Below are 226161 nucleotides of genomic sequence, written 5' to 3'. Positions count from 1 at the left end.
AACCAGCTGCACCAGACGACCGCCATCTTTGATTTGCCCCGCGAGGCGTCCAGCCTCATCGCCAGTCCCAAAGAAGATGTCAGCCCGTTGCGCACCCTTGATGGCCGATCCCGTGTCCTGGGCAATCATCAAACGGCGGATAGGTGTGCGACCATCCTTTTCTAACCATACTGGGCCGCCAAGCGTGACGAACGCAGGATCAACAGCAACCGAGCGGTCTGTCGTAATAGATCGGTTCATCGCACCAAGCGGGCCCTTGTCAGCAGGAACTTCGTTCACTTCGCGAAAGAAGACATAGCTGTCGTTTGTGCGCAGCAGGTCTGCGCCGTCTTCGGGGTTACGTTTGACCCAGTTTTGAATGACCTGTGCGGATACTTGGTGCGGCTCGTAAATCCCACGCGCGATTAGCTCGGCTCCAACCGAAGAATACGAATGCCCATTGGCGCCACCATACCCAACACGAATTCCGCCACCTGTGTTCAGGTTGACGCGCCCTGACCCCTGAACCTGTAGAAAGAACACATCCACGGGATCATCAATCCAAACGATTTCGAGACCGCGGCCTGCCAAAGCATCTGTTTCTTCCATTTCACGGCGGGTCAGCCAAGGTGTTCCACGCTTAATTTCAGGCGGCAGCCGATAGAGCGGAAACCTAAAGGTTTCGTCTCTTGTCAGAGACCCGCGGAGCTCGGGTTCGAAATAGCCAGTGAACAAAGCGTCTTTGTCATCTTCGATCAAGACTGGGCGAAAAAAGAGCTCAAAAAATGCCTTGGCATCTGGCTGGCGACCCGCGACCTGACAGAGGGATGTCCAATCCGGATCATCCAAATCACGGCATGTATTTAGAAAGACATCTAATGCCTGATCATGATCGTCGTCGTTCCAGCCATCCAGCTGGTCAAACTCGAGAAGCGTAATGTTGCTTTGCGCCATAACCGGCCCCGCAAGACAAAGAGAAAGCAGCGCCGCTCGGATCATTCGCCCGTGGCGACGAGATCCCAGTTTGGATCGTCAGCATCCATATCACGGGCAAAGGTCCATGTGTCTTTTTGCCGTTTGACTGTTGTTTCGCTACCTTCAATCACATCGCCACCTTTGTCGCGAACGATGCTGGTCATTTCGCCAACAAACCGGACAGCGATTTCAGCTTCGCCTGTTGTCTCGTTAAAATCAGCAGCGTTCAGTGCCATGTCGCTGATCCCAACAAAGTTTGCCTCGATTGTAACGCCTTTGGCTTTGCGGTCATCAACAACCGTCGCAAATGCTTCGTATACGTCAGATGACAAGAATGGTTTGATTTCCTCAATCTCGCCACGCTCAAACGCCATCAAGATCATTTCATATGCGCCACGCGCACCACCCAGAAATTCGCCAACGTTGAACGACGGATCGACCTTCTTCATTCCCAATAGCGCGTTGTAGGCGTCGCCACCTTCTGGAACATGATCCGTGATATCGTGATCTGGACCTCCCTCGATGACCTCAAAATCGCTGAGTGCGCGATCAGGTGCCGAGGATTGCTGCGCCGGCGGCTTTTCAAAGCCCTCGCGGGTTCCCAGAACATTGCGCAAGCGTAGGATCAAAAAGATGGCTATTCCAGCCAAAACCAAGAGCTGAATAATAGGTGAATTCATTTGGGTCTCGTTTCTGGGAAAGAGTGGTAAGAAAACAATCTTGATCATATGTAGGTCACGGATAGGCCCAAGTCCACAAGTGGCAGGGTCACAAATACGAGGTAAGAGATGTATCTCTTCTTATTATTCATTGCTGTTCCCATCATTGAGATCGCCCTGTTTCTCAAAGTTGGGGGATTGATCCACTTTTGGCCAACGATTGGTATCGTTATCATAACCGCCATTTTGGGCACTTGGCTGGTACGCGCGCAGGGGGCAATGGCATTGCGAAACGTACAAACGTCGTTTTCTGAACTGCAAGATCCAACAGAGCCATTAGCGCATGGCGCAATGATCCTTGTGTCTGGTGTTTTGCTTTTGACACCGGGGTTTTTGACAGATGCGGTCGGTTTTGCATTGCTCGTCGCACCAATCCGACGTGCGGCGTATCGGTGGCTGCGATCTAAGATCAAAGTTCAATCATTTTCAATGGGCGAGCCTCCTCGACAGAGCCAACAGCCGAACGACCAAGTGATTGATGGCGAATTTCACGAGATTGATCCGAAAACATCGCCAAATGACAAGCCGTCCAAGTGGACGGACCACTAAAGCCCTGTTAGGAACGTCCGAAGCATTTTTTACGGAGACCTTCCAATGGCCGAAAATGGCGCAGAACCAGCCGCAGCTCAGCAGGCACCACAAGTGAACCAGCGCATCGTAGCGCAGTTTATCCGGGACATGTCCTTTGAAAACATCATGGCTCAGCGCGGTGTTGGCGGTGACGTCCAGCCCGAGATCGCGGTTCAGGTAAACCTTGATGCACGCAAGCGTGGCGAGAACCAGTACGAAGTAGTGATCAAGCTGAAAATCACGTCGAAGAACAAAGAGGGCGGCGACAACCTGTTCCTTTTGGAAATCGAATACGCTGGAATCTTTGAAATCACAGGTCTGCCCGATGAGCAGATGCATCCGTATCTTTTGATCGAATGCCCACGCATGTTGTTCCCGTTCCTGCGTCGGATTGTAAGCGACGTTACTCGTGATGGTGGCTTCCCGCCGCTGAACCTAGAGAACATCGACTTTATCTCGCTCTACCGGAACGAGATTGCGCGCCGCCAAGCCGAACAGGCCGCAGCCAAAACTGACGCTTAAGTCAGTTTTTTCCAAAGAACGTCATCGCCCAACTTGTCGACAAAGGCAGAGTGGGCGGTGGCTTCTTCCTCGGACAACAATGACACCAACGGCGTTGAGCGCGACTTGGGTCGATTGTCTGTCGTCGAAGTGACAAACTTTTTCTCTTCTTTCGGTGCGGTGTTCAGCCCAAAGTCTGGCTGACGTCCTCCGATGAGTTCGAGATAAACTTCTGCCAGAATTTCACTATCCAAAAGCGCCCCGTGGAGCGTGCGCGACGAGTTATCGATACCAAACCGACGACACAGCGCATCAAGAGACGCGGGCGATCCAGGAAAACGGCGCCGTGCAATCGCAAGCGTGTCGAGCGCTTGGTCCATTGGAAGCAAGGGGCGGTTGACCCAGCCCAACTCGGCGTTCAAGAATTTCATGTCGAACGCTGCATTATGAATGATCATCTTGTCTGTTCCGACGAAATCAACAAACGCTTGTGCGATATCCGCAAAGAACGGTTTGTCCCTTAGAAAATCATCGCCAAGACCGTGCACTTCGAAGGCCTCTTTGGGCATTGAACGTTTGGGATTGATGTACTGATGATAGGTTCGACCGGTCGGCACGTGATTCAGCAGCTCAACCGCACCGATTTCGACAATGCGGTCGCCTTCGTTTGGTTCAAACCCAGTCGTTTCCGTATCGAGTACGATTTCGCGCATGATTTATGTGCCTCTTAGCGTTTCTACGACATAATGCACAGCCGCACGGGCCTCATCTAGCGAATTTGTGGGTATGACAAAGTCCGCACGAGCACATTTTTCATCGTTGGGCATCTGTTTGTTCAAAATCACCGTGAGTTGTTTTTCGGTCATCGTGCGCCGACCCAAGATCCGTGACTTTTGCGTCTCTGCATCCACATCAACGCATACCACATAGTCCAGCCACTGATCAGCGCCGGTCTCGTATAACAGTGGGATATCGAACAAGAGAATATCCGTCTGAGACCCTTCGATGAAATCTGCGCGGTCTTGGGCAACAAGCGGGTGAACGATTTTCTCGATCTGGCCCAAAAGCGTCGGGTCCTGGGTAATCAGCGTTTTGAGTTCTGGCCGTGAAACTGCGCCATGGATAACCGCCGAGGGTGCAATTTCTGCGATTAGGGCAACAGCGACGCCATCTTTGGCGTACATCTGGTGAACTGCTGCATCGGCATCCCATACGTCGACGCCAAAATCAGCAAACATCGCGGCCGTTGTTGATTTCCCCATCCCGATCGACCCGGTGAGGCCCAGCAGCAGAGTCATCCCAAAACAGCGGAACGTGTGTTAACGTCGACCTCTGGCCGAACACCAAACCAGCGTTCAAATGCTGGAACTGCCTGATGCAACAGCATGCCCAAACCATCGACAGTGATACAGCCGGCTTGTTCCGCTTCTTGCAAGAGGCGGGTCTTGAGCGGGGTATAGACGATATCAGTAACGACTGTTCCCGGTCTCAATCCATCAAGTGGCACTCGGAACTCTGGCGCACCTGTCATTCCAAGTGACGTTGTGTTGATAACTGTCGTTGCCTCTTCCAAGACATTTCCAGCTTGGACCCAATCAACAACTTCGACCTTTGAGCCGAATTCAGACTTCAAACCCTCTGCCTTTAAGCGCGTCCGGTTTGTCAGGATGATCCGAGTCGTCCCGGCCTCAATCAAAGACGCAATAACCGCACGTGCTGCACCGCCTGCACCCAAAACAACAGCTGCGCCACTAGCAGGTTGCCACCCGGGCGCGCCCTGTTTCAGGTTAGCAATGAAGCCGTATCCATCAGTGTTGTCAGCGTGGATTTTACCATCGCGTCGAAAAATCAAAGTGTTTGCGGCACCGATCAGTGTGGCGCGATCGGTCATCTGATCCGCAATCCACAATGCTGCGACTTTGTGTGGGATCGTTATGTTGACCCCAACGAACCCCATCTTGGGCAGCATCCGAATAACCTCTTCCAGATTGCTGTCCGTGACATCCATAGGAATGTACGCGCCTTTTAACCCATAGGTTTTAAGCCAGTGGCCATGAAGGGCAGGAGATTTGGAGTGCGCAATCGGAGACCCAATGACGCCGGCGAGTGGGATTTTATGATCGGTCATGTGGCAATGATCCCCCGAAGTGAGAAGTAAGACAAGATATCTAAGAGTGGCAGACCCAGAACGGTAAAATAGTCACCCTCTAAGCGTGCAATCAGTCTGGCGCCTTCTTCTTCTAGTTTATAGGCACCCACCGAATGCTGAATGCTATCCCAATTTCGAGCAACATAGTCCGCTAGGTACGTGTCTGATGGCTGTCCAAAATGGATGCGTACCTGACCAACAGAACGCCATACTGGTTTGTTGTCCTCGTAGATGACGGCGGCGGAGAGAAGTTTGTGAGTCTTGCCTTTCATCTTGGACAATTGGTCAATTGCTTCATCCTGAGATCGCGGTTTAGACAACAGCGCGCCTTCAAAATCGAGGACCTGATCGCAGCCAATGACCAACGCCTGCGGATTCTTAGAGGCGATCTTTCTCGCTTTCATCTCGGCGAGTGTGTCGGCGATGTCGCGCGGCTTTGCGCCCTCTGCTAGTAAAGAGGCCTTGATCGATTGCTCATCAATGCGAGCCACGTCTGTTTGAACAGGAACACCTGCGTTTTCAAAAAGGGTCCTCCTGATCGAAGAAGCCGAGGCGAGGATGATAGTTGGCGTCATTTATAACCCTGTGGACAACTTATGTTCTGGGTTGGCTGTAACTTGTGCGGCGCAAATCACAAAGCCTGTTCTGAGGAAATACTGACCATGCCAGTCTGTTGTTCAGAAAATTATCCCTCGTGGATAAGGATATCTCTGGCGTCGACCTGATGGTGGTTGTTCGTGCAAGATACAATTTTATCCCCAGATTCCTACAGAAGCTGTGTCGTCAAGAGACAAAGAAATCAGGTGTTTGATGTATCTGCTACATCCAAAAATCCTTTGCGCACCACTGTGAAGAACTCTGTGGACAGAACGATAATCCACAGAATTCCTGCTTCCTACAAAAACATCATCTTTCATTCTTATCTTTATTATTTATCAAGAGGAGAGACATTGCTAAGAGGCCAACTATGCTGATCGAATTTTATCCATGGATCAAAGCGTTTCATATCATTTCAGTCATCGCTTGGATGGCAGGCATGTTCTACTTGCCTCGTCTGTATGTTTATCACACTGAACAGGTAGAGCAGGGATCTGCGACAGATCAGATGTTTCAGACGATGGAAGTACGATTGATCAAGGTGATCATGAACCCTGCGATGATTTCGACGTGGGTCTTCGGAATACTGTTGGTTTCTATTCCAGGTGTCATTGACTGGTCGATGATATGGCCATGGTTCAAGTTGTTGTCAGTGATAGGATTGACAGCGATGCATGGATGGCTTGGTGCACGTCGCAAAGATTTTGTCAGCGGTGAAAATACGAGAACGGGTCGTACTTACCGAATGATGAACGAGGTCCCAACCGTTTTGATGTTCATCATTGTCATCTCGGTGATTGTTCGTCCCTTCTAGAAAAATTTGACTTTGAATGGCTGGTTGCTTAGGTAGATCGCGTTGCCTGTTCTGGCACATGTTTCCAAATTCAAAGTAAGCAATCTCAATCGATTTGATTGGGATTCATAGGATTGTCATGACCCAAGACCGTTTGAACCTGTCCGATCTAAAAGCTCAAAGCCCCAAAGACCTGTTGTCGATGGCGGAAGAGCTTGAGATCGAAAACGCATCGACCATGCGGAAAGGGGACATGATGTTCTCGATCCTCAAGGAGCGGGCTGAAGATGATTGGATCATTGGTGGCGATGGTGTTCTAGAGGTTCTGCAGGACGGATTTGGTTTTCTGCGGTCGCCAGAAGCTAACTATTTGCCGGGTCCCGATGACATCTATGTTTCGCCTGACATGATCCGCCAGCTTTCGTTGCGGACCGGCGACACGGTTATGGGTGTGATCCAAGAACCAAATGATACCGAACGCTATTTCTGTCTGACAAAAGTAGAGAGCATCAATTTCGAAGAACCAGAGCGTGCCAAGCACAAGGTCGCCTTTGATAACCTGACGCCTCTCTATCCTGACGAGCGTCTTAACATGGAAGTCGCAGATCCTACGATCAAGGACCGCTCGGCTCGGATTATCGATCTGGTATCGCCGATTGGTAAGGGCCAGCGTTCATTGATCGTGGCGCCACCACGGACAGGTAAGACAGTCTTGTTGCAGAACATCGCGTCTAGCATCGAAAAGAACCACCCTGAGTGTTATCTGATCGTTCTCTTGATCGATGAGCGCCCAGAAGAGGTGACCGACATGCAGCGGTCCGTAAAAGGCGAGGTCGTTAGTTCGACGTTTGATGAACCAGCATCGCGTCACGTTGCTGTATCAGAGATGGTGATCGAAAAGGCTAAACGTCTGGTTGAGCACAAACGCGATGTGGTGATTTTGCTCGATTCGATCACACGCTTGGGGCGTGCGTTCAACACGACTGTTCCGTCGTCTGGTAAGGTTCTTACAGGTGGTGTTGATGCCAATGCTTTACAGCGGCCAAAACGTTTCTTTGGTGCAGCACGTAACATCGAAGAAGGCGGGTCTTTGACGATCATCGCGACGGCCCTGATTGATACAGGCAGCCGGATGGACGAAGTCATCTTTGAAGAATTCAAAGGTACGGGTAACTCGGAAATTGTTCTGGATCGTAAAGTTGCAGACAAACGCGTTTTCCCAGCGATGGATATTCTCAAGTCCGGTACTCGGAAAGAAGAACTGCTGGTGGACAAGATCGACTTGCAAAAGACGTATGTCTTGCGCCGTATCCTGAACCCAATGGGCACCACGGATGCGATCGAGTTCCTGATTTCGAAGCTCAAACAGACCAAGTCGAATTCGGACTTCTTTGATTCAATGAATACCTAACTTATTGTTCAATAACAATGGGTTAACCGGAATGAACACAATTTTTGCCCTTGCGACAGCGCATGGTAAAGCAGGCGTTGCGATTATCCGTATCTCAGGCGCAGACGCGTTCTCTGGGGTCTCGAAACTTGTCGGCTCTCTCCAGTACGAGAAATCAATGGCGTTGCGTGCTGTGCGAACGCCTGAGGGCGACTTGTTGGATCAGGCGTTGGTTTTAACCTTCGTAGCTGGTGCAAGCTTTACGGGTGAGGATGTCGTAGAGCTTCAGCTTCATGGCTCGCCAGCGATCACTCAGGCGGTGTTGCGGCAGCTCTCTCTACTAGAGGGATTTGTGGCGGCGGAAGCCGGAGAGTTTACACGCCGCGCCCTAGAAAATGGCTGCTTGGATTTGACCCAAGTTGAGGGCCTCTCAGATCTCATTGAAGCCGAAACAGAAGCTCAGCGCATTCAGGCTATCCGTGTGTTTGATGGTGCTCTTGGTGCAAAGGCTGATGTATGGCGCCAGCGTTTGATCCGTGCTGTGTCCTTGGTCGAGGCGACGATCGATTTTGCTGATGAAGATGTTCCGACGGATGTAATGCCCGAAGTTAAAGAGCTACTTGAGGCAGTTCGCAAAGAGTTGAGCTTAGAAGCGGCCGGTGTGGAGATAGCTGAGCGGGTTCGGGATGGGTTTGAGGTCGCCATTGTTGGTGCGCCAAATGTCGGAAAATCAACCTTGCTAAATGCAATCGCTGGGCGGGATGCAGCGATAACATCTGAATATGCTGGCACAACGCGTGATATCATTGAGGTCAAAATCGATCTTGGGGGTTTGCCCGTTACGTTTCTGGACACGGCAGGTCTGCACGACGCTGACAGTGCTGTTGAACAGATTGGTATTCGCCGGGCATTAGATCGCGCAGCCCAAGCAGACCTGAGAGTTGTTTTGTCGATTGATGGCAAGTTGCCAGAAATTGAACTGCTTGAGGGTGATGAAGCGCTCGTGGCACATTCAGATCAGGGTGCGGATCCAAACAAGGAAATTTCTGGGCTTTCTGGCTTTGGAGTGTCCGAATTGCTGGCTCGAGTGGCCAATAAACTGGGCCACAGAGCATCAGGTGCCGGTCTGGCTATCAAGGAACGTCACCGTGTAGCGCTGATAGACGGATTAAATTCGCTAACCGCTGTTACGGATATGATAGAAGTTGGTGACTATTTGGAAGAAATCTTGTCTGAGAATATTAGGGATGGGATCAAGTCTCTTGATGCATTGGTTGGCAGAATGGACGTAGAAGACGTTCTCGCCGAGATTTTTCTGTCATTTTGTATCGGCAAATGAGGAGTGTTTCACGTGAAACAATTTGATGTTGTTGTTGTTGGAGGCGGCCACGCAGGTTGTGATGCGGCTTCTGCCTCCGCTCGGGCGGGCGCAAGGACACTTTTGGTGACGCTCAAACTTGCTGATATTGGCGTTATGTCCTGTAATCCCGCGATTGGTGGTTTGGGAAAAGGGCACCTTGTTCGAGAAATTGACGCGCTAGGCGGCGTCATGGGGCGTGTCGCTGACAAGGCAGGTATCCAATTTCGACTGCTGAACCGCCGGAAGGGGCCAGCAGTGCAGGGGCCGCGGGCCCAAGCAGATCGGAAGATCTACCGCGAAACCATGCTGTGTGAAATGAAGGCTCAACAGAACTTAGAGCTTTGTGAGGCTGAAGTTGCTGCGTTGGAAATTGACGCCGGAGAAGTCACTGGGGTCAAGCTGGCGGATGGGACTGTCATTTCAGCATATTCTGTTGTTCTCACAGCAGGTACGTTTTTGCGTGGAAAGATTCACATCGGCCCGGAATCAAGATCGGGTGGCCGTATGGGCGATGCCCCAGCTATCAAACTCGCCGAACAAATCGATAGTCTTGGCTTTGAATTGGGTCGGCTCAAGACTGGGACGCCGCCACGGCTAGACGGCAAGACAATCAATTGGGATGGCCTGGACCGACAAGATGGAGATAATGAACCTTCGTTCTTTTCATTTTCAACACGCTCAACTGACACGCCTCAAATCTCTTGTGGTGTGACGCATACAAATGAACAAACGCACGATATTATTCAGAAAAATCTCGATAAATCAGCTATGTACGGCGGTCAGATCGATGGAGTTGGTCCGCGGTATTGCCCTTCGATTGAAGACAAAGTTGTGCGTTTCGCTGAGAAATCTTCGCATCAAATTTTTCTTGAGCCGGAAAGCCTGAGTGACAATGTCATTTATCCAAACGGCATTTCGACATCGCTGCCACTGGATGTGCAGTATGACTATGTTCATTCGATTTTTGGGCTTGAGAAGGCGGTTATTCTTCAGGCGGGTTATGCGATTGAATATGACTACCTCGACCCACGCGGATTGAGATCGACGCTGGAAACACGGGAAATGCCAGGGTTGTACTTGGCTGGGCAAATCAACGGCACTACCGGATATGAAGAAGCTGCCGCTCAGGGACTCGTCGCTGGCCTAAATTCTGCTCTTCGTGCTCAGAACAAAGAACAGCAGACGTTCGATCGGGTGAATTCATATATTGGTGTGATGATTGATGATCTCACGACGCGGGGAGTGACAGAACCATACCGCATGTTTACGTCGCGCGCCGAGTTCCGGCTGACGCTTCGTGCTGATAATGCGGATCAAAGGCTGTCCCCAAGGGCAATTCATCTTGGCTTGCTGGGCGAACGTCAGGCGGCGAGCTTTCTAGAAAAGCAGGATGCACTCGCGCGTGCGAAGAGTATTTTGGACGAAGCGACTGTGACAGCGCGCCAGCTGCATTCCGTCGGTGTGGACATTAATCCGGATGGGCGGCGGAGAACCGCCTTCTCAGCACTATCCATCCCGAACGTTAGTTTAGATCACGTTCGTTTGGTCGTCCCTGCGCTGTCGCGTGTCAAAGAAGAGATTCAGGTGCAAATTTCCAAAGATGCGCTTTATTTTCAATACGTTGAGAGGCAGATGCGTGATGCGCTTGCGCTTGAAAAAGAGAAGAAGACTAAGATTCCTGACACGATGATCTTTGCAGGGATGAATGGTTTGTCGAACGAGCTTGCTGTTAAGCTTGACCGAGCAAAGCCTGAGAACCTTGGGCAAGCTGGCCGAATTGAAGGAATGACGCCTGCGGCCCTCACTTTGATATTGTCCAAACTCCGTCAGCTGGAAAAGAGAAAGTCAGCATGAGTTGGTTAGAAGAGAATGTTTCACGTGAAACAATCGACCGGCTTAAGGCATATGAATCGCTGATCCTTAAGTGGAATCCGGTCATCAATGTTGTCGCCAAGTCGACACTGACGGACATTTGGGTTCGACACATCGAAGATTCTGCGCAGATCGTGGATTTTGCTCCAGATGGTATCATTCATTGGGTTGATCTCGGTAGTGGCGGGGGGCTTCCGGGGGTTGTTGCGGCGCTAATTTTGGCCGAACGATCGCCTGACGCAGTTATTACCCTCATCGAGAGCGACAAGCGCAAGGCCGCATTTCTAAGAACAGCCGCGCTCGAGCTTGGATGCAGTTCAATTTCGGTTGTTTCGGATCGGATCGAATCTGTTAAGCCGCAGCGTGCATCTATTTTATCCGCGCGCGCGCTTGCTAAGTTGGATGTGTTGCTTAGCTTTGCGGAAAAACACCTTGCAGCTAATGGCATTGCGCTATTCCAAAAGGGCATGAGTTTTCAAAGTGAAATAGATGAAGCACGTAAGAGATGGGTGTTTGATCTTGAGGTATTTCCAAGTAAAACGGACCCTCACGCCAAAACACTAAAAATAAGCGAGCTTCGTCGTGTCTGATACAACAAGATCAAAGCCTTGCCGTATTATTGCGGTCGCAAATCAAAAAGGCGGTGTTGGCAAAACGACAACGACCATCAATCTTGGGGCGTCTCTGGCGAAACTGGGTTACCGAACGTTGTTGGTTGATCTTGATCCACAGGGCAACGCATCAACAGGATTGGGAATTTCGCCAGCATCTCGAGAAGTTACTACCTATGAGTTTCTGCTTGGAGATGCGCGCCCAATGGACGCGATCCAGCCAACAGATGTTGATAACCTAGAGATCGTACCGGCAACAACAGACCTTAGCTCTGCCGATATCGAGCTTATGAACAACGAAAAGCGCAGTTTCCTATTGTTTGATGCGCTTCGGCAGCCGCTTCTCGACGATTTTGGCTTTGACTACATTTTGATTGATTGCCCGCCGTCGCTGAACTTGCTGACAGTAAACGCAATGGTTGCGTCAGATTCGGTTCTGGTGCCGTTGCAAAGCGAGTTCTTTGCGCTTGAAGGTCTGTCTCAACTGATGTTGACGATAAGAGACGTGCGTCAAGTTGCGAACCCAAAGCTGCGGATCGAGGGGGTTGTTCTGACAATGTACGACGCCCGAAACAATCTATCTCAACAAGTCGAACAAGATGCACGCGATAATCTACAAGATCTTGTTTTCAAAACAGTTATTCCCCGCAATGTCCGCGTCAGTGAGGCGCCATCTTTTGCAATGCCGGTGATTGAATATGAGCCGACATCAAAAGGAAGTATCGCGTATCGCGCGCTCGCCAAAGAGCTTGTATCGCGCCAGGGCGCAGAAACGTCAGTAGGAGCAGTGTAATGGCCAAATCATCAAACAATAACCGGGGCTTGGGGCGCGGTTTATCTGCGCTCATGGCTGATGTCGCGCCGAATGTAGATACAGACCAAAATGACAGCCCTGCCAAATCTGACTTAACGGTACCTATCGAGGCTGTCTTTCCTAACCCGGACCAGCCGAGACGTTCTTTTGATGATGCAGCTCTTCAAGAGCTAGCTGAATCAATAAGGGAAAAGGGCATCATCCAGCCGATTGTCGTTCGTTTGGCCAAGAAGGATGGACAATACGAGATTGTTGCGGGCGAACGCCGTTGGCGTGCTGCGCAACGGGCGAAACTTCATCAGGTCCCGGTGGTTGTTCGGTCGTTTTCGGATCAGGAAATGCTCGAAGTCGCAATTATCGAGAATATTCAGCGAGCAGACCTAAACGCCATCGATGAGGCCGCTGGTTTTGCACAGCTCGTTGAGAAATATGGACACACCCAAGAGCAACTGTCTCAGGTTCTAGGCAAGAGCCGGAGTCATATTGCGAACCAGATGCGGCTCTTGTCGCTGCCGCAAGACGTTCAGGCGTTGGTAGAAGAGGGTAAGTTGTCAGCTGGACATGCGAGAACGCTGATTGGATCAGATCAGGCACTAACGTTGGCGAAAACGATTATATCCAAAGGCTTGTCTGTGCGAGGTGCAGAACGTTTAACCAAGGCACCCAAGGTTTCCACCAAGGGAAGGGCAAGCAAAACGTTGACCAAGGATGCAGATACTGTTGCGTTAGAGGGCGAGTTGTCTGCCAATTTAGGTGTGGCTGTAACGATCGAACAGTCAAACCTAGAATCTGGTGCTGGAAATCTGGTTTTGAGCTACAAGAACCTCGATCAGCTCGACGATCTACTGTCCAAATTGTCTACCTAATCTAACAGGCGCAAGAGCTCTACGATCACAGCGTTTAGTACTGGACGGCCTTTTGCCGTTACGATCAGAGATTCTTGAGCGACCTCAATGATCTGGTCTTCCGCTAACCAGCTGTTTTCAAAAGATTTTTGGTGGTTTTCAAGTCCCAGACGACCTAAATCAACTCCTGTCGCAAGGCGTAGTCCCATCGTGAAGCGCTCAGTCAGTTCGTCCTGGCGCGTCATCGCGTCTTGGATAGTCTGCCCTGACCCATTCTTGGCGACCTTGGATAACCATGCCACGGGGCTTAATTCGGTTTCTGTAGCGTATCTGATCCCGTTGTTTGTTAATCTTCCGTGCGCACCCGGACCGATCCCAATGTAGTCTCCGCCATTCCAATAGATCAGGTTGTGTCGCGATTCAGAGCCAACTTTGGCATGATTAGAGACTTCATAGCTCTTCATGCCGTGTTTTGACGTTAGCTCTTGAGTCGCAAAATACATGTCGGCGGCATTGTCGTCATTTGGTAGGTCGCGGAGCTTGCCAGCGGCGAAACGGTCGCCGAATGCTGTGCCGTCTTCAATTGTCAGCTGGTAGAGCGACAGGTGGTCTACGGCCATTTCTAGCGCTTGACCAAGTTCCGCGTTCCAATCCTGTAGGGTTTGGCCTTGCCGCGCGTAAATCAGATCAAAACTGACACGTTCAAATTCATTGCGCGCTGTTTCAAACGCCGCAATCCCCTCTGACACACTGTGTGTTCGTCCAAGTTTGCGAAGATCCTGATCATTTAGTGATTGGATGCCCATTGAGACGCGATTGATACCGGCCGCACGGAAGTCAGCAAATCGGCCGGCTTCGACAGAGGTTGGGTTTGCCTCAAGCGTGATTTCAATGTCATTGGCGATCGTCCAGTTCTTTTGCACCTCTTGCAAAATGTCATCAACGATTTGGGGGTCCATCAGGCTGGGCGTTCCACCACCAAAGAAAACCGAGTTTAGAACACGATTTGGCGTAAGCGCAGCGGTGCGACGAAGCTCGACAATATACGCATCGCGCCACTTTGTCTGATCGATCTCTTTTGAGACGAACGAATTAAAGTCGCAATAGGGACACTTGGCCTGACAGAACGGCCAGTGGATATAGAGACCGAAGCCGCCGTAGACCCAGTCTTCAATCAAAACAGGCCGCAACGAGTTTTTTCAGGGCATCAGCGCGGTGAGAGATCTTGTTCTTTTCCCAGCGATCCATTTCACCCATCGTAATGTCGTAGCCATCAGCCATAAAAATGGGGTCATAGCCGTGCCCTTGTTTGCCACGCATAGGCCAGACAACTTGGCCTTCGATCTTGCCGTCGAACACCTCGTCATGACCATCAGGCCAAGCTAAAACCAAGGTCGATTTGAATCGTGCAGTTCGCGGAGATGGCGCATTGATCGCATCGAGCTCGTTCCAAGTCCGTGTCATCGCCATTGGAAAATCACGGCCATTCTCTGTCTCAGCCCAATCAGCGGTATAAACACCAGGGGCACCGCCAAGAGCATCAACTTCGATGCCGCTGTCATCAGACAATGCTGGCAAACCAGTGGCTTGCGAGGCAGCGTGTGCCTTAATCCTCGCGTTACCAACGAAGGTCGTTTCTGTTTCTTCTGGTTCCGGCAGGTCAAAGTCGATGTTCGATTTAATCGACACGCCAAATGGTTCGAGCAACGCTGCGATCTCTTCGATTTTGCCAGCGTTGTGACTTGCAACCAGTAGTGTCTTATCGCCGAATTTGCGGGTCATGAGGTCGCGTCGATTTGAAGGCGCGACAACTCGGCAACGCCCTTTTCAGCTAGATCAACCAGCTCGTTCATTTGATCCCGTGAGAATGTTGCACCCTCAGCGGACATCTGAACTTCGATCATCTGAGAACCGGTCATGACAAAGTTTCCATCGACGCCTGCTTCGCTGTCTTCAGGATAGTCCAAATCTAAAACAGCCTGACCGGCATAGATCCCACAGCTGATCGCAGCCACGGGTGTCTCAAGCGGATCAGAAATGATGTCGCCAGCCTTGATCAGTTTATTGACGGCCAGCTTCAGCGCGACCCAACCACCGGTGATCGAGGCACAGCGTGTTCCACCGTCCGCTTGGATTACGTCGCAATCAACAGTGATTTGACGCTCGCCCAATGCGACACGATCAACGCCAGCACGCAGCGAACGCCCAATCAGGCGTTGGATTTCTTGGGTCCGACCGGATTGACCGTTTTTGGCTTCGCGGCGCATCCGCGTGTTAGTGGCTCGCGGCAACATCCCATATTCAGCGGTGACCCAACCGAGACCAGAATTCCGCATGAACGGAGGAACGCGGTCCTCGACTGTCGCGGCGCACAAAACATGAGTGTCCCCACATTGGATCAAACACGAACCTTCGGCGTGTTTGGTCACATCGGTTTCAATTGTAATCGCGCGCATTTCGTCAATTGATCTGCCAGAGGGCCGCATGTCTTAATCCTTTGCTTGAACTGTGCTGGAGATACGCCGCCTTCACGAACTTGCCAAGTCTCATTGACCATTTGGGTCTGGTCCTCTTATCTAAACGCCAACCAAGGGGCCCTATGACAGATCAATCTAAACTCATGTCAGAGATGAACGATCGTTCACGCGAAGTGTTTCGTCGTGTGGTCGAAGGATATCTAGAGAATGGTGATCCGGTAGGATCACGTACGCTCACCCGTGCGATGTCAGAAAAGGTTAGCGCGGCAACGATCCGAAACGTCATGCAGGACCTCGAATTTATGGGCTTACTCGACAGCGCCCATATCAGCGCTGGACGCATTCCGACCCAACAAGGCCTGCGAATGTTTGTCGACAGCCTCTTAGAGGTGGGTTCGCTGAATGGCGATGATCGCGAAAAGATCGATCAAACGGTTTCGTCCAATCAGACCGATGTGACGACGTTGCTAGATCGTGTCGGCTCGGCCCTGTCAGGTGTCACTCATGGTGCCAGTCTCGTGCTTACGCCAAAGCATGAAGCACCGATCAAACACATTGAATTTGTCTCGCTGTCCACTGACAGAGCGCTAGTGGTTCTAGTTTTTGCTGATGGTCACGTTGAAAACCGGGTGTTCGAGCCACCTGCTGGCCAAACGCCATCGTCACTTCGCGAGGCTGCGAATTTTTTAAATTCTTTTGCCGAAGGACGCACATTGTCCGAGCTGTCCCGCGTCATGACGCAACACATTCAAGACAGTAGGCGCGAACTTGATGTTCTTGCTCAGGACATGATCGAGAGCGGGTTGGCTGTATGGGAAAATGAGGGTGATCGAACCGAACGCCTAATTGTTCGTGGAAGATCGAATCTCCTTGATGCGCCCTCGGAAGAAGCCGACCTCGAACGGATCAGAACGCTGTTTGACGACCTAGAACGCAAGCGCGATATCGCAGATTTTCTGGAATTGGCGGAAGATGGTGAAGGTGTGCGCATTTTTATCGGCTCTGAGAACAAACTTTTCTCTCTTTCGGGTTCCTCTTTGGTGGTTTCCCCTTATATGAACGCTGATCGAAAGATCATCGGTGCAGTTGGCGTCATTGGCCCAACACGTCTGAACTATGGGCGGATTGTACCGATTGTGGATTATACGGCGCAGTTGGTTGGAAAATTGATCTCTGACCGCGGTTGAAGGACGAATATGATGAGCGACCCACGCACGAACGACGAGTTTTTGGATGATCTCGAAGCGGCAGAAGCCGAGGCTCTCGCTAGCGAGCTAGAAGAGATCGATGATGAAGCGCTAGAGCTAGAAGAGCTGCGCGCTGAACGCGATGACTACAAAGACAGATTTATGCGCGCCCTCGCGGACGCTGAAAACTCTCGCAAGCGTTCCGATCGTGATCGTCGCGAAGCAGAGAACTATGGTGGCTCAAAACTCGCTCGTGACATGCTGCCAGTATACGACAATATGAAGCGTGCTCTTGACGCCGCCACTGCAGAAGGTTCTGAAGCGTCCAAAGCCCTGATTGAAGGTGTAGAGCTCACGATGCGCGAACTAATCAGCGTCTTCAAAAAGCACGGGATTGATCCGATCGTTCCAGAGGTCGGCGATCGCTTTGATCCACAAAACCACCAAGCGATGTTCGAAGCGCCACTGCCTGATACAAAAGCTGGCGATATCATTCAGGTTATGACCGAAGGCTTCATGTTGCACGATCGCCTGTTGCGACCTGCGCAGGTTGGCGTGTCTTCAAACCCTGGCTGATTAGCTGTCTTTGCTCAGTTCTTTCATTTCATAAATCAGAGCGAGCGCCTCTTTCGGAGTTAGGTCGTCAGGCATGATTTGATCTAGCTTTAGTTCAACTTCGCTCGGCCCCTTCGGTTTTGCTGCGGGGCTGGGCGTTGAGGAAAAGAGCGGTAGATCGTCAATGACCGCCTTTTTTCCGTTGTTCCCGTCTCGGTCACCTTTTTCGAGCGCCTCGAGAACAACTTTTGCACGCTCCACCACCGTTGCTGGCAAACCAGCTAGCCGCGCGACCTGAACGCCATAGCTTCGGTCGGCGGCACCACGCATCACCTCATGCAAGAATATGACGTCGCCTTCCCACTCCTTTACCCGAACGGTCGTGTTCTCAACGCGATCCAGTTTGTCTGAGATGGCTGTCATCTCATGATAGTGCGTCGCAAATAGCGCACGAGATCTATTGGTTTCATGCAGGTGCTCTAGTGTTGCCCATGCGATCGACAGGCCGTCATATGTTGCTGTCCCTCTGCCGATCTCATCCAAGATGACGAGCGCCTTTTCGTCTGCTTGGTTCAGGATAGTCGCGGTCTCGACCATTTCCACCATGAATGTTGAGCGACCACGCGCCAGATCGTCCGACGCGCCAACACGAGAAAACAGCTGTGAAACAATGCCGATCGTCGCCTTAGAAGCAGGGACGTATGATCCAATCTGGGCAAGCAACACAATCAATGCGTTCTGACGCAGAAATGTCGATTTACCCGCCATGTTGGGGCCGGTCAAAAGCCAAATCTTGCCGTCGCTTAGATCGCAATCGTTCGCAACAAACGAACCCGAGGTTTCACGTAGAGCGGCCTCGACAACTGGATGTCGACCTCCAACAATGTCAAATTCACGACCCTCAGTGAGAGATGGTCGGCTCCAGTCTTGCCCTGTTGCCAGATCGGCAAATGCAGTGGTCAAATCTATCTGTGCCAGAGCGCCCGCAGTCTCAAAGAGACGGTCGGAAGCATCCAAAATGGCCGCAGTTAAGGTAAAATAGTGACGCTTTTCGATCTCAATCGCTCTTGCGCCAGCATTTAAGATCTTTGTTTCTAGCTGGCTGAGTTCAAGGGTTGTGAAGCGGACGGCATTCGCCGTTGTTTGACGGTGAATAAAGGTTTCGTTCAGCGGTTCGGTGAGCATTTTGTTAGCATGTGTCCCGGGTGTTTCGATGAAATAGCCCAAAACGTTGTTGTGTTTGATCTTGAGCGAAGAAATCCCTGTCGTGGAGATGAAGTCCTGCTGCATTCCAGCGATAACTGACTTGCCTTCATCTCGCAGAGCGCGGGTCTCATCCAATTCATCATCGAAATCAGTCGCGATGAACCCGCCATCACGGGCGAGCAAGGGTGGTTCAGCAACCAGCGCATCATCCAAGAGATCAAGAAGCGCGTCATGACCCAACAGTTTGGCCGAAAGATCGACCAAAGCAGCATCGCCATCGATTTCACCCAAGACAGTGTTGATGCTAATTGATTGGGTCAGTGCATTCCGCACGCTTACAAGATCACGGGGTCCAGCGCGATCGAGTGCAACACGAGATAACGCGCGCTCGAGATCTGGCACCTGACGCAACAGTTCCTTGAGTGACTGAGTAGAACGAGTGGCGGTGATCATCTGATCAATCAGTGACAAACGTTGCGTAATTGTGCCCAGATCGCGCGATGGGCTAGCTATGCGTTGTTCCAGCAGTCGCCCGCCGCCTGCCGTGAGAGTTCGATCAATAGTGGCAAGCAGCGACCCCTTTCGAGAGCCCGACAAACTATGTGTCAGCTCTAGGTTCCGACGGGTTGCTGCATCAATTTGCATCGTGCGGTTTTCAGTTTCACGGATGGGCGTCCGCAGCAGGGGCATGTTGCCTTTTTGGGTAATGTCCAAATACCCGACCAAGGCCCCAAGTGCTGAAACATCCACCCTGTTGAATTCACCAAAAGCATCCAGAGATGCGACACCAAATGTATCAAGCAGGCCCTTCTCACCGCTGGCGCTGTCAAAAAGTGAGCTAGGAAACGGCGTGATCGAAATACCAAGTTCGCGAATGACCTCGCCCAAGTCTTCGCTCAAATGATCCTGAATGATAATTTCACTAGGCATCAAGCGAGCAAGCTCTGGACCCAATCGTGTCTGGTTGCATGTTATCAATCGCAGCTCACCAGTTGAAATATCAGCCCATGAGAGCGCGCCTTCGGCGCGGATTTCAGAATAACAGGCCAAGAAGTTGTGCCGGCGCGCATTCAGCAGGCTGTCTTCGGTCAAAGTACCAGGGGTCACCAAGCGAACGACATCGCGTTTGACAACAGACTTGCCGCTGCGCTTTTTCGCCTCGGCGGGGCTTTCTAGTTGTTCACATACGGCGACGCGAAAACCCTTGCGTATGAGGGCAAGCAGATAGCTCTCGGCAGAATGGAACGGGACACCACACATAGGGATGTCTTCGCCATTATGTTTGCCCCGTTTCGTTAGAGCGATTTCGAGAGCATCGGCCGCAGCAACGGCGTCATCGAAAAACATCTCGTAGAAATCACCCATGCGATAGAAAAGAATCGCGTTTTCATGGCGTGCTTTGATTTCTAGATATTGCGCCATCATTGGCGTGACTACAGCGTTCACGTGATTGCCCCCAAGCAAGCATTTAGGCAAGAGTATGCGAGGGCGCGATTGGCGAAAAGCCCTAGTGATTGGTTGTTGACGTCAAATCTGAACTGTATAAGAAAATACCAAACAGACGTTTATTTGCGAAACTTTATTTCGCAACCACCATAGGGACAGCACATATGACAAATAAGCAGCGCGTGACGCCAGAAGACGCACTTGCCTATCACCTCGATCCGACGCCCGGTAAGTTTGAGGTCGTAGCATCTGTTCCAATGACGACGCAGCGCGATCTGTCATTGGCGTATTCCCCAGGAGTTGCCTTTCCGTGCGAGGCGATCGCTGAATCACCCGAAACAGCGTATGATTACACGAACAAGGGCAACATGGTCGCGGTCATTTCAAACGGTACAGCCGTTCTTGGGCTTGGGAATTTGGGGGCTTTGGCGTCCAAGCCAGTGATGGAGGGCAAGGCAGTCCTGTTCAAACGATTTGCTGACATTAATTCAATCGACTTAGAGCTGGATACGGAAGATCCAGAAGCCTTTATTGATGCGGTCAAATTGATGGGCCCATCTTTTGGCGGCATCAATCTCGAAGACATCAAAGCTCCTGAATGCTTTATCATCGAGCAACGCCTGAAAGAAATCATGGATATTCCGGTCTTTCATGATGACCAACACGGGACGGCCGTTATCTGTGCTGCGGGCTTGATCAACTCATTGTTCCTGACCGGTAAGAAAATCGAAGACTGTCGCATTGTATTGAACGGCGCTGGTGCCGCGGGCATCGCATGTATTGAGCTGCTCAAATCATTGGGAGCGAAACATAACAACTGTATCGTCTGTGACACCAAAGGCGTCATTTATCAGGGCCGAACAGAGGGCATGAACCAGTGGAAGTCAGCCCATGCTGCATCGACTGATACCCGCACACTCGCGGAGGCAATGAAAAACGCGGACGTATTCCTAGGCGTTTCAGCCAAAGGGGCTGTGACCCAAGAGATGTTAGAGAGCATGGCCCCTGACCCTGTGATTTTTGCAATGGCGAATCCAGACCCAGAGATCACGCCGGAAGAAGCGCATCAAGTTCGCAAGGATGCGATCGTTGCCACTGGTCGGTCCGACTACCCGAACCAAGTGAACAACGTTTTGGGTTTTCCTTACCTGTTCCGTGGAGCCCTCGACATTCATGCCCGCGCGATCAATGACGAGATGAAGATCGCATGTGCACGTGCACTGGCAGATTTGGCCCGCGAAGATGTGCCAGACGAAGTTGCGATGGCCTATGGTCGCAAGTTGAGCTTTGGGCGGGACTATATCATTCCAACACCGTTTGATCCCCGTCTCATTCATCGCATTCCTACAGCGGTTGCTCAGGCTGGCATGAATACTGGCGTCGCGCGTCGCCCGATCATTGACATGGTGTCTTGCGAGGAAACGCTCAAGGCTCGTATGGACCCGACAGCTTCGATGTTGCGATCTCTCAACGTACGGGCACGTGCAGCCCAAGCACGCATGATTTTTGCTGAAGGGGATGATCCACGCGTACTTCGTGCGGCGGTCCAATATCAACGGCAGGGTTTGGGGCAGGCGATTATCATCGGACGTGCCGATGATGTGCAAGCGCGACTGCGGCAAGAAAATCTGGGCGATGCGTTCCAAGAAGTCGAGATCGTGAATGCCGCCACAACCGCATATTTAGAAACATACAAATCATTCCTGTCTGATAGGATTCAGCGCAAAGGTTTTGATGGCGCCGATATTCACCGGCTCGCGGCGCGCGACCGACATGTCTTTGGGGCGTTGATGCTCGCTCATGGACACGGCGACGGCATGGTTACAGGGGCAACTCGAAAATCTGCCCAAGTGATGGAATTGATCAATCATGTCTTTGATGCCTCGATCGAAGATGCGGCTGTTGGTGTCAGCGCAGTCTTGCACAAAGGCCGGATCGTTCTGGTTAGTGATACGCTCATCCATGAATGGCCGAATGACGTGGATCTTGCCAATATTGCCGAACGCGGTGCTGCAGTCGCCCGTGATTTGGGTCTAGAGCCTCGCGTTGCGTTTGTCAGCTTTTCAACCTTTGGCTATCCAGTATCGGAACGGGCCGAGAAAATGCACCTTGCGCCTGCGATCTTGGACGAGCGTGGTGTTGATTTCGAATATGAAGGCGAGATGACAGTTGATGTTGCGCTCAACATGACGGCTATGAACAAATATCCGTTCTCTAGACTGAGTGGCCCAGCGAACGTTCTTGTCGTCCCAGCGCGTCACTCTGCATCCATCAGCGTCAAATTGATGCAAGAGATGGCTGGCGCAACAGTGATCGGGCCCATCCTGACGGGGATCGACCAGCCGGTACAAATCTGTTCGACCGTTTCGACAGTGAATGATATTCTGAACATGGCGATCATCGCGGCATGTAAGGTAGGTCAATGACGATCTGGAATCTCGGCTCGATCAACGCGGACCATTTTTATTATCTGAGCCACCTTCCAAAACCAGGTGAGACATTGCTCGCTATATCACACACAACTGGGTTGGGTGGTAAGGGCGCTAACATGTCTGTCGCGGCGGCACGGGCTGGTGCTCATGTTCGCCATATCGGTGCGGTGGGGCCAGATGGCGGATGGGCGGTCGAACGGCTGACTGAATACGGGGTCGACACACGAACAATCGGCCAAGTTAATGTTGCCACCGCGACCGCGATCATTTCTGTTGACCAAGCGGGTGAGAACTCGATCATTATTGATCCGGGCGCGAACCATCTAATTAGTGAACAACAAGTTTCACACGCTTTGTCAGGGGCTAACGCTAACGACATCTTTGTAACTCAAAACGAGACCAATGCCCAAGTCGACGCGGCACGGATCGCCGCAGATGCGAATTTGACCGTCGCCTATGCAGCTGCACCGTTCTCTGCGCAGGCGGTAGAGGAAATTCTACCACTTCTATCGTTTCTAATTTTGAACGAAGTCGAGGCCGGACAACTCACCGAAGCGACAGGAAAGTCGCCACAGGACCTTGGGATCGAGACGGTGATCGTAACGAAAGGGGGGGCTGGTGCCGACCTCTATCGCGATGGGCAAAACACCAAGAGCTTTGCCGCGATCAAAGTTGAGCCGGTCGATACGACCGGCGCAGGTGATACGTTTACAGGTTATGTTTTGGCTGGAATGGATCGTGGTTTGACGATTGATCAATCGATTTCATTGGCGATGCGAGCTGGTGCTTTGATGGTGATGCGTCAAGGCACGGCAGATGTCATTCCCGACCTCAAAGAGGTCGAGAATTTCAGTTTGGATCAGTGAAGAAACGGGGCGTCTGCACCCCATAGCGCCTCGACGCGTGCATCACGACCGCATCCTTCACGGTAGAATGCATAGGCTTCAGATTGCTTTTTTGGGCCACCGCGGGTCAGAACGATGCTGCGCCCTTTGTAATAGTTCTGATGGTAACTTTCAGCTTCGTAAAACTCACCAACAGCAAGGATCGGGGTCACGATACGCTGACCCAACGCAGATTGTGCTGCGGCCTTGGCCTGTTCAGCAGCACGTTGTTCCGCAGCGTTAGAGACAAAAATGGCGGTACGATAGCTTTCGCCACGATCACAGAACTGACCGCCCGCGTCTGTCGGATCGACGGACCGGAAAAAGAGATTTAGCAATTGGCCGTATGAAACGCGGTCCGCGTCATACGTGATTTCAACCGCTTCATAGTGACCCGTTCCGCCACGCGTTACCTGTTTGTATGTTGGGTTTGTCGTTGATCCACCAGTGTATCCAGATACGACTTCGGAAACGCCGCGGACTTGTTCAAAATCTGATTCAACGCACCAAAAACAACCACCTGCAACAACCATGGTTTGGATGTCTCGAGCGTGTGCTTGGCCTGCATGCATCAACGCACCAAAGAGAATGGAAACGGCGAGCAAGGCTGATTTCTGACGATCTGTAAAAAGTGACATACGTGCCTCCCAATTATTTAAACAAGTCTTTGTCGGAAATGGTCACTCTCTCAACTCACTGACGCGTGACGTCACGGACAAGTTACCGCTAGGTGAAGAGTGTTTCACTCGCTAGTGTTCTAAAATCAAATGGGAGGTCTCGATGAAAATTGCGATGTGGTCTGGCCCGAGAAACTTGTCGACGGCATTGATGTACTCGTTCGCGTCGCGAGCAGATACGAGCGTGGTCGATGAGCCTCTTTATGCGGCATACCTCGCAAATACAGGGTTAGAGCACCCAATGCGTGACGAAATCCTTGCATCGCAGTCTCAGGATTTTGACAGCGTCATCGCACGTTTGGTTGGACCCCAAGAAACCCAGATTACCTATCAAAAGCAAATGACTCATCATCTTCCAGATGAACTTTCGCTTGATTGGCTATTGTCTATGCACAACGTGCTATTGTTACGACATCCAGCCAGAGTTGTTGCAAGCTACGCCGCCAAGCGCGCGGAAATTGGTCTTGATGATCTTGGATTCGGCCAGCAAAAACGCATTTTTGATTTCCTGCGTGACAGAAACGCGCCGGTCGTTGTTATCGATAGCACCGATATTCGAGCGCATCCCGAGGCAAACCTCCGCGCGCTTTGCTCTGCGCTGGGCCTAAGCTGGGACGCCTCAATGCTGTCTTGGACGCTTGGTCCAAACCCGAATGACGGAGTTTGGGCCAGCCATTGGTATGGGGCGATCCACAACAGCACTGGGTTCCAAGATGCAGAAGGATCGCTTCCACGGCTGAATCCAGGTTTGCAATTAATCGCAGATCGAGCGATGCCGATCTACGACGCATTGTCAGAGCATCGACTGCTTATTTAAGGCGACGATCCCGAGCTGCGAGCAACTTCAAACGAAGAGCATTGAGCTGAATGAAACCAGCAGCATCTTTTTGATCATACGCACCTGCGTCGTCTTCGAATGTCACGTGAGCCTCGGAATAGAGGCTGTGATCCGACCAACGACCCACTGTTCGAGCAAGACCCTTGTACAGCTTCAAACGTACCGTGCCTGTCACATGCTTTTGGCTTTCGTCGATCATAGCCTGCAACATTTCGCGCTCTGGCGAGAACCAAAACCCGTTGTAGATCAGCTCTGCATATTTCGGCATCAGCTCGTCTTTGAGGTGCGCGGCACCCCGGTCCAAAGTGATGCTTTCGATCCCGCGGTGCGCCTCGAGCAAAACAGTTCCACCAGGCGTCTCATAGATGCCGCGTGACTTCATGCCGACAAATCGACCTTCGACTAAATCAAGACGACCGACCCCGTGCTTGCCACCAAGCTCGTTCAGTTTCGTCAGAACAGTCGCAGGAGACATGCGTTCGCCGTTGATCCCAACTGCGTCGCCACGTTCGAATTCGATCTCGATATACTCGGGCTCGTTTGGTGCGTCTTCTGGATTTACCGTACGCTGATAAACATAATCTGGTGCTTCGTCTTTTGGATCTTCGAGAACCTTACCTTCGGACGACGTATGCAACAGGTTAGCATCAACCGAGAATGGTGCTTCGCCGCGCTTGTCTTTGGCGATTGGGATTTGATGCTGCTCAGCAAAATCAATCAGTTTGGTCCGGCTCGACAGCTCCCATTCGCGCCAAGGAGCGATGACCTTGATGTCGGGGTTCAACGCATAGGCAGCCAATTCAAAGCGAACCTGATCGTTGCCTTTGCCAGTCGCGCCATGCGCCACAGCATCTGCACCAGTTTCTTCGGCGATTTCGACCAACCTTTTTGAGATCAAAGGCCGGGCAATCGATGTGCCGAGCAAATACAAACCTTCGTACACTGCGTTGGCGCGGAACATTGGGAACACAAAGTCACGAACAAACTCTTCGCGGACGTCTTCGATATAGATGTCCGAGGCACCCATAAGCTCTGCCTTGGCGCGCGCTGGTTCCAGCTCTTCGCCTTGTCCCAGATCAGCGGTAAAGGTCACAACCTCGCATCCATACTCGGTTTGCAGCCACTTCAGAATGATCGAAGTATCGAGGCCGCCAGAATAGGCGAGAACAACTTTTTTAGGTGCGGACATCTTATCTGTCTCCGTCTGCGTCATTTCGGCTGCGACCTAACGGGTTTTGGGCATCAAGACAAGCAAGGCCATTGACCAACACATGAGGTCGATGCGACGAACGGACTTGAATCATTTGTTTCCGAGGGCCTCTCATGGGATTTGCTATTTTTCGTCACGCGCTGACAATGGTGTTTCGCAATTTGTTGGATGCGTTCAAAGTGTCGCTCATTCCTTTTGGCATTGCTGTCGTTGTGACGGTTTTTGTCACAGGAACACTGATAGGCTCTGACTTGCTGACTGGACATATCGATGTGCAAGATGCCCCACTGCAACTAGCCGTGCTGTCGCTGTTGATGGTCGTCGTTTATATGTTCTCGTTCTCGTGGGTGGCTGTAAATTGGCACCGGTTTATCCTACTCGAAGAATACCCAAGATGGTTCCCAGAGTTCCGCAGCCGTCCGATTGGCCCATACATCTGGCACACAATCAAAGCCGCGCTTTTGCTGATGGTCTGCCTGATCCCAATTATGCTGATTGGCAGTTTCCTTGCATCTGCTCTGGGCTCTCTTGGCGCGCAACTACTCGTCGCTATTGTAACATTCGCGATCTCTTATGGCTGGTTGCGTATCGCGATGGGGTTGGCTGGAACGTCTATCGGGCAACCCATCGGTTTGCGCGCGTCTTGGGCTGAAACTGCTCCTTTGTCGGGTGCGATTTGGGGAACTGCGTTTTGCGTTATGGTAATGGGAATGGTCGCGACATTGTTTGAAACGATTGGTGGCCCCGTCATTGGCCCATTCATAGGGATCGTGGTAAATTGGATCACCTTTATCGTCGGCGTTAGCATTCTGACTACGCTCTATGGTCATACCGTTCAGGGCCGTGACCTGGTTTGAGCGATCGCTCGACATATATTGCGAATTCAAGAAGCGCTGTTGCATCAATGCGAGAGCTCTTTGACGAAACACCGCTTCAACGTAATGACCATTTGTCAGCAATGTATGATGCTGACGTTTGGCTCAAGCGTGAAGACCTGACGTCAGTACGGTCCTACAAAATCCGAGGCGCGACCAATGCAATGCGCCGCGCGCTCGAACGGGATCCTGTTCAAAAGATGTTTGTTTGCGCCAGTGCGGGCAACCATGCACAGGGCGTCGCGTTTGCTTGTCGTCAATTGAATGTCCGTGGTGTGATTTTCATGCCTGTGACAACACCCCAACAAAAGATCAACAAGACCAAGATTTTTGGCGGCTCACAAATCGAGGTGGTTCTAACGGGTGACTACTTTGATGACACACTTGCCGCGGCTCAGTCATACTGCATCGATCATAAAGGGCATTTCCTGTCCCCATTCGACGACCCGGATGTGATCGAAGGGCAGTCGACGGTGGGGATCGAAATCCTTGATCAAATGGGTGAAATGCCTGACTTGATCATCCTTCCTGTCGGTGGTGGCGGTTTATCATCAGGCGTCACATCTGTTTTGGGAACTGAAAGGCTTTTATGTGTCGAGCCTGTGGGCGCGGCCAGCCTAACTGCAGCGTTGGCCAACGGGGCAGAGGTCACGCTAGAAAAGGTGGACAACTTTGTTGACGGCGCAGCTGTTGCGCGGATGGGGGCAAACACGTTTGAGCTTCTTAAGCATCTCAACCCGGATCAGGTGCGGACAGTTCAAGAAGATCGAATCTGTTCGACGTTGATCGAGATGTTGAATGTAGAGGGCGTTGTTCTCGAGCCTGCAGGCGCTCTGGCGATCGATGTATTGAAGGATATCCAAGATGAGATTAAAGGCAAAACGGTTGTCTGTGTCACGTCTGGTGGAAACTTTGATTTCGAGCGCTTGCCGGACGTCAAAGAGCGAGCGCAACGATTTCTGGGTCTCAAAAAGTATTTCTTGCTTCGCTTGCCACAGCGCCCCGGAGCTCTGAAAGATTTTCTGTCGATGTTGGGTCCGGATGACGATATCGCTCGGTTCGAATACCTCAAGAAATCAGCGAGAAACTTTGGGACTGTCCTTATCGGAATCGAAACAACGGACGCTCTAAATTTTGATCGGCTGATCGTGGATCTTGAGGGCGCTGGATTCAAAATGCAGGACATCACAAACGACGCGACGATAGCTGAGTTTGTGATCTAGTCACGCACTGCGTGGGTCTGCAAAGAATGTGGTTTTAGATGTTAGATAGCATGCTTCGACATCGGCTGGTTTAACCGCCTGACCGTCTTGATTGTTCGGCTCACATAGTGAAGCCAATTCGGTGAACCCCAGATTGAGAGCGCTTCCTTTGATAAAGTGAAGGCGTTCAAGTGTCGTTTGGTGATCCGTCGCGAGTGGCAAGTCTTTGATCGCCAGATCGACTTCAGACAGGAACAATTCGATGATTTAGCGAAAGCCATCCTGACCAAAGTCTTCCTTCAATTCTACATTGCGGTCCCATGCAATCATATACCAACTCCAACACGATCAATGCGTTGATATCAGCAGGGGATTAAGAATGTCTTAGATTGCGTCTTTACCCCTTTTTAACAGCGACTGAGGTATTTCGGCGTGGAACCCTGAAAGGTGTAAGAGCGATCTCGGACCAGATTCAAACGGCCGATCCTGTATCGTCGCATAGTGCTGTGCGTAAGATACTGATCGCTGACGACAGCCGGCTTCAGCGGATGCTGCTGTCTACTATATTGGGTCGGTGGGGCTACTAAGTTATTGAAGCGCAGACGGGCCAAGAGGCGCTTGCTCTCGCTATCCAAGAACGACCAGATCTGATTTTAAGTGATTGGGTCATGCCTGAAATATCTGGCCCAGAGCTGTGTAAACAGATCAGGCAAGAGCTGTCCGGCCAGTATGTCTATTTCATTTTTTTGACTTCCAAGAGCGAGAAAACTGAAGTCGCAGAAGGCTTGGTTTTTGGGGCCGATGACTTCCTAACCAAACCGGTCAATACCCAAGAACTGCGCGCAAGGATTTCAGCAGGAGAACGCATCTTGCAGATGGAGCGGGCTTTGATCGAAAAGACCCAAGAGCTAGGTTCTGCGCTGGCCGAGATTCAAAAGCTCTACAATGATTTGATTGAGGCCAAAGGCCTTCAACAATCTTTGCTTCCTGAAACACAAAAGGACTTTGGAGCGGCTAAGGTCTCGATCGTTTTGCAGTCGAGCGGACACTTGGGAGGCGATCTCGTTAGCTATTTTCCAGTCAATGATCGCCGTATTGGATTTTTCGGTCTCGATGTTTCTGGACACGGCATTTCATCTGCCATGATGACTGCGCGTCTGGCGGGTCTGTTGTCTCGTGCTGCGCCTGATCAGAATATGGCGATCATTTGAACCGGTAATGGTAGCCTGATCGCACGATCGCCTTGTGATGTTGCGGCACAACTAAACGATGTCGTGCTGACAGAAATGAATACGGATCAATACCTGACGTTGTTGCTTGGACACCTCGACTTGCAAACAGGGCGAATGGTGATGACCCAAGCAGGGCATCCCTTTCCTGTTCTACAGCGTGCCAACGGAGATATTAAATTTCTTGGGAACGGTGGTTTTCCGATTGGATTGATTGAAGATGCCGCGTTCGATCAGTTCGATTTGATGCTCGAACTAGGTGACCGCGTGTTGATTCTATCGGACGGAATCATGGAATGTGTCGACCCAGCGGGAAACATGCTTCGTGATGAAGGACTGCTGGATCTTGTCCGTGAAAACAAATCACTACGAGGCAACGACTTTCTCGAAGCATTGATCTGGAACCTGAACGGCTTTGCATGTGATCAAGAATTCCCAGACGATGTTTCAGCAATCTTGATCGAGTATGAAGATCCTAACCGAGAAACAGCCTAAGGAAAGCAGCATCGCCTTCGTTTCCTAACAAATCCAACGCGACCATCTGATCCACAAAAATGGCGGTGTGATTTGGTTCGGTTGGGGGCCCAAGACGGTAAATGGGTCGTGCCACGTAGATATGGCACAGCTTTTCAGCCCATTTTTCATATTCTGGCATGTACACAAAACGTCGAAACGCACCTAATTTCTGGGGTGGCCCAATGCGCCAGCCTGTCTCTTCAAAAACTTCGCGATGAACTGCGGCGATCGGGTGCTCGCCGGGATCTATCCCGCCACCTGGTAGCTGAAATTCGGGCGTGGGTTTAGCCTGATGGGTCAAAAGGATCGTGCCATCGCGCGGCAGAATCACATATGCGCCTGGCCGATGTTGATAAATCTGGTTTGGGTCGACCCGCTCGCCATATCGTCTGATCATTTTTGCCCCCTTGGACCCGAGGTTGTAGCGCCTATATACACGCGATATGCCAATCCGTGGCAGCTAAGGAAACCCCGATGACCAATTCAAAGCCTGACTGGGATGACACCGTTCTCCCGTTTCAACTGGATATGTCCGATATTCGTGGCCGTATTGCACGGCTCGACGGCGTGCTGGACGATGTTTTGCGCCAACATGACTATCCCCCTGCGATCGAGGTATTGGTCGCAGAGATGGCATTGCTTACAGCGATGATCGGTCAAATGGTGAAACTGCGATGGAAGCTGTCATTGCAAGTGCGCGGTGACGGGCCTGCGCGCATCATTGCGACGGATTACTACGGACCAACTGACGACGGGCAACCTGCTAGAATGCGAGCCTACGCCAGCTTTGATGAAACACGAATTGATAATACGACCAAACCATTCGAGCTTATCGGGAAAGGGTACTTTGCGCTGTTGTTGGATCAAGGCAACGATATGAAGCCTTATCAGGGCCTCACACCAATCGCAGGTGGGTCATTGTCTGTCTGTGCTGAAACCTACTTTGCTCAGTCTGAACAGATACCGACACGGTTTGCGCTGACCTATGGAAAATCGCAGATACCCGGCAAGGACGAAGGTTGGCGTGCGGGTGGTGTCATGTTGCAGCATATGCCCAAAGCATCCCCTCTGATGTCATCCGATGGTGCGACTGGAGAAGACGGCTTGATGGCAGCGACGGATGCGCTTGATAGTGATGGGGCAGAGAACTGGAACCGCGCGAACACATTGCTGGATACCGTCGAAGAGATGGAATTGGTCGGCCCAACTGTGTCGCCGTCCCAATTGTTGCTGCGCCTCTTCCACGAAGAAAAACCGCGCATCTATGAAGCGCAAGATATCCGGTTCGGCTGTTCTTGTTCCCCTGAACGTGTGCGCGACAGTCTCTCGATATATTCGGCCAAGGATATTGCACACATGACGACTGATGACGGCAAAGTAACGGCTGACTGTCAGTTTTGTGGGTCGCACTACGAATTTGACCCTGCGACCTTGGGGTTCGAGGCGAATGATGCAGACCCAGCCAGCTGAGACAAAATCCCATCTGGGTGCTGCAATATCTCGGGTTCAAGGCGGGTCGTCTGATTTTGACCTTAACCCAGAGATGGCACCCAAGGGTGTGACGCTTCGCGATGCGTCGGTCTTAGTTTTGGTGGATCTTTCTTCGGCGCAACCTGAATTCATTTTGACCAAGAGAGCGTCACAAATGCGAAATCATGGCGGCCAAATCGCCTTTGCAGGTGGCAAGCGCGATGAGGATGATGCCTCTGGTATTGAAACCGCTCTGCGAGAAGCTCAAGAAGAAATCGCTCTTGATCCAGCAGCCGTCGAGGTGATTGGGTCACTGCCCAGTCACCAGACGGTCACGGGGTTCAATGTGACCCCAGTTGTTGGCGTTCTCTCTAAACCGTTTGATCCAGTCATCGACCCCGGCGAGGTTGCCGAAGTCTTTCGTGTTCCCTACGATTTTTTGATGAATTCTGAGAGCTACCAAATTCAATCACGTAGATGGCGCGGCACGCGTCGCATGTTTTATACGGTACCGTTTGGTCCCTATTATATTTGGGGTGCGACAGCTCGGATATTGCGGGCATTGGCGGATGGTTTTTCGAAATGACCCAGATCGACGGTCAATGGATGAAGTCGCCTGCAGTGCAAAGAGTCTTTGAGATCTACGCTGATGCGGGGTTCGAGCTTTTCTTTGTCGGGGGATGTGTACGCAACGCAGTGCTGGATTTACCAATACACGACGTTGATCTGTCGTCGAATGCGACCCCTGAACAGGGAACAAAAATCGCATCGGCCGCTGGGTTGAAAGTGATCTCAACAGGCTACGATCATGGAACGATAACTGTAGTTTCGGATGGTACTCCGCTAGAAATCACTTCGTTTCGTCGGGATGTGGAGACGTACGGACGGCGGGCCGTTGTGGCCTATTCTCAATCTATCGATGACGATGCGCGCAGGCGTGATTTCACTATGAACGCCCTCTATGCGCGCGCAACCGGTGAGGTTGTTGATCCTCTTGGGGGATTGTTAGACCTCTATGCGCGCCGGCTTCGGTTTATTGAAAACGCAGATCAACGTATCCAAGAAGACTTTCTGCGCAGTCTTAGGTTTTTTAGATTTCACGCGCTCTATGCAGATCAAACTTTGGGTTTTGAGCCAGAGGCAATTGCCGCAATTTCCGGCAATCTAGACGGGCTAGAGACCCTCCCAAAAGAGCGTATTGGTGCCGAAATGGTCAAGCTTTTGGCGGCAACTGATCCGGCACCTGCGATCGCAACAATGGGCCAATGTGGCGTATTGATGCGCGTTCTGCCGGGTGCTGCAGCTGCTGCGCTTGCTGTTTTGGTTCATGTTGAAGAGGCTTATAGCGTCGCCCCGAATGCGATCCGTCGGCTCTGTGTTGTTGGCGGAGAGGACCCCGTACGGGATCTCAGGTTGAGCAAGGCGCAGGCCAAAGAGCTGAACGTTCTGAAAGAGGGACTAGGGTCGCTCATGTCCGCCGCAGAGTTGGGTTACCGTTTGGGTAGCACCGCAGCCATTGATGTGTTGTTGCTGCGAGCAGCGACTGCGGGAATGATGTTGGACCCTCGTGAAATTGATGCAGCAATCCGTGGTGATGCCCAAGTCTGCCCAATTGCCGCTTCGGATTTGTCCGATAGCTTCCAGGGCTGGGCTCTGGGAGAAGAGCTCAAGAGGCTCGAAGCTGTTTGGATCGCATCAGATCTCTCGGCCACTAAGTCTGAACTCTTGGGATGATACCGTGGGCCCTCTATAGCTTTGTCTTTCTGGGCCTGTTTTCTCCGGGGCCTAACGTCATCTTGCTGACCACTTCTGGCGCACGTTTTGGTCTAAAAGCCACTTTGCCGCATGTGTTCGGCGTCGTGGTTGGGGTTGGCATCACTTCTTCACTTGCTGGTTTTGGAATTGGAACGGCTTTGGGGCAGTTGCCTTGGTTGGCGCTCGTGTTGAAATGTGTCGCCGCGGGCTGGATTTTGTTCATGGCATACAAGCTGTGGCATTCCGCCCCGCCGCGTAGAGAAACCTCAACTGAGCGCCCCTTTACCTTTGTCGAAGCGGTCCTCTTTCAATGGGTAAACCCCAAGGTTTGGGCGGTCGCCCTTAGTGCGACGGCGTACACGAACAATCTGCCCGCAATTGAACAAGCATTTTTGTTGGGAACTGCATTCTCGGGTTTGAATTTGGTCGTCTGCCTCTTTTGGTCGACAACTGGTTCGCTACTCTCAACTCTCTTAAATGATCAGTCAAAATGGCGGATCTTTGCGCGCGGTATGGCGATCGCGCTGGTCGTATTTTCGGTGCTTGTTTTCCTCTAGCCTAAGATGCGCTATGAGATGGCTCACAGATCGAGAGGCCCGATATGTTTCAATTTTTTGAACGCCTCGTTGACCCCTACACGCCGTATATTGAGACGAACAAACCGTCCCGTCGGCTGTGGCCTTTTTTGCGAGACTACATGCAGCCCTTTAAAAAGGTGCTTTGGATGGCGGCTGTCACATCCCTCGTTGTGGCTGCTGTTGAACTGTGGCTGATTTTTTACATGGGGCTTCTCGTCGATGTGTTGTCGACAAAGGGCGAGGATGAAGTTTGGCAGAGCCATGGAACCGAGCTGATTTGGATAGCGGTGTTCCTGTTGCTGTTTCGACCGGCGATCCAAGTCGTCGATGTGCTGTTGTTGAACAATACGATCCTGCCAAACTTTGGAACACTGATCCGGTGGCGTGCGCATCGACATGTGCTGCGTCAATCTGTTGGTTGGTTTGAAAACGACTTTGCCGGACGTATTGCCAATCGGATTATGCAAACACCACCAGCAGCGGGCGAAGCGATCTACGAAGTGTTCGATGCAATGGCCTATGCGACTGCATTATTTGTAGGGTCGTTTATTCTGCTCTACGATATTGATCTGCGATTGATGGCGCCGCTTTTGATCTGGTTTGTGTTCTACGGTGCTTTGGTGCGTTGGACGATACGAACTGTTGGACCTGCATCGAAACGGTCATCCGACGCGCTCAGTGTGATCACGGGTCGAGTTGTCGACAGTTATACCAACATTCATTCGGTGAAACTGTTCTCTCACAATGAAACCGAAGTTGAATATGCCCATGACGCGATCGAAAACGCGCGGGTCACATTTCAGGGCGAGATGCGGATCCTGACCAAGATGGAGTTGGGATTGGTTCTGCTAAACGGTGCCTTGATCGTGGCTGTTGTTGGCTGGGCGCTGGGCCTGTCGATGTCGGGTCTTGCGTCTGTTGGCGCGGTTGCCGCAGCTGCTGCTTTAACGCTTCGTCTCAATGCGATGACCGGATGGATCATGTGGGCTGTTTCGTCTTTCTTCCGCAATCTCGGTGTTGTGTCCGGAGGGATGGAAACGATTGCCCAACCGATTACGTTGATCGATGCGCCCGACGCCAAGGAGTTGGAACTGGCGAATGGCAAGATCGAGGTCAAAGACCTGACACACCATTATGGGCGTGGTCACGGTGGTCTCGAGGCATTGAATTTGACGATCCAGCCAGGTGAAAAATTGGGGGTTGTCGGTCGTTCTGGCGTGGGTAAGTCAACCTTAGGCAAATTGCTGCTTCGGTTCTACGATATCGAAGCTGGGTCAATCGTGATTGATGGCCAAGACATCTCGACCGTCACACAGGACAGTTTGCGTAACGCCATCGGGATGGTGCAGCAAGACAGCTCTTTGTTGCATCGGTCGGTTCGCGACAACATTCTATATGGCTGTCCGGACGCTACGAATGAGCAAGTGATTAAAGCCGCCCAGCAAGCCGAAGCCCATGACTTTATCCTTGAACTCCAAGACGCGGAGGGGCGGAGAGCATATGACGCCCAAGTTGGCGAGCGAGGGGTCAAGTTGTCGGGAGGTCAACGCCAACGGATCTCGTTGGCGCGCGTCATACTGAAAGACGCGCCCATCTTGTTGTTGGACGAGGCGACCAGCGCTTTGGACTGCGAAGTTGAAGAGCAAATTCAGCAAACGCTTTACGGCATGATGGAAGGCAAAACAGTGATTGCGATCGCACACCGGCTGTCGGCGATTGCCAAGATGGACCGGATTATTGTGATTGATGGTGGAAAAGTTGTGGAAGAAGGCACGCACAGCGCTCTGTTAAAGCAGAACGGACTATACGCGAAATTCTGGTCGCGGCAGTCGGGTGGCTTCATCAACAAAGAGAAACAGTCATGAAATTACAAAACTTAATCGCGCCGTTTCAACCCGCCGAAGGCCCACCACCGCAAAACCTTGGCGGATTCCTTCGGTGGGCTTTGACTGGGTGCTTTCCGGTACTTGTTGTGGCTGCGATTTTTTCTGCGGCCGCCGGCACCTTAGAAGTCGTCACCGCGATCATCTTGGGGCGCGTTATCGACACGGCAGTCGATACTGGGCCCGCCGCATACTTTGCTCAGAATGCGTGGCTGTTGATTGGGTTCGTCATCTTCTTTGTGTTTTTGCGGCCAATCGTATTTGGCATATCGTCGCTTGCGAATGCGGTCGTGATCCAGCCGAATACTAACCCATTGGTTCTGTCTCGCTTGCATCGTTGGTCGATGGGGCAGTCGGTAACATTCTTTGACAATGATTTTGCGGGTCGGATTGCGCAAAAGCAGATGCAGACCGCTCGTGCGATCACGGACGTCACGATGGAGACGATCAGCACAGTCATGTTTGCACTTGCGACCCTGATAGGGTCGGCCATCCTGTTGACGATGATCAATGGCTGGATCGCGTTTGCTCTGTCACTTTGGCTGATCCTCTATTTTGCATTGATCCGTTGGTTCATGCCGCGCATTCGTGTCCGGTCGGCTGATCGCGCAGGTGCACGCGCAATGGTTTCTGGTCAGGTTGTCGATACGATCACGAACATCAAAACGGTCAAGCTGTTTGCTCATGCGGATCACGAAGACCGGGCCGCGCTGGGCGCAATGGATGTGTTTCGCGACAGTGCCGTTGCCTTTGGGCAAATGTCTGCAGCGTTCCGAATTTCACTTATGACGCTGGCTGGGGTTTTGCCGGTTTTCCTGATCGGCGGGACGTTGCTGTTGTGGCAAAACGGGCAGGCGACCGCTGGTGATATTGCAGCGGCTGGATCGGTCTCTATTCGGATTGCCCAAATGACAGGCTGGGTCAGCTACACACTGATGGGGATCTATTCCAACATTGGTGAAGTTGAAGACGGAATGAAAACCCTGACCCCGCCACATGAGCTGGTGAACGCAGATGGCGCCCCCGATCTGCTGGTGACCCAAGGTGTCATCGAATTGCGCAACCTCGACTTTCAGTATGGGCGTGACAAGGGTGGATTGTCGGATGTTTCCCTGACGATTGCCAGCGGAGAGAAGCTCGGGATCGTGGGCGCCTCAGGTGCAGGCAAATCCACCTTGGTCGCTGTTCTGTTGCGCTTGTATGATGCTGAACAGGGCGCTGTCTTGATCGACGGACAGGACCTTCGCGACGTGACCCAAGAAAGCGTTCGCATCAATATCGGAATGGTGACCCAAGAGACGGCCATGTTTAACCGATCTGCGGATGACAACATTCGCTATGGTCGCCCCGATGCGACGTTTGATCAGGTTCAAGATGCGGCAAAGCGTGCCGAAGCCCACGATTTTATCCTTGATCTCGAAGATCATAGAGGCCGCAAGGGATATGACGCACACCTTGGCGAACGTGGTGTAAAGCTTTCTGGTGGTCAGCGCCAACGTATAGCGTTGGCGCGTGCAATTTTGAAGGACGCGCCAATTCTCGTACTAGACGAAGCCACAAGCGCGCTCGACAGCGAGGTTGAATATTCTATCCAAGAGGCGCTGGATCAGGTCATGCAAGGCAAGACAGTTGTGGCAATCGCGCACAGGCTGTCGACGATTTCGCAGATGGATCGCATCATCGTGCTTGAACAAGGCCGCATTGTGGAACAAGGCACCCACGACGATCTATTGGCGCGCGGTGGCTTGTATGCAGGCTATTGGGACAAACAGTCCGGTGGATTTTTACAAACACAGGATGCTGCTGATTAATGCCAACTACTGATATTGTGAAATTGACCCAAAAGGGACTGGGCGCAGATGCCGACGGACGGCTCTTTTTGCGTGCGCTGCCTGGTGAGACTGTTGAGTTTGATCAGGATGATGGGCCGCTGGTGGCCCCTCGGGTGGTTACCCCTTCGACAGATCGAGTGGCGGCGGTGTGCCGACATTTCAAAACCTGCGGCGGTTGCTTGATGCAACACGCGAGCGAACAGAGCGTTGCAGATTGGAAAACAGAGATCGTCAGGCTTGGTCTTGCCAGCCAAGGGATCGAGACAAACATCCTTCCTATTTTGACGTCTCCTCCACAGACACGTCGCCGTGCCAAGTTTGCCGCACGGCGTACCAAGAAAGGCGCGATGATTGGGTTTCACATGCGGGGATCTGACGGGCTGGTTGCCGTGCCCGATTGTCAGCTAGTTACTCCATCGTTGCGATCGATGATCCAGATGCTCGAAGAGTTCACGGTCGAGTTTGGCTCGCGCAAAGGCGAGTTAGCCCTGACAGTGACGGACAGCCTTGGCGGTCTGGATGTCATGGTCGAGAATGGCAAGGAGCTGGTTGATGCTATGCGGGTGACGCTCGCCGCAGCGGCAGGTCGCTACGATTTTGCCCGCCTGACATGGAATGACGAGACGATTGTGACGCGCCGCGCACCAGCGCATCAGTTTGGCAAAGCCCAAGTTGCGCCACCTCCGGGCGCGTTCCTGCAAGCCACGAAAGAAGGCGAGCTTGCACTGACATCAGCGGTGCAAAATGCATTGGGTGATGCGTCTATTGTTGTTGATCTCTTTGCTGGCGCAGGGACATTCACGATACCAATGGCAGAAACTGCACAGGTCCATGCAGTCGAAGGTGTGGCTGACATGCTTGAGACTTTGGATGCAGGTTGGCGGATGGCCACAGGGCTCAAGCGCGTGACGACTGAAGCGCGCGACTTGTTTCGCCGTCCTCTGTTGCCAGATGAATTTCATAAAAAGGATGGCGTTGTCATCGACCCGCCTCGTGCAGGTGCAGAGGCGCAGACCCATGAAATTGCCAATAGCGCGGTTCCATTGGTGGCATCGGTGTCATGCAACCCTGTCACATTCGCGCGTGACGCGCGGATTTTGGTGGATGCGGGTTTTGCGCTGGATTGGGTGCAACCGGTTGACCAGTTTCGGTGGTCAAATCACACAGAAATCGCCGCTCGGTTCTCACGCTAGTGTGACATTCAATCAGGCTGTAAAAATCCGGTAATCCTGTTATGCAGACAAAAAAAACTGAGGCGGTGGTTCTGATGCGGTTGTTTCGTGTCCTTTCGGTATTCTTATTGTTTTTCGTGCTCGTGGGCTGCGGATCCAAATTCAAGACTTACAACGGTCCAGAAGTCACGCGTATCGCCGTCTATAAAGAGGCGCGTACGATGTATTTGATGCACAATAACGAAGTGCTGGAAAAATATGACTTTGCGCTGGGATTTGAACCAGTCGGCCGCAAACAGGTCGAAGGCGACGGCAAGACGCCCGAGGGCAACTACTTTATCGACCGTCGCAACCCAAATAGCCGTTTCCATCTGTCGCTGGGCATTTCCTACCCGAATGCCAATGACGTAGAAGTCGCGCGTGCGCTGGGCATGCCACCCGGCGGCGACATCTTTATCCACGGCACACCCAAAAGGTTTCGCAATAGCGATGACGATTGGACGTGGGGCTGCATCGCGGTCAAAGACCGCGAGATGGAGCAAATCTACGCGATGGTTAAAAACGGAACGGTAATCTCAATCTACCCGTAAAGGGTTAGGATCCCATCACCAGTGTCCACCAAACCTTCCCGTTTGGCTCTTGGAACCATGCAAAGCCCATGTTGGCCGCGTTGGTGTCCAAAATAACGTTCCGAGTTTGCGGCAATTCCATCCATGCAGCCAAGGTTTCAAGCTCGGTCTCGTAGGTCTCAGAGATGTTTTCGCCCAATAGCGTTCCGGTGTAGCCGACACGACGAACACGATCGATGGGTGACGATCCGTCAGATCCAAAGTGCCAAGGGCGGTTTTGCACGGCCATGTCACGAGAATGCGTTGCTGCCGCTGCATTGAGAGGCGCGTCGAGCTTAACTTGCGAAGCACCGGCAGCGAGGCGCAGGGCGTTTACGCTATCCAGCATGCGGAATTGGATGTCGGCCGTATCGCGTGCTTTGATCCGGTACACAGTAGGAAGCGGGTTCCCATCTGGGCCAATACGCGACGAATCGGGTTGTGGCGCACATGCAACCAAGGCCATCATGGCAACAAACAGAAGTGACGTGATACGGTTCATGGTGCGATCGCCTTAATATTTACTCCCCTTCGCTTTAGCGAATTGATCGTTGCGTTTCAAACCCACTTGGCGACGAACCGCCAATCTGACGTTTGTTTGATTTGCGACTGCGTCTTTCCGGCCATATTGAGGCATCAATCGATTTTTAAACAGCGTCAACGGAGATCCTGTTATGAGTAAATTGCCATCCAATTTGACCCGTCGCGGCTTTATCGCGGGTACAGCTGCGGCTGTCGGGACCGGTGCTGCGACGCAATCAACCGAGGTTGAGGGCGAAATTTCACAGTCTTTGCGCCGCAATATTTCGAGCTTTCGTACGCTGAACTGGCAGCCCTATTTCGACAATCTGCGTGGAGGCGCCATTCTGGTAGACCTTCAATCGCGTGCCTTGCACTATTGGTCGGAAGACCAAAGTATCTACAAACTGTATCCAACAAGTGTTCCGCTGTCTGAGGATCTGACACGTCGTGGACGCACGACAATCACGCGTAAAGTTGAAGGGCCAAGCTGGCGCCCGACGCCTGCGATGCGTAAGCGCAACCCTGAATGGCCTGAGTTCGTCGGCCCGGGCCCCGATAATCCCCTTGGATCACACGCGCTGTATCTCAGCTGGACCTACTATCGAATCCACGGCACTCATGACACGCGCAAGATCGGTCGTCGGTCGTCGAATGGCTGTATTGGCCTGTATAATGAGCATATTGCCGAGCTTTACGGCCTGACTAAGAATGGCGCACAGGTGTTGCTAATTTGACGACATTCGAGCCGAGTTTGCACTGCGTTTGTTTCAGACTTGGCATTTTGGCCCCTTTTTGGATTAGAGATAGTCCAGAGGTAAGTCTTGGGGCTTGTCGCCGTCCTCAACATACCAGGCGGCAGGCATTTACTGGAGAGTTTAACATGAAAAATATCGTTCTCGCAGCTGCATTTGCAGGTCTTTCATCCACAGCATTCGCCGGCGGCATGTCCGAGCCATTGATGGAGATGGAACCAGTTGTAATCGTTGAAGAGGCAGGTTCGGCCTCCTCGGGCACAGGCGCAATCGTTGCCCTGATCCTGGTTGCACTGCTGGCAGCAGCTTCCTAATTCGATCTCCGGATCTGAATTACAAAAGGGCGGTTGGTTCATTCCAACCGCCCTTTTTCTATGCTCAACAGACTGTTTCTTGCTTGTTTTGGCGCTTTGCAGCCCGTCAGAAACATTTCTACTTGGCAAATACCCCCCAAATTGACTTATAAACGGCTCGAGGTGTTCACTTGGGGCCTACCAGCCGCCTCGAATTACAGTGCTGGGTGGGTATTTATGGAGTTTAACATGAAAAAGATCGTTCTCGCAGCTGCATTCGCAGGCATCGCATCCACAGCATTCGCCGGTGGCATGTCCGAGCCAATGATGGAAATGGACCCAGTTGTAATCGTTGAAGAGTCAGGTTCATCCTCCTCGGGCACAGGCGCAATTGTTGCCCTGATCCTGGTTGCATTGCTGGCAGCAGCTTCCTAATTAGATCTTCTGATCAGAATTGCGAAAGGGCGGCGCGGTTTACCGATGCCGCCCTTTTTACGTCTACGCGGATGTTTTTAGTCCAACCATCCAGCGAGGTTGTCTTCGATAATCCCGCCCAACGCACTTAGGTGGGCATCATCATCGTTGAGACACGGGATATAGAGAAAATCCCGTCCTCCAGCCTCTTCAAAGCTTTCCTTAATCTCTTCGTTGATCTCTTCGAGCGTCTCGATGCAATCAGCCGAGAAGGCAGGGGCGCAAACGGCAATATTCTTTTTACCTTTTTCGGCAAGGCGCGCGACTTCTTCCACGGTATAGGGCTGCAGCCACTCTTCGGGGCCGAAACGAGATTGAAACGTCGTTGTGATTTCGGTGTCGCTCCAACCTAAACGCTCTTTGAGCAAGCGCGTCGTTTTCTGGCATTGGCAGTGGTATGGGTCGCCTTCCATCAGATACCGCTTGGGCACGCCATGATAGGAACAGACGAGGATATCGGGACGTTTTTCAGCATCCGCATAAGCGCGCTCAATCGACTGGGCTAGCGCATCAATATAGGCCGGTTCTTCAAAATACGCCGGCACGGTACGGACAGACGGCTGCCATTTCTCTTCCATCAATGCCCGAAAGAGTTGATCGTTCGCCGTCGCAGACGTCGCGCCTGCATAGTGCGGATAGAGCGGGAAAAAGATGATCTTTTGGCACCCGGCTTCGACCATCTCGCGGACCTTGGATTTGGTCGACGGATTGCCGTAGCGCATGCAATAATCAACCATGACACGGTCGCCATAGCGCGACTGCATCCGGTCCTTGATCCCTGCGGTCTGTTGTTTGGTGATGGTCAAAAGGGGGCTTTCGTTCGCTTCTTCGTTCCAGATTGATTTGTACGCAGCACCCGAACTGAACGGGCGCTTGGTCAGAATCACGAGCTGGAGCAACGGCTGCCAAAGCCACGCGGAATAATCGACCACGCGTTTGTCAGACAAAAACTCACCCAAATAGCGACGCATTGACCAATAGTCTGTGGCATCTGGTGTCCCAAGATTGGCGAGAAGGATTCCAACCTTGGCAGGTTTAACGTGGGGGTGATCCGACGGAGCATGGACAGGGCAGACCGCCTCTTGGTTGGTTGAGTCGAACATGGTGTCGTGTCCTTTGTCTTGGGTTGGCGGTGTCATGTGTCTGACCCCCGTCGTGTCGGACCGCCCACTGGCGTTTCAATTGTGCCCAGCGCATCCGCCAAACGATTTGTTGCAGACCCCGGGCGAAGCGGTTGAGGTTGATCTTTTGACGGCGCCCAGCCGGTCAGTGTGATTATTTCAAACGTCGCAGGGATGCGATCGCCATCCAGCGCAAAGGCTGCTTTGTAGATACGGTCGGTTTCGTCAAACAGATCACGTTTCACAAATGTTTTGTTCCGTGCGGTCATTGAGTTGGTCTCGCCCATCATACGCAGATCGCGCATCAAGGCAAAAGCGTCCGTGTACGTGGCCGTTGTCTGAACGCCGTCTGCGACTGGCAATGCTAGCCCAGCGCGTTGCAGCAATGCCCCAAGGTCGCGAATTTCCCCCATTGGGGAAACCCGAGGGGACAGCCCGCCACTCACCTTTGTTTCAGCTTCAGCAAGAGAAGCGCGGAGTTCATGCAAAGTTTCACCACCAAAGAGATTGGCCAGAAACATACCGTCAGGGCGCAGCGCGTTTCGCGATTGAATGAGCTGGCCGACTGGATCATTCGCGCGATGCAAGCAAAGCGTATGGATTACCAGATCAAAGGACCGTTGCGGCAGGGCGAGCACGTCGTCAAAGTCCACGACCTTCGCTTTGGGCAAGCGATCCTGCCAGACTTTGGGAAAGCGCGTGATAATCGCGACATCTGTAAAGGTTCTGTTAACCTCTTGTAGTCTTTCATACAGATCATCCGCGGCGATGTCTTGGAAGAGCATCTCGGTGACGCGTGTCGTGCACTGGCAGTCCAGGGGCGGATCAAAGAGGGGCGTTTGCGTTTGCATCCTGCTCATTTAGGAGAGATCGCCCCAGATGCAAAGCGCCCTTCGCATACTCTATCCAACGCAATGCGTGTCGTGTGATGCGTTGGTCGAAGGTGATACGGGGCTTTGTGGCAAGTGTTGGTCAGACACACCGTTCATAACGGGGGCAGTTTGCGGCGCATGTGGCGCACCGCTGATCGGTGACGTTGATCCTGAGGAAACCGCCTATTGCGAAGCATGTCACGCGTCACCGCGCCCTTGGCTACACGGACGGGCAGCAACGCTATACTCGGGGAATGCAAGGCGGCTTGTCTTGGCTTTAAAGCATGGCGACCGGACTGATTTGGTCCCAGCACTGTCCCAATGGATGGCACGTGCTGCCGCACCGCTGCTGCAGCCAGATACGATTATTGCACCGATACCATTGCATTGGTCACGCATGTTAAAGCGGCGATACAATCAATCAGCGTTGTTTGCTCTGGAACTAAAACCCTATGTGAATGCGATTGTTCTGCCAGACCTTTTGCGTCGAACCAAACCGACCACGTCGCTAGAAGGTCTATCTCGTGACGAACGCTTTGATCTCTTGCGCGGCGCAATCACGATCAAACCGAAATATGCCGATGAGATCCAAGGCAAACGCGTCTTGATTGCCGACGATGTTATGACGACTGGCGCAACTCTTACTGCCGCTACAGAGGCGTTGCAGACCTCACGCGCCCGCGAGGTTTGTGTCCTAACACTGGCCCGCGTGACAAAGGATGCCTAGATGACTATCAAAACGTCATCAAAGGACATCCGAAATGAACACCATCGAAATCTATACATCACCGCTTTGTGGTTTCTGCCACGCGGCCAAACGGCTCTTGAATGAAAAGGGCGCCAGCTTTTCCGAGATCGACGTATTGGCTGATCCATCGCGCAAACCGGAAATGATCCAGCGGGCCAACGGCGGTCGTACCGTTCCACAGATCTTTATCGGTGAAGCCCACATCGGAGGTTGTGATGATCTCTACGCGCTTGAACGCTCGGGCAAGCTAGACGGGTTGCTCGCCGCTTGAAGGTCGCGCTGATCCAAATGACGTCGGGATCTGATCCCGACGTAAATTTGGCGGCGCTCTCGTCCTATATCCGTGAGGCTGCAGAACAGGGTGCAGATTTCGTACTCACACCCGAAGTTTCAAATTGCATCACGACTGATGTTGCACAGCGTGAAATCACCTTGGTGACACAGTCTGATGATCAGATGTTGGCGGCTCTTCAGGATACGGCTCACGACGTCGGAATATGGCTGTCGCTAGGATCGCTGTCGTTAAAGTCGGACACCGCGGATCCTCGGCTCTTGAACCGATCTTTTCTCATTTCGCCAGATGGGATGATCGAAGCGCATTACGACAAAATCCACATGTTTGATGCCAAGGTTTCCGAAACCGAGGCATACCGTGAATCGCGCGCCTATCAACCGGGCGCGCGTGCTGTGGTTTCAGAAACACCTATCGGCACGATGGGATTGACGATTTGCTATGATTTGAGGTTCCCGCATCTCTATAGGAAATTGGCGCGTGCCGGAGCAGAAATATTGCTCGTCCCTTCTGCTTTCTCGCCTGTGACAGGTGTGGCGCATTGGGAATCTTTGTTGCGCGCGCGGGCTATTGAAACGGGGTGTTTTGTTTTGGCGGCTGCTCAAACGGGGCAAAACACGCCAAACCGCGCAACTTATGGGCACAGTATGGCGATTTCGCCGTGGGGTGAGGTTTTATGTGACGCTGGAATCGGTACGGGCATCACATATGTTGATTTGGACCTGTCAAAAGTGGCAAAAGCCAGACAGCGTATCCCGTCACTCTTGTCGGACGCTGATTTTGAGGGTCCATGATGTCGGATGAGAACGATACTCTTTCTAGATCGCTGTTCAGCGAAATCCTGATGACGGATCAGTTGGCCCGCAGCGCTTTGACCAAAGCTCTGCCCAAAGGTATGGAGCTTTCACATTTTATCGTTCTGAACCATCTTGCGGGTCTAGCCCAAGAACGAACGCCAGCGCAATTGGCAAAGTCGTTTCATCTAACGCGTGGCGCGATGACCAATACGTTGTCGAAACTGGAATGGCAGGGTCATGTTCACATTCGACCGGACTGGGACGATGCACGCCGTAAATTGGTGACGATCAGCCCGTCTGGTGTTCAAGCACGAAACACTGCTCTTGCCGCGATCACTCCAGTCATTTCGGATGTCGTCGATGCGGTCGGAGCGGAAAAGGTCCGCGCGGCTTTGCCAGTCATGCGAGAGTTGCGTCGTCGCCTTAGCGAGCTAGAGTAGGTTTCAGGCTCGCTGTGACGTAGTTCACGCTCAAATCACGGTCTGACAACTTCCACGACCATCCCAATGGATTAAAAACGAAACCCTTGCGGTCGACGGGTTCTAATCCGGCCTGAGACAAAAGATCAAACAGCTCGTCGGGTGTGATGAACTTGTTCCACTCGTGGGTTCCTTTGGGCAGCCAACGCATGACGTGCTCGGCCCCGATGATGGCAAAGATGTAACTCTTGGGATTTCGATTGAGCGTCGAGCAAATGTGCAATCCACCTGGTTTGAGCAACTGCTGACAGGCGGTGATATATAAAAGTGGATCGGCGACGTGTTCGACCACTTCCATGTTCAAAACCACATCAAACTGTTCGCCGGCTTCTGCCATCGCCTCGGCAGTTGTGTGACGGTAGTCAATGTCGAGGCCGGATTGCTCGGCATGAACCCGGGCCACTGGAATATTCCGTTCCGCTGCGTCGGCCCCTACAATTTCTGCGCCGAGCCGCGCCATAGGTTCGCACAGCAATCCACCCCCACAGCCGATGTCCAGTATTCGCAAACCCGCGAACGGTGCTGCTGTATCTAGGTCGCGATCAAATTCTGCGGCAATCTGTCGTGTGATGTAGTCCAGACGACATGGGTTTAACATGTGTAGAGGCTTGAACTTGCCGTCTAGATCCCACCATTCAGCCGCCATCGCTTCGAATTTGGCGACCTCTGCGGGGTCAATTGTTGTTTGTGCATTTGTCATAGCATGCTCCGACGTTCGGCCGAGGAATTGAAAATTTATTGGCGCAGAACGTGGCGCGCCGGTCTTTCGCATTATATAGGACGGTCATGGACAAAAGCGCAGGACAAAAGAACGCAACTCAGTATCTTTATCCGCCCAGCGACCCCTTTGACCAACGCATGTTGGATGTGGGCGATGGTCATAAAGTATATGTCGAGCAATGCGGACGCAGGGACGGTATCCCTGTTGTGGTGCTGCATGGCGGTCCGGGCGGTGGATGCAGCCCTGCAATGCGCCGGTATTTTGATCCCGAAGTCTATCGTGTCATTTTGTTCGATCAGCGTGGATGTGGTCGATCACGACCCCATGCGAGTGTCGAAAACAATACGACATGGCATTTGGTTTCAGACATCGAGCTGATCCGCGAGACTCTGGGCATCGACAAGTGGATGGTTTTTGGGGGCAGCTGGGGTGCGACGCTGTCGTTGATCTACGGCATTACACATCCAGATCGAACAGCTGCGCTGATTTTGCGAGGCGTGTTTCTGATGACTCAGGCTGAACTCGCTTGGTTCTATGGTGGAGGCGCGTCTCAATTCTGGCCCGATCTTTGGGAGAGATTTGCCGACATCATCCCTAAGGACGAACAAGACAACTTTATCACGGCCTACCACCGCAGACTGTTTTGCGGAGACATGATGATCGAGACGCGCTTTGCTCGCGCGTGGGCAAGTTGGGAAAATGCACTGGCGTCAATTGAGAGCAACGGCGCTGGTGGCGAGGGTCCTGCTGAATATGCTCGCGCCTTCGCTCGGCTTGAGAATCACTATTTCCACAACGCTGGCTTTTTGGACAGCGACGGTTGGATTCTCGACAATGTGAACCGTATCGCCAATATCCCTGGGATCATTGTCCAAGGGCGATTTGATATGATTTGCCCCCCGACCTCAGCTTATGGCTTGTCTCAAAAATGGGACCGTGGGCGGCTTCGGCTCGTTGGCAAGGCGGGTCATGCCCTGTCAGAAGCAGGGATTAGCGCGGAACTTGTGCGTGCGATGGACGGATTCGCAGAAATAGCGGACGAATTGGGCCTTTAGGGTTTACAGGTTGTTAAACCGCCGCATACGTTGACCCTCAACAAGAAGAAGACGGGGAGCGTCTGGTTGGGAGCCATCGCAAAAATTATTCTGCAACGCCTAGGACTTGGCCTGCTGACATTGCTGATCGTTTCGATCGTAATCTTTACCGCTGTTAATATGCTGCCGGGTGATTTCGCTCAGTTGATTCTGGGACAGGGCGCTACTCCTGAAGCGATTGCATCGATCCGCGAAGACCTTGGATTGGACCGCTCACCTATCGTTCGTTATTTTGAATGGCTCGGGGGCGCGGTTCGTGGCGATCTAGGATCCAGCTTTGCCCAAGCCAACTTTGCAAGCTTTGCGGGTGCCGATACGGGATCAGGTCTTTCGTCTGTTGCTGGTCAAATCGCACCACGTTTTGCCAATACAATGTTTCTCGCTGGCGTCACCGCATGCATCGCGGTGCCATTGGCAGTTGGCCTCGGCATTCTAGCGGCCCTGTACCGCAATTCGATTTTTGATCGCATCGCGAACATCTTTACGCTGTCGTCGATTTCGAGCCCTGAGTTCTTTCTCGCTTATATCCTGATCCTGTTCCTCGCAGTGCTGAACCCGATCCTGCCGTCTCTTTCGAACATCTACGACGGCATGGCGTTTTCAGAGCGTTTGGAAAAAACGCTGCTGCCGGCACTGACGCTAACTTTGGTTGTAACGGCTCACATGATGCGAATGACCCGTGCTGCGATCATCAATTTGTTGGCGTCACCCTACATCGAAATGGCACGGCTCAAGGGGCTGTCGCCGATGCGAGTCATTGTAAAGCACGCGCTTCCCAATGCGCTTGCTCCGATCATTAACGTTATCGCGCTGAACCTTGCGTTTCTGGTTACGGGTGTCGTCGTCGTCGAAGTGGTCTTTGTCTATCCAGGAATTGGCCAGCTATTTGTCGACTCGGTCAAAATCCGTGACATTCCCGTTGTCCAAGCCTGCTGCCTGATCTTTGCAGCTGTTTATATTTTGCTGAACCTGACAGCGGATATCTTGTCGATCATATCAAATCCAAGATTGAGGCATCCGAAATGAGCTGGTGGATGTGGATCATTGCGGCTTTGGTCGTCATTGCTGTCGTTGCCTATGCAGTGCGCTGGGTGGGACAAAAGGCAACAGGAAATACGCCTTTCTTCCGCGATATGCCGTTTGGCGTAGCCTATGGTTACGTTGCCGGTGTCTTGCTGCTGTATTGGATCGTTACGACTTATATTGGGGCCAAACTCTCAGATGATCCCATTGTCCTGAACAAATACTTCTTCTTTGTGGTTGTGATCGAAGGCTTGATTGTCTTTGCCGCAGCCGCGTGGGTGTTTCGGTTTTTGGGCCGACTGGTTGGCACGGTTGGAACGCGCAAGCTGTTCCGCTCGATGCCGCTCACAGCGTCATTTGGTATTCTAACTATCTTGATCTACGCCTTTGCTGCGATCTTTGCAGGGTGGCTCGCGCCGTACGGCCAAGAGGCAATCCTTCAAGGAGTTGCCGCCAACATCGTTCCGGGCGGCAATCCTGCGATGGGCGGCAATCCAGACTACCCACTGGGCACTGACCAATTGGGTCGTGATATGCTCTCGCGTCTCATATACGGCGCGCAAAACACTGTTGGCATTGCGTTTGCGACGACATGTTTGGCGTTCTTTATTGGTGGCACCTTGGGCTTCTTGGCGGCTACGCTGGGTGGCTGGCTTGATCAGTTGTTGTCGCGTGCAGTCGATGTCTTGATGGCTATTCCGTCGCTTATCTTTGCGCTGCTCTTGATGACCATCGCGTCTGTTTGGGCGCCACAGCTGGGTATTCCACTGACAGTCTTTATGGTGATTATCATTGCTGTGATCGACAGTACGCGGGTGTATCGCCTTGCTCGTGCTGTTGGCCTGAACATCGTTGTGATGGATTATATCGAGGCGGCCAAGTTGCGCGGTGAAGGTCTGTCCTATCTTATTTTCAAAGAGATCTTGCCGAACGCCTATGCGCCTCTGTTGGCTGAATTTGGCCTGCGGTTCTGCTTTGTATTTCTCACGATTGCATCGCTGTCCTTCCTAGGTGTCGGTATTCAGCCGCCGCTTGCTGATTGGGGCACGATGGTCAGAGACCTCTCGCAGTTCATTAACTTTGCTGCTTTTGCACCATCTGTTGCGTCGGCTCCGCTGTTGGCTGCGGGTGCAATCGCACTGCTGACTGTGGCTGTGAACTTTGTTGTCGACTGGATGCTTCAGAAATCGTCGGGGTTAAAGGAATGACAGATAAATTGGTCACCATTCGCGACATCAAGATTGAAGGTCGCAGCGACGAGACGTGGAACCCAATTATCAACGGGATCGATCTAGAGCTTGAGCGTGGCGAAGTCTTGGGTCTGATCGGTGAATCCGGCGCTGGTAAATCTACGCTAGGATTGGCTGCCATGGGGTTCTGCCGCGATGGCGTTCGGATTTCAGGTGGTTCGGTTGAGTTTGACGGGATTGATCTGCTGACTGCCTCGGCCTCGCAAAAGCGGGAACTGTTAGGCAAACAGATCGCATATGTCGCGCAGTCTGCTGCCGCGAGCTTTAACCCTGCGCACAAGTTGATGGATCAGCATACCGAGGCGCCAACCCAGCACGGTGTAAGCGGTCGCGCCGATAGCATCGCGGACGGCATCGAACTCTATGAAAAGCTCCGCCTGCCCAATCCGGATCAGATCGGCTTTCGTTATCCGCACCAAGTATCTGGCGGCCAGTTGCAGCGGGCTATGACTGCGATGGCGATGTCATGTCGCCCTGACCTGATTATTTTCGATGAACCGACCACGGCGCTGGATGTGACAACTCAGATTGAGGTGCTCGCTAGTATCCGCGAGATTGTCGAAGAGTATAATACGGCGGCAATCTACATTACGCACGACTTAGCAGTCGTTGCGCAAATGGCTGACCGGATCAAAGTTCTGCTCAAGGGCGACGAAGTTGAGACGGCGGATACGCGCACGATGCTATCTGCCCCGACGCAGGATTATACTAAATCACTCTGGGCAGTCCGAAGCTTTGCCCGCCCTGTAAAGGCTGCCGTATCGGCCGATGCCACCCCGATTGTTTCGGTCAAAGGCGTTGATGCGGCCTACGGTACGACCAAGGTTCTTCATGACATCAGCTTTGATATTCACGAAGGCCGAACAGTTGCGGTCGTTGGCGAGTCTGGGTCTGGAAAATCGACCGCGGCGCGCTGCATCACTGGTTTGCTTCCGCCGACAAAGGGCGTGATTGAATTTGACGGCCAAGCGTTGCCGCTGGACTACCGCAAGCGTGACAAGGATCAGCTGCGTCAAGCGCAGATGATTTACCAAATGGCGGACACCGCGCTGAACCCGCGCAAGACAATTGGCGAGATCATTGGGCGGCCTGTTCAGTTTTACGGTGGTTTGACGGGGTCGAAGAAACGGGCTCGTGTCGAAGAGTTGTTGAACGAGATCGAACTCGAGCCAAAGCAGTATATCGACCGTTTGCCGAGCGAACTGTCGGGTGGTCAGAAACAGCGTATCGGCATTGCTCGGGCGTTGGCGGCCGAGCCCAAGTTTATCATTTGTGACGAGGTAACCAGTGCGCTGGACCAGCTCGTGGCCGAGGGTATTTTGCGCCTGTTGGCCAGGCTGCAAGACGAGCTGGGCCTTAGTTACATGTTCATCACTCATGACCTAGCGACGGTCAAAGCGATCGCAGACGAAGTGGTTGTGATGAAAGATGGCGTGGTCGTAGAGCAGGGCGAAAAGAACGAAATGTTTCAACCGCCACACCACCCATACACAGATCTTTTGCTAAGTTCGGTTCCTGAAATGGACCCCGATTGGCTCACGAATCTTCTGAAAGAACGCGGAGTTGATAACATCGGCGACGCTGCTGTTGGTAAGATGTAATTCGAATCAGTCCCTTATGGGGCTTATAAAAGGCGAACAAATCGCCATCTAAGTATGACAAAAGGGAGAATATGATGTCTCAGATTAGTAGACGCGGACTATTGAAAACGGGTGTTGCGGCAGGTGTTCTTGCTGCAACAGGTATGCCACTGCGCGCCCAAGGAACACGTGGCGGCAACTTGCGCCTCGGGCTCGCTGGTGCGAACACATCCGATAGCTGGGATGGCCGGACACACTCGGACAGCTTTATGATCATGATGGCGCACGGTTGTGTGTTTGATTGCCTGACCGAAGTTGGTGCAGATGGACAGCTCAAGGGTGAGCTCGCCGAGAGCTGGGAAGCCAGTGCAGATGCCAAGACTTGGACATTCAAATTGCGCACCGGTGTGACGTTCCACAACGGCAAACCATTCGGCGCAGACGATGTTATCGCATCGTTGAACATGCACACTGCTGAAGGTGCGAAATCGGCTGCGAAACCGATCGTATCGTCGATCACTGAAATGACAAAAGTCAGCGATAGCGAAATCACATTCGTGCTGGCCGCTGGCAACGCGGACTTCCCGTTCTTGCTGTCTGACTACCACATCCTGATGTACCCAGACGGCCAGATCGAAGAAGCGATCGCAAATGGTATCGGTACAGGCATGTACAAGGTTGAATCCTTCGACCCAGGCGTGCGCGCAACAGTGAGCCGTGTAGATAGCCACTACAAAGACGGAACAGCCGGTTGGTTCGACAGCATCGAAGTCGTTGCGATCAACGATTCGTCCGCTCGGATGAACGCGCTGATGACGGGTCAGGTTGATGCAGTAAACCGCGTCGACTTTAAGACAGAGCCACTCATGCGTGCGAACCCGAACGTCAACATCTTTGAAGTGACGGGCAACCAGCACTTTACGTTCCCGATGCTGACCAACCTGTCACCTTACGACAACCTCAAGGTTCGCCAGGCGCTCAAGTTTGCGGTGAATCGTCAGGAAATGGTCGACAAAGTTCTGTTGGGCCACGGTGCGGTAGCGAACGACCACCCAATCGGTCCAGCGAACCAGTACTATGCGGCTGATATCGAGCAGAACTCGTATGATCCAGATCGCGCTAAGGCGCTGTTGGCTGAGGCTGGCATGGACGGTCTGAATATTGATCTGTCAGCATCGGATGCGGCGTTCCCAGGTGCGGTTGACGCGGCTCAGCTTTACCAAGCTTCTGCCAAGTCGGCAGGCATTAACCTGAACGTCGTACAAGAGCCGGCTGATGGTTACTGGTCCAATGTTTGGCTGAAGAAGCCATGGTGTGCGTGCTACTGGTCCGGTCGTGCGACCGAAGACTGGATGTTCTCGACAGCTTATGAGTCTGGCGTTCCATGGAACGACACCGCATGGGAGAATGCACGCTTCCAAGAGCTGCTGATCTCGGCACGTGCCGAACTGGACAGCGACAAGCGTCGCGATCAGTACACTGAGATGCAGATGCTGATGTCTTCTGAAGGCGGTACAGTGGTTCCAATGTATGCCAACTATGTTGACGCGCATTCGACCAAGCTGACGAACTCGGGCACCATCGGTAACACATTCCAGATGGACAACTCGCGCTTCATGGAACGTTGGTGGTTCTCGTAAATTGCGACACGTAGATAAAAGGAAGGCCCCGCTTTATTGGCGGGGCCTTTTTCGTTTAAGCGGCTGTACGTTTAGCTTCGCGCTTTTTCCATGTGCGGTTCATCACGATATACATGACGGCTACACCACACAGAAATGCACCACTGCCGATCGACAGCAAAATAGTGAGATTGTCCATTTCTGTTCCTTTCTCTGCTGACTAAAAATTGGTTAAGGGGTCATTACGGCGGTAGTTGGACTGGCTTGTGGCAAACACCTTGCGCACTTGGTGTCCTTAGCCTATATGTCCGCCAACAGCGGCGCGCTGGGGTCCAAACCCAGCAAACCACCGGGAAACATCAACGGGCCGCGAGCCCGTTTTTTTGTTTATAAGGACGCCATGAACGACCTAGTTGCCAAAGCGGCGATTGACCGCCGGATCGCCGAGATCATCCAACCCATGATGGAATCCATGGGTTATGAATTGGTGCGCATTCGTTTGATGTCTGGCAAGGCCACGACGTTGCAGATCATGGCGCAGAAACCTGATGGTACCATCGAGGTTGATGACTGCGCCGAGATTTCCACGGCCGTGTCCGCGCTCTTGGATGTCGAAGATCCTATCTTGGACGCTTATGAGCTAGAAGTTTCATCCCCCGGCATCGACCGCCCGCTGACACGGGTCAAAGATTTTGCCCAGTGGGAAGGTTACGAAGCCAAGATCGAAACAGACGAACTTATCGATGGCCGTCGCCGTTTCAAAGGACAGCTGGCTGGCACCGAGGGTGACGAGATCTTAATCGAGATCGAAGAGGGCACAATTGGCCTAAAATTTGAGTGGTTGTCAGACGCAAAGTTAGTGTTGACCGACGACCTGATCCGCGACGTTCTGCGTGGCCGCAAAGACGCGGGCCAAGTGGATGAAGCGCAATTTGACGAAGTACAGACAATCGTAGACGGAGACGACGACTGATGGCTATTACATCCGCAAACCAGCTCGAGCTGCTGCAAACAGCCGAGGCTGTAGCCCGCGAGAAGATGATCGACCCAAGTTTGGTTATTGAAGCGATGGAAGAGAGCCTCGCGCGCGCGGCCAAGTCACGCTATGGCGCCGAAATGGACATCCGTGTCAGCATTGACCGTAAGACTGGCAAGGCGACATTCACTCGTGTCCGTACCGTTGTCGAAGAGGAAGAGCTTGAGAACTACCAAGCTGAGTTCACTGTTGAGCAAGCAAAACAGTACATGGAAGACCCAGAGGTTGGTCAGGCTTTTGTCGAGGAAGTCCCACCAGTTGAGATGGGCCGTATCGCGGCTCAGTCGGCCAAGCAGGTTATCTTGCAAAAAGTCCGCGAAGCTGAACGTGATCGCCAGTACGAAGAGTTCAAAGACAAGGCAGGCACGATCATCAACGCACTGGTCAAACGCGAAGAGTACGGCAACGTCATCGTTGATGTAGGCTCGGGTGAGGCGATCTTGCGTCGTAACGAAAAAATTGGTCGCGAAAGCTATCGTCCGAACGATCGTATCCGTTGCTACATCAAAGATGTACGTCGCGAGCAGCGCGGTCCTCAGATCTTCCTGAGCCGGACAGCGCCAGAGTTCATGGCCAAGCTGTTCGAAATGGAAGTGCCAGAGATTTACGACAACATCATCGAGATCAAAGCTGTTGCGCGTGATCCAGGTTCGCGAGCAAAGATTGCAGTCATTTCGTATGACGGTTCGATTGATCCAGTGGGTGCCTGTGTTGGTATGCGCGGTAGCCGTGTTCAGGCTGTTGTGAACGAACTGCAGGGCGAAAAGATCGACATCATTCCTTGGAATGAGGACATGCCGACCTTCCTCGTGAATGCATTGCAGCCTGCTGAGGTTTCCAAAGTTGTTCTGGACGAAGAAGCAGAGCGCATCGAAGTTGTTGTTCCGGAAGAGCAGCTGAGCCTTGCGATTGGCCGCCGTGGTCAAAACGTGCGCCTCGCATCCCAGCTGACCGGCCTCGACATCGATATCATGACCGAAGAAGAAGACAGCAAACGCCGTCAGGCTGAGTTTGAAACACGGACCAAGCTGTTTATGGACACGCTTGATCTTGATGAATTCTTTGCTCAGTTGCTGGTTTCCGAAGGGTTCACGAACCTTGAAGAAGTCGCCTACGTTGAAGTCGAAGAGCTGTTGGTTATCGACGGTGTTGACGAAGGTACGGCTGGCGAACTGCAAGCACGTGCTCGCGACTTCCTTGAGGCACAAAACAAAAAGGCGCTCGAGAATGCGCGTGCTTTGGGTGTCGAAAATAGCCTTGTTGAATTCGAAGGCCTCACACCCCAGATGGTAGAGGCGTTGGCCGAAGATGGCGTGAAGACGCTCGAAGACTTTGCGACATGTGCAGACTGGGAGCTGGCCGGTGGCTGGACTACTCAAGACGGCGAACGCATCAAAGATGACGGCGTATTGGAGAAGTTTGAGATCTCTCTAGAAGAAGCACAGGACATGGTCATGACAGCCCGCATTATGCTGGGTTGGGTAGATCCTGCTGATTTGGAAACAGCATCCGAAGACGAAGAAGCCGTTTCCGAAGAGGAGGCCGAGGCCTGATCGCAGGCCTCGGAGGTATCTGATGTCACGCGGTGGTCGGGACAAAGATCGGGATGTGTCGGAACGCAAATGCGTTGTGACCGGAGAGGTGCAGCCAAAGGCTGGCCTCATTCGGTTTGTCGTGGGCCCAGATGACATGATCGTGCCGGATGTTTTGGAAAAGCTTCCTGGCCGTGGTATATGGGTGACGTCCACACGTGATGCGATTGAGACGGCCACGACGAAAAAGTTGTTCGCTCGTGGCGCCAAACAACAGGTGTCGGTCCCCGACGGTCTCGTTGCTATGATTGATGGTATGCTCGCACGCCGTGTCGTCGATATGATTTCAATGTCTCGCAAGACGGGACGTGCCGTAACTGGCTTTGAAAAGGTTAAGAGTTGGCTCGCAAATGATGAGGTTCGTGTCCTCTTGCAAGCCAGCGATGGATCGGAACGAGGTAAGGCAAAGTTGTGGACACCTGAGGGTGCTCGCTACTTTGGTTGCCTAACAGCACAGGAATTGGGTTTGGCCTTTGGGCGGCAAAGTGTGATACACGCCGCTCTTGCGGGTGGCGGACTCAGTGATCGTGTAGTAGAGGAAGCCGCAAAGCTGAGAGGCTTGCGTGAAAATGAGAGTGGCAAAGCGGCCGCTTGAAAGGAAGACGAGCTAGATGAGCGATAGTGACGGCAAAAAAACACTTGGTCTGCGCGGTCCCAATGCGGGCAGCGTAAAGCAGAGCTTTAGCCATGGGCGTACCAAGAGCGTCGTGGTGGAAACCAAGCGCAAGAAAGTTGTTGTGCCCAAGGCGGGTGCGTCCAAACCTGCGGGTGGCGGCGGACGTCCAATTGGGGATCCTTCCAAGCGCCCTGCCGGTATTTCTGATGCCGAAATGGATCGTCGCCTCAAGGCGTTGCAAGCTGCGAAGGCGCGCGAAGTCGAAGATGCGGCTGCGCGTGAAAAAGAAGAGCAAGCACGCGCTGCTGACCGCGAGCGCCGTCGGGAAGAAGCCGAGGCCAAAGAACGTGCTGAGCGTGAACGCGTGGACGCTCTGAAGGCGAAAGCCGAAGAAGATGATCGTAAGAAGCGCGAAGCCGAAGCTGCGGCTATGGCTGCAGCTGCTCCTGCGGCAGAACCTGCTGAGACACGCACAGGTGGCGCCAAGGCTGCGCCGCCGGCCCGCAAGCAGCCTGCACGCGAAGAACCACGTCGTGACAACAAGGGCAAAGGCGCCCGTGATGACAGCCGTCGTGGTGGCAAACTGACCGTCAACCAAGCGTTGCGCGGTGGCGAAAGCCGTCATAAGTCGATGGCCGCAATGAAGCGTAAGCAAGAGCGTGCCCGCCAAAAAGCGATGGGCATGAACGTCGAGCGTGAAAAGGTTATTCGCGACGTGCAGTTGCCAGAAGCAATTGTGGTCAGCGAGCTCGCCAACCGTATGTCCGAACGTGTGGCTGATGTGGTCAAATCACTGATGACCAACGGCATCATGGCGACACAGACGCAGACAATTGATGCTGATACAGCTGAGCTGATTATTGAAGAATTCGGCCACAAAGTGGTTCGCGTTTCCGACGCTGATGTTGAGCAAGTGATCGAGCAAGAGGCCGACAAGCCAGAAGATCTGGCCGGGCGTCCCCCTGTCATCACGATCATGGGTCACGTTGACCACGGTAAAACGTCTCTGTTGGACGCGATCCGGAACGCACGTGTTGTTGCTGGCGAAGCTGGCGGTATCACGCAGCACATCGGCGCGTATCAGGTCGATCAAGACGGCAAGAAATTGACGTTCCTCGACACACCCGGCCACGCTGCGTTTACGTCTATGCGTGCACGCGGTGCTCAGGTGACTGACATCGTGGTTCTGGTGGTTGCTGCTGATGATGCGGTCATGCCGCAGACAATCGAAGCGATCAACCACGCCAAAGCTGCCAAAGTGCCAATGATTGTGGCGATCAACAAGATCGACCGCCCAGCGGCGAACCCAGACAAAGTTCGTACCGATCTTCTTCAGCACGAAGTGATTGTCGAGAAAATGTCTGGTGATGTGCAAGACGTCGAAGTGTCTGCCATCAACGGCACTGGCTTGGACGAGCTGCTTGAAGCGATTGCGCTTCAGTCGGAAATTCTCGAGCTCAAAGCAAACGCTGATCGCGCTGCGAATGGTGCGGTGATTGAGGCTCAACTTGATGTGGGTCGCGGTCCAGTAGCAACAGTTCTGGTTCAGAACGGTACATTGCGTCAGGGCGACATCTTTGTTGTGGGTGAGCAGTACGGTCGTGTCCGTGCTTTGATCAACGACCAAGGTGAACGTGTAAAAGAAGCTGGTCCATCGGTCCCAGTTGAGGTTCTTGGCCTTAACGGGACACCTGAGGCGGGCGATGTTCTGAACGTTGTTGATACCGAAGGACAAGCACGCGAGATCGCGGAATATCGTGAAAAGGCGGCCAAGGACAAACGTGCGGCAGCTGGTGCAGCGGTAACGCTTGACCAGTTGATGGCCAATGCAAAAGCTGACGAGAACATGAGCGAGATGCCCATCCTCGTTAAGGCTGACGTTCAAGGTTCAGCAGAAGCGATCGTGCAAGCGATGGAGAAGATCGGCAACGAAGAAGTTCGCGTGCGTGTTCTGCATTCCGGCGTCGGTGCGATTACAGAATCGGACATTGGTCTTGCTGAAGCATCCGGTGCACCGGTTATTGGCTTTAACGTACGTGCTAATGCGACTGCCCGTTCCGTCGCCAACCAAAAGGGCGTTGAGATCCGTTACTACTCGGTGATCTACGATCTGGTTGATGACGTCAAAGCAGCGGCCTCTGGCTTGCTTAGCGCCGAGATCAAAGAGAACTTTATCGGCTATGCCAACATCAAAGATGTGTTCAAAGTATCGAACGTCGGCAAGGTCGCTGGTTGTCTCGTGACCGAAGGTGTTGCGCGTCGTTCTGCGGGTGTTCGCTTGCTGCGTGACAACGTCGTTATTCACGAAGGCACTCTGAAGACGCTCAAACGCTTCAAGGATGAAGTGCCTGAGGTTCAGTCTGGTCAAGAGTGCGGCATGGCGTTTGAAAACTATGATGACATCCGTGCAAACGATGTGATCGAAATCTTCGAGCGCGAAGAAGTTGAGCGTTCGCTCGACTAACGACAAGCAGTCGATAGAAGTAGAAAAAGGGGGCTGTCAGACGACGGCCCCCTTTTTGTCTAAGAACGAAAAGGTAGTTTAAACAGGCGCACCAGTGAAAATGCGCTCGCCTACGCGGACAACCAGTTTGCCGTTGTCGAGCGTGCGAACCAAAATTCCTTGAACTGAAACGCAGCTGCCCAGTGTGATTGTACGGACCATCGTATACTCCTCCCCAAAAGAGTTCGTGGTTACTGTCCGTTAGGGTGTATTAACTCAATGCAAAATTCTAGTAAAAACTGCCACAATTCTGCCATATTCATGGAAAAATTGGATTTGCGTCGGTTTTATTGGTCGAAACTACAGCAAATCCCGCAGGATCGGTATCAGCGGAACGTCTGCCGCCGGCATCGGGTAATCTCTAAGTTGACTCGCATGAACCCATTTCAACGCCTGATCTTCGCGGGATTGAGGTGTGCCATCCCATTTCCGACAGGCAAAGAGTGGCATCAACAGATGAAAATCATCGTAGCTATGGCTCGCAAAAGTCAAAGGCGCCAAGCAGGATTCCCAAGTGTTGATCCCAAGCTCTTCTTGAAGCTCTCGGATCAGCGCGATCTCTGGCGTCTCTCCTGCCTCGATCTTGCCGCCAGGGAATTCCCAAAGCCCGGCCATGGACTTCCCTTCTGGTCGTTGGGCCAAAAGCACACGACCATCGGGGTCAATAAGGGCAACCGCAGAAACTAGAACCATTTTCATGCCGTCACCTTAGGACCGGTAGTCGGCATTGATTTTGATATAGCCATGCGTCAGATCACAGGTCCAAACGGTCGAGTTGCCACCGCCAATCCCAAGATCAACGCTGATCACCAAATCCGACTGCTTCATGTAGGCCGCCGCTTTTTCTTCTGAGTATTTTGGCGAAACCCATCCTTTTTCTGCAACGAGGATGTCACCAAACCGGATGGTTAGCAGGTCACGATCTGCTTGTGCGCCGGACTTTCCAACTGCCATAACGATGCGGCCCCAGTTGGGATCTTCGCCCGCAACTGCCGTTTTGACTAAGGGCGAGTTGGCAATCGAAAGACCGATCGTTTTGGCCTCGCTATCGGATGCTGCGCCCGAAACCCGCACTTCAACAAACTTGGTTGCGCCCTCGCCGTCGCGCACGACCTGTTGTGCGAGATCTAGCATCACATCGTGAAGCGCGGTTTGAAACCCTAGACTGTTTTCGACATCGACACCGGATGCTCCAGTCGCGGCTATGATCAAGCTGTCCGAGGTCGAAGTGTCGCTATCCACAGTGATACAGTTGAACGTCGTGTTGTTCAGCGCTGACACTTGCGCCTGAAGCGCCTTTTGAGAAATTTTGGCATCGGTAAAAATATAAACCAACATCGTCGCCATGTCCGGCGCGATCATGCCAGATCCTTTGGCGATGCCTGCGATCTGAACGGATTGCCCACCGACCAAAACTGTCTTTCCCGCGCCTTTGGCAAATGTATCCGTTGTCCGGATCGCCTCTGCAGCGTCATTAATCGCCGTATCGGATAGAGCTTTGTTGAGCTCACCCAATTTCTGCGTGATCCGGTCGAACGGCAAAGGCTCACCGATCACACCAGTCGACGCGGTAAACACACGTTGTTCTTCTACACCTGTCGTTGCGGCGACTGCGGTTGTGATCGCTGCAACAGCGTTTGCGCCGTTCTTACCTGTAAAGGCATTAGCATTTCCCGCATTCACCAAGATCGCCGCAGAACCCGCGGATGACTTGCCCAGCTTTGACTGACAATCCAACACGGGTGCCGCGCGGGTGGACGAGCGTGTGAAAACGCCCGCCACAGAGGTTCCGGCATCTAGCACGGCCAACATAACATCGCGCCGCCCCGCATATCGCACACCGGCCTCGACCGCGGCAAAGCGAGCACCACGAATTACAGGAAGATCAGGAAACGCGTTTGGCGCAAGCGGCGAGATGGTCATGTCTTAGGGCTCCAACAGCTCGAGGTTCGTTAGCAATGTGGGATCGATTGATCCTTCGTCTACTTGAGTGATTTCTGCCGCCTCGCGCAACTCTGTAATCTTGTCCTCGATGGCCGATTGCTGCAGCTCAGCTTCCAATTCAGGGCGCAGTGTTTCGATCGCTGGTGCTTCTTTGACGCGGGTTTCGTTCAGCGTGATGATGTGGAAACCGAACTGGGTTTCGACCGGACCGGACAATGTTCCGACCTCCATCTCAACTACTGCCGCTTCAAATGGGGCAACCATCATGCCAGGACCGAACCATCCCAATTGACCCCCGTTTGGACCGGATGGGCCGGTTGATTTCTCAGCCGCCACTTCTGCAAAATCGGCGCCAGCTTCGATTTCGGCCTGCACAGCCACTGCCTCTTCGAGTGTTTCAACCAGAATATGTGATGCGTTGTATTCTGTTTCCGGCTCGGCCCCTGAAAAGCGCGCGTCATAGGCCGCCTGGATCGCCTCTTCTGTGACAGCGTTGCCTGTGAGGTTGGTGATAACTTCGCCGGCACGCAGTGAACGACGCTCATTCTCGAGGCTCAGCATCATCCGGTCCGTCTCGTTCTTGAGGCTCTGACTGAGCAACGTCTGTTGGATCAGCTGATCCAAAATGCCTGAAAACAGGACATCTGGTGGAAATTGTTGGTACTGTTGCGGCAGTTGAGCACGGGTGATGATCATGTGACCGACTGTGATGTCGGTGCCGTTGATTGTGGCTACAACTGTGTCTGCGGTCGTGTCCTGTGCTAAAACAGGCGCCGCGAGCGTAACGACCGAGGCCGCTGAGGCTAAAAACATGGTGAATTTCGACATCTAAGTCATCCTTGAATAGGTCACGCGGGGGCGCAACGTTGACACTGTGTATACGGCCCCTTACATCGCCTAAAGGTCCTTGAAGGGCCGGTCTTGGCCTTTGTTCTAGGCGCGTGTGCCAAGACGGGCAAGCAACCTTCATTTAACAATGACGTCAGACGCTTGAGAGGCAGATTTATATGCTGGGTTTCGGAACACTCACAAAGAAGGTTTTTGGCACGCCCAATGACCGCAAGATCAAATCTGTACGTCCCGTTATTGACAAAATCAACGCGCTCGAACCTGAATTCGAAGCGTTGTCTGATGAGGGCCTCAAAGATAAGACCTTGCAATTGGCCGAACGCGCGATGCGTGGTGAGAACCTTGATGATATCCTACCCGAAGCGTTTGCAAACTGCCGCGAAGCGGCAAAACGTGCGCTGGGCCTGCGTGCGTTCGACACCCAGTTGATGGGTGGCATCTTTTTGCATCAAGGTAATATCTCTGAGCAAAAAACTGGTGAAGGCAAAACACTGACGGCGACCTTTGCAGCATATCTAAATGCGTTGGGCGGCAAGGGCGTACATATCGTTACGGTCAACGACTACCTTGCCAAGCGCGATGCTGAATGGATGAGCAAGGTCTATAGTGCGCTGGGCCTGACCACGGGCGTGGTATATCCACAGCAGCCAGAGGACGAAAAGAAAGAGGCGTATAACGCCGACATTACCTATGCGACGAACAACGAGCTGGGTTTTGACTATCTGCGCGACAACATGAAATCTGAGCTGTCTCAGATGAACCAGCGGGATCATAACTTTGCCATCGTGGACGAGGTCGACTCGATCTTGATTGACGAAGCCCGGACACCGCTGATTATTTCTGGACCAGCGCAGGACCGTTCCGAACTCTATTTGACAATCGACAAAATCATTCCTGAAATTCAGGACGATCATTACGAGCTGGACGAAAAAACGCGCAACGTGAGCTACACGGATGAGGGCAACGAGTGGCTCGAGGAAAACCTCGCCGCACGTGGAATTTTGCCTGAAGGTCAGTCGCTCTATGATCCAGAGAGCACGACAATTGTTCATCACGTGAACCAAGGTCTGCGCGCTCACAAACTATTCACGAAAGACAAAGACTATATCGTACGAGACGGCGACGCCGTTCTCATCGATGAATTCACTGGCCGTATGATGGCAGGACGTCGTTTGTCTGATGGCTTGCATCAGGCGATCGAAGCCAAAGAAGGTCTCAAAATCCAGCCTGAGAACGTGACGCTGGCTTCGGTGACATTCCAGAACTATTTCCGTCTCTACGAAAAACTGGCTGGCATGACCGGTACAGCACTGACCGAAGAAGAAGAATTCCTCGAGATTTATAAACTGGGCGTTGTCGAAGTACCGACTAACCGCCCCGTTGCCCGGGAAGACGAACATGACGCTGTCTACCGGACCGCTGAGGAAAAATTCGCAGGTGTCGTCAAGTCGATCCAAGAAGCAAATGCGAAACAGCAGCCGATTCTCGTAGGTACGACCTCGATCGAAAAATCTGAATTCCTTAGCCACCTTCTTGAGGCGCAAGGGATCACGCACAACGTTCTGAACGCGCGACAGCACGAGCAAGAGGCGCAGATTATTGCGGACGCGGGAAAACTTGGCGCCGTGACAATCGCGACCAATATGGCTGGTCGGGGTACTGACATTCAGTTGGGCGGCAATGTTGAAATGCGCGTCCAAGATGCGTTGGCTGCTGATCCTGAAGCTGATCCAGAGGCGTTGCGTGCACGGATCGAATCTGAGGTCGCTGACGAAAAGGAAAAGGTCAAAGAGGCTGGTGGTCTCTATGTTCTCGCGACTGAGCGTCACGAGAGCCGCCGTATCGATAACCAGTTGCGTGGCCGCTCTGGACGTCAGGGTGACCCAGGCCGTTCGTCATTCTTCCTCTCGCTTGAAGATGACCTCATGCGGATCTTTGGATCCGAGCGTCTAGACGCCGTCCTCTCGAAGCTGGGCATGCAAGAAGGTGAAGCGATCGTCCACCCGTGGGTGAACAAGTCGTTGGAAAAGGCGCAAGCAAAGGTCGAAGGTCGTAACTTTGACATTCGCAAGCAGCTCTTGAAGTTCGATGACGTGATGAACGACCAACGTAAGGTGATCTTTGGTCAGCGTCGCGAGATCATGGAAGCTCAGGACATTGGCGAGATTGCCCAAGACATGCGGTATCAAGTGATCGACGATATGGTCACGCATCACATGCCCGCCAAGAGCTATGCCGACCAATGGAATACCGAAGGCCTATATGCCGAAGTGATTGAGAAACTGGGCGTCGACGTGCCGGTCATGGAATGGGCTGACGAAGAGGGTGTTGACGATGCCGACATTCGCGAACGTCTCGAAGACTCTAGCGACAAGTTCATGGAAGAAAAGTTTGAGACGTTTGGCGCAGAGAACATGCGCAACATCGAAAAGCAGGTACTGCTGCAAACAATTGATCGCAAATGGCGCGAGCATCTGTTGACGCTTGAACACCTGCGGTCCGTTGTTGGTTTCCGTGGGTACGCGCAGCGTGACCCTTTAAACGAATACAAGACTGAGAGCTTCCAGCTCTTTGAAGGTTTGGTCGATGGGCTGCGTGAAGACGTAACTAAGACATTGTCGTCGATCCGCATGCGGACCCCTGAAGAAGAGGCCGCTTTGCTGGAGCAGCTGGCTCAACAGCAGCAGGCAATGCAAGTTGCAGCGGCGCAAGCGAACGCTACACCGCCGACTGGTCAGGCGATTGACGGGTTTGATGAATCTGATCCGACAACATGGGGCAACCCTGGCCGGAACGACAATTGTCCGTGTGGTTCAGGCAAAAAATTCAAGCACTGCCACGGCAAACTGTCCTAAGCGACGCCTTAATTCCGACGTAAAAGTACCTTGGCCAAGTCACCCTTAGGCCAAGGTTCTTGTTAATTGTACCTCTGAAACTAACCAACTGGTGAGGAGGCGACGATGTCCCGATCAAGACAGGTTCTTATGGCTGGCGGAACGTTCTCCGCTGCAATGGCAATTGGCCTTGTGATGCTAAACGGCGATGCGCTGGCTGCAAAGTTCACCTCTGACGAGGTTGCCGAACAGACCGCAAATATTCAGATCGAACAAATCCCTGAATTGGCCCAAGTACAAACAGCAAGTGTACTGAGCGCTCCAACTGGGCAGCAAGATGACGCAGTGGCGTTGGACGGTCCCGTATTAGAGCAACCTCAAATTGAAGAGCAAGCACCAGCCATTCTCGCTGACTTTGCGCCTGTTGAGGTCTCAGAGCCTGTCACAGCCCCTGTACAGCTTGCAGCACTGGACACAGAGGCCCCCATGGCTGACGTTTCAGCAGATGCGGTTGCATCCGTTCCGACAGAAGTTGCACCAACGCTGGCCTGCAATCTCTTGCTAGAGGCAAAAGCGATGCCCGCAGCAATGGTTGATCTGACGCTCGACGCGCCATGTCAGGCAAATGCACGTGCTACAATCCACCACCAAGGCATGATCTTTACCACCGTCACAGACGACGATGGTGGTTTTGAAATTATGGTTCCTGCATTGGCACAAGGCGCAGTTTTCATTGTCGCCTTTGATGATGGTGAGGGCGCTATGGCAAACACCGAAGTGCCAGATTTGGCTCGCTATGACCGCGCTGTTTTGCAGTGGCAGGGTGACATCGATGTAGCATTGCATGCGTTCGAGCGTGGTGCGCATTTTGGTGGTCCGGGCCATGTTTGGATGAATGCCGCCGGATCGATGGAAGGTGTCGTGCGTGGAGAGGGCGGGTACATCATGCGTCTTGGCTTTGAAAACACAACGAACCCTTTCATGGCCGAGGTTTATACTTTTCCGACTGCGACCGTTTCAAACGAAGTTACAGTCGAACTGAGCGTTGAAGCAGAAATTACGGCCTCGAACTGTGGTCGTGATGTAGCGGCTCAATCGCTGCAAGTGCCGTCGGAAGAAGGCATTGAAACGCTCGATCTAGAGATGACAATGCCGGATTGCGATGCAGTTGGTGACTACATTGTTTTAAATAACATGTTGCAGGACCTGACGCTCGCTGCAAAATAGGGACAGTCGCTTAACGAGGTCAGTCCTATGCTACGCAAATGTGCGGCGGTCATCGCCGCACTTTTCATGTCGAATGTTCCAATATGGGCTGATCCTGTCACGCTAGTGGCAAACGGAGGCGGCCTAACGGTCATGGGCGATGTCCTGGGATACGACGGTAAATTTATCCGCGTGGACACGGAATTTGGCGAACTCACTCTCGATTTTGAAGAGGTGACTTGCACCGGAGATGATTGCCCTGATCCTGATCAATTTGTTCCAGCGCTATCTTTTGCAGGTGCGCATCGAATTGGTGATCTGCTGCTTCCATCCCTCGTCGAGGCCTACGCCCGACAATCTGGATTGTCGTTTCTTCGAACTGAAAGCGGCGCCTCACAGTTTTCCTATGTTCTAGCTGATGCCGTTACAGAGCAGGAAAAACTACGGCTCACGTTTCGGCTGTCCAATACTGATGAAGGTTTTGCAGATCTTCTCGCGAATGAAGCTGATGTGGTTATGGCGGTACGCGAAGTGCGTCCCACGGAACGCAATCTAGCGCGCGATATTGGATTGGGCGATTTGACCGATACGGGGCGCAGCAGAATTGTTGCGCTGGACGGCTTGGTGCCGATCGTATCTCCAGGTCAAACGGTGAAATCCATAGCGCTGGCAGATTTAGACCGCGCGTTTTCTGGCGAAATTTCAAACTGGTCTGAGCTGGGTGGGCGCGATGCGCCGATCAATCTATATCTACGTGATGTGAATTCGGGACTGGCCCAAGGATTCGAGGATCGCGTCCTAGGACCCAGCGATGCATCCCTCTCATCAGGGGCAATAAGGCTCGACAACGACCAAGCGTTGTCCGACGCAGTCTTTTCTGATTCAAACGCGCTGGGCGTCACTGCATTCGAAAGCATTGGTGACGCTGAACCGTTGGGGCTGACTGGACCTTGTGGGTTAACGGTAACAGCAGATCGCACGCGGCTTCGGACCGAAGACTATCCGTTGACGATACCTTTGTTCCTTTATTTGCCGCAGCGGCGGCTGCCTGACGCGGCAATGGCGTTTCTGAATTATGTCAGGTCTCCTGAGGCGCAGCGCGTTGTCCGAAGAGCTGGGTTTGTCGATCAAGCTGGTGTTCCAACTGCGATCAAAGGGCAGGGCGACCGACTGGCCACCGCAATTTTGAACGCGGGTGAAGAGGTCCCATTGACCGAGCTGCAACGTATGATGCGGGTTCTTGGCAAACTAGAGCGTCTTTCAATGACTTTTCGGTTCGAAGTGGGGTCAACGCGTTTGGATGCCCAGTCGCGGTCCAATGCGGCCCGCATGGCGCGTGATTTACGCGCAGGCGTGCACCGCGACCAGCGTCTAATTTTTGTAGGTTTTTCGGATGCTCGCGGCCCTGCGTCGGAAAATCGCAAACTTTCGAGCGCTCGGGCCGAGGCTGTTCAGCGTCGTGTGAATGTGGCGTTGGGTGAGACAGAGCTATCAGACTTCACACTTGAGACCGAGGCGTTTGGCGAGGCGCTACCTATGGCGTGTGATGACACAGAATGGGGGCGTCAGGTTAATCGTCGTGTCGAAGTCTGGGTTGGACCAAGGTTAGAGTAGTCCCTCTGATTTGAAGCTCAGTTCGCGGGACTTACTAATGATCAGGTGATCATGCAGTGTTACGTCTAATGCGCGTGCAGCTTGATCAATTTGCACGGTCATTGAGATGTCTGATTCAGACGGTGTCGGATCGCCAGATGGATGGTTGTGAACAAGAATCAATGCAGAAGCGTTCAACTCGAGCGCCCGCTTGACCACTTCACGTGGATAGACGGGTACATGAACTACCGTGCCTTTGGCCAGTTGTTCGTCGGCGATGAGAGTGTTCTTTCGGTCAAGATATAGTATCCGAAATTGCTCGGTTTGTCGGTGAGACATGACGGTATGACAATAGTCCAGAACGGCATCCCAGCTGCTGATGACATGGCGTTGGATGACTTTGGCGCGGGCCAATCGGTGTGATGCTGCCTCAACAATCTTTAGTTCAGCAATGACCGCGTCGCCAACGCCGTTGATGTCGCGCAGGCGGGCTGTTTCGGCAGACAGCACTCGATTGAAATCACCAAAGGCGTCGATCAATTGACGTGCGAGAGGTTTGACATCCCGTCGAGGGATTGCGCTCATAGTATGAGCTTGAGCATTTCGTAATCGGGAATTGCATCTGCACCACCCTGCAGAAACCGGACTCGCAGTCGAGCCCGATGATCACGTAGGTAAGAGGGCGCACCTGCATCTGCAGGCGTGATCTGCACCTCGTCCGTATCGAACAACGGCATGTGAGTTTTTGAGAAAGCGTTCTGCATTTTCATACAAACACCCTCGCTTCAAATCGGTTATTTTTTAGTTAACGAATCCGAACCGGACCAATCAGCCCTTCATTTTGTCCCAAAAGCTTTTGACCGAATTAAAGAAAGTGGACCCCTCAGGGTTGTTCTCTTCGCTCAGCTTTTCAAACTCGCGCAGCAGTTCTTTCTGCTTGGATGTCAGGTTCACTGGTGTCTCAACGGCCATCTCGATGAACATGTCGCCTGTACCGGCACCACGCAGCGCAGGCATGCCTTTGGCCCTTAGACGCATCTGACGACCAGACTGGCTACCGGCTGGGATTTTGACGCGGCTACGACCACCATCAATCGTCGGCACTTCGATGTCGCCCCCCATTGCGGCGTTGGTCATTGAGACAGGCACACGGCAGAACAGGTGGTTGCCTTCTCGCTGGAACAACTCGTGTTCGTCTACTTCGACAAAGATGTAGAGATCGCCAGTTGGACCTCCGCGCATGCCAGCCTCGCCTTCACCAGCAAGCCGGATCCGTGTACCGGTTTCAACACCGGCGGGAATGTTAACATTCAGTGCGCGTTCTTTTTCAACACGGCCCTGACCATGACAGACGTTGCAAGGGTTTTGGATCGTTTGACCCATTCCATTGCAGGTTGGGCAGGTGCGTTCGACAGTAAAGAAACCTTGCTGCGCGCGAACTTTGCCCATGCCAGAGCAAGTCGGGCAGGTCGCAGGTTCCGAGTTACCCTCGGCGCCATTGCCATCACATGATGAACACGTCACGGCAGTCGGAATATTGACGGTCTTTTGCAGACCCGAGAAGGCGTCTTCTAGAGTGATCCGCAGGTTATAGCGCAGGTCGGATCCGCGTGCGGCACGGCCACGTCCACCGCCGCCGCGTTGGCCGCCCATAAAGTCGCCAAATAGATCATCAAAGACATCGGAAAACGCAGACGCAAAATCGCCTTGGCCAGAAAATCCACCGCCACCAGGTCGCCCGCCACCCATGCCACCCTCGAAAGCGGCGTGGCCATAGCGATCATATGCGGCCTTTTTGTCGGCGTCTTTGAGCACTTCGTAGGCTTCGCCAGCTTCTTTGAACTGAGCTTCTGAATTGGGGTTGTCGGTGTTGCGATCGGGGTGCAGCTCCTTCGCTTTGGTGCGATAGGCTTTTTTGATCTCGTCCGCAGACGCACCTTTGGCGATGCCAAGCGTTTCGTAGTAGTCGCGTTTTGCCATAGTCTCTTTCCTCTCCTGGAAAGCGAAAACCGGCCCGGTATCTCGGGCCGGCTTTCAAAGGATCAGCAACAGGTCGGGTTTAACCGCGCTTGTCGTCGTCAAGGTCTTCGAAATCGGCGTCGACAATGTCTTCGTCTACACCATCAGTACCCGCGTCAGGCGCTTCACCAGCGGCTTCTTCTTGGGACGACTTGTAGATCGCTTCACCCAGCTTCATCGCGCTTTCGGTCACGTTCTGAATACCGGCTTTGATCTTGCCAGCGTCTTCGGTCTCGAGCTCGTCCTTGAGTGCTGCAATCGCAAGCTCAATCGCCTCAACAGTTGTTGGGTCGACTTTGTCGCTGTGCTCTTCAACCGATTTCTCAGTCGAGTGGATCAGGCTCTCGGCTTGGTTTTTGGCATCGACCAGCTCGCGGCGTTCCTTGTCCGCCTCGGCGTTGTCCTCGGCATCCTTTACCATTTGTTCGATGTCATCATCGGACAGGCCACCAGACGCTTGGATCGTGATCTTCTGCTCTTTACCAGTGCCCTTGTCCGCCGCACCGACCGACACGATACCGTTGGCGTCGATGTCAAATGTGACTTCGATCTGTGGCAGGCCACGTGGCGCAGGTGGGATGTTTTCAAGGTTGAACTGACCAAGGATTTTGTTGTCTGCGGCCATCTCACGCTCACCCTGGAACACACGAATGGTTACGGCGTTCTGGTTATCCTCGGCAGTCGAGAAGATTTGCGACTTCTTGGTTGGAATCGTTGTGTTGCGATCGATCAAACGAGTGAACACGCCACCCAATGTTTCGATACCCAGCGACAACGGTGTCACATCCAAAAGAACCACGTCTTTGACATCGCCCTGAAGAACACCGGCCTGAATGGCGGCGCCCATAGCAACGACTTCGTCAGGGTTCACACCTTTGTTTGGCTCTTTGCCAAAGAATTTGGTCACTTCTTCGATGACGCGTGGCATGCGGGTCATACCACCAACGAGAACAACCTCATCAATATCGCCGACCGAAAGGCCCGCGTCTTTCAACGCAGCTTGGCATGGCTTGATAGACGCCTTGATCAGATCACCAACGAGGCTCTCGAGCTTAGCACGGGTCAGTTTGACCACGAGGTGCAGCGGAGTGCCGGATGTTGGGTCCATCGAGATGAACGGCTGGTTGATTTCTGTCTGGCTGGCCGATGACAATTCGATCTTGGCCTTTTCAGCAGCTTCCTTGAGACGCTGCAGTGCCATCTTGTCTTTGGTCAGGTCGGTGCCGTTCTCTTTTTTGAACTCTTCAGCGAGGTAGTTGACGATGCGCATGTCAAAGTCTTCACCACCGAGGAAGGTGTCACCGTTTGTCGATTTTACCTCGAACAGGCCATCGTCAATTTCGAGAATGGTCACGTCGAATGTACCACCGCCAAGGTCATAGACCGCGATGGTTTGTGTTTCTTTCTTGTCGAGACCGTAAGCCAACGCAGCTGCTGTTGGCTCGTTGATGATGCGCAGTACTTCGAGACCGGCAATTTTGCCAGCGTCTTTGGTGGCCTGACGCTGGGCGTCGTTGAAATACGCAGGAACGGTGATAACCGCCTGTGTGACGTCCTCACCGAGATAGCTCTCGGCGGTCTCTTTCATCTTTTGCAGAATGAATGCAGAAATCTGGCTGGGCGAATATTTCTCGCCTTTGGCCTCGACCCATGCGTCACCGTTGCTGCCGTTCACAACGTCGAACGGCAGGTTCTTTTTGTCTTTGGCCAGATGCTCGTCATCAAAACGACGACCGATCAGGCGCTTTACGCCGAAAATCGTGTTGTCTGGGTTTGTGACGGCCTGACGTTTGGCAGGCTGGCCGACGAGGCGCTCGTCATCTGTAAATGCAACGATCGAAGGTGTCGTACGCGCGCCTTCAGCGTTTTCAATAACGCGAGGCTGCGAGCCGTCCATGATCGCAATACAAGAGTTTGTCGTTCCGAGGTCGATACCAATAACTTTGGCCATGTTTCATATCCCTTTATCTTCAGGCGATGTGAGCGGTGCGGACCCTAGATTCCGGCATCCACACCAACCGGAGTGGTGCAAGCTCACGCTGCATCTGGGCGTATATAAGGAGCCATATATGGCGCTGCAACCGCTCGGAGGGTAGTTTTTTGCTGATTATCCGGCCAAGCTGCGCTGTATCCCTGCGAATAAGGAAATAACTGTGTCCGAGGCACTAAATCTGCGAGGCGTTCAGGTGTTTCCTGGTTTTCTGGACCGCGCGGCGCAGCAAGAAATTGTTAACGATATCCGAGAGGTGACTCATGTTGCCCCATTGGTACGGCCCGTCACGTCAGGAGGCAAAGCGATGAGCGTCCGGATGACAGCGGCAGGTCAATTCGGTTGGAGTTCGAGCGTGAGCGGCTATCAATACGCGCCGCGCCATCCAAACGGTACGAATTGGCCTGACATCCCCGAATCCGTCCTGCGAATTTGGGCTCAAATGGCGCCAAATGCGCGTATGCCTGAATGTTGTTTGGTGAATTGGTATGATCCAGACGCGCGGATGGGAATGCATCAAGATCGGGACGAAACAGATTTCGCGCAGCCCGTTGTTTCAATCTCGCTGGGGGATGATGGGTTGTTTCGTGTCGGTAGCGTTGAACGTGGTGGTCAAACAGCAAGCCTTTGGCTCAGGTCAGGTGATGTTGCGGTGATGGGCGGTGATGCGAGGCTGGTTCATCATGGCGTTGACCGGATCAAAGCAGGGACCTCGACGATCTTAGCCAATCCTGGTCGGATCAACCTGACGCTACGAGTGGTGACCTAGCGGCCGTCCATCGTGCAGCACCCCGAATACACAGCGCCGCCATTGACCGTTTCGCGAAACATCATATTGCGGAAGCCATAAGCACGATCAGACATGCCGTCGCTGCATAGCCCTCTTTTAATGATCAAGCTGTACGAGGTCAGATTGGTCCCGAGAGACGCAAAGTAGTCACCCGGTCTCGCCGCACTCTCAAAGTCGACCTCGATTCCCAGCTTAGTCAGTTCAGGAGTGCGGTATTCATTGCCGCGCTGGCCCAAGGTTAAGCTCCAAAAAGGCTCGGTACCAAAGCAGGTCATCGGACAAGGAATTTGCTCGGGGTCCTGATCCAAAGCTGGTGCAAGGTAGCGCATTGAGACCCAGCCGTTGCGTTCGCCAGCCCCAATCTTGCCCCAACGCCGATTGTCAGAGAGTTGAAGCACTTCGATATTGATTTCAAACGGGGCCAGTTCGTCGATAACGTTGGACGTTGCATCGGGCATTTGACGCACGTTCAACGTGTCATCGGAACGAACGTCGGTGACATTATAGAGCGCAGGAAAGCTCTGAGCATTCGCGAGCCCAGCGCAGAAGCAGAAAATAATGGAGAATAGAATTTTCATCTCGCGGATTCCCAACTGACAGATGCATTCTGTCGTGTATAAAATTCACCCATCAAACCTAGGATCACCAGCGTCAGGCTGACAATCACAGGATATGATACGCTGCTCACGTCTGTGTTGTAGTTAATGAACGTGAAATCACGTGCTTGGTCGATGCAGTGGAACAGAGGGTTCCAATCAAAGAAAGCAAGCAGGTAAGCGGGCATGGTATTGGCGACAAACATCTTGCCAGACGCGATCATGTTGGCGCGAGCATAGATGGACGATGCAATTTGTACAAATTCCGGAAACCAAGGCTTGAGTGCGAGGAAGATCATTCCAACCGATACGCCCGTAAACCAAGCAAGCAGCAACATACCCATAGCACCGGCTGGATCTTCGATTGTGATGGGCTGCATTATGATGTGGTAGAGAAACAGGATCGTCACGATGGACAGGATTTGGATGTAGAGCGATCCAAGAGCTGCCGCGCAAAGTGAGATGATCGAATTCATAGGCGCGTGTTTCATCATCGCTGATGCGGGACCTTCAGCTTTGACAACAGCTCCCATCGCCTTGGTGTGTGTCAGGAACAGAAAGATGCCTGACATGATGTACAGCAGGAAATCACCCCGAATGGCGGACCCCCGCAACCCAAGCACCGAAAACATGAAGTAAAAGGCGATCACAAACACAACGGTCTGCATGATATTCATGATGAGACCAATCAAGGCGTTGCTGTGGTCTTTGCGCACATCCCGAACGATCGAATGATAAATCAAATCGAGCATCGAAAATGCGGAGCGCGTCCGCGTGCGTTTCACGTCATTGATAAACACGTTCTACCTGCTTTCTGGATCTGGCTGGCTCTTGATGGCACGAAATTCTTGCTGATCCTTTAGCGTCAGATGATAAGGGGGCAGTGTAATTTTATCAATATGTGTGACAGGTCGCGTTGGTCGGGTCACACACAGGAGCAGTACAGTGGACTTTCAAGCGTTAACACAAGTCATGCGAACCCTTTCTCTAGAGGCTGGGGACAAGATCATGGAAATCTATGAGGCCGATGATTTTGACGTCAAAGTCAAATCAGACGACAGCCCAGTGACTGCTGCTGACGAAGCTGCTGATGCCATCATTTCTGCGGGTCTTCGCGCTGCATTTCCTGATGTGCTCCTCGTGACCGAAGAGCAGGCTGATAGCCACTTAGAGCAGGCCGGCACTTTTCTGATTGTCGATCCGCTCGATGGAACCAAAGAGTTTATTCATCGCCGCGGCGATTTTACCGTCAATATCGCCTATGTCGTCGACGGTGTTCCAATCCGTGGCGTTGTGTATGCTCCGGCCAAGAACCGATTGTTCTATACTGATGCGGATGGCCATTCGATGGAAGAGAGCGGTCCTTTTGACAAGACAGCGATCGGTTCGGTTCGCGCGATCCAAGTCTCAAAGCCTGACAATGACGCACTCATGGTTGTTGCCTCAAAATCTCACCGCGACCAAGCCACGGACGACTATATCAATAAATACAATGTCCAAGACATGAAGAGCGCCGGTTCCAGCCTCAAGTTCTGTCTGATCGCAACTGGCGAAGCGGATATCTACCCGCGCGTTGGGCGCACAATGGAATGGGACACAGCTGCCGGACATGCCGTTCTCAATGGTGCAGGTGGCGCCGTGATCCGTTACGAAGACCATGCACCATTTCTCTATGGCAAAGACGGATACGCGAATTCGTTCTTTATTGCCTACGCACCTGGTGTTGATCTGAAACTGCCCTGATGTCAGTTCTCATTGTCATACCCGCGCGATTTGCCTCGACCCGTTACCCCGGCAAACCTCTTGTTGAATTGAGAGGTGCCAGCGGCGAAGCCAAAAGCTTGATCCGGAGATCTTGGGATGCTGCGCAGCAAGTCAGCGGCATCGACCGTGTAGTTGTTGCTACGGATGACGTTCGCATCCAATCGGCGTGCGAGGCATTTGGCGCCGAGGTTGTTATGACCTCCGAGGCTTGCGTCAACGGAACCGAACGTTGCGCAGAAGCACATGAGGCGCTGGGCGGTAGCTATGAGATCGTCGTAAATTTGCAAGGCGACGCCCCTTTGACCCCAGCGTGGTTCATCGAGGATCTTGTCGCGGGTTTGCGGGCGAGCGAAAAATCCGAAGTTGCTACGCCAGTTCTACGGACGGATGGTCGTGCTCTGAACGGTTTCTTAGATGACCGTCGCGCGGGGCGTGTTGGGGGCACAACGGCAGTCTTTGGAGCCACCAAGAACGCGCTCTTCTTCTCAAAGGAAGTTATTCCGTTCACAGGCGCAGACTTTGCCGATGATGATGAAACGCCCGTGTTTCACCATGTCGGTGTCTATGCTTATCGGCCAGAGGCTCTTGCGGCTTACCCGTCTTGGGATATTGGACCTCTCGAAACTCTTGAAGGCCTTGAACAGCTACGATTTCTCGAGCGGGATCGCAGCGTTCTATGTGTCGAGGTTGACGCCAAAGGCCGCCAGTTTTGGGAGTTAAACAACCCCCAAGATGTCCCCAAACTTGAGGTGATGATGGCGGAAATGGGCCTCGAATAACCGCTCACATTTTTTTAAGGTGTAGGTGCTTAGTGTGCCATAATTCAGCTATCTTTCTCGGTTAATCACGGGAAACGGCGCTTGTGATGATGTAAACTCATGATACCATTTTTGCTAAACGGCTAGAAAGACCGTGTGTTGTGTATTGAGATCGGGACTACAAATGAAAAAGAGAGTAACAAAAGCAATCTTTCCTGTTGCTGGACTGGGAACTCGTTTTCTGCCAGCAACTAAGTCTGTCCCAAAGGAAATCATGACGCTGGTCGACCGACCGTTGATCCAATACGCGATTGACGAGGCACGCGCCGCCGGCATCAAGGAATTCATTTTTGTTACGTCGCGGGGCAAGGGTGCTCTCGAAGACTACTTTGATCACGCCCCCCAGTTAGAACAAGAGCTGCGGAAAAAGGGCAAAGATCAACTGCTACAAACGCTCAAAGATACCAACATGGACAGTGGGGCGATTGCTTATATTCGCCAGCACAAGGCTATGGGGTTGGGTCACGCCGTTTGGTGTGCTCGTCGTTTGGTCGGGAACGAGCCTTTTGCAGTTATCTTGCCGGATGACGTCATTGCAGCCGAAAAACCGTGTCTGCAGCAGATGGTCGAAGCGCACGAAGAAACGGGTGGCTGTATGGTTGCTGCGATGGAAGTGCCTCACGACAAAGCTTCGGCCTATGGTGTACTCGACATCAAAGAAGACATGGGCAACATGGTCTCAGTCAAAGGGATGGTTGAAAAACCGCCTGCAGACCAAGCACCGTCGAACCTGGCTGTGATTGGCCGCTATATTTTGACACCGAAAATTATGCAGAACCTCAACCAGATCAAAGCAGGTTCTGGTGGCGAGGTGCAGCTGACCGATGCGATTGCTCAAGAGATCGAGCATGAACGCGAAGTGTTCGGATATCGGTTCCGTGGCCAGCGGTTTGACTGCGGCTCTAAGGCTGGCTTCTTGCAAGCAACCGTTTCGTTTGGTCTTGCTCGCGAAGAGCTGCGCGATGAGTTTGGCCAATACCTTGACGAAATGGTGTCGATGCGCGCCGCTGTGGAATAGAGTAAACCCAATGACAAACATCCTTGTAACCGGTGGTGCAGGCTATATCGGTTCTCATGCATGCAAGGCGCTTGCTGCAGCTGGCTATACCCCCATCACATTTGATAATTTGGTAACTGGCTGGCAGGACGCGGTAAAGTTTGGCCCGTTCGAGCAAGGTGATCTTTTGGATCGCGCTGCGCTGGATCAGGTGTTCGCCGCCTATCAACCCGAGGCCGTTATGCACTTTGCTGCCCTTTCCCAAGTGGGCGAAAGCATGGTGCATCCAGGCAAATACTGGCGTAACAATGTCGTCGGTTCTTTGACCTTGATCGAAGCTGCCGTTGCTGCGGGCTGTAATCGGTTTGTCTTTAGCTCAACATGCGCGACCTATGGGGATCAGGACAACGTACTGCTTGACGAAAATTGCCCTCAAGATCCGATAAACGCGTATGGCGCGTCCAAACGCGCGATCGAGGACATCCTAGCCAACTATGCTGAGAGCGACGGTCTAGAGAGCGTTATTTTCCGTTATTTCAATGTCGCTGGTGCCGATCCTGACGGTGACGTCGGCGAGTTTCACCAACCGGAAACTCACCTCATCCCTCTTATGCTGGATGCGATTGATGGCAAGCGAGATGCCTTGACGATTTTTGGTACAGATTATGACACGCCAGATGGGACGTGCATCCGCGACTACGTCCATATCTGTGACTTGGTCGATGCGCATGTGCTGGGGATCAAGTGGCTCGAAGAGGGCAAAGGCAATCAGATTTTCAACCTCGGTACGGGAACAGGATTCTCGGTTCGAGAAGTTATCGATGCCTCGGCAAATGTGACCAACCGTGTCGTCCCCGTCGCAGAGGGTGGCCGGCGTCCGGGTGATTGCACCAAGCTGGTATCCGGCAGTGAACGCGCGAGCCGCGATCTCGGGTGGCAACCGTCGCGATCTGATATGAAGACGATGATAGCTGATGCATGGCGCTGGCATCAGTCGGGGCATTACGATCGCTAGTAGACAGCTGTCCCGCGCGGTCCTGGCATACCGCATGCGCTGGAAACGGCGGCGTCTGCTCTATCGGTCATGGCGCAAACGCCGACAGTTGAGCCTTGTCATTGATCGAACAGATCGGATTCACCCAAACGCGATCCTGAGTTTTACGACGTTGCGAAATGAAATCGCCCGTCTTCCCTATTTCTTGGAGCATTACCGCGCGCTGGGCGTCGAGCATTTTATCGTTGTCGATAACGACAGTGATGATGGGTCGGCTGAGTTTCTTGCCCATCAACCTGATGTCTCGGTTTGGCATACGTCGCACAGTTACCGCCTGTCTCGATTCGGTGTCGACTGGTTGACGTCGCTTCAGATGACCTATGCGCATGATCACTGGACCTTGACGGTCGATGTTGATGAACTGTTGATCTATCCAGACTGGGACACGCGAAAGTTGCCGGACTTGACCGCGTGGCTAGATGCGCGACATCAGCCTATGTTGGGTACGATGATGTTGGATATGTATCCTAAGGGTGCTGTTGGTTCTGCCAAATACACCCCCGGAACTGATCCAACCCGTGTCTTGAACTGGTTTGATGCCTACGGGTACTGGGTTCAGCGCCAACCCCGCATGGACAGTCTTTGGCTCCAAGGCGGCGTGCGTTTGCGTTGCTTTTTTCAGTCCGAGCCTGAGCGCGCTCCGACCCTAAACAAGGTGCCGCTCGTCAAATGGAACAAGCGCTATGCCTACGTGAGTTCGGCCCACTCCATGCTGCCGCCGCGGCTCAATCACATTTATGATGAGAACGGTCAGGAAAAGGTCACGGGCGTCTTGCTGCATACCAAGTTTCTGGACCAAATCGTTGCCAAGTCATCTGTGGAAAAGCAGCGGCAAGAACATTTTTCCAATAGTAGTCTCTACGATGCCTATTATGACGCTTTGGCGGACAATCCGATCCTTTGGGATGAGAGCTCGGTCGCCTATCAGAATTGGGAACAACTGGTCGATCTGGGGCTCATGTCGAAGGGCGAATGGGCCTAAACTCCACAGCTAGCGATTATTCAGGATTTGGAAACAGTTTACATCGTAATTTGCAACATTTAGTCCTACAACTACAGGCAGTTAAGACGCTTTGCGAACGGGCAAAGCAAATGAGGTAGTACGTTTGGGTGTGGTTGAATCATACCGGTTGAGGCTGGCGCGCAAGCGCTGGCGACTTCGCGCGATGCGTAAATCGCGCGAGCTCAAAGTGCTGGCCAATCGTACTGATCAAATCAAACGCGGCGATTTGCTGGTCTTTTCGACCCTCCGAAACGAAGATATCCGGCTCCCTTATTTTCTCGAATACTACCGCGATCTTGGTATCAACCACTTCCTGATGGTAGATAACGACAGTGACGATGGTGGTGGCGACTTCTTAGCAAACCAGCCGGACGTTTCTGTCTGGCGGACCAAGGGCAGCTATAAGTCTTCCCGGTTTGGCGTTGATTGGTTGAACTACCTACAAATCAAATATGCGCATGACCATTGGGCGTTGACCGTCGATCCGGATGAGTTTTTTGTTTACCCGTTCTGTGACACACGACCGATGAATGCGTTGACTGATTGGTTAGATGCCTGTTCGATTCGGTCCTTTGGCGCGATGCTTTTGGATATGTACCCCAAGGGCCGACTGGATCAGACGCCCTATTCACGTGGTCAGGATCCGATCGAAATTGCGTCGTGGTTCGACGCTGGAAATTATTCGTACTACCGGAATCACAAGTATCATAACTTGTGGATCCAAGGTGGACCTCGCATGCGCAAGTTCTTTCCACAAGAACCATGGCGCGCGCCCGCATTGAACAAGATCCCTCTGGTCAAATGGCACAAAGATTATGCCTATGTCAGCTCGACACATATGATCCTGCCGCGCGGTTTGAACCTCGTTTATGACGAATGGGGTGGGGAAAAGGCGTCGGGGGTCTTGCTGCATACCAAATTCCTAGACACGCTTTCAGTGAAGGCTGCGGAAGAGCTGGCCCGCAAACAGCACTATGCCGGTAGTCGCGAGTATATCGCCTATGCTGAGACAATTTCGCGCGACCCTGACCTGTGGTGCAAATGGTCTGAGAAATACATCAACTGGCGCCAACTCGAAATCTTGGGCCTTATGTCTAGAGGAAACTGGGCATGAGCGTCGGCATCGTCATGTTGGTTCACAACGCCTTTGATCGGGCCGAAGAGGTTGTGCGTCATTGGCATGGCGCTGGCTGTCCTGTGGTCATCCACGTGGATCGGTCCGTCAAAAAGGCGACGTATTCCAATTTTGTGACGGCCCTCAAAGATCTCAAAAATGTTCGGTTCTGCAAACGTCATCGGTGCGAATGGGGAACGTGGGGTATTACAGCGGCGACCCAATCTGCCTCTGAAATGCTGCTTGCTGATTTTAAGGATGTGCGCCACGCCTACCTTGCATCTGGTTCGTGTCTGCCGTTGCGACCCGTTCAGGAACTGATCGACTATCTTGTCAAACGCCCGCGTACCGACTTTATCGAGAGCGCGACAATCGCGGACGTCCCATGGACGGTTGGCGGTCTCGATCACGAGCGTTTTACTCTGCGGTTCCCATTCTCATGGAAACGTCAGCGGATGCTGTTCGACCGCTACGTCAATTTGCAACGACGGTTCGGCTATCGCCGAAAGATACCGGATGGGATCGTGCCACACATGGGATCACAGTGGTGGTGCCTGACGCGCCAGACGTTGTCGGCGATCCTGTCTGATCCAGATCGGGCGATCTATGATCGCTATTTCCGCAAAGTTTGGATTCCAGATGAGAGCTATTTTCAGACTCTGGTCCGGTTATATTCTCAAAACATCGAAAGCCGGTCACTCACTCTGTCCAAGTTCGACTTTCAGGGTAAGCCGCACATCTTTTATGACGATCACCTGCAATTGCTGCGTCGATCCGACTGCTTTGTTGCCCGCAAGGTTTGGCCACGTGCCGACCGTTTGTATCAGGCGTTCCTCACTGATGCCGAAACTGCGATGCGTAGGACCGAGCCAAACCCTGGTAAAATTGACCGCATTTTTGCCAAAGCTGTTGATCGCCGGACACGTGGTCGACCCGGTTTGATTATGCAGAGCCGGTTCCCACATGATGGCCACGAGAACGGCGTGACTGCTGCACCTTATTCGGTCTTTGAAGGGTTCAGCGACCTATTCGTCGACTTCGAAGAATGGCTGACCAAATCGACAGGTTGCCGCGTCCATGGGCATCTTTTTGGTTCGGAAGGTGTCGAATTTGAAGGTCGTCAATCAAGCTATGCAGGCGCGATCTCTAGCAATATTGCGATGCGTGATCACAACGCCACGCAGTTCTTGATCAACCTGATGTGGAACACCCGTGGCGAACGTCAATGCTTTCAGTTTGGACCGCGCGACAGTCAGTACATCAGTTGGGACATCGCAAAAGATCCCAATGCGCAAATCTCGGTGATTTCTGGCGCATGGGCGGTGCCTCTGTTTCTGTCTAATCGCAATTTTTCTGATCTACGTGCCGACGCGGCATTGCAGCAAAAGATCGAAAGCGAGCATTTGAACGCGCTCCGGTCATCTTATGCTAAGGCGCGGATTCGTATTTGGAGCATGGCTGACTTTATCGAAAACCCGATGGAGCCCTTGCAAACCATTGTGGATGAAATCAGCATCAAAGGCCTTCGCCGTTTGAGCGAAGCGCCAAAGATGATTGATCTCACTGGCTTTGGTCAATTCCTACAGAACCTCAAGAACCAAGGAATGCATCCCTACCTGATGGGAGATTTCCAAGTTGAGGGTGCGCCTACAAATGCCAAGCCCAACCCACGCAAACCCTATTTGGTAAAGTGATCTGATGTCCCGTTTTGACTATTTTGTTGTCTTTGCTGAAATGCGCACCGGCTCGAATTTTCTAGAGGCGAACCTCAACTCTTTTGATGGTCTTCACAGTTATGGCGAGGCTTTCAACCCTCACTTTATTGGCTATCCCAATACCGAAGAGATTGAGGGGGTCACCCAATCCCAGCGCGAAGCAGATCCCGCATCTTTGGTCGATGCGATCAAGTCAGCGGATGGGTTGAACGGATTTCGGTTTTTCAATGACCATGAACAACGTGTCTTGGATATCGTGCTGCCAGACCCGCGGTGCGCCAAAATCATTCTGACCCGCAATCCTGTCGAAAGCTACGTGTCGTGGAAAATTGCCTCGGTGACTGGCCAATGGAAATTGACCGATATGAAGCATGCGCGGTCTCGCGCGGTTCGGTTTGATGGGCCGGAATTTGACGTGCATGTCGAGGCATTGCGCCAGTTTCAGATCACCCTTTTGAAGAGCCTACAAAAATCTGGCCAAACGGCTTTCTATGTGGCCTACGAGGATCTCCAAGATCTTGATGTGATGAACGGCTTGGCTGCCTTCTTGGGAACTGATGCGCGTCTGGATGGGCTGGATCAGAAGCTGAAAAAGCAAAACCCTAGCCCGATGTCAGAGAAGGTCGTGAACTTTGACGAGATGCAAACTGCGCTGTCTCGGTTGGACCGGTTTGATCTCGACCGAACACCAAACTTTGAACCTCGTCGGGGTCCGTCCGTGCCGACCTATGTCGCCGCCAAGGGCGCACCACTGCTTCATATGCCGATCAAGTCAGGGCCGGAAACAGCGGTTACTGACTGGCTCGGCGGTGTTGGAGCAGAGCCTGGATTGATATCGGAGTTTACTCAAAAAACGCTTCGTCAGTGGAAGCGTAAAAACGAAAACCATCGCAGTTTTACAGTCTTGCGACATCCGGTGGCGCGGGCGCACGTTGCGTTTTGTGATCGCATCCTGTCGACAGGCGAAGGCAGCTATACGGAAATTCGTAAGACCCTCCGCCAAAAGTACAACTTAGAGATTCCCAAACATGAGGATGACGACGGCTATGATCGCCGGGCTCATCGCATGGCTTTTGCTCAGTTTCTTCAGTGGCTCAAAGGCAACCTAGCCGGACAATCCAGCATCCGCGTCGACGCGGCATGGGCCACTCAGGCTCAAATCCTGCAAGGCATGTCGCAGTTCGCATTGCCAGACATGGTCGCCCGTGAGGATCGTTTGGTTGATGATTTGGCGGTTCTTGCAACCCAAGTGGGTCTCGAGGAAATGCCAACTCCAGCAGCGGCAGATCCACATCATTCACGGCTGGCGGGAATCTACGATGAAGAAGTCGAAGAATTGGTCGCAGATGTATACCAGCGCGACTACATGACGTTCGGATTCGGAGCTTGGTCTTAGGCGGCTTTCGAGGCGGCCTGGGCGTCGGTCAGCAACGCGTGAAGCGCGGCTATATCTTTGTTCGCCCGAAGTTTACCGCAGATCGCTGCATCCCGCATGGTACGTGAGACCAACGCTAGCGCCTTTAGGTGCTCGACGCCTGCATCCTCGGGAGCAAACAAAGCAAAAATCAGATCAACGGGCTGACGGTCGACCGAGTCGAATTCGATCGGGCGTTCAAGACGAACAAAAACGCCCGAAACTTTTTCGACACCGGAAAGGCGAGCGTGGGGCAATGCAACACCGTGGCCTACTCCAGTAGGGCCCAGAGCTTCACGGTCTTGCAAGGCTTCGATCACGGTCGCAGCACAGAGCCCCATCGCATCCTCGGCCAACTCGCCAAGATCGTGGAACAGCCGTTTCTTGCTGCTCACCTGCGAAATCAGTTTTACGCCCTCAGGGTTGAGGATGTCTGACATCTGCATTTTACCGTTCCCCTCGGACCGGAGTGTGCCGGTCTAACTGTTCGCGTTACGTGGGTCGATCCAACCGATATTCCCATCGTCCCGACGATATACCACGTTAACACCACTGTGTCGTTCGTTTCGGAACACCAAAACGGGCGCATTCCCGAGTTCCATCTGCATAACCGCTTCACCGACGGACAAAGACGGAATCTTTGTCTCCATTTCGGCCACAATCATGGGATTAAGGCTCTCGGGCTCGGACCCATTTTCTTCTTCCGATGCGGCGAGGATATAGGACCCTGCGTCGGAAAGTTCAACTGGTTGCGACCGTTCTTTGTGGTGGTCCTTCAGCCTGCGCTTGTAACGGCGGAGTTGTTTGTCCATTTTTTCGCCGCAACTATCAAAAGCTGCATAGATTTCAGTATCATGCGCCTTGGCTTGAGCAGTGAGCCCCGTCGAGAGGTGAACCGTAGCCTCGCAGACAAATTCATGCCCGCTCTTGGAAAACACAACATTGGCGTCCGTCGGTCGGCCAGCATATTTCTCTAGAATCGCCCCCAATTCGTTTTGCACATGTGTTTGCAGTGCTTCGCCAATATCGATCTGTTTTCCAGTGATTTGATAGCGCATCTTTTCTCCGTTCTGATATTAAGGAAACCACCAAACAACCCTATCGGTATTAGTGTCATTAGGTGGTTAACGGGATGAATGAATGCTGTTTGCGGGTTGTGTTTGCGTACCCTCAGACCGCTGGGTCTGGCCGGAAAACGCAATATGCAAACGGGCCCTCATTCCGTCTATTCGACGTCAGAACAGGGCCACCTGTCAATGCATTTCAAGTCTTGAGTGGGCGGATCAGGAAATTTTGAAGTTCTGTCCGAGGTAAACGCGACGAACGTTTTCGTCCTGTACAACTTCATCAGTGGTTCCGGACATCAATACTTTGCCATCATGCAAGATGTAGGCGCGGTCGACAATTTCCAAGGTCTCACGAACATTGTGGTCGGTGATCAAAACCCCGATTCCACGGGTCTTCAGCTCAGCCACAAGAGTTCTGATTTCACCGACAGCAATCGGATCGACCCCAGCAAATGGTTCGTCCAACAGCACATATTTTGGGCCAGCCGCTAAACAACGCGCGATTTCGGCGCGACGCCGTTCACCTCCTGACAGCGCCATCGCAGGGGCGCGACGCAGATGTTCGATGGAGAATTCTGACAGCAGCTCTTCTAGCCGTTCGCGACGTTTTGTGCGGTTCGGTACGGCAATTTCTAGGATCGATGTGATGTTGTCTTCGACAGACATGCCGCGAAAGATAGACATTTCCTGCGGGAGATAGCCGATCCCCAACTTTGCGCGACGATACATCGGAAGGGTGGTTACATCACGTCCCTCGATCATGACTTGTCCACCTTCTGGCGTGACGAGCCCTGCGATTGAATAGAAACAGGTGGTCTTGCCTGAACCGTTGGGCCCCAACAAAGCGACGACCTCACCTCGACCTAGTTCGAGACTTACGTCACGGATCACAGGCCGCTTGCGATAGCTCTTGCGCAGGGATTTTACCTGCAATCCGGCTGGGCCGGAGGCAATGGTCAGATTGGGTTTCGACATTAATTGTCGCCCTGTTCGAATACAGTGCGCACGCGGCCCTCCATCCGAGCATTGCCGGTCGAAAGGTTGATTGTCATCTTGTCTGCGGTCAGTGCGCTCGCACCTTGGGTCAAAAGCACATTGCCCGAAAGTGTAAGTTGTTCGCCATCCAGATCATAAACTGCACTCGCGGCTTCGGCCTGTTCAGACTCGGTAACAAACGTCACCCCGCCGCTCGCGTTCAGTGCAGAAATCTTGCCCTGTTCATCTGAGTAGGTCACTTGGACAGTTCCCGCGGCCAGACGCAAATCGCCCTGACCGATGACAACATTGCCACTAAAGACAGCGCGGCCGCTGTCCTGATCGATGTTTAGATTGTCGGCGCTAATTTCGACCGGTGCATCAGGTTGTGCGTTGATCCCGCCCAAGGTGATGTTGGTGCCCTGTGCTGAGACTGCAAATGGCAGACAAAACAGCAAAGCAATGGAAACAACGCGCAAAATCACAGTGGCAAATCCTTATGGTTGACGGGTGTATATCAGTTTCACACCGTCTTTGAAAACCACCTGTGTGTTGGTGTCGGCGGTTGCAGGCTCAATGACCAGCCGGCCCGCAGATAATGTGCCAAACGGCGCGCGCGCCTCGACCGGACCCGTTGTTTCAAAAAGTCCAGATTCTAGGTCGGCGTCGACGCCATTGGTTTCCATTTCATAGCCTGTCGATGTGATGATCCGAGCAAGCCCAGACAATCGCGCCGTTTGGGCCTGACTATCGACGGTACCCTGCGACGCTAAGATATCGATCGTTTCACCCTCGACGGTTATGATTTGTGCGGCAACTTTGGTTGCCTCAATGGTTTGATCGTTGTTCGGGTCGGCGTTGGCGCTGGTTGCGGAAATCTTGATCGTGGCGCCATCGTCAGCAACGCCAGAGTAGTTGGGTGCATTGATCCGTTGTTCTTCGGCCAAGGTTTCGACATCCACATCCGCATAAGGGATGTCTGATCCAGAATCTGGTGCGCGAGCGAATAGAAACACAGTCGACAATAGGCCCAATGCCGCGAGGGGCAGGATGATTTTCATCCATCCGACAAATTGGGAATAGGAATTATCGTCCATGCCTAGTGCTCTTAGGCGATGCCAGCGCGCAGACAGTCGTGAATATGCAATATACCGACAGCCCGCTGAGACCCATCAGGATCCACAACAAACAGACAGGTGATTTTGCGTTCGTTCATCACAGCCACCGCAGCTTCGGCTAGTGCATCAGGTCCGATTGTGGTGGGTGATTTTGTCATCACCTCACCCGCTGTCATCCCTAGTAAGCCATCCATGTGCCGACGCAAGTCGCCGTCGGTCACGATCCCAACAAGGTAGTCATCAGCATTGGTGACGCCAACCACCCCGAACCCCTTTTGACTGATCATAAGCAGTGTATCGCTCATTGGGCTGTCAAAGGCGATTGTCGGCAAAGCCGCGCCGTCGTGCATCAGGTCACGCACTTTGGATAGACGCGCCCCGAGTTTGCCGCCGGGGTGGAAATCTCGAAAGTTTTCAGGTGTAAAGCTGCGATGCTCCATCAGTGCAATCGCGAGCGCATCACCAAGCGCGAGTGTCATTGATGTTGAATTGGTTGGCACTGTGCCGGTGCCGCAGGCTTCGCCCATATCAGGCAACATCAGGGCGACATCCGTCTGACGCATCAAATTGCTATTGGCTGCCTTGGCGACGCCGATCATTTGAATTCCAAACCGACGCGTATACGCGATCAGATCGGCAAGCTCGGGTGTTTCACCGGAATTAGACAGGACTAGGACGACGTCGTCTTTGGTCATCATGCCCAGATCGCCGTGTGACGCTTCTGCAGGGTGTACAAAATGTGCAGGCGTTCCCGTGCTGGCGAGCGTTGCAGCGATCTTGCGTGCAATGTGGCCTGACTTGCCCATGCCACTGACGATCACGCGACCTTTGGTGTTCAACATCAGTTCGACAGCGTCAGCAAAGCTTTCGCCTAACCCGTCCGCAAGCGTGGTCAGGGCTGCGGCTTCGTCCGTGATGACACGGTGCGCAGTGGCGAGAAAAGTTCGGCGATCGGTCATGGCTAACATGCCCCGTGATTAATGCGAGAATATGTCAATTTCAGGCCAGCCTTCGAGATCGAGCTGCGCGCGCATCGGCAGAAAGTCAAAACAAGCCTGCGCCATCTCCATCCGGCCCTCGCGAACAAGGCGCGCGTTCAATTCGGTGCGCAATTTGTGCAGGTACAGAACGTCAGACGCGGCATAGTCCAACTGGGCATTTGTCAGCGTCTGAGAACCCCAATCCGAGGATTGTTGCTGCTTGGAGATATCAACACCAATTAATTCCTGAAGTAGGTTTTTGAGCCCGTGACGGTCCGTATATGTCCGCACCATTTTGGATGCGATTTTTGTGCAATAAACGGGTGCTGTCACCGCACCAAACGCGTTTTGCATCGCAGCGATATCAAAGCGGCCAAAGTGGAAGAGCTTTAGGACATCTGGGTTCGTCAGCATGGCAGTGAGATTGGGCGCCTCAGTTTGACCCTTGGAGACTTGGATTATATGCGCATTGCTGTCGCCGCCCGACATCTGGATCACGCACAAACGGTCGCGGTGTGGGTTCAATCCCATCGTTTCACAATCGATTGCGACCACAGGTCCCAGATCTAGTCCGTCGGGCAAATCGTTTTGATAAAGATGGTTTGCCATGATGCGCCCTTTTCGGTTGGTTTAAGCTCAAATACGGACTTTGTCGCGTTAGGACAATGGTGTCGCCTCAATCCAACACAAGCGCACTGCACATTCGAGGGTAGGGAGGTCAGAGCGGATCAGGCCAAGTTCGTTCCGAAATCATTGGCATGCACTATTTGCGCTGCATTTTTCGTGAGTACTAGTAGCGGGAACTTGCAAGCCTTGTAGAACTTGGAGACGTGCATTTGGCTAAGTTTGGCACTCAGGTTTCCAAGGCAGAGTTGCGGAAATCCCCAGGGGTCAGGCCAGTCCAACCTTGGAACGCCCGAAAGAACGAGGACGTATCCCGAAAGCCCAACAGATAAGAAATCTCTGGTACGCTCAGTGCGCTCTCTCTGAGATAGCGCTGAGACATATCGCTACCGGTCTCATTCAGCAGTTCTTAAAAACTTGTACCCTCTTCCTCTAGCCGCCGTTGCAGACTGCGTTTTGATAGGTTCAGTGGTTTCGCCATGTCTTCGACGTTTGTTGAGCCACTCGGAAGCGACTCGGCCAGAGCATGTTTGATCTTCTCTGACATCGTCTTGGTCCCCACCCGCTGCTCTATCTGTTCCAGAAAGTCAGGTTCTAACGTCTCCCACAGCGACTGGCTGCGCGTAATGAGCGGTAGATCAGCGTCTTCTGCTGAAAAGGTCATGCTAAGGACATCTGTCGTCTTAGGGGCTGCACCCAGACATTCGAGGATCGCGTCATCTAATTCGATGAAGCTTGGCAAACTGGTGGCTAAGGGCGTGGCGTTAGTTCCAGTGAACGTTCGCGCGCATTCCGTAATGTAGAGCAATTCAAACAACGCCATGCTTGCTGGCATGGCCAAGCCGGTTTCAAATGGGGGCATCACCATATGAAGTTGTTTGTTTGGACGAGTTATAACCATGTCCACTGGTCCAATGAGCGGTTTGAAATCGGACAACCGCCCGAGCCTGAGCGCCAGTGTTTCCGCGCACGAAAATGCAAAGATCAGAGGTATGAATGGGCCATGCGCATAGGCCATTGCTAGTTCCATCTCGACACCTGGTTGGCTAGCTTCTGCGCGGATTGCATCCCAAATCTGGAAGAACTTTTTGGCACTCACGTTGATGTCTTGATCCGAAGATAGCGACGCAGACGGTCCGACGCGACGCATGACGCGCTCTGGCGAAATTCCAAGAAGAGTTGCGCATTGTTCGATGGCATCGCCAATTGGGTAACGGGTCGCCATTTCTCACTCTCCACGCATTCTGCGTTCGTAGATGTCAGATTTTGGTGTCCTATTTCTAGTCTGACAAGAAGATTTGGCGCGAAATGCTATAACTTTGGCGCGACACGTAAGTTCACATTGTTCAAACCTACTCATACATTCACTTCAAATCGAATAGGGAGGCAGCTCATGCAACTGACCGTCAACGGAACCGAGCACGACGTAGATGTCGAGCCGGAGATGCCTCTTTTGTGGGTTCTTCGAGACGAGCTGAACATTACTGGACCAAAATATGGATGTGGAATTGCCCAGTGTGGCGCCTGCACCGTGCATATTGATGGAATGGCTGTTCGGTCTTGTCAGCTTGCTGTGGGGGACGTCGCGGGTGGAGTAATCACTACGATCGAAGGTCTGGGTCAGCCTGAAAGCTTACATGCCGTTCAGGAAGCTTGGATCGAGAACCAAGTGGCCCAGTGCGGCTACTGCCAGTCTGGTCAAATCATGCAGGCCGCATCGTTTCTAGATTTCAATCCAGCCCCGACAGATGATGACATTGATGCCGCCATGTCAGGGAACCTGTGCCGTTGTGGCACGTATCCGCGCATTCGTGCAGCGGTTCATGCCGCCGCCAAAAAGATGCAGGAGGTTTAAGCGATGCCAAGTATTGGAAAAATCGCACGCCGGACGTTTTTGACCGGTTCTGCAGCAATGGCTGGTGGCGTTGCGTTTGGCGTCTATGCTGCGAAGCGGCCATTCGATAATCCCAACCTCGACGATCTTCTGGATGGGACCGCCAGCTTTAACCCATGGGTTATTGTCGACAGTGACAAGATTACTCTGATTGCGACACATGCTGACAAGGGGCAGGGAATCTTCTCGGCCCAAGCCGCGTTGATTGCGGAAGAACTGGATGTTGATCTTGACCAAGTCGAGGTCAGCTTTGGCATTCCGGACAAAGCATATTTCAACCGAGCCTCGATTGATGCGATGGCCGGTTTTCCTATGTACGATGTTAGCCCAACGGCTGAACGGGTGCGTGGCTTTTTGGGGGGTATGGCGAAACTTGCCCTGCCTATGATGGTGACGGGCGGATCGTCTGCCACGCCCGATGTTTATGAAAAACTACGAGAAGCTGGCGCCTGCGCGCGCGAGACGCTGAAGCTCGCCGCTGCGAAACAATCTGGCGTTTCAGTGGGCCAACTCAAGACAGCACATGGCGCAGTCATTTTACCTGATGGCACTGAACTGTCGTACACGTCCCTCGCAGGCGTCGCTGCAACGATTGAGCCCGTGACCGACGTTGCACTGCGGGACAGCAAGGATTGGACGATTGTTGGCAAGCCGATGGAGCGTGTCGATATCGTTCAGAAGTCGACTGGTACGTTGACCTATGGGATCGATTATCGAACCGAGGATATGTTGTTCGCGACCATCAAAGTGAACCCCCGTCAGGGCGGAGCCATGAACGACTATAATGCGTCGGCCGCATTAGGCATGCCGGGCGTGCGGGAAGTTCTCGAGATCACCGGCGGAGTGGCTGTCGTCGCCGACAACACATGGCGCGCGATCCAAGCTGCCAATGCGATCGAGTTCGAATGGGGCAAAGCCCCGTATCCGGCAGAACAATACCAACACTGGGACGTATTGTCAGGAATTTTTGACGATGAGCATCTGAATGCCGAAGCTCGCGTCGAGGGTGATGTCGACGCTGCTGAAGGTGAAGAAGTATCCGGCGAGTACCGCTCGCCATACATCGCACACGCGCCACTGGAGCCCCTGAACGCAACGATGTTGGTGACCGAAGATCGGGTTGATATCTGGACGGGTCACCAAATTCAGATGTTCGTAGAACAGATCGTATCAGAGATCACAGGTGTGGATCAGGAAAACGTTCACCTGCATAATATGTTCATGGGTGGCAGCTTTGGTCACCGGCTGGAATTCGACTTTATTAAACAAACGGCTGAGATTGCGATCCAGATGCGCGGCACCCCCGTGCAGATGACTTATTCACGAGAGGAAGATTTTGCTCATGACTTCCCCCGTCACATCACAATGGGGCGCGGCGTAGCCAAGATCAAAGACGGCAAGGTCAACGCATTGGACGTCCAGATTGCTGGGCAATCGGTCATGCGGTCCCAAATGTCACGAATAGGTTTCAGTCTTCCTGGACCGGACACCCAATTGCACGAAGGCGCGTGGGATGCACCAATGTTCAATCTACCTAACCTGCGCGTGCGGTCTTACCTGACAGAAGAGTTGGCGCCCGTTTCTTCGTGGCGTGCCGTTGGCGCGGGTCCGAACGTGTTCATCTACGAGACACTATTGGACGAAGCCATCCATGCGGCAGGCGCTGATCCGCTAGAAGAACGCATTCGCCTGATGGGACATGATGTATCGGTCAAAGTTCTAGAGGCTGTGGGCGAGATGTGCAGTTGGAATGGCTCTGATCTGGGCGACGGTCGCGGGCGTGGTGTGGCTTACGGCTTTTCCTTTGGGGTGGCTGCGGCGACAGTTGTCGAGGTCGTGAACACTGACAGCGGCATCAAACTCGAAAAAGTGTGGATGGCCGCGGATGTTGGAAAGGTCATTGATCCTGTAAACCTAGAGAGTATGGCGCAGGGTGGAACTGTCTTTGGTCTTGGTCACGCGATCAATTGCGAGATCACGTATTCCGATGGGATGGTTGAGCAATCCAACTATCATGCTCACGAGGGCATGCGCATTTGGCAATGTCCGCCGATTGAATTCCGAGCGCTAGAAAACAACCCCAAAATTCGTGGCTTTGGTGAACCGCCTATCCCACCGTCTGCACCGGCGTTGGGCAACGCAATCTTTGCTGCGACCGGTCAACGTATCCGCGAGATGCCGTTCAACAAGTACATCAACTTTGTTTAGAGGCTTAAAGATGAAACCAATCCTTATCGCAGCCATGAACAGGTCGGGCTTGTGGATGCGCCCTATGACAGAGCCTGTCCGGCCCGTGTAGGTTTTTCCACACCCCTGGCACCGGTAGCGTTGAATGCCAGTGCGCGTTCTTCCCCACTTCTGTCGGTGTTCAATACCACAGGAGGGGCATGGGCTTTCAGGGCCTACACGCGCTTCAATCTCTGAGATCGCTTCCGTTTTCAGTCGAAGAGCCGCAATCATCGTCTGAGTATGCTCGATCTGAGCCGGATTCAAATCTCCGAGTGCATAGAGGAGACGTCGAAAGTCATGGGCGCGCAATGGGTTTCCTCCGTGGTGTTCACAGAAGAAGATTGGTCCATTTGTGTGATGACGAAACGACCCAACACAATATGCGGACACCCCCTAATTCTTTATTCTGCTTAGTTATATGAATGCCGCGCCAACAGCCCGCATTGCGGACATTGGCTTCCATTACTTTGTTGCGGCTGGACTGCGAATTTTGAACCGCTACAATCGGTGATGCTGTCGGGCGAGGGAGACCACGCATTCAGGGCATCTTCAATGGGCGAGTACTCAGGAACAGTCTCGGCCAGCACCATCTCGGCGACCTCATGGCCCAGCGCTCCATGGATGATCTCTAAGTTGCGCTCTCGGGCTGACTTGTCGGCTTCATCGCTCAGCAAGGCTTCGATTCTGGCATGCACCAGGGGTAGGGCCTGCATGGCATCTCGGTAGCTGTCCCCCAGCTGGCGATACAAGGTGGCCTTACCTATGAGGTGTCTAAGCCGCTCTGGGACGTTCCTCTTATAGCGAAAGCTACCGTTGCTCCGGCGAAAAACATAGCGGGGGAGTTTTAGGGGCACATCATCACTCATGGTTATGCACTGTGCGCCCAGAGTGACCTGGTTCAAGTCAAAAGAGTCTCTCAGGACTGACTATTTTAGTCCCAAACCTGACAAAGTGGTCCCAAAAGCGGTCCCAATTTATGCGTTCAGTCAGAGTGACGATTTGTGGCTTGCTCCCCAAACTGGACATTGGTGGTTTTTTGCAGCGAAGGTCCGCTTCGAGCTCAGAATAACCGATGCTGCGAGATGAACGAAAGTCAGCTTTTCCTCAAATTGCGAGTTGGTTTACGCAATGATGCTCGATAGTAACTACTCGGTCATTGATGTCGCGTCAGCCCAAGGGTAATCGGGGATCGTATTCGCACAAAGAGCGATACCGATCATTCCGGATAAGAGCGTGTCGGTCCTCACTTTAGTTTCAAGTTCATCCGGAAGAACTTCTTGAATCAGCATCGAAAACATCAAGAAGTGTGCCAATGTACCTTCGTCCATAATGAACGTACTGACATCCGCCTGCGTCACATCGCTAGACATAAGGACAAGTCGAAAATGATCGGGGTGATTAATCCAATAGTCGACAAAGGTTTGCGCAGCGGCCCGCAACCGTTCACGCGCTTCAACGACCGATTTCAGCTTTTTCTCGATATCATGAGACATGTCCCTGAGTGCGTCTGCCCAAAGGAATCTTAGAATATCCGTCTTGCCCTCGAAATGCGCATAGATTGTCATCGGGGCGCAGCCGACCTCCTTGGCTAAACGGCGCATTGAAACCGCTCCGAAGCCCTCCGCTCGGTAAATCTCAAGCGCGTGCTTCCCAATCTTTGATCGGAACTCCTGAATTGCAGCCTTGCTGCGGGTTGGCCTGCCAGCGGTGCTAGCCATGGTTGGGCCCTTTCAAGTTTATTTTGGTACGCGTACCATTTAATACTTGCTTTGGTAAGATCTCAATAATATAGAACGCGTGCCAAATATTAATCACCCATCGGGTATGCATTGAGGAAAAGTGACATGAACAAGACAAACTTACTGAACGCGGTTGTTTTGATAATTGGCGCTGCCATTATCTTTTTGGGACTGAATATCGGCCTGGGCGGAATTAAGACACTGGGATGGCAATCGACGCGCGATTTTGTTGCGATCACGGATGTGTCAACCTTTCATGCTCATGACAGCCACATTCGGTTCATCGGCGGCGTCTGGTTCGCCGTCGGTGCTGTGTTCGTGATCGGCGGCTTTGTACTGCACAGGTTGCGCCCGACACTGATCATTCTGTCGGTCATGATCGCAATCGCGGGACTGTTTCGACTGAGCGGCATGGACACTGAGGTCCTATTTAGTGCTGCCGTTGCCCCGTCACTGACGTTTGAGCTGGTAGGTTTTCCGCTACTTGCTTGGTGGTTGATGGCGTCGGGCAAAAGAGATGCATAGATTATCAAGGGTGTGCAGTCCCAATAGCAGACCTTCGTGCGCCTAACCTGTTTGTCCGGTTTGTCCGCACCAGCTTAATTCCTCCTCTCACCCCAAAAAAATCAGGCGCCATACCCCCGCCTGGCCACCCGCGAAGGGAAGCCGGACGGGGTCTGGGTTTATGCATGTTTTATGCCTGAAGCAGCCTGATGCCCTCGACGATCTCCCGCTTTTGCTCATCAGAGATCCCCGCCGAGTACAGCCCGTAGGTGAGCTGATTGGCAGACCTTGCCGAGTGATGCCCGACCGGAGTTGCGGTGTAGTGCTCTGGAACCCCTGTGCGTTCACACTGGGTGATGAACCACTTGCGGGTGCTGTGGAACACGGTCCCGCGCAGCTCTGGATGTCTTTGCCTTAGTTTTGCATGCCGCTCTACAACCCTGTCCACTGTGAGGTGCGGGAACAGCCTGCCAGACGTTGGAACCGTGATATCCAACAACCTTTCCAGGGCTCCGTGCAGTGGGACCTCCCGCTCAGCTGCCTTGGACTTCAGCAGTCTAACCGCATTGGGCCTGATACTGACAAACCGCCCCAGGTTGCCCTTGTTGGTAATGTCGTCTGCCATGAGCCCACAGATCTCCCCAGAGCGCATGCCTGTGGGGAGCCCGAAGAGCAGTGGAAGGATGCAGCACCCTGTCCCTGGCACTGAGAAGGAGGCTCACCTGCTCATCACTCAGCACCCCATGGGGATGAACCTCGGGCCTGTCTTTGACCCTCAGCATTTTCCACGGGTTGGCTGTCTTGATCTGACACATACTTCTTCACGCAATACCACAGCCGTGTTGCTTGAACATGGGCGTCCATAGAATGGGTGCTGAGCGACGAAGTTGACGGAATGTCGATGAAGTGCGTGCAACGGCTGATGTTGGTAAGCAGAACGAGATCTAGAAGGCGCTGCCGCTTAAACTGGTTGGTAATCAGGTTGGTATCTTGTTGTTGACCTAGGCAAGCCAGCAGGCAGTTCCACAACTGCCTGCAAGGTTTTGGTGGGTGCCAATGCAAAGCTTTGGGTAGAGTTTTCGTACGATAAAATGGCTTTGCTATTTTAGCAACAAAACTCAAAGGAATACTGACTTACGTAAGGTATTGTTTGACGCGCACCTTCGCAGCTTGCCTATTTACGTACTGAACACATTCGCATGTCAGCATCCGAGAGCATGATGATTACGCGAGCACTTTAGCTTCGGGAATTAGATTATGAACCTTAAAATCAACTCAGTAGTTACTGTCCTGCTGGCAACGACCTCAATGGCGACAGCTGGCGGCATGGACCGCGCAACGACCGGCACCGGTACGCTGTTTGAAAAAGGATCTTATGCAGAGCTTTCATATGCTTCGACCACGCCATCCGTCGGACCCAACGCAACCCCTTCACTCCTTATCGATGGGGGCATGAACGTCACCCAAAGTTTTACGACAACTCAGTTTAGTTTTAAAACCGATTTAAATGACAAACTGTCTGTCGCCATTTCATCCAACAACAACCCATTTGGTGTTGATATCGATTATGATGATTTTGCAACTGGCGTCGGTCCCTATGCAGCTATTTCTAGCTTGCGCGCAAATTTAGACTCAACGGCTTTTACAGTAATGGGTAGATATAAGATCACAGATCGTGTGTCTGCGATTGCTGGCCTGAAATACCAATCGGTTAGCGGGACGGCTGATGTTTCTGTACCTTTGTCGGCGAACGGACCAGTGGACGGCAATGTTTCACTGGTACGCGCTAGTGACACAAACTTTATCGTTGGTGCTTCGTATGAAATCCCCGAAATAGCGTTGCGTGTTGTTGGGACATATGAAACCGAAGCGACGTTTAATCCAGACGTGATTGCGGAACCCAGTGGCGTGGCTACCGGCCCAGGCCAAATCAAAACTCCAGAAGTTTTCATGTTGGAATTCCAATCAGGTGTTGCGGCAAACACTTTGGTTTTCGGTTCAATCCGTCACGCGAAATGGGAAGATGCCCAAGTTGAGATGTCTGCAGCCTATGGCAACGCGCAACTGTCTGACTTTGACGACTCAACGACATATAATTTGGGTGTTGGGCATAAATTCTCGGATAGTTTTTCGGCGTCGCTTTCTGCCAGCATGGACACGGGTGATGGCGATGACGCTAGCTTACTTTCGCCAACGGGTGGATCAACTGCGATTTCCTTGGGCGGTAAATACACATTTAACAACGGCATGGCCATTTCGGGTGGTGTTTCTCACCGCAATTACGATTCTGCGACTTGGTATGGCAGTGATGGTGCATCGGGTGGCAGCGATGATGTCACGTTCGGTGACAGCTCGGTTACGACGCTTGGTATGAAGCTGTCTGTTAGCTTCTAAGTCAAAGATCAATGTCCGTCGTCAGGGTTTTTGGTGCCAATGGGGGCTTATGCTAAGAGAGAGTTCGGCCTACCTGGTTGATGGCATTACGTGGTGCCTTTCGTGTGTCTTTTTCGTGATCATTTCGGTTGTTCAATAGGGAGTTTTGTCCCCGCCGCCCCCTGTCTAACAAGGGACATGGGGCGGCGTCATCGGCTTTATGTTCAAAGTCGATTCTCACAGATCAGGCACTCTGACCCCCTCAACAATCTCCCACTTCTGAGCATCAGAGATCCCTGCAGAGTACAGCCCATAAGTCAGTTTGTTAGCCGACCTCGCTGATTGGTGCCCGACCAGAGTTGCAGTGAAGTGCTCTGGCACCCCTGTGCGCTCACACTTGGTGATTAACCACTTGCGGGTGGAGTGGAATACGGTGCTGTGCAGTTCTGAATGCTGCCTGCGCAGGTGAGCATACCGTTTCACAACCTTGTCCACTGTGAGGTGCGGGAACAGCCTGCCAGTCTTCGGCAACACTGTATCCAACAGCCGCTCGAGAACCCCATGCAGTGGCACCTCCCGCTCAGCAGCCTTAGACTTCAGCAACCGCACCGCATTGGGCCTGATGCTAATGAAGCGTCCTAGGTTCCCCTTGGCTGCGATATCCTCAGCCATGAGCCCACAGAGCTCACCAGAGCGCATACCCGTGAGCAGCCCGAAGAGGATGGCACTGTGCAGCAGCCGGTCCTTGGCACTGAGGAGGAGGCTGACCTGTTCATCCGTGAGCACACCATGGGGATGGACCTCTGGCCTACCTTTGACCTTAAGGGCCTCCCAGGGGTTTGCTGTTAGCTCCCCTTCACCAACACACCAGTCACGGAACTGGGACATCTGCGTGAGGATACGGGCCTGGGTCTGGGGTGCCAGAGTGATGCCCTCAGAGGTGACTGACAGGTTTGCAAGCTCGACCGATCGAGCGGTCTTGATGTCAGTTGTCTTGTTTATTGTTTCCTGTCGAACCGTCCTGCCTTGATCGCAGAGAACATTTCGTCGTTGTTCATTTCGGAGATTGGCTTTGTGCTACCGTGGAGTTACGCAAGGTAGGTGGGTGTCCGTCATCATATAGTTTGAAACAGAAGGCGTTTTGACTTTGAGGGGTCATCGCTCATCTGTGTTTAGTTAAGCAGCGGATTTAGCGTGCTGCAAGCGCCTTAGCTTCATGGTCCTCCTTTTTGTCTTCTCCCGTTCAAGCAGGATTGTGTGGCCTCTGCCTGTGTAAACATCGGCGGGTGTGACGTTGTTCAGGCTCTCGTGGCAACGCTGTTGGTTATAATGTCCGACGAAGGCCGCGATGTGCGCTTCGAGATCACCTGGCAAGAAGTAGTTTTCCAGCAGAATGCGGTTCTTCAATGTCTGGTGCCATCGCTCAATCTTGCCCTGCGTTTGCGGATGATAAGGCGCGCCGCGAGTGTGCGTCATATCTTTGTCTTCCCGATATTCAGCTAGATCACCCGAGATGTAACATGGTCCGTTGTCGGACAGCAGGCGGGGACGATGTACCACATTTGCCTGATCCAACCCTGTTGCTTCCAAAGCTTGGTTCAACGTGTCCTGAACGTCCGATACAGCCATGCCGGTACAAAGCTTCCACGTGATAATGTAACGACTGTAATCATCAAGGATCGTGCTGAGATAGAACCAACCCCAACCGATGACCTTGAGATAAGTGAAGTCTGTCTGCCAAAGCTGATTGGGTGCCGTGGTCTTGTCCCGGAACTCACTCGCCGCTTTCATGACAATGAAGGCTGGGCTGGTGATCAGATCGTGGGATCGCAAAAGCCTATAAACACTGGCTTCAGAGATGAAGTAGTTGCGCTCGTCGGTGAAGGTCACAGCCAGTTCTCATGGGCTTAGTTCTGGCCTTGCCAATGCCATATCCAACATTGCCTGGCGCACCTTGTCCGGAATGCTGTTCCAGACGTGACCGGGGTGAGATTTGAGATCCTCGAGACCGGCCTCTCCACGCTGCAAGTATCGATCATACCACCGATAGTAAGTTGGGCGCGATACGCCCAACTTGTCCAACGTGCGTTTGACAGGCAGATGTGATCCCTCGACCAGCCTGATGATCTCTAGCTTTTCTGATGCAGGATATCTCATTCTGGGTCGCCCCCATCCCAGAGCATGCTTTTTTTGAGAAGACGCAGTTCCAACGTTTGTTCGGCAACAACCTCTTTCAAATCGCGTGCCTCACGCTTCAAGCCCGTGACTTCGCTGGATGTTGCTTGGCGGGTTGTATCGCCAGCCAGACGCTTCTTTCCGGCCTCCATGAAGTCCTTTGACCAATTGTAATACAGGCTCTCGGCAATCCCTTCGCGACGACAAAGCTCAGAGATCGAAATCTCTCCTCGCAAGCCATCTAAAACGATCCGGATCTTCTCTTGCGCAGAGAATTGCCGACGCGTCTTGCGCTTGATCTCTTTAACGTGTTTGTCGGCCGATCCATTCAGCCCTGTCTTCGTTCTCATCTCGTATCATTTCAAGGATTACGATGAACCGAAAACTCTCGTTAAGCAAAACTGCCGCTCTGTCTCAAAGCCCGTGACGGGATACATGCTAGATATAGCAGATAGCTTTGTGTTCATGGGGTGCGCCTAAGACGTCAGAATCACGTAAGTCCTTCGCGCTTCAGCAATACACTTTCCGAGCTAGGTCTATGACATCTGCTGGTACTCTTGTTGTGTATCCCGCACCAATCCAAATCCAACTCGAATTTCTTGGTGTTGCGCAGTTCATATCTAGCAGCCCAGCAAATGCTCCCAGTTTACCGTCCCCAAATATATATAGAACTTTGTCGTAAGGGTAGAGGTCATTTTGTATGTACTTAATTGTCCAATCTTGATGATACATTTCTATGTCTTGTCGATACTCTAGTTGCATGGGCTGAGAGACTGCTTCTTTTGCAGACGCGATCATAATCGCAAACAGAGCCAATTTCCGCAGCATTTTAGTTCTCCTTATTGGGTTTTTGAGTATTTGCTTAGTCCACGGTATCGTAATGCTAGCTTTCTGTCTTCCACATAGGTTGTCAGCATGTGTCAACGGCTACGGGTTAGATGGCTCCCTGAGATTTTTTGCACCCACGTTTACCACCCACGCCAGTTGCAAAAACACCCTCCCATAATGGCATTGTAACCCCCCCTCATCGGATTCTCTCATGAGAACCGTCGGCGCAGATAGCTTTGTGTTCACGGGTTGCGCCTTAAGACGTCAGGTTAACGTACGCCTTAGCCAGTAGCGCCAATGGTATGACTGCGGGAAATATTTGGTTGGGACTGTTGTTCATTTCGCTATGGGCCAACAGCTATTAAAGCCAATCAAATGACTGCAATTCTCGTAGATTAAGCGGTCTTCGGCGCTAAAGCTCTTTTGTAGCATGTATTCATGCAACTTCTCTTGTCCTGTCCCGGGCTGTCACCAACGAGCCCTTGAAAACGTGCTTCAACCACTGGATGTATCTTGCGTGGTGTTCACAGCTGTGCTTTCAAATCGTGTACAGTTGTTCCGAGCTTATTTAAGAGGTGATTGTGTTCCGACTTATACTAGCTTTCTCCCTCTTGGTTTTGACCATGGATACGGCTCATGCCCGTGAGGTTTCGGGGACAGCAAGAGTTAGAGATGCAGACACAATCGTTGTCGCTGGTACTCCCGTTAGACTGAACGGAATTGATGCCCCTGAGAACTCCACGCGAGCAGGCAAAGACGCCACCAACTTCATGAAGAGGTTGCTTAGGGGCGAGACAGTCGCTTGCTCTCTGAATGGCGAGAGAACCTACGATAGGTGGGTCGGGGTTTGTTACATCGATGTTGATGGGCAGTGGAGTGATATTGGGGTAATCGTAGTTGCCAATGGTCATGCTTTGGATTGTCGCCGTTACTCTGGTGGCCGCTACCGCTCGTTTGAACCGTCAGGCGCAAGGCAAAGGTTGAGACAAGCTAGGTACTGCTAGGGCGTGTCCGTCATCATATAGTTTGAGACAGAAGGCGTTTTGACTTTGAGGGGTCATCGCTCATCTGTGTTTAGTTAAGCAGCGGATTGAGCGACCCGCGAAAGCGGCGGTTCAATACTCTTAGAGACCGACTATGCGTATTGCGAGACGCCCCTTCGGGGCTCAATACGCGCGGCTCTCCGAGGGCCCCTGACCCCGGGGAGGCGGTCCTGCGCGGACGGCGGCAGGGCTGTCGTTCGCCACTCCCCCTGCACCCGCTGGCGTCTCCTGACAGGCTGGGGAAGTCGTTCCGCACTCTCCCCCAAACCCCCGCTGCTCGCGCCCCGCGCAACGAGGAAAGGGTGAGCCCTCTCCTCGACCTCTCCCAATGAAAATCGGCGCAGAAAAAAAGCATGGGAGACAGACATACAGGCGCATGGCTTCCTCGTCAGTTTGGGCCCCTTTTGCGAGACCCAAAACCGACGAGGAAGCCAGACAGTGCCTAGGATCAGGGAGGGTTGCTTGACGACATCGATGATAATCGAACGCGCGGATTGCACGTCGTCCGTCCGCGCAATGGAGACCACCATGAACATTCAATATCTCAATAAAAAACCCTGTGAAGATATTCTTGGAGCTGCCGTCGACGACGCTCGCAAATTCTTTGAGCGTGAATGCCACACACTTTGGGATGTCTGCGACTGTTTGGACGATGCCTTAGCGCGGGACGCCGTCGAAGAGCTGGTTGGGCTGTTTGATCATTTAGATCCGGCGCCGGAGACGATCGTCGTCATGCTGAGCAGGATTGTCGGCTCCATGATATCGGTGCCGTTCGCAGTCGTCGACCTTCTCGATCGAGAAACACGGCTGAATATTGCCATGAGCAACGCCCTCAAACTCTACGGACCCCGGCTTACGGACATGAGTAACCGGATTATCCGCGCGTTGGATCAGGTCCATGCAACATCCGTCTAAACCGATCATGGCCACCACTGATTGCTCTGTGGGGCAGATTGTGGGGCAGATCCGAGTTTCTGACGTCTGAAAGCTCAGAAAATCAACGTACATTGAATTTTACGCTTGATTTTGGTGCCCGGGAGAGGACACCTAACACGTAGGATTATCAAGCAATCATAGTGGGTGAGAGAATTTCTCTTTATGGAAATTGGTCCTAAAAGTGGTCCCGTTTTTATTTATCAGATCAGAGTTGAGGTTTGTGACTTGATCCAAAATCGGACTTTCGTGGAGCCAGTGGCTGAGGTCTGCTCAGCGGACAAACCGGCCTTTAGGCTAAATGTGACCAATGGCTGCTTCCCAGAAAGAGACCGAACTGCAGCGATCTCGAGCTTACCAACAGTCTTAACTCTTGGACCAGAAAGTTCCCACTCAGCCAGCCAAGCATACCTTTGTCATCATCTGAGAAAATAGCCGCATGCGTCGATTAAGCAGACGCTTCTCGGAATGAACCAGAAATATGCCCCATTCCGGCATCACGAGATCGGGCAGGACCTCGACAAGATCGCCTTGTGGAACCGCCTCTGAAGCGATGAAATCTGGCAACCGGCTTATACCATGGCCGCCGATTGTTGCCTTCAGCAGGAACGTCCCACTGTTCGAATTCAAGAAGGGCTCAAACTCCAATTCCTGATGTTTGTCTTTTGCATCTCTGAAGTGCCAGACCGTGCGGCGCGCGCTCCCGAAATACAGCAGGTTGTGATCGCGCAGATCATCCAAGCATGTCGGCATAGCATGGGTTTTAAAATATTGTGAACCGGCAAACAGACGATGATTAACCGTGCCTATTCGGGTTGCACCAGCACTGTCGATTATATTGCCAGTGATTCGGATGGCAAAATCGTAATTTTCCCTGTCCAGATCGATTGAGCGGTCATCGAAATCGATCGTTAATTGAATTTCGGGAAACTTCGCTTTGAAAGCCAGAAGGGCATTGCTCAGGAAGTTGATCCCGAATTCTCGAGGCACAGAGACCGAAAGCGGGCCCGAGTGGTTCGCCGAGGTGTTTACAAAATCCGCCTCGATTCCATCCATCTCGCCGACCACTTGCAGTGCGCGCTGATAAAGCTCTTTTCCCGTCGCTGTCAGCTCCCAAACACCCGGAGTACGGTCGATCAGAATTGCGCCATATCTCTCTTCCAACAGGGATATGCGACGGCTCACAGCCGATTTCGCGATCCCCAGCCTTTTGGCTGCTTTCGAAATGCCACCGGTTTCGACGACAATCCCGAAGATGCGAAGGTCTTCTATCTGGCCCATAATCGTTCTCCATTTTAGAACCACATGTTCATATTTATGCACCTCGCTATAATCTTGTGAACCCCCTATTTCTTGGTTAGGCGCAACGCCAAAGGAGTGAAGAAGATGAAAACTCTATCCATCCCCGCGGCGTATAGCGATCTTCAGTAACACTATGCTGGCGAAGCCAACGCATGACCCTGGCTTCGCCGCGCTACCCCCCTCCCTTACAAATGGAATGAATACAATGTCCCCAAACGTTCAGAAATTCGGTTTACTTGGCGTCAAGGTGTTGCTCACCCTCGCCTTCGTCGCAGCAGGCTTGGCGAAACTCTTTGGCGCCGAGATGATGGTCCAAACCTTTGATGCCGTGGGCCTCGGCCAATGGTTTCGATATGTCACAGGGCTGATTGAAATCGGCGGCGCGGCACTGCTTTGGCTCCGTGGCCGTCAGGTGTTTGGCGCTGGCCTTCTTCTTTGCACTATGATCGGTGCTGTTTTGGCTCACCTGTTCATCATTGGTCCATCGGCGATTCCGGCATTGGTGCTTGGGGTGCTCGCAGGCATCGTCGTTTTCGCGCACCGCGACCAACTCACCAACCGATAACGGACTCAAAACATTAAAGGGGGACCTGCATATCGTGCGACCCTCCCGACTTTGAAAGGAAATATCCATGGGAATGCTTAAGGAAGGCCGTTGGGTCGACCAATGGTACAACACCAAAGAAACGGACGGCCGGTTCGTGCGCAGGGCACCGCAGTTCCGCAATTGGATCACTGCTGATGGTGCCCCTGGCCCAAGTGGCGATGGCGGGTTCAAGGCCGAAGCCGGACGCTATCATCTCTATGTCTCGCTGGCTTGTCCTTGGGCGCACAGGGCGCTGATTTTCCGCTCCCTTAAGGGGCTGAAAAGCATGATTTCCATCTCAGTCGTACATTGGTTAATGGCTGACAATGGCTGGACTTTTCAGCCTGGCGATGGTGCGGTGCCTGATACGGTGAACGGTGCCGACTACCTTCATCAAGTCTACACAGCCGCCAAATCTGACTATTCTGGGCGGGTCACGGTGCCGGTACTTTGGGACAAGAAGACCAAAACCATCGTCTCGAATGAATCTCCCGAGATCATCCGGATGTTCAACTCGGCTTTCGATGGGATCGGGGCAACGCCCGGGGATTACTATCCAGAGCAATCGCGCACAGAGATCGATACGCTGAACCACCGGATCTACGACGCAGTCAATAACGGCGTCTACAAGGCCGGTTTCGCTACCACTCAGGATGCCTATGAAGAAGCGATCGTTCCGCTCTTTGAAACGCTTGACTGGCTCGAAGACCGTCTTTCCAAACAACGCTATCTGACCGGCAGCCAGATCACTGAGGCTGACTGGAGGTTATTTACGACGCTCGTCCGGTTTGACTCGGTCTATGTCGGTCATTTCAAGTGCAACATCCGCCGGATCGCCGATTACCCGAACCTCTCGGGCTATGTGAGTGACCTTTATCAGCAGCCCGGCGTGGCGGAGACGGTGAACATGGAGCATATCAAAAACCACTATTACGGTAGCCATGAAACCGTGAACCCGTCTCGTGTGGTCCCGATGGGGCCAGTGGTCGCTTATACCGTCTTACACGACCGAGCGAAGTTAGGTTAAACGCATGACAAAATCTGTCCCCATTATTGCAGCAATTGCCTCAGCCAAAGTCGACTTGGAAGCAGGCAAAGACTATTTCTGGTGCCAATGCGGTAAATCCAAAGGCCAGCCATTTTGTGATGGCTCCCACGCAGGGAGCGGCATCACGCCCCTGAAGTTTATGGCGGAAAAATCAGGGACAGCCGCATTGTGCCAATGCAAGGCCAGCGCCAATGCGCCGTTTCGCGATGGGACACATGCGTCCTTGGGTGACCTCAAACCGGGAGATGATGCCCCTGAACCCAAGTATGACGTTCCGACGGTATCGCCAACGCCAGAAGAACCAACAGTCGCCCGCATCCATGCACTGGCCAAAGATGGGCTGTCAAATCTTGGTCATCACGGTGAGATGGGCGCGATGGGTGTTCCGCGTAAGGACTTGCCGCATTGGGATGATATCCAAATCTTGCCCGCGCAGATGGCCCGCAAACCTTTGCTGGACGATCAGCGTGTTACCACATCGGTGACGATTGGACCCCGCGCCGCGAAACCTTTGCATTTGGACATTCCACTGTTCGTCTCAGACATGAGTTTTGGGGCATTGTCCGAAGAAGCCAAAGTTGCGCTGGCGCGTGGGGCCGAGATGGCAGGAACCGGAATTTGTTCGGGCGAAGGCGGCATGCTGGCTGAAGAGCAGGCTGAGAACACGCGATATTTCTATGAGCTTGCCTCTGCCCGCTTTGGATGGAGGCCAGAGCTGGTCGATAAAGTTCAGGCATTCCATTTCAAAGGCGGGCAGGGGGCCAAGACTGGCACCGGAGGCCATCTGCCCGGCGGCAAGGTACAGGGCAAAATCGCAGAAGTGCGCGGGTTAGAGCCTGGTCAAAGCGCGATCTCACCTGCAACATTCCCTGACTTGCACACGCCCGCTGATTTCCAAAAAATTGCTGATGAAGTGCGTGAACGCTCGGATGGTATTCCCATCGGATTCAAACTGTCGGCCAACCATATTGAAGATGACATCGACTTCGCACTAGAGGCCAGCGCAGACTATACCATCTTTGATGGTCGAGGCGGCGGAACCGGTGCCGCGCCACTCATCTTCCGTGATCATATCTCAGTTCCAAAAATCCCTGCTTTGGCCCGTGCTCGTGCGCATCTAGACGCCAAGACAGGCCTTGAAGTGACTTTGGTCATCACAGGCGGCCTGCGTGTGGCAGAAGATTTCGCCAAGGCGATGGCCTTGGGTGCGGACGCTGTTGCGGTGTCGAATGCGGCCATGCAGGCGGTTGGTTGTATCGCTGCGCGGATGTGCAATTCAAACAACTGCCCTGTTGGCATTGCGACCCAAAAACCAGAACTGCGCGCGCGACTGGATGTGCAGGTCAGCGCGCAGAAACTTGCTCGTTATTTTGGTGCGTCGGTGGAACTGATGCAGGTTTTGGCAAGGGCATGTGGGCATAACAGCCTGTCCGACTTCGCCCACCGCGACATCACCACGTGGAAGAAACAGATGGCAGACCTCAGCGGTGTGCGGTTTGCCGGGGTTAATCGATAAACGCACGTTTGGTGTGCAATGTTGACAGGTTTAAGCCATCCGGCCCTCTCCATCTAGGCAGGGAAAAGAAACGATATGTTGAACCAATTTGATATCCGCACGGATGATATGCCGACCGAGATGCAAAGCCTGTTGCGTGCCTACCCGCGCGATACATGGGACGCACATCCCGGTTTCCACGAAAAAACCAAGCATTGGCTTGGCGCGCACCGGATGTTTCGCCAACTGAGTGCCTCGGTGCGCAAAGATACTGAAAACTATTTGAACGGTGACACGGACGCTCAAGACTATGCTGGGCGTCTGTCTTATCGTGGCAATGCGCTGGTCGGAAATTTGCATGGGCACCACGGATGGGAGGATCATTCCTACTTTCCGGAGTTATCCGCCGCTGATCCCCGTTTCGATGCTGGTCTGGAAATTCTGGAAAAGGACCATGCGGAATTGGACATCGTCTTGGACAGCTTTACCCGCACGGCCAACAGGACCATTCAGTTGGTGCAGCTTGATGAAGTCGCTGCACGGGAAGAGGCTGGTAAATTGTACGGCGTTGCCCAAACCATTGAGGCGTTCCTAGAGCGTCATTTGAGCGATGAAGAAGAGCTGGCGGTGCCGATTATTCTGCACCATCGTTTGCGCGGCTAAGCAGGAGACTGAAGTGACCAAAATATCCATTGAAGAGGCCCAAACAAACGCCGCTGCACGACGCGCCAGGGGCGAATTTGTGCGCGGCGTCAGCGGGTTTCGATCTGTGTTGGGTGAGCATCCGGATTTTCCGGCCGAGCCCAATCGCTACCACCTGTTCGTTGCGCTGAATTGCCCTTGGTGCCATCGGGTAACTTTGGCGCGCAACGTGCTGGGCTTGCAGGATAGTATCACGATGGATGTCGCTTTCCCCGGTCGCACAGGGCAGGACGACCCGATTGAACCAAACCGCTGGGAGTTCAATCCTGCCCGCATCGCATCCCTGACCGATACGACATTGCCTGAATGCACAGGCGAGACGGCAACGGGTCAGAGCTTTCGCCTCGCGCGGCAAATTTACAAAGCTGAGGGGTCTGACGAAGCCTCCGTCCCAATTCTTTATGATAAGAAAACCAAACGGATCGTAACCAACGAAAGCGCTGATATCATTCGGATGCTGAACGCACAGGCCAATGCGCTTGGCAGTTCGATCCCAAACGAAAACAGGCCCGATTTGTACCCTTTGGACGATGAGTATGCCCAGATGCGTCAAGAGATCGATACGTTGAACGAGCAGATTTATGTCGGCATCAACAATGGCGCATACAAAGCTGGGTTTTCCTCTGATCAAACGATCTACGCCGCTGCTTTTACAACTTACTTCGACACACTCGAAAAGCTGGAAACGCTGCTTGCTGCAGATGATCGGCCATTCCTGGCGGGCGATGCATTCACCGAGGCCGACCTCCGCCTCTTCCCGACGCTTTACCGGCATGATCCGGTTTACTATGTGCGGATGAAACTGAACGGTGCCAAAATTCTGGACTATCCCCACCTTTGGCGTTGGCTTTGTCGCGTGTATGCGTTGCCTGGTGTGGCTGAAAGTAATTCATTGGTTCACTGTCGACAGGGTTACTTTGGCAGGTCTTGGAACAATGTTGTGCCCTTGGGACCGCTCCGCCCATTGCCCTATCCAGAAGCATATTTGCACCCCGAATTCGCATCGTAGGGTAGTCAGATTGCCGTAAAGCGGCCGTTGGCTGCAGTGCCGAAAATTGGAGAGTCTGGGCTCTCTTTGCCAAATGCAGCGTATTGCGCGAACGTCTGCTTTGCAAATGGTCAGCGATTTTCATTAAGTACGGCAAAGCTCTGGTGGAGCCCAATATGACCGATGCTGTGAGAAGCATGAATGGCTGCTTTGGTGAATACGAGCCGACCCCCGAACGGCTAAGTCATGCACTCCTTTGCCGATCCAACTTCTTTAACGGATCATTTCTTCATTTTGATCTACCTTTGGCTTCTAGTACTCTGGGTTCTTTATCCACGGTTGATAGACCCGCTGTACACTTGGCCTTTGCAGAACTTTATCCGCAATGCGTTTAGCACTCGGAAATTCGGCCATTGCGGGATGCCTCTTTGCTGCACGCAGCCAGGTGGTCAGCATGAAGAGGTAAATATCAGCTGCACTGAACTGATCGCCAAGAATCCATTCCTTATTGCCAATTTGTGTGTCGATGACCGCCCAAGTCTCCCTTAGTCTCCGGTTTCCGCGCTGCTGCGCACTCGGCTCATCCCTGGGACCATCAACAAATCGGTCAGGGTAATAGGTAAGCTGAAAGGCGTTTTGCACCGAGTTGGAAAAGTAGACCAACGTTTGAAGAAATACTGCGCGCGATGGATCGTCGATGGTGGGTGCCAACTGTGCCTTTGGGTGACGATCCCCCAGAAATATCGTTATCGCCGCGGCTTCGTACATCGCTCCATTTTCCCAGATCAGAACTGGAACCCAGCCATTGGGATTCACTGCAATCTGCTCCGGCGGGCGCGGCGTATCCTTTTCTACTGATGTTTGAATGAGCTCGTAGGGCGCACCAATTTCTTCCAACAGAACGCGGATGCCCATAGAGGCGCTTTTTAGGGAGTAGAATAGTTTATACATGCCAATGGCTCCTTAAGCGCCCTAACTTGGTCGCCATCGTGCTGCTCGCTGGCTCAGCCAAAGCACTTCAAGCCACTGAACGCGATCTGAAGAAATTCTGAGATTTCAGATTTTTCAACGCTTTCGGCTTGCATCGTTATTGCGCTTGCAATCTGGGCATCAACATAAAGAGCGGCAGTGGCGGTCGATATCTGCAGATCCAATTGGCCGTTGCGTTTGGCGCGGTTGATCCAGTCTTGCATCCGATCCTGTGCGGTGTCCCGCGTCATATCAATCGCACTATTGGTTTTGGGGCCAAGTTCGCTGCGGCACGCGCGCATTTTCCCAAACAGGCAGCCCGTAGGAAGGCCTGTTTCTACACGATCCTGAAGGACCAGACCCGTCAGCGCCGCTAAGGCGTCCTCAAACGGCTGATCCGCTTCGAAAATTTCGAAAAGTTGCGAAAGGACCAAGTCGCGGTAGCTCTCAAGTGCTGCGGTTTTCAGGCCGTCTTCATTTCCAAATTCCCGATAAAGGCCGGGTTTGGACACCCCCGCTCGGCGACAAACTTCATTGATAGAAACGGCCATTGGTCCGTCGCCCCAATAGCTTGTCATCGCGACCTGCAGAACGTGATCACGATTGAGCGTCTTTGGCCGGCCGCGGGTCGTTTGAGGTTGAGTGTTGTTCATATCGGACCAGTCGGTATTTTTATATTGCACCTAGACATAAAATACCGCTAAGTATCAAAAAATCTAGCCCGAATCCGTCGGGCCATCGAACACAAGGAACAAACACCATGAAGACCACGCTTCTGACCGGTATCTCCGGCTATATCGGGTTACACTGCGCGAAGGAATTGCTTGACTCAGGGTATGCCGTGCGCGGAACGGTTCGCAGTCAGGCGAAGGGACAAGAGGTGCGCGAAACCCTTGCCGCCGCTTCTGTGGACACCACGAACTTGTCGATTGTTGAGCTTGACCTGGCCTCTGACCGCGGTTGGAACGATGCGGCGGCAGGTTGTGATTTTGTCATGCACGTGGCTTCGCCATTTGTGATCGCGAACCCCAAAAACCCACAGGACATGATTTCACCGGCTGTGGACGGCACATTGCGCGCTCTGCGTGCCGCGAAAAAGGTGGGCGTTACGCGCGTCGTTCTAACCAGTTCGGTTCTGTCGATGATGGGCAGTATGAAGACTGGAACATTTGGCCCAAGCCACTGGACAGATGTCGCGGCACCCGATGTCAGCACTTATACCAAAAGCAAAACACTTGCCGAAAAGGCGGCATGGGATTTTATCAGTGAACAAGACGGCGATACCCCAATGGAACTGACCGTCATCGCCCCCGGTGGCGTGTTTGGCCCGCCATTGGGGCGCAATATCTCGGGTCAGTCCATGTCGATGCTGGATCAAATGCTAAGGGGCAAAGTGCCTATGGTGCCAAAAACAGCCTTTCCGATGGTGGATGTGCGGGACGTTGCTAAATTGCATGTTCAGGCGCTGACACTGCCCGAGGCGACAGGCAAACGGATCATTGCGGCCAGCGCCCAACCTAACGGGTTCCAAAGTGCCGCCCAGCTCCTAAAGGACGAGGGCTACAAAGGTCCAAGTACACGCATCGCCCCGAATTTCTTGCTGCGTTTAATGGCGAAGTTCGACCGCGAAGCCAAAGGCATGATCGGCCTTTTAGGAATGCACCTGAGCGCGGACAATTCTGAAACACGTAATCTGTTTAACTGGACGCCGATCCTCTTTAAGCAATCAGTGCTCGAAACGGCTGCTGCCTTGCAGGAAATTCAGGGCAAGGCGTAACGTCGGAACTCAACAAACAGCCGTTGGCCTTTAGCTGGCCAATGGCAACAAAGTCCGCTTAGCAGTGCTCGCAGCAAATGGCTGCTTTGGGGGTTTTACTGACCATTTTCTCGCTAGTTTTGTCGTCTGACCTCCACTCTCTCAAACCACAAAGCAAAAATAACCTTGCCTGATACTCCCGCCCAACTTCCCGCGATGGGAAGCCGGATGGGGTGTTTTGTCGGCCGATCTATTCGGCCCTGTCTTCGTTCTCATCTCGTATCCTTTCAAGGATTACGATGAACCGAAAACTCTCGTTAAGCAAAACTGCCGCTCTGTCTCAAAGCCCGTGACGGGATACACCCGATCTCTTGCGATCCTAAGTTGGGAATCTGAGGGCACCCTATCGGGCCACGATCACAACCCCAGCTCTGCTTTGACGCGGTGGACACTTTCCCCAGAGATGCTCAGAGACTTGGCTATCGATGTAAGAGATGATCCAACCTTGATCATGTTCCTGATGAGAGAACGGTTATTCGTCGCGGTACTGACCAACGGCTACTAGAACCTAGCAGATGACCTAAGCGACACTCTTAGCTTGCGCGATCCTCAGGCCCACAGGCTGACAAATTACGGGTTCAAAATCTATCCAAAAGTATATAAAAATATACTAACGGTTATAATTGATCTCAGGTAGATAGTATTCAGCAGTATTCAGATTTCTGGAGGCTTATTCTATGAATAAAAATATGCTTGGTGCGGGGTGGATTGCTCTTTGTCTTAGTGTAATTGCTTCATTCTTTGCATCGGGGGTAATCGCGCAGGAAAGTTCACTATCTCCGCCTGAGAGCCCAATCGTGCTTCATGTGTCTGAGCGCCTAATGGCAAGTGCGCCCGAGCGCTCTTTTGCTTTTGATATAGCGGGATTGGAGAGACTGGGGACAATAGACCTTCGCACCGAGACGCCATGGAGCGAAGGCGCGGTAACCTTCACCGGAGTGCGGCTTCGTGACATCCTGAATGCTGTCCGTGCGCGGGGCAGTGCCGTCGTGGCCACCGCGCTGAATGACTATTCCGTAACGATTCCCGTAGAGGACGCCGATACTTATGATGTAATCGTCGCGATGAGGAAAGATGGCCGCCTGATGAGTGTGCGCGACAGAGGCCCGCTTTGGCTGATATACCCATGGTCCGACCGCCCTGAACTGCGTAACGAAGTGTACTATTCTAGGTCAATCTGGCAGCTCAAGTCGTTAGAGCTTCTGGAATAACATGAGCGGAAAATTTACTAAGAAGAACAAGATTTTGCTTGGTTTCCAGCTGCTGCTGGCGGTCGCGATTGTTACGGCTTCATTGACGATTCTGGCGTCGGGGACAGGAGAAGTCCGCGTCAACAGGGCGCAATTCCGAAATAACCTTACATACTATGCCGCGCAATTCGATTACGAGTTGCTGCAGGTCGTCGATCACATAAACCGGTACGTTCAAGACGACCCGATCGTTACGTCGGATTCGCTGATCATCCGGCTTGACATAGCCTGGAGCCGACTATCGCATCAAACACCAAACTTGCGCACCGATGTTTACCTCGCACTTCCTGGCGCACCTGAATTTGCCGAAGAAGCCCTCGAGGTGTTCAGCGCTATTGAGCCTGAACTCGTCACCCTTAATAGAGGCGACGAAGCGCGTGCCAACGCGATCACATCCGAACTCAGGCGGCTCGTTACCCTGAGCCATGCGGTCGCCATGCAAGCCATTGCTTATGACGCCGAGAATGATGCCATTCACTTAGATCTGATTTCGGTCCGAAACAGGTCTGTCATGTACCTGATCCTTGCATTCCTTAGTCTTGCTACATTTTCATTGTTTAAGTCTTGGCGTGAAGTCGGTAGTTCTTTTAGACTGTCGGCTCATTTAGAACGACGTGTCGAGCAGCGGACTTTGGAGCTTAAGGCAACCAATCGTATGCTGAGAGTTGAGATGGACGAGAGAGGGCGCGCGCAAGAACGGTATCGCTCGCTGGTGGATCACGCAACCGAAGCGATTCTGATCCTGGACGGCGAAAAAGGCACATTCGTGGAGGCAAATCCTAGTGCGGAGAAGCTTTATGGCCTATCCAGAATAGCACTTGTTGCCGGATACGGTATTGTAGATTTGAGCCCAGAGTTCCAGCCGGATGGACAGCGGTCGGACGTAGCGGCAATGTCCTATGTCAAAAAGGCTCTCGAAGGTGAAATGCTGATATTTGAATGGACGCATCGGACAAACGAAGGCGTCGAAGTGCCTTGCCTGGTTACACTGAATCTGTTTCCTGACCACACGCGTGATCTTGTCCGCGCGAGCATCATAGATCTGACCGAAAAGAAGAGCGCTGAGGCGTCGAGTGCCAAGTTGGAGCGGCAGCTTGTGCAAGCCCAAAAACTGGAGGCCGTGGGCCAGATGACAGGGGGCGTCGCGCATGACTTCAACAACCTGCTGAGTGTGATCCTGGGGAACATGGAGTTGTTAGAGGATCTAACCGAAGGCAGTGAGAAGCTGGAACTGATCGAAGAGGCAAAGCAAGCCTCGTTCCGCGGGGCGGCTCTCACCCGGTCAATGCTTAACTTCGCGCGGCGTGCAGACCTCAACCCGCAGGAGATTTCGCTCGGCGAATTTGTCGGACGTATGGAAACTTGGATGTCCAGGACTATTCCCGTGACAATCAAGGTTGAGACTTCCTTCTCACCTGATGTTTGGTCTATCACGGCTGATGTATCTGGCGTGGAAAGTGCACTTCTGAATCTTGTGATCAACGCGCGGGATGCCATGCCGGATGGCGGATGCCTGAGGATTGAGACAGAAAACGTGGTGATCGAAAAGAGGTCCGACGATTTCGCGAAAACTGGTCTCGAACCTGGCTGCTATGTCATGTTGGCAGTGCGTGATACGGGCGAGGGTATTCCCGCGGATTTGATGCCTAAGATATTTGAGCCGTTCTTCTCCACAAAGGGTCTCACCACCAATAGCGGTTTGGGCCTATCGATGGTGCACGGATTTATGACCCAATCTTGCGGTGACGTCCTTATCGATTCGGAATTTGGGATTGGCACGACCGTTAAGCTGTTCTTTCCTGCACAAGTCAAAGGGCAAGGAAGAACTATGATTGAACAGGAAGCGCAGTCCACCACACATGCCTCAAAAGCGCGCATACTTGTCGCCGAAGACCAGGAGGACGTCCTGAACATCATTGTGCGGACCCTTGAAGCGGAGGGGCATGACGTCACTAAGGCTACCAGCGGCGATGACGCTGCAAGGCGATTTTTTGAGCTCAAGCCGATCGACCTTCTGATCACGGATATTGTAATGCCTGGGGATCTTCAGGGGCCTTCTCTAGCGCGGCATTTGCGCAGTTTCGATATGGATTTGCCCGTCATCTTCCTGTCGGGGTATACTAACGATGCCGTATTGAAAGGAAACGGCCTCAAAGAAGAGGACGTTCATTTGATGAAGCCGGTGGCACGCGAACAACTCCTTAAAGCGGTCAACGGCGCTCTAGGCACCAAACGGGAGCTGTCAGAAGAAAACCGGTTGAGACGGGCAGGGCGGGCGACTAGCGTCACCGTATGACAAAACACGACCCTTTCAAGTAATTCAAGACGTCTCGCGGAATCATCCGCTTGGCGGTCATGATGTATTTGCATTATCCACTTTCACTTCGAAATGTGTAAGACCTGTTGCACGAGCGCGGCATCGACATCAGCCACGAAACTGTCCGTTTCTGCTGGAGCCGGTTTGACCCGTTGTTTGTCGTGTAGATTCGAAGAAAACGGGTTCAGCACCTTCGTACTTATTTGATTTAGCAATGGCACCTTGACGGGTCTTTATGATCTCACAGCAGATGACTTCATCTTGTGAGTGTGACCTGAGTGTCTGCAGGCGCGTCTTGGGCTGATGGGATAGGCTGAAGGGTTTTTTTCTCTTGGATTCCGAGGGGGAAACCCGATCATGCCAAAATCTACGCTGAGATTCTGGGGGGACCCTATCGCCTACCAACAGACCTTAAGCCATTGATTACATATCCTTCTTTCTTAGGGCCTCCAGACACTTGTAAGTAGGGATTATAATCTTGCGAATATCAGCTAGTCGTTCTTTGCCGATCCCTTCTGCCCTAGTCAGTCTTGTTTGCTGGGTTTGAACAGGCTTACCCGCCCCGATGGCTGAGTTGATAACAGCCTTGATCTCACCCCTGTCGATGCCATCCAGACTTGGTATTTGATACGGATCAGTAAACTCAACTTGGAAGGGTGCTTTGCCTGAGATGGACATAAGAAGTGTTGGGTGACTAGCTGTTATATCCACCTCAGCAACTTGCCTGTCATCGATGGTGCATTGAAGGCGCTGGGCCTTTGGCATGGTTGTCCATGGGCCATAAAACCAACCACCCTTCTTGAGGGCTTTATCACCAAAGGTTCGCGTCGCGACTGACATCTTTTGGTCGCCATAAGTCAGTGGTGATCTACCCCAGATGTCCCACAACGCCTCTGTTCTCTTGTCGATGGCCTTGTCGACCTTAGTGTTTACGGCCTTTCCCTTGCAGGGCTTGCCAACCCACCAGCTCTGCTGGATGCTGCTCTTATGATAACAGGCCTTATCCTTGGCGCGGCCGTATGGGCCGACGGCCCCTCTCCGACATTGAAACGTCGGACGCTCCACGGCGCGGCTCTTTATCACGCAGGCAAAATCGACCGGATCATCTGTTGTGGTGGCCTCGGCAAACACCCACCGTCAGAGGCAGAGGCCATGGCCCACTTACTGCAGAACGAAGGCATCCCGACCGCCGACATTATCCTCGAAGACCAATCTACCACAACCGGCGAAAACATCGCCAATGCGCTGCCTCTGCTGGATACCTCCAGCGTTACGATCATCACCGACTGGTATCACGCCCCCCGCGCCTGCCTCGTTGCACGCCGCGCAGGGTTGAAGGCGACCGGCTCCGCACCTTCTTTGCGAGGGGCGCGAATTTGGCCACAAACCAAGGCAACCTTGCGGGAATTCCCCGCCTACGTCGTCTATCTGCTGCGCCTAAAAAGCTAGTTATAAACGTCTACTTCAACGCGGCGCCCTGTGCTGCCGCTGCCATAGATTCGCACCACAACCATTGCCCCGCCATTTACCAGATTGCGTCGCGCATTGGGGTCGATATATCCGTTCATCACCATCCGCTCCATGATGGCGCGGTTGCCGATACTGCCGAAGAAAGAATCCCACTCGTCACCGGGCTGCGACACGTTAAAACGGTGAAAATTCGCGCGGTCCTGTCGCAGGATCTGCCATGGCTCGCTTAGCCGTGCGCCGTTTGAATTGTAAAGATCGTCGTGCCCAATATAGGCCACGTATTGACCAATGACAGAATCCGCCGAAGCGGGCGAGGCCATCATAAACGCCAGAGCAAAAAGAATTTGTTTCATCTGACAATCCCAAAGTGGTATGCTGTTTGAAGTGAGGATTGCTGGATTTTTCCAACTGATCAAGAGTTTTTCGCCCCTAGCAGTACCTTTGGTCGTCGAGGGTGTGCCAAACACTTGTACATAGGGTTGCTTGAACCTGTGCCGATTGCTTATTCGAACTTGGCTCTTTCCATTAGTTGCATCGTTCAAGCTCAGTGACTGAGTAGTCACTTATTGAAAACATACGGGTTTCAATTGATGATTGCTGTATGAACATAACGCGAGTTGTTATGGATCCGCCCTGCATCCAATCTCCTCTGCACACTCCATCGTAAAGGGTCGCCTCCATGTCTCGGACCGCAACGGGGTTAGTAAGTGTGCATGTCTCTTCACATGTTTCATAAGTACCTGAACCAATTGGAATGGGTGCGCCCATACATGCGTCTGCAGGATAGCACCAACCCCTAAGGTCTTGGGCGTTTGCAGGCCCCGAAAGTGAAACAAAACCAAAAAACACTGCGACCGCTGCTTTGTGCATCTTCATCTCCTGCTATATCAAAGTCACTAGAGCGAAATCTGACCAAGCTGACAAGTCTTTGGCTATGACTGCGAGAAGCACTTGGTTGGCACGGTTGTTTGTCTCGGTCTTAGCCAACAGCTGCTAGAGCCACTCAGACGACCAGAATTCTCGTAGATTACGCGAAGATTGGCACTTGATCCCAAGACGTGTTGGTGATGTCGTTGATCCCAGAGTTAGGGTGCGTGGGGTTATCCCGACTAAGCATAGGTACTGAGATGTTTGTTATTGTTTCGTATGATTCAGCATGAAAAGAGGGTTAACATGAGAGAATTCTGCATAGTTTTAACTCTGTTTCTTGCCAGCACAGCAACTGGTGCTGCTGCGTTTACCTGCCGCTTGGTGGTGGACGGCAAGACCTACGTCGATGGACCGTGTAACTATCATCCACACGTATACGAACACGGTAACGATGGAAGCTTCGATATTACATCTCTGAGCAATGGTATGTTCGCTTATGTGTTTCGCAACGCTGACGGCTCAGCCGATGGCTGGTGGCCCGGCCCAAATGGCGCCACTCATGCTCATACGAGCCTTGGTACCTTGCGGCGAGATGGTGCTTGCTGGGAAAACTCACACGCATCAGTTTGTGCTTGGCGGTGAGCAGACAAAAGTCAAAAGTCTAATCTGTAAGAGCTAACTCAGTTTTACCTGAAGTTGTGCCTAACAGCGCCAAACAGACTGCTGAGCGAGGGTATACACGTTTGTGAAACCTGTAAGCTTGCTGGCAATACTTAACAGCGACAGGTCGCTTTGAAAGTAACAACAACATTTTGGGTATTATGCGCTAGGCAAACGCTGGTTCTATTCGGCTTATGTGAATCAGTTCACCATGTTGGTTTGGGCGTCTCGGCGTGGTGCTGGATACACCTCGGTTCTGCTAACCTATTTGGTACGAAATCTTGGATTAATTTGGTACGAAACTTCTCAAAGTACGCCCATAATAACTATACAAATAAGGGTTCCAAGAGATTGGTGGTGCCCAGGAGAGGACGTCGAACTTTATATAATTATGTTTAATTACAGACACCTAATTTCAGTCTGAAATATAAGAGCGGTCCCGAAAGCGGTCCCGATTTTTATCTATCAGATTAGAGATGATGTTTGTGGCTTTGTCCCAAACCGGGCTTTCGGGGAGTCAGTGGCTGAGGTCTGCTTTGTGGACTTTGCTGCCTTTTGCTTATGCCTCTATTGCGGACGCAGAAACCTTTCGCAAATGTGGTATGAAACACGTGGCGACGCAGCAGGTTTCTCCAAACCGGCCGTTCAAGATCAGCAAACCTGCAGAATTTCAAGCCTGCCGCTCGCTGCGATCATTTTCAGCCCGCAACCAGTCCAAGAAAGCCTCTGCGCTCTGAGACATAGGCCGCTCCGTGAACAAAATACGGTAACCTGCGTCTTTAACTCCGACATCGGACAACCGGACAAGCGTACCGTCGTCAATTTCTGGCGCTACCAGATCATCCCAGAGGGCGATCCCCTGACCATCCACCACCGCCTGAACGCGGCTGTTGGAGTCCGGGATCGTCAAGCTGGATCGGCTGGGGGCGTAAGGTAGACCTGCTGCTGCGTGCCAGGCCCTCCACCCCGAATCGCCGGAGCTGTCACCCAAAAGCGGAAGCTGCCTGACCGCTTCGGCCAATCCAAGCTGCCTTACCTGCTCAGCAACTGCACGGCTGGCGGTTGGCACAGCAGGCAGGGACAGAAGAAGTTCGCTCTTGTGACCCACCCAGCCGTCAATTCCCCAGAGGATTGCCATGTCGACTTTGACCGATCTCATCATGTCGACGGAATTGATCGGTTCGATCCGCAGGCTGATACCGGGATTGGCCTCAAAAAAGCGGGTGAGCCTTGGCGACAGCCAGCGTGAAGAGAAGTAGGTCAGCGCGCCAACGGTCACGGCACCCGAGGCCGTGCCGCGCAGGTCTTCGATTTCACGATCAATCTGGCTCATGGCCGTTTGGGACACATGCCACAATCTGCGCCCTTCTTCTGTTAGCTTCAGTTTTGCGTGCGCGCGCTCGAACAGACGAAAGCCTAGCTCGGCTTCAAGCTTGTTGATTTGGTAACTGATCGACCCTTTCGACTGATGCACCTCGTCCGCCGCCTTGGTCATCGACAGAGTGCGGGCGACGGCATCAAAGATCTTGAGGGCATCATAAGAACGAAAGCGCATGAATATTGTCTAATTTTTTCGAACGACTTGTGCAAATCATTAGATTTGCGCTGAGCGCAGTTGGTCCAATATCACCAACCCAATGCGTGGCACCCATCTGTCCTTGTCGACGATCACCCGCAGGCGTCTAACAACTCTGAACGGTGAACAATATGACAACTGACCTTTCCCACTTCCGCTTCGTCGCCAAGGCTCTCCCCAATCAGGGCGCGCGCCCGCGCGAATTGGCCCGCACCATGCCTGCCCATCCGCTAAGCTACATGGAACTGCCCTATGATCCCGAATACACGCTCTACAACTCGCGCCTGACGCCGGAAAAACTCGACACGGCCACGGATGACGAGATGTATTGGGCCGTTCGCACCAACGTCATTTTCCGCCACACCGGGGAACTGCCAATCGAGATTAGCGGGCCAGATGCCGAAACCCTGCTGAACAAGGTGTTCACTCGCAGTGTTAGCAAAGTCAAACCGGGGCGCTGCTCCTATCAGTTTGCTTGCTATCACGATGGCGGCATGATCACCGATGGGGTGCTGCTGCGGCTTGCGGAAGACAGATTCTGGATGGCGCAGGCCGACGGCGACCTGTTCAGTTGGTACAAAGCACATGCCGAGGGGCTTGATGTGAAAATCCACGACCCCAATGTCTGGGTCAGCCAGATTCAGGGTCCACGGTCACTCGAATTGCTGGCCGCTGTGCTGGACGGCCCCATGCCCGATCCTTTCCGCTATTTCGATTGCGCTGAGGTTTCCATCGCGGGGCAGACCTGCTGGATCAGCCGCTCGGGCTTCACCAATGAATTAGGCTGGGAAGTCTACCTGCTGCCGGACACCAACATCCCTGCCATCGGCGACCGGATCATGGAAGTCGGTGCGGCATTCGGCATCCTGCTGACTGGAACGCCGGTGTTTCGCGCGCGGCGGATCGAGGCCGGGTTGCTCAATGCCGGTTCGGATTTCGGAGCCGAGACGATGCCGTTCGACGCAGGGCTTGGCGGGTTTGTCGAGTTCGACGACCGTGACTTTGTTGGCCGCAAGGCGCTAGAGGCCGCAGATAAGTCCTGCCGCACTTGGGGCATGCGGGTCACCGGCGGCGTGGCTCAGCTTGGACGCGTCATGACCATTGATGGCAAGGAGGTCGGCCTTGTCTGTTCCTCGGGCTATTCGCCTTATCAGGGCTGTGGTGTTTGCATCGTGCGCATGGACGACCCCGCGCAGGGTCCGGGAACAAAGGTAGAGGTGCTCTGCGCCGATGGGTCTACCCGCAGCGGAGAACTTTGTACCTTACCAATGTATGACGCCGACCGCCTGATCCCGCGCGGCAAGTTGGTGGACATCCCGGCAAACCCAATCGCAGCGGAATGACCATGTATAACGTAACGCTTTCCAACTCGCTCTTTCCGGCACAGAATGATGCCGAAAGCTGCGAAATCACCGTTGGTGGGCTGCTACGAGATGTGGCTGCGGCGCGGCCTGATGCCGAGGCCTTGGTCGAAGTCCGGCAGGACGGATCCGAGGGGCGGCGCTGGACCTATGCGGGAGTGCTGGCCGATGCCGAGCGGCTGGCCATGGCGCTCTCCACCCGGTTTGCGCCCGGTGAACGGGTGGTAGTCTGGTCGCCTAACATTCCCGAATGGGTGCTGATGGAATATGCTTGCGCGCTGTCCGGGCTGGTGCTGGTGACCGCAAACCCGGCCTTTCAGGCGCGGGAGCTGGCCTATGTGCTGGAGCAATCCGGCGCGGTTGCACTGTTCCTTGTCGAGGAATTCCGCGGCAATCCCATGGGTCGGATCGGGGCTGAGGTCACGGCGAGCATCCCATCGGTGCGCGAAGTCACAGATATGAAAAGCGACGCGCTATTCGCGGAAGGCGCCCGCCCGCTTGCTTTGCCCGATGTGGCCTCGGGCGACGCCGCGATGATCCAATACACGTCCGGCACCACGGGGTTTCCAAAAGGGGCGGTGCTGAGTCATCGCGGGCTGGTCAACAATGCGCGCTTCTACGCGGGTCGCTGCGGGGTCACCGAGGCAACCACTTGGGTCAACATCATGCCGATGTTTCATACCTCGGGCTGCGGCATGGTCACGCTTGGCTGCCTGCAGGCGGGTTGCCGGATGGAGCTGATCAGCCTTTTTGACCCGGACATCGTGCTGGATCAGTTGGAAGCAAGCGGCGCGGACATCATCCTTGGGGTGCCAACCATGGTGGTGGCGCTGCTCGACGCGCAGGAAAAGCGCCCGCGCGACCTGTCAGCTCTGAAACTGATCAGCTGTGGCGGTTCGATGGTTGCCCCCGAATTGGTGCGCCGGGTGCAGAACCTGATGGGGGCCGGGTTTTCGACGCTCTATGGCCAGACTGAGCATTGTCCGGTGATCACGCAACACCACTTGTCGGACAGTATCGACGACATCTGCAACACGGCTGGCCAGCCGGTGGCTCAGACCGAGGTCTCGATCCGCAGCGTCAATGACAACCTCGCCGTTGCCATTGGTGAGGTCGGAGAGATTTGCGCGCGCGGCCCCTGTGTCATGCTGGAATACAACGACAACCCCAAGGCCACGTCCGAGACTGTCGACGCGATGGGTTGGCTGCACACCGGCGATCTGGGCCGGATGGATACGCGCGGCTACGTCACAGTAACGGGACGCGTCAAGGAAATGATCATACGGGGTGGCGAGAACCATTTTCCCGCTGAGATCGAGAACTGCCTGTTGGAGCACGCGGGCGTCGCCGAGGTCGCCGTAGTCGGCCTGCCAGACCCGAAATGGGGCGAGGTCATCGGCGCGTTCATCCGTGGCACGGGACCGCTCGACAAGGCCGCGTTGCACGCTCATTGCCGCGCAAACATGTCGCCACAGAAAACCCCGAATGTTTGGGTGCAGGTCGAGGACTTCCCCCTGACCGGCTCGGGCAAAATCCAGAAATTCGTTCTCCGCGATCGTTTCGTCTCTGGGGAATATGCTTAACTCTGACTGACAGGAACCGCCATGCAGGATGCATCCAAACACTATATCAACGGCCAATGGGTCGCCTCGATCGACGGGCGCGAAATGGCGGTTGAGAACCCGTCCACAGAAGAGAAGATCGCCACGATCACTTTGGGTGGCGTCGCTGATGCCGACGCGGCCGTCGCCGCAGCCAAGGCAGCCTTCCCGGCTTGGGCGGCAACAGACCCTTTGGACCGGATCGCCGCACTGGAGCGGTTGATGGAGGTCTACAAGGGCCAAGCCGAAGACATGGCGCAGGCCATCAGCTTTGAGATGGGTGCACCTATCGCATTGGCAAGGACGGCGCAGGTAGGTGCCGGGGCGGGGCATCTGAAAAACACCATCCGCACGGCAAAGGGTTTCGCCTTCGAGCGCCCCTTGGGAGACCACGCGCCGTGCGACATGATCCTATACGAGCCGGTTGGTGTCTGCGCCCTGATCACGCCCTGGAACTGGCCGATGAACCAGGTGATGCTTAAGGTGGCGCCAGCGCTGGCGGCAGGGTGCACTATGGTGCTGAAACCGGCCGAACAGGCACCGCTTAGCGCCGTGTTGCTGGCAGAGATGATCGACGCGGCCGGTTTCCCGCCCGGTGTGTTCAATCTTGTGAACGGCGATGGTGCAGGTGTTGGCGCGCATTTCACCGTGCACCCGGACGTGAACATGGTCAGCTTCACCGGGTCGACCCGCGCTGGTGTCGCGATCAGCAAGGCCGCGGCAGATACCGTGAAACGCGTCAGCCTGGAACTGGGGGGCAAGGGGGCCAACATCATCTTCGCCGATGCAGATGAAAAGGCCGTCACGCGCGGTGTGCGTCATTGCTTCAACAACTCTGGCCAGTCCTGCAACGCGCCGACGCGGATGCTGGTGGAGCGCTCGATCTACGACCAGGCCATTGAAACCGCCCGAGCCGTCGCCGAGAAAACAGAGGTCGGACCTGCGGACATCGAAGGCCGCCAGATCGGCCCGGTTGTGTCTGAAACACAGTTCAACAAGATCCAATACCTGATCAAGCGCGGCATCGACGAACACGCCACGTTGATCGCGGGTGGGTTGGAGCGTCCTGACGGGCTGAACCGGGGTCACTTTGTGCGCCCCACGATCTTTGCCGATGTCACGCCGGAAATGACGATCTGGAAGGAAGAAATCTTTGGCCCGGTTCTGACGATGACGCCTTTCGATAGCGAAGAAGAGGTAATCGCCCTGGCCAACGACACGCCTTATGGGTTGACCAACTATGTCCAGACCGCCGACAAATCTCGTGCACGCCGCTTGGCGCGCGGGCTGCGCTCGGGTATGGTCGAGATGAACGGCAAATTCGGTGCGCCCGGAACACCTTTTGGTGGGATGAAGCAATCCGGCACGGGTCGTGAAGGCGGTGTCTGGGGGCTGGAGGAGTTCCTGGAGGTCAAGGCCGTAAGTGACTGGGGGTGAGCATGGCAAAGGTTCTTTACGAAAAAGACGGCCGCATCGGCCGGATCACCCTAAACCGTCCAGAGGTGATGAACGCCATCGACGATGACTTGCCGCGCGAGTTGGCGGCAGCAGTGGCGCAGGCGGATGCTGATTGGGACGTGCATGTGATGGTGCTGTCCGGTGCCGGCAAGGCGTTTTCTGCGGGTTACGATCTGGCCCATTACGCCGAAGGCAATGGCCCCAATCAGGTCGTGCAGGAGATGCCTTGGGATCCGATGCAAGACTTCCAGTTCATGTGGGCGAACACGCAGGCCTTCATGTCGCTCTTCCGGGCAATGAAACCGGTGATCTGCAAGGTGCACGGCTTTGCCGTCGCGGGGGGATCAGATATCGCACTGTGTGCCGACCTAACCATCATGGGCGCGACCGCGCAAATCGGTTACATGCCCACCCGTGTTTGGGGCTGCCCGACGACGGCGATGTGGGTGCATCGGTTGGGGCCGGAAAAAGCCAAGCGCATGATGTTTACGGGCGACAAGATCACCGGGATTGAGGCTGCCGAGATGGGGCTGGTGCTGAAATCCGTGCCTGATGACCAACTGGATGATGAGGTCGAGGCACTGGCAACGCGCATGGCCACCGTTCCCATCAATCAACTGGCCATGCAGAAGATGGTGATCAATTCCGCTGTCGAGGAAAAGATCAACCAAACGCAGCGCCTTGCCACCGTGTTCGACGGCATATCCCGCCATTCGCCTGAGGGCATGAATTTCAAAGCCCGCGTGGAGCAAGTCGGCTGGAAGCGGGCGGTGCAGGAACGCGATGAAGGAACCTTCGACTGGACCCGCAACAAGCACTTCGACTGACAAATCCCGCGAATTACTTGGAACCAACCGTTCGCGTTGGCGTGCTAGATTACGACAAAGCGCCGCCGCCAGTGTAAAACAGTAAGAATAAACAGCTTCGTTCCGAACGAAAGGCTGGTTTTTCCGCCGCAAGACAACGTCTTTGCCAATGCATCCGCAGCAATTTGTCCGCTGCAAGCGCGCGCAGCAAGAAAGTCGAATTCACAGGTTGGGCTCAAAGCAGTCCTTCGCTGCACTTTGCATCAAGTTCCGCATTTGCTCCAGCCCTTCCTCCCAAAAAAAATAGCTGTCACGGCCCCCCGCCCAACCTCCCGCGATGGGAAGCCGGACGGGGTGTTTTGTGGGGTTAGTCCAGACCTGTTGCTAGCCGCCATTTACGCACCCCAGTCACAGCAGCACCTCTTGCGGCAACCTGACCTGATTAATGATATCCCGCTTCTGCGCATCAGATATCCCCGCCGAGTAGAGCCCATAGGTCAGCTTATTGGCCGACCGTGCAGAGTGGTGCCCCACGAGGCTTGCGGTGAAGTGCTCAGGGACGCCTGTCTGTTCACACTGGGTGATGAACCACTTGCGAGTGGAGTGGAACACGGTCCCGTGCAGTTCAGGATAGAGGCGGCGCAGGTGAGCGTAGCGCTTGACGACCCTGTCCACGCTGAGGTGAGAGAACAGCCGTCCTGAGGTCGGTAGTGCCATATCCAGCAGGTTTTCCAGGATACCATGCAACGGTACCACCCGCTCTGCTGCCTTAGACTTCAGCAAGCGCACCCGGTTGGGCTGTATGCTGATGAAGCGTCCCAGGTTACCCTTGGCTGTGATGTCCTCCGCCATGAGCCCGCAGATCTCGCCGGAGCGCATACCTGTGAGCAAAGCAAAAAGAAGGGCGCTGTGAAGCTCCCTGTCTTTTGCCTGGAGAAGTATCATGACCTGCGCTTCTGTCAGCATCCCGTGGGGGTGGACATCAGGCCTGTCTTTGACCTTGAGGGCCTGCCAGAGGTTTGCCTCCAGCTCCCCCTCGCCAACGCACCAGTCAAGGAACTGTGACATCTGCTTGAGAATACGTGCCTGGGTCTGGGGCGCCAGCGTGGTACTCTCCTGCTCCTGGGAGAGCCTTGCCAACTCAATCAATCCAGCGTCTTTCCCCTCCCGGTACTTGCGGACGTTGGGAGAGAGCTGGGTGATGTACCCCAGCACCTCCTTTCCATGGTTCAAGGACAAGTCACCAACAGATTGCTTACCCAGATGTGAGGATAACAGCTCAAGCGCAAAGCGCACCGACTTGTAGCTGCCAGGGCGCAGACGCTGTGACACCTCCCCAAGGTAGGCTTGGGTAAGGTCGTCGATCAGCCCATCACCCACAAGACGAGCACGCTGATATCGAGGGCGACCCACAGCCAGTCGAGGACCTTGGGCAGCAGTGGGAGTATCGGTGTGAGGGGTAGCAAGGGCATGGGCCTGAGCCTCCTTGATGATCGTTGTGAAGGTTTGGTTCAGTTCAGCCACACGCAGCTTGGCCTCACGGGCATCCCCTGTCTTGAGGGATTGCTTGAGGGCAGTGCCCAAGAGAGGTTGTAGGGCTTTGGGATAGGTCCTGCGGTAAACCCAAGTGTTGTGGGTCTTGTAGGCGTACTTAATTTGAGGTGACATGGCGTCTCCTTTCTGGGGCAATTGCCCTGGTTTGTGTGATGGGTTGGGTTTTTGTGAGCAGCGCCAAGGAGGGGCAGGGACTAAGCCCTTCCCTGACGTCTGCTCGGGCTTAAGTTGGTCCCGACAAGACCCGCAGAACCAACGCGATGTCTGGTTCTCCGTACTCCCCAGCAAGGGGACCTGTGAGGGCAGTGCCTGTGATGCAATCCTCGAAGACCTCCTCGACCAAGAACTGGTGGGCGGGGATATCGTCAAAGCCGGCAATCAACACAGTACAGCCAGGGGTAATGGTAAGGTCCGTCATCCTAGGCCCCCCGCAGCAGAAGGTCTGGCAGCAGCAGGCCTAGGGTAAGGCCTAGAGGCATTGGGAAGGGGAAGGGCTTGATGAACTCAGGTAATCCCGCCAGGACCACGAGGGCCCCAGCCAGGGCTTGGGGGATGCCAAGAGATATCCCCCAGCGGGTCTTCAGCTGCCACTGCAGGACAAGCCGAAGGACACCCCCTGCAAGAGCAAGGGCTGTGAAGGTCGTAAACATGATAGGTCTCCATGATGATTGTTATCATTATAGAGGCCTAAAAATTCTCAGTTTTGGGAGGAGTTGGGCTGCACCCTCAAGTAGCCAAGTACCTGACTACCCGAGTACCCAGACTAGAATTCCGCCCTAGGCTTTGAGGTCCCCCTTCAATTGTCTATGTTCTGGATGCAGCATGGGGATACCTGCTTATGGGCCCCCTATGTGGACACACTTAATACCTCCCCATATGCCCTGCAGTATTGACATCCCGAGAGGGTAGTGGGGGTCTTGTCGGTGGTGACATCCTATGTTGCCACCCTCCCTCGGGTCTTCTTACGGGTCCCCTATATGAAGAGGGTTAAAGGGTCCCTTAGGGTGTTATTGTTCTTCTCTTATTCCACCACAAACATACCCACCCCCTAGGACCTACCCTAGGGTGACCTCTGGAGTTATCCCTGTGTGCCCTTCAAAGACCTCCTTCATTATCTTTGTTGCTTGTAAGTGATGCTCATCCATCACGATGACAGCATCATGGACAGGCAGAGCAACGATACCTTCCGACCTGAGGGTTTCCAGCACATCGACCAAGATATCGGACTCCTTACGGAACAGCTGCATACCAATCCCTGAGGTCATCTGTGGGTAGATTGCTGGATGCTTTCTCGCCACAGCCTCGAGGATGTCTTTGATGGTGTAACTTGAAGGTATGAGCTTACGGACACCCTTGGGCATCTTTGTGGGTACCTTACTGCTGTTGATGAGAGCTTGAATGACTGTTTTGATGCCCTTGCGATAGTCTGTTGGGATGCCTTCCGCGGACAGGTCATACAGGTCTCCTTCAGGAGGTTTGGTACCTGTCAGTCCATACAGTATTGCAAGGCTCATCTGTCCGTAGTCGAGCTCAACACAACAATCACCCTCGATGAGGATATGCTCCTGACGTTCATCCGAGGACATGGCTTGCCAAAACCCGCCATAGAGCCTTCCACCTTGTCCGAAGTCAGAGTTGTTGAAGATGCGGCGTAGGCGACGGTGTGCTGGGTCCACTTGGGAGAGGTTGCAGGTGATATCTGCAGTGCTGAGCCAGTCATTGATGTCGGTCATCTGCTGACGCAGAGTGAGTGTGGTCTTGTCATCTTCATATTCTTGATACTCAGCGTTGCTGTTGGAATGACGCTTAGGTGCGCGCAGGATTAAGACCTCCTCCTCGGGCGCTTGGCCCATGTCATCCCTCGTGGTGTCAAAGCGTTCTATGCGGGACAGCAGCTTTGGTCCCGCCTTCAGTATGGTCTGCTGACCACCCGCAAATGCTACGTTCAGCTCATCATCAACAATCTTGAAGGTGCTGTGGCCTTTCTCGACAGAGACAAAGCTCATCTCAGGTGCTGACATGACCTTCAGGATGTCTGGAAGGGTTTTGCCCAAGGCTGTCCCTTTGTACCGTGACTTTGACCTCAGGACTTTATTGCTGAGGGGGAGGTGGATGCTGTCGTTGGCAGGCCCTAGCTCTACAGCACAGAGATCACACAAGATGGCTTCGACCGTACGGTCATAGGTTGCTTGGTCAGCTGGTCTGCGAGCTCTCTTGCGTGTTTGGTGAAAGAACTCATACCCACTTATTTGGACCTGTACTTCTGTGATGAGCGCCATGAGGTTATCAGTCCTCGCACACAAGAACGGGTTAAATGCTCGGGCTTTGTTCATTTATTTAATATCCAGAAAATATCCTTCACCACACCCGCTCCATATGCTCCCGCATGACCTTCAGAGCATACCCTGAACCGTAGCTAGCTGCCACTCCGCCTGAGGTGGAAATGGCGGGAAGCAGCCCTTCGCTACATTCTGCCCAGATGTCTGCTTTGCGGGACTTTCCCGACCTTGACGTTTAGCCATGTTGCTGACGCAGCATACGTTTGCAGTTGCGGCGGAACATTTTTGGCGGCGCAGCGGATTTCACCAAACCAGCCGTTCAGAGCGTCGAAATTAGACAATTCCAAACTACACTTTTGCTGCGTACGGGCTCAACAATCAGGTCGCGGACTTAGTCGCTATTTGTCATATCTGGCCCAACGATCCACCGATAGCCAAACCGGCGGCGCTTGCGGGATCCTTGCAACCAAATATGCGTGCAAGCCAGCGAATATTATCTGGGCTGATCCCATTGTCATTCTCCTGAAACCAGACTTGCACAGTGCGTATCTCGACCCCTGATCGATTTGCATCAATGGCACAGATTGCATCTGTTAGGAGTTCGGGGGTCCAAGGGCCATCAGGAACCCCGTTGCAGTCTACTGGTCGCTGGGCACCCTCAGCTGCCAAACGGGAGAAAAGTAGTTTAAAATTGCTGCCGTCATTAGTCGGTGCAACATAGTACTTCCCGTTTTTAACCATCTTGTAGCTGACCTCTTTGTTTTTTTAATGCCTTCAGTTGTTTGCGACAGTTATTTTACCTTTTATCGGTCATAGTTTAGCAAGCACTTGTGATTGTTGATAACTTCGGTTGATGCGACACTCACAACCATCAAGATCAAGCTTGACTCGACTTCTGAAGTGCTGTTAAACGATTAACTGTAAAACGTTTAACATACGTTTTTCTGGGAGGACAAGTGAAGAGAATTTCTATCAAAGAGGTTGCGAAGGCAGCCGGCGTATCTACGGCTACGGTGTCGAATGTGTTCAGCGGGCGTAAGCCTGTTAACCCCGATCTGGCTGAGAAGGTACGGAAGGTTGCCAAAGACTTAGGTTATACTGTCAACAAAGCAGCGTCACTTTTACGCAGTGGGCGCAACAGCGTTGTTTGCGTAATTGTTCCTGACCTGTCTGACCCATTTTTTACTTCCATCATTACGAGAATCGAACATCACGCCCGCGAAGACGGCTATGAAATCATTATTGGGAATTCTGACGATGATGTCGAAGTTGAAGCGGGGCGGCTGAACGCATTGCTGGCTTGGGAGCCAGCAGGTGCGATTGTCATTCCATGTACCGACGAACTGCCAAAGTGCCTCGTGGAGGGTCAAACGCCTCCGTGCGTTCTAGTGGACCGTATCGCAAACTTCGATGTCGCGGATACGGTGACCATAAACAACTTTGGTGCAGGAGAGCAGGCGGCAGAGTATCTTGCTGGCTTGGGTCATCGGAATATCTTGATGACAGCATCGGATTTGTCGATCCACCCGATCCGCCAACGTGCGGCTGGTGCTCAGAAGGCCGTTGAAAAATTTGGCGGTTCCATTCGTGTTGTTGAACTTGGCGCGGATGCGGAAGATGGCGCGCGCATTCTGGGCGAGTGGTTTGAAAGCAACGAACCGCCAACTGCGATCTGCGCCACAACGGATATGACGACACTTTCGGTCCTTCGTTTTCTAGCGGACCGCAAGATTGATCTGCCTTCCGAGATGTCAGTCGTGGGTTTCGATGATTATTCTTGGATGTCCGCGCGACGTACTAAACTTACAGGAGTTCGCCAACCGGTTGATCAAATTGCCAAGGCTGTTTGGACGCAACTGTTGAGTCGGATGAACGGTCAAACCGGGGCGGTTGTTAATACTGTCTTTGAAAGTGAACTTATTGTTCGGGACTCTGCGAGGGAACCTAAAGAGCAAACAAAATACTGGGGGGATACAGACATAACCTGGAATTCCAACGCGCTCAGGCGCGTGTAACGGGAATGTAGCAGCCAGAAGAGCTGCACTTCTATCAAACAAATTTCGATTCGAACGTTGTTGATACATCGACAGCGAACGGGAGGAGTGTGTCTCACACTCGCAATGGTTCGAAGAACCGTAACAGAGAGTACTTGGAGGAAATAATGAAGAAACTACTCAAAACAACCTGCGCGTTTGCGATGGCCAGTGCGGCCATGGCGGGGAGCGCTTTAGCGGACGGCCACAGTGTCGATTGGGCCGCTGAATTGGGGGATCACACTGGAACAGATCTACGGATTCAGGTCATCAATGACCCGTACACTGGACCTCTTGCTCAAATGTCGAGCGAGTTTGGTGCCCTGACAGGTGCCAATGTATCGCAAGACGAGCTTGGCTATGGTGGTCTGTACGAAAAGCAGATTTTAAACTGCAGCCAAGGGGACGACACATACGATGTTCTCTTTATTGATGGAATCTGGGTCGGCGAATTTGCTGAGTCTGGTTGTATTGACCCGGTTGAGTCGCGCATTGCTGACACCGATGATGGCATCATCGCTTGGGACGATTACATGGAAAGCTTTGCCGGTCAGGCAAGCTGGGATGGTGAGCGTCAGTGTCTGCCCATTGCAGGCTACTGGCATATGCTGCACTACCGTACGGATCTCTTTGAGCGGGCTGGTCTCGAAGCACCGACGACGTTTGAAGAAATGTTGGCAGCTGCTGAATTGTTCAAAGACAACCCGGACTTCCCTGAGTTGGAAGGCGGCATGGCGATGAACTTCCAGCGTGGTGCAGCTGCAGGTCAGCAGTACTTCGAATGGCTCTACTCTGCTGGTGGCAGCCCTTGGGCTTCAAATTTCGTCGGATCTGACGATGTTTATGCTGATCTAACGCCAACGCTAAACAATCCTGAAGCTGTAAAAATGGTCGAGTTCTTCAATGAAATCGCTCAATACGGTCCTCCTGGCGTTGAAAGCTTTGCTTGGGACGAACGTGCAAACGCGTTCACACAGGGCAAGGTTGCGATGATCAACAACTGGTCTGTGCGTACACCGCTCTTTACTGATCCTGACATCTCTAAGGTGACGGATGATTTCGGCGTTGCGATGTTCCCACATGCGGAAGGTCAGTCGTCTGTGCCTCCAGTTGGCGGTTGGATTATGTGTATCAACGCAAATTCCAACAACAAAGACGCAGCATGGGACTTCATGAAGTGGTTTGCCTCACCTGAGGTGCACACAGATTTCGTTCTGGCCGGTGGACCTCCTTCGCGTCACTCCGCGTTCCAAGATAAACAGGTGAATGCAGAGCAGTTCTGGACACCAACACTTTATGAATCGGCCCAAGCTGCTTGGCCTGATCTTCGTCCTCGTCACCCGGGTACATTCCAGGTGATCGATGCGATTGGTCTTGAAGTGAACCGTGCCATCGTTGGCGAAATCAGCGCTCAAGAAGCGCTCGATAAAGCGAACGAAAACGTGACACAGATTCTTCAATCCGAAGGTCTGATCGCGCGTTAAGCGAACGGGTGCCCTGCAAGTTGCAGGGCACCACTCCCCCAGCCTGCCTTCCGTTCAGAGGATAGGGCAGGCTGGGAACACCGTGCACAAAAGCTCAAAAGCGACCGGCGGTCAATTGACCACGGCTCGTCTACTGGTTTCCGCGCTTCGTTAAGCGCCGAACATAGTGAGAAAAATACGCATAGAAATTAACCGCTCGATGGCGCGTCACCGACGTTTGAATTGCCATTGGGTCACTCGAAACCGTCGGGATGCTCTTTGAACAGCCGAGCATCTCACCCTCAAATCTCGTGGATGTTAGACGTGTCAGACGCAGCAATAATTACAAAAAAACCACCAAGAAAAAACACGCTCTCGAGGGACGAACGTAAGGTGCGTGCCGCCTTCATCGTCCCGGCCGTCATCTACCTGATGTTTATGAGCATCTTCCCGTTTATCTACTCAGTCTACTTGAGTTTTTATCAGGCAAAACTGACGCGGTTGCACAAGAAGTTCTTCATTGGATGGGACAACTACAAACAATTGTTCTCAGACGAAGTGTTTCTTGCGGCACTGAAAAACACCTTCCTGCTCACAACGTCATCGATCATTCTGGAGGTTGTTTTGGCCTTCATTTGCGCCAAAGTGTTCTTGTCGCTTAAAGAACAACGCGTCGGATATTTTCTACGGTCAATGTCGATCCTGCCGATGATGATTACGCCGCTCTGCGTGGCGTTGATCTTCAGCTACATTATGAATCCAACACTTGGCATTCTGAATTACATCCTTTCCGGTGTCGGCGTTGAGCCCATCTCTTGGTTTGGCAACCCTAATTTGGCCCTTTGGACCATCGTTTTCATCAACGTGTGGCAATGGACCCCGTTTATGATGCTGCTGATGCTGGCGGGTTTGGTATCGATTCCAACATCTCTTTACGAAGCGGCTTCGCTTGAAAAAGCACGCTGGTGGCATGTTGCCCGTTGGATCGAATTGCCTGCCATCAGGGACGTTATCCTGATCGGGGTCATCTTGCGCGTCATCGACAATCTCAAGCTCTTTGATCTTGTCTACATAACGACCCGAGGCGGTCCAGGTGATCGCACCGAACTGCTGACGTTCTTCACGTACCGACAGGATTTCGCGTTCTTCAACGTCGGTTACGGATCGGCTGCTGCAGTCGTCATCCTCGTTATCAGCATCATCGTCACCACGATTGCTGTGGGCTTTCTAAGGAAAATGCAAAATGCGTAAGTCAAACCTCATTGGCTCTTATGCCGCCGCAATCTTCGTGATGCTAATTTTTACTTTGCCCATCCTTTGGATGTTCATGGGCGCGTTCAAGACACCTGTTGATATCTATTCGATCCCGCCTGTCTGGTGGCCTGATTTCAGCTACTTGGAGAACTTCAAAGCCCTGTTAGCTGAGAATTGGTCGTTTCTACTCAACTCAGTGATCATCACACTTGGAGCCACGGTTCTTTGTATGATCTTCGCGCTGCCCTGTGCCTTCGGGTTGGTGAACTTCCAATTTAAAGGCAACAACTTTCTGGCCGATTGGATTCTATCGACACGGATGATGCCACCGATTGCTGCCGCTGTCCCTTTGTTCATGATCTTCAATGGGATGGGGATGTTGGATACCCATGCGGCACTGATCATCGTCTACGCAGGGTTTAATCTCCCATTCGCGGTTTGGGTTGCGATGTCTTTCTTCCGTAACCTTCCCAAGGAGATCATCGAGGCGGCTCGCATTGAGGGCTGCACCTGGTTTCAGACCTTCTGGCAGGTGGCCTTGCCGCTCACCAAAAGCGGTATCGCAACGGTTTCGACGTTTGTCTTTATCTTTGCATGGAACGAATTGTTGCTCGCGCTCTTCCTCACATCGAGTGACGCCAAGACGTTCCCTGTCGTAATCTCCGGTTTCTCGACACTTTCGAGAACCTACTGGGAATTCGTTTCTGCGGCGACAGTTATCCAAGTGCTGCCACCAATTATCTTCACACTCATCATGCAACGACACATCGTGTCTGGTCTCACTATGGGCGCCGTCAAGAACGGCTAACCACGTGTAACGACTGTTTACACGATACTAAGAAAAGGAACAAAAAATGGGGCAAGTAGAACTCCAAAACGTCAAGAAGAGCTTTGGCTCGGTCGACGTTATCAAAGATATCTCGCTTGATATCAAAGACGGTGAATTCGTTGTTTTTGTCGGACCGTCAGGTTGCGGGAAATCGACGCTTCTGCGGATGATCTCTGGTCTTGAAACCATGAGCGAGGGAACCGTGGGCATTGCCGGTCGAGACGTAACCGATGTGCAGCCCTCTGAGCGAGAGATCGCAATGGTGTTCCAGTCATACGCGCTTTTCCCGCACATCTCTGTGCGCGACAATGTCGCCTTCGGCTTAAAGATCGCTGGCCTTCCAAAAGAAGAGATCGATGCGAAAGTAGCAAAGACGTCAGAAATCCTTGGCCTTGAAAAACTGCTAGACCGGAAACCGCGCGAGCTTTCAGGCGGACAGCAACAACGTGTTGCTATCGGCCGCGCCATTGTGCGTGAACCAGCAGTTTTCCTTTTTGACGAGCCTTTGTCCAACCTTGATGCGGCCCTGCGTGTCCAGATGCGCATCGAGCTTATCAAATTGCACGCGTCGCTAGACGCGACAATGATCTACGTCACACATGATCAGGTTGAAGCCATGACAATGGCCGAACGGATTGTCGTCCTAAGAGATGGCCGCGTCGAGCAGTTTGACACACCAGTTCGTCTTTATGACCGACCCCAAAATCTCTTTGTGGCTGGGTTCATTGGGTCGCCAAAAATGAATTTTGTGAAGGCCTCGCCTGGAGAAAGCGGGGCAGTGCTCTTGGCCAATAAGGTGTCCAAGAGCATTCCTGGTGTCGTTCAAGACCAACTCACACCGAATATGCAGCTTGGGATTAGACCTGAGCACATCACCTATTCGCATGACAGTGGAGATTGGCAAGGCACTGTGACTGTCGAAGAGCAGCTTGGCAGTGACGCGTTTCTCTACGTCGATGTGCCAGAGATTGGGCAAGTCACAGTTCGCGCAGTTGATGAGCGCAGCTTCACCCGCGGAGACACCATTTTCCTAAGTTTCGATCCGGAACGATGCCACCTCTTTAACGATGATGAGCAACGTATCAACTAACCAGCGGCTTCGGCACATAAGGAAAATAAAGTGATGATTAGATCAATAAGTCTAGAGGGCAAAGTAGCTGTCATAACCGGTGCCGCATCTGGAATTGGTTTGGAAACGGCAAAGGGCTTGCTAGATGCAGGCGCAAAGGTTGCACTGCTCGACTATGCGGAAGACAAGCTGACACAGCTTTGTACGGAGCTCGGCGACAACGCGGTTCCGATAGTGACTGATCTGCTAGACAATGAAAGCGTCTCTAAGATGGTGCCTACCATTTTGGAGAAATTGGGGAAGATTGACATCTTTCATGCCAACGCAGGCAGCTACATCGGCGGCAAGCTACTTGAAGGCGATCCAGATGAATGGGATCGCATGCTTAACCTCAACATCAACTCTGCATTTCGAACAGTTCATGCCGTTTTACCGGTGATGAAGGACGCAGGCAGTGGTGATATCATTATGACCAGCTCCGTTGCCGGCGTGATCCCTGTCGTATGGGAGCCCATCTATACGGCCTCCAAACACGCAATACAGGCCTTCACTCACACGGCCAGACGCCAAGTAGCAGAGTATGGCATCCGTGTTGGAGCGATCTTGCCGGGTCCGGTTGTCACAGGGCTGCTAGATGATTGGCCAAAAGCAAAGATGGAAGACGCGATCGCGAACGGCAGCCTGATGGAAGCAAAAGAGGTCGCGGACTGCATTCTTTTCATGCTGACCCGACCTCGCAACGTCACGATCCGCGACCTGGTTCTCATGCCAAATAGCCTCGAATTTTAAGCGAGCGTAGCCGTCGAGTTCGGCCCTCCAATGAGTGAAAATGAAGGCAATGGTTCAGGGTAAAGAAAAATACTTTGTGGGAGTTGATGTCGGAACCGGCAGCGCGCGCGCTGGCGTTTTCGATATTGAGGGAAACCTCATCGCGAGCGCAGCACATGACATAGAAGTGTTTCGATATCCTGGAGACATGGTTGAGCAATCCAGTGACAATATCTGGGATTGCGTTTGTGCAAGCGTAAAATCAGCATTGAAGGCGTCCGGTTTTGCCCAAACAGATATTTGGGGTTTGGGGTTTGATGCGACCTGTTCGTTGGTCGTTTTGGATAAGGATGACCAGCCGCTTTCGGTCAGTCAAACAGGCAAGAACGATCAAAACGTTATGGTTTGGATGGATCATCGTGCTGCTGATCAGGCTGACCGGATCAATGCGACCGGGCATCGCGTTCTAGACTATGTTGGCGGGAGAATTTCGCCGGAAATGGAAACTCCAAAACTGCTTTGGCTAAAGGAGCAGATTCCTGAAACCTACAACGGGGCCGGGCGGTTCTTTGATCTAGTTGATTTTTTGACATGGCGTGCGACTGACGATCCTTCCCGATCAGTCTGTACTGTGACCTGTAAATGGACATACCTCGCCCATGAAAACGCATGGGATGCGAACTATTTCGAGACCATCGGTTTAAATGAATTGGTTGACGAAAACTTTGAGCGCATTGGAACGTCCATTGTGGATGCAGGCACACCGCTCGGAGGCGGACTAACTCCCAAGGCCGCTTCCGAGTTGGGGCTTTTGCCGTGGTTGCCGGTAGGGGCGGGGCTCTTGGACGCACATGCTGGCGGTGTTGGCACTATTGGGGCACCTGAATCTGATGATGCAACAGTATCGCGCATGGCATATGTATTTGGTACTTCCGCCTGCACGATGTCATCAACGCCCGAGCCATCCTTTGTGCGGGGGGTTTGGGGGCCATATTATTCCGCAATGGTGCCGGGGCTTTGGCTTATCGAAGGTGGCCAATCTGCGGCAGGCGAAGCACTTGCCCAACTGGTAAAATTTCACCCTGCATATGCGGATGCAAAGGCCGGGGCCGTCCAAGAAGGCAAACATGTCTTGGACTATCTTGTTGATAAGGCGGCTCTTCAAATCTCCGTTCCGTCTGAGGCGATAAATCTTGCCAAGGATTTGGTTGTGGTTCCCGAATTCTTGGGCAATCGCGCTCCGTTTGCAGACCCAAGTGCCAAAGCGATCATATCGGGATTGGACATGGATCACAGCGAGGACGCTTTGATCGGACTCTACGTCGCTGGCATTGCCGGATTGGGTTATGGGCTGCGCCAAATTTTAGAGGCACAAACCGCAAAAGGCGTTCAACCTGATCTTGTGGTGATGAGCGGCGGAGCTGCAGAAAACCCGATTGTAAAGCAGTTGTTGTGTGACGCTTCGGGTATCCCTTTTGCAGAGTCTGGATCACCAGAGCCGGTGCTGTTGGGATCTGCGATGCTTGGAGCCGTCGCAGCAGAAAGTTTCCTAAATTTGGAGGATGCCATGGAGAAAATGTCTTCGCTTGGCGAGGGCTTCGCACCAGCAGGTGGCGTCACAAAAGAGCTCCATGCGCAAAAATTTCAAATTTTTGAAGCTCTGCAAGCATCTGCAAGAAAGACTCAAGGTACGAAATCATGAACCAACCACTGATCATTTTTGATAGTGACGGTGTCCTCGTCGAGAGTGAGCCGATTGTTTTTAAGTTTCTAGTCGAGCATTGCGCGGCGTCTGGCTTGGAGATCTCCTCAGAACAGGCATATGAGGCCTTTCTCGGCAAACCTATCGCAGACATCGCTCGGGTTGCAGGCGAGACCTTCGGACATGAAATCGCGCCAATCGAATTGCTTAATTTTCAAATCAAGCTTCTGACTGCTTTTCGCACTGACCTTGCGCCGGTAGAGGGCATTAGCACTGCCCTTTCATCGATCAACTTGGCAAAGTGCGTCGCATCATCGTCAAACATGGCACGCATTCGTAGGTCGCTTTCGCTCACCGGGCTAGAGGACTTTTTCGGTGAGCACGTCTTCAGCACAGACTTAGTGGCGCGAGGCAAGCCACACCCAGATGTCTTTCTACACGCCGCTCATGTGATGGGTGCTGCTCCGGAAGACGCTGTGGTCATTGAAGATAGTCCCGCAGGTATCAAAGCGGCCAAAGCAGCCGGGATGCGGGTTATCGGGTATTATGGCGCACGCCATGCAGCCCCCGCCAAACTTAAAGACCGCCTCGCATCGCTGGAGCCAGATCTGTTGATCGACGACATGGGCAAACTACCGCATGCCATCCAAACACTTATGGCCAAGACCCATTGATTGCGCGTGACGCCGTACCTGTTGGGCAAGAAGAACAACCGTCAAACGACTAACGCCATACCTGTCGGAATCCCGGCAAATTGGTTCAAAACAAAAAACAGAAAGGAATATACGATGGAAGGATTTGGTGTTCATACCAGCATGTGGACCATGAAATGGGACCGTGAGGGAGCCGAACGAGCAGTTAAAGCTGCGGTCGACTATAAGATGGATTTCTTGGAGATTGCGCTGCTCGATGCACCGGCAGTTGATGCAGAGCATACGCGCAAACTGTTGGAAAAGAATGATATGCGCGCGGTCTGCTCGCTAGGACTGCCACAAGCCGTTTGGCCATCTCATAACCCTGTTGGTGCAATTGAACATATGAAAGTGGTCTTTGATACGGCCAAGGCCATGGGCGCAGAAGCCGTTTCTGGTGTAACATATGGTGGTATTGGTGAGTGTTCGGGTATGCCGCCAACAGAGGCTGAATTGTCGAGTGTTGCGCGCTCCTTGGAGACCTGCGCGGCCTACGCTAAGTCACTGGGGCTTTTGTTTGGTATCGAGCCAGTCAATCGCTATGAAACGCATTTGATCAACACCGGCTGGCAAGCACGGGATATGATTGAACGTATTGGCTCAGACAACATCTTCATACACCTCGATACCTATCACATGAACATCGAAGAGAAGGGTGCCGCTAACGGTATTCTGGATGCGCGTGAGCATCTGAGATACATTCACCTGTCCGAGAGTGATCGTGGAACGCCAGGCGAAGGTTGCTGCGATTGGGATGAAGTATTCGGAGCCTTGGCTGCTATTGGTTTCAAGGGCGGCTTGGCAATGGAGAGCTTCATCAACATGCCACCTGAGATGTCTCGTGGACTGTCGGTTTGGCGGCCGGTCGCGCCCGACTTCCAAACTGTGATGGACAAAGGTCTTCCGTTTTTGCGCAATAAAGCAGCGCAATACCGGCTCGTGTAGTGGACACCGTAGTGAACTCACTTTCTTACAGCTGCAGCAAACGGGCGGAACACTGATGATCTATTGTTGTGGTTTCATTGAATGGCCGGTCCTTCCGTTGCGCGGCGGCATTAGATTTCTCGCTCACGCGGCATTTCTGGCGTTGCGAAAGCGTGCAGCGAGAAAGTCGAATTCACAGATTGGGCTCATTTCTGCCGTTCGCTGCGCTTTGGTTGAAGGTCCGCTCAGACCCGCCACTCGCCTACTCCAGCATCACTCCTCCCAGACCTTCACCAAGTGCTCCCGCATGACCTCCAGCGCATACCCCGAGCCATAGTTGGCTGCCACTGTGTTGGTGCTGTGCCCGAGGATGGCCAGGGAGATGGCCTCAGGACAGCCGGTGTTGCGCAGCTTGTCCTTCATACGGTGGCGTAGGGAGTGGATGGTCACCTTCTTGTCTGTGATCTGTGTTCTTAGCCGCTTCATGAGCATGGCGGAGGCCGCATCACTGCCACGAGGTCGGGCATAGGCGGGGAAGAGGGGGTCGGTATCCGATAGTCCAACTTGCTGCTGTCTGAGGCACTCTGTGGCCCTGGGGGATAGTGGTATGCTTCTGGTGGAGGTCTTTGTCTTGAGGCGTCGTAGGCTGTTGTGGCGAATGTGCAGGCACCCCGTAGCTAGGTCGAGATCTTGTGCTTCTAGCCCTACAACCTCAGCAAGCCGTGCCCCCGTATCTGCCAGGCTAACAAGCAGGGCATAGGCTGTGGGGTTTCCTTTATACTCCGGCAGCAGCATCTCCAGCTGGTTATCAGTCATCGGCAAGCGGTCATCCTTACTGGCACCGGCTCCTTTGATCTTGATCCTTTGGAAGACGTTACGCTGCTCTAGGTCGTTCTCGATGATCACATGGTTCATGGCCGCCTTGATGACCCCAACGGTGCGAACAACGGAGTTTGGTGCCATACGGTTCAGCAGGTAGTCCCGGAACGTGTTGGCATCAGCTCGGGTGATGTCAGCAAGGGGTGTCCACTCCACCCTGTTCTTACCCAGTGCAATCACGAGGTCCTTACGGATCCGCTCAATGCGGGTCTTGAGGGCTTTGTCCTCAACATTGTTGTCACATTTGTAGGTGTAGTAGTCAGATAGGACCTTATGCAGGGTCATTGGCTCTGGAGACAGTCGCGCACTGCCGACCTGGCGTACCACTTCGGGCGGTGTGCTGCCCTGAAGCTCCATAGCAAGTTCCCGGAAGTCATCTGTGACATCCCATTCAGGATCGACCACTCCCTCCGCAAACACCTCTGCGTGCCACTCTCCCAGGCGCTCACGGACAATGGACTTAGCGCGCACACTGTTGGGTGTACTGCGCTCCTCATCGAACAACGCCTCCACCTCAGCATGGACAACAGGCAGCCTCCTGATTGCCTCATCGTAGCTATCCCCCAGCTGGCGATACACAGTCGCCTTGGGAATCACCTCCCGCAGTGCTTTGGGCACGTTGCGCTTATACCGATACGAGCCATTGGCCCGCCGGAAGACGTATTTGGGGAGCTTTGAGATCGGATCATCCATTGTGCTCGAGACTATCTCGACACAGCTTACCGGGTGCAAGCTTATCTGGACCGCTTATCTGTGACGCTTTGGGTGCGCTTCTCGACGAAGTGGTCCTAAAAGCGGTCCCGATTGTGGTCCCGGATTCCGCCAGAAGCAGTTATTAGCAACGATTTCTTGGAGATATAGGGGGTATTTTGGTGCCCAGGAGAGGACTCGAACCTCCACGTCCATACAGACACCAGCACCTGAAGCTGGCGCGTCTACCATTCCGCCACCTGGGCAGGTGTCGATGAGCGGGATTTAAGCGCGTGTGCGCAGGGTGTCAACATAGATTCAAGCACGCGATTGGGGGAATCTGCCGTTCCGGATCAAAGCGGCTAAACTCTGGGGTGTTTTGCGCCTTGTTTCAAACGCCAGTGATCGGTAAACCCTGTGCAGCCTAGTGTTCAAAGGGAAATTCACCATGTCTAAGCTTGTCACCATTTATGGCGGATCAGGATTCGTTGGGCGCTATGTTGCGCGGCGGATGGCGCAGGCTGGTTGGCGTGTACGGGTAGCCGTTCGCCGCCCGAACGAAGCGATGTTCGTTAAACCCTATGGCGCTGTTGGTCAGGTCGAGCCGATCTTTTGCAACATTCGCGATGATGCTAGCGTCGCGGCGGCGATGCAAGGTGCGGATGCGGTTTTAAACTGCGTTGGCATTCTGGCTGAAACACGTCGCCAAAGCTTTGAGGCTGTTCAGGCCGAGGGTGCTGGGCGGGTTGCGCGCATTGCTGCCGCAACTGGCGTTGACCGGATGGTGCATATTTCGGCGATTGGTGCTGATGCGAATGCAGATAGCACCTATTCCCAAACCAAAGCAGCTGGCGAGAAAGCCGTTCTGGAAGCCATGCCAAATGCTATGATCGTCCGGCCATCAATCGTGTTTGGACCAGAGGATGACTTCTTTAACCGCTTTGCATCGATGAGCCGCTTTGGCCCAGTTTTGCCAGTGGTTGGAGCTGATACCAAATTCCAACCCGTCTACGTTGACGACGTGGCTCAGGCTGCTGTCATGGGCGTGACTGGTGATGCGTCGGGCATCTATGAGTTAGGCGGCCCAGATGTCGCGTCGTTCCGTGAGTTGATGACCCAAATGCTAGAGATCGTACGCCGCCGGCGTCTCGTTCTGAATATCCCAACCTTTGCAGCCAAACTGATGGCGTTCGGTTTTGGTATTGCTGAAACGCTGAGCCTTGGGATCATCAAGGCACCGATCACCAGCGATCAGATCAAGAACTTGAGCGTGGACAATGTCGTGTCCGAAGATGCACGGGGTTTTGCTGATCTCGGGATTGCGCCTGTGCCGACGGATGCCGTCCTGACGGATTACCTGTGGCGGTTCCGGCCATCAGGTCAGTATGACGCGATCAAAGAGAGCGCCAAGAACCTCAAGGCTTAGGTGTAAGCGATCCACAATAGGATCACACCAAGGATGCAGCGGTAAATCACGTAAGGCGTAAAGCTGACGGATTTGAGCAAGCGCATCATGAGGGTCAATGCAAAGAGTGCGGCGATGAATGCGAGGCCTGCGGCGAGGGCGCCGTCTTTGGCCGCCTGTGCGTCCGCAGTCGCGGTGACTTCGATCCCCAACAGCGCACCAGACGCGATGATTGTCGGGATCGACATGAGCATCGCGAGCTTGGCTGCATCCTCACGTCCATAGCCCAACTGGCGGGCGCCAGTGATCGTAATGCCCGAGCGTGACGTTCCCGGGATCAATGCGACAGCCTGCCACAAACCCATGACGACCGCGTCCTTGAGCGACCAGCTAGCAGCGGTCTTTGTGGTTGGGCCCTTTTGATCCGCCCAGTACAGCACAAGACCAAAGATCAACATCGCCCAACCGATGACGGCGACGGACCGTAGCATGTCATCAAGCCCCGTGAGCTTGAGGATTAGCCCTACGACGATCACAGGCACCGTGGCGATGATCAGACAAAGTGCGAGCCATGCGCCTTGGGTGTCGACTTTGCGGCGCAACAGGCGCGGGATACCCGATAGTGCAATTTTAACATCTGCCCAAAAGTAGAGAATGACAGCAAAGAGAGTGCCAACGTGCACCGCAACATCGATCACCTGACCTTGGTCTTCTAAGTTTGTGAGGCTAGGTAGCAGGATCAAATGCGCCGACGACGATACGGGTAGGAATTCGGTAATGCCTTGGATCAAAGCGACAAGAACGAGCTGGAACAGAGGCATTTCACGGACCTTTTGATTCGATGTCGCCAACCTAAACGCTTGGGCCAGAGGGGAAAGATCGCATTTAAGTCCGTATCGGACATAAATATTGAACAAATTGGAGAAATTCCGTGCGGTGGATACAGCTTTTCCTAATATAGGTCAGCAGAAGTTACTTTTATTTTCTGCGGCCGCCGCTATAACGTCTGTTCCAATGCGGAAAGGGTGCATCGTGGCCAATCAGAAAATGCTCAAGTTTGTGAATGTGGATCGGGACATGCCGACCAAGCGGGCGCCTGACCTACGCAAACAGGATTTTGAAGAGATTTATTCGGAGTATGCAGCGGTCAAAGCCGAAGAGCAGTCGAGCCGGTGCAGCCAGTGTGGTGTGCCGTATTGTCAGTCGCACTGCCCCCTGCACAACAATATTCCTGACTGGCTCCGCCTGACGGCAGAGGGGCGTCTGCGAGAGGCCTACGATGTCTCGCAGGCAACAAATACGTTCCCAGAAATCTGTGGCCGTATCTGTCCGCAGGATCGTCTTTGCGAAGGCAACTGTGTGATCGAACAGTCTGGCCACGGCACAGTGACGATCGGTTCGGTCGAAAAATACATTACCGACACCGCGTTTGAAAACGGTTGGGTCAAACCGATCTCACCTAGCGCGGAGCGTGCAGAATCTGTTGGCATTATCGGTGCCGGACCGGGTGGCTTGGCCGCGGCAGATATGCTGCGCCGGCAAGGCATTCAGGTCACTGTTTATGACCGCTACGACCGCGGCGGCGGCTTGCTTACTTACGGCATTCCGGGGTTCAAGCTGGAAAAAGACGTGGTGATGAAGCGTATGGACCAGCTCGAAGCGGGTGGTATCGAGTTCCGTCTGAATTGCAATGTGGGCGAGGATCTGTCGTTTGATGCGATCCGCGGCAAGCATGACGCAGTGCTGATCGCAACGGGTGTATATAAGACGCGGGCGCTGCAGGCGCCGGGTGTCGGAGCCGAGGGCGTCGTACGTGCGTTGGATTATCTGACCGCGAGCAACCGCAAGAGCTTTGGCGATGATGTAGAAGAATTTGACAGCGGTGCGTTGAATGCCGAGGGCAAGCGCGTCGTCGTCATCGGTGGTGGTGACACTGCAATGGACTGTGTCCGCACGGCGATCCGTCAGGGTGCGACATCGGTCAAATGCCTTTACCGTCGGGACAAAGCGAACATGCCTGGCTCGCAACGCGAAGTTCAAAATGCCGAAGAAGAAGGCGTAGAGTTTGTTTGGCTGAGTGCACCAAAGGGGTTCACTGGTGATGCTGTTGAGGGTGTGATGGTTCAGAAAATGCGTTTGGGTGCACCTGATCCGACGGGTCGTCAAATGCCAGAACTGATCGAAGGTTCGGACTATATCGAAGATGCTGATCTGGTTGTTCAGGCGCTGGGCTTCGAGCCAGAAGACCTGCCGAAACTATGGGGCGTTAATGGCTTGGAAGTGACCCGCTGGGGCACGGTCAAAGCGAACTACGGCACGGGTGAGACCAGCCTCGATGGTGTTTATGCCGCAGGTGATATTGTGCGCGGTGCCAGCCTAGTTGTGTGGGCAATCCGTGACGGACGCGAGGCCGCCGAGGCGATCATGTCCTACCTTAGCAACACCGCAAGCGTGGCCGCTGAATAAGGATAATTTCATGTAATTTGCGTAATTTGGGCTCTGAATTACGTAATTTGCAGAATTCGTTAACGAATGGGCTTGGGTCAGTACACATGACCTAAGTGATCCAACAGGAGACAGGCAATATGTCGACAGGATTGACAAAAATCCTTACGCTCAGCACGCTTCTCGCGAGCGGTCTCGCCGCGCCTGCTTGGACCCAGGATCGCGCCGCGCCGGGTGTCCTGTTGGATGGTTGCGCTCCTGTTTTGACTGTTCACAAAAACAGCTGTGTCGTCGAGACGCTCTACACTTGCGAGGGGCGTGCCGATTACAACACGATCCTTTTGCATGATGGTGCGGATGGTGACAGCTCAGTTGAAGGGTACACCGATGACGGGTTGTTGGTGTTCACTGGTCCATTGGACGGGACCTATTGGTTTGAATTGGTAGAAACGCAGGACGGTCTAGATCTGTCTACGTTGCTAGGCGATGGCGTTGATACATTCGAGCAATCGCTGACCTTCAATTTGCCTGGTCTGGATAGCCAACCGGCTATTTTCAAAGGGACGATGTTCACCATTGGCGAGACGGTTGAAATCGATGGTTTGACGTTCGAAATCGGTCGGTCTGACTATAGCTTTGTCGTTGGCGAAACTGAGGATACCGAGGTTCGTCATATCAACACGGTCTATTTCCATCCGGACTATCCATTTGTTCTGACGGGAACGGTGGAAAGCAGAACTGCTGATACAATATCAGTTCAGAATCAAACACCTCAACGCATCGTTTTGCCGGGGCAGGCAGGGTTTGGTGCGCGCCAGCCGTTGTTTGGCTGTGGTGACTTCGGATGATGCGGCTTGCAGTAATCCTAGGGCTGTTAGCATCGCCGGCTGTGGCGTTTGAGCCGCCGAACGGTTGTACGCCTCAGCTGACCATTCAATATCGGTCATGCCTGATGTCGAACATCTGGACCTGCGACGGTGACGCCGCTGGAGAGCAGTGGATGGGTTTGTTTAATGCAGCCGGCATTAGCCGTGTCCGCAAAGTCGATCGTGAATTTCAGTGGCTCGAGACGATTCTTATGAACCCTGTGCGGACCGAACGCATGATTGTGCCTGCACCGGACCCTGAGAACATCACCGAGCTATTGGAAACGGGGGCTGATACATACGATTTCACAATCGAGCAGCCTGATGGCAGCTTTGAGCGGTATGTCGGCTATGACCGACTGACCGGTGACACAACGGTCATTGATGACGTCGTCCTAGATAACACGGCCTACGCTTATGACGTGGTGAATGAGGCAGGCGAAATCGTGCGCAGCCGTGAAGGACGCCAGTTCATTAGCCGTGATCTTCGGATTTTTCTGTTTGGTGAAAGCTGGGACAAGTCCACCCCTGAGAACGTGTTTAGCGCGTTGCCTGTTGAGTTCCTTGAGCTGGGCGAGGTCGGGTTTTTTCCAAACCAGCCGCTGTATGATTGTGGGGCAACCATGTCATCGTATGAGGTGAGCCAGTGACCAAATATGCAATGATCCTAGCTGTTGTGGCGTCGCCGGTTGCGGCGCAGTCATTCTCGCCGCCCGAAGGGTGCACTGGCTATCTGACGGTTCAATCCAAATCCTGCGTTGTGTCCAATCACATGCGCTGTGAAATGGATGACACTGGCGACAATCGACGCGTTGATTTCGGTGAGACCGGATTTGAATATTCCGGTCGGACAAACGCCGAAAGCCAGTGGGTCGAAAGCTACTATCCGAACTCTGAGAGCTACGAAGTGCTGGGACCAGATCCAGTCAAGCCAGCGTCGTTTTCGGACTTATTAGAGACTGGTATCAGCGAATATGACTTTACCACGGTCGACCAAAACAGCGAGGTTTTCCGGTTTATCGGTGTGGACCGTTTGACTGGTGAGGAGGTGGAAATCGATGGCGTGATGCTGAAACGCACGGCCTACGAAATTCGCCTCGAAGATGCCGAGGGTTCGGTGTCGTGGATGTCGCGCGGATCCGAATTCGTGAACCCCGAATGGGGCATTTTTCTAAGTGGGACTGGCACCAGTTTGGTGCCTGGTCAGGACGAGACCGACGAGGACAACACGCCCGTCGAGTTTATATTTCCCGGTGAGCTGGGGTTCTTTTCAACGCAGCCCAAATTTGGGTGCGGTGTGGTGATGTCTTCGTTTGATTTGGATCAGGCGAATGTGAAGGAGATGCAGCAATGACAACCTATGATCAGGCTTGGGTAGAGGCCGAAGAGGCCAAGCGCGAATTTATGGCCGAGAATGGCATGTACCGCGAGGAGGAGGAGCATTCGTCCTGTGGTGTTGGTTTGGTTGTGTCGGTGGACGGCAACGCTAGTCGCAAAGTGGTTGAGAATGGTATCGCCGCGCTCAAGGCGATTTGGCACCGCGGTGCGGTAGATGCTGATGGCAAAACCGGTGATGGTGCGGGCATCCACGTCCAGATTCCCGTTCCGTTTTTCTACGATCAGGTCGAACGCACAGGTCACGTCCCTCGCAAGAGTGAACTGATCGCTGTGGGGCAGGTCTTTTTGCCTCGTACTGATTTTGGTGCCCAAGAAACCTGTCGGACGATTGTCGAAACCGAAGTCCTGCGCATGGGCTACTACATCTACGGCTGGCGCCACGTGCCGGTCGATGTGTCGTGTCTGGGTGAAAAGGCAAACGCAACCCGCCCTGAGATTGAACAGATTCTGATTTCGAACTCCAAGGGTGTGGATGAAGATACATTCGAGCGCGAGCTCTATGTTATCCGTCGCCGCATCGAAAAGGCAGCGGCGGCGGCACAGGTTCCTAGCCTCTACATTGCATCGTTGTCGTGCCGGTCGATCATCTACAAGGGCATGATGTTGGCCGAACAAGTGGCCGAGTTCTATCCGGACCTGATCGACGAACGTTTCGAGAGTGCGTTCGCGTTGTATCACCAGCGCTATTCGACAAACACGTTCCCACAGTGGTGGTTGGCACAGCCGTTCCGCATGCTGGCGCACAACGGTGAGATCAACACGCTCAAGGGCAACCTGAACTGGATGAAATCCCACGAGATTCGGATGGCGTCGTCGGCGTTTGGGGACATGGCTGAGGACATCAAACCGATCGTCGCACAGGGTTCATCAGATTCGGCGGCATTGGACGCTGTGTTTGAAATGCTGGTGCGTGCAGGGCGTTCTGCACCTATGGCGAAAACGATGTTGGTGCCTGAAAGCTGGTCCAAGCAAGCGACCGAGCTGCCACAGGCATGGCGGGACATGTATTCCTACTGCAACTCGGTGATGGAGCCGTGGGACGGCCCCGCCGCACTTGCTATGACCGATGGTCGTTGGGTCTGTGCCGGTTTGGACCGGAACGGTCTACGCCCGATGCGGTACGTCGTTACTGGTGATGGCCTACTGATCGCGGGATCTGAGGCTGGAATGGTGCCGATCGACGAGGCTGGCGTTGTCGAAAAAGGCGCGCTGGGCCCGGGTCAAATGCTGGCCGTCGACATGAAAAAAGGTCTGATGTTCCACGACGAGCAAATGAAGGACAAGCTGGCCAAGGCACTGCCATTTGGTGAGTGGGTCGGCAAGATCAACGAATTGGACGAAACATTGGGTGCAGTGACAGAAGCACCGATGTTTGAAGGCGATGAACTGCGCAAGCGGCAGATCGCAGCTGGATACAGCATTGAAGAACTTGAGCAGATTCTGGCCCCTATGGCAGAAGATGCAAAAGAGGCGCTGGCGTCGATGGGCGATGACACGCCGAGCGCGGTTCTGTCGGAAAAATACAGGCCCCTGAGCCACTTTTTCCGACAGAACTTTTCTCAGGTTACGAACCCGCCAATCGACAGTTTGCGCGAATTCCGCGTCATGTCGCTTAAGACGCGGTTTGGTAATCTCAAGAACGTTCTGGACGAAGATTCGTCACAAACAGAGATCCTTGTTTTGGACAGCCCGTTTGTTGGAAATGCCCAGTTCGATGCGCTGTTGGATGCGTTCAACGCGCCAAGCAAAGAGATCGATTGTTCCTATGGTGTGAATGACGGCGCGAGCGCGCTGAGCGACGCATTGAGCCGGATTAGAGACGAAGCAGAAGATGCTGTGCGGTCTGGTGCGGGACATATTGTTCTGACGGATCAGCATGCGGGTGCAGACCGTGTGCCAATGCCGATGATCCTCGCGACCAGCGCTGTTCATTCGTGGCTGACACGCAAAGGTCTGCGGACGTTCACATCGCTGAACGTGCGGTCGGCTGAATGTATTGACCCGCATTACTTTGCCGTTTTGATCGGTTGTGGTGCGACAGTTGTGAACGCCTATCTGGCGGAAGATTCGTTGGCAGACCGGATCGAGCGTGGATTGCTCGACGGAACATTGACCGAGGCTGTTGCGCGGTATCGCAAAGCTATCGATCAAGGCCTGCTCAAGATCATGGCCAAGATGGGGATTTCGGTGATCTCAAGCTATCGCGGTGGTTTGAACTTTGAGGCCGTTGGTTTATCTCGCGCCTTGGTGGCTGAATTCTTCCCAGGTATGCAGAGCCGGATTTCGGGCATCGGTATCGGTGGTATCCAGAAAAAGGTCGAAGAAGTGCACGCACGTGCATGGGCTGGTGGATCGGATGTTCTGCCAATCGGTGGTTTCTACAAATCACGTCGTTCTGGCGAGACCCACGCGTGGGAAGCCCAGTCGATGCACCTGCTGCAGGCTGCCTGTGATCGTGCGTCTTATGCTATGTGGCAGCAGTATTCTGCCAAGATGAAATCGAACCCGCCAATTCACTTGCGCGATCTTTTGGATATCAAGCCGTTGCGCAAATCCATTCCGATCGAAGAGGTCGAAAGCATTACGTCGATCCGCAAACGTTTTGTCACACCCGGCATGTCGCTGGGCGCGCTGTCGCCTGAGGCGCACAAGACGCTGAATGTTGCGATGAACCGGATCGGGGCCAAATCTGACAGTGGTGAGGGCGGTGAAGATCCGGCGCATTTCCATCCTGAGCCAAACGGCGACAACCCGTCTGCCAAGATCAAGCAGGTGGCGTCGGGTCGTTTTGGTGTGACTGCAGAATATCTGAACCAGTGTGAAGAGCTAGAAATCAAGGTCGCGCAGGGTGCCAAGCCCGGCGAAGGTGGTCAGTTGCCCGGAATGAAGGTGACAGATTTGATCGCGCGCCTGCGGCATTCGACCAAGGGTGTGACGCTGATTTCACCTCCGCCGCACCACGACATCTATTCGATCGAGGATCTTGCGCAGCTGATCTATGATCTCAAGCAAATTAACCCGCGCTGTAAAGTGACGGTCAAACTGGTGGCGAGTTCTGGCGTTGGTACGATTGCCGCTGGCGTGGCCAAGGCTAAGGCCGATGTGATCCTGATTTCAGGTCACAATGGTGGCACCGGTGCATCCCCCGCGACGTCGATCAAGTATGCTGGTCTGCCGTGGGAAATGGGTCTGACCGAGGCGCATCAAGTGTTGTCGATGAACAACCTGCGCGAACGGATCACACTGCGGACAGACGGCGGTTTGCGCACGGGTCGTGACATTGTGATGGCTGCGATGATGGGTGCCGAAGAGTACGGTATCGGCACAGCAGCATTGATCGCGATGGGCTGTATCATGGTGCGTCAGTGCCAGTCGAACACCTGCCCTGTTGGTGTCTGTACTCAGGACGAAGCGTTGCGGCATAAGTTCACTGGTTCGGCGGACAAGGTTGTAAATCTGATCACCTTCTACGCCACCGAAGTCCGCGAAATCCTCGCTGAGATCGGTGCGCGGTCATTGGATGATGTTATCGGTCGTGCTGACCTGTTGTCACAGGTGAGCCGTGGTTCGGCCCACCTGGACGATCTGGATTTGAACCCGCTGTTGATCACGATCGATGGTGCGGATCAGATCACATATGACCGCAACAAAGCCCGTAATGTCGTGCCGGACACATTAGATGCGCAGATTGTGCAAGACGCGGCGCGGTTCCTCGAGGACGGCGAAAAGATGCAATTGGCCTATGCAGTGCAAAATACACTGCGGTCGGTCGGTACGCGCACCTCTAGCCATATCGTCAAAGCGTTTGGGATGCGTAACACGCTGCAGCCTGATCACCTGACGGTCAAATTGACTGGCTCGGCGGGTCAATCGCTGGGTGCGTTTGCGGCTCCTGGGCTCAAGCTGGAAGTATCGGGAGATGCCAACGACTATGTCGGCAAGGGTCTGTCGGGCGGTACGATTGTTGTGCGCCCACCGATGGCTAGCCCACTGGTCGCGGATGAGAACACGATCATTGGCAACACTGTGCTCTATGGTGCGACGGACGGCTATCTCTTTGCTGCTGGTCGTGCGGGCGAGCGGTTCGGCGTGCGTAACTCTGGTGCATCTGTTGTGATCGAAGGCTGTGGCAGCAACGGTTGTGAATACATGACTGGTGGTGTCGCAGTGATCCTAGGTTCCATCGGTGCCAACTTTGGCGCGGGTATGACAGGTGGCATGGCCTATCTCTATGATCCGAAAGGCGAGACTGGCCCGATGATGAACATGGAAACGCTTGTGACCTGTCCGGTGACCATGGATCATTGGGAAGCCCAGTTAAAAGGGTTGATCGAACAGCATCTGGCCGAAACAGGAAGCCGCAAAGCAGCGCACATCCTGCAGCATTGGGATCTCGAAAGAGCGAACTTTGTTCAGGTGTGTTCGACTGAGATGTTGCCGCATTTGCCCGTGCCGCTGAGTGTGGAAGCAACGGCTGTTCCAGCCGAGTAACTACGCCCTAGGCCTGTTGCGATTTAGACCCGCTGTTTGATTGTTCAGACGGCGGGTTTTACTTTTGTGCGGACTGCGTGGATATTTCACGCAAACAGCGAGAGCACCCCCGTGGCCAAAAAAGCAGCCCCCAAGAAAAAGACCAAAGCCAAGGCCAAGCCAAAGGAACGGCAACGCATCCGGCCCATTCGGTGGCTGTTGCGGTGGGTGCGGCGTGTGGTGTTTTTGACCATTGCCGGTCTGCTGCTGTGGATCGTGGCCTATTCCGTCATTAACCCACCAACGACGCCCTATATTGTGGCCGAACGTTTCCGCGTTGGATCGATTGACCGGCATTGGGTTCCGCTCGAAGAGATCGCGCCGGTGATGGCACGGTCAGTTGTTGCCGCTGAGGATGCGAATTTTTGCAATCACTGGGGATTGGATTTGGCAGCGATCAAGGTCGCGATGGACACTGGAAATGGTGGAGCATCGACGATTTCCCAGCAGGTCGTGAAAAACGCATATCTCTGGCATGGCCGCAGTTGGTTCCGCAAAGCAGCCGAGGCCTTCATGACCCCCGCGGTCGAGGCGGTGTGGACTAAAAGGCGGATCATTGAGGTCTATTTGAATATTGTTGAGTTCGACGAGGGTATCTTTGGTGTTGAGGCGGCGGCGCGCCACTACTTTGGTGTGGGGCCGGATCAGCTAAGCGCGACACAGGCTGCACGACTGGCTGCAATCTTGCCAAACCCCAAAGGGCGGTCGGCCAGTAACCCCTCAAATTTCGTCCGCCAACGCACCCGTGCGATCATGGATGGGGCAGCTACCATTCGCGCAGATGGTCGGTCTGCGTGTTTCGAGGATTGAATTGGGCGCGGGGTTGCGGCATTGAAGGATGACCCCACTTGGATGTGACTATGAACCGTTTGTACCATTCCCCGCTTTCTCCATTTTCCCGCAAAGTGCGCCTGAGCCTTGCGGAAAAGAAGATTGAGGTCGAATTGTTCGAGGAACGGTATTGGGAGCGTGGCCAAGAATTCTTGCGGCGCAATCCGGCAGGTAAGATCCCGATCCTGAAAATGGATGGGCGCTTGATGGCCGACAGCACGGCGATCTGCGAATACCTAGAAGAGAAATACCCTAATCCAGCCCTGATGCCTGCCGATCCCGAGGGGCGGTTCGAGGTGCGGCGTTTGGTGGCGTGGTTCGACGACAAATTCCATCCCGAGGTTACGGTCAAATTGCTGGGTGAGCGGGTGAATAAACGTTTGATGAACCAAGGCTACCCCGACAGCATCAACATCAAAGAGGGCGCAAAGGCGATAAAGTTCCACATCGATTATATGACGTGGTTGCTGGATCACCGACGTTGGTTGGCTGGCGACAGCATGACATTGGCAGATTTTGCAGCTGCGGCTCAGCTGTCGTGCCTCGACTATATCTCGGACGTGGATTGGAACCGGTCCGAGGTCGTCAAAGATTGGTATGCCAAGATCAAATCGCGCCCTGCGTTCCGGTCGCTGTTGGCGGACCAGATCTCAATTCGGGCGCCTGCGGATCACTATGCTGATCTGGATTTCTAACGACGTGACATTGCCATGAGCGAGGCGCTGAAACAGGCGTTGCTGGCCCGTTCGCTGGACGAAGGGTTTTCTGCCATGGGCGTGTGCCGCCCTGATGCGATGCCTGAATTGCCCGCACGGCTCGCACAATTTGTAGAGGCGGGACGGCATGGGCAAATGGGCTGGATGGCAGAACGTATGCATTGGCGCGGAGCCCCTGATGCGTTGTGGCCCGAGGCGCGATCCGTCGTGATGCTGGCCGAGGCCTATACGCCAGAGCACGATCCACTGGCAGTTTTGGAACAGACGTCCAAAGCGGCAGTGTCCGTCTATGCCCAAGGGCGCGACTACCACGATATTGTCAAAAAGCGGCTCAAGCGTGTGGGGCGTTGGTTGTTGGACCAAGCCGAGGGCGAGGCGATCAAAGTCTTCGTCGATACCGCGCCTGTTATGGAGAAACCGCTGGCCGCCGCAGCTGGGTTGGGATGGCAGGGTAAACATACCAATCTGCTGAGCCGCGAATTAGGAAATTGGTCTTTCCTAGGTGCGATTTTCACAACCATTGATTTGCCAGTGGACGAACCGGTCGAGGATCGGTGTGGGTCCTGTCGTGCGTGTTTGGACATTTGCCCGACTGACGCATTTCCAGCACCAAACCAGTTGGATGCGCGGCGGTGTATTTCCTATCTGACCATCGAACACAAAGGGCCGGTCGACGTTGAATTGCGCGCCAAAATGGGTAACCGAATTTATGGTTGTGACGATTGTCTGGCGATTTGCCCGTGGAACAAATTTGCCAGAGAGGCGCGCGAGCTGCGTTATGCGTCGTCGCCTGATGCCCCCGATCTAAACGAATTGGTCGGATTGGATGATGCCGCGTTTCGTGCGCGATATTCTGGATCTCCGATCAAGCGGATCGGACGGGATCAGTTCGTTCGCAACGTGCTCTATGCCATCGGAAATTCGGGCGATGTCGCGTTGAAATCCGGCGCACAGGCTTTGGTTGATGATGCAGATGAAACAGTCGCTGACGCAGCGCGTTGGGCGGTGGAGCGTTTAACATGATGCGCGGTGTGATGTTGATGATGTCGGCTGTGACACTGTTCGTGGTGATGCAGGCGTTTATCAAGGCCGCGGGGCGGGTGCCTGCGGGACAGGCGGTCTTCTTTCGCTCGTTTTTCGCCCTCCCGGTGATCCTGATGTGGTTGTGGATCCGGCATGATATGCGTGACGGCCTAAAAACGAAAAACTGGAAGGGTCACGCCCTGCGCGGAATTTGTGGAACGACGGCCATGGGGCTAGGATTTTACGGGCTCAAGTTTTTGCCATTGCCAGAGACAACAGCGATCCGATTTGTGACACCAATTCTGATCGTGATCTTTGCGGCGGTCCTATTGGGCGAGACGTTTCGCAAAGTCCGATTGGCTGCGGTGCTCTTGGGGTTGTGCGGTGTACTGATCATCATGTGGCCACGTCTGACGTTCGATCTGGGGGACATGGCGATGATCGGCGTGATCGTGACGCTTGGGTCGTCTGCGTTGGCCGCGCTCGCGCAGATTTTCGTCAAGGCGATGGCGGGGCGCGAACGCACGGTAGCGATTGTGTTCTATTTCTCGCTGACGGCGAGCACACTAGGGCTGATGACTGCGCCCTTTGGATGGGTGATGCCCATCGGGGTCGAGTGGGCCTATTTGATTGGGGCAGGGTTGATCGGAGGGGTTGGACAGATTTTGCTGACTTCAAGCTATCGATTTGCGGATGCCTCAACACTGGCACCGTTCACCTATGTCAGTATGCTCTGGGCATTGATCATCGGGTATTTCTGGTTTGCCGAAGTGCCAACGCTGACCATGTTGTTTGGAGCGGGGCTGATCATCGTCGCGGGGGTCATTATTGTGCTGCGTGAGCGGGCTTTGGGCCGAGAAGAAACTGCAGAACGCAAGTTGATGGCACAGGGGAAGTAGGGGATTGGCTAAAATCTATATGTGACAGGCAAGGACGAATGGCATGACGAGCACGGCCCCAAGATCGAGCTAGTAGAATGGCAGGGGGTTGTCGAAGCGGACCCATCAATGGAAATGCGAAGCGAAGCCGTGGCAAATTTGGGGGATGGCAAGCAGCTGATCGCTCATGACGAGACAATGGCTGTATGGCTCGACCACGATGGCGAAGTGCACATGTGGCTTCATCTGTTTGAGGGCAATGTTGTGGGCAAGAATCCGCAGCCTGACGCAATCGACAAAATGCATGCCCTAAGCGTAGTGTTTGATGCCAAACTGATCGGAGATGAGGGCGAGCACTATGATGCAGATGGCACTGCGACCTATCCTGAATTTAAAGTGCTAGAGACGCAAAAGGCCGGAGCGATGCCCCGGCCTTGGTGGAAGTTTTGGTGAGCGTTCAGACGCGAACGAGCTTCTCGTAGCTTTCCGAGATGTCGCGGGTCAGGGCGCCAACTTCAAAGTTGTAGTCACCGATCTGGCCAACGGGTGTGACCTCGGCCGCGGTGCCGGTGAGCCAGCACTGCTCAAAGCCTTCGAGTTCTTCCGGCATGATCACACGCTCGTGGACGGTGACGACTTTTTCCTTAAGCATACCGATAACCGTCTGGCGGGTGATGCCGTTTAGGAATGCGTCTGCGTCGGGCGTATGCACTTCGCCGTCTTTGACAAAGAAGATGTTGGCGCCAGTCGCTTCGGCGACGTAGCCGCGATAGTCGAACATCATCGCATCAGAACAGCCTTTGGCTTCGGCTGCGTGCTTGGACATTGTCGCGATCATATAGAGACCGGCGGCTTTGGCCTGTGACGGTGCGGTTTCAGGTGACGGGCGTTTCCATTTGGCAATGTCGAGCTTGGCGCCCTTCATTTTCGCGTCGCCATAGTAGTTGCCCCATTCCCAACAGGCGACCGCCATGTGGACTGGGTTCTTGGCCGAAGCGACACCCATATCTTCGCCTGCTCCACGCCATGCAACCGCGCGAACGTAGGCGTCGGTCAGACCGTTGGCGTCGAGAGTGGCCTGTTTGGCAGCCTCGATTTCATCAACCGAATACGGGATTTCAAAATCGATCAGGTTGCCCGAGGTGATCAAACGTGCAGAGTGTTCGCGCGACTTAAAGATCTTGCCTGAGTAGCACCGCTCGCCTTCGAAAACGGACGAGGCGTAGTGCATCGCATGGGTAAGAATGTGGACGTTCGCGTCACGCCATTCGACCAGCTGGCCATCCATCCAGATTTTTCCGTCACGATCATCATATGCACCGGCCATGGTCTTCTCCTCTCAGTTTTGCATTTGTTTCGCATAAACGTCCGTACCGGACATAATATTTCGCAAAATCTGATGATTGCTAGCGATTGATTCTTGGAATGTCAACAACACTGACGTATCGTCGAGACAAGACAATATAGGGAGGGGCCTCGTGGGAGAAACGATTGGACCCATCGGCGGCGAAAGTTTGTTGTTCCTTACGGACGACCAACTGCGCAAGGGAATCGAGGCGATGTTTTTCGCCTACCGTGGTTTTACGGCGGATCCCGACCGTATCCTTGCTGACAAAGCGTATGGTCGCGCGCATCACCGCGCTGTGCATTTTATTCATCGCAGTCCGGGCACAACGGTTAACAATCTGTTGTCGATCCTTGGTGTGACCAAGCAATCGCTTAATCGTGTATTGCGGACCTTGATCCAAGACGGTTTGGTTGAGAGCAAGGTTGGTCAAAAAGACAAACGTGAACGTCACTTGTTTTTGACAGAGGCGGGAGCGGCTCTGGAGGCTGAGTTGTCAGATGCCCAAAGGGATCGCATGCGCGCGGCATATCGTGCGGTTGGTCCCGAGGCAGTTTCGGGGTTCCGTCAAGTGCTCGAGGCTATGATGGATAAAGAGATGCGCGCCCATTATCGCGCAATGACAGAGACGGGACAGACACATGGATGATGCGCATCTCTTGATCGTGGATGACGACGAACGGATCCGGGGGCTTTTGCAAAAGTTCCTGATGCGGAAGGGGTTTCTCGTGAGTGCAGCGCGCGATGCCGCCCACGCGCGGCGCGTCCTGTCGGGACTAGAGTTCGATATGATCGTGTTGGATGTCATGATGCCTGGCGAGGACGGTTTGAGCCTCTGTCGCGGTATTCGTGAAACCATGAGCACGCCAATTTTGCTGCTGACAGCAAAGGGCGAGACAGACGATCGGATCACAGGGCTTGAGGCGGGCGCAGATGATTATTTGGCCAAACCGTTCGAGCCCAAAGAGTTGTTGTTGCGGATCAATGCGATCCTGCGCCGCGTGCCCGCGACGGATCAGGCGGCGGCGTTGCCTAAGGTGCTGCATCTGGGTGGTGTCCGCTATGACATCGAGCGGGGCGAATTGTGGGCTGGTGAAGAACTGGTGCGTCTTACAGCAACTGAAAGCCAACTGATGCGGATATTCTCTGGCCAACCTGGCGAGCCGGTAAGTCGTGCCAAGCTGGTCGAGGATTTGGGTCGCGACACAGGGCAAGCCCAAGAGCGCGCAGTCGATGTCCAGATCACACGTTTGCGACGCAAGTTAGAGGCTGACCCAAAGCAGCCCCGCTATTTGCAGACGGTACGTGGTGCTGGCTATATGTTGGCACCTGACTAACCAATCATCAAAAGGGGACATGCGATGGCGACTGCGTTGATTGCGCATGACGATTGTTATGACCACGTGACACCACCCGGACACCCAGAACAGGTGGCCCGTTTAGATGCGGTTTTGGGTGCTCTCAAGGATATGGATCTGGTTCGCGTCGCAGCCCCAATGGCGGCTGAGGCTGACCTGCTGCGCATCCATCCCCAAGAACACGTTGATGCCGTGCGGGCTGCAGCTCCGTCCGAAGGCTGGCGGTCGCTGGATGCGGATACGCATATGTCCGTGGGATCTCTCGCGGCGGCCTACCGTGCAGCCGGTGCCAATGTGCGAGCGGTAGATATGGTGTTGGGGGGCGAGGTGCAAAACGCCTTTGCCGCTGTCCGCCCACCAGGGCATCACGCAGAACGCACGACGCCGATGGGATTTTGTCTATTCGGGTCGGTCTCTATTGCCGCTAAACATGCGCTGGATCACCACGGTTTAAAGCGCGTGGCGATCGTCGATTTTGATGTACACCACGGCAATGGCACGCAGGATTTGTGTGAAGATGATGCGCGCATTCTGTTCTGCTCTACCCATCAGATGCCATTGTACCCTGGAACAGGTCACGCCCACGAGGATGGCGCGTACGGAAACGTGCTAAACGTACCTCTTCCTGATGGCGCAGGATCCAAAGCATTTCGAGATGCGATGGAACGCTTGGTTCTGCCAGCGGTCGACGCATTTAAGCCCGAACTTCTGCTGATTTCCGCAGGATTTGATGCACATGCAGATGATCCATTGGCGGGGATGCGATTGGTCGAGGATGACTTTGCGTGGGTGACCGAGCAGTTGTGTGACCTCGCGGATCGGCATTGTCAGGGACGGGTCGTATCGACTCTGGAAGGTGGATATGATTTGGAAGCATTGGCTGCATCGACCGCAGCCCATGTTCAGGTTTTGAAGGAGCGCGGCGCATGAGCGAGACAGCAGTTGCAGAGATGAGCTTTGAAGAGGCGATGAGCGCACTTGAAGCGGTTGTGGGTCAGCTGGAACGCGGAGACGTGCCGCTTGAGCAGTCGATCACGCTGTATGAACGCGGGGCCGAGCTTAAGGCGCATTGCGAAACTAAGCTGAAAGAAGCCGAGGAAAAAGTTGCCAAGATCACGCTGAACGAAGCGGGTCAGGCGACAGGGACTGCGCCTCTCGAGGGATAGAACCGTGACGGTATTCAAGACAGCAATGGCCGACGCGGCATCGCGGATCGAGGCGCGGATTGATCAAGTCCTGACGCCTGATGATCCGCTGATTGAGCCGATGGGTCACGCGTTGCGCGGTGGCAAAATGTTTCGTGCGTTTCTGGTGCTCGAAGGGTCGCGGCTCCACGGTGTTGACGAAGCGGTCGCACTGGACGCTGCGATGGCGATTGAATGTATCCACGCCTATTCGCTGGTCCACGATGATTTGCCCTGCATGGATGATGACGACCTGCGACGCGGTCAGCCGACGGTCCACAAAAAGTGGGACGAAGCAACGGCGGTTCTGGTGGGTGACAATTTGCAGTCACTGGCGTTTCAATTGATTACAGGACCGGGTTTGGGCGGTGCGATTGCGCAACGGCTGGCCGTGGATGCCCGTACGATGGTCAAAGGGCAGATGTTGGATATCGCTGCTGAGACGGCAGCGACACCACTGACGCTGGATCAGATTATTGAGCTGCAACAACACAAGACTGGTGCATTGATCAAATGGGCAGCTGTTGCGGGACCTTTGATGGCGGGGGCGGATATAGGTCCGATGAGCCGTTATGCTGACGCATTGGGCCTCGCGTTCCAGATCGCTGATGATCTGCTGGATGTTGAGGGCGATGTGGCGACTGTGGGCAAGGCTGTGGGCAAAGACAACAACGCTGGCAAAGCGACCTTTGTTTCGTTGCTGGGGCTTGATGAGGCGAAACGCCGCGCCACAGATTTGGTACAAGAGGCGCAAGATACCCTAAATGAATATGGGACAGAGGCGGATGTACTGCGTGAGGCAGCTGCGTTCGTCGTGTCCCGCAAAAAGTAAGAAAGCGATAGCCATGACAGATCGCCCCCACACACCCACGCTAGACCGCGTTGTCACACCGACTGATATGAAGTCGATGAGCGCTGCAGAGCTGTGCCGTCTCGCCGATGAAGTGCGCCAAGAGACGATTAGCGCAGTGTCTGTGACTGGCGGGCATTTGGGTGCAGGTTTAGGTGTTGTTGAGCTGACTGTCGCATTGCACGCGGTTTTTGACACACCAAAGGACCGGATCATTTGGGACGTCTCGCATCAGTGTTATCCGCACAAAATTCTGACAGGGCGGCGCGACCGGATCCGCACGTTGCGCCAAAGAGACGGACTGAGCGGTTTTACCAAGCGTAGCGAAAGCCCCTATGATCCCTTTGGCGCGGCCCATTCGAGCACGTCGATCTCTGCGGCTCTAGGCTTTGCCGTTGCGCGTGATCTGGGCGGTGCGCCCGAGCATGGCCTGGGCGATGCGATTGCAGTGATTGGTGACGGATCGATGAGCGCAGGCATGGCCTATGAGGCGATGAACAATGCGGGTCATTTAAAAAAGCGGATGATTGTCATTCTGAACGACAACGAAATGTCGATCGCCCCACCCGTCGGTGCGATGTCGTCGTATCTGAGCCGTCTTTACGCCGGTGCGCCATTTCAAGAATTGAAGGCCGCAGCCAAAGGTGCGGTGTCGTTGCTGCCCGAACCGTTTCAGCTCGGGGCAAAACGCGCCAAGGAAATGCTGAAGGGTATGACCGTTGGTGGCACATTGTTCGAAGAGTTGGGTTTCTCATATTTGGGTCCAATCGATGGACACGACATGGAGCAGTTGTTGGGTGTGTTGCGGACGGTCAAAGATCGCGCCACAGGCCCAATCCTGATCCACGCGATCACGAAAAAGGGCAAAGGCTATGCCCCCGCTGAGGCGGCCAGTGACAAAGGGCACGGTGTGTCCAAGTTCGATATGGTCACTGGAGAGCAGAAAAAAGCACCAAGCAATGCGCCGAGCTATACCTCGGTGTTCTCTAAGGCGTTGCTGGACCTCGCGGCCAAGGATGACAAGATTTGTGCTGTCACCGCTGCGATGCCCGATGGGACGGGGCTCAAACAATTCATGGATCGGTATGCTTCGCGCTGTTTCGATGTGGGGATTGCAGAACAGCACGCGGTGACATTCTCTGCTGGTTTGGCGGCAGGTGGCATGCGCCCGTTCTGTGCACTGTATTCGACATTCCTACAGCGCGGGTACGATCAGGTTGTGCATGATGTTGCAATCCAGCGACTGCCTGTGCGTTTCGCGATTGATCGCGCTGGGCTTGTTGGTGCGGATGGCGCGACACATGCGGGTGCATTTGATGTTGGCTTCCTCTCGAACCTACCGGGGTTTGTGGTCATGGCGGCGGCGGACGAGGCAGAACTAACGCGCATGGTTGTGACTGCGGCCCAACATGATGAAGGCCCGATTGCGTTCCGTTTCCCGCGCGGCGAAGGCGTTGGGGTAGAGATCCCCGAGGATGCAAAGCCGATTGAGATCGGCAAAGGCCGGATGATCCGCGAGGGCAAAGGCGTCGCAATCCTGTCATTTGGCACCCGCTTGCAAGAGGTCGAAGCCGCCTGTGAAGCATTGGCGGCACGCGGCATTACGCCAACAATTGCAGATGCGCGATTTGCCAAGCCACTGGACCGCGAGATGATCCTGAAGCTGGCAGCGGACCATGAGGCACTGATCACAGTGGAAGAGGGCGCGATAGGTGGTTTTGGCAGCCATGTTGCCCAGCTGCTTGCTGACGAAGGCGTGTTTGACCATGGGCTGAAATATCGGTCGATGGTGTTGCCTGATACCTTTATCGATCAGGCGGGACCGCGCGACATGTATTCGGTTGCCGGACTTAATTCCGAGCATATCGAAGCAAAGGTTCTAGATGTTCTAGGCATTGCTGATTTGGGTGCGGCTCGGGCGTGACGGCACGTCAGGGTCGCCACATCGGCTGAATTAGTCTCTGATCCGACTATAGGAGACTTACGATGAACCCAGTGCTGATATTCCGATGGATCGCCTTTTTGCTAGCTGCGGTCTTCTGCCTGCGTGTTGTGTTTCTGTCTGACTACGCAGGTGGTGTTGGCCCATTCCGGTATCTGACGATCTGGGCGCTGTTCATGTCATTTTGGTCCGTCAGCCGATTGATTGCACAACACGAGGGCCGCACAGCGCGCCGTTGGGATGGGCTCATTGCGGCTACGGCAGTTATGAACACAATGGTCGTATTTCTCTATTGGCGGCTCTATTTTGCGGATCCTCTTTCTGTGACGGACGATGGCGAACTGGGCGCATGGGACATGGAGCTATATTTGCACGGATTGGGGCCAGCGATTCAGATTTTTGATGCTCTGTTCTTGCGGCGGGCCTTTGGCGCCGTGGGCGAGGCAGTTATCTGGCTGACTGGGACAATTGCCGTATACCTGACGTGGAGCGAGTTGGTCGTCAGCGCATTGCATGCCAAACCGTTGGGTACAGTGACCAGCGGACTGCCGTATCCGTTTCTCAACAACATGGAAATCGGGGAACACGCGATGTTCTACGGCGTGAACATTGTCATCGCGTTCATTTTCCTAAGCGTGTTTGTCCCGATAGCTTGGCTGGTCAAACGTTTTCGATTTTGAGCAGTGCAGCTAGCCCGTCTCGATAGGTTGGGTATTTCAGTGCCACGCCGAGTTCGTCCTTAATCCGATCATTTCGCACCTTTTTGGATTCCGCATAAAAGCTGCGCGCCATTGGCGTCATGTCGGCGGTTTCAAAATCCAAGGCAGGCGGGATAGGCATATCGAGCAATTCAGCAGCATGAGCGATCACGTCTTCGGGTGGGGCGGGATCGTCGTCACACATGTTGTAGATCGCACCGGGATTGGGCCGTTCGATCGATGCAGCAAGGATCTGTGCAATGTCTTCGACATGGATGCGGCTAAAGACTTGGCCCTGTTTGATGATGCGTCGCGCTGTGCCATTGCGCACTTTTGCAAACGGTCCACGACCGGGCCCGTAGATGCCAGCGAGACGAAAAATATGGAGAGGTAGCTGAGGGATCGTTTGCCAATCGGCCTCTGCCTCGACCCTTCCTAGGCCACGTTTTGTCGAAGGCGTCAGGGCGGTGTTTTCGTCCACCCAGTCGCCATTGTGGTCGCCATAGACGCCAGTTGTCGACAGATATCCCGCCCATTCTAGTTTTGGTGCGATCTCAGTAATTTCGTCTCTAAATTGGCGCAAAACGGGGTCACCTTCGGCGTCGGGCGCCGCAGAGATCAACAAGTGCGTTGCTGCATTCAGTGCCGGAGCGAGGTTCGCACCCGGCCAAACCCGAGGCTCAATTCCATCGGCCATCAATGTGGCTGCTTTGTCCTCGGACCGAGTGGTGCCGATGATACGCCAATCGAGTGGCAGGATCCGAGCAAGCGCTTGGGCTGAGTACCCGTGACCGAAAGAGAGCAGTGTTTTGGTCATTTTCCGGTCCAGACGGGATCGCGTTTTTCGGCAAATGCGCGAGCGCCTTCAAGCTGGTCGTCGCTGGTGTAAAGCCGCGCAATGCTGGGCAATTGCGATCGGGTAATACGGTTCATTGTGTCTTGGAATTTTGCGTCTTCCGCATCGCGAACGACTTCTTTGATGGCGGCATAAACAAGCGGGGGGCCCGATGCGAGAAGGCGGGCGAGTTCCCATGCTTGGTCCATGAGGTCACTACCGGGATAGACGTGATTGATCAGCCCCCAATTCAACGCCTCGGTTGTGTTGAACCAACGTCCGGTCAGCAGCAGTTCCATCGCGATGTGATAGGGAATGCGTTTCGGCAGCTTGACCGAGGCGGCATCAGCTACCGTGCCGGACCGGATTTCAGGAAGCGCAAAGCTGGCGTGATTGGCAGCGAGGATGATGTCCGCACTCAGCGCCAATTCGAGACCGCCGCCACAGCAGATACCATTGACCGCCGCGATGACGGGTTTGTTCAGGCCGGGTAATTCTTGAAGCCCACCAAAGCCACCCAGTCCATAATCCCCATCTACTGCGTCGCCATCTGCCGCTGCCTTGAGATCCCATCCTGGACAAAAGAATTTGTCGCCACCCCCTGTGATGATGGCCACACGCAGATCGGGATCATCGCGAAAATCGGCAAACACCTCGCCCATGATGCGGCTGGTTGCGAGGTCGATGGCGTTCGCCTTGGGGCGGTCTAGCGTAACCTCCAGAATGGCACCGTCGCGGCGGGTTTTGATCAGATTGGTCATGGCATGTCCTGTCGGATGAGAGCGTCTGCAACGACGCAGCGGGATTTTGTGCAGATCAAAGGGTTGATTTCCAGCTCTTCGAGCGTCTCTGCGTGTTTTGTGACATATGTTTGGATGCGGGCAAGCGTATCAAGCAATAGATCCAGATCAATCGGTTCACTACTGCGGTACCCAGTCAGAACAGGGTAGATCCGCAGCTGTTCAATAGCCCGTTTCAATGTGTCGCGCGAAGCTGGGATCAAGACCGAAGTGGTATCAGACATCAGTTCAGTTAGGGTGCCGCCCGCACCAACGGTCAAGACAAACCCGTGCGCAGGGTCTTTGACGACGCCGACCAAAAGTTCGACTAGTGCACCTGTGATCATCTCTTCTATACGGACGGGGCCGTCGCGGAGCGTTTGCAATGATTGGGCCAGCGCGGCCTGATCCGCGATGTTGAGGGCAAGCGCGTTTTCACCGGACTTGTGGGCAAGACCCATCACCTTGGCCACCACTGGAAAAGCTATGTTGGGCAGATCCGAGCGGTCACTCAAGATCACGCCATTGGGTGTGTCGAGACCTGCCGCAGTAAGGTTTGTTTTAGCCTGATGTTCAGATAGCGTTGGCCGTATCTGCGGTTCGGACGGAAGCAAAACTGCCTCATTTTCAGGCGTATTAGTAACTGAAGCGCTTACCGCAGCAAGGGTCTCTGACAGGCCCTGCATCGGGGCCACGCCTGAATTCATCAGTGTCTGGGCGACATCGGACGGCATCAACTCGGACAGCGTCGCGGTGATCGCAACAGGACCACCGGTCGCCTGTTGGACGTCAATCGCGGCACCTGTCGCACAGGTCCAATCGGTCGCATCCGTGGTCGGGTAGTCGACGATGCTCATCGTTAGCGCGACTTCGTCGCTATTGATCGCCGCCCATGCACTGGCCATCGCCGCCTGATCGCGCCAGATATACGTATGGTAATCGAGCGGATTGGCGAGCGCGACTTTGGGGCCGAGCGCTGCGCGGAGATCAGATGCCTGCGTGTCGTTGAGCGGTGGAAAGCCGACGCCGTAGTCCAGCGACAGATCTGCGGCCAATGACGCCTCGCCCCCTGAACAGCTAATCGACGCGATGTTGTGGGATTTGAGAGGTCCGGTGACATGCAAGAGTTTGAGCGCCTCAAGCAGTTCTGGAAGCGTCTTGACCCGTCCGATACCGAGCCGCGCCAAGAGAGCACCGGCGCCAGCATCACCACCGGCAAGCGAGGCGGTGTGAGAGACAGCCGCGGCTTGAGCTTGGGCGGATTTCCCAACCTTGAGCGCTACAAGAGGGATGTTCTTGGCCGCGGCCGTTTGGGCCAGTGCCTCCCATGCGCGCAGATCAGTGAACCCTTCGATGTGAAAGCCGATTGCAGTTACACGATCATCATCTAGCAGAGTTGTTGCGATCTCAGCCATCGAACTCTGGGCCATGTTCCCGCAGGTCACCATATAGGCAATGGGCAGGTGGCGTTGTTGCATCGTCAGGTTGATTGCGATGTTTGATGATTGGGTCAGAATGGCAACGCCGCGATCTACACGGGTCATGCCATGCTGGTCGGGCCACAAGATAGCACCATCAAGTGCATTGATGAATCCGTAGCAGTTCGGGCCAAGGATTGGCATGTCGCCCGCAGCGGCAAGAAGCCGTTGTTGAACGTCTGTACCGTTTGCGTCTTCTGCCTGAGCCTCGGCAAATCCGGATGCAAAGCACACGGCGCCGCCCGCGCCCATGCGCGCCAAACGCTCGACCGCACCAACGGTGGCGTCGCGGTTGATGCCGACGAATACGGCGTCGGGCGGTTCCGGCAGATCAGGCGCACCTTTGACCGCAGGCAGACCTGCGATCGTGGTTTTGCTAGGGTGAACGGGATAGATATTGCCCGAAAACCCGAGCATTTGTGCCTGTTTTATGACAGCCTCGCCCCATGCCCCACCGCCGATGACGGCGATGGATTTAGGGCGCAACAAGCGAGAGAGATCGCGCGCCATCGGGTCAGGCCCCGAGCGGGCGCAACAGGTCACGCGTGATGATGTGTCGCTGAATTTCTGACGTACCGTCCCAAATACGTTCAACCCGGGCATCGCGCCAGAACCGTTCGAGCGGATAGTCGTCCATTAGCCCCATGCCGCCATGAATTTGGATCGCTGCGTCTGTCACACGGGCAAGCATTTCACTGGCGTATAGTTTGGCGCTGGCGATCTCTCGGTTTGATGGTAGCTTTTGATCGAGCCGGTCTGCTGCTGCGAGTGTGAGCAAGTCTGCGGCGTCAATCTCGGTAATCATGTCGGCGATTTGAAATCCGACGCCCTGGAATTTGCCAATCGGCTGTCCGAATTGCTCGCGCTGTGCAGCGTAATCTAGCGCATAGTCAAACACGCGCCGCGCACGGCCGACACACATCGTCGCAACGGTGATACGAGTGGCGTAGAGCCATGTGTTCATGACTTCAAATCCGCCATCCACTTCACCCAAGACTTGGGCATCGGGCAGGCGACAGTCGTCAAATTCAAGGATCATGTTTTGGTAGCCGCGGTGCGAGACGGATTTATAGCCGTCACGAATGGTGAAACCGGGGGTGCCGCGATCTACGAGGAACGTTGTGATCCGCTTTTTGGGTCCTCGTGGGGTCTGATCCTCGCCAGTGGCAACAAAGACGATCACAAAATCGGCGTGTTCGGCACCAGAGATAAAGTGTTTAGTGCCGTTGAGAACCCAATCGCCCCCGTCACGCACCGCACTGCATTTCATGCCGCGGACATCCGAACCCGCACCTGGTTCGGTCATGGCGAGCGCATCCATTCTCTCACCACGTACAGCAGGCATCAGATAGCGTTCGATTTGGTCATCCTTGCAGGCCATCAGAATGTTCTGCGGACGACCAAAGAAGTGGTTGAGCGCCATTGAGCCACGTCCCAGTTCGCGTTCTACCAGCGCGAAATCGACATGGTTTAGGCCGGCACAACCGACGTTTTCAGGAAAGTTACAGGCGTAGAAACCTAGCTCGATCGTCTTGCGTTTGATCTCTTGTGCGATCTCTGTGGGGACTGTGCCGGTACGTTCAACAAGCTCTTCGTGGGGGTAGATTTCGTTTTCGACAAAGCTGCGGACAGTGTCTGCAATCATGATTTGTTCGTCGTTTAGGCCATAGGTGGACATAGCAGAACCTTTTGAAAAGAGTGAAATTAGGCAGTGTTAGAGCCTATTTCGCCGTCCCAAACGCCGTGTACTGGTCCATTTTGTAAGATCATCGCAAAAGTTCATTTGCAGACCTTTGCAGGTGTTGGGTCATTGTGCATAGTTTGACCCTTCTTCATCGAGGATCAACCGCAGCTCGGCGAGGTGCCGCGCGTCCTGGTCAGGATAGCCCTCTAGTTCTTGGGCGGTTTTCTCAGCAATATCATCGGGCAGTACGCGCAATGGTTGACCGGTTTGAAGCGCGCGAATGTAGGTTTCGGCGGCGCGTTCAAAATAATAGAGCCGGTTAAAGGTTTCTGCGATGGTGTCGCCGATAATCATGATGCCGTGGTTGCCCATGATCATGACCTTTTTGCGTGGGTCAACAAACAGTGCTGCGCAACGCTCGCCTTCTTCTTCAAACGCCAAACCGCCATAGCCGTCATCGATCACATAGCGGTTAAAGAACGTGGCACAGTTCTGATCGATCGGAGGAAGGCGACTGTCTGCAAGGCTTGCTAGAACGGTCGCGTGGATCGAGTGCACGTGCATCGCGCATCGTGCATGGCGGCAATGCCGGTGGATACCGCCGTGCAAACCCCATGCGGTGGGGTCAGGTGCGTCGGGGCCAGACAACGTCTCGGGATTGTTGGCATCCACTGTGATCATGTCAGACGCTTTGATTCGCGAAAAATGCATCTGATTTGGGTTCATCAAGAATTGGGTGCCGTCTTCGTTGATGGCAAAGGAAAAGTGGTTGGCCACCCCTTCGTGGAGGTTCAGCCGCGCGGTCCAGCGAAACGCGGCGGCAAGGTCAACACGTTCGGCCCAATGATCCATATTCGGGTGCAAGTGCGTGACAGACATGATGCTCTCCTTTTGTTCGATGCCAGCGTCGCAGGAGAATCGTGGCGGCGCTAGTGAAAATGCGACAGAGGGTGTTGGATTTGGGTCTTGAAGACTGTGCGCGAATGGCCGAACGTTGGCTATGGAAAACACAACACCTAAAACTTGGGCCGAAAGTGCCGCGACATTGGTCGCGGTCGCATCGGGACGCGCCGCCGCTGATCTGGTGATCCGTGCAGGGCAGGTCGTAAATGTTCACACGCGCGAAGTGCTAATTTGGCAGATTGCGATTGCCGAAGGGCGGTTCGCCTATGTCGGGCCTGATGCGAGCCACTGTATCGGCAAAAACACGAGGATCATTGATGCCGACGGGCGGTATGTAATCCCCGGTTTGTGCGATGGTCATATGCATATTGAAAGTGGGATGCTCACCCCAGCCGAGTTTTCGGCAGCTGTGATCCCCCATGGTACGACGACGATGTTCACCGATCCACATGAGATTGCCAATGTATTGGGTCTGCGTGGTGTTCGTCTGATGCATGACGAAGCTCTTATGCAGCCAATCAATGTGTTTACCCAAATGCCAAGCTGTGCGCCCTCTGCGCCGGGGTTAGAGACGACAGGCTATGAAATTGGTCCCGACGACGTGACCGAGGCAATGGGTTGGCCCGGTATCATCGGATTGGGCGAGATGATGAATTTCCCGGGCGTGTCGAATGGCAGCCAACAGATGCTGGCCGAGATTGCGGCGACCCAAAACGCTGGCAAGACGGTCGGTGGGCATTATGCGTCGCCCGATTTGGGACCAGCATTTCATGCCTATGTTGCTGGTGGGCCTGCTGACGATCACGAAGGGACTTGTGAGGATGACGCTGTCGCGCGTGTTCGTCAGGGGATGAGGTCGATGATGCGATTGGGCAGCGCATGGTATGATGTCGAGACCCAGATCACCGCGATCACGGAACGGGGTCTGGATCCGCGCAACTTTATTCTATGCACTGACGATTGCCATTCTGGCACGCTGGTTAACGATGGGCACATGAACCGCGTTGTGCGCCATGCGATTGCGTGTGGATGCGATCCGCTGATTGCGTTGCAAATGGCGACGATCAACACCGCGACACATTTCGGGCTGGAACGGGAATTGGGCAGCATCGCGCCAGGGCGCCGAGGAGATCTGATCCTGACGTCGGATCTAGAGACCTTGCCGATAGAGCATGTCATCGCACGGGGGCAAACGGTGGCGCAAAATGGTGAAATCGCCGTGAGCTGTCCGCACCTCGATTGGCCAGAAGATGCACGGCAAACCGTCCACCTAGGTAAGACATTGAGCAAGGATGATTTTACAATCAAATCCACACGTGAGGTGGAAACAGCGCGCGTTATTGGCGTTGTCGAGAACCAAGCGCCAACCAAAGCGCTGACCGCTGAAATGATTGTCGAAAACGGCACTGTTTCAGCGCAAAACGGGATTTCTCAGATTGCCCTCGTTGAACGGCATCAGGGCACGGGTGGGGTCGTGAACGGCTTTGTCAGCGGGTTTGGTTACCAAGGCGACATGGCGATTGCGTCGACAGTCGCGCATGACAGTCACCATATGATTGTGGTTGGCAACAGTCGCCAAGACATGGCTCTGGCTGCAAACCGTTTGGGTGAAGTTGGCGGCGGTGTGACCGTTTGGAAAGATGGCAAAGAATTGGCTTTGGTTGAGTTGCCGATCGCCGGTCTTATGTCCGACAGTCCCGCGATCGAGGTGGCGGCAAAGGCAGACAAGATGGTGGCCGCAATGGTCGATTGCGGATGCACACTAAACAACGCGTATATGCAACATTCGTTGCTTGCTCTTGTGGTGATCCCAGAGCTTCGGATTTCTGATTTGGGGTTGGTGGATGTGACCACTTTTGAGCTAACTGAATTATTTGAGGAACCCACGACGTGATGACTGACCAAAACTTGCCTGTTGAATGCCCCAATGTAGCGGCACCCCAGAACTTTTTGGATCCGACGGCAGCAGTTGTTCGGCTGCGCGAGATTTATGAACAGTCCACTCGGTTCTTGAGCGAGCGTTTTAGTGATGTCCTCAACAACGGAGCGACGGGTCGTCGGTTTCGGGCATTCTACCCCGAGATCAGACTAACCACGACAAGCTATGCGGCGTCTGACAGCCGGCTTTCGTTTGGCCATGTCGCAACACCCGGTACCTATGCAACGACGGTGACCCGCCCTGATCTGTTTGAAGGGTATTTGATCCAGCAGATCGCGCTGTTGATGGAAAACCACGATGTCGATGTCACGATTGCTGCATCGACAACACCGATCCCTGTGCATTTCGCGGTCGCAAACGATGATAGTGTCACAATCCCACAAAACGGTGCCATGGATTTCACGTTGCGGGACGTGTTTGACGTGCCGGACCTATCGACCACCAACGATGACATTGTAAACGGCACTGGCGTTATGAACCCCGATGGTTCTGGCCCACTTGCGCCATTTACGGCGCAGCGCGTGGATTATTCGCTGGCACGTTTGTCGCATTACATGGCCACGGACCCATCACATTTTCAGAACCACATTTTGTTCACGAACTATCAATTTTATGTGGAAGAGTTTGAAGCATATGCACGTGCGCAGTTGGCCGATCCCAACAGCGGCTACACAAGCTTTGTCGGGCCGGGGAATGATGTCATCACCGATCCGAAACAGCCGATGAACACACCTGACAAATTGCCCCAAATGCCGACGTATCATCTGACGCGCGAAGGGCAGGGCGGCATCACGCTGGTCAACATTGGTGTGGGGCCGTCGAACGCAAAGACGGCGACAGATCACATTGCGGTTCTGCGGCCTCATGCGTGGCTGATGGTTGGGCATTGTGCGGGTCTGCGGAACTCTCAAAGCCTTGGCGATTTTGTGCTCGCCCACGCCTATCTGCGCGAGGATCACGTGTTGGATGATGACCTACCAGTTTGGGTGCCGATTCCTGCACTGGCCGAGATCCAAATTGCATTGGAAACTGCTGTGGCCAAAGTGACAGCGCTAGAAGGTTACGAGTTAAAGCGGATCATGCGGACGGGTACAGTTGCGACAATCGATAACCGCAACTGGGAACTGCGTGATCAATCAGGACCTGTGCAACGACTGAGCCAGTCCCGAGCTGTCGCGCTGGACATGGAAAGTGCGACGATCGCCGCCAATGGTTTCCGGTTTCGCGTGCCCTATGGCACACTGTTATGTGTGAGTGACAAGCCGCTGCACGGAGAGCTCAAGCTGCCCGGAATGGCGTCCGATTTCTACAAAACTCAGGTGTCACGGCATTTGCAAATCGGCATCCAAGCGATGGAACAGCTGCGCGAAATGCCGCTGGAACGCATCCACAGCCGCAAGTTGCGCAGTTTTGAAGAGACCGCGTTCCTCTAAAAAGCAAAAAATCGCCAAAAAACCACATTTTTTTGCGGCGAGCATTCGACATATCGTTGTGGTGTGACACCAGATACGGTTACAAATGCTGTAGTGAGGCCCAAATTGTGCGGGCAGATTAGGGAGACCAGAAAATGGTGAAACCAATGACAAAGACCCAGCTCGTCGCGGCGCTGGCCGAGGAAATGGGCGCAGACAAGAAAGCAGCAGGCGCAGCCCTGGATGCAGTATGCAACTTGATCACAACAGAAGTGTCCGGAGGTGGTGCCGTTACTCTTCCTGGCGTTGGCAAGATTTATTGCCGTGAGCGTCCAGAGCGCATGGTGCGTAACCCAGCAACGGGTGAGCAGATCAAGAAAGACGCTGACAAGGTCGTCAAAATGACAATCGCCAAAGCGTTGAAAGACAGCGTGAACGGCTAAGTCGTTTGGGGGTTGCCCCCCAATAGAGTTTTTAAGAGGGTCGCCATAACTGGCGGCCCTTTTTCGTGAGGCGAAAGCGTGGATTTCAAGTCGATCTTTCTAGGTTTGGTGTTCGTGTTTCTGTGGTCGTCCGCGTTCACGTCCGCACGGATGATCGTGATGGACGCACCGCCCTTTGCCGCTCTGGCGATACGGTTCGTATTGTCGGGTGTCGTAGGATTGATGATCGCGCGATGGATGGGCCAAAGCTGGCGACTGACGCCTGCGCAATGGCGGGCGACGGTGATCTTTGGGATTTGTCAAAACACCATCTATTTGGGTCTCAATTTTTACGCAATGCAAACGGTCGAAGCCTCGCTCGCGACGATCATCGCGGCGGCGATGCCTTTGGCTGTCGCTGTGATTGGCGTGGTCGTATTGCGTGACCGTCTACCGCTGTTGGGAATCGTCGGTTTGATCGCGGGGATCACCGGTGTCGCGATCATTATGAGCGCGCGCATCAGTGGCGGCGTCGATCTGATTGGCGTTGCGTTGTGCTTTGTCGCGATGGTGTCATTGGCTGTGGCTACATTGATGGTGCGCAGTGCGTCGTCGGGTGGAAATCTGATGACAGTGGTTGCGATGCAAATGTTGCTGAGCGCTGCGCTGCTTGCAGTCGTGTCTGGCTTGACCGAGTTCCCAATCACGGTGAACTGGACGCCGCGGCTGATTACCGCATTTCTCTACACGACGTTTTTCCCCGGTCTATTGGCGACGTGGATTTGGTTCGTCCTCGTTGGTTGTATTGGCGCCGTCAAAGCGGCGGCTTACCACTTTCTCAACCCAGTGTTCGGGGTCGCTGTAGCGGCGGTGCTGTTGGGCGAGGCATTGAGCTGGCTAGACTTTGTAGGGGTGTTGATCATCGCAGGCGGAATTCTGGCCGTGCAATTGTCAAAACAACAAAAGCTGCCTTAGCCGATTGATCCTTGGTTCTCTCCGACCTGACCGCGGTGCATCAGTATGTGATCCAGCAGAACGCAGGCCATCATGGCCTCGCCCACAGGAACAGCGCGGATGCCAACGCAGGGGTCATGACGCCCCTTGGTGATGATGTCGGTTTCTTGCCCAGACTTGGTGATCGTCTTGCGAGGGGTTGTGATCGATGACGTCGGCTTTACAGCAAAACGCACGACGACGTCTTGACCTGTGGAGATTCCACCAAGAATGCCGCCAGCGTGGTTGTCAGAATAGATCGGGCCGTCTGGCCCCATGCGAATTTCATCGGCGTTGTCAGTACCCATCAAAGTGGCGGCAGCCATACCTTCGCCAATTTCGACACCTTTGACGGCGTTGATCGACATCATGGCAGCGGCCAGATCAGTGTCTAGCTTGGCATAAATTGGTGCGCCAAGCCCGATTGGCATGTTGCGGGCCGTGACTTCTATGACTGCACCCACGCTGTTTTGCGATTTGCGAATGCCGTCTAGGTAGGCTTCCCATTCCGTGGCTGCGTCATTGCTGGGCACCCAGAACGCGTTTTGGCCAATGGCGTCCCAGTCGAATGCATCACGGTCAATATGCTTCTCTCCCATCTGCACCATGTAGCCGGTGATTTTCAGATCGGGGGCCAGTATTTTGATCGCCTCGCGGGCAATGCCGCCAGCCGCAACACGGGACGCTGTTTCGCGCGCCGAGGACCTGCCACCACCGCGGTAGTCGCGGATCCCGTATTTTTGCCAATAGGTAATATCGGCATGACCCGGGCGGAATTTCTCGATGATATCGCCATAGTCCTTGGACCGCTGATCAGTGTTTTCGATCAGCAGTTGGATCGGAGTGCCAGTGGTCACACCTGCAAATACTCCAGACAGGATTTTGACGGCGTCCGGTTCTTTGCGCTGGGTTACGTTTTTGCCGGTGCCGGGTTTGCGCATATCCAGCCAGTGCTGCAGAATCTCAGGCGTGACGGGCACGCCCGGAGGGCATCCGTCAACGGTCGCACCAATGGCGGGTCCGTGGCTTTCGCCCCAAGTGGTGACACGGAAGAGGTGGCCGAAGCTGTTGTATGACATGACACGTATCCTTTGCCCTTTTTGGATTAAGCGGTTGGCGCGCTGCTCTCAAGCGGTTTTGGCACGCGGGCTTGATGCTGTGTCCAATTGGCGCTAGATCAATTCGTACCTCGGGGGGCCATCCGAGCGATTGGATGGCTGAGATGCAATGATGCGGACCCGTTGAACCTGAACCGGTTAAGACCGGCGGAGGGAAGGTAAGACATTGTTCTTTCCCCACCTGCGTCTGGCTATTTTGGAGAGAGACATGAAATACGTTTTGACTTCTGTAGCGGGACTGATGTTTGCGACCACGGCTGTGGCGGACACTCCTGTACTGACAGTATATGCCCCTGACTACTTTGGCTCTGAGTGGGGTCCTGGCCCTGCGATCGAGGCTGCATTCGAGGCAGAATGCGCCTGTGATTTGGAATTTGTGACAGGCGATGTACTGCCTCGGTTGCTGCTAGAGGGCGCACGGACGGATGCTGATGCCGTGATTGGTCTGAACACTGACGTGACCAAAAAGGCCCGCGAGAGCGAGCTGTTTGGCCCACACGGATTGGACACAACCGACCTGACAATGCCGATTGAATGGACGGACGACACGTTTGTTCCGTTCAACTGGAGCTATGTCGCATTCATCTACGACAACACAAAGATCGACACGCCCCCTACCAGCTTTGACGCATTGCTCGAGATGGCAGACGTGAAACTGGTCATTCAAGACCCGCGGTCATCGGCCTCTGGTCTGGCGCTGCTGTTGTGGGTCAAAGCGGTCTATGGCAAAGAGGCTGGAGCCGCTTGGGAAAAGATGGCGCCACAGATTCTGACTGTGACCCAAGGCTGGTCCGAGGCGTACGGCATGTTCACCGATGGCGAAGCAGACATGGTTCTGTCTTATACAACGTCACCGGCCTATCATCTGATTGCCGAGGATGACGCGACCAAATCGGCCGCAATCTTTGACGAAGGTCATTATTTCATGGCCGAGGTCGTGGGTAAGATCGCAACGACGGATCAGCCAGAGCTGACAGATCAGTTCATGGCGTTCATCCTGTCGGAGGCGTTCCAGTCGATCATTCCAGAGGGCAACTGGTCGTTCCCTGCAAAGCTCGACGCATCCAGGTTGCCAGAGAAGTTCGGCCTGTTGGGTATGCCTGAGACAGCAATCTTCTACGACGAAAACGAAGCAGATGCATTGCGCGAACCGGCGCTGGACGAGTGGCTCGCCGCCCTGTCCCGTTAAACCGCCGCTACGGTGGCTGGACCGGAGCGGCATGCGCCGCTCTGGTTCTATTCCTGACGCTGGGTACATTGATCGCTGTTGCGATGCGTGCTGAAGGGGCGTCAGCATTGCGGCCCAATGATTGGGCTGCTGTTCGTTTCACAATTTGGCAGGCGGTTGTTTCAGCGGCGATCAGTGTTGTGCTGGCCGTTCCGGTTGCGCGTGCGCTGGCGCGGCGGCAATTCTGGGGACGTGGCGCGTTGATCACCATCCTTGGGGCGCCATTTATCCTACCTGTGATTGTCGCCGTTTTGGGATTGATTGCGGTTTTCGGTCGGTCTGGTGTCTTGGCCTCGGTCATGGGTTGGCCGATCTCGGTCTTTGGCATTCATGGCGTGATCTTGGCGCATGTGTTTTTTAACCTGCCGTTGGCGACGCGGTTGATCCTGCAAGGGTGGCTATCGATCCCCGCCGAACGGTTCAAACTGGCGGCCTCGTTGGGTGCAGATGTGGGGGTCGTGTTGGAACGCCCTATGTTGCGCGATGTGGTGCCGGGGGCGTTCATGGTCATCTTTTTGATCTGCCTGACCAGCTTTGCCATTGCGCTCACATTGGGCGGTGGGCCGCGCGCGACAACGGTTGAATTGGCAATCTATCAGGCTTTTCGGTTCGAATTCGATCTTGGCAAAGCAGCGAGCCTTGCAGGGATCCAAGTCCTGTTGTGCGTTATGGGTGCGGCGCTGTCATTATGGGTCGCAGTCCCTAAGATGTCGGGCGTCGGCTTGGATCGAACAGTGCGCCGCTGGGACGGCGGTCACTGGGGTATCGATGCTTTTTGGCTTGGGATAATCACTGTTTTCCTATGCCTTCCTTTGATCTTGATTGTGCTCGACGGTGCTTCGAGCGTGTCTGCTTTGCCCAACAGCGTTTGGGATGCAGCGATGCGATCGGTGGTCATCGCGGTACTTTCGGCGTTTCTGGCATTGGCCGTTTCCTTGTCGTTGGCAGTTTGGATTGTTCAGTTGCCGTGCAAGACGGGGCGCTGGGTCGAAGGGATGGGATTTTTGCCCCTGACGATGTCACAACTGGTGATGGGAACTGGGTTGTTTCTGATCATTTTTCCTTTTGCCAAACCTAGCGATTTGGCGCTGGTGGTGACTGGGTTGGTCAACGCAGTTGCCACTGTACCGTTCGCCCTGCGCGTTTTGGTTCCAGCCGTTCGCGACGTTGAGCAGGGATATGGCAGATTGGCGGATGCACTGGGGCTGCGGGGATTGGCGCGGTTGCGGTTCCTTATCTTGCCAAGGATGCGCAGGCCATTGGGGTTTGCAGGCGGGCTGGCCGCCGCGCTGAGCATGGGTGATCTTGGGGTGATCGCGCTCTTTGCTGTGCCGGGTGGTGCGACATTGCCGATGGCGGTCTACCGATTGATGAGTGCCTACCGCATGGAAGAGGCTGCAGGGGCGGCGCTGGTCCTGCTGGCGCTAAGCCTATTGTTGTTCTGGTTGTTTGATAGAGGAGGTCGCGCCGATGCTGAGACTTGAGGCTGTGAAAGTTGTACAGGGCGCGTTTTCGTTGGATGCGAACCTCAGCGTTGCCGCTGGTCAGCGCGTGGCCGTGATCGGCCCCAGCGGTTCGGGGAAATCAACGCTGTTGAACGTGGTCGCTGGGTTTGTTGATTTGACGCAAGGCCGGATCTTTTGGGACGGCGTGCAGATTGATGGGGTGGCACCCCATGCGCGACCGATTGGCTTTGTCTTTCAGGACAATAATCTGTTCCCGCATTTGACTGTGGCACAAAACGTTGGACTGGGAATCGCGCCCAAGCTGCGCCTGTCGGATGCGCAAACTGTTGATGTTGAGAATGCGTTGGCCCGAGTTGGATTGGGCGGCATGGGTGCGCGCAAACCGTCCGAGCTGTCTGGAGGGCAACAAAGCCGCGTCGCGTTGGCCCGTTTGGTATTGTCCCGCGCACCGTTGGTTTTGTTGGACGAGCCGTTTGCAGCACTTGGTCCCGCGCTCAAAGTCGAGATGATGGATTTGCTGGTCGAGGTGTTGGTCGAAACCGGGGCGGCAATGCTGATGGTCACGCACGATCCACAAGACGCGCGACATATCGCGGATCAGGTGATCCTAGTGATTGAGGGCGTTGCTGATGCTCCGGTGGCGACAGACGCGCTGTTTGCAAATCCGCCCGCAGCCTTGGCCGCCTATTTGGGTTAGGCGACTGACGCGTGTGTTTGGGTGATAGCAAGCGTTGCAGACGCGGCCTCGCGACCTTTGGTGACAAAGTGATCGCTGTAGATTGCCATGTGATGGTCTGTCTCTTGGAAATGATGCGGTGTGAGCGAAACCGAGAGGACAGGAACCCCTGTTTTCATGCCCGCCTGCATCAATCCATCAACCACAGCTGCGGCAACAAAATCATGGCGGTAGATGCCACCATCAACGACAAGCGCAGCACAGATCACGGCATCGTAGCGGCCTGTTTCAGCAAGCTTTTGCGCCATCAGAGGCATTTCGAATGCGCCCGGGACATCATAGACGTCGATGTCGGTCGCTGGGATCAGCTCTTGGAAACCAGCCAAAGACTGATCGACAATATCAGAGTGCCAGTTCGCCTTGACGAATGCATAGCGGATGTGCGTCATTTCTTAGCTCCTTTGGCCCATCAAACACGTCACCAGAGGCGATCACGATCCAACTGATTCCACAGAATGCGGGGCCAAAGATCGTTCTCTTTCATCCAGACTATACTGTCGGCTCGGGCATCTCACCCGATCTGCTGACCCTCGATTGAGGCGCTCGCGGGCTCATGTTTCCATATACCGCCGGTGGGGAATTTCGCCCCGCCCTGAGAACAGTTTCTATCTGACGTGCGGGGGGCGGATTCGCAAGGCGCATGCGGACGCTTTGACGTCGAGTTACGACATCCCGTTGCGTCGCGATATGGGGGGCCAAGAAAAAGGCCCCCGACGATGACGTCAGAGGCCTAGAAACATCAGCAGTTTAGGCTGTGCCTATTTCTTTTTGCCTTTGTGTGGCGCCCAGAGCTTCTTGTTCGTGAGGTAGAGCAACACGGACAAAAGCGTCAGGAAAATCACACCAGTCATGCCTGCCTGTTTACGTGCAGCGAGCTTGGGCTCGGCTGTCCACATCAGGAAGGCTGCGACGTCTATGGATACATCCTCGAGCGAAGCAGAGTGACCGTCAGCATATTCTACGTCATCGCCATAGAGAGGCTGTGACATGCTGATCCAGCTGCCAGGGTATTTGTGGCTGCCGTCTTCGTTCTTGCATTCGTCAGGATAGCCGCCGACTGCAAATACGGTGTTGTAAGAGCCGTCCATGTCGTCAGGTGCGCAAGAGGGTGGATCTTCGTAACCGGTCAACAGTGACGCGATATACTCGGGGCCGCCCATGCCATTGAGGAACTGGTTGATGCCAAGACCGTAAGGTCCGTGGAAACCAGCGCGTGCTTTGGCCATCAATGACAGGTCTGGTGCTGCGGCAGATGTCACAGCAGGGAAGTTGTCAGATGGGATGGCTGGGCGGAAGTCGCCTTCGCCATCAAACAGGGTTGGGTCCCAGACTTCGTAGAAATCTGCGTATGCGCGAACCTGATCTTCGGGCAGGCCGGGGCCGCCGTCATCATGCAGGGTGCGAAGAGGCACAAATTTCAGACCGTGACAGGCCGAACAGATTTCAGTGTAGACCTGAAGGCCACGCTGAAGCTGCATCTGGTCGTATGTGCCGAACATACCCTCAAAAGAGAATTCGTAGTTCGTCACGTGAGAGTCGCCACCGCCAGCAGCAAGAGCTGGCGATGCAGCGAAGCCCAAAGCCACGGCAGCGGAGAGTGTGAGTGTACGGATCATTTGCTTGTGGTCCTTTCTCACTCGGCCGGTGTCGGAGCGGCTGCAGATGCTGCATCGTCCGATGTGCCGTAGTGGGCGTTAAAGTCGTCTTCGATCGTTGCCGGTGGTGTCATTGGCTTTTCGATCACACCCAAGAGTGGGAGGATGACCAAGAAGTATGCGAACCAGTAGGCGGACGCGATCAAAGAGATCGTTGCAAAGGGTTCTTCTGCGGGCATCGCGCCGGCCCACATCAGGACAAAGAAGTCCACGACGAGAAGGGCGAACCACCATTTGAACATTGGGCGATAGCGACCCGAACGGACTGACGACGTGTCGAGCCATGGTGCCAATGCCATCACAGCAATCGCGCCGAACATCGCGAGCACACCAAAGAACTTGGCGTCGATGATGCCGAACGAGATCCACTCAGCGAACATCACAACCCATACTTCGGCGGTGAAGGCACGCAGGATCGCGTAGAATGGCAAGAAGTACCATTCTGGAACGATGTGTGCAGGCGTCGCCAAAGCGTTTGCTTCAATGTAGTTGTCTGGGTGGCCGAGGTAGTTTGGCATAAAGCCAACAACAGCCACAAAGACGACCATGATGATGGCCAAAGCAAAGAGGTCCTTGATCACGAAGTACGGCCAGAATGGCAGTGTGTCGCGCTCAGCTTCTTCTTTCGAGGTCCGGCGAACTTCAACACCAGTTGGATTGTTGTTGCCTGTGGTATGGAACGCCCAGATGTGGACGATCACGAGACCAGCGATGATGAAGGGCAGCAGGTAGTGCAGCGAGAAGAAGCGGTTCAGTGCGGGTTGACCCACAGCTGATGCACCCAATAGCCATGTCTGCAGTGCTTCACCCACGAATGGGATCGCACCAAACAAGCCGGTGATAACAGCCGTACCGTGGAAGGACATCTGGCCCCAAGGCAGAACGTAGCCCATGAACGCAGTCCCCATCATCAAGAGATAGATGAGCATGCCGATGATCCATGTGACCTCGCGTGGTGCCTTGTAGGAACCATAGTAGAGGCCGCGGAAGATGTGGGCGTAGACCGCAACAAAGAACAACGAGGCGCCGTTCATGTGGAAGTAGCGGATCATGTGGCCGCCGTTCACGTTGCGCATGATGTGTTCGATCGATGCGAACGCCATATCAACGTGCGGTGTATAGTGCATAACCAGCACGATGCCGGTGATGATCTGAAGCGCGAGTGTGAATGTCAGGACGATGCCCCAGATCCACATCCAGTTCAGGTTTTTTGGAGTCGGGATCATCAGTGTGTCATAGAGCAGGCCGATGACGGGAAGGCGCTTCTGCATGCCTTTGGTGAAGTCGGACTTCGGTTCGTAGTGATCGTGGGGTATACCGCCCATAATTTCTCTCCTTAACCGAGTTTGATTGTGGTTTCGTCAGCGAATTCCGCGACGGGGACCAAGAGATTGGTGGGAGCCGGACCTTTGCGGATGCGGCCGGCTGTATCGTAGTGTGAACCGTGGCACGGGCAAAACCAGCCGCCAAAGTCACCAGCACCGTCACCGAGAGGTACACAGCCAAGGTGTGTACAAACACCCATCATAACCAACCATTCGTCGTTTTCGCCGAGTGCACGGTTTTCATCAGTCGCAGGAGCTGCGGCATCGATGTTCTCGTTTGCAGCCATTCCGTCAGGCAATGCCGCGACATCAACAGCGCGAGCCTCTTCGATTTCGGCTTCTGTCCGGTAGCGGATGAAAACAGGTTTACCCTGCCACAGCACTGTTAGCTGTGTGCCAGGGGCAATGTCGCCTACATCAACACGGATCGAGGCAAGCGCCTGAACGTCCGCGGAAGGGTTCATTTGGTTCACGAGGGGCCAAACCGCCATACCCGTTGCTACAGCGCCCGCACCTGCGGTGGCGTAGTAAAGGAAATCGCGGCGAGTGCCCTGATGGTCGTCTGCGTGTGACATGGGCCGATGTGTCTCCGTCTGGTTGGGCAAGCGCCCATAGTTAACTGGTCCGTATCAATACGAACTGGCATTGCCGCGCTACTTAGCGATGTTGATGAGCCGGGTCTAGACGACAATGCGGCGCAGGGCGGCGGAAATGTAGATAATTGGCCGTCTTGGTCGCGAATCGTTGAAATCGGGTCAAAAAACGGCATGTGACTGAATCTTGTGGGATGTGGTCACGTGACTGCTTTAAGATTCGCAAAGGCCCGTGTTCACCATGAATTTACGTTTGATGAGGGATATTTGGCGTTAGAATCCCCTGAGCCGCGTATTGCCGCGGTGCAGGGTCACGTGTATGCAAGGGCTAAGCCCTTGGGAAAGATTGAGATCATGACGTTTCGCACAACTTTTATCGCTCTGACTGCAGCAATTGCTGGCACCAGTGCTGTGGCCGAGACCGAGCTCAGCTTTTACCTTGGTGCGCAGACATCGCCGCACAGCCGGGTCGTCGGATCGAACGCAGGCGGTGATTTTGACGAGCTGATCGGCTGGGAAGGTCGCAGTGCAGATGCACCCCCCTATTACGGTGTGCGTGCAACGTGGTGGAAGAATGACACCTTGGGATTTGGTATCGAACTGAACCATGCCAAAGTCTACGCACCAGATGACGAAGCTGCAGCCGCTGGATTTGACAACGTTGAATTCACTGACGGCTTGAACATTCTGACTGTGAACACGATGCGCCGCTGGCCTGATCGTTGGGGTAACTTTACGCCCTATGTTGGCGCGGGCATTGGTTTGGCCATTCCACACGTCGACGTGGACGATGGCACAAACGAAACATTCGAATACCAAGTCACAGGTCCTGCTGTGATGGGTGTTGCGGGTGCCAAGTATGACATCACGGATCAGTGGGCTGTATTTGGTGAATACAAGTTTACGTATTCACAGAACGAAGCCGAGCTAGAGGGTGGTGGCACGCTTGAGTCGGACATCATCACGAATGCTTTGAACGTCGGCGTTTCGTTCAACTTTTGAATCGATAAAGTTCGGTTAGCCGTCTTTGGCGTCCGACACGTCGTGCATTATTGTGCCGACCGTGGCGCGTTCAGACCCTATTCCATCCGAAACCACATGTCCTGCTGCGGCGTGACGCACAGCGTCGGGTATGTTGTGTGACAATTTCCAAGTACCGTCGATTTCTGTGATCGCCATTTCACAGGGCACAATCGCGCGCATCATCCGGTCCATCACCCCATCCGTCATTTTCGATGTGGTCCATGGGGTTTGGGGGGTCAGTTGTTCTTCGAAGTGAGCGGATTGACGGTCCAGCATTGGGTGCAACTCGTCTGGCTCCATCAGACGCAACGTGCCCCCAAAGATGCACCGCGATATAGTTCCACGTCGGCACTTGGTAAGGGACACCGTACCAATCGGGCGAGATATAGCTGTCAGGGCCGGACACTGCGATCACGCATGGCTGTGGTTCGGTGGTTGCGCGCGCAATAGGGTAGGGCCGAAACAAATGCAGATGCGCGATTTTGGCGCCAGGTGACAAAAGAAACGGCACATGGGCCAAGAGCGGGCCATCAACCACATTCATCGACAGCACGCCAAAGGCGCGATCGCGGGCAAAGTGGGCATTGCGATCGGCGGGTGTTCCGCGAAAAATCTTGTTGGGGTGCGTGTTGGCCTCTCCTTACGGAAAGAGAACGGTATTCGCGTCCAATTGCCAAGGGGGGTATTTTGTCATGATACCGGCAAAGAGCGGCATCTCAAGAAACTGGTCCAACCACTTGATCAGGTGCGGGCCGTTTGTTTCGTCAAATAGCGGACGATCAATGTTCGCAAACTGCCTGACGAAGGGTGCGATAGCTGCATCAGCAAGGGCAAAGTGATCGCCAGCGAGATAGGAAGTATCCGCCAGTCGCACGTTAAGCTCATCAAGGAAAACGGCGGCTTTGGCGCGTTCTTCGGTAGGGTCACTCTGGTGACGGTTCTGGTACTTGGTCCGATCCAGCGCGGCTTTGAATGGGCCGTCGGCCGTTGAAATCAAACCCAGCGCTGTGTCGCGATTTTCGAGCCATCTCAGCGGGTCGTTTTGTTCCAGTGCCCAGATCATCACATCAAGCGATTCGTCGATGACCAGATCACGGTCCTTGACGCAGGGAACAGTACCACTGGGAGATGTCGCCAGAAACTCGGGGTTCTTGTCGCGCAGGAGAATTTCGCGCAGCTCGGTTTGCACCTCTGATACAACCAGCGCCAACCGTGCGCGCATCGCGTAGGGGCAGCGACGAAACGAGTAGAGAATAGGCAGTATCATGCGGTCAACTGGTCACCGTCGAGGCCGGTGATGTTGGTGGTGACAATGGATCCTTCGACCTGTGGTTTAGAAAACTGAACTGGTGTGAATTGTTCAGTGCGTCCCATGTTCGGGTTTTCCATCAGGACATGATGGGTCCTGTCCAGCTGTGCGTTCAGGTGGGTTTGTACCGCCGCCGCACCAGCCTCGCGCAGGCGCGCCGCGCGTTCTTTGATCACTTTGCCATTCACAGCGGGCATCTTGGCCGCGGGTGTGCCGATCCGCGCAGAGTATGGAAAGACATGGAGCCATGTGAGGTGGCAATCCTCAACCAGACGCAACGAGTTTTCAAAATGCGCGTCCGTTTCGGTCGGAAAGCCCGCGATGATATCAGCACCAAAGGTCATCTCGGGTCGCAGCTTGCGCGCGTCTTCGGAAAAACGGATCGCGTCGTCGCGCAGGTGCCGACGTTTCATCCGTTTCAAGATCAGGTCGTCGCCATGTTGTAGGCTCAGATGAAGGTGCGGCATGAGACGTGGTTCGGTCGCGATGGCCTGCATCAAGGCATCGTCCACCTCGATGCTATCAATACTGCTAATCCGCAGGCGGGGCAGGTCGGGCACGAGTTTCAGAATGCGTAGAACAAGATTACCGAGCTTTGGTTGAGCAGGCAGGTCAGCGCCCCATGATGTAAGATCAACACCAGTCAGCACGACCTCGTTATAGCCGCTGTCGCGGAGGCGTTTGATTTGATCAACCACAACGCCGGCAGGCACGCTGCGTGAATTGCCACGGCCGTAGGGGATAATGCAAAACGTACAGCGGTGATCACAGCCATTTTGCACCTGAACATAGGCGCGGCTGCGGGTGCCGAACCCGTCAATCAAATGGCCAGCGGTTTTTGTGACCGACATGATGTCATCTACTTGAACCGGTTCAGTTTGACCGATCAGGTCTGGGGTCATTTGCTGCCACGTCTCGGCCTGCATTTTCTCGGTGTTGCCGATAACGACATCGACCTCGGCCATGTTCTTGAATGTCTCTGGCTCGGTTTGGGCCGCGCATCCTGTGACGATCAGCTTGGCCTCTGGGTGGTCACGGCGCAGCTTGCGAATCTCTTGCTTGGCCTTTCGGACGGCCTCGGCAGTGACGGCACAGGTGTTCACGACAACCGCATTTTCGACGCCAGCGCGCTGGGCCAAATCCTGCATCGCGTGCGTCTCGTATGTATTGAGACGACAGCCAAGGGTCGAAAAGACAGGCGCGCTCATAGGTGCCAAACACCATCAAAGACATGGGCCGTTGGACCAGTCATCCAGACGCCGTCGTCGCGCCAATCAATGTGCAAGGTTCCCCCGTCGAGATCGATCTGAACACTACACCCCGTTAGACCACGCCGTGCCGCAGCTACAGCAGTAGCGCAGGACGAAGAACCGGATGACAATGTGATGCCGACGCCGCGTTCCCACACCCGCATGCGGATATGATCGGGGCCAATGATTTGCGCCACCTGAACATTTGTACGTTCAGGGAACAGCGGGTGATGTTCCATCCGCGCACCAAATGTTTCCAACGCCACAGCCTCGACATCGTCTACAAAAAAGGTGCAGTGTGGATTGCCCATGCCGGTGGCGGTCGGGCCCCCGTCGATAGGAAGCGCCAGCGTATCAACATTCTCGGCAAGCGGCACGTACGCCCAGTCGAGTAATGGGTGCAACATATTGACCGATGTGACACCTGCGACGTCCGACATTGCAGACAACAGGCCACGTTCGGTTTGCAAGGTCATGGCCCGTGTGCTGGTCTGTTCAAGTAGGTGATTGGCGATGCAGCGTGTGGCGTTGCCACAAGCGCCTGCAGTCGATCCATCCGCGTTGTAGAACGTTAGCTGTACGTCGGCATCGTCGGTATTGGACAGGACCGCAAGCTGATCAAAACCCACACCGCGGTGGCGGTCGCCAATCGCTTTGGCAATTGTGGAATCGACTCGGGGCGTGATTCCACGCTCATCAACGACGACAAAGTCGTTGCCCAGCCCGTGCATCTTCATGAACGGCAAATGATCTGCAGAATTTTGTACCATTTGAGGCATATAGCGAAGGGGGTGCGACTAATCCAGACCATCCGTCCGATTATGGGTTGACCCAGTGCGGTGAGGTTTCTAGATAGCCTCCCAGAGTGAGCCGATAGCTCAGCTGGTAGAGCAACTGACTTTTAATCAGTAGGTCCAGGGTTCGAACCCCTGTCGGCTCACCATTCAATCCCAAAAGAATGGTACCTCACTCTCTCTTCCGCCCGTGGGGGCGGTCCCTATGGTTTGAAGTCCTTTGGCCGCAATTCGTGGCGCGCGAGTTTGTCATAGAACGTCTTGCGCGGTAGTCCGAGACTGGTTGCGGCATCCGATGCGCGGCCGTTCTTGCGGCGTAGGGTTTCAGACAGAATCATTCTTTCAAACGCATCGATCTGTTCGGCCAGTGTTTTGTCAGGCTCGGGTGCAGCTGGCTGTCCTAGGTTCAACGCAAAACTGCGCGCAAAATTACGCAACTCTGGCAGGTTGTCAGACCATTGGCGGGTGCTGATTTCAGCCATCAGGCTTTCGGGGATTTGCGGGAAATCCATGTCCAATGTCCGAACGGCCTGTCTGAGAACAGCCTCAAAAATTTGAGGCAAATCACTGCGCCGATCGTCCAGAGACGGTAGAGGAATCTGCAAGATATTGAGCGCAAAGTAGAGCTCTTCTTGGAGGCCACGATCCCGCAATGTGTCGAGGCTATGACCGCTAGAGGACAGGATTCGCGTGTTTGGGCGTTCGGTCAGTTCCAGAATGTTTGATTGCTGATAGGGGGTCGCAGATTCGAGATGCTTGATCGAGATATCAACCGGCGTTGTCGGCAATGATAGAGACTGAAAAATCGAATCAGGAGCGTTCAGCAAAGAGACAGGGACAAACGCCTCGCGGTCTGTGCTCAGGCTGTGAATCGTGTGCGCGGCAAGTTTTTTGCCTGCGCCGGTTGGACCAAACAGATGGACATGAATCGGCAATTTCGCGGCACGCCGCAAGTCATCCCTGAGGCGACTGGAGACTGGGGATGTCCCCGGAAAATTGATCGCTGCGGGGTCGCTGTGTTGCAGTTGTAGATCGAGCGCACGGGACTTTAGAACCAATGCGCGGTGGTCGAGCGCGCGGGTCAGAACGTCGACCAAATGATCTGGGTCACATGGTTTTTCCAAATAGTCATAGGCACCGTCATTGATCGCGCGAACGGCTGTTGGCACGTCGCTTTCACCAGTGAGCAATACAACCGGCAGGTCAGAGTCTGTCGCCCGAACATAAGCCAACAAATCAAACCCGTCACGGCCGGGCATTCGGATGTCTGACAGAATGACACCTGCATAGTCGGGCGAGACGTGATCCTTGGCTTCGATGACTGACGAGGCCCGCGTCACCGAGATGTTTTCAAGCTCGAGCGATTGCGCCAAAGAGAGCCGGAGAGCGCGGTCGTCTTCGACCAAAAGAACCTGTTTCATGGCTCGGCCTTTTCCAAAGTCATTGTGAATTCTGCGCCACCATCAGGATGATTTTGCGCGGTAAGAGCGCCACCGAGGCTTCCCATGATGCCATGAGAAATTGAAAGCCCAAGGCCCAGCCCCTTGGACGCGCCGATCTCTTTGGTTGTGAAAAACGGCTCGAAAACGCAGGTCGGGTTGTCGAGGCCCGATCCCGTATCGCGCAATTTCAGCATCACGGCAGACGCCGTTGTGTCGTATCCGATGTGTAGCTGTTTGATTTCCGCGTTGCGCAACGCGTCAGCGGCGTTGTTGATGATGTTCATGAGCACCTGTTGAAGACGCACTTCACCGCCTTTGGCCAATGGCATCCCAGTCGTGTCTCGCAGCACAGTGACGCCATCTGTGGCCAGTCGAGCATCGCTCATGCGCAAGGCCTCGGACAAAACGGCATTCAAATCGACGGCCTCGATCGAGATGTCGTCTTTGCGGGCGAATGCGCGGAGGTTCTTGAGAATACGGCTGATCCGACCTGTCTGGGCGCTGATCTCGCTGAGGTTTTCGGCTGTTTCATCGTGGCGTCCGCGCGATTGCAGTTTTTTGGCATTCTCTGACAGTATTTGAATTGTCGCTAGTGGTTGGTTCAGCTCGTGGCTGATGCCGGCAGACATATGGCCTAGGGCGGCGAGCTTGCCGGCTTGGACCAGATCATCCTGCGCGCGCTCTAGCTGTTCGGTGCGTTTGGCGACGCGGGCCTCGAGCTGTGCTTTTGCGCGAGCCTCAACCGCCAACCGATCAGTGAGGCGTCGCCGGTTCAGGACGAACAAGAACAGCGCCATTCCAACCAAAGCGATAAGAGCGGCAGCAAGTGCAGTGCGTTGCACTGCGGCCGATTGAGCCGACGCCGTCGACATGAAAATTCGGGCGGTCATGTCGATCTGGGGCATATAACGATGCAGAACCAAGGCATCAGCAGGCAGCGGGTCAGGCATCGGTGTCGACCAAATCTCGTGAACTCCAACAGTCGATTTGGTGACTTCATAGAAGGGGCGCAAAGCACCGGACGGATAACGTGGCAGATCAACCAGCGGGGTCAGGGGGAACTGACGCAGCACGAGCTCTGGTCTATTGGATAAAAAGACGACGTCGTCACGATCAAAAAAGGCCGTCACCGTATCGTCGATGCTCCACTCAAACTCTAGTTCGGCGACATCAACTTTGGCGACGACGACGCCAAGGACAGGCGGCGACTGGTCAATGATGCCACGTGAGTAAAAGAAGTTCCGTGGCCCACCAGTCTCAAGCGCGTGGTGAAACCCCAGCCGCCCGTTCATGGCTGCACGAACATCTGGGCGGCTACTGAAATCAGCGTCAACATAGCTGTCTGTGTCAGCCTCGTTCGAACTGGCCACAACGACACCGGCGCGATCCAGAACATAAATGTCTTCGGTCCCCGTGCCCAACGCCGTGTTCAAAAGAAAGCCACCGATATCGGCGGTCCCCTCGCGTTTGGCATCTGTCACAGTCGGGTGTTTGGCGAGAAGATTGGGTAGCTGTTGGTATGGTTCTAGTTGTCCCAGAAGGCGGTCAGACGCCTGTTCTAGCCTTAGATTTCCAATGTCTGAGAGCCTGTTGAGGCTGCTGCGGTAGCTGAGGTCAAACACCGCCAATAGCGCTGCTAAAAGAGCGCAAAGCACAACGAGAGCGAGTATGGATTGGCGAATAATCATTGGCGACTCAGCGGCGGGTATTTTGTGTGGAATGTCACACAAAACTAAAGGGGTCGAGTAATTTTGTGCGCGATTCCGCACGAATAAGAGGCAATTTTAGAGCCGAGGCAGTGGTAACGCTCTGAAATTAATCGACAAAAAATGAGTTCATGAAAATATTTGTGGCTTTGGCTGCACGGTCTAATTGTATTGGATAGGAAAAGCGAAAGCTTTGACCTGAGTTCTAATGGGAGGAAATAAGAATGAAATCAATGTTGAAAGCCGCATGCGTAGCAGCAATTGCTGCCGTACCAGGCGCTGCATTTGCAGCGTGTGACGAAGGCGAAATCGTCGTCAAGTTCAGCCACGTCACAAATACCGACCGTCACCCGAAAGGGATCGCCGCAACTCTGCTCGAGCAGCGCGTAAACGACGAAATGAACGGCACAATGTGCATGGAAGTTTTCGCGAACTCCACGCTGTATAACGACGACAAAGTTCTCGAAGCGATGCTGCAGGGCGATGTTCAGTTGGCTGCGCCTTCGCTGTCCAAGTTCGAAACCTTCACACGTCAGTTCCGCATCTTCGACCTGCCGTTCATGTTTGCAAACATCGACGCAGTTGACCAGTTCCAGAACTCTGACACGGGTCAGGCAATGCTCGACAGCATGCAGAACCGTGGCCTGCAGGGTCTGTCCTTCTGGCACAACGGCATGAAGCAGATGTCGGCGAATGTTCCGCTGATCTCGCCAACTGATGCCAATGGCCTCAAGTTCCGCGTTCAGCCATCCGACGTGTTGGTTGCTCAGATGGAAGCCATCGGTGGTTCCCCACAGAAAATGGCGTTCTCCGAAGTATACGGCGCGCTCCAGCAGGGTGTTGTGGACGGTCAAGAGAACACTTGGTCGAACATTTTCGGCAAGAAATTCTTTGAAGTGCAAGATGGCACAACAGAGACCAACCACGGCATCATCGACTATCTCGTTGTGACGTCTGTTGATTGGCTCGAGGGTCTGGACGCTGATGTCCGTGACCAGTTCTTGACCATTCTGGGTGAAGTGACTGTGACACGTAATGCAGAAGCGTTCGCTACGAACGAAGCAGCCAAGAACGACATCATGGCAGCAGGCGGCGAAATTCGTCAGCTGACAGGCGAGCAGCGTCAGGAATGGGTCGATGCAATGCGCCCTGTCTGGTCTCAGTTCGCTGGCGACGTAGGTCAGGAAAACATCGATGCGGCACAGGCGATCAACGCCTCGCTCGTAAACTAAATCGATTGATCCAAAAGAAGGCGCGCTCGGCCATGCTGGGCGCGCCTTTTTGATACACGTTTCTTGGGGAGAGGGCCGATGTCTGGGACAAAGTCCGTCATCGACAGCATAGAAGAAACGATCATTGCGGTGCTCTTGGGGTGTATGACCCTTTTGACATTTGCCAATGTGGTCGCGCGCTATGCGTTCAATTCAAATATTTTGTGGGCTTTGGAACTGACGGTGTTCATGTTCGCGTGGCTCGTGCTGTTGGGGGCGTCTTATGCCGTCAAAACCACAGCACATCTGGGTGTTGATGCCATCATTAATACCGTAAGCCCCCACGCGCGCCGGACTATGGGGCTGATCGCGGCTGTCGCCTGTGTGATCTTTGCGATGTTGCTGACCAAAGGCGCTTGGGACTACTGGGCAAACTTTGCCAACCTCCCCAAGTTCAAGGGTGAGAACCCAGAATGGATGTTCGAAAGCCCGAACATCGCCCGTTGGTTCCCGCTTGGCTTTGAAGACAAGTACCGCGGCCAAGGTTGGTATGAAACCAACGACATCCCTGTTCCCAGCTGGTTGGGCTGGTTGTCAGATGTGTTCAACGACGGCATTGAATACGAAAAAATTCCGCGCCTTGTGCCGTATCTAATCATGCCGTTGTCTATGGCATTGCTGCTGCTGCGGACGTTGCAAGCGGCCTATGCCATGTACACCGGAAAAATCAGCATGATGATCGTCGGCCATGAAGTCGAAGAAGAAGACATCGCGGCTGCATCTGACGCGATCAACAAGGGATCGAACTAATGGAAATCATTCTTCTCTTTGGTCTCGTTGTGGGGCTGATGCTGATTGGTGTGCCAATCGCGTTCTCCTTGGGCCTATCGTCAGTTCTGTTCCTGTTGTGGTTCTCGGACAGCTCGATGGCGTCAATTGCCCAAACATTGTTTGAGGCATTCGCGGGTCACTTTACGCTACTTGCGATCCCGTTCTTTATCCTCGCCTCGACGTTTATGTCGACGGGGGGAGTGGCGCGCAGAATCGTGCGGTTCGCGATTGCCTGTGTGGGCCATTTGCGCGGCGGCCTTGCGATTGCGGGTGTTCTGGCCTGTATGATGTTTGCGGCTTTGTCCGGTTCGTCACCGGCGACTGTTGTGGCGATCGGTTCGATCGTAATCGCCGCGATGAAGCAAGCCGGATATACCAAGGAATTCGCCGCGGGCGTAATCTGTAACGCGGGTACTTTGGGCATTTTGATCCCGCCATCCATCGTGATGGTTGTTTATGCGGCCTCAGTTGATGTCTCGGTTGGTCGGATGTTCTTGGCTGGTGTGATCCCGGGCATCATGGCGGGCACGATGTTGATGATCACCATCTACATCTTTGCGCGGATCAAAAATATGCCAGCAGGTGAGTGGGTCGGTTTCCGCGAAGTGTTTCGGTCCTTCCGCGAAGCGTTTTGGGGTCTGTTCCTAATCGTCATCATTATGATCGGCATCTACGGCTACCCTTGGTATTCGTCTGAGCTGGGTCTCTACAAAGAATCCGCGATCTTTACCCCAACCGAAGCTGCCGCTGTGGCGTCCGTCTATGCGTTCCTTGTTGCGTGTTTTGTCTATCGCGACATGGGTCCATTGTCCGAACGGGACGGCCACGCCAAACGGACGGTGTTTCAGGCGCCTTGGGCGTTGGTTACAGCGTGGTTTGACCGCGACACACGTCAGACGTTGTTTGATGCAGGCAAGCTGACGGTGACGTTGATGTTCGTGATTGCGAACGCGTTGATCCTAAAGCACGTACTGACCGAAGAGCAGATCCCACAGCATATCGCCACGGCGATGCTGTCGGCGAACTTTGGTCCAGTGATATTCTTGATCATCGTCAACGTGATCCTGTTGATCGGTGGTCAGTTTATGGAACCTTCGGGTTTGCTGGTCATCGTTGCACCGCTGGTGTTCCCGATTGCCATTGAACTGGGCATTGATCCTATTCACCTCGGGATCATCATGGTCGTGAACATGGAGATCGGCATGATTACGCCGCCGGTGGGTCTGAACCTCTTTGTGACGTCGGGTGTCGCTGGAATGCCGATGATGAGCGTTGTGCGCGCGTCGCTGCCGTTCCTCTGCGTGCTGTTGGTGTTCCTAATTATGGTCACCTACATCCCGTCGATCTCGACCTATCTGCCCAACATGTTGATGGGACCAGAGATCATCATGAACTAACCGCAAAATGGGTCATGCGGGCGGATCCAATCGTCCGCATAGACCGCATGAGATTTGTTAGTGAACCTGACATACCTCGCGATCTCCGCCTCGAGCCTTTGGGTTCGGGGCGGTGTCATTTTTACAGTCAGCTCTGGCCAAAATGCGGTCACGTTCAGGGTCTCGCCTGTTGCCGGGGCGTTTGCATCAATCCGCCCGATCAGGCGATCACCCTCCATCACTGGAAAGACGTAGCAGCCGTATTGCCGTTTTGCAGCAGGGACAAACACTTCGATCCGATACTGAAAGCCAAACAAGCGTTCGGCACGCTTGCGGTCTCGCAACGCTGGGTCAAACGGCGACAATATGCGAACCCGAGCAGGGGGTTTGGGTGCTGCTGCGGCCTGTTCAAAAACGTCTGGTCGTGCGAAGTGAGTTCGCAGGGATTTGTCGGTACTCTCAACATCTATCTCGATGATCCGTCCCGCGTCTAACTCGGCTGCACACCATGCGCGCGCCTCTGGACTTGTCACGGTATCCCAGAACGAAGATATTTCTGCCGGTGTTGCAAAGCCTAGCCGGTCTAGCGCATTGCTGCACAACCAATCGATGCTCTCAGCCTCTGACGGCTCAAGAGACGTGACCGTGCCGTCCAATACGTTTTCCGTGAGGTCATAGAATTTTTTGAAATTCTCGCGGTGGCATACGGTCAACGCCCCTGACCTCCACAAGTATTTCAATGCGGTTTTAGATGGGTGCCAATCCCACCAACCGCCTGATCCCTTCTTCTCGTCTCTTCCGACGTCTCCAGAACAACAGGGACCATCATCGGCGATTTGTTGGCGGAACGATTTCTAACCGTTCTTCGAACCCCTCACATCGCCAAATCTTCCACTGCTTGCTAAGTTTTTTGACGTCCCGTCGGAACCGCAGTTGCCAATGGGAATAGAACTGCGTTGGAATGACGCTGGCGTCATGTGTCCAATGCTCAAAGAGGCTGTGATCGTGGTCATGGATCTTGGCTAGGTTCGCTGGTCGGTATGACTGTCTGCGCGCGAACAGGATCATATGATGCGCACGCTCTAGCGTGTTGATGCTGTCGAGTTGGACAAAGCCGATAAGTTCGATCAACGCAGTCAGATCAGCGCCGGTCGATGGCCCAAGTGGCGCCTCTGCAAAAGCGTGTTTGTGCAGAAACAGGTGTCGTGCGTCTTTGTTCCGTAGAATAGGGCGGGGCGTCATTCGCGGGTCAGGGTATCGCCGTGTTCCAGCGTTGGGGTGAGTTCGACCCTTTCACCGCCACCTTGATCGGTGTCCGTCGCAGATCGCGCCGCGACAATCCCGGCCGCTTTGATCCCGATTTCACGGCGACATGCATCCATTGTAGCAAGTCGGGTCGGCAGACCCTGCAACAGCTCAACGCCGTTAAAGCCAGCGAGGCCAACTTGGGTCGGGACATCGATGCCTTTCTCTTGGAGATAGAGCATCCCACCTGCGCCAATCATATCGTTCGAGAAATACAGGAAATCCAAGTCCGGCGTCCGCTCTAGCATGGCCGCAGTCATTTCGCGGCCCTTTGCGAGGGCCGAGCCGCCAGAGTAAAATTCTTGATCCGCGACCTCGACACCGCCCTTTGCCAACCGTTCGGTTAGACCCTCGAAGCGTTTGCGCGCGCGGTGGTCCAGCGGCATTTTGGTGCCCATAAACCCAATGCGTTCATATCCGTTCTCTAGCAGCGCCTCAGCCATCATGCGTCCAGCTCGCCGATGCGAAATCCCTACACAAGCGTCAACGGGTTCGCCATCAACGTCCATGATTTCTACAACCGGGATTTCAGCGCCCTGCATCATCGCACGCGAGGCATCGGAATGCTCTAGTCCAGCAATGATCACACCAGAAGGACGCCACGACAGCATCTCGTATAGGACCTTTTCTTCCTTTTCTGGAAGATAGTCAGTCACGCCCACGACAGGTTGAAGGCCCGTGTTTTCCAGCGTCTCTGAAATGCCAGATAGCACCTCGGGAAAGACCATGTTTCCCAATGATGGGATGATGACAGCGACAAGGTTCACCCGCTGCGACGCCAGCGCACCTGCAATCTTGTTGGGTACATAACCCAGCTCTTTTGCGGCGGTCAGAACCTTGGAACGGGTTGCTTCCGAGACGTCGCCTTTGTTTCGCAAAACGCGGCTGACGGTCATCTCACTGACGCCAGACGCCTCAGATACGTCGCGAAGTGTCAGGGGGCGTTTGGTGCGTGGTGCCACAGTCTGTCGTCCTAAAGTTCAAATATTGAAACCTTGATACCGCGAGTTAGCGTCTATGTCCAAGGGTTGCGCAAGCCATCGTTTGTGGCGACAATACGGTTTCTAGGCCCCGTGGCTCAACTGGATAGAGCAGCCCCCTCCTAAGGGGCAGGTTGCAGGTTCGAATCCTGCCGGGGTCACCATAAATAACAGCATATTAGAGCGGCATTGATTGGGGGAAATTTATCAACCGGAACTAAATTCGGAACGAAACAGAATTGAGTGGACCCAGTGCATTCTGTTGAAAAGCTCTTCTCTTCGTTCAAACAGCCTCGCTGTTGGGACATTTCCAGAAGCGTTTCCGAAAATTATGAGGCGATTTTCACGGACCAAATCCTGAAGATCACGCATGATCCAACCCACGCCAGACGCGAAAGACAGGGATGTAGGGAAGCGCGTAACGTTGAGTCTCGCTCGCGAGATATCAATGACTTGAGAGACTTACTGGGCGCATAAGATTGCGCCAATTGAGCCATAACTCTGCGCGCCAGATTGCAATGCTCCGTGCTGCGTGCAAACCGGTCACTTCCGGGTCTGAGCGGACATTCAACCAAAGTGCAGGGAATGGCAGAAATGAGCCCACTTTACCGGCTTTCTGCCGCGCGGCTAAAGCCCGCTTTCGGGAAAGAGACAAATCTGACTCCGAGATCACGGCCCATACCGGACCTTCACGAATTAGCCGGTTGCTGCAACGCAGTTTCCCGAAAGCCGACATTGAAGGGGTAGCGCTGCATTTAGACATGTCCGAGTTCGGCATTGCTGCCGTTCGAGCTCGGTCGTCAAATATCCGCTTAAGCTTTAAACTCAAAATGTCCTACCATTGATTATAAGGCAGAGCACCACAGGTTAGATTGCGAAGCCATAGGATACGACTGGTTTCCTAACGGCCTACGAGCTGGGGGATTCTGTCTGAAACGGAATCAGGCTCGTCGCAAAGGCGTCAATGAATTCTAGCGTAATGGCCGACGGTTGTTTGAAAGTTGGCCGAACGAGTGAAAGTCGGTGTGAGATTGCGGGTAGGAACGGCCTAATCTGAACATTCAGATCGGCAAACTTCATAGCATCCAACTTACTAACAATCGCGACACCTAGCCCGTTGGCTACCAACTCACAGGCAGCAGTGAATTGACGTGTTTCGACGAGCGTCTTCAATGTCGTGCCCTCTGCAAGAAAGGCACTGTCGAGGCTCTTAAAAAAGTCACTGTCACGGCGTGTGTGAATAATTTTCTCACCCGCCAACAAGGTAGGTGTTATTTCCGAATAACGGCCTAAACGGTGACCATCTGGAAAGATGCAGACCGTTTGCATGTAAATATCTTGGCCGATGACTGCAGAATGCCCGCGGAAACCGTCTGTAATACCAAAGTCGAACTGTTCATCTATCATCCATTCCAAAATGCGCTCAGGACGATCCGGTTCAATTGTAATGCCAATACCCGGTCGATCCTTTAAGAACTGGGCGACGACCGCAGGAAGATGGCTGGTTGCGAAGCCTGGCAAACATGCGATTTTGATATGGCCGGCCTTGCGTTCGGTTATGCTTTGACTGACTTCGCCGATCTGTTCCATCAAATCTAGAACACGCTGGATGTCAGCCTGCAGAAATCTCACTTCTTGCGTTGGAACAGATTGACCGCCACGACGGTCAAACAAAGGAAACCCTAAATTGCGTCCCAGATCGGCGATAAGGCGACTGACGGCAGGCTGACTGATACCCAATTCTGTTGCAGCACGTGTTATACTGCCATGTTGTATTACGGCCATTAACGCTTCGAATTGGCGTAATCTAAGTCTGTTTTTCATGACCCTACTTCACATGTTGGAGGTAAAAGGTCCATAATATTGTGTTATATATTGCAAGAATTTTACCACCTTGCATTATGTTTCAGAGGCTGTATTGCTGGTGTCTGACAACCGATGCGGGCGCTGCGCTTTAGCATCACATGACAACGCGCCAAAATGGTGCAAAGGGAGGAACTATGAAAAAGTCACTGATCGGCGCTCTCGCCGTATCCACGATGCTGACGCCAATAGCGGCTTCAGCGCAGACCGAAGTCCAATTTTGGCACGCATTCACCGGACGCCTTGGGGAGCTGGTCGCAGCACAAGTCGAAGACTTCAATGCGAGCCAAAGCGAATACGTCGTCGTGCAAAGTCACAAGGGCAACTACTCCGAAACATTGAACTCCGGCATCGCTGCTTTCCGCGCGGGTGAGCAACCACATATCTTGATGGTGTTCGAAGTTGGCACAGCCACAATGATGGCCGCTGGCGGCGCTGTGCGCCCAATGCACGAAGTCATGGCAGCAAGTGGTGCGACGTTTGACCAAGACGCTTACATCGGTGCCGTCAAAGGGTATTACACGTCGACTGAAGGCGACATGCTGTCCTTGCCATTCAACGCATCCACACCTGTTCTTTGGGTTAACCGTGATGCGATGGAAGCTGCTGGCGTTGATCCAGATATGGACTTGTCCACTTGGCAAAATGTTGATGCAGCACTTGGCGCATTGAAAGCTGGTGGCGAAGAATGCCCACTTGTTACTGCATGGCAAAGCTGGATTCACCTTGAGAACTTCTCGGCGTATCATGACGTGCCATTCGCAAGCCAAGACAACGGCTTTGCCGGTCTCGACACAGAGCTGATGCTTAACGGCCCCGCGCAAGTCGCGCACCTGACGGCCATGGGGCAATGGGCGCAGGATGGTAAATTCATTTACACTGGTCGACGCAATGAAGGTGGCGCGAACTTCCGCGCAGGCGAATGTGCGCTGTTTACGGAAAGCTCTGCCGGTTACGCTGGAATCAAGGCTGAGGCCGAGTTTGAATTTGACGTACGTCCACTTCCTTACTGGGAAGGCGTCGGCAACAGCCCGCAGAACACCATCATTGGTGGTGCATCTTTGTGGGTCATGGAAGGTCATGAGGCTGATGAATATAAGGGCGCAGGCGAGTTCCTGAGCTTCTTGTCATCGTCTGACGTGCAAGCGCAGTGGCACCAAGACACGGGTTACTTGCCGATCACGGCCGAGGCCAGTGCCGCGACCAAAGCATCCGGTTTCTATGAAGAAAACGTCGGCACCGAAGTGGCCGTCATCCAGATGACTGCAAATGCGACAACGGCCAATTCCAACGGCTTGCGTCTTGGCTCGTTCGACCAGATCCGCGGCATCATCGACGAGGAACTTGAGGGCATCTGGTCTGGTGACAAGACGGCCCAGGAAGCAATGGATAGCGCCAAAGAACGTGGCGATGCGTTGCTGCGTCGCTTCGAGCAAGCGAACCGCTAAACGCAATACGGCGGCGGGCCTAATCTTGGCCCGCCGAAAAGATTGAGGGGGCAGACATTGGAAAAACGCGTCACGTTTCGCGGTTGGTTGCTTCCAGCGCTTTTAATCGCGCCGCAGGTCGTAATATCTGCAATCTTCTTTTTCTACCCCGCAGGGCAAGCAATCTGGCAATCGCTGTTTATCCCTGACCCATTTGGCCTGTCGTCTCAGTTTGTGGGCTTAGGCAATTTCGAATTTCTACTGAGCGACAAATTCTACCGCGCGTCTTTTGTCACAACAGCGGTCTTCTCTATCCTTGTTACGTTGTGTTCAATGATCCCAGCTTTGTTTTTGGCCGTTGTGGCGGACAGGTTGATCAAAGGGTCAGGTGTCTACCGTACCATGTTGATCTGGCCCTACGCCGTGGCTCCCGCAATTGCAGGCGTACTGTGGCTTTTCATGTTCAATACACGCGTGGGTGTCGTTTCGTGGTATCTGGGCAATCTCAGTTATGACTGGAACCATGTGCTAAATGGGGGCGAGGCAATGGGGCTGGTCGTCGTTGCCTCTGCTTGGGGGCGCATCAGCTACAACTTCTTGTTCTTCTTCGCAGCCCTGCAAGCTGTCCCACGTTCCGTGATCGAGGCTGCTGCGATCGATGGCGCACGGTTTTGGAAAAGATTCTGGACGATTGTCCTGCCATTGCTCTCGCCAACAACTTTCTTCTTGCTGGTCGTCAATGTCGTCTACTCTTTCTTTGAAACTTTTGGCGTGATTCACACCATCACCTCTGGTGGCCCGCAACAATCAACAACCGTGCTGGTTTACAAAGTGTTTGCCGATGGGTTCGTTGGCCAGGACCTCGGTTCGTCGTCTGCACAGTCTGTTATCCTACTATTTGTAGTCGGTTTGCTGACCATCATCCAATTCAAGTTCGTCGAGAAAAGGGTGCATTACTGATGGCTCGCGAAGTACACGGCATGGTCGAAAAACGTGGCGCCGGTCTGTGGCTTAGCCATGTGATGATGATCCTTGGCGTTTTGATCATCTTTTTCCCGATTTGGTTGGCATTCGTCGCATCCACCGTCACCCAACCCGAAATCGTCAAGCCTCCTATGCCGCTTTGGCCCGGCGATCAACTTTGGGAAAACTACTCAAAGGCCTTGTTTTCCGGTGTAAATGTTCCTGTCTCGACAATGCTATTCAACAGCCTCGTGATGGCCATCGGGATTGCAGTTGGCAAAATCATCATTTCGCTTCTCTCCGCATTCGCCATTGTTTACTTCCGCTTTCCGGGGCGCAATATCTTCTTCTGGATGATCTTCCTGACGCTTATGCTACCGGTTGAGGTCCGAATTGTCCCAACCTACGAGATCGTCGCAGGGTTCGGCATGCTCAATAGCTACGGCGGTCTGATCTTCCCATTGATCGCCTCAGCTACGGCTACATTCCTTTTCCGACAATTCTTCCTGACGATCCCAGACGAATTAGCAGAAGCTGCCCGCGTCGATGGTGCCAGCCCAATGCGATTCTTTTGGGATATTGTTGTTCCGATGAGCCGCACAAATGTCGCGGCCCTTTTCGTCATTTTGTTCATCTATGGCTGGAACCAATACCTCTGGCCACTGCTCATCACGACGGACCCCGAGATGAACACGATTGTCATGGGAATCAAACAAATGTTCCCGTCAGGCGATGATGTGGCCGATTGGCCAGTAATCATGGCGACCTCCATCCTTGCGATGATCCCTCCGGTGATCGTCGTAGTTAGTATGCAACGGCTGTTTATCCGCGGCCTCGTCGATAGCGAGAAATAGATATGTCAACGGTTTCCCTAAAAGACGTCAAGAAAAGCTTTGGAGCGACGGATGTGATCCATGGCATCAGCACCGACATTGCCGACGGCGAGTTTATCGTGATTGTTGGCCCGTCGGGCTGCGGGAAATCCACGTTGCTGCGCATGGTTGCCGGTCTGGAAACCTTATCGGCGGGTGACATCTTTATCGGCGACGAGCGTGCAAATGACAAAGAACCTATGGACCGTAACATCGCCATGGTGTTCCAAAATTACGCGCTTTATCCGCATATGTCAGTACGGCAAAACATGGGCTACGGACTGAAAATCGCGAAGCTACCCAAAGACCAGATCGATGCAAAAGTGACTGCCGCTGCGACGCTGCTTCAGCTAGAGCCGCTACTGGATCGTAAGCCGAAACAACTATCGGGCGGGCAACGCCAGCGTGTCGCCATGGGCCGCGCAATTGTGCGCGAACCGGCAGTGTTCTTGTTTGACGAGCCGCTTTCAAATCTAGACGCCAAACTACGCGTGCAGATGCGGTTAGAAATCAAAGAATTGCAATCAAAATTAGGTATCACAGCGCTTTATGTTACCCATGATCAGGTTGAGGCAATGACGATGGCTGACCGGATGATTGTGATGAATGCAGGGATCGCCGAGCAGATCGGAACACCACTGGAAGTGTATGAAACCCCGCGCACTTTATTCGCTGCGCAATTTATCGGCAGCCCAGCCATGAACATCGTTGATGCGGAAGTGAAGAATGGAGAAGTTCTTTTTTTGGGGCAAGCAGTGGCGAGCGCGATAGGTGCAGATGGGCCCGTCAAATTGGGTGTACGACCAGAACATCTTGTACCAGATGAAAATGGCCCAATACGCGTGTCGATCAAATTGGCCGAACCGCTTGGTGCCAATACGCTTTTGCACGGTGCGATAGATGAAACCGCAGAGAATTTTACTGCCAGCATGCAAGGCGTCCATCATATAAAAAAGCACGGCGACACACGCCGCTTTGCCATTGCTCAAGGCATGGCCCATGTCTTTGATACTAAGACTGGTGTGCGCCGCGTAGTAAGTACTAATTGAGACACTGTCTGACGTCAGCGCCTTTGGGACAGATTTGAGGAATTGAACACCGGAGGATTTCTGGTTCATCGTAACCTTCATGGAGTGAAGATGAACAATAAATCCGGAAGCAGCAAAGCGTCTGCAGATAAATTGGTAAAGAACATCCGCCGCAAGACACGGCAAACTTATTCGGCTGAAGAGAAGATCCGCATTGTTTTGGCGGGAATGCGCGGAGAAGAGAGCATCTCTGCTCTTTGCCGTCGTGAAGGCATCGCGGAGAGCCTGTATTACAGCTGGTCGAAAGAGTTCCTTGAAGCAGGCAAACGCCGCTTGTCTGGCGACACAGCCCGTCAGGCCACATCCCCTGAAGTGAAAGAACTGCGTTCAGAAGCCATGGCCTTGAAGGAATGCGTGGCCGATCTAACGCTTGAGAACCGCCTGCTCAAAAAAAGCATGACAGGGGTTGGGGAGGATCTGGAATGAGGTATCACGCATCAGAGAAGTTTGAGATCATCCGTACCGTTGAAGGATCACATCTGCCAACCAAGCAGGCCCTCGACATGCTTGGCATTCCACGCACCACATTCTACCGCTGGTATGATTTATATCTCGAAGGCGGGTTTGACGGGCTGGCTGACAAATCTCCATGCCCTAAATCCGTCTGGAACCGCATCCCTGACGATCGTCGTGACGATCTGATTGCGTTTGCACTGGAGCATGAGGCGCTGAGCACGCGCGAGCTGGCCGTCAAATACACTGACGAAAAGCGGTACTTTGGGCACTGTCAGAGGAAACTAGCTTGAGGCGGGCAGAGCGGTGACCTAGCCTCGTAGGATGACAAAACGCTCCCCATTTCGCTATTTTAAAACCAGCGCAGAGGTCATTCGCCTGGCGGTGATGCTCTATGTTCGGTTTCCGCTATCGCTGAGGAACGTGGAAGATCTTCTGCATGAGCGTGGGATTGAGATCAGCCATGAAACCGTCCGGTTCTAGTGGAACAGATTTGGTCCGATGTTCGCAGCCGAGATCCGCAGAAAGCGGGCAAGCCGGATGCGCGCCTATTCAAACTGGCAGTGGCACCTGGACGAGGTTTTCGTGAAGATCAATGGTGAGACGCATTACCTGTGGCGGGCCTTGGATCACGAGGGCGAAGTGCTTGAATCCTTCGTCACAAAGCGACGGGATCGCAAAGCAGCATTGAAATTCATAAAAAAATCAATGAAGCGGTGTGGTCGACCGCAGATTATTGTGACCGACAGACTGAGATCATACGGTGCTGCTATGAAGGTCATCGGCAATGCGCCGAAACAGGAAACAGGCCGTTGGCTGAACAATCGCGCTGAGAATTCACACCTGCCATTTCGACGACGAGAGCGGGCCATGCTCCGGTTCAGGCGCATGCGAAGTTTACAGAAATTCGCCACCGTCCATTCTTCAGTTCACAACCATTTCAATCAGGAACGCCACCTCTACTCACGCAACAATTTCAAGCTCAACCGCACCGCCGCTCTTGCCGAGTGGCGTCAACTCGGCGCGGCATAAGGATCAGCCTCACTGGCCTAGTAGAGACTGGTTCGCATTCGTCTGACAGCACCCTTTTGAGTGCTACTCCGATCCTCGGAAGCCCATAAGCAAGTATTGAAGGTCAGAAGTTACAGTTGAATCGATTTGATAAATCACTAACCATTTGAAAAATATAATAAATACTGACCGTCAAAATTGGCTTCACGCAGTCGAAAGTTATTGGGTTTTGTCAACTTTCCGCCAAAGATAACGCGGGTCAGGCAAATTATGAAGCTAAAACAAAGTCGCTTTTGTACTATCCCTTTGTCCTCACCACGGTTCTTTGTCGCAGCCCCCTGTTTTTTATGGCGAAGAACGTTGCGATTGCACTTTTGCAGATCAGGGGTGGCTTTCTCAAACCTCTTTCAATCAGAAAATGCTGATAAAAGTGGATACACTTAAGGGGTAGTCAACAGAAAACACGAATGGGTAATAAGTAATTATGGATAGGTAGTCCCGGAGCAAACCAACAGTTCAGGGGTCGTAATTTGGTCTGAAAGTTGAGGAGACGGTAAATGGCAACATATGATGGCAGTCACAATTCCAATGGCGGACAAATTCATTGGTTCGGAGGATTCGTTGATGATATCTTCGAAATTCGTCTGAATAATTTGACCTCTATCGGCACCTACCGGCACGATTCTCATCACATCTACGGAAACGGCGGACACGACGTCTATAACTTCCGGGACTTTGCAGATCTTGGCGATCGTACCATTGGACGGTTGGATACCTTTGACCCATCACGTGACGTGATCCAGATTGAGGGGCAGGCGATTGATCTCTACGCCTTGCCGACAGTGGTTGCAGGCATCACGGTCGAGGTTGTGATGTTTCACGGTCAGCAATGGCTGCGTATGCAGGATGGTGATGAAAAATCGGCCCTCTTTGCCTTGGAAGGTGCGCGGTTGTCCGAAAATGCAATCGAAGATACTCCTGCCGCGTTCCGGCAAGGGGCGGAAGAAACCCATTTCTACAAACTGAGCAAGGCAGAAATCGATGCCTTGCCGGTAGTCGATTATGAGAACCCGATGAATTTCGTTCCGCTCGAGCACTACGAGGACCGTGAAAACGATCTGATCAATGTCCGAGCTGATGACGTGATGGTCACTGCGACGGATGATGCAGAATACATTCACGGCTTTAAGTTTGGGACAGGGCCGGACCAATCATCGCAGACGATCTACGCTGGTGGTGGTGATGATGTTGTTAATGCCAGATCCGGCAATGATATCGTCTATGGCGGTACTGGGGATGATGCGCTGGGTGGTGGCACCGGTCGCGACACCCTGTTTGGTGAAGCGGGTGACGACGCCCTTTTCGGCGGAACCGAAGAAGACATATTGCATGGCGGGGCAGGTAATGACCTGCTGAACGGAGCCAGCGACAATGATGTTCTAGATGGCGGCTCAGGCGCCGACATGATGATCGGTGGATCTGGTCAAGACGTCTTCCAATTTGGCGCTGATGATCTGATCCTTTGGTCGGAAACTGAAGGTACGAAGCTCGAACGTATGGGGGAACTGGATGTCGTCATGGACTTTGTCATTGGCGAAGACCTGATCCATTTTGATGCGTCGTCTGGCGTGACAGGGTTCAGCGATTTGGCGATCTGGAAAGCCGTCATAGATGGTAACAGTCATTTCTCGATCCACGTAAAAGGAACAGGAGAGCGGTTTCTCGTTGATACCGAAGACGACGCGAGCTGGAAGGATCTGGTGTCTGAAGACAACTTCCTCTTTGGCGACAACACTGCGCTGATCACTGACGCCAATATGTATGAATGGAATGACTTGAACGGTGATAGGGCCAGCAAGAATGCACAGCTTCATGTTGTTGAGGATTTTACCCTCGGGGTCGACACGATCCGATTTCTTTCATCTTCGGGCGTGGAAAGCTTTGATGAGCTGAAAATGTGGAAAACGGTTTTGGAAGGAAACACCTACTATACCGTTTCCGAGAAAGGTACGGGCGAGCGTTTCTTGATCGATGTGGCCGATGATGTGTCGTGGAGCGATATCTACATCGCAGACCATTTTGAATTCTAAGATTATTCAGATGACACGATGGAGCAGGACCACCAACATGACGCTGTGGCGTTCACCAGTGATGAAAACATGATGGTCCATGATCACCACCAGCAAAGTGCCGATGCGGCTACTGGTGAAATCAACGTCGGCTGCTTGAAATCAAGCGATAGCAGATCAGCGCCCGTTTCTGTTGGGCCAGTCGAGGAAAATTCGGATCAACATGTCCACGCCGAAGCAAGTTCAGACAGCGACATGTTCATGTTTGTCTGAGGTGTCTGATTGGGTGTGTCCCCAGATATCACCCGATTGGCTCGATGCGATCCAGACAGACTGTTTCAGAACCGTAAAGGTCACACCCGCACCTGTTTGGATCGCTAGATCATCCGAATGACGTCTTTGTCGATCGCCAGCATATAGCCCTTGCGCGCAATATTCTTGATCAATAGTTCGCTCATCATTTGGTTGCCCAACGTATCGCGCAAACGTTTGATCCGGGTCGCACCAGCGGCCTCTTCGCAATCCACAGATGAACGCCCAGAGATGACAGCTTCGATCTCGACACCTGACAATACTTCGTCGTCCATTCGCGCCTCGGCCAAAACCGAAAGTGTTTCAATCGCGGCGTCGGTCAGCTTGAATTCAAAGTTGTTCAAATAGACTGTCTTTTGTTCACGACTGATCAAGAGAGAGTTCACTTGGATACCCGCGCGTTCGATTTGCGCCATCCGTCGGTTCAATGTGATCAGCATGATCAAAAAAACCAGAGCCGCCACCAAGAGCGCCGTCGCAAAGACAAGCAGCACAAAAATCACAAATCGGTAGCTCGACAAGGTGTCAGAAAATGAGGTGCCAGATTGTGCAAGGATCTCGAGAAGCTTGATCTCGGCATTGCCGGTCAGATCGTCGCTTTCAATGAACAACTGTTCGACCCGCGCGTTGAACGCATTGGCGTCAGGCAAATTCACAAACAACAAAACCGCGGCAATCAATAGGATCAGAATGATCGCGGCTATTCCAACCGCGACAATGCGGTTGCCGGTCTGGCGCGCCTCAATAGCGGAGGTAGAATTGTCCAGCACTGTCTTCCCTTTCGCTTAGGCCACCTTCGTCAAAGACGGATACGACATTCAACAGCTGCCAACTGCTGCCGTCTAGTCGCGAGACAAGCTCGTCTATTGCGGCATCAACTGTGCAGTCACCATTAATTTCAGCCACACCATAGTGCAGCCGCAACGGATCGTCTTGTTTGGCTTTGTAGTCGGCGTAACAGGCGGCTTGTGCGCCAGTTGCCAAAACACTCAGGGCCAGCGTGAGGGGAATAATGCGTTTCATGCGCCCAATGTGCGCGTAGCGAGGCGCGTTATTCAATAACCAACACCAAAACACCGGACGTTATCCCCTAACAATGTGGCGTTATTGTCTGACTTCTGCGGTCTACCCCATCTTTGGTTCATACACCGGCCCTCGCTGCCCGAGGCGCCGCACACACCAAGGAGTACACGATATGAAACGCACACTCATTGCTTTGGGTCTTGCGACCGCGCTGGCCTTTACCAGCGCCACTGCCACACAGGCGCAAAACTACGGTGGAAACAACCAGATCAGCGGCCAAGAGGCGATCGGCGGCATTGTTGCTTTGCTATTGCTCGGTGCGGCGATCAAACATGCCAAAGACGACAACAACGAGACGCGCCAAAATGATGCACCCAAACGTGACGTAAATCGTCCGAACCGCCGCAATGTATTGCCTGCTGAATGTGTGCGTGAATTCCGCACATCCCAAGGCACGCGCCGTTTGGCCGTACGTCGCTGCATCCAGCGCAACTACAACCATGTGAGCCGGTTGCCTGATCGGTGCGCGCGCCAGCTTTGGACGTCGCGAGGTGAACGTCGCGGTTGGGCACCGCGCTGCCTGCGCAACCAAGGTTTTCGTTTTCGGTAAAACCGATCGAGCAGGGGCCGCTAAACTGTCCCCATAAATGAGAGCGGCCCACAGGGGGGGCGGGATGTTGGTCATGGCATCCCGCCCTTTTCCTATTGCACAGACCGAGTCAGTGTGGCGTGTGGTGGCATGGGACAAGATTTTGAATTTGAACGGGCCGCGATGGCCGATGGTGCGCTCAGGGTTGTGGGCGTTGACGAGGTTGGGCGCGGACCACTGGCTGGGCCAGTTACTGCCGCCGCCGTTTGGCTGGACCCTAACGCCATTCCCGAAGGGTTGAATGACAGCAAAAAGCTAAGCGCCAAGAAGCGCGACGCTCTTTATGCTGAGTTGTTGCAGGTCGCGGACGTATCGATCGCTCATGCGACAGTCGAAGAGATTGATGAACATAACATTCTGCGGGCGTCGCACATTGCGATGATCCGCGCGGTCGAGGGTTTGGCTGTCGCGCCAGACTATGCGCTGATCGATGGCAACATGGTCCCGCGCGGGTTTCCGATCCAATCGCAAACAATCATCAAGGGTGATGCCCGGTCTGTGTCAATTTCAGCGGCCTCAATTATGGCCAAAGTTTGTCGAGATTATGTCATGGTGGATTTGGCGCAACAGCACCCTGAATATGGCTGGGATTCAAACGCCGGATATCCGTCCAAAAGTCACAAAAATGCATTATTGAAATATGGTGTTACCCCACACCATAGACGTTCGTTCAAACCGGTACACAATATCTTGTATCAAGAAAAATAAGTAACCCTCTGATTCAATAAAGCTTTTGACCGCGAATCGTTTTCGACTCATCTTATCTCAACCAACGAGTGGACAAATCCACCGGGACAGAGGCAGAAAATGACGATCAAAACCAAAACACAGAGTGCGGCGGCGCTCCCTCTAAACACGATTCTTGATGGCGACTGCATCGAGCGTATGAACAGCCTTCCTGCGGGATCGGTTGATCTTATCTTTGCGGACCCCCCCTACAACTTGCAATTGCGTGGCGACCTTCACCGCCCAGACAATTCCAAGGTGGACGCGGTCGACAACGACTGGGACCAGTTTTCCAGTTTTGATGTCTATGACAAATTCACCAAGGCGTGGCTCAAGGCCGCGCGCCGTTTGCTCAAGCCGAATGGGGCGATCTGGTGCATTGGCAGCTATCACAACGTATTCCGTATGGGTGCCGAACTGCAGAACCAAGGGTTCTGGATTCTCAACGATGTCGTTTGGCGCAAGTCGAACCCGATGCCGAACTTTCGCGGCAAACGGTTCACCAATGCGCACGAAACTCTGATTTGGGCATCCAAGAGCGAAGGCGCAAAGTACACGTTCAACTACGAGGCGCTGAAGGCGCTGAACGAAGGCATTCAGATGCGGTCTGATTGGGTTCTGCCGATTTGCACCGGTCACGAGCGTCTCAAAGACGACAACGGCGACAAGGCGCATCCGACGCAAAAGCCAGAGAGCCTGTTGCACCGTGTGCTTTTGGCGACCACCAATCCGGGCGATGTTGTTCTGGATCCATTCTTTGGCACAGGCACCACAGGTGCAGTCGCCAAAATGCTGGGTCGTGAGTTCATCGGGATCGAACGCGAGGTGGCGTACCGTGAAGTTGCAGAAAAGCGCATCGCGAAAATCCGCAAGTTCGACAAAGAAGCACTGCAAGTCAGCCAATCCAAACGTGCTGAGCCACGTGTTCCGTTTGGCCAGCTGGTTGAGCGCGGCATGCTGCGTCCGGGTGAAGAGCTATATTCCATCAACAAACGTCACAAAGCCAAAGTGCGTGCCGATGGCACTCTGATCGGTGATGACGTTAAAGGGTCGATCCATCAGGTTGGCGCGCATCTCGAAGGCGCACCGAGCTGCAATGGCTGGACATACTGGCACTACAAGAAAGAGGGCAAAAAAGTCCCAATCGATCTTTTGCGCCAGCAAATCCGTGCCGAGATGCGCACCCACTAACCGAATTTCAACAGTTTACCGCCAGTGCCTGTGGCAAGACCACGGCGCATAACTTTGCCCTGTCGTCTCCCCAAGAGCGGCAGGGCTTTTTCTTTTAGCGAGGCAGGGGATTGGTCGCATCCCGATAGGCCGACCAGTCTTCGATTTCTGGGTAATATTTGGCTCGCCATGCGCGCACCTTGGGGTTCATAAATCGGCGCCAAACGGGTGGAAACAAAGCCATCATCGTCATAACTGGATAGCCAAATGGTAGTTGTGGTGCGTCGATGTCATCGTACGTCTGCAGCAACGGAAACCGCCGATCCGGTTTATAGTGATGGTCTGAATGCCGCTGTAGATTGATCAAAAGCCAATTGGATGCGCGGTGCGCAGAATTCCAAGAATGACGTGGCAGCACGTGCTCGTATTTGCCCTCGCCCAAATGTTTGCGGGTTAGGCCATAGTGTTCGACATAGTTCACCAGCTCTAGCTGGAATATGGCCCAGAACGCCTGAACCAAGAACAGGAAAATCCCCCAAACGCCCGCGATAGCAAACGCCAAGACGAGAAACCCTAGCTGCAACGCCCAATAGCGCCAAAACGGGTTCGATAGATCAGTCCATGGTTTCTTTTTGCGAGCGAGCATCGCGGCTTCGGCCTTGAATGCGGATTGGGGGCAAGTCCATAGCACACGTGGGAAATAGCGGTGAAACCCTTCGTTGTAGCGCGCAGTCACTGGATCCTTAGGCGTGGCGACATAACGGTGATGGACCAGCAAGTGTTCGGAGCGGAAATGCGAATAGAGAACCATCGCCAGTAGAATATCAGCGATCCAGCGTTCGATCTTGGGTTTTTGATGCATCAATTCGTGGCTGTAGTTGATGCCAACCGTACCGGACAAAACCCCAAGCGCTGCAAAGAGCGCCCATTCTTCGACCCAACCGAGGTGACCCGACCAAGTGACATAGATCAAAACCCCAAAGATCGTAGCAAACTGCACGGGTGCCCAAATGATCGTAATCAGGCGATACCAGTATAGGTTTTCGTCCGGAATGTTTGGGTCAGCGTTTTCGGTATAGAGCCCTTCAAAAGCGTCGATGATCGAGAAGAGATACCAAGTGGCTACGGGTAAAAGAGCAATCCACCAACCGCCCCATGCCGCGCTGGTCCACGCCATTGGGATCAATAAAAGCGAGGCCCAAAACGGAATGGCCCGAGAGAATTTGGCGATGTCTTCAGCGTTGAGCATGAGGCTCTCCGGTTGTCAGGTTTTGCGCAGTCTATCGAAACTGCGTGTCAGCTCAAAGGTGCCGTAGCGTCTCAGCTGCTAGATCATAGGCCTTGCGCATGACGGTTGGCAGATCAGAGGGGCGGAATTGCGGCGCAGGCATGAAATCTCCGCGTGCTGGTTTTGCCTCAATCGGCAGAACTGCGGTGCGAATTTCGAGGATTAGATGAAAATGGGTGAATGTGTGCCGCGCTTCGGAGTTCAGCGTCTGCCAGTCAGCAGAGATGGGGTCGTCTTCAACTGGCGCTTCGTTCCATTCAGAGCCGGGCCATCCCAACATGCCGCCCAGCAATCCCTTGTCTGGGCGCGTCTCTAACAACCACGCCCCGTCAGCGCGTCGCGCCACATATGCGATACCGTAGCGGGTGGGTTTTGGTTTCTTCGGGGTCTTCTTGGGCAGCTCAGCGGTGGTGCCGGCCACGCGCGCCTTACATGGATCACGCCATGGGCATATCCCGCAGGCGGGGCTTTTAGGGGTGCAGATAGTCGCCCCTAGATCCATGACGGCTTGGGCATAGTCACCTGCACGCTGTTGCGGTGTCAGCGCGACGGCATGTGTCATCAATTCAGGTTTAGCAGCGGGTAACGGCGTGTGAATGTCATAAAGCCGCGACATCACTCTTTCGACGTTTCCATCCAGAACCGTTTCAGGCAGATCATACGCAATCGAAGAGATTGCACTGGCGGTGTAGGGACCAATGCCTGGCAGGGCGATGAGCCCGTCATAGGTATTTGGGAAAACACCACCGTGTTCAGCCGCTATAACGCGTGCGCATTTCAACAGGTTTCGCGCTCGTGCATAGTAGCCCAAGCCGGCCCATTCCCCCATGACATCCGCGTCTGCCGCATTGGCGAGATCGCTGACGGTCGGCCATCTGTTTGTAAATCGTAGAAAATACTCTTTGACTGCTGCAACTGTGGTCTGTTGCAGCATCACTTCGCTCATCCAAATACGGTACGGATCAGGCTGAACACCCGCAGCGCGATCCGCGGGCATAACGCGCCACGGCATTCCGCGGGCATGAAGATCATACCACGCCAAGAGTTCGCCGCCCAGACCAGTTTCACGCAATGTTTATACCATCCCCAACGGTTTTGCTGACACGCAGCCTCAAATGGACTAAGATAGTGCGCGAAATGAAACAACCACGTCGATATAGCAGCACCAAGGGATTTTCCCGTGCGTCTGGCCTGTTGCAGTCCAGAATCAAGTCCGCGTCAGAGGCGCGTGGCTTTGCTGTGACACGTCTGCTGACCCATTGGCAGGACATTGTTGGTGAGGCGACTGCGCAGGTCGCACGGCCCGTGAATGTCAGCTACGGCAAGGGTGGGTTTGGCGCTACGTTGGTTTTGCTGACGACCGGCGCACAGGCGCCGATGCTCGAGATGCAAAAGGAACAGATCCGCGAAAAGGTGAACGCCTGTTACGGATACAATGCGATTGCTCGTGTGCGGATCACCCAAACGGCCCCGACTGGATTTTCCGAAGGTCAGGCAAGCTTTGATCACGCGCCGCGCCGCGTGTCCAAATCCATGTCCCAAGCCGCGGTCAAGCAAGCAGAAACACTCACCCAAGATGTCGCAGACGAGGGATTGCGCGTTGCAATTCAGGCACTGGGCTCCAATGTCATAAACAAATCAAATTCCTGATAGAGAGATCAAAATGCAGCGTAGAACCCTTCTTGCCTCGCTTGGTGTCGCCATTGTTGGCGGTGGCGCATATTTCCTGACAAAGCCTCAGACATCTGGTGATCCGTTGCTGGGCGCTGCTAATGCGCAAACCACTGACGTCGACACCTCGGGAATCAAAGAAATGGCGATTGGTGATGAGAATGCACCGATCACGATTGTAGAATATGCATCGTTTACATGCCCACACTGTGCATCTTTCCACGCCAACCAGTATCCACAGCTCAAAGCGAACTACATCGAAACGGGTAAGGTCCGCTTTATCTACCGCGAGGTCTATTTTGATCGTCCGGGTTTGTGGGCGTCGATGATGGCGCGCTGTGGTGGTGATAGCCGCTTCTTTGCGATTGCCGATATGCTCTATGCACGTCAGCGCGAATGGACCCAAGGCGATGGCGGTGCCGTTGCGAGCAACCTGCGTAAAATCGGTTTGTCTGTCGGCATTGATGCTGACGAAATAGATGCTTGCATGGCTGACGGTGAAATGGCCCAGAACCTCGTCGGTTGGTACCGCGAAAATGCAGATGCGGATCAGGTTCAGTCGACACCGACCCTGATCATTGATGGCGAAAAATTCTCGAACATGTCCTACGGCGATCTGTCCGCCCTTTTGGACGAAAAACTGGCCTAAAGGCCCAAGCGATCCAGCGCTTCTTCTAGGGGTGCTGGATCTGAAATCTCGAGCCTGACGGGCAAGGTTAGGACTTTGGAACGAAAGGCGTCGGGCAATCGCACGGCGTCTTTTTCCGTTGTGACGAGCTGCGCAACCTGTGCCTTTGCATCCCTTTCAAGCCGCGCCATCAGTCCGTCACTTAGTTGTTGGTGATCGGCTAGGGCATGGGTTTGGATCAGCTTGGCACCCAATCCTTTGAGGGTTGCAAAGAACTTTTCTGGATGCCCAATTCCAGCAAAGGCCAGAACACGCATATCTGTCCAGGTCATTCCAGTTTGCAGCGCCGCAAGCCGTCCGGTCAAATGTGGAACCGTCACGGTATGCCCCCATAGATCGGCAAATCGACCTTGGGCCGTCTCACCACCGATAGCGAGCACGAGATCGGCACGCTGCATTCCCACGTCAACGGGTTCGCGTAGCGGGCCGGACGGGATCACGCGTCCATTGCCAAACCCTGTTGCAGCATCGACGACTATAATGCTCAGAGCCTTGTCCACAGATGGGTTTTGAAATCCGTCATCCATCAGAACAACGGTCGCGCCTGCATCAATCGCCTGCCGCACACCTGCGCCACGATCTCGCGCAACACAAGTCGGCGCAAACGCGGCGAGCAAGAGCGGCTCGTCGCCAACATCACTTGCAGTATGCTCCATTGGGGCAACTTGGGTCGGACCGGCGAGCGTTCCGCCGTACCCCCGTGACACGACATGAGGTGTTTGGCCTCGGTCAGATAGCATCTGGCACAACGCGATTGTTGTGGGCGTCTTACCTGTACCACCGGCATTAATATTTCCGACGCAAATCACTGGAACAGTCGTGCTGACGTCTGCCGCGCGCGCCACGCGTCGCGCCGTCGCACTGGCATAGACCCATGAAAGCGGCGCCAGCAACGTCGCGGCGAGAGAGAATTGATCTGGAGCTCGGGACCAAAAACGAGGTGGACGCATCAACGAAGCCCTCTCTTGAGTAGGTCAACAACTTGATCGGTGGCCTCGGCGCCTGCCGTTGTCACCTGCCATGCATTATGGGCCAAAACTGCAGCTTTGTCTGGTGACAACAGGCGTTCGATCCCTGCAGCGAGTTCCTCGGTGTCCGCGACGGACAGCGCGGCATTTGCGGCCATCAAACGCTGAAAGTCTTTTTCGAAGGGTTTCACTTGGGGGCCGTGCACGACTGCCGACCCTAGGGCTGCGGATTCAAGGGGGCTGCGCCGAGACGCTGCGCCCAGTGTTCCTCCTAAATAGGTGATTGGGGCCACGCGGTACCACAGGCCCAATTCGTCCGGCAGATCGGCGACATAAATTTGGGTGTCTTCGGTGGGGTCCGCCCCTTCTGATCTGACCGAGGCGTTAAAGCCACATTTGCCCATCTCTACTGCCAATTCAATACCGTCTTCTGCATGTGCTGGGCTGACGATCAGCAGCAGGCGATGTGCAAAAGTGTTGGCCCGTCTGTGTGCGTGGCAAAGTGCGTCAACCTCTGACAAATCGACACCGGCGGCCAGCCAAACGGGTCGGCCTGACAATACCAGAGCCAAATCTGCGCGTTCGGCTTCGTTATGTTGCAAAGGGGCCGCTTCTGGCGTGATGGGGCCACCGCGATCAATCAACCATGGACGTGCGCCCATTTTCTTTAATGCAACGACGCTCTTGGCGTCTTGGGCAATGATCCGATCAAAGCGCCGAACGAGTGATTTCCCAAGGTCGGGAAACCAGCGGCTTTCTTTGTTCTCGAGAGCATCAGCCTGTGCGGCGATCAAATAGCGTGGCGCATCTAAACCGTCGGTTTCGGACAACAAGACAGGATGCAGTCCGCCACGTGCCCATAGAACCATGTCGGGAGCCCAGTGCGACAAGAAATGCCGTGCACTGGCCACAGTTTCAGATGGGGTCGGAAGGACCGCAACCGCGCGCGGGTCAGGCATAGGTTCGGCATCTGTCGTCACGACCAAAGATACATCCGCGCCATGATCACGCAGGCGGTCGGCCACGTGGCAAAAAACCTCTACATCCACCGCTGTCGGAGCATGTCCCCAAATGACGCGGCCTCGCGGGCGCGCGTTGTATTCGGTTGTTGCATCCTCTTTTCCGCCACGCCGGAGCGCCTTGTATGCGGCAAGGGAAAGAGACCTAGTCATTCAACATCGGACGGCTTAGCTGTCCAATTCTTCCGTCAGAGAGGCAGCTGTCTGCTCATCGCGAAGACGGTGAATATGAGCGATAAAGTAACGCATATGAGCGTTGTCTACCGTGCGCTGGGCTTCGCTCTTCCACGCGTTGTAGGCGCTCTCGTAGTCTGGAAATATACCAACGATGTGGATGTCATCCACTGACTTAAAGGCGTTTTTGGTTGGGTCGATCAGTTCGCCACCGAAGACGAGATGCAAACGCTGTGTCATAGGATCCTCATGGTCAACAGGGTTGGACGCACACTACGGGATTGCACGCCGGGGTCAAGAATGGGGACCGTCATCGTGAATTTCGGAACCCGTCTACATGCCAATCCCCAAACTGCACAAAAAATGCAGGAATTGGCGGCCCATGTATGTACCGGCTGCTGTTCGCAATTGATTTCTCGCATGTTCTCGGAAGTCGCTCATATGTATTTGGCCTGTTTGTCGACACGCAGGTCGTGGCCTTGTTGGGGTTACGCACGCGTGTGATTTCATTAGCTGCAAGGTCGATTATGACCATTTGGGCCGTGAGACTCTGGGGGCGTAATATTTCCGTTCCATGCTTTCGATCTATCGCGAACTCCTTTGGATTGCTGCGGATCTATCAGATGCCGACAGCAACCTCATCTCTTGGCGCAGCAAACGCCGTTTTGTGTCTCAGAATGCTCCACGCAATTCGTGCTAGTTTATTGGCCAGAGCGATAGCGGCCTTGTTCCGATGCATGGGTTCAGACGCGCGAGCCAACCATTGCCCCGAAGCCAAAGTCTTTCCACCGATGCGGGCGCATCATGATGACCTTCGCGGCTTGAAGGAACAACATCCGCAGATATCGACTGCCTCGTTTTGATATACGTCCCAAGATCGTTCGCCCGCCCATGCTGTATTGACGGGGCACAAGACCAACCCAAGCTGTAAAATCGCGCCCGCGATCAAAGGCGCCGCCTTCACCTATCGCCGCTACCATCGCCGTCGAGATCATCGGCCCAATTCCTGGAATAGTCATAACATTCACGTAGTTCTCTTCGGTGCGACTGATTTCTTCGATCTCTTTTGACAACTTGTCGATCCGATCACCCATCCACATCCAGTCGTCATAAAGGCCAATCAAGATACGACGCATTCGAGGTGATATCTCGTCTTTTCGCTCTTCGAGGATCGTTTCGAAGGAATTCTCCAGAGCACGCAGGCCCTTGCGCACTGCAATGCCATGCTCAATCAAGAAAGCACGGATCTGATTGATTGTTGCAGTTCGGCGCGACACCAAACGTGGTCGCACACGATGCAAAGCCTGCAAATCAAGTTGGTCCTGTGTTTTCTCCGAAACCGATTTCAAATTCGGACGTAGAGCTGCCTCAGCAATGGCCTCCGCATCATTGTAGTCGTTCTTTTGACCCCTTGGGTCCACTGACGCGATCGCCCGTAATTCAGCCGTTAGCCGCGGTTCAAGCAACCCAATAGATTGCTGTGTATGTCGCCACCTGCGACGACGCCATTCACCTGAGGATGCGGATTGTTAAATCGCAGCGGGCCGCCTGTCATGTCGGTCACCGTACCGCCGGCCTCTTGGATGATGAGCGCACCAGCGGCGATGTCCCATTCCCAAGACGGGCGTAGTGATAGCATGGCATCGAACTGACCCTCGGCAACCAAACACAAGCGATAAGCCAATGACGATCGCATATGGCGGTTCAGATTTGGAGGTTCGCAGTTCCAGTACTTTGGGTCCAAGTTCGGCTTGGCTGTTAAGACATCGGCGCCTTCCAGATCATGGTGCTCTGTCACGCTGATGTTGGTGCCGTTCAGGGTGGCCCCTTGTCCACGTGCGGCTGCGTACATCAGGTCACGTTCGGGAACATAAACAGCGGCAGCGATGACTGTGTTGTCTTCAATGACGGCCAATGCGTGGGACCAATCTGGGTCGCCCTTGATGAAGGCGCGTGTTCCATCAATCGGGTCAACGACGAACTGTCGTTCGGTGCTTAACCGAGTGGTCCCGTCTTCGGTTTCTTCAGACAGCCATCCATAGCTTGGTCGAGCGGTGCGCAGCTTTTCAATTAGCATCGCGTCAATGGCGAGATCGGCCTCGGTCACAGGGCCTGCATTGCCCTCTTTGTCCCACGCCTTTGGGTCGCTTTGAAAAAACCCTTGGGCGATCACTGCACTGTCTTTGGCAGCCTCGATCAGCAGGTCGAGATCAGTCTCCGGCAAGGGTCATCCCATCTATCAAGAGAGATGGTACAATGCGGCTAAGATGAGTGCGACCATCATTGGCAGCGATGATCCGGCGTAGCATTTCGTGCAGGTTACCCGCGATCGTGCATTCGTTCACCGCATGGCTGATTTCGCCGTTCTCGACCCAAAATCCAGCAGCACCGCGTGAATAGTCTCCAGTGGTTGGATTGATAGTCGAGCCAATCATCGACGTGACCAGCAAACCGGTGCCCATATCGGCAATCAAGTCTGCGCGTGACACCGACCCTTGGGTCAAGGCGACATTGCCAGCTGTTGGTGACGGAGGCGATGACAGTCCACGACCTGCATTAGACGTACTTGGCATGCCCAGCTTGCGACCGGTGGCCAGATCTAGGGTCCAACCCAACAAAACGCCGTCTTGGACGATGGCGCGCTGGCCTGTTGGCAATCCTTCACTGTCAAAAGGGCGCGACCCTGCGACGCGGACGCGCCGTTGATCTTCGATCAAGGACAAACCTTCCGGCAGCACTTGTTCACCGATCCGGTCTCGCAACCAGCTAGACCCACGCGCCACGGATGCGCCATTGGATGCCTGAAGCAGATGTCCGATCAGTGTTGAGGAAATCCGTTCATCGAATAAGACGGGAAACGTACCGGTCTTGGGTTTGGTCGCGCCAACACGTTCCAATGCCCGCAAGGCGGCGGTCTCACCAATCTCTACTGCGCTACGTAGATCGGCCTGAAACACACGGCTTTCGCCGTCGTAGTCTCGTTCCATATCCGCGCCGGTTCCGGCGATAGCAACGCAGGACAAACCCCGCGTCGACCGTTCGTAGCCCGCGGAAAAGCCGTTGGACGCGGCAAGGTGCAGGCCATAGCGTTCATAGTCGGCAGATGCTGATTGAACCTGACTGATCCCTTTGTGGGTCAATGCGGCGGCTTCGGCTTCTCGCGCGTCATGCTCTAAGGCGGCTGGGTCTGGCTCGTCTGATGGATCGACAAGTTCCAGCGAGGACGCATCGGTATCACGGCTCAGTTGGTCAGGGTCCGCCAGCCCCAGATGAGGATCGTCTAGCGATTCCTTGGCCATCGCGACTGCGCGCTCGGCCATTTGTGCCAAGGTTTCAGGGCGGGTGTCGGATGCAGAGACACAGGCCTGTTTTTGGCCAACAAGCACCCGAAGTCCGATTTCGGTACCTTCCGAGCGTTCGGCCTGTTCCAACGCACCTGCACGGACATCGATTGAGACCGATGTGCCGCTGATCGAAAAGGCATCTGCAGCATCTGCCCCGGCAGCTTTGGCTGCATCTAGGAGTTGGTGCGCGAGCGTTTCAAGTGATTGAGACATAGAGACCTCTGAAAACTGGTTGGAAATGAGGTAATCTGGCAGCGCGCCATGCGCAAGGTGACGCAAAGAAAAAGGGCCGCACAGAGATGTCTCTGGCGGCCCCAGTTAGATGCAATATGTGCTTATTGGATGCGCTGACCATTAACGATGACGTGTCCTTCGCCGTTCACTTCTAGCGTCGAAGTCAGTTCGTCATCACCAACGGTGCGTGCAAACATGCCCATCATCATGCGCGCGCCCATGATGTCCTGCTCTGGGACGAGACCCATCTGTACGAGCTTGTCCATCAGGCCGTTCGCACCGTTCAGGTTAACGGTCACTTGGCCTTCTGGTTGTGGCATTCCATCGAAAACAGCCGATGGGGTGTCGTTGTCGAAGGTAAACGCACCCTCACTAGTTAGCAGCGCACCACCAAATGCAACCTTGAGGTCGTCCAGCGTCAACGCGTTAATCTCACCTGGAACATCGGCGTTCTCGAGCATTTCAGCTTGCTCTGGATCAAAGAGGTCAAAGTACAGTTTGGCCTTACCTGACAGGTTGAACGCAACGGTTGCAGGGTCATGTGGCAAAACCGACCGAGGGTCAAAGATGGACCAGATCAGATCGCTGACCTGTAGATCAGTCAGGTTCAGTCCAAATGCAAAATCCGCAGGTTCGTCTGTCTTGGATGTCGGCATGGCTAGGTTAAAGCCGTATTGCGCCATCGAAACCTCGACGGGCAGAGGGATACCGCCACCGGTAAAGCTGACGGCAACATCCTTGGTCAAACCATTGTAGGCCAGCGTCTCGTTGTTCATTTCGAACTCGAGCGAGCCACTCCCCGCGGCCGCTTGGCCAGTCAATTGGTCACCATCGGCGAGGATATCAAAGTTGTATTTGGTTGCACCAAACCCGTAGCCACCGCTAACCGCAAATCCCGCAGCAAACAGATCCTCTGGATCGAGCATTTTGGCCCCGATTGGCATGGCAATCTTAGCGTCCATGCTCAGCGACTGGATGTCGCCGGTCATATTTATCTTTTCGCCCGACCCCGATGGATCAACGAAATCCACAACAAAATCGACGCTATCGGCGTTTGCCGAATAATCGATTGTGCGTAGGTTGCCGTCGCGCGTGACGTAGTTGCCTTTCACGTTGTTCAGGTTCATGCCAAAGGTGCCATCGATCTTGGTGTCACCTTCCATGATCTCGACGACATCAATGCCGTATCGGCTGGCCAACATCGCGTAGTTCATCTGGCTGGGGTCACCGCTCACGATCATTGACAGGTTGTTTTGATTGACCATCAGCTTGATCGAGCCCGGCTCGCCAAATTCTGAATCAAAGGCGATATCGACCGGATAGCCGTCGGACATCGTCACAGAGACCGTACCATTCCCCAGTTCCGTAAATATGATGCTTGGGATTGTCGCTGTGATCTTGACCTCGCTATTGTCAAAGACAAACGCCAAATCGCTGACGGTCAGCGTGCCACCGGCTTCGGTTTCATTGCCAATAGAGACGGCGCCTTCGCCATACATTCCAAAGTTTTTTTGCCAATCGGCCCATACATCATCAGCGGTCACATCCGCCGTGGCAACAGAGCCTGCGAACAGCGCGGCAAGACAAACAGTGCCTTTGGCAGCAGATTTAATGGTCATAAACGAAGCCTTTCATTTGCAAATCTTATCGTCAGTTTTCATTATCAGTTAATGAGGGTCAAGATGAGCATGACTATAGCACACCTAAGTAGCACTGATCATTTCAAAAGGAGCAAAGGTGAAAAATGGGGAATATCGCAGGTAAAACAGTGGTTATTACGGGTGCCAGCCGCGGTATTGGTGCCGAAGCTGGGCGGGTTTTTGCCCAAGCAGGTGCAAATGTGGTGCTTGTGGCACGTGGTGCCAAAGAAATTGATGCGCTGGCTGCTGAAATTGGAAGCGCCGCACTCGCAGTTCGTTGCGACGTCAGTGACTACCCAAGCGTTCAGGCAATGATCGATCAGTCCGTTGCTCATTTTGGCGGCGTCGATGTGTTGATCAACAATGCTGGAGTGGTCGAACCCATTGCGCATCTAACCGACGCGGACCCCGACGCTTGGGGTAAAGTGATCGATATCAATCTCAAGGGGGTGTTCTACGGAATGCGCGCCGCAGTCCCGCATATGATTGAACGAGGAGGTGGTTCTGTTCTGACAATTTCATCTGGTGCAGCTCATGGTCCGGTCGAAGCATGGTCCCACTATAGCGCGTCCAAGGCCGCAGCAAACATGTTGAACCGCTGTTTGGACAAAGAAACCGGCGAGGCTAACATACGCGCCATTGGCCTATCGCCGGGGACAGTCGCGACCCAAATGCAAAAAGAGATTAAGGCCAGTGGCATCAACCCTGTTAGCCAGCTGAACTGGGAGGATCATATCCCCGCCGATTGGCCAGCCCGCGCGCTCTTGTGGATGTGTAGCTCTGACGCTGACGAATTTCTTGGGTCCGAGATTTTATTGAGAGATGAAGACATCCGCAAACGGGTTGGCCTAATATGATCCAGCTAGACCAAGACGGCGACGTCTGGACCATCACATTGGACCGTCCGGACAAGGCAAACGCCTTGACCCCCGGCATGCTGGCCGAGCTTGCCAACGTCGCGGAGCGTGCCCAAACTGCAAAGCTGTTCATTCTCACGGGAACGGGGCGTGTCTTTAGCGCTGGCGCAGATCTGGACGCGGCCAAGGCTGGGTTGGCGACCAGCCCTGATTGGGAACGTCTGTCCAATGCTATCGCAGCGTTGCCTGGGCTTACGGTTGCTGCACTGAACGGAACAGTGGCTGGAGGGGCGTGTGGAATGGCGCTTGCCTGTGATCTTCGGATCGCGACGGAGGGCTCGAAATTATTTTACCCCGTGATGCGGCTGGGTTTTCTGCCGCAGCCTAGTGATGTGGTTCGCATGAGCCGATTGATTGGCCCTGCACAGACCAAGCGGATCTTGATGGCGGGACAGAAAATCACGGCTTCTGACGCGCTCGACATGGGGCTGTTTCAACAGATTGTCTCCGAGGGTTCCTTGCTCGCGACTGCACGAGATCTTGGATCCGATACAATGGGGGCTGACTTACGCCATGTCAGTGCGATCAAATCAATGATTGATGCGGCGGCCCCTTGTCCTGCAACCTCAACCACGGCATGACACAGCACCGACCCAAAGAGCGGACGCAATGAATACCGACAACGAAATGATCGCCATGGTAATGGGCTATTTCAATCAAGCATGGGAATTGGCTCAGACGTGGTTGCTGAGCCCCGCCGCGTGGTCACAGTTTGCGATGCTCATTGGGGCCTACCTGCTCGCTCGTTTGGTCAATCGCATTGTCACACCTCGTTTGACGCAGCTCCTTACCCTTGATGCGGCTTCGACAACCGCTTTGTCCAATGCGCGTCGTTTCTTATTGATCTTTTTGCCGCTCCTGTTGCCGCTCTTTGCATATGGGTTCACTGCAATCGGTGAAATTGTCACGCGCTCTATCTTTGGCTCTGGTGCTGTCGTGGCTTTTGGTAAACGGGTCTTCTTGTTTCTCGCAGTGCGTGCCTCGGACGTGCTGTTCCTCGTTTGGAACGCGCTTAAAGACGAAGGCATTCAAATCCCTTACCCACATCGTGTCGTCGAAATCAAAGGCGCGGTGCCTACAACATGACCAGTGGCCTGCGCCATCACGCTTTGGTTATTGGCGCAGGTCCCGCAGGGTTGATGGCAGCGGACCGGCTCAGTGCGTTCGGAATACGTGTCACATTGGTTGATGCTATGCCGTCGGTCGGTCGCAAATTTCTGATGGCTGGCAAGTCAGGGTTGAACCTAACCAAATCTGAACCTGCCGACGTGTTTGGTGCCGCGTTTTCCACACCTGATCATCTGGCACCGATGCTTGTCGAATTTGGTGCTGGCGATGTGGGCCGCTGGGCGCAGCAGCTTGGATGCTCGACCTTTGTCGGTTCGTCCGGACGAGTATTCCCAGATGTTATGAAGGCCTCGCCGTTATTGCGGTCTTGGATGCACCGCCTCAACGAGGCTGGCGTCACGTTGAATACCCGTTGGCGTTGGACCGGTTGGGACGGAACAGCCGCGATGTTTGACACGCCACAAGGTGTCCAGTCGATCACCGCAGATGCAACTGTCCTTGCATTGGGCGGGAGCAGCTGGTCGCGGCTTGGCTCGGATGGGAAATGGGCCACGACACTCGCCGATCACAATGTCGAACTTGCCGCCTTTGGACCCGTCAACATGGGGTTTGGTGTCGAATGGTCGGATCACATGCATGCGCACTTTGGCAGTCCATTGAAATCCATCCGGTTGATCACGCCAAACACGACGATCAAAGGCGAATGTGTGATTTCCAATCGTGGCCTAGAGGGCAGCGCAATTTACGCTGTCTCTCGGGACTTGCGAGACAGCGGCTCTCTCGCGATGGATCTAATCCCAGACGTTACGATCGATCAAGCCGCTGAACGCTTGGCTAAACCGCGTGGCAAGACGAGCCTCTCAAACCACTTGCGCAAAGCGCTCAGACTGGACGATGCCAAACGCGCGTTGCTCAACGAATGTACCCGCCCATTGCCGCAGGACCCAATGGAATTGGCCAAAACAATCAAGTCATTGCCGATCCCGATCACTGGCCCTCACCCGATAGACGAGGCGATCTCGACGTCAGGCGGCGTCGCTTGGAGTGCGCTTGACGAACAGTTGATGCTAAATGTGCGTGATGGCGTGTTTTGTGCCGGTGAAATGTTGGATTGGGATGCGCCAACTGGGGGCTACCTGATCACGGGCTGCCTGTCGACGGGACGATGGGCCGGGGACGCCGCCGCCGCGTGGATCCGCGCCAACCCCTAGTTGTCGTAGTATCCAGCCGCGGCATACGTCCCGTAGTCCTGACCATATCCGTAGCGTTTCATTTCTTTGGGGCTCACTTGACTGAGCACCAAGCCATCGATGTTTAGACCGACCTTTTGAAACGCACGCAGGCCAGTGGTCACTTGCCGTTCGCGAGTTTTGTCCTATCGTACCGTATATAAGATAGCGTCTGCATGTTGGCCGGTGACCCGCGCATCCGGAACCAACAGTACTGGTCGAGTGTCTATCAACACGACGTCATAGTCGCGGCGACAGGCCTGCAATAGATGACGGAATGCACGGGACGAGAAAACGTCAGCTGCGTTTTCGTTGGTTTTCTCGCCAAACAGGATGTCGCCACCTAGCTCTGGATGATGCCACGCCGCCTCTTTGACAGTCATAGAACCGGACATGACAGACATGAGATCTGCATCCTTTTTTGCGCCAAGATAGGATCGGAATAAACGCCTGCGAATGTCCCCTCAATCACGAGAACCCGTTGCCCCAATCCGGTTAGGTTGTGGGCAAGCGCGAGGGTTTGCGTGGTCTTGCATTCTCCCGGAGCCGAAGAGGTCGACATGATGACTTTAGGCTGCCCCTCACGTCCTGATATGATCAAAGACGTGCTCAGATCTCGGATTGCTTCTACTGCGGCTGAGTTCCGTTTCTTGATGATGTAGTTCAATACGCCGTTGCGCCGTCGCGATGGGATACGTGGAATTTGCCCCATGACAGGCAGGCCTTTCGTTGCCTCGAGCGTGTCTGCGGTCCGAAACGTTGCGCTTCTGGCCTCTCGCCCGAGAACCCACGCGACGCCCAGAAATAGGGCCAATGAGCCCGCCATAAGCGCCGGCAACAAAAGGCTTGGGCGTGGCGGGGCTGTCGGGGATCAATGCTCTGGACATGAGCCTAGCATCGGCGTGCTGTACGCCCTGTTGGACGGATGTCTCCTTGAGGCGATTTAGAAAACACTCGCAGATTTGCCGGGTCGCGGTGGCCTCTCTTTCGAGTTGTTCCAGTGCTACGATCCCCTCGCTCTGTGTCGAAATTTTGGCTGACAACGCGGCCTTGAGTTGGGTGAGGGGATTGTCTTATGCGGCCCAAAATAGGGCAGGGCCGTGAACAATCTCTCAGATTTTCGGAAAATTACGCCATATGAATTGGTGCAAACCTTAGTTGAGCGGTTCGCGACCAATAGACACGTACTGTGCAAATCCGGCACGTTTGGCGTCACGAGACGAATAGATATTGCGCAAGTCGGCCATGTGCGGTGTCGCCATCTTTTTGGCGACACGCTTTAGATCGAGCGCACGGAATTCGTTCCATTCGGTCAGCAATACGATTAGGTCCGCATTGTTTGCTGCTTTGTAAGCGTCTTCGACCCAGTGCACACCGGGCAACAACGCCTCGCCTTCGTGACGGCCTTGGGGGTCTGTGACGCGCACTTTGGCACCACCACCCACAAGTGCAGGTACGATCGTCAACGCAGGCGCGTCGCGCATATCGTCGGTGTTGGGTTTGAATGTTACACCCAGAACCGCAACCGTTTTTCCGTTAAAGCTGCCACCGCAAAGATCGAGCAGCTTATCGACCATACGTCGCTTGATCTCTTCGTTGACCTTGATCACGGCCTCAGTGATTTGCATCGGGATAGCGTGCTCTTGGCCAATACGGGCCAGTGCCTTGGTATCTTTGGGAAAGCAGCTACCGCCATAGCCGGGGCCGGCATGGAGGAACTTGTTCCCGATGCGGCCGTCCAGCCCCATACCTTTGGACACTTGTTTGACGTCCGCACCTGTCTTTTCACACAGCGCAGCTATTTCATTGATAAAGGTGATCTTGGTCGCGAGAAACGCGTTCGCAGCGTATTTGATCATCTCGGCAGATTCCAGATCTGTGGTGATAATAGGAAAGTCACGCAAAAACAGGGGGCGGTAGATGTCATTCATCACTTCGCCAGCGCGCTGTGTCTGAACACCGACGACGACACGGTCAGGGCGCATGAAATCGTCGATCGCGGCACCTTCACGTAGGAATTCGGGGTTCGAGGCTACGTCGAAATCCAAATCAGGGTTTGCCTTGGACACGACCTGTTTAACCTTGCGATTGGTTCCAACAGGGACTGTCGATTTGGTGACGATGACGACATAGTCTTTGGCCGTCGTGGCGATCTCTTCTGCTGCGGCCATGACATAGGTCAGGTCGGCGTGGCCGTCGCCGCGGCGGGTTGGTGTGCCCACGGCAATAAAGACAGCCTCGGCGCCTTCTAGGGCATTCGGCAGATCAAGCGTGAATGACAAGCGACCAGCCTCGACGTTCTTGGCCATCAACTCGTCCAGACCCGGCTCATAGATTGGCACTTCGCTGCGCTCGAGCATGTCGATCTTGTTTGGGTCTTTATCGACACAAACGACATCGTGGCCAAAGTCAGAGAAACAGACCCCTGAGACGAGCCCTACATAGCCGGTTCCGATCACTGCGATTTTCATGGGGTGCCCTCACAAACTTATTGGCCCCGACATGGGCTTTGCAAAGGGCGTCTGTCAACCTTTGGGGTGCGCGTTGGCGGTTAGCTGTGCAGGAAACGCACAGTTCCATCGGGTTCAATTCGTGCAGCACTGAGGACACCTGAGAAATAGGCGCCTGTATCCAAGGCAATGCGCGACCCTACATGTTCAGCCGCATCAACGACCGTATGGCCATGCGCGACACAGACGGAATCGGCGCGGATATGATTGAGAAACGTCGGATGCCCCCAAATCATTGCCCGTCGGGATTGTCGGTGCAGCGGAATTTCCGGATCAGCACCTGCATGAACAACACCCAAGTTTCCGTTTTGCCAGAACAGAGGCAATTCTCGCATCCAACTGATCATTTGTTTGCCCATTGCCGCGCGCAAGTCACGTGCTGCGACAATCAGATCGTCCCCAGACGCGTTGGCGGTGATCCCGGTGACACCGAAACTGGCAAGAGTTTGTAGGCCGCCATTGCGCAGCTATCTGCTGCCACGGTCCGTTGGTGCACCCAGAAAATCCAACAGCATGCGTTCGTGGTTTCCCACGATACAGATAAAGTTGCCATCAGGATCGGCACAGCAGTCCATCAACATGCGCAGCACGGCTGCACTGTGATCACCACGAACAATGTAGTCGCCGACACAGACTGTCATCGCTCCGGGGGCTTCAATCTCTAGCAGCTCCAACAGGCGTGCCAGAAGATCGCCAATCACATGAACAGGTTCGTCAACGTCATCGCAGGGGCCGAGGCGACCGTCATCTTTGGCGTGACCTTTGCGCTTTTAGGATATGTCCGGCAGGCAACAACGGGACTGGTGATTGGTCTAGATGGTCGGGCTGCGCGCGACACAGCCAGCCGTCTTGTGGATATCACACGACGCGCAATTTGGGTGCAATCGATTTGGGTGACCTTCGGAACCGTGGCTATCATCTTGCTCTCAGAGCCGTTGATTGGAACCCTGATGCCCGCGATCGACGATCTAGAACAGCAACAGATCGCCAACCTGCTCGGCATCATGATTTTTGGCATGGCTGCGCGTGCCATCGGCGACTGTTGGATCAAGATTTTAAATGGTGCCGGCCACGCACCCCAGTTCGGTTCGGTGCTGTTTTTTGGGGTCTTGGTCTATCTAGTGGCTCTTGCGACGACGCTAGGTTTTGGGCAGCCCTACGTGGCTGCGGCCTATTTGTTTTGTACGGTCCAAGCCGTACTCTTCGGGGTCGTTCTGCCGGATAAACTCTCGCATGTGAATGAGATACCCGTCTGGCGATTGCTTGCGCTAATTGCTGTAACCCTCGGGCCTGCGGCCCTATGGGTGCTATCGCGCGGCTAGCATGGCGAGACGGATGAACGCCCGTTCGATCAATGCCATTTGCGGCGCACGACTTGAAGAACGGAGCTGGAGATCGGTATCAGTCAAAACCGTCAAAGCTGTTTCCAGCCGCGCGAGCCCCCATTTTGACGCCTGACGGATCACGCGATCACGGCGGAGGCCAAAGACGGGTGGGCGCAACCGCTGTACGCCGGCCGATGGTCCACCTGGATCGGATGCGGCGGTGTGCAGCGTACGAAAATGACGTGTCGCCCCGATGCATAGGGTCACAGGGTTCGTGCCCTGCGCTACAAGTTTGGCCATGATCGGTCCGATCTCGACGGCGCGGGCTTCGGCCACAATATTCAACACATCGTCCAAATCAGCTTCGATCGATGTTGGCGCGCAGGCCTCGATATCAGTAACGGAAACGGGCGTGTCATCGCCGCGCTTATAGAGGCCCAACTTTTCGACGGTTTGACGAAAATCACCGGGGTCTAACGCACGAGACAACGCCAGTAGCGCCTCCATCGCATCGCGATCATCTGTTTTCACACCTGCGTCGCGCAGTGTCGCCTCGACCTCTTCACGGCTGGGCGGGTCGTCATAGAGACCAACAGCAAAGGCATTGGAATGCCCTTCAAACATTTTGCGCAGCGTGGATTTCGCAGTCAGTTGGCCCGCGGTCACAATGATCTGAGCATCGCCGTCTTGCCAATCTTGCAATGCTGTCGCGATGAATTTTGACATCGCATCAGTCACGTCTTCGACAAAGGCTACTCTTGGTCCCGGAAAGAAGCTTTGGGCTTTGATCGCATCGTTCAACATTGCCGGATCTTTGCGTAGCTCTGATCCTGACATGCGGGTCAGACGCATTTCTTCTTCGCCTTGTGGGCCAATCAGCGCTGCGATCACCTCTTGGCGGCGCCCAGCTACGCGCATGGGATCTGCCCCAAAAATCAACAGTCCGGTTTTGGACGGATCGGGTTTTTTGAAATAACTCGGGGCGTCGCGTGGAGACAGCTTCATCGCTTAGCTCGCCGTGTCAGCCAACAGCCGCGACAGGATCAGATCGGCGAGAGCTAGGGCCAAGCGGCCACGCGCGTCCTCTTGGGCGTTCAAGGTTACGACAGTCGTGCCCACCGCTGAATAGCTGGTAAAGGTCGAAACCGTGCCGGATGCGGCGGTGGCGTCAGTTGTGGCATTGGTCATCACATAGGTCGCAGTTCCAGTCACGTTATACCGCGTGATGTCGCCATCCGGTGTGATTGCCACGCCATCTTCTGAGATCTCTAGATCGACGTTCAACCGATATTCGTTTGTATCTGCCCGGCCCAAGCGACGCTCGATCTGGCGGACCAACGCATAGTCTTCGCGCGTGTTGGGCGCATTTACGAGAACCCGATTTTGCAACGCCTGCGCGCCACCATTTGTGCCGTAGACAGGCGCAAAGCCGCAGCCTGCAACCGCGAGACCGATCAGTAGGACAAAACAGCGGCTAAGGGTTTTAAACAACGACATTCACAATCCGACCTGGCACGACAATCAGCTTTTTCGGAGAACCCCCGTCCAAAGCCTTGATCACAGCCTGATCTGCCAGCGCCAGCTTTTCAATCTCTTCCTTTGACATATCCGCAGGAACGGCGATTTCTGACCGACGCTTGCCGTTGATCTGGATTGGCAAAGTGACCGTATCCTCGACCAACATCGCCTCGTCAGCGACGGGCCAAGGGGCGTTGATGATCAAACCAGTGCCACCTTGGGTCGCCCAGATGTCTTCGGCCAAATGCGGGGTCATCGGTGCCATCAGCTGGGCAAGGGTCATAATCGCCTCGCGCTGTGCCGCGTGGCCTGCCTTGGATTTCTGCACAACGGCGGTAAAGCCATAGAGCTTGGCGATCGCGGCGTTGAAGCCAAAGGATTCGATGGCCAAGGTTACTTCTTGGATCGCCTTATGTGTTGCACGCAGCAGATCCTCGTCGCCATTGCCCGTCGCATTGGCGTCCTTCTCTACGATCCGCGCGCTGAGGTTCCAAAC

At 53.8% G+C, this 226161-nt stretch carries 218 protein-coding genes, 3 tRNA genes, 9 pseudogenes and 2 riboswitches (1 of these 232 cut by a window edge); of the genes and pseudogenes, 133 read left to right on the top strand and 97 right to left on the bottom strand.

All coding sequences use genetic code 11. The annotated features are described in order from the left end of the window. Nucleotides 1–933, bottom strand: partial view of a murein transglycosylase A gene (locus tag TR2A62_RS12240; RefSeq protein WP_223296110.1) — the 5' portion only. The gene continues 45 nt to the left of window position 1, outside the view; 933 of the gene's 978 nt are visible here — the first part of the coding sequence; it begins with the start codon at nt 931–933; its stop codon lies off the left edge, out of view. Nucleotides 934–974: 41 nt separating this feature from the next. Further along, nucleotides 975–1634 (bottom strand): Tim44/TimA family putative adaptor protein, encoded by a 660-nt coding sequence (locus tag TR2A62_RS12235; RefSeq protein ID WP_009159245.1) that lies wholly within the window; start codon nt 1632–1634, stop codon nt 975–977. Nucleotides 1635–1742: 108 nt separating this feature from the next. On the opposite strand from TR2A62_RS12235, the gene TR2A62_RS12230 reads away from it, so the two are divergent. Next, on the top strand, nt 1743–2222 hold the full coding sequence (locus tag TR2A62_RS12230; protein ID WP_009158214.1) for an FxsA family protein: 480 nt from the start codon (nt 1743–1745) through the stop codon (nt 2220–2222). Nucleotides 2223–2267: 45 nt separating this feature from the next. Then, nucleotides 2268–2765, top strand: a complete 498-nt coding sequence (secB, locus tag TR2A62_RS12225) for a protein-export chaperone SecB (RefSeq protein WP_009158166.1) — start codon at nt 2268–2270, stop codon at nt 2763–2765. Here secB and dnaQ read toward each other — a convergent pair. From dnaQ to TR2A62_RS12205, 4 genes are read right to left on the bottom strand one after another with little or no spacing between them, the layout of a single operon-like run. Further along, nucleotides 2762–3457 carry a DNA polymerase III subunit epsilon gene (gene dnaQ / locus TR2A62_RS12220; RefSeq protein ID WP_009160828.1) on the bottom strand — a complete coding sequence of 232 codons (696 nt, stop codon included), beginning with the start codon at nt 3455–3457 and terminating at the stop codon, nt 2762–2764. The two genes, secB and dnaQ, sit on opposite strands and share 4 nt — an antisense overlap. Before the next feature lie 3 nt (nt 3458–3460). Then, a complete protein-coding gene (coaE, locus tag TR2A62_RS12215) occupies nt 3461–4042 on the bottom strand; it encodes a dephospho-CoA kinase (RefSeq protein ID WP_009159154.1) in 582 nt (193 codons plus the stop codon). After that, nucleotides 4039–4872 (bottom strand): shikimate dehydrogenase, encoded by an 834-nt coding sequence (locus TR2A62_RS12210; RefSeq protein WP_009159128.1) that lies wholly within the window; start codon nt 4870–4872, stop codon nt 4039–4041. The genes coaE and TR2A62_RS12210 overlap by 4 nt, the downstream gene beginning before the upstream one ends. Further along, on the bottom strand, nt 4869–5468 hold the full coding sequence (locus tag TR2A62_RS12205; protein WP_009160372.1) for a nucleoside triphosphate pyrophosphatase: 600 nt from the start codon (nt 5466–5468) through the stop codon (nt 4869–4871). Before TR2A62_RS12205 ends, TR2A62_RS12210 begins: the two co-directional genes overlap by 4 nt. A gap of 392 nt (nt 5469–5860) precedes the next feature. Between TR2A62_RS12205 and hemJ the strand changes: the two genes are divergently transcribed. The 7 genes from hemJ to TR2A62_RS12170 all read left to right on the top strand — a co-directional run bounded on the left by hemJ (nt 5861) and on the right by TR2A62_RS12170 (nt 13196). After that, a complete protein-coding gene (gene hemJ / locus TR2A62_RS12200) occupies nt 5861–6304 on the top strand; it encodes a protoporphyrinogen oxidase HemJ (protein WP_009157693.1) in 444 nt (147 codons plus the stop codon). Nucleotides 6305–6422: 118 nt separating this feature from the next. Beyond that, nucleotides 6423–7694, top strand: a complete 1272-nt coding sequence (gene rho, locus TR2A62_RS12195; RefSeq protein WP_009158757.1) for a transcription termination factor Rho — start codon at nt 6423–6425, stop codon at nt 7692–7694. Between the two features lie 31 nt (nt 7695–7725). Beyond that, a complete protein-coding gene (gene mnmE / locus TR2A62_RS12190; protein WP_009159194.1) occupies nt 7726–9012 on the top strand; it encodes a tRNA uridine-5-carboxymethylaminomethyl(34) synthesis GTPase MnmE in 1287 nt (428 codons plus the stop codon). Nucleotides 9013–9024: 12 nt separating this feature from the next. After that, nucleotides 9025–10887, top strand: coding sequence for a tRNA uridine-5-carboxymethylaminomethyl(34) synthesis enzyme MnmG (gene mnmG / locus TR2A62_RS12185; RefSeq protein ID WP_009159906.1), 1863 nt, complete (start codon nt 9025–9027; stop codon nt 10885–10887). Then, complete coding sequence (gene rsmG, locus TR2A62_RS12180; RefSeq protein WP_009157517.1) at nt 10884–11495, top strand: 16S rRNA (guanine(527)-N(7))-methyltransferase RsmG; 612 nt, start codon at nt 10884–10886, stop codon at nt 11493–11495. The genes mnmG and rsmG overlap by 4 nt, the downstream gene beginning before the upstream one ends. Next, entirely contained in the window at nt 11488–12309 is an 822-nt protein-coding gene (locus TR2A62_RS12175) for a ParA family protein (RefSeq protein ID WP_009157779.1), read from the top strand. The genes rsmG and TR2A62_RS12175 overlap by 8 nt, the downstream gene beginning before the upstream one ends. Continuing rightward, entirely contained in the window at nt 12309–13196 is an 888-nt protein-coding gene (locus TR2A62_RS12170; RefSeq protein WP_009158445.1) for a ParB/RepB/Spo0J family partition protein, read from the top strand. The genes TR2A62_RS12175 and TR2A62_RS12170 overlap by 1 nt, the downstream gene beginning before the upstream one ends. Here TR2A62_RS12170 and hemW read toward each other — a convergent pair. From hemW to rph, 3 genes are read right to left on the bottom strand one after another with little or no spacing between them, the layout of a single operon-like run. Beyond that, nucleotides 13193–14350 (bottom strand): radical SAM family heme chaperone HemW, encoded by a 1158-nt coding sequence (hemW, locus tag TR2A62_RS12165; protein ID WP_040821508.1) that lies wholly within the window; start codon nt 14348–14350, stop codon nt 13193–13195. The two genes, TR2A62_RS12170 and hemW, sit on opposite strands and share 4 nt — an antisense overlap. Further along, nucleotides 14346–14957 carry an RdgB/HAM1 family non-canonical purine NTP pyrophosphatase gene (gene rdgB, locus TR2A62_RS12160; protein ID WP_009160299.1) on the bottom strand — a complete coding sequence of 204 codons (612 nt, stop codon included), beginning with the start codon at nt 14955–14957 and terminating at the stop codon, nt 14346–14348. Before rdgB ends, hemW begins: the two co-directional genes overlap by 5 nt. Next, complete coding sequence (rph, locus tag TR2A62_RS12155; protein ID WP_009159520.1) at nt 14954–15661, bottom strand: ribonuclease PH; 708 nt, start codon at nt 15659–15661, stop codon at nt 14954–14956. The genes rdgB and rph overlap by 4 nt, the downstream gene beginning before the upstream one ends. 113 nt (nt 15662–15774) lie before the next feature. Between rph and hrcA the strand changes: the two genes are divergently transcribed. After that, nucleotides 15775–16839 carry a heat-inducible transcriptional repressor HrcA gene (gene hrcA / locus TR2A62_RS12150; protein WP_009157785.1) on the top strand — a complete coding sequence of 355 codons (1065 nt, stop codon included), beginning with the start codon at nt 15775–15777 and terminating at the stop codon, nt 16837–16839. 12 nt (nt 16840–16851) lie between these two features. Next, a complete protein-coding gene (locus TR2A62_RS12145; protein ID WP_040820701.1) occupies nt 16852–17415 on the top strand; it encodes a nucleotide exchange factor GrpE in 564 nt (187 codons plus the stop codon). Here the strand turns inward: TR2A62_RS12145 and mutS are convergent, their stop codons facing one another. Continuing rightward, the gene (gene mutS / locus TR2A62_RS12140) at nt 17416–20025 is read right to left on the bottom strand and encodes a DNA mismatch repair protein MutS (protein ID WP_040820699.1); all 2610 of its coding nucleotides are present in this window, start codon (nt 20023–20025) and stop codon (nt 17416–17418) included. It abuts the gene before it with no gap. A 185-nt stretch (nt 20026–20210) separates the two neighbouring features. Between mutS and TR2A62_RS12135 the strand changes: the two genes are divergently transcribed. Together TR2A62_RS12135 and TR2A62_RS12130 are read left to right on the top strand one after the other, a co-directional pair. After that, nucleotides 20211–22472 (top strand): NADP-dependent malic enzyme, encoded by a 2262-nt coding sequence (locus tag TR2A62_RS12135; protein ID WP_009159630.1) that lies wholly within the window; start codon nt 20211–20213, stop codon nt 22470–22472. Next, nucleotides 22469–23344: a ribokinase gene (locus tag TR2A62_RS12130; RefSeq protein ID WP_009160124.1), complete on the top strand. Its 876-nt coding sequence runs from the start codon at nt 22469–22471 to the stop codon at nt 23342–23344. The genes TR2A62_RS12135 and TR2A62_RS12130 overlap by 4 nt, the downstream gene beginning before the upstream one ends. Here the strand turns inward: TR2A62_RS12130 and msrA are convergent. Next, on the bottom strand, nt 23338–24000 hold the full coding sequence (msrA, locus tag TR2A62_RS12125) for a peptide-methionine (S)-S-oxide reductase MsrA (RefSeq protein ID WP_009159463.1): 663 nt from the start codon (nt 23998–24000) through the stop codon (nt 23338–23340). The genes TR2A62_RS12130 and msrA overlap by 7 nt on opposite strands. Before the next feature lie 142 nt (nt 24001–24142). Between msrA and TR2A62_RS12120 the strand changes: the two genes are divergently transcribed. Continuing rightward, complete coding sequence (locus TR2A62_RS12120) at nt 24143–24856, top strand: hypothetical protein (protein WP_009159890.1); 714 nt, start codon at nt 24143–24145, stop codon at nt 24854–24856. On the opposite strand, the gene TR2A62_RS12115 is transcribed toward TR2A62_RS12120, so the two are convergent. Then, complete coding sequence (locus tag TR2A62_RS12115) at nt 24849–26066, bottom strand: argininosuccinate synthase (RefSeq protein ID WP_009160529.1); 1218 nt, start codon at nt 26064–26066, stop codon at nt 24849–24851. The two genes, TR2A62_RS12120 and TR2A62_RS12115, sit on opposite strands and share 8 nt — an antisense overlap. 134 nt (nt 26067–26200) lie before the next feature. On the opposite strand from TR2A62_RS12115, the gene TR2A62_RS12110 reads away from it, so the two are divergent. Both TR2A62_RS12110 and ilvA read left to right on the top strand, forming a co-directional pair. Further along, nucleotides 26201–26944, top strand: a complete 744-nt coding sequence (locus TR2A62_RS12110; RefSeq protein WP_009158902.1) for a hypothetical protein — start codon at nt 26201–26203, stop codon at nt 26942–26944. After that, nucleotides 26941–28185: a threonine ammonia-lyase IlvA gene (gene ilvA, locus TR2A62_RS12105; RefSeq protein WP_009158048.1), complete on the top strand. Its 1245-nt coding sequence runs from the start codon at nt 26941–26943 to the stop codon at nt 28183–28185. The genes TR2A62_RS12110 and ilvA overlap by 4 nt, the downstream gene beginning before the upstream one ends. Here the strand turns inward: ilvA and TR2A62_RS12100 are convergent, their stop codons facing one another. Continuing rightward, nucleotides 28186–28422 carry an Hpt domain-containing protein gene (locus TR2A62_RS12100; protein ID WP_009160678.1) on the bottom strand — a complete coding sequence of 79 codons (237 nt, stop codon included), beginning with the start codon at nt 28420–28422 and terminating at the stop codon, nt 28186–28188. A 332-nt stretch (nt 28423–28754) separates the two neighbouring features. Here TR2A62_RS12100 and TR2A62_RS19580 point away from each other — a divergent pair, with 332 nt between their 5' ends. Then, nucleotides 28755–29375, top strand: coding sequence for a response regulator (locus TR2A62_RS19580; RefSeq protein ID WP_369699518.1), 621 nt, complete (start codon nt 28755–28757; stop codon nt 29373–29375). Between the two features lie 15 nt (nt 29376–29390). Further along, on the top strand, nt 29391–29888 hold the full coding sequence (locus tag TR2A62_RS19575; protein WP_369699517.1) for a PP2C family protein-serine/threonine phosphatase: 498 nt from the start codon (nt 29391–29393) through the stop codon (nt 29886–29888). Here TR2A62_RS19575 and TR2A62_RS12090 read toward each other — a convergent pair. Next, complete coding sequence (locus TR2A62_RS12090) at nt 29869–30306, bottom strand: NUDIX hydrolase (RefSeq protein ID WP_009158466.1); 438 nt, start codon at nt 30304–30306, stop codon at nt 29869–29871. The two genes, TR2A62_RS19575 and TR2A62_RS12090, sit on opposite strands and share 20 nt — an antisense overlap. Before the next feature lie 77 nt (nt 30307–30383). Here TR2A62_RS12090 and TR2A62_RS12085 point away from each other — a divergent pair, with 77 nt between their 5' ends. From TR2A62_RS12085 to TR2A62_RS12050, 8 genes are read left to right on the top strand one after another with little or no spacing between them, the layout of a single operon-like run. After that, on the top strand, nt 30384–31379 hold the full coding sequence (locus TR2A62_RS12085) for an Hsp33 family molecular chaperone HslO (protein ID WP_009160150.1): 996 nt from the start codon (nt 30384–30386) through the stop codon (nt 31377–31379). Further along, a complete protein-coding gene (locus tag TR2A62_RS12080; RefSeq protein WP_009158225.1) occupies nt 31360–31965 on the top strand; it encodes a CoA pyrophosphatase in 606 nt (201 codons plus the stop codon). Before TR2A62_RS12085 ends, TR2A62_RS12080 begins: the two co-directional genes overlap by 20 nt. Then, nucleotides 31962–33113 (top strand): CCA tRNA nucleotidyltransferase, encoded by a 1152-nt coding sequence (locus tag TR2A62_RS12075; protein WP_009157852.1) that lies wholly within the window; start codon nt 31962–31964, stop codon nt 33111–33113. Before TR2A62_RS12080 ends, TR2A62_RS12075 begins: the two co-directional genes overlap by 4 nt. Then, the gene (locus TR2A62_RS12070) at nt 33110–33691 is read left to right on the top strand and encodes a LysE family translocator (RefSeq protein WP_009160324.1); all 582 of its coding nucleotides are present in this window, start codon (nt 33110–33112) and stop codon (nt 33689–33691) included. Before TR2A62_RS12075 ends, TR2A62_RS12070 begins: the two co-directional genes overlap by 4 nt. A gap of 44 nt (nt 33692–33735) precedes the next feature. Further along, nucleotides 33736–35577 (top strand): ABC transporter ATP-binding protein, encoded by a 1842-nt coding sequence (locus TR2A62_RS12065; protein WP_009160034.1) that lies wholly within the window; start codon nt 33736–33738, stop codon nt 35575–35577. Then, nucleotides 35574–37406 carry an ABC transporter ATP-binding protein gene (locus TR2A62_RS12060; protein ID WP_009158739.1) on the top strand — a complete coding sequence of 611 codons (1833 nt, stop codon included), beginning with the start codon at nt 35574–35576 and terminating at the stop codon, nt 37404–37406. The genes TR2A62_RS12065 and TR2A62_RS12060 overlap by 4 nt, the downstream gene beginning before the upstream one ends. Continuing rightward, nucleotides 37406–38620, top strand: a complete 1215-nt coding sequence (locus TR2A62_RS12055; protein ID WP_009158262.1) for a class I SAM-dependent RNA methyltransferase — start codon at nt 37406–37408, stop codon at nt 38618–38620. Before TR2A62_RS12060 ends, TR2A62_RS12055 begins: the two co-directional genes overlap by 1 nt. Before the next feature lie 41 nt (nt 38621–38661). Further along, nucleotides 38662–39189, top strand: coding sequence for a murein L,D-transpeptidase family protein (locus TR2A62_RS12050; protein WP_009157469.1), 528 nt, complete (start codon nt 38662–38664; stop codon nt 39187–39189). A 4-nt stretch (nt 39190–39193) separates the two neighbouring features. Here the strand turns inward: TR2A62_RS12050 and TR2A62_RS12045 are convergent, their stop codons facing one another. Next, nucleotides 39194–39709, bottom strand: a complete 516-nt coding sequence (locus TR2A62_RS12045) for a CAP domain-containing protein (protein WP_009157586.1) — start codon at nt 39707–39709, stop codon at nt 39194–39196. A 172-nt stretch (nt 39710–39881) separates the two neighbouring features. Here TR2A62_RS12045 and TR2A62_RS12040 point away from each other — a divergent pair, with 172 nt between their 5' ends. From TR2A62_RS12040 to TR2A62_RS12030, 3 genes are all read left to right on the top strand, one after another. Beyond that, nucleotides 39882–40463 carry a L,D-transpeptidase gene (locus TR2A62_RS12040; RefSeq protein WP_009159781.1) on the top strand — a complete coding sequence of 194 codons (582 nt, stop codon included), beginning with the start codon at nt 39882–39884 and terminating at the stop codon, nt 40461–40463. A 146-nt stretch (nt 40464–40609) separates the two neighbouring features. Then, complete coding sequence (locus tag TR2A62_RS12035) at nt 40610–40795, top strand: hypothetical protein (protein WP_009159502.1); 186 nt, start codon at nt 40610–40612, stop codon at nt 40793–40795. A 228-nt stretch (nt 40796–41023) separates the two neighbouring features. Next, nucleotides 41024–41209 (top strand): hypothetical protein, encoded by a 186-nt coding sequence (locus TR2A62_RS12030; protein ID WP_009157763.1) that lies wholly within the window; start codon nt 41024–41026, stop codon nt 41207–41209. Between the two features lie 77 nt (nt 41210–41286). Here the strand turns inward: TR2A62_RS12030 and hemH are convergent, their stop codons facing one another. After that, nucleotides 41287–42351, bottom strand: coding sequence for a ferrochelatase (gene hemH, locus TR2A62_RS12025; RefSeq protein ID WP_040821503.1), 1065 nt, complete (start codon nt 42349–42351; stop codon nt 41287–41289). Nucleotides 42352–42383: 32 nt separating this feature from the next. After that, nucleotides 42384–43220 (bottom strand): methyltransferase domain-containing protein, encoded by an 837-nt coding sequence (locus TR2A62_RS12020; protein ID WP_009159849.1) that lies wholly within the window; start codon nt 43218–43220, stop codon nt 42384–42386. 28 nt (nt 43221–43248) lie between these two features. Here TR2A62_RS12020 and TR2A62_RS12015 point away from each other — a divergent pair, with 28 nt between their 5' ends. The 4 genes from TR2A62_RS12015 to TR2A62_RS12000 are packed head-to-tail and all read left to right on the top strand — an operon-like array spanning nt 43249 to nt 45518. After that, a complete protein-coding gene (locus tag TR2A62_RS12015; RefSeq protein ID WP_009158640.1) occupies nt 43249–43968 on the top strand; it encodes a double zinc ribbon domain-containing protein in 720 nt (239 codons plus the stop codon). Between the two features lie 34 nt (nt 43969–44002). Then, the gene (gene grxC / locus TR2A62_RS12010; protein ID WP_009157450.1) at nt 44003–44260 is read left to right on the top strand and encodes a glutaredoxin 3; all 258 of its coding nucleotides are present in this window, start codon (nt 44003–44005) and stop codon (nt 44258–44260) included. After that, the gene (locus tag TR2A62_RS12005; RefSeq protein ID WP_009160290.1) at nt 44257–45075 is read left to right on the top strand and encodes a carbon-nitrogen hydrolase family protein; all 819 of its coding nucleotides are present in this window, start codon (nt 44257–44259) and stop codon (nt 45073–45075) included. Before grxC ends, TR2A62_RS12005 begins: the two co-directional genes overlap by 4 nt. Beyond that, the gene (locus TR2A62_RS12000; RefSeq protein ID WP_009158407.1) at nt 45075–45518 is read left to right on the top strand and encodes a MarR family winged helix-turn-helix transcriptional regulator; all 444 of its coding nucleotides are present in this window, start codon (nt 45075–45077) and stop codon (nt 45516–45518) included. Before TR2A62_RS12005 ends, TR2A62_RS12000 begins: the two co-directional genes overlap by 1 nt. On the opposite strand, the gene ubiG is transcribed toward TR2A62_RS12000, so the two are convergent. Continuing rightward, nucleotides 45502–46257 carry a bifunctional 2-polyprenyl-6-hydroxyphenol methylase/3-demethylubiquinol 3-O-methyltransferase UbiG gene (ubiG, locus tag TR2A62_RS11995; RefSeq protein WP_009159573.1) on the bottom strand — a complete coding sequence of 252 codons (756 nt, stop codon included), beginning with the start codon at nt 46255–46257 and terminating at the stop codon, nt 45502–45504. The genes TR2A62_RS12000 and ubiG overlap by 17 nt on opposite strands. An 86-nt stretch (nt 46258–46343) precedes the next feature. Between ubiG and pip the strand changes: the two genes are divergently transcribed. The 5 genes from pip (at nt 46344) to TR2A62_RS11970 (ending at nt 52865) form a co-directional block, all read left to right on the top strand. Next, nucleotides 46344–47333 carry a prolyl aminopeptidase gene (gene pip / locus TR2A62_RS11990; protein WP_009157432.1) on the top strand — a complete coding sequence of 330 codons (990 nt, stop codon included), beginning with the start codon at nt 46344–46346 and terminating at the stop codon, nt 47331–47333. A 66-nt stretch (nt 47334–47399) separates the two neighbouring features. After that, complete coding sequence (locus TR2A62_RS11985; protein ID WP_009160282.1) at nt 47400–48398, top strand: ABC transporter permease; 999 nt, start codon at nt 47400–47402, stop codon at nt 48396–48398. Further along, nucleotides 48395–49603, top strand: a complete 1209-nt coding sequence (locus TR2A62_RS11980; protein WP_009158527.1) for an ABC transporter permease — start codon at nt 48395–48397, stop codon at nt 49601–49603. The genes TR2A62_RS11985 and TR2A62_RS11980 overlap by 4 nt, the downstream gene beginning before the upstream one ends. After that, the gene (locus TR2A62_RS11975) at nt 49600–51246 is read left to right on the top strand and encodes an ABC transporter ATP-binding protein (protein WP_040820696.1); all 1647 of its coding nucleotides are present in this window, start codon (nt 49600–49602) and stop codon (nt 51244–51246) included. The genes TR2A62_RS11980 and TR2A62_RS11975 overlap by 4 nt, the downstream gene beginning before the upstream one ends. A gap of 74 nt (nt 51247–51320) precedes the next feature. Continuing rightward, entirely contained in the window at nt 51321–52865 is a 1545-nt protein-coding gene (locus tag TR2A62_RS11970; RefSeq protein ID WP_040820694.1) for an ABC transporter substrate-binding protein, read from the top strand. 55 nt (nt 52866–52920) lie between these two features. Here the strand turns inward: TR2A62_RS11970 and TR2A62_RS19400 are convergent, their stop codons facing one another. Then, nucleotides 52921–53043: a hypothetical protein gene (locus TR2A62_RS19400; protein ID WP_009159811.1), complete on the bottom strand. Its 123-nt coding sequence runs from the start codon at nt 53041–53043 to the stop codon at nt 52921–52923. A gap of 201 nt (nt 53044–53244) precedes the next feature. Between TR2A62_RS19400 and rimP the strand changes: the two genes are divergently transcribed. From rimP to infB, 4 genes are read left to right on the top strand one after another with little or no spacing between them, the layout of a single operon-like run. Next, complete coding sequence (rimP, locus tag TR2A62_RS11965; RefSeq protein WP_009160832.1) at nt 53245–53817, top strand: ribosome maturation factor RimP; 573 nt, start codon at nt 53245–53247, stop codon at nt 53815–53817. Beyond that, the gene (gene nusA / locus TR2A62_RS11960) at nt 53817–55433 is read left to right on the top strand and encodes a transcription termination factor NusA (RefSeq protein WP_009158167.1); all 1617 of its coding nucleotides are present in this window, start codon (nt 53817–53819) and stop codon (nt 55431–55433) included. The genes rimP and nusA overlap by 1 nt, the downstream gene beginning before the upstream one ends. A gap of 22 nt (nt 55434–55455) precedes the next feature. Next, on the top strand, nt 55456–56067 hold the full coding sequence (locus TR2A62_RS11955; RefSeq protein ID WP_009158280.1) for an RNA-binding protein: 612 nt from the start codon (nt 55456–55458) through the stop codon (nt 56065–56067). Between the two features lie 16 nt (nt 56068–56083). Beyond that, complete coding sequence (gene infB, locus TR2A62_RS11950) at nt 56084–58552, top strand: translation initiation factor IF-2 (protein ID WP_009160244.1); 2469 nt, start codon at nt 56084–56086, stop codon at nt 58550–58552. Nucleotides 58553–58630: 78 nt separating this feature from the next. On the opposite strand, the gene TR2A62_RS19395 is transcribed toward infB, so the two are convergent. From TR2A62_RS19395 to TR2A62_RS11930, 4 genes are all read right to left on the bottom strand, one after another. Next, a complete protein-coding gene (locus tag TR2A62_RS19395; protein ID WP_009157580.1) occupies nt 58631–58753 on the bottom strand; it encodes a hypothetical protein in 123 nt (40 codons plus the stop codon). Nucleotides 58754–58891: 138 nt separating this feature from the next. After that, complete coding sequence (locus TR2A62_RS11940) at nt 58892–59290, bottom strand: (deoxy)nucleoside triphosphate pyrophosphohydrolase (RefSeq protein ID WP_009158648.1); 399 nt, start codon at nt 59288–59290, stop codon at nt 58892–58894. Between the two features lie 9 nt (nt 59291–59299). After that, nucleotides 59300–60514: a bifunctional glutamate N-acetyltransferase/amino-acid acetyltransferase ArgJ gene (argJ, locus tag TR2A62_RS11935; RefSeq protein WP_009157713.1), complete on the bottom strand. Its 1215-nt coding sequence runs from the start codon at nt 60512–60514 to the stop codon at nt 59300–59302. Between the two features lie 3 nt (nt 60515–60517). Beyond that, on the bottom strand, nt 60518–61363 hold the full coding sequence (locus TR2A62_RS11930; RefSeq protein WP_009158421.1) for a peptidylprolyl isomerase: 846 nt from the start codon (nt 61361–61363) through the stop codon (nt 60518–60520). A gap of 179 nt (nt 61364–61542) precedes the next feature. On the opposite strand from TR2A62_RS11930, the gene secA reads away from it, so the two are divergent. The 3 genes from secA to TR2A62_RS11915 all read left to right on the top strand — a co-directional run bounded on the left by secA (nt 61543) and on the right by TR2A62_RS11915 (nt 67038). Beyond that, nucleotides 61543–64239 (top strand): preprotein translocase subunit SecA, encoded by a 2697-nt coding sequence (secA, locus tag TR2A62_RS11925; protein ID WP_009159143.1) that lies wholly within the window; start codon nt 61543–61545, stop codon nt 64237–64239. Between the two features lie 105 nt (nt 64240–64344). Continuing rightward, a complete protein-coding gene (locus TR2A62_RS11920; protein ID WP_009157593.1) occupies nt 64345–65445 on the top strand; it encodes a hypothetical protein in 1101 nt (366 codons plus the stop codon). A 27-nt stretch (nt 65446–65472) separates the two neighbouring features. Beyond that, complete coding sequence (locus TR2A62_RS11915; protein ID WP_009159167.1) at nt 65473–67038, top strand: substrate-binding domain-containing protein; 1566 nt, start codon at nt 65473–65475, stop codon at nt 67036–67038. On the opposite strand, the pseudogene radC reads toward TR2A62_RS11915, so the two are convergent. The 3 genes and pseudogenes from radC to dnaK form a co-directional block, all read right to left on the bottom strand. Continuing rightward, nucleotides 67030–67787 (bottom strand): annotated as a pseudogene (radC, locus tag TR2A62_RS11910) (DNA repair protein RadC). The gene TR2A62_RS11915 and the pseudogene radC sit on opposite strands and share 9 nt — an antisense overlap. Before the next feature lie 58 nt (nt 67788–67845). Further along, a complete protein-coding gene (gene dnaJ / locus TR2A62_RS11905; protein WP_009158102.1) occupies nt 67846–68997 on the bottom strand; it encodes a molecular chaperone DnaJ in 1152 nt (383 codons plus the stop codon). Between the two features lie 79 nt (nt 68998–69076). Next, nucleotides 69077–70987, bottom strand: coding sequence for a molecular chaperone DnaK (dnaK, locus tag TR2A62_RS11900; RefSeq protein WP_009158896.1), 1911 nt, complete (start codon nt 70985–70987; stop codon nt 69077–69079). Between the two features lie 202 nt (nt 70988–71189). On the opposite strand from dnaK, the gene TR2A62_RS11895 reads away from it, so the two are divergent. Beyond that, the gene (locus TR2A62_RS11895; protein WP_009158619.1) at nt 71190–71795 is read left to right on the top strand and encodes an alpha-ketoglutarate-dependent dioxygenase AlkB; all 606 of its coding nucleotides are present in this window, start codon (nt 71190–71192) and stop codon (nt 71793–71795) included. Here the strand turns inward: TR2A62_RS11895 and TR2A62_RS11890 are convergent. Both TR2A62_RS11890 and TR2A62_RS11885 read right to left on the bottom strand, forming a co-directional pair. Beyond that, entirely contained in the window at nt 71792–72394 is a 603-nt protein-coding gene (locus tag TR2A62_RS11890; RefSeq protein WP_009159742.1) for a COG3650 family protein, read from the bottom strand. The two genes, TR2A62_RS11895 and TR2A62_RS11890, sit on opposite strands and share 4 nt — an antisense overlap. After that, on the bottom strand, nt 72391–73212 hold the full coding sequence (locus TR2A62_RS11885; RefSeq protein WP_009160702.1) for an ABC transporter permease: 822 nt from the start codon (nt 73210–73212) through the stop codon (nt 72391–72393). Before TR2A62_RS11885 ends, TR2A62_RS11890 begins: the two co-directional genes overlap by 4 nt. Nucleotides 73213–73357: 145 nt before the next feature. Here TR2A62_RS11885 and cysQ point away from each other — a divergent pair, with 145 nt between their 5' ends. From cysQ to TR2A62_RS11845, 8 genes are all read left to right on the top strand, one after another. Further along, entirely contained in the window at nt 73358–74155 is a 798-nt protein-coding gene (cysQ, locus tag TR2A62_RS11880; protein WP_009159674.1) for a 3'(2'),5'-bisphosphate nucleotidase CysQ, read from the top strand. Continuing rightward, a complete protein-coding gene (locus tag TR2A62_RS11875; RefSeq protein ID WP_009159832.1) occupies nt 74155–74955 on the top strand; it encodes a 3-deoxy-manno-octulosonate cytidylyltransferase in 801 nt (266 codons plus the stop codon). The genes cysQ and TR2A62_RS11875 overlap by 1 nt, the downstream gene beginning before the upstream one ends. Before the next feature lie 163 nt (nt 74956–75118). Next, the gene (gene galU / locus TR2A62_RS11870) at nt 75119–76012 is read left to right on the top strand and encodes a UTP--glucose-1-phosphate uridylyltransferase GalU (RefSeq protein ID WP_009158405.1); all 894 of its coding nucleotides are present in this window, start codon (nt 75119–75121) and stop codon (nt 76010–76012) included. A gap of 10 nt (nt 76013–76022) precedes the next feature. Next, complete coding sequence (gene galE / locus TR2A62_RS11865) at nt 76023–77006, top strand: UDP-glucose 4-epimerase GalE (RefSeq protein ID WP_009157382.1); 984 nt, start codon at nt 76023–76025, stop codon at nt 77004–77006. A gap of 34 nt (nt 77007–77040) precedes the next feature. Then, nucleotides 77041–78027 (top strand): glycosyltransferase family 2 protein, encoded by a 987-nt coding sequence (locus TR2A62_RS11860; protein ID WP_009160926.1) that lies wholly within the window; start codon nt 77041–77043, stop codon nt 78025–78027. 184 nt (nt 78028–78211) lie between these two features. After that, nucleotides 78212–79162, top strand: a complete 951-nt coding sequence (locus TR2A62_RS11855) for a glycosyltransferase family 2 protein (protein ID WP_190275706.1) — start codon at nt 78212–78214, stop codon at nt 79160–79162. After that, nucleotides 79159–80856 carry a beta-1,6-N-acetylglucosaminyltransferase gene (locus tag TR2A62_RS11850; protein ID WP_009160580.1) on the top strand — a complete coding sequence of 566 codons (1698 nt, stop codon included), beginning with the start codon at nt 79159–79161 and terminating at the stop codon, nt 80854–80856. Before TR2A62_RS11855 ends, TR2A62_RS11850 begins: the two co-directional genes overlap by 4 nt. Nucleotides 80857–80860: 4 nt before the next feature. After that, nucleotides 80861–82273, top strand: a complete 1413-nt coding sequence (locus TR2A62_RS11845; protein ID WP_009158983.1) for a sulfotransferase family 2 domain-containing protein — start codon at nt 80861–80863, stop codon at nt 82271–82273. Here TR2A62_RS11845 and TR2A62_RS11840 read toward each other — a convergent pair. The 9 genes from TR2A62_RS11840 to TR2A62_RS11805 form a co-directional block, all read right to left on the bottom strand. Beyond that, entirely contained in the window at nt 82270–82737 is a 468-nt protein-coding gene (locus TR2A62_RS11840) for a PTS sugar transporter subunit IIA (protein ID WP_009159219.1), read from the bottom strand. The genes TR2A62_RS11845 and TR2A62_RS11840 overlap by 4 nt on opposite strands. 33 nt (nt 82738–82770) lie before the next feature. Beyond that, nucleotides 82771–83349, bottom strand: coding sequence for a ribosome hibernation-promoting factor, HPF/YfiA family (hpf, locus tag TR2A62_RS11835; protein ID WP_009159377.1), 579 nt, complete (start codon nt 83347–83349; stop codon nt 82771–82773). Nucleotides 83350–83574: 225 nt separating this feature from the next. After that, nucleotides 83575–84333: an LPS export ABC transporter ATP-binding protein gene (gene lptB / locus TR2A62_RS11830; RefSeq protein ID WP_009157323.1), complete on the bottom strand. Its 759-nt coding sequence runs from the start codon at nt 84331–84333 to the stop codon at nt 83575–83577. Then, nucleotides 84333–84818 carry a lipopolysaccharide transport periplasmic protein LptA gene (gene lptA, locus TR2A62_RS11825; protein ID WP_009158632.1) on the bottom strand — a complete coding sequence of 162 codons (486 nt, stop codon included), beginning with the start codon at nt 84816–84818 and terminating at the stop codon, nt 84333–84335. Before lptA ends, lptB begins: the two co-directional genes overlap by 1 nt. A gap of 12 nt (nt 84819–84830) precedes the next feature. Beyond that, nucleotides 84831–85430, bottom strand: a complete 600-nt coding sequence (gene lptC / locus TR2A62_RS11820; RefSeq protein WP_009158961.1) for an LPS export ABC transporter periplasmic protein LptC — start codon at nt 85428–85430, stop codon at nt 84831–84833. An 11-nt stretch (nt 85431–85441) separates the two neighbouring features. Continuing rightward, nucleotides 85442–86410, bottom strand: coding sequence for an SIS domain-containing protein (locus TR2A62_RS11815; RefSeq protein WP_009160265.1), 969 nt, complete (start codon nt 86408–86410; stop codon nt 85442–85444). A gap of 18 nt (nt 86411–86428) precedes the next feature. After that, entirely contained in the window at nt 86429–87040 is a 612-nt protein-coding gene (locus TR2A62_RS11810; RefSeq protein WP_009158279.1) for a ribonuclease D, read from the bottom strand. A 244-nt stretch (nt 87041–87284) separates the two neighbouring features. Continuing rightward, nucleotides 87285–87437: a helix-turn-helix domain-containing protein gene (locus TR2A62_RS18195; RefSeq protein WP_009159936.1), complete on the bottom strand. Its 153-nt coding sequence runs from the start codon at nt 87435–87437 to the stop codon at nt 87285–87287. A gap of 27 nt (nt 87438–87464) precedes the next feature. Then, nucleotides 87465–88280 (bottom strand): AraC family transcriptional regulator ligand-binding domain-containing protein, encoded by an 816-nt coding sequence (locus tag TR2A62_RS11805; protein WP_009160440.1) that lies wholly within the window; start codon nt 88278–88280, stop codon nt 87465–87467. Nucleotides 88281–88448: 168 nt separating this feature from the next. Here TR2A62_RS11805 and TR2A62_RS11800 point away from each other — a divergent pair, with 168 nt between their 5' ends. Next, nucleotides 88449–88910 (top strand): (2Fe-2S)-binding protein, encoded by a 462-nt coding sequence (locus TR2A62_RS11800; RefSeq protein ID WP_009157629.1) that lies wholly within the window; start codon nt 88449–88451, stop codon nt 88908–88910. Between the two features lie 3 nt (nt 88911–88913). After that, on the top strand, nt 88914–91157 hold the full coding sequence (locus TR2A62_RS11795) for a molybdopterin cofactor-binding domain-containing protein (RefSeq protein WP_009158424.1): 2244 nt from the start codon (nt 88914–88916) through the stop codon (nt 91155–91157). A gap of 431 nt (nt 91158–91588) precedes the next feature. On the opposite strand, the gene TR2A62_RS11790 is transcribed toward TR2A62_RS11795, so the two are convergent. Together TR2A62_RS11790 and TR2A62_RS11780 are read right to left on the bottom strand one after the other, a co-directional pair. Then, nucleotides 91589–92044 (bottom strand): hypothetical protein, encoded by a 456-nt coding sequence (locus TR2A62_RS11790; protein WP_050761084.1) that lies wholly within the window; start codon nt 92042–92044, stop codon nt 91589–91591. A gap of 279 nt (nt 92045–92323) precedes the next feature. Next, nucleotides 92324–92896 (bottom strand): TetR/AcrR family transcriptional regulator, encoded by a 573-nt coding sequence (locus TR2A62_RS11780; RefSeq protein ID WP_040820686.1) that lies wholly within the window; start codon nt 92894–92896, stop codon nt 92324–92326. Between the two features lie 126 nt (nt 92897–93022). Between TR2A62_RS11780 and TR2A62_RS11775 the strand changes: the two genes are divergently transcribed. Further along, nucleotides 93023–93442, top strand: a complete 420-nt coding sequence (locus TR2A62_RS11775; RefSeq protein WP_009158570.1) for a DUF4345 domain-containing protein — start codon at nt 93023–93025, stop codon at nt 93440–93442. A 169-nt stretch (nt 93443–93611) separates the two neighbouring features. Here the strand turns inward: TR2A62_RS11775 and TR2A62_RS11770 are convergent, their stop codons facing one another. Further along, the gene (locus TR2A62_RS11770) at nt 93612–94046 is read right to left on the bottom strand and encodes a hypothetical protein (protein WP_223296108.1); all 435 of its coding nucleotides are present in this window, start codon (nt 94044–94046) and stop codon (nt 93612–93614) included. A 632-nt stretch (nt 94047–94678) separates the two neighbouring features. Here TR2A62_RS11770 and TR2A62_RS11765 point away from each other — a divergent pair. Then, on the top strand, nt 94679–95815 hold the full coding sequence (locus tag TR2A62_RS11765; protein WP_009158818.1) for a membrane protein involved in aromatic hydrocarbon degradation: 1137 nt from the start codon (nt 94679–94681) through the stop codon (nt 95813–95815). Nucleotides 95816–96031: 216 nt separating this feature from the next. On the opposite strand, the gene TR2A62_RS11760 is transcribed toward TR2A62_RS11765, so the two are convergent. The 3 genes and pseudogenes from TR2A62_RS11760 to TR2A62_RS11745 all read right to left on the bottom strand — a co-directional run bounded on the left by TR2A62_RS11760 (nt 96032) and on the right by TR2A62_RS11745 (nt 98797). Next, entirely contained in the window at nt 96032–96682 is a 651-nt protein-coding gene (locus TR2A62_RS11760) for a tyrosine-type recombinase/integrase (RefSeq protein ID WP_223296107.1), read from the bottom strand. Nucleotides 96683–96970: 288 nt separating this feature from the next. Continuing rightward, nucleotides 96971–98319, bottom strand: a pseudogene (locus tag TR2A62_RS11755) (IS3 family transposase). A gap of 160 nt (nt 98320–98479) precedes the next feature. Next, complete coding sequence (locus TR2A62_RS11745; protein ID WP_040820682.1) at nt 98480–98797, bottom strand: hypothetical protein; 318 nt, start codon at nt 98795–98797, stop codon at nt 98480–98482. A 623-nt stretch (nt 98798–99420) separates the two neighbouring features. On the opposite strand from TR2A62_RS11745, the gene TR2A62_RS18190 reads away from it, so the two are divergent. Next, the gene (locus tag TR2A62_RS18190) at nt 99421–99801 is read left to right on the top strand and encodes a thermonuclease family protein (RefSeq protein ID WP_083791064.1); all 381 of its coding nucleotides are present in this window, start codon (nt 99421–99423) and stop codon (nt 99799–99801) included. Between the two features lie 567 nt (nt 99802–100368). Then, a complete protein-coding gene (locus tag TR2A62_RS11735; RefSeq protein WP_040820678.1) occupies nt 100369–100755 on the top strand; it encodes a hypothetical protein in 387 nt (128 codons plus the stop codon). A gap of 411 nt (nt 100756–101166) precedes the next feature. Here the strand turns inward: TR2A62_RS11735 and TR2A62_RS11730 are convergent, their stop codons facing one another. Further along, the gene (locus tag TR2A62_RS11730) at nt 101167–102054 is read right to left on the bottom strand and encodes a LysR family transcriptional regulator (RefSeq protein WP_009159897.1); all 888 of its coding nucleotides are present in this window, start codon (nt 102052–102054) and stop codon (nt 101167–101169) included. A 226-nt stretch (nt 102055–102280) separates the two neighbouring features. On the opposite strand from TR2A62_RS11730, the gene TR2A62_RS11725 reads away from it, so the two are divergent. The 5 genes from TR2A62_RS11725 to TR2A62_RS11705 all read left to right on the top strand — a co-directional run bounded on the left by TR2A62_RS11725 (nt 102281) and on the right by TR2A62_RS11705 (nt 106915). Further along, entirely contained in the window at nt 102281–102640 is a 360-nt protein-coding gene (locus TR2A62_RS11725) for a DoxX family protein (protein WP_009159232.1), read from the top strand. Nucleotides 102641–102707: 67 nt separating this feature from the next. Next, nucleotides 102708–103688: a glutathione S-transferase family protein gene (locus tag TR2A62_RS11720; protein ID WP_009160231.1), complete on the top strand. Its 981-nt coding sequence runs from the start codon at nt 102708–102710 to the stop codon at nt 103686–103688. A 4-nt stretch (nt 103689–103692) separates the two neighbouring features. After that, nucleotides 103693–105225 (top strand): glutamate synthase-related protein, encoded by a 1533-nt coding sequence (locus TR2A62_RS11715; RefSeq protein ID WP_009157582.1) that lies wholly within the window; start codon nt 103693–103695, stop codon nt 105223–105225. A 75-nt stretch (nt 105226–105300) separates the two neighbouring features. Continuing rightward, nucleotides 105301–105867: a hemerythrin domain-containing protein gene (locus TR2A62_RS11710; protein ID WP_009158611.1), complete on the top strand. Its 567-nt coding sequence runs from the start codon at nt 105301–105303 to the stop codon at nt 105865–105867. A 13-nt stretch (nt 105868–105880) separates the two neighbouring features. Next, a complete protein-coding gene (locus TR2A62_RS11705; RefSeq protein ID WP_009159618.1) occupies nt 105881–106915 on the top strand; it encodes a glutathione S-transferase C-terminal domain-containing protein in 1035 nt (344 codons plus the stop codon). 291 nt (nt 106916–107206) lie between these two features. Here TR2A62_RS11705 and TR2A62_RS11700 read toward each other — a convergent pair whose 3' ends face one another. Continuing rightward, the gene (locus TR2A62_RS11700; protein ID WP_009160657.1) at nt 107207–107845 is read right to left on the bottom strand and encodes a glutathione S-transferase family protein; all 639 of its coding nucleotides are present in this window, start codon (nt 107843–107845) and stop codon (nt 107207–107209) included. 53 nt (nt 107846–107898) lie between these two features. Further along, nucleotides 107899–108546, bottom strand: a complete 648-nt coding sequence (locus tag TR2A62_RS11695; RefSeq protein ID WP_223296106.1) for a TetR/AcrR family transcriptional regulator — start codon at nt 108544–108546, stop codon at nt 107899–107901. A gap of 77 nt (nt 108547–108623) precedes the next feature. Here TR2A62_RS11695 and TR2A62_RS11690 point away from each other — a divergent pair, with 77 nt between their 5' ends. From TR2A62_RS11690 to TR2A62_RS19155, 5 genes and pseudogenes are all read left to right on the top strand, one after another. Beyond that, entirely contained in the window at nt 108624–109640 is a 1017-nt protein-coding gene (locus TR2A62_RS11690; RefSeq protein ID WP_040820676.1) for an NAD-dependent epimerase/dehydratase family protein, read from the top strand. 328 nt (nt 109641–109968) lie between these two features. After that, on the top strand, nt 109969–110184 hold the full coding sequence (locus TR2A62_RS19160; protein WP_223296105.1) for a hypothetical protein: 216 nt from the start codon (nt 109969–109971) through the stop codon (nt 110182–110184). Between the two features lie 172 nt (nt 110185–110356). After that, the gene (locus TR2A62_RS11685; RefSeq protein WP_009159052.1) at nt 110357–110890 is read left to right on the top strand and encodes a molybdopterin-dependent oxidoreductase; all 534 of its coding nucleotides are present in this window, start codon (nt 110357–110359) and stop codon (nt 110888–110890) included. A gap of 1 nt (nt 110891) precedes the next feature. Beyond that, the gene (locus TR2A62_RS11680; RefSeq protein WP_009158005.1) at nt 110892–113225 is read left to right on the top strand and encodes a response regulator; all 2334 of its coding nucleotides are present in this window, start codon (nt 110892–110894) and stop codon (nt 113223–113225) included. Between the two features lie 41 nt (nt 113226–113266). Continuing rightward, nucleotides 113267–113455 (top strand): annotated as a pseudogene (locus tag TR2A62_RS19155) (IS6 family transposase); the annotation flags it as partial. 214 nt (nt 113456–113669) lie between these two features. Here TR2A62_RS19155 and TR2A62_RS11675 read toward each other — a convergent pair. Continuing rightward, nucleotides 113670–114086 carry a hypothetical protein gene (locus tag TR2A62_RS11675; RefSeq protein WP_009157600.1) on the bottom strand — a complete coding sequence of 139 codons (417 nt, stop codon included), beginning with the start codon at nt 114084–114086 and terminating at the stop codon, nt 113670–113672. 147 nt (nt 114087–114233) lie between these two features. On the opposite strand from TR2A62_RS11675, the gene TR2A62_RS11670 reads away from it, so the two are divergent. Beyond that, nucleotides 114234–114695, top strand: a complete 462-nt coding sequence (locus tag TR2A62_RS11670) for a YdcF family protein (RefSeq protein WP_009159215.1) — start codon at nt 114234–114236, stop codon at nt 114693–114695. Here TR2A62_RS11670 and TR2A62_RS11665 read toward each other — a convergent pair. Together TR2A62_RS11665 and TR2A62_RS11655 are read right to left on the bottom strand one after the other, a co-directional pair. After that, nucleotides 114692–115069, bottom strand: a complete 378-nt coding sequence (locus TR2A62_RS11665; protein ID WP_009159810.1) for a hypothetical protein — start codon at nt 115067–115069, stop codon at nt 114692–114694. The genes TR2A62_RS11670 and TR2A62_RS11665 overlap by 4 nt on opposite strands. Nucleotides 115070–116916: 1847 nt before the next feature. Continuing rightward, nucleotides 116917–117801, bottom strand: a complete 885-nt coding sequence (locus tag TR2A62_RS11655; RefSeq protein WP_009158639.1) for a LysR substrate-binding domain-containing protein — start codon at nt 117799–117801, stop codon at nt 116917–116919. A 152-nt stretch (nt 117802–117953) separates the two neighbouring features. Between TR2A62_RS11655 and TR2A62_RS11650 the strand changes: the two genes are divergently transcribed. Genes TR2A62_RS11650 through TR2A62_RS11635 form a run of 4 tightly spaced genes read left to right on the top strand, consistent with a single transcriptional unit; the run spans nt 117954 to nt 123069 of the window. After that, complete coding sequence (locus tag TR2A62_RS11650) at nt 117954–119165, top strand: aminomethyltransferase family protein (protein ID WP_009160216.1); 1212 nt, start codon at nt 117954–117956, stop codon at nt 119163–119165. Then, entirely contained in the window at nt 119162–120766 is a 1605-nt protein-coding gene (locus TR2A62_RS11645) for a class I adenylate-forming enzyme family protein (RefSeq protein ID WP_223296104.1), read from the top strand. Before TR2A62_RS11650 ends, TR2A62_RS11645 begins: the two co-directional genes overlap by 4 nt. Nucleotides 120767–120787: 21 nt before the next feature. Next, nucleotides 120788–122221 (top strand): aldehyde dehydrogenase family protein, encoded by a 1434-nt coding sequence (locus tag TR2A62_RS11640; RefSeq protein WP_009160333.1) that lies wholly within the window; start codon nt 120788–120790, stop codon nt 122219–122221. Between the two features lie 2 nt (nt 122222–122223). Beyond that, the gene (locus TR2A62_RS11635) at nt 122224–123069 is read left to right on the top strand and encodes a crotonase/enoyl-CoA hydratase family protein (protein ID WP_009160797.1); all 846 of its coding nucleotides are present in this window, start codon (nt 122224–122226) and stop codon (nt 123067–123069) included. A 387-nt stretch (nt 123070–123456) separates the two neighbouring features. Here the strand turns inward: TR2A62_RS11635 and TR2A62_RS11630 are convergent, their stop codons facing one another. The 3 genes from TR2A62_RS11630 to TR2A62_RS11615 all read right to left on the bottom strand — a co-directional run bounded on the left by TR2A62_RS11630 (nt 123457) and on the right by TR2A62_RS11615 (nt 126656). After that, nucleotides 123457–124716 carry a DUF6538 domain-containing protein gene (locus TR2A62_RS11630; RefSeq protein ID WP_009159290.1) on the bottom strand — a complete coding sequence of 420 codons (1260 nt, stop codon included), beginning with the start codon at nt 124714–124716 and terminating at the stop codon, nt 123457–123459. A gap of 109 nt (nt 124717–124825) precedes the next feature. Continuing rightward, nucleotides 124826–125020 (bottom strand): hypothetical protein, encoded by a 195-nt coding sequence (locus tag TR2A62_RS11625; protein ID WP_040820672.1) that lies wholly within the window; start codon nt 125018–125020, stop codon nt 124826–124828. A 637-nt stretch (nt 125021–125657) separates the two neighbouring features. Then, nucleotides 125658–126656, bottom strand: a complete 999-nt coding sequence (locus tag TR2A62_RS11615; protein WP_223296103.1) for a hypothetical protein — start codon at nt 126654–126656, stop codon at nt 125658–125660. A gap of 1181 nt (nt 126657–127837) precedes the next feature. Here TR2A62_RS11615 and TR2A62_RS11605 point away from each other — a divergent pair. From TR2A62_RS11605 to TR2A62_RS11565, 9 genes are all read left to right on the top strand, one after another. Beyond that, nucleotides 127838–128896, top strand: a complete 1059-nt coding sequence (locus tag TR2A62_RS11605; RefSeq protein WP_009158576.1) for a LacI family DNA-binding transcriptional regulator — start codon at nt 127838–127840, stop codon at nt 128894–128896. A 146-nt stretch (nt 128897–129042) separates the two neighbouring features. Then, nucleotides 129043–130398: an extracellular solute-binding protein gene (locus TR2A62_RS11600; protein WP_009159901.1), complete on the top strand. Its 1356-nt coding sequence runs from the start codon at nt 129043–129045 to the stop codon at nt 130396–130398. Between the two features lie 411 nt (nt 130399–130809). After that, entirely contained in the window at nt 130810–131628 is an 819-nt protein-coding gene (locus TR2A62_RS11595) for a carbohydrate ABC transporter permease (RefSeq protein WP_223296102.1), read from the top strand. Beyond that, nucleotides 131621–132439, top strand: a complete 819-nt coding sequence (locus tag TR2A62_RS11590) for a carbohydrate ABC transporter permease (RefSeq protein ID WP_009160303.1) — start codon at nt 131621–131623, stop codon at nt 132437–132439. Before TR2A62_RS11595 ends, TR2A62_RS11590 begins: the two co-directional genes overlap by 8 nt. A 46-nt stretch (nt 132440–132485) precedes the next feature. After that, entirely contained in the window at nt 132486–133550 is a 1065-nt protein-coding gene (locus TR2A62_RS11585) for an ABC transporter ATP-binding protein (protein WP_009159543.1), read from the top strand. A gap of 33 nt (nt 133551–133583) precedes the next feature. Then, nucleotides 133584–134318 (top strand): SDR family oxidoreductase, encoded by a 735-nt coding sequence (locus TR2A62_RS11580; RefSeq protein ID WP_009160356.1) that lies wholly within the window; start codon nt 133584–133586, stop codon nt 134316–134318. A gap of 40 nt (nt 134319–134358) precedes the next feature. After that, on the top strand, nt 134359–135999 hold the full coding sequence (locus tag TR2A62_RS11575) for an FGGY-family carbohydrate kinase (RefSeq protein ID WP_009157917.1): 1641 nt from the start codon (nt 134359–134361) through the stop codon (nt 135997–135999). Then, complete coding sequence (locus TR2A62_RS11570) at nt 135996–136673, top strand: HAD-IA family hydrolase (RefSeq protein WP_009158695.1); 678 nt, start codon at nt 135996–135998, stop codon at nt 136671–136673. The genes TR2A62_RS11575 and TR2A62_RS11570 overlap by 4 nt, the downstream gene beginning before the upstream one ends. Nucleotides 136674–136694: 21 nt before the next feature. Then, the gene (locus TR2A62_RS11565) at nt 136695–137636 is read left to right on the top strand and encodes a sugar phosphate isomerase/epimerase (protein WP_223296101.1); all 942 of its coding nucleotides are present in this window, start codon (nt 136695–136697) and stop codon (nt 137634–137636) included. A gap of 252 nt (nt 137637–137888) precedes the next feature. Here the strand turns inward: TR2A62_RS11565 and TR2A62_RS11560 are convergent, their stop codons facing one another. Together TR2A62_RS11560 and TR2A62_RS11555 are read right to left on the bottom strand one after the other, a co-directional pair. After that, a complete protein-coding gene (locus TR2A62_RS11560; RefSeq protein WP_040820665.1) occupies nt 137889–139187 on the bottom strand; it encodes a tyrosine-type recombinase/integrase in 1299 nt (432 codons plus the stop codon). Between the two features lie 177 nt (nt 139188–139364). Beyond that, nucleotides 139365–139450: transfer RNA gene (locus TR2A62_RS11555), tRNA-Leu, on the bottom strand. A 182-nt stretch (nt 139451–139632) separates the two neighbouring features. Between TR2A62_RS11555 and TR2A62_RS11550 the strand changes: the two genes are divergently transcribed. Then, entirely contained in the window at nt 139633–140610 is a 978-nt protein-coding gene (locus TR2A62_RS11550) for a complex I NDUFA9 subunit family protein (protein WP_009160507.1), read from the top strand. On the opposite strand, the gene TR2A62_RS11545 is transcribed toward TR2A62_RS11550, so the two are convergent. Next, the gene (locus TR2A62_RS11545) at nt 140607–141410 is read right to left on the bottom strand and encodes an undecaprenyl-diphosphate phosphatase (RefSeq protein WP_009157646.1); all 804 of its coding nucleotides are present in this window, start codon (nt 141408–141410) and stop codon (nt 140607–140609) included. The two genes, TR2A62_RS11550 and TR2A62_RS11545, sit on opposite strands and share 4 nt — an antisense overlap. Before the next feature lie 211 nt (nt 141411–141621). Between TR2A62_RS11545 and TR2A62_RS11540 the strand changes: the two genes are divergently transcribed. The 10 genes from TR2A62_RS11540 (at nt 141622) to TR2A62_RS11495 (ending at nt 153729) form a co-directional block, all read left to right on the top strand. Further along, nucleotides 141622–143055: an NAD(P)-dependent oxidoreductase gene (locus tag TR2A62_RS11540; RefSeq protein WP_009157910.1), complete on the top strand. Its 1434-nt coding sequence runs from the start codon at nt 141622–141624 to the stop codon at nt 143053–143055. 119 nt (nt 143056–143174) lie between these two features. Continuing rightward, the gene (locus tag TR2A62_RS11535; protein WP_009160772.1) at nt 143175–143882 is read left to right on the top strand and encodes a hypothetical protein; all 708 of its coding nucleotides are present in this window, start codon (nt 143175–143177) and stop codon (nt 143880–143882) included. Further along, nucleotides 143879–144550, top strand: coding sequence for a hypothetical protein (locus TR2A62_RS11530; RefSeq protein ID WP_050761082.1), 672 nt, complete (start codon nt 143879–143881; stop codon nt 144548–144550). Before TR2A62_RS11535 ends, TR2A62_RS11530 begins: the two co-directional genes overlap by 4 nt. Then, nucleotides 144547–145254, top strand: coding sequence for a hypothetical protein (locus tag TR2A62_RS11525; RefSeq protein WP_009160841.1), 708 nt, complete (start codon nt 144547–144549; stop codon nt 145252–145254). The genes TR2A62_RS11530 and TR2A62_RS11525 overlap by 4 nt, the downstream gene beginning before the upstream one ends. After that, nucleotides 145251–149789, top strand: coding sequence for a glutamate synthase large subunit (gene gltB, locus TR2A62_RS11520; protein WP_009159176.1), 4539 nt, complete (start codon nt 145251–145253; stop codon nt 149787–149789). Before TR2A62_RS11525 ends, gltB begins: the two co-directional genes overlap by 4 nt. 111 nt (nt 149790–149900) lie before the next feature. Then, nucleotides 149901–150638, top strand: coding sequence for a monofunctional biosynthetic peptidoglycan transglycosylase (mtgA, locus tag TR2A62_RS11515; protein ID WP_009158323.1), 738 nt, complete (start codon nt 149901–149903; stop codon nt 150636–150638). Between the two features lie 50 nt (nt 150639–150688). Further along, nucleotides 150689–151354 (top strand): glutathione S-transferase family protein, encoded by a 666-nt coding sequence (locus tag TR2A62_RS11510; protein ID WP_040820664.1) that lies wholly within the window; start codon nt 150689–150691, stop codon nt 151352–151354. Nucleotides 151355–151369: 15 nt separating this feature from the next. After that, a complete protein-coding gene (gene queG, locus TR2A62_RS11505) occupies nt 151370–152398 on the top strand; it encodes a tRNA epoxyqueuosine(34) reductase QueG (RefSeq protein WP_009160407.1) in 1029 nt (342 codons plus the stop codon). After that, nucleotides 152395–153297: a DMT family transporter gene (locus TR2A62_RS11500; protein ID WP_009159546.1), complete on the top strand. Its 903-nt coding sequence runs from the start codon at nt 152395–152397 to the stop codon at nt 153295–153297. The genes queG and TR2A62_RS11500 overlap by 4 nt, the downstream gene beginning before the upstream one ends. Before the next feature lie 21 nt (nt 153298–153318). Further along, nucleotides 153319–153729 carry a hypothetical protein gene (locus TR2A62_RS11495; protein ID WP_009159782.1) on the top strand — a complete coding sequence of 137 codons (411 nt, stop codon included), beginning with the start codon at nt 153319–153321 and terminating at the stop codon, nt 153727–153729. 4 nt (nt 153730–153733) lie between these two features. On the opposite strand, the gene TR2A62_RS11490 is transcribed toward TR2A62_RS11495, so the two are convergent. Continuing rightward, nucleotides 153734–154603, bottom strand: a complete 870-nt coding sequence (locus tag TR2A62_RS11490; RefSeq protein ID WP_009159301.1) for a branched-chain amino acid aminotransferase — start codon at nt 154601–154603, stop codon at nt 153734–153736. 151 nt (nt 154604–154754) lie between these two features. On the opposite strand from TR2A62_RS11490, the gene TR2A62_RS11485 reads away from it, so the two are divergent. The 7 genes from TR2A62_RS11485 to TR2A62_RS11455 all read left to right on the top strand — a co-directional run bounded on the left by TR2A62_RS11485 (nt 154755) and on the right by TR2A62_RS11455 (nt 160635). After that, entirely contained in the window at nt 154755–155270 is a 516-nt protein-coding gene (locus TR2A62_RS11485) for a MarR family winged helix-turn-helix transcriptional regulator (protein WP_009158977.1), read from the top strand. Continuing rightward, nucleotides 155263–155958: a response regulator gene (locus TR2A62_RS11480; protein ID WP_009159386.1), complete on the top strand. Its 696-nt coding sequence runs from the start codon at nt 155263–155265 to the stop codon at nt 155956–155958. The genes TR2A62_RS11485 and TR2A62_RS11480 overlap by 8 nt, the downstream gene beginning before the upstream one ends. A 24-nt stretch (nt 155959–155982) precedes the next feature. Continuing rightward, a complete protein-coding gene (locus TR2A62_RS11475; RefSeq protein WP_009160614.1) occupies nt 155983–156909 on the top strand; it encodes a histone deacetylase family protein in 927 nt (308 codons plus the stop codon). Then, nucleotides 156906–157145, top strand: coding sequence for an exodeoxyribonuclease VII small subunit (locus TR2A62_RS11470; RefSeq protein WP_009157337.1), 240 nt, complete (start codon nt 156906–156908; stop codon nt 157143–157145). The genes TR2A62_RS11475 and TR2A62_RS11470 overlap by 4 nt, the downstream gene beginning before the upstream one ends. Nucleotides 157146–157170: 25 nt before the next feature. Beyond that, nucleotides 157171–157995, top strand: a complete 825-nt coding sequence (locus tag TR2A62_RS11465; protein WP_040820660.1) for a polyprenyl synthetase family protein — start codon at nt 157171–157173, stop codon at nt 157993–157995. A gap of 13 nt (nt 157996–158008) precedes the next feature. Then, the gene (dxs, locus tag TR2A62_RS11460) at nt 158009–159937 is read left to right on the top strand and encodes a 1-deoxy-D-xylulose-5-phosphate synthase (protein ID WP_009158949.1); all 1929 of its coding nucleotides are present in this window, start codon (nt 158009–158011) and stop codon (nt 159935–159937) included. A 62-nt stretch (nt 159938–159999) separates the two neighbouring features. Continuing rightward, nucleotides 160000–160635 (top strand): hypothetical protein, encoded by a 636-nt coding sequence (locus TR2A62_RS11455; protein WP_009158360.1) that lies wholly within the window; start codon nt 160000–160002, stop codon nt 160633–160635. Here TR2A62_RS11455 and TR2A62_RS11450 read toward each other — a convergent pair. From TR2A62_RS11450 to TR2A62_RS11430, 5 genes are all read right to left on the bottom strand, one after another. Then, nucleotides 160616–161470 carry an SDR family oxidoreductase gene (locus TR2A62_RS11450; protein WP_009160275.1) on the bottom strand — a complete coding sequence of 285 codons (855 nt, stop codon included), beginning with the start codon at nt 161468–161470 and terminating at the stop codon, nt 160616–160618. The two genes, TR2A62_RS11455 and TR2A62_RS11450, sit on opposite strands and share 20 nt — an antisense overlap. Beyond that, nucleotides 161467–162249 carry a carnitinyl-CoA dehydratase gene (locus TR2A62_RS11445; protein ID WP_009159440.1) on the bottom strand — a complete coding sequence of 261 codons (783 nt, stop codon included), beginning with the start codon at nt 162247–162249 and terminating at the stop codon, nt 161467–161469. The genes TR2A62_RS11450 and TR2A62_RS11445 overlap by 4 nt, the downstream gene beginning before the upstream one ends. After that, nucleotides 162246–164255: an acetate--CoA ligase family protein gene (locus TR2A62_RS11440; protein WP_009160934.1), complete on the bottom strand. Its 2010-nt coding sequence runs from the start codon at nt 164253–164255 to the stop codon at nt 162246–162248. The genes TR2A62_RS11445 and TR2A62_RS11440 overlap by 4 nt, the downstream gene beginning before the upstream one ends. A 4-nt stretch (nt 164256–164259) precedes the next feature. Next, nucleotides 164260–165423, bottom strand: coding sequence for an acyl-CoA dehydrogenase family protein (locus tag TR2A62_RS11435; protein ID WP_009158104.1), 1164 nt, complete (start codon nt 165421–165423; stop codon nt 164260–164262). A gap of 129 nt (nt 165424–165552) precedes the next feature. After that, on the bottom strand, nt 165553–166308 hold the full coding sequence (locus TR2A62_RS11430) for a class II aldolase and adducin N-terminal domain-containing protein (protein ID WP_009160814.1): 756 nt from the start codon (nt 166306–166308) through the stop codon (nt 165553–165555). Between the two features lie 121 nt (nt 166309–166429). Between TR2A62_RS11430 and ade the strand changes: the two genes are divergently transcribed. From ade to TR2A62_RS11410, 4 genes are all read left to right on the top strand, one after another. Further along, nucleotides 166430–168226 carry an adenine deaminase gene (gene ade / locus TR2A62_RS11425; RefSeq protein WP_009157419.1) on the top strand — a complete coding sequence of 599 codons (1797 nt, stop codon included), beginning with the start codon at nt 166430–166432 and terminating at the stop codon, nt 168224–168226. After that, nucleotides 168226–169704 carry an AMP nucleosidase gene (locus TR2A62_RS11420; RefSeq protein WP_040820658.1) on the top strand — a complete coding sequence of 493 codons (1479 nt, stop codon included), beginning with the start codon at nt 168226–168228 and terminating at the stop codon, nt 169702–169704. The genes ade and TR2A62_RS11420 overlap by 1 nt, the downstream gene beginning before the upstream one ends. 134 nt (nt 169705–169838) lie before the next feature. Then, entirely contained in the window at nt 169839–170126 is a 288-nt protein-coding gene (locus tag TR2A62_RS11415) for an HU family DNA-binding protein (protein WP_009160007.1), read from the top strand. A gap of 78 nt (nt 170127–170204) precedes the next feature. Further along, complete coding sequence (locus tag TR2A62_RS11410) at nt 170205–171080, top strand: DMT family transporter (RefSeq protein ID WP_009160569.1); 876 nt, start codon at nt 170205–170207, stop codon at nt 171078–171080. Here TR2A62_RS11410 and aroC read toward each other — a convergent pair. Beyond that, a complete protein-coding gene (gene aroC, locus TR2A62_RS11405) occupies nt 171077–172177 on the bottom strand; it encodes a chorismate synthase (RefSeq protein WP_009159716.1) in 1101 nt (366 codons plus the stop codon). The two genes, TR2A62_RS11410 and aroC, sit on opposite strands and share 4 nt — an antisense overlap. 101 nt (nt 172178–172278) lie before the next feature. Continuing rightward, nucleotides 172279–172389, top strand: a riboswitch (TPP riboswitch). Nucleotides 172390–172424: 35 nt separating this feature from the next. On the opposite strand from aroC, the gene TR2A62_RS11400 reads away from it, so the two are divergent. Genes TR2A62_RS11400 through TR2A62_RS11390 form a run of 3 tightly spaced genes read left to right on the top strand, consistent with a single transcriptional unit; the run spans nt 172425 to nt 175607 of the window. Beyond that, nucleotides 172425–173405: a thiamine ABC transporter substrate binding subunit gene (locus tag TR2A62_RS11400; RefSeq protein ID WP_040820656.1), complete on the top strand. Its 981-nt coding sequence runs from the start codon at nt 172425–172427 to the stop codon at nt 173403–173405. Next, nucleotides 173381–174928: a thiamine/thiamine pyrophosphate ABC transporter permease ThiP gene (locus TR2A62_RS11395; RefSeq protein ID WP_009160798.1), complete on the top strand. Its 1548-nt coding sequence runs from the start codon at nt 173381–173383 to the stop codon at nt 174926–174928. The genes TR2A62_RS11400 and TR2A62_RS11395 overlap by 25 nt, the downstream gene beginning before the upstream one ends. Continuing rightward, on the top strand, nt 174915–175607 hold the full coding sequence (locus TR2A62_RS11390) for an ATP-binding cassette domain-containing protein (RefSeq protein ID WP_009158838.1): 693 nt from the start codon (nt 174915–174917) through the stop codon (nt 175605–175607). The genes TR2A62_RS11395 and TR2A62_RS11390 overlap by 14 nt, the downstream gene beginning before the upstream one ends. Here TR2A62_RS11390 and TR2A62_RS11385 read toward each other — a convergent pair. The 4 genes from TR2A62_RS11385 to petA all read right to left on the bottom strand — a co-directional run bounded on the left by TR2A62_RS11385 (nt 175604) and on the right by petA (nt 179201). Next, nucleotides 175604–176035 carry a 6,7-dimethyl-8-ribityllumazine synthase gene (locus TR2A62_RS11385; RefSeq protein WP_009160041.1) on the bottom strand — a complete coding sequence of 144 codons (432 nt, stop codon included), beginning with the start codon at nt 176033–176035 and terminating at the stop codon, nt 175604–175606. The genes TR2A62_RS11390 and TR2A62_RS11385 overlap by 4 nt on opposite strands. A 79-nt stretch (nt 176036–176114) precedes the next feature. Further along, nucleotides 176115–176250, bottom strand: a riboswitch (FMN riboswitch). Nucleotides 176251–176404: 154 nt separating this feature from the next. Next, a complete protein-coding gene (locus TR2A62_RS11380; protein ID WP_009160415.1) occupies nt 176405–177262 on the bottom strand; it encodes a cytochrome c1 in 858 nt (285 codons plus the stop codon). 17 nt (nt 177263–177279) lie between these two features. After that, nucleotides 177280–178626 (bottom strand): cytochrome b N-terminal domain-containing protein, encoded by a 1347-nt coding sequence (locus TR2A62_RS11375; RefSeq protein WP_009159127.1) that lies wholly within the window; start codon nt 178624–178626, stop codon nt 177280–177282. Nucleotides 178627–178637: 11 nt separating this feature from the next. Next, nucleotides 178638–179201, bottom strand: coding sequence for a ubiquinol-cytochrome c reductase iron-sulfur subunit (gene petA, locus TR2A62_RS11370; RefSeq protein WP_009158556.1), 564 nt, complete (start codon nt 179199–179201; stop codon nt 178638–178640). A gap of 372 nt (nt 179202–179573) precedes the next feature. Between petA and TR2A62_RS11365 the strand changes: the two genes are divergently transcribed. Then, the gene (locus tag TR2A62_RS11365) at nt 179574–180221 is read left to right on the top strand and encodes an outer membrane beta-barrel protein (protein ID WP_040821472.1); all 648 of its coding nucleotides are present in this window, start codon (nt 179574–179576) and stop codon (nt 180219–180221) included. Between the two features lie 15 nt (nt 180222–180236). Here TR2A62_RS11365 and TR2A62_RS19570 read toward each other — a convergent pair whose 3' ends face one another. The 6 genes and pseudogenes from TR2A62_RS19570 to dapF form a co-directional block, all read right to left on the bottom strand. Next, nucleotides 180237–180398, bottom strand: coding sequence for a hypothetical protein (locus tag TR2A62_RS19570; RefSeq protein ID WP_369699521.1), 162 nt, complete (start codon nt 180396–180398; stop codon nt 180237–180239). Nucleotides 180399–180443: 45 nt separating this feature from the next. Next, nucleotides 180444–180518, bottom strand: a pseudogene (locus tag TR2A62_RS19565) (FMN-binding negative transcriptional regulator); the annotation flags it as partial. A 100-nt stretch (nt 180519–180618) separates the two neighbouring features. After that, nucleotides 180619–180855, bottom strand: a pseudogene (locus TR2A62_RS19560) (FMN-binding negative transcriptional regulator); the annotation flags it as partial. 27 nt (nt 180856–180882) lie between these two features. Next, a complete protein-coding gene (locus tag TR2A62_RS11355; RefSeq protein ID WP_009160371.1) occupies nt 180883–181509 on the bottom strand; it encodes a glutathione S-transferase in 627 nt (208 codons plus the stop codon). After that, nucleotides 181506–182759, bottom strand: a complete 1254-nt coding sequence (gene mtaB, locus TR2A62_RS11350) for a tRNA (N(6)-L-threonylcarbamoyladenosine(37)-C(2))-methylthiotransferase MtaB (RefSeq protein ID WP_009159319.1) — start codon at nt 182757–182759, stop codon at nt 181506–181508. The genes TR2A62_RS11355 and mtaB overlap by 4 nt, the downstream gene beginning before the upstream one ends. Further along, entirely contained in the window at nt 182756–183580 is an 825-nt protein-coding gene (gene dapF, locus TR2A62_RS11345) for a diaminopimelate epimerase (protein ID WP_083791062.1), read from the bottom strand. The genes mtaB and dapF overlap by 4 nt, the downstream gene beginning before the upstream one ends. An 88-nt stretch (nt 183581–183668) precedes the next feature. Between dapF and TR2A62_RS11340 the strand changes: the two genes are divergently transcribed. Beyond that, nucleotides 183669–183744 (top strand) — tRNA-Lys (locus TR2A62_RS11340). A gap of 54 nt (nt 183745–183798) precedes the next feature. Here TR2A62_RS11340 and TR2A62_RS11335 read toward each other — a convergent pair. Beyond that, complete coding sequence (locus tag TR2A62_RS11335) at nt 183799–185016, bottom strand: sigma-54 dependent transcriptional regulator (RefSeq protein ID WP_009157276.1); 1218 nt, start codon at nt 185014–185016, stop codon at nt 183799–183801. Beyond that, nucleotides 185013–186725 carry an ATP-binding protein gene (locus tag TR2A62_RS11330; protein ID WP_009160179.1) on the bottom strand — a complete coding sequence of 571 codons (1713 nt, stop codon included), beginning with the start codon at nt 186723–186725 and terminating at the stop codon, nt 185013–185015. The genes TR2A62_RS11335 and TR2A62_RS11330 overlap by 4 nt, the downstream gene beginning before the upstream one ends. A 242-nt stretch (nt 186726–186967) precedes the next feature. Here TR2A62_RS11330 and TR2A62_RS11325 point away from each other — a divergent pair, with 242 nt between their 5' ends. The 3 genes from TR2A62_RS11325 to TR2A62_RS11315 all read left to right on the top strand — a co-directional run bounded on the left by TR2A62_RS11325 (nt 186968) and on the right by TR2A62_RS11315 (nt 190182). After that, nucleotides 186968–187975, top strand: a complete 1008-nt coding sequence (locus tag TR2A62_RS11325; protein WP_009159830.1) for a DctP family TRAP transporter solute-binding subunit — start codon at nt 186968–186970, stop codon at nt 187973–187975. 78 nt (nt 187976–188053) lie between these two features. Then, nucleotides 188054–188764, top strand: a complete 711-nt coding sequence (locus tag TR2A62_RS11320; protein WP_009157957.1) for a TRAP transporter small permease — start codon at nt 188054–188056, stop codon at nt 188762–188764. Then, nucleotides 188764–190182: a TRAP transporter large permease gene (locus tag TR2A62_RS11315; RefSeq protein WP_009159653.1), complete on the top strand. Its 1419-nt coding sequence runs from the start codon at nt 188764–188766 to the stop codon at nt 190180–190182. The genes TR2A62_RS11320 and TR2A62_RS11315 overlap by 1 nt, the downstream gene beginning before the upstream one ends. Here TR2A62_RS11315 and TR2A62_RS11310 read toward each other — a convergent pair. After that, a pseudogene (locus TR2A62_RS11310) lies at nt 190179–191403 on the bottom strand (winged helix-turn-helix domain-containing protein). The gene TR2A62_RS11315 and the pseudogene TR2A62_RS11310 sit on opposite strands and share 4 nt — an antisense overlap. Further along, entirely contained in the window at nt 191400–192428 is a 1029-nt protein-coding gene (locus TR2A62_RS11305; RefSeq protein WP_009159514.1) for a LacI family DNA-binding transcriptional regulator, read from the bottom strand. The pseudogene TR2A62_RS11310 and the gene TR2A62_RS11305 overlap by 4 nt, the downstream one beginning before the upstream one ends. A gap of 105 nt (nt 192429–192533) precedes the next feature. Between TR2A62_RS11305 and TR2A62_RS11300 the strand changes: the two genes are divergently transcribed. Continuing rightward, nucleotides 192534–192610: transfer RNA gene (locus TR2A62_RS11300), tRNA-Arg, on the top strand. A 745-nt stretch (nt 192611–193355) separates the two neighbouring features. Here the strand turns inward: TR2A62_RS11300 and TR2A62_RS11295 are convergent. Continuing rightward, nucleotides 193356–194270, bottom strand: coding sequence for a LysR substrate-binding domain-containing protein (locus tag TR2A62_RS11295; protein ID WP_009160321.1), 915 nt, complete (start codon nt 194268–194270; stop codon nt 193356–193358). 176 nt (nt 194271–194446) lie between these two features. Between TR2A62_RS11295 and ugpB the strand changes: the two genes are divergently transcribed. The 8 genes and pseudogenes from ugpB (at nt 194447) to TR2A62_RS11250 (ending at nt 202465) form a co-directional block, all read left to right on the top strand. Next, nucleotides 194447–195757 (top strand): sn-glycerol-3-phosphate ABC transporter substrate-binding protein UgpB, encoded by a 1311-nt coding sequence (gene ugpB, locus TR2A62_RS11290; RefSeq protein WP_009157398.1) that lies wholly within the window; start codon nt 194447–194449, stop codon nt 195755–195757. A gap of 57 nt (nt 195758–195814) precedes the next feature. After that, nucleotides 195815–196696 carry a sn-glycerol-3-phosphate ABC transporter permease UgpA gene (gene ugpA / locus TR2A62_RS11285; protein ID WP_009158241.1) on the top strand — a complete coding sequence of 294 codons (882 nt, stop codon included), beginning with the start codon at nt 195815–195817 and terminating at the stop codon, nt 196694–196696. Nucleotides 196697–196716: 20 nt separating this feature from the next. Next, nucleotides 196717–197553 carry a sn-glycerol-3-phosphate ABC transporter permease UgpE gene (gene ugpE, locus TR2A62_RS11280; protein WP_040821469.1) on the top strand — a complete coding sequence of 279 codons (837 nt, stop codon included), beginning with the start codon at nt 196717–196719 and terminating at the stop codon, nt 197551–197553. Between the two features lie 2 nt (nt 197554–197555). Next, nucleotides 197556–198620: an ABC transporter ATP-binding protein gene (locus TR2A62_RS11275; protein WP_009159144.1), complete on the top strand. Its 1065-nt coding sequence runs from the start codon at nt 197556–197558 to the stop codon at nt 198618–198620. A 90-nt stretch (nt 198621–198710) separates the two neighbouring features. Beyond that, a pseudogene (locus TR2A62_RS18520) lies at nt 198711–199378 on the top strand (helix-turn-helix domain-containing protein); the annotation flags it as partial. Nucleotides 199379–199436: 58 nt separating this feature from the next. Continuing rightward, nucleotides 199437–200144, top strand: a pseudogene (locus tag TR2A62_RS11260) (IS6 family transposase). A 536-nt stretch (nt 200145–200680) separates the two neighbouring features. Beyond that, on the top strand, nt 200681–202213 hold the full coding sequence (locus tag TR2A62_RS17665) for a calcium-binding protein (protein ID WP_009158514.1): 1533 nt from the start codon (nt 200681–200683) through the stop codon (nt 202211–202213). 18 nt (nt 202214–202231) lie between these two features. Then, nucleotides 202232–202465, top strand: coding sequence for a hypothetical protein (locus TR2A62_RS11250; protein ID WP_009160831.1), 234 nt, complete (start codon nt 202232–202234; stop codon nt 202463–202465). A gap of 104 nt (nt 202466–202569) precedes the next feature. On the opposite strand, the gene TR2A62_RS11245 is transcribed toward TR2A62_RS11250, so the two are convergent. Together TR2A62_RS11245 and TR2A62_RS11240 are read right to left on the bottom strand one after the other, a co-directional pair. After that, nucleotides 202570–203274, bottom strand: coding sequence for a hypothetical protein (locus TR2A62_RS11245; RefSeq protein ID WP_009157984.1), 705 nt, complete (start codon nt 203272–203274; stop codon nt 202570–202572). Continuing rightward, nucleotides 203246–203527, bottom strand: a complete 282-nt coding sequence (locus tag TR2A62_RS11240; protein WP_040820654.1) for a hypothetical protein — start codon at nt 203525–203527, stop codon at nt 203246–203248. The genes TR2A62_RS11245 and TR2A62_RS11240 overlap by 29 nt, the downstream gene beginning before the upstream one ends. Nucleotides 203528–203699: 172 nt before the next feature. On the opposite strand from TR2A62_RS11240, the gene TR2A62_RS11235 reads away from it, so the two are divergent. From TR2A62_RS11235 to TR2A62_RS11225, 3 genes are all read left to right on the top strand, one after another. Continuing rightward, on the top strand, nt 203700–204137 hold the full coding sequence (locus TR2A62_RS11235; RefSeq protein WP_009159608.1) for a hypothetical protein: 438 nt from the start codon (nt 203700–203702) through the stop codon (nt 204135–204137). Nucleotides 204138–204266: 129 nt separating this feature from the next. Beyond that, nucleotides 204267–204884 carry a ribonuclease HII gene (locus tag TR2A62_RS11230; RefSeq protein WP_009157649.1) on the top strand — a complete coding sequence of 206 codons (618 nt, stop codon included), beginning with the start codon at nt 204267–204269 and terminating at the stop codon, nt 204882–204884. Between the two features lie 99 nt (nt 204885–204983). Continuing rightward, nucleotides 204984–206093: a site-specific DNA-methyltransferase gene (locus TR2A62_RS11225; protein ID WP_009158582.1), complete on the top strand. Its 1110-nt coding sequence runs from the start codon at nt 204984–204986 to the stop codon at nt 206091–206093. A 94-nt stretch (nt 206094–206187) separates the two neighbouring features. Here TR2A62_RS11225 and TR2A62_RS11220 read toward each other — a convergent pair whose 3' ends face one another. Beyond that, on the bottom strand, nt 206188–207321 hold the full coding sequence (locus TR2A62_RS11220) for an alkane 1-monooxygenase (RefSeq protein ID WP_009159188.1): 1134 nt from the start codon (nt 207319–207321) through the stop codon (nt 206188–206190). A 52-nt stretch (nt 207322–207373) separates the two neighbouring features. Next, nucleotides 207374–208432, bottom strand: coding sequence for an A/G-specific adenine glycosylase (gene mutY / locus TR2A62_RS11215; protein ID WP_009157742.1), 1059 nt, complete (start codon nt 208430–208432; stop codon nt 207374–207376). Between the two features lie 65 nt (nt 208433–208497). On the opposite strand from mutY, the gene TR2A62_RS11210 reads away from it, so the two are divergent. Both TR2A62_RS11210 and TR2A62_RS11205 read left to right on the top strand, forming a co-directional pair. Further along, a complete protein-coding gene (locus TR2A62_RS11210) occupies nt 208498–209010 on the top strand; it encodes a DUF721 domain-containing protein (RefSeq protein WP_040821462.1) in 513 nt (170 codons plus the stop codon). 13 nt (nt 209011–209023) lie between these two features. Then, nucleotides 209024–209680 carry a DsbA family protein gene (locus TR2A62_RS11205; RefSeq protein WP_009157809.1) on the top strand — a complete coding sequence of 219 codons (657 nt, stop codon included), beginning with the start codon at nt 209024–209026 and terminating at the stop codon, nt 209678–209680. Here TR2A62_RS11205 and lpxK read toward each other — a convergent pair. The 7 genes and pseudogenes from lpxK to TR2A62_RS11170 form a co-directional block, all read right to left on the bottom strand. Beyond that, entirely contained in the window at nt 209677–210669 is a 993-nt protein-coding gene (lpxK, locus tag TR2A62_RS11200) for a tetraacyldisaccharide 4'-kinase (protein ID WP_009158482.1), read from the bottom strand. The genes TR2A62_RS11205 and lpxK overlap by 4 nt on opposite strands. Then, on the bottom strand, nt 210669–211859 hold the full coding sequence (locus TR2A62_RS11195; protein ID WP_009160079.1) for a 3-deoxy-D-manno-octulosonic acid transferase: 1191 nt from the start codon (nt 211857–211859) through the stop codon (nt 210669–210671). The genes lpxK and TR2A62_RS11195 overlap by 1 nt, the downstream gene beginning before the upstream one ends. Nucleotides 211860–211874: 15 nt before the next feature. Then, on the bottom strand, nt 211875–212120 hold the full coding sequence (locus TR2A62_RS11190; protein ID WP_009159501.1) for a DUF4170 domain-containing protein: 246 nt from the start codon (nt 212118–212120) through the stop codon (nt 211875–211877). Between the two features lie 379 nt (nt 212121–212499). Next, nucleotides 212500–213352, bottom strand: a pseudogene (locus tag TR2A62_RS11185) (IS110 family transposase). Further along, nucleotides 213328–214104 carry a 3'(2'),5'-bisphosphate nucleotidase CysQ gene (locus tag TR2A62_RS11180; protein ID WP_009160784.1) on the bottom strand — a complete coding sequence of 259 codons (777 nt, stop codon included), beginning with the start codon at nt 214102–214104 and terminating at the stop codon, nt 213328–213330. Before TR2A62_RS11180 ends, TR2A62_RS11185 begins: the two are co-directional and overlap by 25 nt. Further along, nucleotides 214091–215437, bottom strand: a complete 1347-nt coding sequence (locus TR2A62_RS11175; RefSeq protein ID WP_040820651.1) for a TldD/PmbA family protein — start codon at nt 215435–215437, stop codon at nt 214091–214093. The genes TR2A62_RS11180 and TR2A62_RS11175 overlap by 14 nt, the downstream gene beginning before the upstream one ends. Before the next feature lie 122 nt (nt 215438–215559). Next, on the bottom strand, nt 215560–217077 hold the full coding sequence (locus TR2A62_RS11170) for a DUF2125 domain-containing protein (protein ID WP_009160876.1): 1518 nt from the start codon (nt 217075–217077) through the stop codon (nt 215560–215562). A 125-nt stretch (nt 217078–217202) separates the two neighbouring features. Between TR2A62_RS11170 and TR2A62_RS11165 the strand changes: the two genes are divergently transcribed. Genes TR2A62_RS11165 through TR2A62_RS11150 form a run of 4 tightly spaced genes read left to right on the top strand, consistent with a single transcriptional unit; the run spans nt 217203 to nt 220294 of the window. After that, on the top strand, nt 217203–217955 hold the full coding sequence (locus TR2A62_RS11165) for an SDR family oxidoreductase (protein ID WP_009159615.1): 753 nt from the start codon (nt 217203–217205) through the stop codon (nt 217953–217955). Next, nucleotides 217952–218596, top strand: a complete 645-nt coding sequence (locus tag TR2A62_RS11160; RefSeq protein ID WP_009158852.1) for an enoyl-CoA hydratase/isomerase family protein — start codon at nt 217952–217954, stop codon at nt 218594–218596. Before TR2A62_RS11165 ends, TR2A62_RS11160 begins: the two co-directional genes overlap by 4 nt. A gap of 28 nt (nt 218597–218624) precedes the next feature. After that, nucleotides 218625–219101 carry a hypothetical protein gene (locus TR2A62_RS11155; protein WP_009158493.1) on the top strand — a complete coding sequence of 159 codons (477 nt, stop codon included), beginning with the start codon at nt 218625–218627 and terminating at the stop codon, nt 219099–219101. Then, nucleotides 219098–220294, top strand: coding sequence for a TIGR03862 family flavoprotein (locus TR2A62_RS11150; RefSeq protein ID WP_009159150.1), 1197 nt, complete (start codon nt 219098–219100; stop codon nt 220292–220294). The genes TR2A62_RS11155 and TR2A62_RS11150 overlap by 4 nt, the downstream gene beginning before the upstream one ends. Here TR2A62_RS11150 and TR2A62_RS18820 read toward each other — a convergent pair. The 6 genes from TR2A62_RS18820 to TR2A62_RS17645 all read right to left on the bottom strand — a co-directional run bounded on the left by TR2A62_RS18820 (nt 220291) and on the right by TR2A62_RS17645 (nt 223523). Then, on the bottom strand, nt 220291–220437 hold the full coding sequence (locus TR2A62_RS18820; RefSeq protein WP_009160363.1) for a hypothetical protein: 147 nt from the start codon (nt 220435–220437) through the stop codon (nt 220291–220293). The genes TR2A62_RS11150 and TR2A62_RS18820 overlap by 4 nt on opposite strands. 21 nt (nt 220438–220458) lie before the next feature. Next, nucleotides 220459–220707, bottom strand: coding sequence for a hypothetical protein (locus TR2A62_RS17660; protein ID WP_223296100.1), 249 nt, complete (start codon nt 220705–220707; stop codon nt 220459–220461). Beyond that, complete coding sequence (locus tag TR2A62_RS17655) at nt 220692–221138, bottom strand: hypothetical protein (protein ID WP_050761079.1); 447 nt, start codon at nt 221136–221138, stop codon at nt 220692–220694. The genes TR2A62_RS17660 and TR2A62_RS17655 overlap by 16 nt, the downstream gene beginning before the upstream one ends. A 328-nt stretch (nt 221139–221466) precedes the next feature. Beyond that, nucleotides 221467–222783 (bottom strand): UDP-glucose/GDP-mannose dehydrogenase family protein, encoded by a 1317-nt coding sequence (locus tag TR2A62_RS11140; RefSeq protein ID WP_009160276.1) that lies wholly within the window; start codon nt 222781–222783, stop codon nt 221467–221469. Between the two features lie 80 nt (nt 222784–222863). Beyond that, the gene (locus tag TR2A62_RS17650) at nt 222864–223181 is read right to left on the bottom strand and encodes a hypothetical protein (protein WP_050761078.1); all 318 of its coding nucleotides are present in this window, start codon (nt 223179–223181) and stop codon (nt 222864–222866) included. A gap of 108 nt (nt 223182–223289) precedes the next feature. Next, nucleotides 223290–223523: a metallophosphoesterase gene (locus TR2A62_RS17645; RefSeq protein WP_009158664.1), complete on the bottom strand. Its 234-nt coding sequence runs from the start codon at nt 223521–223523 to the stop codon at nt 223290–223292. On the opposite strand from TR2A62_RS17645, the gene TR2A62_RS11130 reads away from it, so the two are divergent. Beyond that, on the top strand, nt 223524–224144 hold the full coding sequence (locus TR2A62_RS11130; protein ID WP_009160315.1) for a hypothetical protein: 621 nt from the start codon (nt 223524–223526) through the stop codon (nt 224142–224144). Here TR2A62_RS11130 and holA read toward each other — a convergent pair. From holA to TR2A62_RS19150, 3 genes are all read right to left on the bottom strand, one after another. Then, a complete protein-coding gene (gene holA, locus TR2A62_RS11125) occupies nt 224130–225152 on the bottom strand; it encodes a DNA polymerase III subunit delta (protein WP_009159472.1) in 1023 nt (340 codons plus the stop codon). The genes TR2A62_RS11130 and holA overlap by 15 nt on opposite strands. A gap of 3 nt (nt 225153–225155) precedes the next feature. Continuing rightward, a complete protein-coding gene (gene lptE, locus TR2A62_RS11120; protein ID WP_009158358.1) occupies nt 225156–225644 on the bottom strand; it encodes an LPS assembly lipoprotein LptE in 489 nt (162 codons plus the stop codon). Then, on the bottom strand, nt 225631–226161 hold a 531-nt coding region (locus tag TR2A62_RS19150), incomplete at its 5' end, for a class I tRNA ligase family protein (protein ID WP_223296099.1). The genes TR2A62_RS19150 and lptE, both read right to left, overlap by 14 nt.

The organism is Thalassobium sp. R2A62, assembly GCF_000161835.1.
In the GTDB taxonomy this organism is placed as follows: Bacteria; Pseudomonadota; Alphaproteobacteria; order Rhodobacterales; family Rhodobacteraceae; genus Thalassobium.
The sequence above is the reverse complement of the archived record's forward strand: the minus strand, read 5'-3'. Positions and strand labels throughout refer to the sequence as shown.

What these genes read in the sequence shown, in the direction of transcription:
- TR2A62_RS11400 (WP_040820656.1), top strand. Translation starts at nt 172,425, where the DNA reads ATGAAATACGTTTTGACTTCTGTAGCGGGACTGATGTTTGCGACCACG.
- TR2A62_RS11415 (WP_009160007.1), top strand. Translation starts at nt 169,839, where the DNA reads ATGGTGAAACCAATGACAAAGACCCAGCTCGTCGCGGCGCTGGCCGAG.
- TR2A62_RS11590 (WP_009160303.1), top strand. Translation starts at nt 131,621, where the DNA reads ATGCGTAAGTCAAACCTCATTGGCTCTTATGCCGCCGCAATCTTCGTG.
- TR2A62_RS11840 (WP_009159219.1), bottom strand. Translation starts at nt 82,737, where the DNA reads ATGCAGATGTCAGACATCCTCAACCCTGAGGGCGTAAAACTGATTTCG.
- TR2A62_RS12210 (WP_009159128.1), bottom strand. Translation starts at nt 4,872, where the DNA reads ATGACCGATCATAAAATCCCACTCGCCGGCGTCATTGGGTCTCCGATT.
- TR2A62_RS11930 (WP_009158421.1), bottom strand. Translation starts at nt 61,363, where the DNA reads ATGTCGAAATTCACCATGTTTTTAGCCTCAGCGGCCTCGGTCGTTACG.
- TR2A62_RS17655 (WP_050761079.1), bottom strand. Translation starts at nt 221,138, where the DNA reads ATGGCGGGCTCATTGGCCCTATTTCTGGGCGTCGCGTGGGTTCTCGGG.
- TR2A62_RS11235 (WP_009159608.1), top strand. Translation starts at nt 203,700, where the DNA reads ATGAAACGCACACTCATTGCTTTGGGTCTTGCGACCGCGCTGGCCTTT.
- TR2A62_RS11735 (WP_040820678.1), top strand. Translation starts at nt 100,369, where the DNA reads ATGAACATTCAATATCTCAATAAAAAACCCTGTGAAGATATTCTTGGA.
- TR2A62_RS11665 (WP_009159810.1), bottom strand. Translation starts at nt 115,069, where the DNA reads ATGAAACAAATTCTTTTTGCTCTGGCGTTTATGATGGCCTCGCCCGCT.
- TR2A62_RS11375 (WP_009159127.1), bottom strand. Translation starts at nt 178,626, where the DNA reads ATGGGCGGTATACCCCACGATCACTACGAACCGAAGTCCGACTTCACC.
- TR2A62_RS12030 (WP_009157763.1), top strand. Translation starts at nt 41,024, where the DNA reads ATGAAAAAGATCGTTCTCGCAGCTGCATTCGCAGGCATCGCATCCACA.
- lptE (WP_009158358.1), bottom strand. Translation starts at nt 225,644, where the DNA reads ATGTCGTTGTTTAAAACCCTTAGCCGCTGTTTTGTCCTACTGATCGGT.
- TR2A62_RS11430 (WP_009160814.1), bottom strand. Translation starts at nt 166,308, where the DNA reads ATGTCTGTCACGCACTTGCACCCGAATATGGATCATTGGGCCGAACGT.
- lptB (WP_009157323.1), bottom strand. Translation starts at nt 84,333, where the DNA reads ATGTCGAAACCCAATCTGACCATTGCCTCCGGCCCAGCCGGATTGCAG.
- grxC (WP_009157450.1), top strand. Translation starts at nt 44,003, where the DNA reads ATGAACACCATCGAAATCTATACATCACCGCTTTGTGGTTTCTGCCAC.
- TR2A62_RS11595 (WP_223296102.1), top strand. Translation starts at nt 130,810, where the DNA reads ATGTTTATGAGCATCTTCCCGTTTATCTACTCAGTCTACTTGAGTTTT.
- TR2A62_RS12090 (WP_009158466.1), bottom strand. Translation starts at nt 30,306, where the DNA reads ATGATCAGACGATATGGCGAGCGGGTCGACCCAAACCAGATTTATCAA.
- TR2A62_RS11855 (WP_190275706.1), top strand. Translation starts at nt 78,212, where the DNA reads ATGCGTAAATCGCGCGAGCTCAAAGTGCTGGCCAATCGTACTGATCAA.
- TR2A62_RS11190 (WP_009159501.1), bottom strand. Translation starts at nt 212,120, where the DNA reads ATGACACAGCGTTTGCATCTCGTCTTCGGTGGCGAACTGATCGACCCA.
- TR2A62_RS11700 (WP_009160657.1), bottom strand. Translation starts at nt 107,845, where the DNA reads ATGTATAAACTATTCTACTCCCTAAAAAGCGCCTCTATGGGCATCCGC.
- rdgB (WP_009160299.1), bottom strand. Translation starts at nt 14,957, where the DNA reads ATGACCCGCAAATTCGGCGATAAGACACTACTGGTTGCAAGTCACAAC.
- hemJ (WP_009157693.1), top strand. Translation starts at nt 5,861, where the DNA reads ATGCTGATCGAATTTTATCCATGGATCAAAGCGTTTCATATCATTTCA.
- TR2A62_RS11810 (WP_009158279.1), bottom strand. Translation starts at nt 87,040, where the DNA reads ATGGCAAACCATCTTTATCAAAACGATTTGCCCGACGGACTAGATCTG.
- TR2A62_RS11675 (WP_009157600.1), bottom strand. Translation starts at nt 114,086, where the DNA reads ATGTCAGTCGCGACGCGAACCTTTGGTGATAAAGCCCTCAAGAAGGGT.
- TR2A62_RS11580 (WP_009160356.1), top strand. Translation starts at nt 133,584, where the DNA reads ATGATTAGATCAATAAGTCTAGAGGGCAAAGTAGCTGTCATAACCGGT.
- TR2A62_RS12055 (WP_009158262.1), top strand. Translation starts at nt 37,406, where the DNA reads ATGCCAACTACTGATATTGTGAAATTGACCCAAAAGGGACTGGGCGCA.
- TR2A62_RS12075 (WP_009157852.1), top strand. Translation starts at nt 31,962, where the DNA reads ATGACCCAGATCGACGGTCAATGGATGAAGTCGCCTGCAGTGCAAAGA.
- TR2A62_RS11175 (WP_040820651.1), bottom strand. Translation starts at nt 215,437, where the DNA reads ATGTCTCAATCACTTGAAACGCTCGCGCACCAACTCCTAGATGCAGCC.
- TR2A62_RS11490 (WP_009159301.1), bottom strand. Translation starts at nt 154,603, where the DNA reads ATGGCCGGTGCATATGATGATCGTGACGGAAAAATCTGGATGGATGGC.
- TR2A62_RS11760 (WP_223296107.1), bottom strand. Translation starts at nt 96,682, where the DNA reads ATGTCCCAGTTCCGTGACTGGTGTGTTGGTGAAGGGGAGCTAACAGCA.
- TR2A62_RS11130 (WP_009160315.1), top strand. Translation starts at nt 223,524, where the DNA reads ATGAACAGGTTCGTCAACGTCATCGCAGGGGCCGAGGCGACCGTCATC.
- TR2A62_RS11420 (WP_040820658.1), top strand. Translation starts at nt 168,226, where the DNA reads ATGACTGACCAAAACTTGCCTGTTGAATGCCCCAATGTAGCGGCACCC.
- TR2A62_RS11530 (WP_050761082.1), top strand. Translation starts at nt 143,879, where the DNA reads ATGATGCGGCTTGCAGTAATCCTAGGGCTGTTAGCATCGCCGGCTGTG.
- TR2A62_RS12050 (WP_009157469.1), top strand. Translation starts at nt 38,662, where the DNA reads ATGCAGACAAAAAAAACTGAGGCGGTGGTTCTGATGCGGTTGTTTCGT.
- TR2A62_RS12170 (WP_009158445.1), top strand. Translation starts at nt 12,309, where the DNA reads ATGGCCAAATCATCAAACAATAACCGGGGCTTGGGGCGCGGTTTATCT.
- TR2A62_RS11955 (WP_009158280.1), top strand. Translation starts at nt 55,456, where the DNA reads ATGTCACGCGGTGGTCGGGACAAAGATCGGGATGTGTCGGAACGCAAA.
- TR2A62_RS11435 (WP_009158104.1), bottom strand. Translation starts at nt 165,423, where the DNA reads ATGTCCACCTATGGCCTAAACGACGAACAAATCATGATTGCAGACACT.
- TR2A62_RS11940 (WP_009158648.1), bottom strand. Translation starts at nt 59,290, where the DNA reads ATGAAAATGGTTCTAGTTTCTGCGGTTGCCCTTATTGACCCCGATGGT.
- TR2A62_RS11770 (WP_223296108.1), bottom strand. Translation starts at nt 94,046, where the DNA reads ATGGCAGACGACATTACCAACAAGGGCAACCTGGGGCGGTTTGTCAGT.
- secB (WP_009158166.1), top strand. Translation starts at nt 2,268, where the DNA reads ATGGCCGAAAATGGCGCAGAACCAGCCGCAGCTCAGCAGGCACCACAA.
- TR2A62_RS11890 (WP_009159742.1), bottom strand. Translation starts at nt 72,394, where the DNA reads ATGAAAATTCTATTCTCCATTATTTTCTGCTTCTGCGCTGGGCTCGCG.
- TR2A62_RS11550 (WP_009160507.1), top strand. Translation starts at nt 139,633, where the DNA reads ATGTCTAAGCTTGTCACCATTTATGGCGGATCAGGATTCGTTGGGCGC.
- TR2A62_RS11765 (WP_009158818.1), top strand. Translation starts at nt 94,679, where the DNA reads ATGAACCTTAAAATCAACTCAGTAGTTACTGTCCTGCTGGCAACGACC.
- mnmE (WP_009159194.1), top strand. Translation starts at nt 7,726, where the DNA reads ATGAACACAATTTTTGCCCTTGCGACAGCGCATGGTAAAGCAGGCGTT.
- TR2A62_RS11230 (WP_009157649.1), top strand. Translation starts at nt 204,267, where the DNA reads ATGGGACAAGATTTTGAATTTGAACGGGCCGCGATGGCCGATGGTGCG.
- TR2A62_RS11690 (WP_040820676.1), top strand. Translation starts at nt 108,624, where the DNA reads ATGAAGACCACGCTTCTGACCGGTATCTCCGGCTATATCGGGTTACAC.
- TR2A62_RS12205 (WP_009160372.1), bottom strand. Translation starts at nt 5,468, where the DNA reads ATGACGCCAACTATCATCCTCGCCTCGGCTTCTTCGATCAGGAGGACC.
- TR2A62_RS18190 (WP_083791064.1), top strand. Translation starts at nt 99,421, where the DNA reads ATGGATACGGCTCATGCCCGTGAGGTTTCGGGGACAGCAAGAGTTAGA.
- TR2A62_RS11845 (WP_009158983.1), top strand. Translation starts at nt 80,861, where the DNA reads ATGTCCCGTTTTGACTATTTTGTTGTCTTTGCTGAAATGCGCACCGGC.
- TR2A62_RS11655 (WP_009158639.1), bottom strand. Translation starts at nt 117,801, where the DNA reads ATGCGCTTTCGTTCTTATGATGCCCTCAAGATCTTTGATGCCGTCGCC.
- TR2A62_RS11625 (WP_040820672.1), bottom strand. Translation starts at nt 125,020, where the DNA reads ATGACGGACCTTACCATTACCCCTGGCTGTACTGTGTTGATTGCCGGC.
- TR2A62_RS11250 (WP_009160831.1), top strand. Translation starts at nt 202,232, where the DNA reads ATGGAGCAGGACCACCAACATGACGCTGTGGCGTTCACCAGTGATGAA.
- TR2A62_RS11730 (WP_009159897.1), bottom strand. Translation starts at nt 102,054, where the DNA reads ATGGGCCAGATAGAAGACCTTCGCATCTTCGGGATTGTCGTCGAAACC.
- dnaK (WP_009158896.1), bottom strand. Translation starts at nt 70,987, where the DNA reads ATGGCCAAAGTTATTGGTATCGACCTCGGAACGACAAACTCTTGTATT.
- TR2A62_RS11680 (WP_009158005.1), top strand. Translation starts at nt 110,892, where the DNA reads ATGAGCGGAAAATTTACTAAGAAGAACAAGATTTTGCTTGGTTTCCAG.
- TR2A62_RS11790 (WP_050761084.1), bottom strand. Translation starts at nt 92,044, where the DNA reads ATGAGTGATGATGTGCCCCTAAAACTCCCCCGCTATGTTTTTCGCCGG.
- TR2A62_RS11860 (WP_009160926.1), top strand. Translation starts at nt 77,041, where the DNA reads ATGCGCTGGAAACGGCGGCGTCTGCTCTATCGGTCATGGCGCAAACGC.
- TR2A62_RS11875 (WP_009159832.1), top strand. Translation starts at nt 74,155, where the DNA reads ATGTCAGTTCTCATTGTCATACCCGCGCGATTTGCCTCGACCCGTTAC.
- pip (WP_009157432.1), top strand. Translation starts at nt 46,344, where the DNA reads ATGGACAAAAGCGCAGGACAAAAGAACGCAACTCAGTATCTTTATCCG.
- TR2A62_RS11470 (WP_009157337.1), top strand. Translation starts at nt 156,906, where the DNA reads ATGAGCGAGACAGCAGTTGCAGAGATGAGCTTTGAAGAGGCGATGAGC.
- TR2A62_RS11920 (WP_009157593.1), top strand. Translation starts at nt 64,345, where the DNA reads ATGTCCCGATCAAGACAGGTTCTTATGGCTGGCGGAACGTTCTCCGCT.
- TR2A62_RS11685 (WP_009159052.1), top strand. Translation starts at nt 110,357, where the DNA reads ATGAATAAAAATATGCTTGGTGCGGGGTGGATTGCTCTTTGTCTTAGT.
- TR2A62_RS11150 (WP_009159150.1), top strand. Translation starts at nt 219,098, where the DNA reads ATGACCAGTGGCCTGCGCCATCACGCTTTGGTTATTGGCGCAGGTCCC.
- rho (WP_009158757.1), top strand. Translation starts at nt 6,423, where the DNA reads ATGACCCAAGACCGTTTGAACCTGTCCGATCTAAAAGCTCAAAGCCCC.
- TR2A62_RS11570 (WP_009158695.1), top strand. Translation starts at nt 135,996, where the DNA reads ATGAACCAACCACTGATCATTTTTGATAGTGACGGTGTCCTCGTCGAG.
- TR2A62_RS11440 (WP_009160934.1), bottom strand. Translation starts at nt 164,255, where the DNA reads ATGGCGCGCGATCTCTCTCGCTTGTTGCGCCCTAAATCCATCGCCGTC.
- dnaJ (WP_009158102.1), bottom strand. Translation starts at nt 68,997, where the DNA reads ATGGCAAAACGCGACTACTACGAAACGCTTGGCATCGCCAAAGGTGCG.
- ugpE (WP_040821469.1), top strand. Translation starts at nt 196,717, where the DNA reads ATGGTCGAAAAACGTGGCGCCGGTCTGTGGCTTAGCCATGTGATGATG.
- TR2A62_RS11225 (WP_009158582.1), top strand. Translation starts at nt 204,984, where the DNA reads ATGACGATCAAAACCAAAACACAGAGTGCGGCGGCGCTCCCTCTAAAC.
- ade (WP_009157419.1), top strand. Translation starts at nt 166,430, where the DNA reads ATGGAAAACACAACACCTAAAACTTGGGCCGAAAGTGCCGCGACATTG.
- TR2A62_RS11775 (WP_009158570.1), top strand. Translation starts at nt 93,023, where the DNA reads ATGAACAAGACAAACTTACTGAACGCGGTTGTTTTGATAATTGGCGCT.
- TR2A62_RS12130 (WP_009160124.1), top strand. Translation starts at nt 22,469, where the DNA reads ATGACGATCTGGAATCTCGGCTCGATCAACGCGGACCATTTTTATTAT.
- TR2A62_RS11585 (WP_009159543.1), top strand. Translation starts at nt 132,486, where the DNA reads ATGGGGCAAGTAGAACTCCAAAACGTCAAGAAGAGCTTTGGCTCGGTC.
- TR2A62_RS11630 (WP_009159290.1), bottom strand. Translation starts at nt 124,716, where the DNA reads ATGTCACCTCAAATTAAGTACGCCTACAAGACCCACAACACTTGGGTT.
- TR2A62_RS19570 (WP_369699521.1), bottom strand. Translation starts at nt 180,398, where the DNA reads ATGGCGATCACAGAAATCGACGGTACTTGGAAATTGTCACACAACATA.
- TR2A62_RS11645 (WP_223296104.1), top strand. Translation starts at nt 119,162, where the DNA reads ATGACCATGTATAACGTAACGCTTTCCAACTCGCTCTTTCCGGCACAG.
- TR2A62_RS11670 (WP_009159215.1), top strand. Translation starts at nt 114,234, where the DNA reads ATGATAACAGGCCTTATCCTTGGCGCGGCCGTATGGGCCGACGGCCCC.
- TR2A62_RS11240 (WP_040820654.1), bottom strand. Translation starts at nt 203,527, where the DNA reads ATGAAACGCATTATTCCCCTCACGCTGGCCCTGAGTGTTTTGGCAACT.
- TR2A62_RS17665 (WP_009158514.1), top strand. Translation starts at nt 200,681, where the DNA reads ATGGCAACATATGATGGCAGTCACAATTCCAATGGCGGACAAATTCAT.
- argJ (WP_009157713.1), bottom strand. Translation starts at nt 60,514, where the DNA reads ATGACCATCTCGCCGCTTGCGCCAAACGCGTTTCCTGATCTTCCTGTA.
- TR2A62_RS11475 (WP_009160614.1), top strand. Translation starts at nt 155,983, where the DNA reads ATGGCGACTGCGTTGATTGCGCATGACGATTGTTATGACCACGTGACA.
- msrA (WP_009159463.1), bottom strand. Translation starts at nt 24,000, where the DNA reads ATGTCACTTTTTACAGATCGTCAGAAATCAGCCTTGCTCGCCGTTTCC.
- TR2A62_RS11545 (WP_009157646.1), bottom strand. Translation starts at nt 141,410, where the DNA reads ATGCCTCTGTTCCAGCTCGTTCTTGTCGCTTTGATCCAAGGCATTACC.
- TR2A62_RS12060 (WP_009158739.1), top strand. Translation starts at nt 35,574, where the DNA reads ATGAAATTACAAAACTTAATCGCGCCGTTTCAACCCGCCGAAGGCCCA.
- TR2A62_RS12070 (WP_009160324.1), top strand. Translation starts at nt 33,110, where the DNA reads ATGATACCGTGGGCCCTCTATAGCTTTGTCTTTCTGGGCCTGTTTTCT.
- hemH (WP_040821503.1), bottom strand. Translation starts at nt 42,351, where the DNA reads ATGTTCGACTCAACCAACCAAGAGGCGGTCTGCCCTGTCCATGCTCCG.
- TR2A62_RS12145 (WP_040820701.1), top strand. Translation starts at nt 16,852, where the DNA reads ATGAGCGACCCACGCACGAACGACGAGTTTTTGGATGATCTCGAAGCG.
- TR2A62_RS12065 (WP_009160034.1), top strand. Translation starts at nt 33,736, where the DNA reads ATGTTTCAATTTTTTGAACGCCTCGTTGACCCCTACACGCCGTATATT.
- petA (WP_009158556.1), bottom strand. Translation starts at nt 179,201, where the DNA reads ATGTCACACGCAGACGACCATCAGGGCACTCGCCGCGATTTCCTTTAC.
- TR2A62_RS18195 (WP_009159936.1), bottom strand. Translation starts at nt 87,437, where the DNA reads ATGTCTCAGCGCTATCTCAGAGAGAGCGCACTGAGCGTACCAGAGATT.
- TR2A62_RS11195 (WP_009160079.1), bottom strand. Translation starts at nt 211,859, where the DNA reads ATGACTAGGTCTCTTTCCCTTGCCGCATACAAGGCGCTCCGGCGTGGC.
- TR2A62_RS11455 (WP_009158360.1), top strand. Translation starts at nt 160,000, where the DNA reads ATGAACCCAGTGCTGATATTCCGATGGATCGCCTTTTTGCTAGCTGCG.
- TR2A62_RS11575 (WP_009157917.1), top strand. Translation starts at nt 134,359, where the DNA reads ATGAAGGCAATGGTTCAGGGTAAAGAAAAATACTTTGTGGGAGTTGAT.
- hpf (WP_009159377.1), bottom strand. Translation starts at nt 83,349, where the DNA reads ATGCGCTATCAAATCACTGGAAAACAGATCGATATTGGCGAAGCACTG.
- TR2A62_RS11850 (WP_009160580.1), top strand. Translation starts at nt 79,159, where the DNA reads ATGAGCGTCGGCATCGTCATGTTGGTTCACAACGCCTTTGATCGGGCC.
- TR2A62_RS11480 (WP_009159386.1), top strand. Translation starts at nt 155,263, where the DNA reads ATGGATGATGCGCATCTCTTGATCGTGGATGACGACGAACGGATCCGG.
- TR2A62_RS11275 (WP_009159144.1), top strand. Translation starts at nt 197,556, where the DNA reads ATGTCAACGGTTTCCCTAAAAGACGTCAAGAAAAGCTTTGGAGCGACG.
- TR2A62_RS12080 (WP_009158225.1), top strand. Translation starts at nt 31,360, where the DNA reads ATGCAGACCCAGCCAGCTGAGACAAAATCCCATCTGGGTGCTGCAATA.
- TR2A62_RS11390 (WP_009158838.1), top strand. Translation starts at nt 174,915, where the DNA reads ATGCTGAGACTTGAGGCTGTGAAAGTTGTACAGGGCGCGTTTTCGTTG.
- dnaQ (WP_009160828.1), bottom strand. Translation starts at nt 3,457, where the DNA reads ATGCGCGAAATCGTACTCGATACGGAAACGACTGGGTTTGAACCAAAC.
- TR2A62_RS12110 (WP_009158902.1), top strand. Translation starts at nt 26,201, where the DNA reads ATGGGATTTGCTATTTTTCGTCACGCGCTGACAATGGTGTTTCGCAAT.
- TR2A62_RS11335 (WP_009157276.1), bottom strand. Translation starts at nt 185,016, where the DNA reads ATGAAACAGGTTCTTTTGGTCGAAGACGACCGCGCTCTCCGGCTCTCT.
- TR2A62_RS11330 (WP_009160179.1), bottom strand. Translation starts at nt 186,725, where the DNA reads ATGATTATTCGCCAATCCATACTCGCTCTCGTTGTGCTTTGCGCTCTT.
- TR2A62_RS12000 (WP_009158407.1), top strand. Translation starts at nt 45,075, where the DNA reads ATGTCGGATGAGAACGATACTCTTTCTAGATCGCTGTTCAGCGAAATC.
- TR2A62_RS12045 (WP_009157586.1), bottom strand. Translation starts at nt 39,709, where the DNA reads ATGAACCGTATCACGTCACTTCTGTTTGTTGCCATGATGGCCTTGGTT.
- TR2A62_RS11915 (WP_009159167.1), top strand. Translation starts at nt 65,473, where the DNA reads ATGCTACGCAAATGTGCGGCGGTCATCGCCGCACTTTTCATGTCGAAT.
- TR2A62_RS11710 (WP_009158611.1), top strand. Translation starts at nt 105,301, where the DNA reads ATGTTGAACCAATTTGATATCCGCACGGATGATATGCCGACCGAGATG.
- TR2A62_RS11445 (WP_009159440.1), bottom strand. Translation starts at nt 162,249, where the DNA reads ATGACCAATCTGATCAAAACCCGCCGCGACGGTGCCATTCTGGAGGTT.
- coaE (WP_009159154.1), bottom strand. Translation starts at nt 4,042, where the DNA reads ATGACTCTGCTGCTGGGCCTCACCGGGTCGATCGGGATGGGGAAATCA.
- TR2A62_RS11205 (WP_009157809.1), top strand. Translation starts at nt 209,024, where the DNA reads ATGCAGCGTAGAACCCTTCTTGCCTCGCTTGGTGTCGCCATTGTTGGC.
- TR2A62_RS17660 (WP_223296100.1), bottom strand. Translation starts at nt 220,707, where the DNA reads ATGTCCGGTTCTATGACTGTCAAAGAGGCGGCGTGGCATCATCCAGAG.
- TR2A62_RS11535 (WP_009160772.1), top strand. Translation starts at nt 143,175, where the DNA reads ATGTCGACAGGATTGACAAAAATCCTTACGCTCAGCACGCTTCTCGCG.
- TR2A62_RS19395 (WP_009157580.1), bottom strand. Translation starts at nt 58,753, where the DNA reads ATGGTCCGTACAATCACACTGGGCAGCTGCGTTTCAGTTCAAGGAATT.
- TR2A62_RS11355 (WP_009160371.1), bottom strand. Translation starts at nt 181,509, where the DNA reads ATGATACTGCCTATTCTCTACTCGTTTCGTCGCTGCCCCTACGCGATG.
- rsmG (WP_009157517.1), top strand. Translation starts at nt 10,884, where the DNA reads ATGAGTTGGTTAGAAGAGAATGTTTCACGTGAAACAATCGACCGGCTT.
- aroC (WP_009159716.1), bottom strand. Translation starts at nt 172,177, where the DNA reads ATGTCATACAACAGCTTCGGCCACCTCTTCCGTGTCACCACTTGGGGC.
- TR2A62_RS12120 (WP_009159890.1), top strand. Translation starts at nt 24,143, where the DNA reads ATGAAAATTGCGATGTGGTCTGGCCCGAGAAACTTGTCGACGGCATTG.
- queG (WP_009160407.1), top strand. Translation starts at nt 151,370, where the DNA reads ATGAGCGAGGCGCTGAAACAGGCGTTGCTGGCCCGTTCGCTGGACGAA.
- TR2A62_RS11640 (WP_009160333.1), top strand. Translation starts at nt 120,788, where the DNA reads ATGCAGGATGCATCCAAACACTATATCAACGGCCAATGGGTCGCCTCG.
- TR2A62_RS11800 (WP_009157629.1), top strand. Translation starts at nt 88,449, where the DNA reads ATGCAACTGACCGTCAACGGAACCGAGCACGACGTAGATGTCGAGCCG.
- infB (WP_009160244.1), top strand. Translation starts at nt 56,084, where the DNA reads ATGAGCGATAGTGACGGCAAAAAAACACTTGGTCTGCGCGGTCCCAAT.
- TR2A62_RS11975 (WP_040820696.1), top strand. Translation starts at nt 49,600, where the DNA reads ATGACAGATAAATTGGTCACCATTCGCGACATCAAGATTGAAGGTCGC.
- galE (WP_009157382.1), top strand. Translation starts at nt 76,023, where the DNA reads ATGACAAACATCCTTGTAACCGGTGGTGCAGGCTATATCGGTTCTCAT.
- ubiG (WP_009159573.1), bottom strand. Translation starts at nt 46,257, where the DNA reads ATGACAAATGCACAAACAACAATTGACCCCGCAGAGGTCGCCAAATTC.
- TR2A62_RS11650 (WP_009160216.1), top strand. Translation starts at nt 117,954, where the DNA reads ATGACAACTGACCTTTCCCACTTCCGCTTCGTCGCCAAGGCTCTCCCC.
- TR2A62_RS11745 (WP_040820682.1), bottom strand. Translation starts at nt 98,797, where the DNA reads ATGCTGCGGAAATTGGCTCTGTTTGCGATTATGATCGCGTCTGCAAAA.
- TR2A62_RS12020 (WP_009159849.1), bottom strand. Translation starts at nt 43,220, where the DNA reads ATGCAAACGCAAACGCCCCTCTTTGATCCGCCCCTGGACTGCCAGTGC.
- TR2A62_RS11780 (WP_040820686.1), bottom strand. Translation starts at nt 92,896, where the DNA reads ATGGCTAGCACCGCTGGCAGGCCAACCCGCAGCAAGGCTGCAATTCAG.
- mtaB (WP_009159319.1), bottom strand. Translation starts at nt 182,759, where the DNA reads ATGAGCGCGCCTGTCTTTTCGACCCTTGGCTGTCGTCTCAATACATAC.
- TR2A62_RS11715 (WP_009157582.1), top strand. Translation starts at nt 103,693, where the DNA reads ATGACAAAATCTGTCCCCATTATTGCAGCAATTGCCTCAGCCAAAGTC.
- TR2A62_RS11295 (WP_009160321.1), bottom strand. Translation starts at nt 194,270, where the DNA reads ATGAAAAACAGACTTAGATTACGCCAATTCGAAGCGTTAATGGCCGTA.
- TR2A62_RS11210 (WP_040821462.1), top strand. Translation starts at nt 208,498, where the DNA reads ATGAAACAACCACGTCGATATAGCAGCACCAAGGGATTTTCCCGTGCG.
- TR2A62_RS11560 (WP_040820665.1), bottom strand. Translation starts at nt 139,187, where the DNA reads ATGGATGATCCGATCTCAAAGCTCCCCAAATACGTCTTCCGGCGGGCC.
- TR2A62_RS11140 (WP_009160276.1), bottom strand. Translation starts at nt 222,783, where the DNA reads ATGAAAATCGCAGTGATCGGAACCGGCTATGTAGGGCTCGTCTCAGGG.
- TR2A62_RS11465 (WP_040820660.1), top strand. Translation starts at nt 157,171, where the DNA reads ATGGCCGACGCGGCATCGCGGATCGAGGCGCGGATTGATCAAGTCCTG.
- TR2A62_RS11325 (WP_009159830.1), top strand. Translation starts at nt 186,968, where the DNA reads ATGAAATCAATGTTGAAAGCCGCATGCGTAGCAGCAATTGCTGCCGTA.
- TR2A62_RS11980 (WP_009158527.1), top strand. Translation starts at nt 48,395, where the DNA reads ATGAGCTGGTGGATGTGGATCATTGCGGCTTTGGTCGTCATTGCTGTC.
- TR2A62_RS11600 (WP_009159901.1), top strand. Translation starts at nt 129,043, where the DNA reads ATGAAGAAACTACTCAAAACAACCTGCGCGTTTGCGATGGCCAGTGCG.
- TR2A62_RS11500 (WP_009159546.1), top strand. Translation starts at nt 152,395, where the DNA reads ATGATGCGCGGTGTGATGTTGATGATGTCGGCTGTGACACTGTTCGTG.
- lptC (WP_009158961.1), bottom strand. Translation starts at nt 85,430, where the DNA reads ATGGACGATAATTCCTATTCCCAATTTGTCGGATGGATGAAAATCATC.
- TR2A62_RS12085 (WP_009160150.1), top strand. Translation starts at nt 30,384, where the DNA reads ATGACCAATTCAAAGCCTGACTGGGATGACACCGTTCTCCCGTTTCAA.
- TR2A62_RS11725 (WP_009159232.1), top strand. Translation starts at nt 102,281, where the DNA reads ATGTCCCCAAACGTTCAGAAATTCGGTTTACTTGGCGTCAAGGTGTTG.
- TR2A62_RS12230 (WP_009158214.1), top strand. Translation starts at nt 1,743, where the DNA reads ATGTATCTCTTCTTATTATTCATTGCTGTTCCCATCATTGAGATCGCC.
- mutS (WP_040820699.1), bottom strand. Translation starts at nt 20,025, where the DNA reads ATGATGGCGCAATATCTAGAAATCAAAGCACGCCATGAAAACGCGATT.
- TR2A62_RS11795 (WP_009158424.1), top strand. Translation starts at nt 88,914, where the DNA reads ATGCCAAGTATTGGAAAAATCGCACGCCGGACGTTTTTGACCGGTTCT.
- gltB (WP_009159176.1), top strand. Translation starts at nt 145,251, where the DNA reads ATGACAACCTATGATCAGGCTTGGGTAGAGGCCGAAGAGGCCAAGCGC.
- TR2A62_RS11365 (WP_040821472.1), top strand. Translation starts at nt 179,574, where the DNA reads ATGACGTTTCGCACAACTTTTATCGCTCTGACTGCAGCAATTGCTGGC.
- TR2A62_RS11160 (WP_009158852.1), top strand. Translation starts at nt 217,952, where the DNA reads ATGATCCAGCTAGACCAAGACGGCGACGTCTGGACCATCACATTGGAC.
- dxs (WP_009158949.1), top strand. Translation starts at nt 158,009, where the DNA reads ATGACAGATCGCCCCCACACACCCACGCTAGACCGCGTTGTCACACCG.
- TR2A62_RS11385 (WP_009160041.1), bottom strand. Translation starts at nt 176,035, where the DNA reads ATGACGCACATCCGCTATGCATTCGTCAAGGCGAACTGGCACTCTGAT.
- TR2A62_RS11815 (WP_009160265.1), bottom strand. Translation starts at nt 86,410, where the DNA reads ATGACCGATCGCCGAACTTTTCTCGCCACTGCGCACCGTGTCATCACG.
- secA (WP_009159143.1), top strand. Translation starts at nt 61,543, where the DNA reads ATGCTGGGTTTCGGAACACTCACAAAGAAGGTTTTTGGCACGCCCAAT.
- TR2A62_RS17650 (WP_050761078.1), bottom strand. Translation starts at nt 223,181, where the DNA reads ATGGGCAAACAAATGATCAGTTGGATGCGAGAATTGCCTCTGTTCTGG.
- hrcA (WP_009157785.1), top strand. Translation starts at nt 15,775, where the DNA reads ATGACAGATCAATCTAAACTCATGTCAGAGATGAACGATCGTTCACGC.
- dapF (WP_083791062.1), bottom strand. Translation starts at nt 183,580, where the DNA reads ATGCCTCAAATGGTACAAAATTCTGCAGATCATTTGCCGTTCATGAAG.
- nusA (WP_009158167.1), top strand. Translation starts at nt 53,817, where the DNA reads ATGGCTATTACATCCGCAAACCAGCTCGAGCTGCTGCAAACAGCCGAG.
- TR2A62_RS11155 (WP_009158493.1), top strand. Translation starts at nt 218,625, where the DNA reads ATGAATACCGACAACGAAATGATCGCCATGGTAATGGGCTATTTCAAT.
- TR2A62_RS11970 (WP_040820694.1), top strand. Translation starts at nt 51,321, where the DNA reads ATGTCTCAGATTAGTAGACGCGGACTATTGAAAACGGGTGTTGCGGCA.
- TR2A62_RS12235 (WP_009159245.1), bottom strand. Translation starts at nt 1,634, where the DNA reads ATGAATTCACCTATTATTCAGCTCTTGGTTTTGGCTGGAATAGCCATC.
- TR2A62_RS11165 (WP_009159615.1), top strand. Translation starts at nt 217,203, where the DNA reads ATGGGGAATATCGCAGGTAAAACAGTGGTTATTACGGGTGCCAGCCGC.
- TR2A62_RS11170 (WP_009160876.1), bottom strand. Translation starts at nt 217,077, where the DNA reads ATGACCATTAAATCTGCTGCCAAAGGCACTGTTTGTCTTGCCGCGCTG.
- TR2A62_RS11450 (WP_009160275.1), bottom strand. Translation starts at nt 161,470, where the DNA reads ATGACCAAAACACTGCTCTCTTTCGGTCACGGGTACTCAGCCCAAGCG.
- TR2A62_RS11720 (WP_009160231.1), top strand. Translation starts at nt 102,708, where the DNA reads ATGGGAATGCTTAAGGAAGGCCGTTGGGTCGACCAATGGTACAACACC.
- TR2A62_RS12035 (WP_009159502.1), top strand. Translation starts at nt 40,610, where the DNA reads ATGAAAAATATCGTTCTCGCAGCTGCATTTGCAGGTCTTTCATCCACA.
- lpxK (WP_009158482.1), bottom strand. Translation starts at nt 210,669, where the DNA reads ATGCGTCCACCTCGTTTTTGGTCCCGAGCTCCAGATCAATTCTCTCTC.
- TR2A62_RS11635 (WP_009160797.1), top strand. Translation starts at nt 122,224, where the DNA reads ATGGCAAAGGTTCTTTACGAAAAAGACGGCCGCATCGGCCGGATCACC.
- TR2A62_RS19400 (WP_009159811.1), bottom strand. Translation starts at nt 53,043, where the DNA reads ATGGACAATCTCACTATTTTGCTGTCGATCGGCAGTGGTGCATTTCTG.
- TR2A62_RS12135 (WP_009159630.1), top strand. Translation starts at nt 20,211, where the DNA reads ATGACAAATAAGCAGCGCGTGACGCCAGAAGACGCACTTGCCTATCAC.
- TR2A62_RS12015 (WP_009158640.1), top strand. Translation starts at nt 43,249, where the DNA reads ATGCAAAGCGCCCTTCGCATACTCTATCCAACGCAATGCGTGTCGTGT.
- TR2A62_RS11320 (WP_009157957.1), top strand. Translation starts at nt 188,054, where the DNA reads ATGTCTGGGACAAAGTCCGTCATCGACAGCATAGAAGAAACGATCATT.
- rimP (WP_009160832.1), top strand. Translation starts at nt 53,245, where the DNA reads ATGAACGACCTAGTTGCCAAAGCGGCGATTGACCGCCGGATCGCCGAG.
- galU (WP_009158405.1), top strand. Translation starts at nt 75,119, where the DNA reads ATGAAAAAGAGAGTAACAAAAGCAATCTTTCCTGTTGCTGGACTGGGA.
- TR2A62_RS11805 (WP_009160440.1), bottom strand. Translation starts at nt 88,280, where the DNA reads ATGGCGACCCGTTACCCAATTGGCGATGCCATCGAACAATGCGCAACT.
- TR2A62_RS11315 (WP_009159653.1), top strand. Translation starts at nt 188,764, where the DNA reads ATGGAAATCATTCTTCTCTTTGGTCTCGTTGTGGGGCTGATGCTGATT.
- TR2A62_RS12115 (WP_009160529.1), bottom strand. Translation starts at nt 26,066, where the DNA reads ATGTCCGCACCTAAAAAAGTTGTTCTCGCCTATTCTGGCGGCCTCGAT.
- TR2A62_RS12040 (WP_009159781.1), top strand. Translation starts at nt 39,882, where the DNA reads ATGAGTAAATTGCCATCCAATTTGACCCGTCGCGGCTTTATCGCGGGT.
- ugpB (WP_009157398.1), top strand. Translation starts at nt 194,447, where the DNA reads ATGAAAAAGTCACTGATCGGCGCTCTCGCCGTATCCACGATGCTGACG.
- TR2A62_RS11380 (WP_009160415.1), bottom strand. Translation starts at nt 177,262, where the DNA reads ATGATCCGTACACTCACACTCTCCGCTGCCGTGGCTTTGGGCTTCGCT.
- rph (WP_009159520.1), bottom strand. Translation starts at nt 15,661, where the DNA reads ATGCGGCCCTCTGGCAGATCAATTGACGAAATGCGCGCGATTACAATT.
- holA (WP_009159472.1), bottom strand. Translation starts at nt 225,152, where the DNA reads ATGAAGCTGTCTCCACGCGACGCCCCGAGTTATTTCAAAAAACCCGAT.
- TR2A62_RS11510 (WP_040820664.1), top strand. Translation starts at nt 150,689, where the DNA reads ATGAACCGTTTGTACCATTCCCCGCTTTCTCCATTTTCCCGCAAAGTG.
- TR2A62_RS11220 (WP_009159188.1), bottom strand. Translation starts at nt 207,321, where the DNA reads ATGCTCAACGCTGAAGACATCGCCAAATTCTCTCGGGCCATTCCGTTT.